The organism is Cryobacterium sp. PAMC25264 (assembly GCF_019443325.1).
GTDB lineage: Bacteria > Actinomycetota > Actinomycetes > Actinomycetales > Microbacteriaceae > Cryobacterium.
In genome coordinates, this window is the sequence record NZ_CP080383.1 from 1,315,382 (window position 1) to 1,546,067 (window position 230,686).

A 230,686-nucleotide genomic window follows, 5' to 3' on the forward strand; every position below is an offset into this window, starting at 1 on the left:
TTCGACCTCGTCGACGCGGCCGGGGTTGTCATCCAGTCCAGCGCAGACCGGCCGGCGGGGTACCCCATCATCACGGCCACCGGGGGAGCCAGCGGTGCCGGCTTCCAGGCGGCCGTCGCCGTGGTGTGGGCGCTCCCGGAGGGCATCCGCAGCCAGCTCGACAGCGTCGCGGCCGCCACCAAGGACGACGTCACCCTCACCCTCACCGGGGAGCGCGGGTGGTGTGGGGCAACGCCGAACGGTCCGAGTACAAGGCCGTCGTCCTCAGCGCGCTCATCGTGAGCCATCCGGTGGGCAGTGTCACCGAGTACGACGTCTCCTCACCCGATAGCGCCGTCGTCCGCTGAGCCGGCTCCGGGCGATGGATCGGCTCCCCAGAGCCCGGTTCCGCTGGGATCGCGCTGAGTATTCGCGACACGCGGGCGCGCCTCCCCATGGCGCCTCGCCTGGGACCTAATTTCGAATTTAGGAATTGCATACTCAGCATAACTTTAAGCCTCGAGTAGAGGTTTAGGGTTCCACCGGAGGCCGGACGTGTCAACTAATCAGAACTACCTAGCAGTCATCAAGGTTGTTGGAATCGGCGGAGGCGGCGTCAACGCCGTCAACCGCATGATCGAGCTCGGCCTCCGCGGGGTCGAATTCATCGCCATCAATACGGATGCCCAGGCACTCCTGATGAGCGATGCCGACGTCAAGCTCGACGTCGGCCGCGACCTCACCCGGGGTCTCGGCGCCGGAGCGGACCCCGAGGTCGGCCGCCGTGCCGCCGAGGACCACGCCGAGGAAATCGAAGAGGCGCTGGCCGGAGCCGACATGGTCTTCGTCACCGCCGGCGAGGGTGGTGGCACCGGCACGGGTGGCGCGCCCGTCGTTGCCCGCATCGCCAAGTCCATCGGCGCCCTCACCATCGGTGTGGTCACCAAGCCGTTCGGCTTCGAGGGCAAGCGCCGCCAGGCCCAGGCCGAGACCGGCGTCGCCTCGCTCAAGAACGAGGTCGACACTCTCATCGTCGTGCCGAACGACCGGCTGCTGGAAATCAGCGACCGCGGCATCAGCATGCTCGAGGCTTTCGCCACCGCGGACCAGGTGCTCCTGGCCGGTGTGCAGGGCATCACCGACCTGATCACCACGCCGGGTCTGATCAACCTCGACTTCGCCGACGTCAAGTCGGTCATGCAGGGCGCCGGTTCCGCCCTCATGGGCATCGGTTCCTCCCGCGGGGCCGACCGGGCCATCAAGGCGGCGGAACTCGCCGTGGCCTCGCCGCTGCTCGAGGCGTCGATCGACGGCGCCCACGGGGTGCTGCTGTCCATCCAGGGCGGCTCCAACCTCGGTATCTTCGAGATCAACGACGCGGCCCGCCTGGTGCAGGAAGCCGTGCACCCCGAGGCCAACATCATCTTCGGTGCCGTCATCGACGACACCCTGGGTGACGAGGTGCGGGTCACCGTCATCGCGGCCGGCTTCGATGGCGGTGAGCCCGGCGCCAAGGTTGCCGAGGTCCGCCGCTCCGACCTGGTCGCTGCAGGAGTGGCCGCCGGAGTCTCCGGTGGAGCCGCCGGCGCCATCGCCGGCGCCGCAGCCGCATCCGACGGTGTCACGACCGCCGAGCCCGCCGGTTCGGTCTGGTCGACCGATGCCGCCGCGAGCACTCCCGTCGCCGACCCCGCTTTCGAGGACGATTCAGACGACCTGGACATCCCCGACTTCCTCAAGTGATGCCGCGGTCGCTCTCGGTAGCGCGGGGTCCGTCATGACGGACCCCGCGCTGGTCGAGCGGTTGGCCGGAGTGCGCGACGGCATAGCCGACGCCGCCCGCCGTGCCGGCCGTCCGGTCGAGGAGATCACGACAGTCGTGGTGACCAAATTCCAGCCGGTGAGCCTCGTTCGCGAGCTCGTCCAGCTCGGGGTGCGGGACTTCGGCGAGAGCCGCCACCAGGAGGCCCAGGCCAAGGCCGCCGACCTGGGCGGGTCGGACATCCGGTGGCACTTCGTCGGACAGCTGCAGGGCAAGAAAGCCCGCCAGGTGCGGGCATACTCGTCGGTTATCCACTCGGTCGACCGGGAGTCCCTGGTGACCGCGCTGGGTGCCCCCGTTGGCGCTGCAGAGGGTGCGAACGCTGACAATGGCGTGAAGGTCGACTGCTTCGTGCAGGTCAACCTGACCGACGATCCCGCCAGGGGCGGGGTCTCGATCGCCAACCTTGCACAGCTGGTCGAGCGGGTGCTCGAATCCGACGGACTCACCCTGCTCGGCCTGATGGCCGTGGCACCGCTCGGCGCCGAACCGAGGCGCTCCTTTGCCATGGTCAGCGAGCTGGGGGCGCAGATGCGCCAGATCGCCCCCGACGCCCGATACCTGTCGATGGGCATGTCCCAGGACTACGCAGCCGCCATCGCCGAGGGCGCGACACACCTGCGAATTGGCACCGCAATCACCGGGAATCGCCCGGCACCGGTTAATCTGAAAACGTCGTAATACCAACACGGAGGTAGAGATGTCCAACCCGCTCAAGAAAACCATGGTCTACCTGGGTCTGGCAGACGAAGAGCTGGAATATGAGGAACCCGCTAAGGCTCCCGTCTCCACGCTCCCCACCCAGTCCGCGCACGCGGCGCCGACCCACGCCAGCACGGCGAATGCCTCGCACTCGTCCGGCCGCGCACCGGTCACGCCCCTGCACAAGACCTCCACCCCCAAGAATGTTGTCGTGTCTGAAATGAACGAGATCCTCACCGTCCACCCGCGTCAGTACCGCGACGCGCAGGTGATCGCCGAGTCCTTCCGTGAGGGCATCCCGGTCATCATCAACCTCTCCCAGATGAGCGATGCGGATGCGCGCCGTCTGATCGACTTCGCCAGCGGTTTGTCCCAGGGGCTGTACGGCAAGATCGAGCGTGTCACCGCCAAGGTCTTCCTGCTGTCGCCGTCGCACGTGGTCATCTCCGGTGACAACGCCGCAGAGGAGGGGGACACCGATTCCTCCTTCTTCGCCCAGTCCTAACGCAACGTGTCTGTAGTCTCCCTGATCGGGGCGCTGCTCTATTACGTGCTCCTGCTCTACTTCTTCGTGATGTGGGGCCGGTTCATCGTCGACCTGGTTCGCGGTGTCAACCGGTCCTGGCGCCCGCACGGCGTGGTGCTCGTACTCATCGAGTTCGTGTACACCGTGACGGATCCGCCGGTTAATTTCTTCCGCCGTCTTTTCCCGCCGCTGCGCGTAGGCCCGATTGCCTTCGACTTCGGGTGGAGCCTGACGATGCTCTGCGTGATCATCGGCATGTGGATTACGGCGATTCTGTTCTGACCCGGAGCCCGACCACGGCCCCGGCATGTATTCTGGATCGATGGCGGCCAACCGCCCCGGTACCTACCGGGTGCGGATTGCGCCTAAGCACGTGTTCGCACAACTGTTCGCAATTAAGTTTTGAGGTGGAAAGCCATGGCGCTAACTCCGGAAGATGTAGTCAACAAGCGGTTCCAGTCGACCAAGTTCCGTGAGGGATATGACCAGGACGAGGTTGACGACTTCCTCGACGAGGTCGTTGTCGAGCTGCGTCGTCTGACCCAGGAGAACGAGGACCTCAAGGCCCGTCTCTCCGGCGGCGAGACGGCTGCCCCCGTCAGCGCAGCCCCTGTCAGCGCAGCGCCGGCCAAGGCCGCCGAGCCCGTGAACACCCCGGAGCCCGTCGCAGAGCCGGTCGCCGCAGTGGTTCCCGCGCCCGTCGCCGCGGCCCCGGCGCCCGCAGCCGAGGTCGACGAGACCGCCGGCACGACCAACCTGCTGCAGCTGGCCCGCCGCCTGCACGAGGAGCACGTCAAGGAAGGCGCCGAGAAGCGCGACGCCCTGATCGCGGAGGGTCACGCCACGGCGGCCCGCGTCATCGCGGAGTCCGAAGCCAAGCAGCGCGCGCAGATCAACATCCTCGACAAGGAGCGTTCGGTCCTCGAGAACAAGATCGAGGAACTGCGCACCTTCGAGCGCGAGTACCGCCAGAAGCTGAAGAGCTACATCGAGGGTCAGCTTCGCGACCTCGACTCCGCCTCGCCTGTCGGCGCCGGTGCGGGCAAGGACTCGGGCAACTCGCCGAAGGCGAGCTTCCAGGGCTTTGGCGCGTAACACTCCCACGAAGGTCAGTCACCGCGCCCTTCTCGTCCTGGCCCTCGTGGCCCTGGGCGGGTATGCGTTCGATCAGATCAGTAAAGCCCTCGTCGTCTCATCGATGACCGAGGGCGAGACCGCCCGGGTTCTGGGTGATGTGCTTCAACTGCACTTCATCCGGAACCCCGGTGCGGCCTTCTCCTTCGCCACCGGCCTCACTTGGGTGTTCTCACTCATTGCGGCCGGTGTCGTTGTGTTCATCGTGTGGTTCGCCCGCCGCATCCGCTCGCTTCGGTGGGCCACGGTTTTCGGTCTCCTGCTCGGGGGCGTGCTCGGCAATCTCACCGACCGCCTGTTCCGTGAGCCGAGTTTCGGCCTCGGCCATGTGGTCGACTTCATCTCCACCCCCTGGATGATGCCGGCGATCTACAACATCGCCGACTCCTGCATCGTCGTGAGCATGGTGATCTTCATGCTGCTGACGATTCGTGGCATCGGCCTTGACGGCCGCCGCACCACCTCGGCGGATGCAGCAGCATCAGCCGCCGACGAGTCGCCGGCAACCCCGGCCCCCCTCGTCACCCCCAACTGAACGGCATCATGGAAAACCGAGCCCTTCCCCTCCCAGACGGCCTGGACGGTGTGCGCGTCGACGCGGGCATCGCCAAGCTCTTCGGTTTCTCCCGGAGCTTTGCGGCCGAGATCGCCGAGTCCGACGGAGTCACCCTCGACGGAGTCGTGGTCGGCAAGTCCGACAAGCTACGCGCCGGGGCGTGGCTGGATGTGAGCTGGGCACCCAAGCAGGACCTGGTGATCGTTCCCATCGCCGTGCCGGATCTCACGATCGTGCATGACGACGACGACATCGTCGTGATCAACAAGCCCTCCGGCGTCGCCGCACACCCCAGCGTGGGCTGGACCGGCCCCACGGTGCTTGGCGCCCTCGCCGCCGCCGGGTACCGGATCGCCACGTCCGGCGCGTCAGAACGGGCCGGCATCGTGCACCGCCTCGACGTCGGTACGAGCGGCCTGATGGTCGTGGCCAAGTCCGAGGCCGCCTATACGCACCTCAAGCGAGCCTTCCACGACCGCGAGGTCGACAAGATCTACCATGCCGTCGTGCAGGGCCACCCCGATCCGTCCAGCGGCACCATCGACGCTCCCATCGGGCGCCACCCGCGCTCGGACTGGAAGTTTGCCGTGATCGCCGGCGGCAAGGACTCCGTCACGCACTACGAGACCCTCGAGGCCTTCCCGTCAGCGTCGCTGCTCGAGGTGCACCTGGAAACCGGGCGCACCCACCAGATCCGCGTGCACATGGCCGCCCAGCGGCATCCGTGTGTCGGTGACGCCATGTACGGCGCCGACGCGAAGATCTCGGCCAGACTCGGCCTCACCCGACAGTGGCTCGTGGCCAAACAACTCTCCTTCGAGCACCCGTCCAGCCGCGAATGGGTCACCTTCGATGCGGAGTACCCGGACGACCTGGCCGACGCCCTGCGTATCCTGCGCGGCGATTAGGCTGGAATATCACCCTCCTTCTCCATCAGTACAACCCCAGAGCAGCTGGAGCAGTCGTGTCACCGCAGAATGATTCGTTCGTCCACCTTCACGTGCACAGCGAGTACTCCATGCTCGACGGTGCCGCCCGGGTGAAACCCCTGATCGCGGCCGCCGCAGAGCAGGGGATGCCCGCCATCGCGGTGACCGACCACGGCAACGTCTTCGGGGCGTTCGACTTCTGGAAGACCGCCACCGATGCGGGCATCAAGCCCATCATCGGCACCGAGGCGTACATCACCCCGGGCACCGACCGCCGGGACAAGACCCGGGTGAAGTGGGGCACCAACGCGCAGAACCGCGACGACGTCGGCGGTAGCGGCGCGTACACGCACATGACCCTGCTCTCGGAGAACACCGAGGGCATGCACAACCTCTTCCGGCTCTCCTCGCTCGCGTCGCTCGAGGGCTACTACTTCAAGCCCCGGATGGACCGCGAGCTGCTCAGCACCTACTCCACGGGCCTGATCGGAACGACCGGGTGCGTCGGTGGTGAGGTGCAGACCCGGCTCAGGCTCGGCCAGTACGACGAGGCCAGGCAGGCTGCGGGGGAGCTTCGCGACATCTTCGGCAAGGACAACTTCTTCTGCGAGATCATGGACCACGGCATCGACATCGAGCGCCGCACCATGACCGACCTGCTCAAGCTCGCCAAGGAACTCGACCTGCCGTTGGTGGCCACCAACGACCTGCACTACACGCACGCCCACGACGCCACGGCGCACGCCGCCCTGCTCTGCGTGCAGTCGGCCTCGACGCTGGACGACCCGAACCGGTTCAAGTTCGACTCGAACGAGTTCTACCTCAAGACGGCCGCTGAGATGCGCCACCTGTTCCGGGACAATCCTGAGGCCTGCGACAACACGCTGCTGATCGCCGAACGGTGTGACGTCAAGTTCAACACCTCGGCCAACTACATGCCTCGCTTCCCGACCCCGGAGGGGGAGAACGAGGAGAGCTGGTTCATCAAGGAGACCGAACTCGGCCTGATCCGCCGCTACCCGAACGGGATCTCCGACGCCGTCCGCAAGCAGGCCGACTACGAGGTCGGCGTCATCACCCAGATGGGCTTCCCCGGCTACTTCCTCGTCGTCGCCGACTTCATCAACTGGTCCAAGGACAACGGCATCCGGGTCGGACCCGGCCGCGGCTCCGGCGCCGGGTCGATGGTCGCCTACGCCATGGGCATCACCGACCTCGACCCGCTCGTGCACGGACTGATCTTCGAGCGCTTCCTCAACCCCGACCGTGTCTCCATGCCCGACTTCGACGTCGACTTCGACGACCGTCGCCGCGGCGAGGTCATCCACTACGTCACCGAGAAGTACGGCTCCGAGCGCGTCGCCCAGATCGTCACCTACGGCACCATCAAGGCCAAGCAGGCCCTCAAGGACTCCAGCCGAGTGCTCGGTTTCCCGTTCGGCATGGGCGACAAACTCACCAAGGCCATGCCGCAGCCCATCATGGGCAAGGACATGCCGCTCACCGGCATGTTCGACAAGGACCACCCGCGCTACCGCGAGGCCGGCGACTTCCGCGCGGTCATCGAGACCGACGCAGAGGCACGCACAGTCTTCGACACGGCTCTGGGCATCGAGAACCTCAAGCGCCAGTGGGGCGTGCACGCTGCCGGTGTCATCATGTCCAGCGACCCGTTGATCGACATCATCCCGATCATGCGCCGTGAAGCAGACGGCCAGATCGTCACCCAGTTCGACTACCCGGCCTGCGAGAGCCTCGGCCTGATCAAGATGGACTTCCTGGGGTTGCGCAACCTCACCATCATCGACGACACCCTCGACAACATCGAGGCCAACCGCGGTCACCGGCCCGTGCTCGAGGACCTCGGCCTCGACGACCCGCTCGCCTACGAACTGCTCGCCCGCGGCGACACACTGGGCGTCTTCCAGCTCGACGGCGGCCCGATGCGGGCGCTCCTGCGCAGCATGAAGCCCGACAACTTCGAAGACATCTCTGCCGTCATCGCGCTGTACCGGCCCGGCCCCATGGGTGCGAACTCGCACACCAACTACGCGCTGCGCAAGACCGGCCAGCAGGAGATCATCCCCATCCACAAGGAGCTGGAGGAGCCGCTCAAGGACATCATCGGCGGAACCTACGGACTCATCGTCTACCAGGAGCAGGTGATGTCGATCGCGCAGAAGCTGGCGGGCTTCTCGCTGGGCCAGGCCGACCTGTTGCGCCGCGCGATGGGCAAGAAGAAGAAGTCCGAACTGGACAAGCAGTTCGAGGGCTTCTCCGGCGGAATGATGGCCAACGGCTACTCGATGGAAGCCGTTACCACCGTGTGGAACATCCTTCTACCGTTCTCCGATTACGCCTTCAACAAGGCCCACTCGGCCGCCTACGGCGTGCTGAGCTACTGGACCGCCTACCTCAAGGCGCACTACCCTGCCGAGTACATGGCGGCCCTGCTCACGAGCGTGGGCGACGCGCGCGACAAGCTCGCGCTGTACCTCAACGAGTGCCGCCGGATGGGCATCCAGGTACTGCCGCCGGACGTCAACGAGTCGATCGGCTTCTTCGCCGCCGTCGGCACCGACATCCGTTTCGGTCTCGGTGCCGTGCGCAACGTGGGCTTCAACGTCGTCGAGGCGATCCGGGCCGCCCGGACCGAGAAGGGCGCCTTCGAGTCGTTCCACGACTTCCTGCGCAAGGTTCCCCTGCAGGTCACGAACAAGCGCACCGTGGAGTCCTTGATCAAGTCGGGCGCGTTCGACTCCCTCGGCGCCACCCGCAGGGCGATGTTCGAGATCCACGAGGGCGCGGTCGACTCTGCCGTCAAGATCAAGCGGGACGAGTCGCACGGCATGGTCGGATTCGACTTCGACAGCCTCTTCGACGACCCGCAGGAAACCGAGCAGGTGCCCGAGCGGCCGGAATGGACGAAAAAGGAGAAGCTGGCGCTCGAGCGCGACATGCTCGGACTCTACGTCTCCGACCATCCGTTGGCCGGCCTCGAGATCCCGTTGGCCAAGCACGCCAGCACCACCATCACGGATCTGATCACCTCGGATCACACCCAGGATGCCGACACCGTCACGGTGGCCGGACTCATCACCAATGTGCAACACCGCATCGCCAAGAAGTCCGGCAACCAGTACGGCATCATCTCGGTCGAGGACTTCGGCGGTGAGATCGACGTCATGTTCATGGGCAAGGCCTACCAGGAGTTCTCCCTCGACCTCATCAGCGACTCTGTCGTGGTCGTGCGGGGCCGGGTCAGCATGCGCGACGACGGCATGAACCTGCACGCGTACAGCATCTTCGCGCCCGACCTCGGTCAGGCCTCGGATCACGGCACCCTGTCGATCACGCTGTTCGAGGCGCGGGCGACCACGGACACCGTGACCCAGCTCGGCGACGTGCTCAAGCGCCACAGCGGCACCTCAGAGGTGCGCCTCAAGCTCATCAAGGGCGACGTGGCCCGGGTGTTCGAGCTGCCCAGCCGGGTCACCGTCACGGCCGACCTGTTCGGCGAACTCAAGAGCCTCCTCGGCCCCTACTGCCTCACCTAGATCCGCGAACCGTGAGCAAAGCCCCAAAATTCTCGAGTTTCCGGGGCTTTTCTCACAGTTCGCGGGACTACTAGCGCAGGATCTGGACCATTAGGACCCAGGCGTCGTCCATGGAACCGATCACCGTGAGGATCAGCACGATTGACGGGACCACGAGGATGAGCGACCCGATGGTCGCGGCTGCCCGCGCGGACACCCGGCCAGGCCCAAGATCTGGCGGATGTTGACCGAGATCGCCACCATCACGTGCCCCGCAAGGGCGGCCGCGGCCCCGGCCGTCGCTTCGGCGAAATCGGTCCATCCGGTGGTCACCGGCTCAGTCATGCGCACACGATAGCGCGGGCGGTACGCCGGCGAGCAGGAGGCCGTCCGCGCGCACCACAGGCAACCCGGGCGATCACGGCGCGGACACCAGGATGTTGACAGCCTCAGGTCCTACGCTGAGTGCATGAGAACGCGCACCAGGGAACCGATCTACAGCACGGCCGTGTCGGCCGGCCGAGGCATCTTCGGACTCTTCCGGCTGCGGCCCTCCGTCGCCGGCCTCACCCACCTGCCGGATGCCGGCGGAGCGGTGATCGCCATCACCCACTTCGGCTACGCCGATTTCGCCCTCGTCGAATGGATGACGTGGCGCAAGAACCGCCGGCACATCCGCTTCATGGCCAAGAAGGGCGCCTTCGACAAGCCCATTGTGGGCTGGCTGCTCCGGGGCATGCGGCACATCAACGTGGACATGACCGCCGGCGCGCAGGCCTATGCCGACGCGGTGCGTGCGTTGAGCGCCGGGGAGCTGGTCGGGGTGTTCCCCGAGGGCGGCGTGAACGCGTCGTTCACCGTGCGGGAGCTCAAGACCGGAGCCGCACGCATGGCCCAGGAAGCCAGGGTCCCCATCATCCCTGTGGCCGTCTGGGGTGGCCACCGGCTGCTCACCAAGAACCACAAGCCCTCGCTCGGCGAGGCCTATCGCACCCCCGTGAGCTTCGCCATCGGCGCACCCATGCACGTGGGCGCCGACGAGGACCCGCAGCAGGTCACCGAGAGGCTGCACACCACACTGCAGACCCTGGTCGACGGCGCCCAGGCCCGGTACCCGGAGCCCGGATCCGGGCGATGGTGGCAGCCCGCCCACCTGGGCGGCACCGCTCCGACGCCGGCCGAAGCTGCCGCGACGGAAGCAGAACGCCAGCGCCGCAAGGCCGCGGCGCGCGAGGCTCAGGCCGCGCTCTGACGGGCGGCGCGGGCTGAAGCGTGGCGCTGGCTGACGAGCCTAGAGCGTTTCGCCCAGCGCGCGGTAGCGGCGCTCGTGGTACACCAGAGCGTCGTCGTCGTCGCCGAGCCCGCCGCCCTCGATCTGCACCACGATCACGGCCGCATTGTGTACGGTGACCCGCTCGACGATCCGGCCGACCATCCACGACGTCACGTCGTTGAGCACCGGGAGCCCGTGCGGGCCCACACGCCAGTGGTCACCGACGAACCGCTCGGCCTGGGGCCCGGCGAGACGTTCGGCCAGCGTGCGATTCCGCAGTCCGAGCAGATGGATGACGACCCGCTCGGTCTCGGAGACGGCCGGCCAGGAACTCGCGGATCTGGCCATGTTGAAAGTGGCCAGGGGCGGCACAGCCGACAGCGAGGCGAGCGATGTCGCCGTGAAACCGACAGGGGAGCCCTCGGCGTCCAGGGCGGTCACGACGGACACCCCGGCGGCATGCCGGCGGAACGCGTTCTTGAACGCGGCCAGATCGCCGGGGGCGTGGGGATCGGTGTCGAGAGCTCTCGCCCGGGGGAGAGCGGTCGACCGGATGGTGCCTTCGTTCATACTGGTGCCAATCGTTTCACCTACCAGCCTATTCCCGTGTTTAACGGTTGTTGGATAAGCTGGGTCGACATGATTCAGACGATTGACCTCCGAGGAACGCGGCCTGCTCCGGCCGACCTGCTGGCCGCTGTACCCCGGGCTCTGACGAGCGTCACGGTCGCCAGCGACGTCGCCGCGGAGCTGATCGACGACGTGCGCGCGCGCGGAGAAGTCGCCTTGCTCGACCAGGCCGAGCGCCTCGATCGGGTGCGCCCCGAGTTCGTGCGGGTGCCCGCCGCCCACGTCGAGGAGGCCCTTGCGGCCCTCGACCCCGCGGTGCGCACCGCCATCGAAGAGACCATCCGCCGGGTGCGCCTGGCCAGCCTGGCCCAGGTGCCGCCGCAGGTCACGACGACCATCGCCGACGGCGCCGAGATCGTGCAGCGCTGGCGGCCCGTGCAGCGCGTCGGGCTCTATGTGCCCGGCGGCAAGGCCGTCTATCCGTCCAGCGTGGTGATGAACGTGGTGCCGGCTCAGGTCGCCGGCGTCGGCTCCATCGCGCTCGCGTCTCCGCCGCAGAGCCACTTCGGCGGCCGTGTGCACCCCACGATCCTGGCCGTCGCCGGCCTGCTCGACGTCGACGAGATCTACGCCATGGGCGGCGCCGGCGCCGTCGGGGCCTTCGCCTACGGGGTTCCGGGGCTGGGCCTCGACCCCGTGCAGCTGGTCACCGGGCCTGGCAACGTCTACGTTGCGGCCGCCAAACGCCTCGTGCGCGGTGTGACGGGCATCGACTCCGAAGCCGGCCCAACCGACATCCTGGTGATCGCGGATGCCGCCGCCGACCCCGCCTTCGTCGCCGCCGACCTGGTCAGCCAGGCCGAGCACGACGAGCTCGCGGCCGCCGTTCTCGTCACAGACTCCGCCGAGCTTGCCGCCGCCGTCGAGGACCTGCTCGGCGACCTGGCCGGAACGACCACCCACGCCGAGCGTGTCACGGCGTCGCTGAGCGGCACGCAGTCGGCGATCGTCCTCGTCGACGATCTCGACCAGGCCGCCGCGTTCAGCAACGCCTTCGGCCCGGAGCACCTCGAGATCCAGACCGTCGACCCCGACGCCGTCCTGACCCGGATCGACAACGCCGGAGCCATCTTCCTCGGCCCGTACGCGCCGGTCAGCCTCGGCGACTACGCCGCGGGCTCCAACCACGTGCTGCCCACCGGGGGACAGGCGCGATTCTCGTCGGCCCTTGGCGCCTACACGTTCCTGCGCCCGCAGCAGGTGGTACGGTACAGCCGTGAGGGTCTGGCCGGCGTGGCTGACCACATCCTGGCGCTGTCGTCGGCCGAGGCGCTGCCGGCGCACGGCGACGCCGTCACGGCGCGCTTCGCGGGGGATGTGGCGCGGTAGGCTTTTCCCACCATGTATTGCCCGTTCTGTCGCCACCCTGATTCCCGTGTCATCGACTCGCGCACCAGCGACGACGGGCTCTCGATCCGTCGTCGTCGGCAGTGCCCGGAGTGCGGCCGCCGGTTCAGCACCACCGAGACCGCCAGCCTGAACATCATCAAGCGCAGCGGCGTCGTGGAGCCGTTCAGCCGCGAGAAGATCGTCTCGGGCGTGCGCAAGGCCTGCCAGGGCCGCCCGGTCACCGATTCCGACCTGGCGATGCTGGCCCAGAAGGTCGAAGAGACCATCCGCCAGACCGGCGCGTCCCAGATCGAGGCCAACGACATCGGCCTGGCCATCCTGGCCCCGCTCCGCGAGCTCGATGAGGTCGCGTATCTGCGCTTCGCCAGCGTCTATCAGGCGTTCGATTCCCTGGATGACTTCGAGACCGCCATCGGCCAGCTGCGCACCGAACACGCCCAGGCGGATGCCCAGGCCGAGGACCTGGACGCCGGCGCCGGGGCCGAGAGCTGACCGTGTACCCCACTGTCTTCAAGCACGTTCTCACCCGCATCGATCCCGAACAGGCCCACCACCTGGCCTTCGAGGTCATCCGTTGGATTCCCCGCCTGGGCCTCGGCCCGCTCGTACACAGGGTCACCCGCCCGCGCACCGACATCGGCGTGACCGCCCTCGGACTGCACTTCGACTCGCCGTTCGGCGTCGCCGCCGGGTTCGACAAAGACGGCCAGGCCGTCATCGGGCTCGGCCGGTTGGGCTTCGGCCACGTGGAGGTGGGCACCCTCACCGCCGTCGCGCAGCCGGGCAACCCCAAGCCGCGCCTGTTCCGCCTGATTCCCGACCGCGCCGTGATCAACCGGATGGGATTCAACAACGGCGGCGCCGCCTCGGCCGTTGAGCGCCTGACGCGAGTGCGCGCCAGCCGGAACCGCCCGGTCCTCGGCATCAACATCGGCAAGAGCCGGGTCACCGCGGTCGACGACGCCACGGCCGACTACCTGGTCAGCACGCGCCTGCTGGCGCCCATTGCCGACTACCTCGTGGTCAACGTGAGTTCGCCCAACACCCCCGGGCTGCGCGGACTCCAGGAACTCGACCAGCTCGCCCCGCTGCTGAGCGCCGTGCGAGACGAGGCCGGGGGCACCCCGCTCCTGGTGAAGATCGCGCCGGACCTCACCGACGACGAGGTCACCCGCATCGCGGGCCTGACGGTCGAACTCGGCCTGGACGGCATCATCGCCACCAACACCACCATCAGCCGCGACAACCTCACGACGGATGCCGCCGTCGTGGCCGCTGCCGGCGCTGGCGGGCTCTCCGGTGCGCCGCTGGACGCCAGGTCCCTTGCCGTGCTGCGACTCATCCGCGCCACCGTCCCGGCCGACCTGTGCGTCATCTCGGTGGGCGGCGTTGAGACGGCCGAGCAGGTCGCCGAGCGTCTCGCCGCCGGTGCCACCCTCGTACAGGGCTATACGGGGTTCCTCTACCGGGGTCCGCTCTGGGCCCGTCAGATCAACCGCGGACTCGACCGGCTGCTCGCCAGGCGCTGACCAGCTACGGCGCTTCTCGCGCCGGATGCTATTCGGTCGGACCGGGCAGTCCGGGGTCGACGATCAGACCGAGTTCGGCCAGCTGCGTCGCTAGGCTCGCGCCGTCCGGGCCGTAGACCCAGAGCGGGTCCGGCTTGGCCTCCACAGCATCCTTGGCCCGACGTCCGGCCAGCACGGCCTCGCTGGGGGAGAGGCGCCGAATGGCCACCGCCGCGACGCTCTGCGGGAAGTCCTGCTGGAACTCGCTGTAGATGGCCTCATCGTGCTGGCCGTCGTCGCCGATCAGGATCCACTGCATCTCGGGGAATTCCTGGGCCAACCGGCGTAGGTTCTCCCGCTTGTGCTCCCGGCCGCTGCGGAACAGCCTGTCGTGGGTGGGACCCCAGTCGGTGAGCAGGAGCGCCCCGGCCGGGTAGAGGTTGCGGGAAAGGAAGCGGCTCAACGTCGGCGCGACGTTCCACGCTCCGGTGGAGAGGTAGATGACGGGGGCGCCGGGTGTTGCATCCGCGAGCCTGTCGAGCAGCACCGCCATGCCTGGCGTGGGAACCCTGGCGTGTTCGTCGAGCACGAAGGTGTTCCAGGCTGCAAGTAGCGGGCGCGGCAGGGTTGTGACCATGACGGTGTCGTCCACATCGGAGATTATTCCGCGGCGCACATCGGGCGCCACGACGAAGACCGGTGCTTCGACGGGGGCGGATGCCTCGGTGTGCAGCATGGCGGTGTGCCACCCGGGTTCGAGGGCTACGTCCATGACCGTGTCGACCACTCCGCCGCGGTCGGCCTGCACTCGGTGCGCCTGCCCGCCGATGTCGATGGTGACAGTGACGTCGTTCACGGGAACGCTCAGGAAGCTCCGCCAGCCTCTGATGCTCGCGTCACGGCCGTCGTTCCGGCGTCGTTTGCGGGCGGCAGCAGCGGCCGTGGCCGGTTTGGCCAGCAGCACCCGGCAGAGCACCCGCACCCGCTCGGGGGTGCCGTATCCGGTGTACGGAATGACGATGGGTTTGTGTCCGCGCCGTCGGGCGAACTTCTCCCGCTTGTCGTGCAGCCAATCCTCGATTCGCGCAGCGCGGTGCATCATGCGTGCAGGGTTCAGCGGGGCGGAGGCCGTGGCGGGGAACTTTGACACAGTTCAGTCTCTCATGGGCGGCGCGGCTGTCCAGGACGAACGGCGCGGCACGTGCCGCCGACCGGCCTGATGCGCGACGCGCCCGACGAGCCGGTTTCTGCCCGTTTGGGGGGCAGGTATAGTGCTGAGCCGTCAGTGTGGACCCCTAGGATTGTGACGTATATTCAAGGAGGACACGTGGCGCTGATCGACCTTTTCGGTGAAGACTCGCTCGCACAGGGCCGGCAGGTTCGTACCGAACCCATCCAGCAGCGCAGTGCGGCCCGTCTGACCGCCCTGCTCGACGCGGCTGCCGAGGTCGTCGACGAAGTCGGTTTCGACCGGATCACCACCGCCATGGTCGCCGAACGCGCCGGAGCGTCCATCGGCACCGTTTACCGCTACTACCCCGACCGCGTCGCCGTGCTCGAGGGCCTGCGCGAACGCGCGGTGATGCGCTACCGCCAGCGCGTCTCCGACCTGCTGAAGGAGACCCAACCGAGCACGTGGTGGGAAGCCGTGGACTGCGGAATCTCCGCCTTCGTCGACCTGTACCGGGCCGAACCCGGTTTCCGGATCCTGCACTTCGCCGACCGCGAGCGCGCCCAGGCCAGCGTTCCCGACGAGCTGGACTCGGGATTCTTCGCCAACCAGATCGCGGGCGTCCTGTCCGAGCAGTTCGGCCTCTCCGGCGGCCCCGAGTTGATCTTCCGCCTCGAGGTGGCCGTGGAAATGGCCGACTCGCTGCTGTCGCGTGCGTTCACCTGGAACAGCCAGGGCGACGAACGCTTCATCGCCGAGTGCCGTCGCATCATGCACGACTACCTCGTCGGGTTCTACGGCACGCAGTCCTGATCGGCGTAGGCCTGAGCGGTCGAGTCCTGATCGGGACGTTCGCCTCTAGCGTGATCGACGTGGTCACCGGCAATCCGCTTTGGATCTGGCTCCGAACAATGGTTGGCTAGTCTCCTACGTACTTGCCCGCTTCCGTCCCCTCCGCACCCGGGGAGTGACGCGAGCGTCAAGCCGCTTGGAGGACCGAGCCAGCCATGATCGAGTTTCATTCCGTCAGCAAGAGATTCCCGGACGGCACCCTGGCCGTGGAGGACTTCAGCCTCGTCCTGCCCTCGCACCAGACCACGGTGCTCGTGGGCTCGTCCGGCTCGGGCAAGACCACCCTTCTCAGGATGATCAACCGCATGGTCGACCCGACGAGCGGCTCGATCGAGATCGACGGTGAGGACATCGCCACGCTCGCTCCGGTGAAGCTGCGCCGCGGCATCGGCTATGTCATGCAGAACTCTGGCCTGTTGCCGCACCGCACCGTCGTCGATAACGTCGCCACCGTTCCGCTGCTGCGCGGCACCCCCAAGCGTCAGGCCAGAGCGGATGCCCTCGCCATGCTCGACACCGTCGGTCTTGACCGTTCACTGGCTGACCGGTACCCCAGTCAGCTCTCCGGTGGCCAACAGCAGCGTGTCGGTGTGGCCAGGGGGCTGGCCGTGAACCCGAACATCCTGCTCATGGACGAACCGTTCGGCGCTGTCGACCCCATCGTGCGGGCCGAGTTGCAGCAGGAGCTCATTCGGTTGCAGAAGGACCTCGACAAGACCGTGGTCTTCGTCACCCACGACATTGAAGAGGCGTTCCTACTCGGCGACCAGATCGTCATCCTCCGTGAGGGCGGTCACATCGCCCAGGTCGGCACCCCCGCCGACATCCTCGCCCACCCGGCCGACGACTTCGTGGCCAGCTTCGTCGGCGCCGACCGAGGCCGCCGGGTGCTGCACCTCGAGCGCCACGGCGAGGAGGATGTCCTGGTGGACAGCGACGGCCGGCTCGCCGGGGTGCTCAACGACCACGCGGCGAGCCCCACGGTCGCCGGCACCGAAGGCGCCCGATGACCTGGGTGCTGGCGAACCTCGGGTTGATCTGGGCGCGCACGCTCGACCATGTCGTGTTGAGCCTGCCCCCGATCGTGCTGTGCTTCGTGATCGCCGTGCCCCTGGGCTGGCTGGCCCGGCGGTACCGGGTGAGCCGCGGCATCATCCTCACCGGTGCCGGATTGCTCTACGCGGTCCCGTCGCTGCCCCTGTTCTTCGTGCTGCCCGCCGTGATCGGCACGGGCCTGCGCTCCCCACTGAACGTGATCATCGCACTGACCCTCTACGGGGTCGCCCTCATGGTGCGGGTCGTCGCCGACGGGCTGGAGTCCGTGGACGCCGATGTGCGCCAATCGGCCTCGGCCGTGGGCTACTCGGCGTGGTCACGGTTCTGGCAGGTTGAGCTGCCTTTGGCCGGCCCGGTGCTCCTGGCCGGGATGCGGGTCGTCGCGGTGAGCACCGTGAGCCTGGTCACGGTGGGCGCCGTGATCGGCGTGCAGAGTCTCGGCAGCCTGTTCACCGACGGTTTCCAGCGCGGCATCCAGGCCGAGATCATCGCCGGACTCGTGGCGACCGTCGCCCTCGCGCTGATCTTCGACGGGGCACTGGTGCTGGTCGGACGCGTGCTGATGCCGTGGACCCGGAAGGTGGCGGCCGTCCGTGCGCCCGCCCCGGCGGAGGTGAGCGCCGCGTGAATCTCTTCGTCGACGCCATCGACTGGATCCTCGACCCGGCCAACTGGACTGGTCTGAACGCCATCCCATTGCGCCTCGGCCAGCACCTGGTCTTCACCCTCGTCACCCTCGTGATCGCCTCAGCGATAGCAATCCCGTTGGGCTACCTGATCGGCCATACCGGACGGGGCCGCGGACTCGCGGTCACCACATCCGGCGGCCTGCGCGCCATCCCGACCCTCGGCCTGCTCACCCTCGTCGCCCTCTGGGTGGGCATCGGCGTCGTCGCTCCCTACGTGGCCCTGACGGTGCTCGCGATCCCGCCCATCCTGGCCGGCGCCTACACCGGGTTCGAGGCCATCGACCGGCGCACGGTGGATGCCGCCCGCGCTGTGGGCATGTCGGAGCTGCAGATCGTGCGGAAGGTCGAGGTTCCCCTCGGCCTGCCGCTCTTGATCGGGGGCCTGCGCTCGGCTACCCTCCAGGTCATCGCCACGGCGACGCTTGCGGCCTATGTTGCCGATATCGGACTGGGTCGGTACCTGTTCGCCGGCCTGAAGAATCGCGACTACGCCGAAATGTTGGGCGGCTCGATCCTGGTGATCATGCTCGCCATGGTTCTCGAGGGAATCTTTGCGCTGATCCAACGGTTTGTCGTACCACGGGGTGTTTCGGGGCGTCTACGCACCGGCAGGCCAGACGGCACCAGCACCACCACCAGCACACTTCGCACGGACCGCCGCACAGCTCTCCGGTGACACAACTACCGAACCATCGGTACCTGAGGAAGGACAACAGCATGTTCACAATCACACGAGGCCGGCTCGCGCTTGTCAGCGCGGTCGCGGTTGGGGCTGTCGTAGCCCTTGCAGGGTGTGCATCCGGCGATCCGCTGGATGAGGGAAGTAACAGCTCCAGCTCACCGGACACCATCGTGGTCGGCTCGCAGGACTACTACTCCAACGAAATCATCGCCGAGATCTACGCCCAGGCGCTGGAGAACGGCGGCTACACCGTCGACCGACAGTTCCGCATCGGCCAACGTGAGGCCTACCTGCCCGAAATCGAATCCGGTGCCATCGATGTCTTCCCCGAATACACCGGCAGCCTTCTGCAGGCCCTCCAGCCCGACGCCGCCGGCGGTACCGCCGACGAGACCTACGCCGAGTTGCAGGATGCCCTCCCAGACGGCCTGGCCGTGCTCGACATGGCGGATGCCACCGACCAGAACTCCTGGACGGTGACGAAGGCCTTCGCCGACACCTACAACCTCAGCGACATCGCCTCGCTCACCCAGGTGACCGAACCGATCACCGTCGGGGGTAACTCCGAACTGGAAACCCGCCCGTACGGACCGACCGCCCTCAAGGAGAAGTACGGCATCGACATCGCCGGCTTCACCCCGGTGGAGGACAACGGTGGACCGCTGACGGTCAAGGCCCTGGTCGACAACACCATCCAGCTGGCCAACATCTACACGGCCGACCCGAACATCGTCTCCAACGACCTCGTCGCGCTCGATGACCCCGACGGGCTGTTCTTCCCCGACAACGTCGTGCCCGTCGTCTCCGCCAAGGTCGACGACGGTGCCACCGAGATCATCAATGCCGTCAGCGCCAAGCTGGGCGCGGATGTCCTCGTGTCGCTGAACGCCCAGAGCGTCAACGACCAGGCCGCAGCCGACACCATCGCGACCGACTGGCTGACCAAGGAAGGCCTGATCTAGCGGCTCAGCCTCCAACGGCTCAGCGGTGCAGTCCGCTGCCCGCTGCCCGCTCCACCGCGAACGGCCCCGTGATTCCACGGGGCCGTTCGTGCACCTGCGGTCTCAGGCGCTGACGAGCAGCACGGCGGGCAGCAGGATCAGCCCGGCCGTGGCCGCGACCACGGCCCCGCGACCCAGCGGCGGGAGCACCCGGCCCTGCCCGAGCAGACGACGCACCCGGGGCGCCACCAGGTCGGCCGACCAATCGGCGGGGGATTCGATACGCCGCCGGTCGCCCAGGCCGTCCACGCCGAACCCGGCGAGCGCGAGCCCGGTTGCGGTGGCTCCGCTCGGGGCGCCGCCGTCCGTGCTGATCCCGTCGCCGCGGCCAGGAGCCGAGCCGCCTCCCCGCGCGGATGAGGCGGCCGTGCCGTCGATGGGTGCCGTTCCGACCAGCGCTATCGCCGTGGCCAGGGTACGGTCGTCGACCACCTGCCTGGCCTGGTCGTCGGCGAGCATCTCCACGAGCAGAGCCACGGCGGTCTCGGCGCGGTTCGCGATCGGGAACCAGGGCAGAGCGCTGTGCCAGGACTTGAAGGCCAGCAGCACCAGGTGGTGCTGTTGCCGCAGGTGCGCGCGTTCGTGAGCCACGACACCGCGCAGCTGGTCGGCATCGAGCAGGCGCAGCAGCCCCCGCGACAGCACCGTAGCCGACCTCGTGGCGCCGGGCAGGCAGTAGGCCACCGGCGCTGCATGATCGATCACCCGGGTGCCGGTCTCGTCGAACGGCATCGGCTCGCTGAGCAGGGCGATGAGGGTGTGGTGCCGGCGCCGCTGCCGTTCCGCCCTGACGAACGTGGCGCCCAGGTTCAGCACCAGGTGCGCGGTGAGGATGAGCGCCAGACAGAGCGCCATGACACCGGTCAACGTGGAGCCGGCCGGCAGGGTACCTGCCGCCACGTGGCCGGCGAGGGCGCCGAGGGCCGACAGGGGAGTCGGCCCGAACGGGATCAGGCCGAAGACCAGGAGGGAACCGATCATCGACACACCGCCGGCCAGGGCGATGGACTGCCAGAGGGCCAGCGCGAGTCCGGGCGCGGTCGCCGGCCAGGCCGATGCTGCCAGCAGGATGGGCACCGGCCAGGCCAGGATCACGGCCAGGACCATCAGGGCCAGCGCACAGGTCAGCACGTCGCGTGCACCGTGCCTAGTCCGCTGATGGCGAACCGACGCTCTCGAGAAGCTCACGGAGCATCAGGGCCTCCTGCGGGCTGACGTCGCCGATGAATCGCGCCAGCGTGGCCGTGCGGTCGGTGGTCGAGCCCAGAACCTCGTGCATGAGCTCGGCCGTGTGCTGGGCCCTGGTGCTCACGGCCGTGTACCCGTGCGGACGGCTGCCGCGGTCTCTGGTCACGAAACCCTTGTTCTCCAGGCGGGACAACACCGTGAGCACGGTCGTCGTGGCCAGCGGCTTCGCACCCGAGGCGGTGGGATCCAGTAGGGCGTCCCGCAGCTCGTTGGCCGACAACGGCCGGTCGCCGGACCACAGCAGGTCCATCAACAGTCTCTCGAGCACACCCAAACTTCCCATGTGCACAAGTTTATCAAGCGAAACGGGTGTTTCTACAGCTTGTAGAATAGTAAAGTTCTACAGCACGTAGAAATCTCAGGTCCGGGAGGGCACATGAACGAGTGGCTTGATCCGTTACTCCTGTCGAGGTGGCAGTTCGGCCTCACGACGGTGTACCACTTCCTTTTCGTACCCCTCACCATCGGTCTCGTGACAACCGTCGCGATCTTCCAGACCGCCTGGTACCGCACGAACAAGGCCAAGTACCTGCAGCTCACCCACTTCTTCGGCAAGATCTTCCTGATCAACTTCGCCATGGGCGTCGTCACGGGAATCGTGCAGGAATTCCAGTTCGGCATGAACTGGTCGGACTACTCCCGGTTCGTCGGCGACGTCTTCGGGGCCCCGTTGGCCTTCGAGGGCATCACGGCGTTCTTCCTGGAGGCCACCTTCATCGGTCTGTGGATCTTCGGTTGGGACAAACTACCCAAGGGTCTGCACCTGGCCACCATCTGGCTCACCACAGTGGGCAGCATCGCGTCGGCGTACTTCATCATCGCCGCGAACGCCTTCATGCAGAACCCGGTCGCCTACCAGATCAACGAGGTCAAGGGCCGGGCGGAGCTCACCAGCATCGGGGAGCTGCTCACCAACCCGATCGCCCTCGCAGCGTTCCCGCACACCATCTTCGCCTGCTTCATGGTCTCCGCCGGCCTGATCATCTCGGTGGCCGCCTGGCACCTGAGCCGCAACCAACACCTCGAGACCATGCGGCCCGCGCTCAAGTTCGGCCTCTGGATGATGGTCATCGCCGGAGCCCTGACCACCCTGATGGGCGACCAGCTGAGCCTGGCCATGGTTCAGGCCCAGCCCATGAAGATGGCCGCGGCCGAGGCTATGTACCACACGGCCACCGGAGCCAACGCATCCTTCTCGGTCTTCACCCTCGGCACTCCGGACGGCGTCAGCGAACTCTTCTCCATCCGCATCCCCTACCTGCTGTCGTTCCTGTCGACCCACACCTTCGACGGCACCGTGGAGGGAATCAACAACCTCCAGGAGCAGTACGTCCAGCTGTACGGGCCGGGCGACTACTCGCCGATCATCTGGGTAACCTATTGGTCCTTCCGCTGGATGATCGGTCTGGGCATCGCCCACATCCTCGTCGCCGTCGGCGGCCTCTGGGTCACCCGCAAGGGGCGCAACCCCAAGACCTGGATCTGGAAGGTCGCGATCTGGTCCTTCCCGCTGTCGCTGCTGGCCATGAGCGTCGGCTGGGTCTTCACCGAGATGGGCCGCCAGCCCTGGCTCGTGTTCGGTCTGCTCAAGACAGCGGATGGCGTCTCGCCGAACGTGAGCGGGCTGGAGATCCTGATCTCCCTCATCGCCTTCACTCTCCTGTACGGCGCCCTCGCCGTCGTGGAGTTCCGGCTCATTCTCAAGGCCGTGCAGAAGGGCCCGGACGACATGCCGGTACCCGACGCTGTGTCCGGCGAAATCAAGCAAACGACCACGGTCTACTAGGAGCTCACCTTGGAACTCAATATCCTGTGGTTCTGGATCATCGCCGCGATGTTCATCGGGTACTTCGTCCTCGACGGGTTCGACTTCGGCGTCGGCATGTCCCTGCCCTTCCTGGGTAAGGACGACACCGACCGCCGGGTGCTCATCAACACCATCGGCCCTGTCTGGGACCTCAACGAGACCTGGGTGATCGTGGCCGGGGCGTCCCTGTTCGCGGCGTTCCCGGAGTGGTACGCGACGATGTTCAGCGGCTTCTACCTGGCCCTGCTGCTCATTCTGCTTGCGTTGATCGCCAGGGGGGTCTCCTTCGAGTACCGTCACCAACGTCCAGAGCTCAAGTGGAAGAAGTCCTTCGACACCATGATCGTGGTGGGCTCAGCTGTGCCTGCCCTGCTCTGGGGTGTGGCCTTCGGCAACGTCGTGCGCGGCGTGCCGCTGGATGCGAACTTCAACTACATCGGCACGTTCTTCGACCTGCTCAACCCGTACTCGCTGCTGGCCGGCCTGACCACCCTGCTGTTGTTCTTCACGCACGGCGTGATCTTCGTCTCCACCAAGACCGAGGGCGACATCCGGGTGCGAGCGAGGGCGCTGGCCATCCGGTCCGGCATCGTGACCATCGTCGTCGCGGCCAGTTTCCTGGTCTGGACCACGCTGGCGTACGGAACCCTCGCCTCCGGAATCCTCGCCGCGGTCGCCGCGGTGGCGCTGATCGCGGCGTACCTGGCCAACCTGCGCGGCAACGAGCGCACCGCCTTCGGACTCATGGCCGTGACCATCGGCTTCGCCGTGCTGACCCTGTTCGCGTCGCTGTTCCCCGACGTGATGCCGGCCAGCAACGACGTGGCCAACAGCCTGACCATCGAGAACGCCTCGTCGACCCCGTACACGCTGCAGGTGATGAGCTGGACCGCCCTGATCGCGGCCCCCGTGATCCTGGCCTACCAGGGCTGGACCTACTGGGTCTTCCGCAAACGGATCACGCGGACACACATCGAAGCCGCCGTACACTAGATCGGCATGCGCCCCCTCGATCCCCGGCTCCTCAAACACGCCTCAGCCGCGCGGTGGTTCCTCCTGGTCGGAGCGCTCCTCGGCCTGGCCCAGACCCTCACGATCGTGGCCTTCGCGTGGCTGCTCAGCCACAGCATCACGCTCGCTGTCGATGGTGAATCGTTCGATTCCCTGCGCAGCACCGTCGCGGCGCTGGCCGGGGTGGTGGTTGTTCGGGCCGTGATCGTCTGGCTGCTCGAGGTGGCGGCCAACCGGGGTGCGGCGGCCGTCAAGAGCCAGCTGCGCACCGCGGTGCTCGACCGGCTCGCCGAACGCGGGCCGGACTGGCTGGCCGGGCAGCAGGATGCGCGGATCGCCACGGTGGTCACCAGCGGTCTCGACGCCCTCGACAACTACTTCGCCCGGTACCTGCCGCAACTGCTGCTCACCGCGATCGCCACACCCATCCTCATTCTGGTCATGCTCTGGCAGGACCCGGCGAGCGGCATCACCGTGATCATCGTGCTGCCGTTCATCCCGATCTTCATGGTCCTGATCGGGCAGGCCACCCAGACCGTGCAACGCCAGCAGTGGGATGCCCTGCAGAGGCTGTCCTCGGGCTTCCTCGACGTGGTCGGCGGCCTGGCCACCCTCAAGATCTTCGGTCGGGATCGCCGCCAGGCGGCGCGCCTGACCGGTCTCACCGACGAATACCGTGGACGCACCATGACGGTCCTGCGCGTGTCCTTCCTCAGCGGCTTCGTGCTCGAGCTGGCCGGCAGCCTGTCGGTCGCGCTCATCGCCGTCTCGATCGGGCTGCGCCTGGTGGATGGATCGCTGCTGTTGGGCGTCGGCCTGTTCGTCCTGCTGCTGGCCCCTGAGGCATTCCTGCCGCTGCGCCAGGTGGGCGCGCAGTTCCACGCCGCCGCCGACGGCCTGGCCGCCGCCGAGGAGGTCTTCGCGATCCTGGACGGCGACGCCGGAAAGCAGCAGGCACCGCAGTCCGGCGGAGCCGAGCGCGCCACAACGCCCGCCCGCCCCGCCGCCCTCCGCTTCGACGGGGTGAGCGTTCGCCGCGGCGACACCAGCACCATCGCCGGGTTCAGCGCCGACTTCCGGCCGGTCAGCTGAGCGTCATCAGCGGCCCGAGCGGGGTCGGTAAGTCCACCCTGATCGGCGCCCTGCAGGGATTTGTTCCCTTCGACGGTGCCGTGTGGCTCGGGCCAGAGCGTGTCGCCTCGGAGGACCGCCGCGAGTGGCTGGCCTGGGCCGGCCAAAAGCCCGGGCTGTTCGCCGGCACCATCGCGGGCAATGTGGCACTGGGGGAGACCGTCGTGGACGACGAGCTCGTGCTCACCGCGCTCAAGCGCGCCGGGGCCGCAGACCTCGACCCGGCGCTGCACCTCGGCGTCAACGGTGCCGGACTCTCCGGCGGCCAAGCCCAGCGGGTCGCAGCGGCCCGGGCCATCTACCGGTGCCTTGCCCGGGGTTGCGCTGTGCTGGTGCTCGACGAGCCAAGCTCTGCGCTCGACGAGGCGGCAGAGGCCGCCCTGATCCGAGGCCTGCGGCGCCTGGCCGCCCAAGGCCGCATTGTCATCGTCGTGAGCCACCGCGCCGCCTTCGTGGATGCGGCAGAGCACGTCGTCCGCCTGAGTGAGGTCGCGCATGTCTGAGTTCAGGGCGAATCGCTCCACCTGGCTGCCCTCACCGGCCGCCCGATCGATCCTCCGACTGGCGCAGCCGCGCGCGCGGCGCAGTCTCCCCGGCCTCGCCGCGGGCGTGGTGAGCGCGGCCAGTGCCGTCGCGCTCCTCGCCTGCTCTGCCTGGCTGATCACCCGCGCCGCGGAGATGCCGCCCATCATGTTCCTCGGCATGGCCGTGGTCGGCGTGCGCGCCTTCGCGCTGTCCCGCGCGGCCTTCCGCTATGTGGAACGCCTCACCAGCCACGACGCGGCCTTCCGTCAGCTCGGTGCGCTTCGGCTGGGCATCTTCGCCCGGCTCCTGCCGCTGGCCCCGGCCGGGCTGTCGGAAACGCGCCGTGGGGACCTGCTCACGCGCCTGGTGCGCGATGTCGACGACCTGCAGGACTTCCCACTGCGGGTTGTGCAACCCCTCGCGACCTCGGGCCTGGTGGCCCTGCTCAGCGTGATCGGTGTCTGGACGGTCCTGCCGGCGGCCGGGCTCACGCTGGCCCTGTGCCTCGTCGTCGCAGGCATCGTGGGCACCGTCGCCTCCACAGCGCTGGCCGCCCGCTCCGAGCGCGCCCTCGCCCCGTTGCGTGGTGCCCTGGCCGACGAGGTGCTCGAGGTCGTGGAGAACCTGGATGTGCTCACGGCTTTCGGGGCGCTCGAGGCGCGCCTGGACGACCTCAGGGTCGTTGAAGACCGGTTGCGGCGCGCGGCGCTACGGCGCTCGACCGGGGCCGGAGTGCAGGCCGCGGTGATCTCGCTGGGAGCCGGAGCCGCCACGGTCCTCGCCCTCATTGCGGCGATCCCGGCGCTGGGCACCGGTGGATTCTCCGGACCGGCCCTGGCCGTGGTGGTGCTCGTGCCCATGGCGGTCTTCGAGGTCTTCGCGATGATCCCGCCCGCTCTGAGCGCCTGGCGGCAGGTGCGCTCCAGCGCCGAACGCGTGGCGACGGCGGTGCCGGAACACGTTCCCGCCGAGATCCCCGCCGAGGCGGCACTGGATGCGGCGACGGCGCCGGCGCAGGTCACTGGTGCGTCGGGTGCGCCTGGCAGCCCGCTTCTCGAACTCACGGACCTGGGCGCCAGCTGGCCCGGGGCGCTCGCGCCGGCCGTGGCCGGTCTCTCCCTGCGCCTGGACGCTGGTGATCGGGTGCACCTGGCCGGCGCCAGCGGGGCGGGCAAGACGACTCTGGCGCAGACCCTGGTGCGCTTCCTCGACTACACCGGGTCGTACCGGGTCAACGGAGTCGAAGCCCGTGACCTGACTCCGTCCGACGTGCGCCGGGTCGTGGGCCTGTGCGAGCAGCGGCCCTGGCTGTTCGACGACACCATCCGGCAGAACCTGCTCTTCGCCCGGGAGTCAGCCGACGACAACGAGCTGCTCACGGTTCTCGACCGGGTCGGTCTGTCCGACTGGGTGGGCCGGCGTGGCGGCCTGGATGCCCGGGTCGGCGAACGCGGTGCCCTGGTGTCGGGCGGGCAGGCCCAGCGGATCGCTTTGGCCAGGGCCCTGCTCGCGGACTTCCCGGTGCTCATCGTGGATGAACCGACGGCCAACGTCGACACGGGCCTGGGCGACCGGCTGGTGCGGGACATCCTGTCCGCAGCTGCGGACGGCGGCCGAGCCGTGCTGCTGATCTCGCACACGCCGGTGCCGGCCGATCTGATCACCCGCACGGTGACGCTCACGGCCCCGTCCGGGCGGCCGGTTTCCCTGCTCTAGGGGTTACTCCGGGGGGAGCTCGTGTTCCATGAACCGGGCCTCCCGGCGCTTGACCCAGTGCTTGATCAGAGCCACGACGAGGGCGAACACAGCGATGACCGCGACGAACAGGTACCCGGCGAAGTGCAACTGGTCAGAGATGCTCCGGTAGCCTTCCGCGGCGGCGGCGCCGACAGACACGTAAGCCAGGGTCCAGATGACGCAGGCGGGCACCGTCCAGCTCAGGAAGGTGCGATAGCGCATGGCGCTCATGCCGACAGTGAGCGGGATGACCGAGTGCAACACCGGCAGGAAGCGCGACAGGAACACCGCGATGCCACCCCGCCGGGCCAGGTACCGCTCGGCGCCCGCCCAGTTCTTCTCGCCGATGCGCCGGCCCAGCCAGCTCGCCCGGATCCACGGGCCGAACCGGCGGCCGAGGTAGAACCCGATGCTCTCCCCGGCGAGCGCGCCCAGGATCACGGCGACGACCAATGCGACGTATTCGACCGGCCCGTCCACAGCCGTGCTGGCTACGATCACGATGGTGTCACCGGGGACGACCAGTCCGATCAGCACCGAGGTTTCCAGGAGCATGCCCACCCCGGCCAGGAGGGTGCGTACGATCGGATCGACGGCTCCGACGGCGTCCAGGATCCAGTTGAGTACGTCGTTCACCTCGCCAGCCTAAGGCGTGTGCCTGCGCGGGTGGTGTGGGCCGATCGCGCCCAGCGGCGGGCCCAGCCACCCGGGCGCCGCCCCTAGGCTGGGCGGGTGCAGTCGATACCCCCTCAGCCCGATCGGAGCTTCGCCCCGCACGCTGAATCCGTGTCCTCCAGCCGGCTCCAGCACTGGATCGACCCGGCCGTGGCCTTCGACCTCCTGTACGGCCGGTCCAGCCATGCCGTCTGGCTGGACGCCGGGGCCGGCGCGACGACCGGAGTGAGCTATCTCGCCGCGGCCCACGCCGGCTCACGGTTCGTCACCGCGTCGGCCGGGGCCGGCACGGTGACCTGTTCCCGGCCGCTCGACCCCACGGATGCGCCGCGCACCACCAGCGCCGGCATCTTCGACTTCCTCCGTGCGGACCTGGTGACCGCCCGGGCCGCCCAGGGGTCCGCACCCGGCGCCACGGGCGACGGGTTCCGGCTCGGCTGGGTGGGCTGGTTCGGCTATGGGCTGGCCATACCCGCGGCCGAGGAGGGCTTGGGGGACCGGCCGACACGGGACACTCCCGACGCCGCACTGCTCTTCGTCGACCGTGCCATCGCCTTCGACCATGCGGCCCGCACGGTCACCCTGCTCGCGCTCACCGGGCCGGACGTGACCGCGGCCGGCATCGATGCCTGGGTGCTCGACACCGCCCGTGACCTCGGGGTCGGGCTCGAGGGTGCCGCCCCCTCCGCGGTGGCGCTGCCGGACGTGGCGCTGCCCGACGCCGCGCTGCCCGGCGCCATCTCCTCGCCGGTTCCGGCGTCGCGCGCCGAGGCATCCGCCGAACCGTTCCAGGTACGGTGGCGTCACGACGCCGTCGAGTACGCGTGCCTGATCCAGGCGTGCCAGGAACACATCATCGCCGGCGACGCCTATCAGCTCTGCCTCACCAACGAGGTCACGGTGGCCGGTCGTTTCGACCCTCTGGAGGTCTACCGGCGGCTGCGCGCCGGAAGCCCCAGTCACCACGGCGGCATGCTCAGGTTCGGCCCGTTCGCCCTGCTCAGTGCCTCACCGGAGGAATTCCTGTCGGTCAGCCCGGCCGGGCGGCTGCGGACCCGGCCGATCAAGGGCACCCGGCCGCGTTCTGCCGACCCCGCCGAAGACCGCCAGCTCCAGGGCGACCTGCTCGCCAGCGACAAGGAGCGCGCCGAGAACCTCATGATCGTCGACCTGATGCGCAACGACCTGGGCCGTGTCGCTGCGCTCGGCTCCGTGGCCGTGACGTCGCTGCTGCAGGTCGAGAGCTACCCGCACGTGCACCAGCTGGTGAGCACCGTCCAGGCCCGTCTGGCACCCGGGCTCTGCGCCGTCGACGCCATCGAGGCCTGCTTCCCCGCCGGATCGATGACCGGGGCTCCCAAGGCCAGCGCCATGCGCATCCTGGCCACACTCGAGGGCGGCGACCGGGGCGTCTACGCCGGGGCATTCGGCTACCTCGGGGTGGACGGCGCCGTCGACCTCGCCATGGTCATCCGCAGCATCGTCCTCGGCCCGTCCGGAGTCTCGATCGGCACCGGCGGCGGCATCACCGCCCTCTCCGTCCCTGCTGACGAAATCGAGGAGACCCACATCAAGGCCAGGGCTCTGATCGCGGCCATCATGGCGTCCTCTCCGGCGGCTGAAGCGGCGGATGGCCAGGGTTTAGTAACCTAGGAGCTTGGGCGTCGCCAGCGGCCCGATTTCGCTGCGCAGAACGTCACCTCACCACAATGAATGAGAGCCACGTGGCACACGAGCACGACACCCAGTCCAACGGTCCGGAAGAGGAAGACGGCTACGACTTTGCCGCCATCCAGGCGAAGTGGGCTCCCATCTGGGATGAACTCGAACCATTCCGTACGAGCGACCCCGATGACAAGCGCCCGCGCAAGTACGTGCTGGACATGTTCCCCTATCCGTCGGGCGACCTGCACATGGGCCACGCCGAGGTGTACGCGCTCGGTGACATCGTGGCGCGGTACTGGCGCCAGCAGGGCTTCAACGTGCTGCACCCCATCGGGTGGGACTCCTTCGGCCTGCCCGCCGAGAACGCCGCCATCAAGCGCGGCATCGACCCGCGCGGCTGGACCTACGACAACATCGCGCAGCAGAAGAAGAGCATGAAGCTCTACGCGGCCTCGTTCGACTGGTCGCGGGAACTGCACACCAGCGACCCCGAGTACTACAAGTGGAACCAGTGGCTGTTCCTGCAGCTCTACAAGAAGGGCCTGGCCTACCGCAAGGACAGCTGGGTCAACTGGGACCCGATCGACCAGACCGTGCTCGCCAACGAGCAGGTCCTCGCCGACGGCACCAGCGAGCGCAGCGGCGCGGTCGTGGTGAAGAAGAAGCTCACCCAGTGGTACTTCAAGATCACCGACTACGCGGACCGTCTGCTCGACGACCTCAACCAGCTCGAGGGCACCTGGCCGGCCAAGGTGCTCAACATGCAGCGCAACTGGATCGGCCGCTCCATCGGTGCTGACGTCGACTTCGCCATCGAGGGCCGCGACGCCCCGGTCAGCGTGTTCACGACCCGCCCTGACACGCTCTTCGGCGCCACCTTCATGGTCGTCGCCCCGGACGCAGACCTGGCCGCCGAGCTCGTCGCCGAGTCCTCGCCCGAGGTGCGCGAGCGTTTCGCCGCCTACCTGGTGCAGGTGCAGAACAGCACCGAGATCGAACGCCAGGCCACCGACCGTGAGAAGACCGGCGTCTTCCTCGAGCGGTACGCCATCAACCCGGCCAACGGCGAGCGTCTGCCCATCTGGGCCGCCGACTATGTGCTGGCCGACTACGGCCATGGCGCGGTCATGGCCGTGCCGGCGCACGACCAGCGCGACCTCGACTTCGCCCTGCGTTTCGACCTGCCGGTTCGGGTCGTCGTCGACACCACCGCCCCCGTCACCGGGGTCATCCCGGTCATCACGCCCGGCATGCTGGACGGCTCAGAGGAGCTACCGGCGCTGGACTCCGACGCCCTCGACCCGGCCCAGTCCGGCACCGCCCTGACCGGCGAAGGCCGACTGGTCAACTCCGGCGCGCTCAACGGTCTCACCAAGGCCAACGCCATCAAGCGGATGATCGACACTCTCGTGGCCGACGGCACCGGGCGCGCGACCAAGAACTACCGCCTGCGCGACTGGTTGATCTCCCGCCAACGCTACTGGGGCACCCCCATCCCCATCATCCACGGCCAGGACGGTACCGAGATCCCGGTCCCGGAGGACCAGCTGCCCGTGCTGCTTCCGCCGACCGACGGTCTCGACCTCAAGCCCAAGGGAACTTCGCCGCTCGGCGGCGCCACCGACTGGGTGAACGTGACGAACCCGATCGACGGCACACCGGCCAAGCGCGACGCCGACACCATGGACACCTTCGTGGACAGCTCCTGGTACTTCCTGCGGTTCCTCAACCCGACCGACGACACCAAGGCTTTCGACCCGAAGGAAGCCGACAAGTGGGCGCCCGTCGACCAGTACGTGGGCGGCGTGGAACACGCCATCCTGCACCTGCTCTACGCCCGTTTCATCACCAAGGTGCTCTTCGACCTGGGTTATGTCACCTTCACCGAGCCGTTCACGGCGCTGCTCAACCAGGGCATGGTCATCCTCGACGGTGCCAAGATGAGCAAGAGCAAGGGCAACCTGGTCTACTTCACGGAAGAGGTCGACAGGTTCGGAGTCGACGCGGTGCGTCTGACCATGGCGTTCGCCGGCCCGCCCGAGGACGACATCGACTGGGCGGACGTGTCCCCGGTCGGCTCGGCGAAGTTCTTGGCCCGCGCCTGGCGCGTCGCCCGCGACGTCACGAGCGCCCCCGAGGTGGAGTGGAAGACCGGAGACGTGGCGCTGCGCCGCGTCACCCATCGCTTCCTCGCCGACGCCCCGTCGCTGATCGAGGCGTTCAAGTTCAACGTCGTCGTCGCCCGCATGATGGAGCTCGTCAACGCCACCCGCAAGGTCATCGACACCGGTGCGGGCGCCGGCGACGCAGCCGTGCGTGAGGCGGCCGAGGTGACGGCCATGGCCCTGAACCTCTTCGCGCCGTACACCGCGGAGGACATGTGGGAACGCCTGGGCTACGAGCCCTGTGTCGCTCTGGCCCAGTGGCGGAAGCCCGACCGCAGCCTGCTCGTGGCCGAGTCGGTCACCGCCGTCGTGCAGGTCGACGGCAAGGTGCGCGACCGCCTCGAGGTGTCCCCGAAGATCTCCGCCGACGACCTGGAGGCTCTCGCTCGAGCATCCGCCGCCGCGATCCGGTCGATCGGCGATCGCGAGATCGTCAAGGTGATCGTGCGGGCACCGCGCATGGTGAGCATCGTCACCAAGCCGTAGCCCACCAGTTCGGCCGCGTCCGGTTCCGGCCGCGGCGCACCCTACGCCGGCCCCGCCTCCACAGGCGGGGCCGGCGTCGTGTTCTCCCCAGAGTGGGCGCTCCCGCTTCCCGCGCCCCGTGCCGGTTCCTAGCCTGCCGGTATGGACCTCGACCCGTTCGACAGCCTGGCGCCCGCGTCTCGACCCGGGGCCGCCGGCTGGCGTGCCCGCCTGCGTGAGCCCGGTCGGGCCCGGATGCGCATCGGCGTGGGCGCGGCCGTCGTGCTGCTGCTCGCGGCCCTGGGGATCGCCGTCGCCGTGACCGCCGTGGGTCAGGTGGGCCACAGCGTCGAGGTCGCGGCGAACCGGGGCTCGGCCGGCTCGGCTGCCTCAGGGTCAGCCACCCCCGGCCCAGACGGCCCCCAGGGGACCGCGGGTATCGTCGGCGCGCAGGGCTCGCCCGGAGTGACCACAGCGGGGAAGGAATCGGCCGGGGACGGCGCGACGGGTGAACTAGCCGCCGCGGCGCCGGCGATCTTCGTGCACGTGCTGGGGGCCGTGGCGCACCCCGGCCTCTTCGAGGTGCATGACGGCGCCCGGGTGGTCGATGCCGTGGCGGCCGCCGGGGGCCTGCTGGCCACGGCCGACCAGGCCGGTGTGAACCTGGCCCGCCTGGTCTCCGACGGCGAACAGCTCTACGTGCCGGCCCAGGGCGAAGTCGTGGCGGGCGCGCCGCCCGTGGCCGCCGGCGGGGGAGGGAGCAGCAGTGGCGCGGGAGGCACCGGCAGCGGGGCCGCGGCCGTCAAGGTGAACCTCAACACGGCCACGCTGGCCGAGCTGGACACCCTGCCGCGGATCGGACCGACCATGGCCCAGCGCATCCTGGACTACCGCGACGCGCAAGGCCGGTTCGGCACGATCGACGACCTCCGCAACGTGACCGGGATCGGCGAGAAGACCTTCGCCGCACTCCAGGACCTGATCACGGTCTGAGTGGGACGGGTATGAGCGGCACGGTGCCTAGATCAGGCGTGGCGCCCGGCCGCGTCGACCTCCGTCTGGTGTTCCCCGCCGCGGCCTGCTGGGCGGCGGCCGGACTTGTGGTGGCCTCGCCGGGGGACGCGGCCGCGGCAGCGGGTGTCCTGGGTGCCGTGGCGGCGGGTGCCCTGGTCTGGGCGGGCAGGAGCAGTCGCGCTGCCGGGCGTCTGCACACCGGTGGTCCGTCGTGGCCCGCCCGGCTGATGGGCACCGTGGCGGTGTGCTGCGCGGCGGCCGCGCTGGCCGGTCTCGCCGTGGCGGTGCAGGCACCGGACCGCTACCCAGAGGGCGTGCGCTCCGCCATCGCGGCACACGAGGAGGTGACCGCGAGGCTCACCGTCTCCTCCAGCGCCGTTCCCGGTCCGCGGGCAGCCTTCGGCGGGGCGGCACAGGTGCGTTTCCGAGCCACGCTCACGACCCTGGAGAGGGCACCGGCACACCGGTCGGAGCCTTCGCCGGCGGCGGGTGGCCGCTCCGGCCGCACCGGATTGGTCGTGCCCGTCGTGGTCTTCGCGCGGGCGTCCGAGTCTCCTCCTCGGATCGGGGAGGAGGTGAGGGTAGCCGGGACCCTCGTGGCCACCGAGCCCGGTGACGCCGCAGCGGCCCTGCTGTTCGCCAGGGACGCAGCCGAGGTGCTGAGCCCGGCCCCGTGGTGGTTGGCCTGGGCCAACACCCTGCGTGCAGGCTTCACCGCCGCGTCGGGCACGCTGCCGGGAGACGGGGCCGCGCTGCTGCCCGGGCTGGCCATCGGCGACACGTCGGCGGTGAGCGACGACCTCGACAGCGCGATGAAACTCAGCTCCCTCAGCCACCTCACGGCGGTCTCCGGCGCGAACTGCGCGATCGTGCTGGCTCTTGCCCTGCTGGTCGCCGCCGCGCTCGGTCTGGGCCGGCTGTGGCGGATCGGCACCGGTCTGGTGGTCCTGGCCGGCTTCGTGGTCCTGGTGACCCCAGAACCCAGCGTCGTGCGCGCCGCGGCCATGGCCACCGCGGTGCTCGTGTCCGGCTCGATGGGCCGGCCGGGCCGGGGCCTGTCCGCCCTGGCCATTGCCACCCTGTGCCTGCTCATCGCGGATCCCTGGCTGTCGCGCAGCTACGGCTTCGCCCTCTCGGTGCTCGCGACGCTCGGCCTGCTGCTGCTCGCGGCACCACTCAGCCGACGCCTGGCGCGCTGGCTGCCCCGTCCATTGGCCACGGTCCTGGCGATCCCGCTCGCCGCCCAGCTGGCCTGCCAGCCCGTCCTGGTGCTGCTCAGCCCCGCCTTGCCCGCCTACGGTGTGCCGGCGAACCTGCTCGCGGGCCCCGCTGCGCCCCTGGCCACCATCGTGGGCCTGGCCGGATGCCTCCTGGTGCCGTTTCTGCCCTGGCTCGCCACCTGGCTGATTTGGCTGGCGTGGGTGCCGGCCACCTGGATAGCAGCGGTCGCCCGCACGAGCGCCGTTCTGCCCGGCAGCAGCCTGCCCTGGCTGGGCGGACCCGCAGGGGTGCTGCTCACGGTGGCGTGCACAGCGGCGGTGCTTGGCCTTGCGCTCCGCCGGACCCCGCTCGTGCTGCGCATCCTGAGCGCCGGCCTGGTCTGCGTGAGTGTGGGGTGCACTCTGGGCACCCTGGTGGGCACAGGCCTCGGGCGGGCGGCGGCGTTCCCCGCCGACTGGCAGATCGCGGCCTGCACCACGTTCCGTGTTGGATGGAGCGTGTTGCGTGGACCAGTGTTGCAAGTTCCTAAGGGGGTGTTACGTCTGGTGAGCTAGCGCAGCCGCGTCCTACCTACAAAGGCGAGATCACGTGCGTTACCGAATGGCCCTTGAACCTGACAGCACGCCGAACGGCAAGAATGGGTACTCAACTTGGTGTAACGGCAGTGTGCAGGCACTTCGCACCATGCCATCTACAGACCGGCACGTGCCGTTTTCGAGCTTCGTTCCTGAGCTGATTGACGAGGACGAAGACACGGTGCAGTTCTCCGCCCTGACGCACGCGCGTGCTGCACAGTTGGCGGGCGCTGCGCCGGGTCGCCTGCGGGCGCCAGGCACACGTGCACTACAGGCCGATTTGAGTGGGTTCCTCAAGGTGCATGAGAAGCGCACTCGCAGTGGTGTCAAGTCCGTGGGCCACCGCGTACCAAGTGGCCAGACTTCCAATTCGGTTTCCAGTTTCCAGGTTGATCACTCCGGTCCGGCTCAGACCTGATCGCTCCGCCAGCATGTCGTAGGTGAGGCCAAGTTCAGCACGTCGCCTGGAAAGAGCCCGGCGCAGGGCGGCATAGTTTGGTTCATTGGCTCGCACCCTTCATTGACGCAGTCAACAAGTGTGGACCACAGTAGACAGTTGTTGACTATTCTTAAAGAAAGCGTCCAGCGCCGTAGATTTCGTCCATCGTTCAGGGGCCGAAGAATGAATAACGCCATGTTCACAAACGAGGATGATTTCCTCGACGCTTCCCGGGAGCGTCTTATCGCCGAAGTCAGTTTCCAAGATGGGACGATTTTGTATTTCGATCCCGCCCTTTGCAGTTTCATGCGGAGACCGGGTCCCGACGCTGCGCGTCTGCCCGGGGATGGGACATGGCAGGTCTTCCCAGTGAGCCTTGATGTGTTGGCAGGAACTGCGTGCCAGTTTCGTCTCACCGGGATACAGCCCCTGCTGACCTCGCCGGTTACCTCGCTCGTTTGGCGGGGTCCTGCTAGGCGACTTGAACCACACGAAAAAGCGTCACTCCAATTTCTGGAGCGCTCAGTTGGCAAACAGAATTCGTGCAGGCCTTCGGACGATGAACCAGCCCGGACCACCACCACCTGACGCGCCGCGTCGAGGCTCCTCCCGCCGCCGGAGAACTTAGTCTCGACAACCGAAGTTCTCCGCACAAGGCGGCGGTCGTTTAGAAGGCTCTCGCACGTGGCGTGAGGCTTTGTCCCGAAGAAGCACGAGCGAATGCGGCGTGCGCGCGATAGGTCGGGGAATACTCGCGTCGAATCCTCTACCGGACACTACTTCAGGGGCCGCCTGCTAGCCTCAGGGCATGAGCGTCATGATGAATCAGCGATGCTATGACGTGGGTGCGGGATACTCTAGATCAATGCCTAATGATGCCTACGCACGAGAAGAAGCGGCACTCCTCGCGCTGCTTCGCTTCGTAGACGAGCCCCAGACTGTCAGTAGCCTTCGACACCGTTTCGACGAGGGAAAGAAACCTTCGGACATCCTGGCCGGACGAGCCGCAGATGAGCTATTTTCACTCGTCGAAACCGACGAAATCCTGGAACGCACCAAGTCAGAAATCTCCGGCTGGCGGAGTCAGGGAATCGAAATCGTGACTCCCTTTTCACGGAATTACCCAGCCCAGCTGCGCACCGTTTTCGACTATCCATTATTCCTGTTTGCAAAAGGGACCGTTATGGATGACCTTCACTCTGCGGCGATCGTGGGCAGTCGTGCCGTCACGCCCCGCGGGATCAAATTCGCATCTGATCTGGCGGGCATGCTGGCCCAGGATCACATCACGGTGGTGTCAGGCCTAGCTCGGGGAGTTGATGGTGCAGCGCATCGTGGTGCGCTGGATGCTGGTGGACGAACCGTGGCACTTATCGGGACGGGAATCGGCAAGTACTATCCTCCTGAGCATCGGGACTTGCACGACGAGGTGGCGCGAAAGGGGCTGCTACTCAGCCAATTCTGGCCTGGCTCGGGTGCGTCACGACAGAGCTTCCCGATGCGGAACATAACCATGAGCGCGTACAGCTCGATCACAGTGATTGCAGAAGCGTCAGAGAACTCAGGGACGAGAATTCAGGCGCGGGCAGCCATAAAGCACGCCCGCCCGTTGGTAATTACTGAAGAAATAGCGGATGGCACGACTTGGGGCGCAAAGTTCGCTGGTGGTGGATACGACGTGACAGTAGTCGCTTCCCCGGAAGAAGCACGGACAGCAATTAGGCAGATTCTATTCAGACAGGACCAGATGGCGGAGTCGTTTGGGACGACACGAAATGCGCTATGAAAAGTGCCGAAGAAGTGCAAGAGAATCGCCGTCGACGAGCGAATTCAATTCTCCCGAGTCTGATGCACAATCCCATACGTGACGGCGGGACGACGTGCTTGTCGTGTACCGGTCCGCTGGATTACGACAAGAATTTGTGCAATCGCTGCCTCGAATGGTTCTCAAACGCAGCAACGTTGATCGCGGACGTTGTCGTGCCGTTGACTTACGCCATTCCCGAGGCCAATCCACAGACCAGACACGACCTTCGGCAGTACAAAGACGACAGGAACCCGCTGGTGCGTGCGAACGCGACACTCAGGCTAAGCGCACTCACGTGGCATTTTTCCGCGTACCACTCAAGTTGCCTGAGCGTCGGAGTTGAGCCAGTGACGGCCTTCGCTCTCGTACCTTCGAAGAGGGTTAACTCGAGAGCTGATGGACATCCGCTTCTAGAACTCGCCAAATTTTTGCCTCCGACATGGCAACGAGTTGATGTGACAAGAATCGATGATGTTGACAGCAGATCGCTGGCTCCCTCATCGCTAAGCATCCCGAATTTCCAACCCGTGATGGGTGCCCACGTGGTGGTCTTTGAAGACTCATGGGTCACGGGTGCTGCGGCGCAGAGTGTCGCATTGGCTTTGAGAAATGCCGGTGCCTCTCGTGTGTCGATTGTCGTTATCGGCAGAATTCTGAATTATGACTGGTGGCCAACGCCAGCGCTGGTGGATAAGTTCAAAGACAAAACTTGGAATGGAACGCTCTGTCCCGTAACTGGCGGCGCCTGCCCAGTCCTCTAAGGCCCCCCGGTGGCATGCGTGATGCTTGTGAGTCCACCCAACAGGAAAATCTCAGCCGGAGGAATCACAGCTACCCCAGCTTCCTGGCATCTGTATGACCTAGCTTCGGACTCAGTGCCTCAGGATTTCCGCCTGCCGGATGGCGTCTCTGATCACAGCATGGGTCTCGCCGGCTCGCAAACGTCCAGCGTAGCTAATGGCGCGTGGTGGTTCCTCATATAGCAACCATTGCGCGATACTCCACTCGTCAAGAGTGCTGCGAAGGGCTATGAACACTTCGTTTAGTCGGGGCAGAAAATCGCCGTTCGGACCGAACTGAAAGGACGGGAAGAGAACGTCGCCATCCAGCGTCCTGACGGCGAGGATGTGACCGTCCCTGATCAAGTCAAGTACTTGCTCCTCCCTAAGTTCAAGCCAGGACTGCAGCCCCGCAGCGTCGTAGAAGGGGCCGACCGCGTCGTCGAGGGCTCGATCCGCTTCGTCTTCATCCATGATTCGAAGGCTACTCAGAGTTAACACCGGATGCCACCGATTGGGATGGCAGGGTCACCCAGGTGCCTTTCTTGCCGGATCAGTCTCCGTGGTGCGTCAAGTCGGTTGGAGTGAGTGCAGCTGCAATCGTTTCAGAAGAGTCCACGAGAAGCGCGATTTATGACGCTTTTGCGCGGCGCGTGCTCGGCCCGCCGCCGGAGCAAGGCTCGGCGCGCGACAACGAGGGCAGTCTCTTCTCTGCGCAATTGCTTGAGCTGCTGATGACCGTGGCGAAGAAGGCCTAGCGGCTGCCGCGCGATGCCCACGAGGCGGTGAGCCTAGCGTGTGCTGATTCCTGTGCGTGTGCGGTCATAGGCTGACCCCATGGAGAGTGTGATCGCAACAGTTATTGCTGCTGGCATAGGCGTCATCGGCACCCTATTTGTCCAACGCATCACGCGAGGTTGGAATCGCAGGGACGAAATGCTGGCCCTGAGGAGCCAGTGGGCATCCGACGTGCTCAGCCAACTTAGAGCAGCATGGTCCGCGCGGCCTTTCGATAGGGAGAGTTTCGAAGTGTTCCTCCCCGCGTCGGCTCCGCATTCCTTGGGATTCATTGACCCGTCAGCAAACCGGGTTAAGACATGGCTGTCTTTCCAACTACAGATCATGCTTTCGAAGCTCGACCCAAGTCAGGACTTAGATATGAAGGGTACCCAGGCGTTCTTCGTCTATGACGAGCACATGAGGCGTGTCGAGCCCCTCCTGATCGGCTGGGCCCGGGGCAAGCGCGGGTACGGTCCGAGAGCTGTCGAACGATGGCTCTGGGCTGCCAACGACGAAGCAAATTCACTGCATGGGCGCAAGTTGGACAGCAAGGAGATGCGCAAGCTAGCACGCCGATACGCGAGGGTGAACCGGGTTCGTCCCAGATAGAACTCCCGACGAAGCTAGGTCCGCTCTGCCTTCGATAACAACGGCGCCGCTTAGGCTGGAGGAAATTCGCGGCGGATGGTGCCGAGAACATCTCCAAACGTTTCCCTGATGTTTCCCGCCGAGAACGGTATGTACTGGATGCCATCAAGGTTGGAGAAGTTCGCTGTCCCGTCCTCGAGCAGGATGATCGCGCGGGAGAATCCCAGTCGGCCCTGAAACAGCCCGGCCTCGTGCACGACGTTCTGACGGGCCCTCATGGTTCCGTCGTCTTGCGCATCTTCGCCCGTCATCACCAGGATGGCGAAAGTGCTCGCGTCGAGCATGCTGCTCAGCACGTCACGAACTACATTTCCAGCTCGAGCACCGGATTCGAAGGCAACGACCTCGTAGCCGTGCACATCCGTCAAGTGATCCTTCAGGTCTCTCCACTGACCACCCTTGCCGCCGTGGCCCACGAATATCCGTGGCTTGGGAATAGGTTCGGGCGAGGGTTCAGGCGATTGATACGTCGGCGCGGCGGCCTCGAATATGGCAGACAGCCTCGCGGTCCCAGCTCTCGAGGCATTGCGTATGGATACCTGAGTACCCGACCGCGTTTCACCTATCGAGATGGCCAGATATAGACCGTTTTCGATCTGCAAGTTGTACGGGATACCGAAATCTACTGATGCGCTCTCATGAGGTTTGCGCAGTTCCTCAAAGAACTCGTGATGTGTGTCGAACGACCATCGGTCATTGCCCGCTTCCACAGTCATGCTGCCGTAGTGCGTTATCCAGGCGGGTGCAGTCGTTTCGGGTTCACCGGTGCGAGCTGGTGACGCGGCCTGTGCAGCGGCGTACATTTCGGTTGTGAGCGCGGTAAATTCGGTGAAGGCGCTCGCGATTGTTTCCGGGGGGAAGTGCACCCGTGGGTAGGTGGTGGTTTTGGACGGCATAGGTGCACACTATCGTCCGATTTAAAGGGGGAGCCAATCTGGGGCGCGCCAGAGCGGAATGACCCGCGAACCCCCAGACCTGCACGCACAGAGAGACGCTATGCCTCTTCGGGCTGGGCGGACCCGGGACGGGGGGAGTCACCCCCACCCCCGGATGTACAAGGGGAGTGCAACCGCGCTCGGCCGAGGCCCGGACCGCGACGTCGCTGCGGCAGCGACAGCGCTCACTCGGGCGCCGTCCCCTGACGCCGGGCCCTGCGTTGGTCTGCCCGCCGTTGTTCCCGCGCGCCGAGTGGCGCTGTGTCCAAGCGGAGTGCCGTTACGTCGGCCTTGCACGCGGCGGCGTTATTCGGGGTGCGCTTGTTCTTGCGGATGTCCCAGTCCCGGAGATCCGCGAATTTGACAGCACGCACACGGGTGTACTGTAAAAAGCACTTGACCAGGACTTTTCTTTTCAACTGTGCAACAATCAGACAATGAAAGGGAATGCTCCTGAGGGCCCGCACCTCGGCTCAGCTCGCACGACAGAGTCAGGATGATGGGCAGCGCACATACTGGTCTCCGACCCGTCGGTGAGCAGTGGCGGGTTCATTGGGTCGGAGCTCTGTCGGACGCTGTCCATCACAGTGGAACTTGGTCCGTCGAGGAGATCTCCCAGCGTGAGAAGCGTATTCGAATTCGTTTGGGCTCCCCGTTCATGTCAGATCCGATGCTTCGAGTGGATGTACGGCTCACTCGATTCTTCAACTCCGGCGGTTTCGTGCGGCTCGCGATCTCCACCAAGAAGTCCTACACCGCTGATTACCGAGTTCTCCTGAATTTTCTGTGGGCCCGCGGAATCCCCTGGGCAGAAACTACGCAGGAGGACTTCGAGGATTTCGAGGACTGGCGGCGGCGCTCACCTGAGAATCCACGTCGCGTGTCCGGAGCGAAGTGGGGCCGCGAGCTTGCCGCGTTCAAGCGACTCTTCGATTGGGCGGCGAACGAACGAATCCTACCGTCGAGTCCACTTGCCGTCAGATCAAGATTTCTTCCTTCAGGGCGCGTCGTGGAGGTGCTGGAAGCAGCACCACGTGACGTGCGGTCCGCAAATGTGAAGTGGCTGACACCAGATGCCTTCGTTCAATGGCGCGATGTTGGCCTACGTGGCTACACAGCTGAGGGCCTGCGTGCCCACGATTGGCGGGGGAGGAACGACGACAGGAATTCACTTTTCGCAGATCTGCTCTTTGACAGTGGACTCCGCCGAACCGAGGCCAGTTCTCTACTCCTAGCGGAACTGCCCCGGCTTGCTACAGGAAGTGCATTTCAGTGGAGCAACGTTTCCCAAGCTGTATCGAAGAGCCGTCGTCGCAGGGCCTTCAATATGCGCACGTCGACCCTGCGAGCAGTCCAGACATACGTCAACACCACCCGCGCCGAGGCCGTGCGAAGGGGGCAGGCCAGGGGGCTATACACGGAAGGGCGCGCGATGAGGGTCGTCTTGCGAATAACCGACGGATATCGCCAGGATGTTACGTGGAGGGACCCGAGCGGAACCGAGCATCGCGAAGCTATCAACAACCTTTCCGTTGCCGAGAGACAGACGTTCCTAATCGAAAAGAACGGCAGTCTCGAACCCTGGTGGTTATGGCTGTCGGAATCAGGGGAACCGTTTCAGGTTGAGTCTTGGGAAAACGTCTTCAGGGCCGCGAACGTGCGTGCGAGAGACCTAATAGGCGAAGGTGCACCGTTTTGTAGACCGCACATGCTTAGGCATACGTTCGCCCTGTTGATGCTCGTCGCCCTAATGCGCGCGATGGACGATCGTTATGGCCTAAGTCCTGCTGAGCGGCGGGATTTCGAGATGTTGTACGGAGATCCCTGGAGACTGGTCCAGAACCTTTTGGGCCACCGGGACGCCAAGACCACTGAGGATATATACCTTGCCCCGGTCAGTGACATTCAGCTACGAACACTCCTCCAACATCAAGCCGAACCCGCTGAGTTCCTGTGGGCGCACGCACTCAGGACGGGACTCGTGCAGGGAATGAAGAGTTGACGGGTCTTGGGCGAAAGGCGGCGTTGCCAGTTGGCACTCACGTACGAGACGCACCGTTGGCTCCAGCATCCTTGGTCGTGAGGCATCTGACTGAAAAGGGAGACGCGACAGCATCCTACGACTTCGGGCGTTTGCCGGTTCCTGCTCCTCTGCAGCGGCAGTTCGCCGAAATAATGGCCGATCGCGTGCGACCCACTGGGCGGTGGAGAAGCATCCCGACGAGCCGCCAGGGCTGGGAGGTCTTCCAGGCCTTCGCGCGCTTCCTTCAGACGCTAGAACAGACCCCGTCTGGGATATGTGAGTTGAGTGCGGCCGACTGGAAGGAATGGCGCCTTCAACTGCCGGACAACACGACTGGACGCCGCTGGCATCGGGGCACAATCGCGTTCCTCATTGATCACCCAGATTTGGATCCGAGAACTCGCACTGCCATGTCAGAGCGGGTCGCACGGGACGAAACATTGGAGACAGCGTATACGGAAAGCGAAATGAAGCTGATTAGGTCTCGATCGGCTCAGATATTTCGTGATGCGGAGCGCCGCATCGCCAGGAATTGGAAACACCTCGGGCTCTACAGAGAAGGCAAATTTCCGGCTGGCTCCACCGATGCCTTTATTGGCGAAGCGCTGGAATCGGTCATTTCCACTGGCGACGTGCCCCTATACGCCACGGCGAAACGAGCGCGCTATGTTCGCCAAGCCTTTCGCGGTCCGTTGGGCTCCATCCGTTGGGACGATACCTGGGGCCGATTATTCCTCAATTCCACGGAGGCAACAGCGCTGACGGTCCTGATCGCCATCGAAACTGGTTGGAATTTCACCTCAATTAATGAGGTTCATGTTCCTCAGAGAATCGCAAATGCTTCGGGAAATCCGATTTATCAAGTGGAGATAGAGAAGCGCCGACGGCGGCCGCCCAACCGCTACCAGAGTGTGGGCTTTGAAGACTACGGAAGTAAGTCAGGCGGCCACCTATTCCGACGTGCCATCGATGCCACTGAACCTGCTCGCATCTTCCTTCGGGCTGTTGGCGTGGACTCGAAAAGACTGATCGTCTTTCACTACTCCGAGTCAAACTTCTCGACTGACAAATCCGCAATGGTTCGATTTGGGTTGGATGACAACACAAAGCGAGGGTGGATCAATCAAACGGGTGTGAAAATCAACTTCCGGCGTATCCGAAAGACCGTGAACGCACGCTACAAGCGTTCTCGAAATCAGAATTCCCAGCTCACGCATGACCAGAGCTACGTGCTTAGTGACCAAACGACAGGTTTGGCGGCAGGCCCGCTGATAGCGTCAGGAATTGAAGCTGCGCAACGTCACGCCAGGGGCGTGGTTCTAGCGTCGGTGGCGAACGTAAACAGTGATCCAGGTGCTGATACGGCGACAGCTGCCTGCTCAGATTTTCATCGAAGCCCCTATTCCGAGCACGATCTGCCCTGCCGCGCTTCGTTCTTCTTGTGCTTGGCATGCCCCAATGCGGTGATTATGCCGAGGCACTTGGGCCGGCTCTCATATCTGCACGGGTTGCTTGACGAACTAAGAAGTTGTCTTGCCTCCCAAGTCTGGCTAGCGGAATGGGAAGTTCATTTTGAACGATTGGAAAGTCTTCGGCTTAACCACTTCACATCTGAAGAGTGGTGTGCGGCAGCGAGTGGTCTCAACGAAGATGATCGTCGGATCACCCAGCTGGTCATAACCGGAAAGCTCGACCTGTGAGTATGCCGCAGGAAGGCATTGCGAGCCTCAGGCCCTCGCGAAGTGACCCCATTGCCCCGGTTTCCGACATGAAGTCGAGCGCGCCCGACGAGATTCCGTGCTTCGGGGATGCTGTGTGGCGTTTACGGTTCATGAGCGCAAACCCCTCAGTTGCGAATGTGCGGATCCACTGGAAGAGCTTTCCTCGCAACTTCGAGGATGACCTGCGATTCGCTTCTTGGGCCCTTATAAACCATCCCATTCCTGATGAGTACCTCCGCATGCATTCTCCAATGAAAGCAAAGCTAGGGGTTCTTCGCCTCGCGCACACTGTGTCGGATTGGCGCATGTTCGCAAGGTGGCTCGAAAGGGAAGGAGTTGAGCAGCTGGCCGACGTCACCTCCGACATCATGGCTGAGTACGCGTTGTATCTGTCAGAAGTGCGCAAGCTATCAAGGAATTCCGCCTGCAACCACATCATTGCGATTACACGTCTTTGGATAATTGGACAGTTCGTTCCCGGGTTCGGATTCGCCGAGCTACCGCCATGGGTGCACGGCGATCGAGAAGAATTTCTTCCAGCCAACAAGACCTCAGCGGAGAATGACATTGAGGTGGTCAACGCGTTGAGTATGAGCTCCTTGCTGGCATGGTCACTTCGGTTCGTGCAGGAGTACAGCGACAGCATTATTGCCGCCGTTGCAAAGTCGTCAGGAATTCGAACCGAAGCCGCCAAACCGAGGGCGTTGTCCCAAGACGAGCAGCGAATGCGTCTAGCTGGCTATTTTCAAAGTCTGAAGGATAACGAAGCTCCAATTCCTTCCCTCGATGGCTCCGGAAAATTCGATTGTGCCTATATTTCTGCTCTGTTGCATTGCAGCATTGGCTCTGTTTGGAACTGGGCGAGGCGTCCGGAGGTCAGGGCCTATGGTCTCGGCAATCTGGCGCCCGCCCACTTGGGGATTCCGATTGTGAGTTCGCTCGATGGGTCAGTTCTGCTACCCGATGTGACCAGCAACGATGTGGCGTCCTGGTGCCTTTACTTAGAAGCCGCCTGTTTCGTCGTCATCTGCTACCTCACCGGTATGCGGCCCGGCGAGGTCATGGGAATAGAAGCAGGAGCAGTAGATGAGACACGAGCCAACGAGGAATGGACTTACCTCAACGCGCGCGTTTTCAAGACTGCTCGGGATGAACGAGGACAGCATCTATCTGGTGGCAAGACTCGAAGAGTCCCCTGGGTGGCGGTCAAGCCGGTTGTCGAAGCCATTCGGGTCATGGAACAGCTCCATCCGGAGGGGCTCCTGTTTCCTAGCCCGCAGGCCAAGAATGCCACGCGATCGATTTCCCACGGCACAAGCGCTGACCGAATCGTCCGGTTTATCGGATTTGTCAACACGGGCGGAGCGGGCACAGGCCCCTTAATCCCGCACGACCCACTCGGCCCGATCAGTCCTGTGCGTTTTCGGCGAACCCTCGCCTGGCACATCGCGAACCAACCAGGGGGCCTCGTCGCTCTCGCGATACAGTACGGGCACTTGAGCACAGCAATCTCGGAGGGGTACGCAGGTCGGGCAAGGGAGGGACTTCAAACTCTTATCGATTTCGAAACGGCACGGAGAATCGCACTGAATCTCGCTGAGGCAGGAAATCGATTCGCGAACGGTGAGGGACTCTCGGGGCCATCCGCACTTCGGCACCTTCAAGCCATGCGGGTAGGGGCCGCCGAGTTCGAGGGATCCATAGCAACCAACAGGCAGGCCAAGGCGCTTCTGGCGAATCCCCACCTGACCGTCTACGACAATGCCGCGTCCTTCCTGTCGTGCGTATACGACCCAACAGTGGCGCTTTGCCACAGCGGACGCGTGCAACCTTCGCCCACACCTCAGATCGATCATTGTAGGAAACAGTGCGCCAACATTAGCCGAAGCGATATCCAGGCGGAAGAGCTGCGCACACACGCTGCGCAGCTCATCACGGAGGCAACTTCAGGACTCGCTCCAGGACCCATGGCGGAGCGGTTGAGATCTCACGCCGAGGGCCTGATGCTAGAGGTTGACCGTCACAATCAGGAACGAATTACGTTGCAGGACACGCTGTGAATCTCTCAGAACGAGATTTGATTCGGGACGCTATGAGCAGGCTTCTGTCTGGACACCCACTTCGGTCAGATGGTTCGCTAACGGTCGTGACACTCGCCATCGAGGCAGACGTCAAGAGGCATGTGCTTACCCATCGACATACGGATTTACGTGATGAGTTCTACGCGCGAGTCAAGAGCCAAGGCTTCATACCCGAGAGCGAACGTCGGCTACGGCAGGACTTGAAGACATGCCAGGAGGCGCTGGATAAGGCCAGGAGCCGGATCGAGCAGCTAGCTGATGAGCGAGCAGTGCTCTTGAGGATCAACAACATCCTCGGTATGGAGAATGAAGAGTTGCGCGGGACGCATGACGGCAAGAACGGTGGAAGGGTCACCCCTATCCGGTGAGTGTTGAAGCTCGAAGCGTAAGTGACGGGAGGCCAGGATTGTTCGCTCACAAAACGGCGCGGTTGTATCTAGACGTTGATGGGTGCGTTTGCCCGTTTGGCCGACCAGATCCTGCATGGGGTGAGACGGCACACTCGGCCGTGCCCGTTGTCTATGACGATGGCAGAACCGCGACGTATGAGGTGCGGTGGGCCCCAGCGCTCATAGTCGCGATTGATGAGCTACGTGAACGGTTCAATCTTGAGCTGGTGTGGCTTTCAACGTGGAATGAGGCCGATGCTGTACGCCGCTTCCTGGTGCCAGAACTGCGTGGTTTCACCGACGGACGATTGCTTCAGTTTGATCCGGAATCGGTGGCACCGAACGTCCCGAGCGGATGGTGGAAGGCTAGGCACATCATCGAGGAACAGTCCACGGATCCTCTACCGTTCATTTGGGCGGATGACGCCGAAGTCGAGCTTCACGGTTGGAGGGTACTGAATGCGACCCTTCCAACGAAGAGTCTGATGGTGCCGCCGCACCCGATGGTGGGACTGAGGATGGCAGACGTGCAGGCGATGACGGTTTGGCTTGAGGCCCTCGCAAAGAGTGGAAACGCAGGCGGTGGCAACACACATGACGCGGCATCATCTTGAGGAAGCGGTTCGAACGCTAGGTGAATTTCACAACTGTCAATCTCTGCAGCAGTTTCATGATCGCGACTGCGGAAACGGTCAAGATGATCGCGCCGCCTACGACTTACAGATGATTGCCTGCACGGCCGATGACGAGGTATTAGCCGGAGCTGACACGGACCAGCCCGCAGGCCGGACAGCGCCAGAACGGACGGTCATTGGAGCCGTCAATCTCCATCGGGACAAGGCAACGCTCGCAGTTCGGGCTGTATAGTCCGTCGTCCGTCATCTCATGATCCTAGGCGGGCCCATCAGGCGACCTACTCAGGGCTCTTGATTTGAGAAGAAAGTCGGGCTATCCAACGGACGGCTGCTCAGCGTCCTGTTCGGCATGCAGCAGAACCAAGCCGTCGCAGACCGTGGTCATTCCAGCGTTGCCCGATGAACAGGACAAGCGCAACTGCAGGGCAACCTGGCGAGTAGCGCTTGATGGTAGCGCCAGTCCATGGAGTCGGTATGTGCTGTCTCAGCTCTGTGTTTACGACCTGTCTCACGACGTTGTTGTCACCATGTCTCAGCACCTTGTTTACGGGATGTCTCACGACCCTGATTACAGGTTCGGCGTTCAAGGAAGCACGCCCTGATCGCGGTTTTGATAATTGGGGGTGCCTAGATCCCTTTCTCCCTCCGTCCGCCGCCAGATCATTGAATACGACCCGCTTGCCGCCGACGGGCCCAGCGTTACCGAGTTCTGCCAACGACTGAACATCAGCCGGCCGTCGTTTTACAACATCCGGCGACGATTCCTCCGCGAGGGCAACACGGCGCTGAATCCGCGCTCGTCAGCGCCACTGAACCCGGTACGGACCTTTGACCAGAAGACTACCGAGATCGTTCTGAGGATCCGCGCCCGGCTGAAGAAGGAAGGTTGGGACAACGGGCCCAAATCAATCTGGTTCACCGGGATCGATACCGGCGAATTCGTTTCTCCCATCCCGTCGGTGGCGACGATCGCCCGCATCCTCGCTTCATCCGGCGTCACGATCGCGAACCCGCGGAAACGTCCACGGGCGGCCTGGCTTCGGTTCTCCCGTGCCGCGGCGATGGAGATGTGGCAGCTGGACGCGTTCGAGTACCGTCTCGCCGACGCGCGGGACCCGAATGTGCTGGGCACCAAGGTCACCGTCTACCAGCTGCTGGATGACTCCACCCGCTTCGACGTCGGCACGATGTGCTTCGCCACTCCGGAGAACGGCACCGACGCCATCACCACGCTCCGTTCCGCCTTCACCGACCACGGGGTACCGAAAGAGCTGCTCAGCGACAACGGGACCGCGTTCAACCAGGCCCGACGCGGCAACATCTCCGCCACCGAACGGTTCCTCGCCGACCGGGGCTGTCTGGGCATCACCGGGCGCGGCAGCCACCCCCAGACCCAGGGGAAGAACGAACGCAGCCACCAAACGATCTTGCGGTTCCTCGATGCCAACGCCCCCGATACCCTGGAGCAGCTCACCGCCCTGATCATTGATTACCGCGCCTATTACAACTACCGCCGACGGCACCAGGCGCTGCCCGGATCGATGACACCCGGGCAGGCCTGGGGCGCCGCGGAACACCGCCCCGCCGATGGCACCCCGATCAGCCACGACGTGCTTCAGGCGCGAGCGGACTCGTACCGGGACAAATCCCTCGCCGATCAGTCGGGCGGAGCTGTCGATCTGAGGCAGACCACGATTCCCGCCGAGCCTGGCGCGCAGCGGGTGCCGCATGGCGGCCGGCTGCGCGATTCCTCGGACCACGTCGTCATCACGCGAGCCAACCCGCAGTTCTACTTCCACGGCCTCCGAATCAAGGTCCCGACGACGCTGGTTGGGACCTACCAGGTCGTGACCACCGAGACCGAATTCGCCATGTTCGACGCGCTCAGTGGAGTCGAGAGCATCTACTTTCCACTGCCCATGCGCACCGACGCCGCCCAAGAACCCTTCCCGCTCTGGCAAATCGCGGGAGCGAAAATCCGCGACCCGAAACCGGCCTGGCTTCACAAACATCAAACCTACGAGAAGGAGCATTTTCCGCCAGATCGTGACTACACGTCCATGCCGACTTCGTCGGCTAACCAGTTCCGCCGGCTGTAATCAACGTCGTGCGATTGGTTGTAAACAACGTGGCGACACCGGTTGTAAACAACGTCGTGAGAGCGGTTGTAAACAAGGAGGTGAGAACGTGTGTAAACAACGTGATGCGATTACACATCCATGGAGTCGGTAGCGCTGTTCTGAAGAGGTGGTAGCGGCCCCGGGCGGTTAGCCCGGGGCCTTCGCGGTGTTACTCCCAGTAGGTCTCGTTGGCGCGGGCTTGGTCGTTGCGGTGTCTGCGCATGTCGATCTGTCCGAGGTTGATGATCCGGGCGTTGTTGGCGAGGCGGTTCACGATCGAGTCCGCCGCGACTCGGTCGGGGAGCTCCGCCACCCAGTGCGCCGGCCCGGTCTGCGAGGCGATCATCGTCGGCAGCCGGTGTTCGCGGTTTGCGAGGATGGCGAACAGGTCGCTGGCGGCGTCGCTGTCGATGCCGACGGTGAGGAAGTCATCGATGATGAGCAGGTCGATGTTGGAGAGCTCGTTCAACAGCTTCTGGTGGGCGATGCCGTCGCCGCGGGCGATGACGAGCCGTCGGGCCAGGTCGTCCATCCGGAAGTAGAGCACGGAGTGTTCGCTCTGGCAGGCGCCGATGGCCAGCGCGCAGGCGAGGTAGGTTTTCCCGCCTCCGGTGGGCGAGATGATGAGCAGATTCGTCGCATCGGTGCGCCAGTCGTGGTCGGCATAGCGTCGCATTCGAACCGGTGTGATACCTCGCCCGTCACGGTAGTCGACCTCGGCGACGGTCGCGCCCGGGATCGGGAACGCGGCCTGGCGGATGAGCTTGTCCACTTTGTTGATGCGTCGGGACTCGAGGGCGTCGTCGACGGCGGTGAGGAACAGCTGCTCCGGGGTGAGGGTGTCGTTGCCCTCGTCCTGGATGAGCTCTTCCAGCCGGGTCGCAACGTGGGTGACCCGCAGGGCCCGGAACTTGTCGTAATCGACGCTGGTGAACATCACTTGCCCTCCTCGTCGCGTGCATAGTGGGAGGCGTCGCGAACATAAACGTCGGGCATGGTGTCGCGGAAGACCACGGTGCTGACGCGTTTGCGGGTCGAGGCCGCAGGGACCACTGGCCGAGGCTTCTTCGCATCACTGTCGATCGCTGCCATCAAGCGTTTCAGTGTCGAGTAGGTCGGGTGGGCGCTGCGGTTCACGAGCTCCTGGCAGGCCGCTTCCAGCCGTTCCCGGTTGTTCGTGCCCAGCCCGTCCAAGATGTTCTGGCAGGCCAGGTAGCCCTGCGCCTCGATCGCCTGGCCGTCGAGGATCTGCTCGATCACGGTGACGGTTGCAGGCCCAACGCTGCGCGCCCGGTCGGTGAACCATCGCCTGGACCAGAGCCCGTCGATGTTACGGTGCTGCGGTGGAATGTGCTCGGGCAGGGTCGAGTATTGGCCCTTCCGGCCCGTCAACCGTGGGTGTTCGCAGAGCATCTCGTGCCCGTCGAAGACCGTCACCCGTGACGACGTCAATCTCACCCGCAGCAGTTTGCCCGCCAGGGCGAACGGCACCGAATATCGTTGCGTGTCGGCGGTGACGTGGTAGTTCCGGCCGGCCTTGAGCTCCTTCCACTCAACGTCTTCGAACCCGGCATCAGGCAGCGGGCCCAGCAGCCCCTTCTCCTCGGAGTCGAAGCGTTCCCACCGGGTCGTGTCGTCGGCGCGGCGAATGTCATGGTTGATCTCCCTCACCCGCTCCTCGATCGCCGTATTCAACTCGCTCAGCGTCGTGAAGACATCGTCGTCGAGGTAACCGATGACGCGTTTGTTCACGACGTTCACCGCGTTCTCGGCCGCCGCCTTGTCCCGGGGCCGCTTCACTCGCGCCGGAACGATCGCGCACTGATAATGGTCGGCGAGCTGCTGATATCGGGCGTTCACGACCCGCTCCGCGTCGCCCTTGTGGGTTTGGTGAGTGGAGGTCGTCGGGTTGTCCGGCACGACGATCTGCGGAACACCGCCATAAAACGCGAACGCTTGAACGTGAGCGTCGAGCCAGGCCGGGGACTTCATATCCGCATAGGCGCGGCAGAACATCATCCCCGAGAACGGCAACACCGCAACGAACAGCACCGCCCGGATCACCTCGCCGGTGATCGTCTCCACGACGTCCACTGTGTCGCCGGCCCAGTCGACCAGCATTGCCCGGCCGGGTTCGTGCCGGAGCACCGCCACCAGATCGTGGCTGCGGAGGTAGTCGGTGAACAGGGCGCAGAACTGCGAATACCCATACTTCTTCCCCGCGTCCTTGGCGTCGACGTATCGGCGCCAGGCCAACAGCAACGTGAAGTGCCGGTTCGCTTTCATCGACGCCACCACCCGGCGCAGGTCGGGCTGGACGTACTCCTCCGACACTTTCCGGCGCCCGTCCGGGAACCACTTCGCGAGATCAGCGTCAGTGATCGCGACCATCGAGGTCACACCCCGGTCCTGGACCTCCTGCCGGACCCGGGCCACGTCGCGATGTGAGCACCCCGCGATCTCGACGACTTCGCGGTAGCTCCGCCCCTCCAGCAACAGCCCCAAGATTTTTCGATAGTCCGCCATGAACCCGCCCTTAACAATGAAACGACGACGCCGAATGCGTCGTCGTTCCACAGCAGAGCAGTGCCCCGCCAGCCAGCGCTACCGTGTTCGCGGAAACTTGCTACCAACTCGCCGGATGTGTAATCGCATCACGTTGTTTACACACGTTCTCACCTCCTTGTTTACAACCGCTCTCACGACGTTGTTTACAACCGGTGTCGCCACGTTGTTTACAACCAATCGCACGACGTTGATTACAGCCGGCGGAACTGGTTAGCCGACGAAGTCGGCATGGACGTGTAGTCACGATCTGGCGGAAAATGCTCCTTCTCGTAGGTTTGATGTTTGTGAAGCCAGGCCGGTTTCGGGTCGCGGATTTTCGCTCCCGCGATTTGCCAGAGCGGGAAGGGTTCTTGGGCGGCGTCGGTGCGCATGGGCAGTGGAAAGTAGATGCTCTCGACTCCACTGAGCGCGTCGAACATGGCGAATTCGGTCTCGGTGGTCACGACCTGGTAGGTCCCAACCAGCGTCGTCGGGACCTTGATTCGGAGGCCGTGGAAGTAGAACTGCGGGTTGGCTCGCGTGATGACGACGTGGTCCGAGGAATCGCGCAGCCGGCCGCCATGCGGCACCCGCTGCGCGCCAGGCTCGGCGGGAATCGTGGTCTGCCTCAGATCGACAGCTCCGCCCGACTGATCGGCGAGGGATTTGTCCCGGTACGAGTCCGCTCGCGCCTGAAGCACGTCGTGGCTGATCGGGGTGCCATCGGCGGGGCGGTGTTCCGCGGCGCCCCAGGCCTGCCCGGGTGTCATCGATCCGGGCAGCGCCTGGTGCCGTCGGCGGTAGTTGTAATAGGCGCGGTAATCAATGATCAGGGCGGTGAGCTGCTCCAGGGTATCGGGGGCGTTGGCATCGAGGAACCGCAAGATCGTTTGGTGGCTGCGTTCGTTCTTCCCCTGGGTCTGGGGGTGGCTGCCGCGCCCGGTGATGCCCAGACAGCCCCGGTCGGCGAGGAACCGTTCGGTGGCGGAGATGTTGCCGCGTCGGGCCTGGTTGAACGCGGTCCCGTTGTCGCTGAGCAGCTCTTTCGGTACCCCGTGGTCGGTGAAGGCGGAACGGAGCGTGGTGATGGCGTCGGTGCCGTTCTCCGGAGTGGCGAAGCACATCGTGCCGACGTCGAAGCGGGTGGAGTCATCCAGCAGCTGGTAGACGGTGACCTTGGTGCCCAGCACATTCGGGTCCCGCGCGTCGGCGAGACGGTACTCGAACGCGTCCAGCTGCCACATCTCCATCGCCGCGGCACGGGAGAACCGAAGCCAGGCCGCCCGTGGACGTTTCCGCGGGTTCGCGATCGTGACGCCGGATGAAGCGAGGATGCGGGCGATCGTCGCCACCGACGGGATGGGAGAAACGAATTCGCCGGTATCGATCCCGGTGAACCAGATTGATTTGGGCCCGTTGTCCCAACCTTCCTTCTTCAGCCGGGCGCGGATCCTCAGAACGATCTCGGTAGTCTTCTGGTAAAGGTCCGTACCGGGTTCAGTGGCGCTGACGAGCGCGGATTCAGCGCCGTGTTGCCCTCGCGGAGGAATCGTCGCCGGATGTTGTAAAACGACGGCCGGCTGATGTTCAGTCGTTGGCAGAACTCGGTAACGCTGGGCCCGTCGGCGGCAAGCGGGTCGTATTCAATGATCTGGCGGCGGACGGAGGGAGAAAGGGATCTAGGCACCCCCAATTATCAAAACCGCGATCAGGGCGTGCTTCCTTGAACGCCGAACCTGTAATCAGGGTCGTGAGACATCCCGTAAACAAGGTGCTGAGACATGGTGACAACAACGTCGTGAGACAGGTCGTAAACACAGAGCTGAGACAGCACATACCAACTCGCCGGACTACCGCTACCACCAAGCGCTACTCGCCAAACCTTTGGAATTGTTGATTAGCGTTGATTTTGGGTGGACTGGGCCCCTTTTGGGGATCCGCGCCAAAGCTCCTGGCTCAGCAGGCGGCCTAGCCGCGGAACGTCAAGTCGCGGCTTGATTCAATCTGCCCCGGGTCCTACCCGACGAATCCACGAACTCTTTGCGCTCCGAATCGGCTGATGCACGTTCCTCATCCCTGATGGGACCAATTCAGACGTGGAATGCGCCTGGTTCAACAGCATCATTGGCGGCCGGATGCGATCGAGTACGAAAGACTGATGAAATGACTGACCCAGCCGGCACTGCATCTAATCCAGGCACCAATCCGGAGTCGTGGCTCTCAGACGATCCCGGAATCGCGACTCCGCCTATTGTTGGCGATTTTCTTGATCGGCGAATCTTCGTTTCCGCAGTCACCAATGTCATGGATCGGGCCCGTACGCCCGGCGGCTCGTCAGTATTCGGACTAATTGGGCCATGGGGGTCGGGAAAGACAACTATCCTCAATTTGCTATCGTCCGAGCTTGAGGGGCGGTCACACGGCAAAGGCGTTTGGCCACCCGCATGGGTTGTCTCGACTTTCAATCCCTGGATGCACTCCGACGCCGCTTCGCTTCACCGGGGGTTTTTTTCTGAGCTTCGCGACGCGTTACCCAAAGACGAGAAATGGGACGATGCTCAAGCGCGCCTAGACGGACTTAGGACGGTCGTGACGCCGTTGGCTGGGCTCGCCTCCCTGTTCGCCCCCGGAATTAAGGACGTGGCCGATGGGGCATTCGACGCGTTGAAAAGCACCCCGTCCAAGATTAGGGAGGAGGCTGCGAAGGCGCTCTTGAAGCTAGACCGGCCCATTCTGATGATTCTCGATGACCTGGATCGTTTGACGTCAAACGAGTTGCTCGAAGTCTTCAAACTTGTGCGGTTTATCGGACGCCTTCCGAACGTCTACTACCTGCTGTGTTACGACGAACGCACCCTGGCGGACCTGATTGAAAGCACCGAACTCGTTGGTTCGAAGAACGACGGTCGCGCCATGGATTACCTCGAGAAGATTGTCCAAATCCGATTTGATATCCCCCCAATGAGAATGGAGCAGTCCGAGAATATCTTTAGCGCCGGAATGAACTCCCTGTTGGAACGCAACGGGATTGTCTCCACCCGGCAAGACGAGAATCGAGTCCGCCCGATCTTCATCTCCGCGCTCGGGAGGCGACTCGATACACCGAGAGCAATCAGACGATACCTCGGCCAAATTGAAGCTTTTCTTCCGTCTGTGGCTGATGAAGTGGACTGGGTGGATTTTGCACTGCTGACTTGGATTCGAACATTGGAGCCATCAGTGTACGGACGGTTACAACGAGATCGAGAGTTCCTAGTCGGGAGTGGGACTGCTCCTGCAAACGACAAGTCAAGTTTGAAGCTGCGTACCGAGCAGCTAACGAATCTATTGGGCGGGGCTCAGATCAGCCAAGTGAATCGGGAGAGTCTGCTCGAAGTGCTCGCCGAGCTTTTCCCTGCTGTGAAGCTCGCGCGTGATGGAAGGACCCTTCGTGAGCTCCACATTCCAGCAGGACGCCGCGTGGCCAACGCTGAGTACTTCGACCGCTACTTCCTTTTCGGCATCCCGAGCGACGACATCGCCGACTTCGTCGTGTCCAAAGCTGTGCGAGACATCATCTCGTCTGTCCAGTCCACAGAAACAGATCGACTAGATTCCCAGTTGCTTGCCCAGACCGGACGCACGATTCGAAAAGTCGATCAAGAGCGTCCCCCTGGGGAGGAGCCTGCAGAACGAATTGCACTTTGGCTAGGGAGCCTGTACTCGCAACTACCCGAGGACTCTCATGGCTTCTTCTCCTCCCGAGATCAGGTCGAGCAGTTTTTTGCCCGCATGCTGGTCGAAACGTCATCATTGCAGGCAAAATCCGTCGTGCAGCAGGTCGCCGGGACAGTTCCAGGCACGTCGCTGACCGTCGAGGCGATTGCACTGATGGCCAATGTTGAGGTAGGCACGTCGGACGACGTCGAACGGTGGCACCTTCGCGGATCAGAGCTGATGCCACTCCTCGCCCAAATCTCGCGGAATGCTCTCGACGGATTCGCTGGGAGCCTCGCCAATATGCCTTCTGATATTTGGATAACAATCTGGAGGTGGGGAACGGCCGATCGGGATGCAGTCCGCTCTTACATTGAGACCAGCATTACGTCGAATCGATGGTCGGTCCTGGATGTACTGGCCAAGCTCGTAAGTTCAGCCGTTCCTCACGGAGTTCCCGGCGCTGTCGGAGTCATCAGCGGTTTTGACGCAAAGCTCGTGGGCGAACTTGTCGATCTCGATCTCGCGACTGAACGACTTGCAAAAGAACTGGAGTCGGCGCCACCCGGTCCGGTCCCATACCGCGCAGAGGCCACAATGCAGAACAGGCGCAGCTATGTTCTTGAGATGCTGCGCGGACGGAAGGAGCAGTACCGAGCTAAGTTGCTTGCGTAATTGGGCATTGCGGGTTTCTCCCTCGTCCTATGCGATTGCTTGCTCGTTCCACGGACTAGTTCGTTCAATTGGCGACTAAAGGGGGCTGACACCCAGACGAGTGAGGACCTCTCGGGCAAGGCCCCTGAAGTGTCACCTAGGTCATGGTCCCATACAGCCAGCGCGCGCCGAACAGCAGCAAGGTCGTCCCGGGGGTGGCGTTCAACCGTTGAGACTCCCGCAGGATCCCATCCCAAGCGCCGACCCTTTCCTTGAACCGGTCGAGTCTCGCGAGCGCTTCCTGCCGATCGAGGGTTGGCGGCGGTTCAAGCGACATCAGCCGGGTCCGGAGGTGTCATTCGGACTAGCCAAAACGAGGCCAGCGAAACTCGTTATAGGGCTTCCCGCAACACGAACGGACTTGACACGGAAGACATCGGCCAGGGCGACGCGGTTGTGGTGCGCGACGGCGAACGGGTGGCGTTGGTCGATGTCGGTCCGGACCCGGCGCTGCTGACACACTGCCTGGACACCCTGGGGGTCGACACCGTTGACCTGCTCGTGCTCACACACTACGACCTGGACCATGTCGGCGGGCTGGATGCGGTGATCGGCCGGGTGGGAACCGCCCTGGTGGGGGTGCCGGAGAACGCCGACGACGCCTCGCTGCACTCCCGGCTGGCCGAGGGCGGGGCAGAAGTGCGGGAGGCGGCGCGAGGAGACAGCGGCACCCTCGGCGGCCTCGCCTGGCACATTCTCTGGCCGATCCGGGGCTCCCCGCTCATGCAGACAGGCAACCCGGGAAGCGTCACGATCCTCTTCGACGGAGCCGGCATCCGGTCGGTGTTCCTCGGCGACCTCAACGAGGAGGCCCAGGACGCCCTCCTCGCCGCGGGCCGATCGGGCAGGTCGACGTGGTGAAGGTGGCCCACCACGGTTCCCGCGACCAGAGCGCCGCGCTGTACGCTCAGCTGCGGGCGTCGGTCGGGTTGGTCTCGGTGGGCGCCGACAACGGCTACGGGCATCCGACCCGGTCGCTGCTGGACGTGCTCGCCTCGACCGGCACGGCGGTGGTGCGCACCGACCAGGACGGGTTGGCCGTTCTCGCCCCCACCGCACGGGCGCCCGTCGTCGGCCAGACCAGCGTGGAGGAGTCGGCGCCGCGAGAGGCGCACGGTGCGGCGCTGAAGGTCTGGACCGAGCGGGTCGGTGGCACCCGGGCGGGCACCACCAGGGTCGGGAGCGTCGGGGGCTCCGGTTAGGCTGGAGCGGTAGCGAAGGGAGCCGCGTGGCCGCACGAACAACCGCACAGGCACGAACCGGCAAGCCGGCCGCGAAGGCGAGTGCTGCGAAGATTCCCCAGCTTGCCTGGCATCAGGTGCGACCGGCGCCCGTGGTGCTGGTGTCCGGCACCGAGACGTTCCTGGCCGACCGCGCCATCCGCTCGTTGCGGGACTTCCTCAAGCTGGAGGATCCCAGCCTGGAGGTCAGCGACATCCAGGCCGACAGCTACGCCCCCGGCGAGCTGCTCACCTTGGCCAGCCCGTCGCTCTTCGGTGAACCGCGGATGATCCGGGTCAGCTCGGTGGAGAAGTGCAGCGACACCTTCCTCACCGAAGCCATCGACTACCTGCAGAACCCGGCCGATGACACCTATGTCGTGCTGCGCCACGGCGGGGGAGTCCGCGGCAAGAAGCTGCTCGACACCATTCGCAGCGGAGTGGGCGGCGCCGTCGAGGTGGTCTGCGCCGAACTGAAGAAGGACTCCGACAAGCACGACTTCGCGACAGCGGAGTTCCGGGCCGCCGGGAAGCGCGTCACACCGAGCGCCCTGCGTTCCCTCGTGGCCGCCTTCTCCGACGACCTCGCCGAACTGTCGGCCGCTTGCCAGCAGCTCATCGCGGATACCGGCGCCGAGGTGACCGAGACCACGGTGGACCGCTACTACGGCGGCCGGGTCGAGACCAACGCGTTCAAGGTGGCTGATTCCGCGATCGCCGGCCGGTTGGGTGAGGCGCTCGTGACCCTCAGGCACGCGCTGTCGTCCGGGGCGGACCCGGTTCCGATCGTTGCCGCGTTCGCGAGCAAGATCCGCACCATGGCCAAGGTCTTCGGCGCCCGCGGGGGCTCCGCTCAGCTGGCGGCCAGCCTGAGCCTGGCACCGTGGCAGGTGGAGCGCGCCCAGCGCGACCTCCGCGGCTGGTCGGACGAGGGCCTGGCCCGGTGCATCGTGATGCTCGCCGAGACGGATGCCGCGGTCAAGGGCGCCGGCCGTGACCCGGTCTTCGCGCTCGAACGCCTCGTGACGGTCATCGCCAAACGCGGTGACTAGGGACGGTCGGACACCGTGACCGAGTCACGGTTCAGGTAGATCCAGACGCCGTCCGTGTACTCCGGGTCGCCGCAGGTCGCGCCGCTGACCTTGACCGGAAGAATCGTGGACGAGCCGACCAGATCAGCCTGCGACGCCGTCGCCTCGAACGATCCGGGCAGGGTCGGACAGTACTCGAGTTGCACGCGGCCGTACAGATCGGTGAACTGCACCATGATCCGCTGGGTGGGCGCGGGCAGCACCACGGCGAGAAGAACCGCCAGGGCGGCCAGGGCCAGCCCGACCAGCCCGAGCACAGCGCCGAGGATGGTGAGGCCGCGGCCGGCCGGCATCCGGTTCTCGTCGTGGGCGTGCCCGGAGGAGGGCGCGTTCGGAAGTGATGCCGCGAAGAGCACGCAGGCCCCGGCCAGCACGAGCACGAAGCCCAGGAGGCCGGCGAAGACCCAGGGGCTCAGCCCGGCGTACGCGGAGACTTGTGGTGCGAATCGGAGCCCGGCCGCGATCACCGCAGCGGCAACGGCGAACGCGGCGCCGAGCAGTCCGGCTTGGTGACGCCAGGGCGAGGACCCGGGGGTAGCCGGTGTCGAGGCCGATGCCGGGCCGCCGGCACCGGGCTCGCCGAAACCGGGCCCACCGGTATTGGGCACACTGGCACGGGGTTCACCGGTGCCGGGCTCACCGGAAGTGGGCTGGGCCGCGCTCGGCTGACCCCCGCTGGTCTGTCCGGGAGAACTCGTGGCCCCGGTGGCCTGTTCGCTCGTCACGTCGACACCATAGCGTCGGCGGGCCGCGCCGGAAAGGGGCGGACGGGTGCGGCCGCACACGCAGAAAACCCCCGCCAGGGGCGGGGGTTGCTCTGTGTGGCGCCTCGTCAGAGAACGCCGAAGGCCGAGCTAGAGCGCGTTGACCGACTTGGCGATAGCGGACTTCTTGTTCGCTGCCTGGTTCTGGTGGATGACGCCCTTGCTGACGGCCTTGTCGAGCTTCTTGGAAGCAACGGCGAGGCTGGCGACAGCCTTGTCCTTGTCGCCGGCGGCGACGGCGAGGCGGGTAGCCCGGATGGCCGTCTTGAACTCGCTCTTGACCGCCTTGTTGCGCTCCTGCGACTTCTTGTTCGTGAGGATCCGCTTGATCTGCGACTTGATGTTTGCCACGTTTTTTACGCTTTCGTTAGATTCTTGTTCGGATGGGCCGCCCGGTGATAGAGGGCACCGTGCGGCGAAAATCGTGTGGGGTGGGACCCAACACGCAAGCCAACAGGCAACGATACCAGCTATCCGGGCCGACCATGCACCGAATCCGGCTGATCTCGTCCTGGGTGTGCGTCCACCTCGGCCAGGATCCGTCCGAGCACTCTATCGAACCGGAGCGGGCGGTGCAGGCTCACCAGGTGGCCGGCACCGGGAACCGTCACGAGGGTGCCGTGCCGACTCGCGTGCAGGAAGCGTTTCTGGTGCAGCCTGAAATGGTCCCATGCCCCGTTGACCAGCCAGACCCGGCCCGGATAGGCCCTCAGATCGGTCAGCGGCGTCAGCGTCCCCGTCTCCCGCAACCCCGCGTCCATGACCTCCAGGGCCACGCCGCCGGCGAGGGCATCGGCGGCGCCGGCTGGCGGGAGCATCCGTCGTACCAGGAACGTGTGCAACCGGAGTCCGCGGTCGGGCAGCCGGTGGATCAGCCGGGCGAGCAGCCTGTAGCCGGCCAGGCCGGGCCCACCGGGTTCGAACGCCGACCCCACGGCCACGAGGGCGAGCACCCGGTCCGGGTGCCGGGCGGCATAGGCGGTGGCGTAATACCCGCCGAGCGAGAGGCCCACGAGCACGACCTGGCCGCCGAGAGCGTCGACGCCGGCATCGATGGCAGCAAGGGCCCCGGCCACGGTGAACTCCTCGCCCAGCCTCGACCCGTGCCCGGGCAGGTCGATGGCGAGCACCGGGTGGCCGGCCGCGGCCAGCATCTCGCACTGGTGCCGCCACATGCTGGCCGACGTGCGGATGCCGTGCACCAACACGACCGGGACCGGCACGTCAGGCTCCCCTGATGGTTCCGGACGCCCGGGCGCTGGCCACCGCTGAGGTACGCGAACCCACCCCGAGCTTGCCGAAGATGTGCACCAGGTGGGACTTCACGGTGGCCTCGCTGAGGAACAGGTCCTGCCCGATCTGCCGGTTGGACCGGCCGGCGGCGACGAGCCCGAGCACCTCGACCTCGCGCGGGGAGAGCCGGCTCTCCGGAACCCTGGAGCGGTCGGCCAGGCGGGTCACGATGGCCGGCGCGAGGGCGCTCTGGCCGGCCGCAGCCGCGCGCACGGCCGCGATGAGCTCGGCCGGCGGGGCGTCCTTGAGCAGGTAGCCGCTGGCGCCGGCCTCGATGGCACCGAGGATGTCGGCATCCGTGTCGTAATTCGTCAGTATCAACACGTGCGGGGCGCCGGGAACCGCGCGCACCCGCCGGGTGGCCTCGGCCCCCTGCATGGTTCCCGTCTGCGTTGGGGCGCCGGGCGCTGCCCCGCCGAACTGCAGGTCCATGAGCACGACATCGACCCGTCCGGAGGCCGCCAGTGTCACCGCCTCCTCGGCCGTGCCGGCCTCGAGGTCCACGACCAGGTCGGGCTCCGCGCCGAGCAGGGCCCGCAGGCCAGCCCGCACCACGGGGTGGTCGTCCGCGAGCAGCACCCGGATCATGCCGCCACCTGCCCGGTCGGGAAGGTTACGGCCACGGCAGTGCCCTGACCGGGCGCGGACTCGAGCACGAAGCTGCCGCCGAGTTGCTCCACCCGTTGCCTGATGGCGACCAGCCCGAACGAGTCAGGGCTCTGGGCGGCCGCATCGGTGAGAGTGAAGCCCCGGCCGTCATCGACGATGTCCAGGGTCACCTCGTCGGTCATGTAGCTCAGCGTGATCTCGGCCCGACCGGCATCGGCGTGCTGGGCGACGTTGGCCAGCGACCCCTGAGCGATGCGCAGCAGGGTGGTTTCCAACGACATCGGCAGGGCGACGGCGTCCCCGGTGACGTGCAGGCTCACCCGGGTGGCGCGTCCGCCGGTGGGCGTCGGGCGCTGAATCGCAGCCGCGAGCCTGGCCAGGGCGCCGGGCAGAGTCTGGGCGTCCAGGGCCGGAGGGGTGAGTTCGCGGATGAACCGGCGGGTCTCCTGCAGATTCGCCGCCGCCGTGTCCCTGGCCAGTCGCAGGTGGTCGAGGGCGGCCGGGTCGGTGACGGTGCGCTCGGCAGCGTGCAACAACAGTTGGATGCTCGAGAGTCCCTGCGCGACAGTGTCGTGGATCTCCCGGGCCAGGCGCTGCCGTTCGGCGAGGGTGCCGGCATCCCTGGCGGTGGCGGCGAGTTCGGCCCGGGTGGCCAGCAGGTCGTCGATGAGAGTCTGTCGTTCGCCGGCCTCCCGCAGCAGCGCCCGGTAGCCCAGCCCGACCGCGACGGCCACTCCCGCGGCCACGATCGGCCCCAGGGTCGCGCCCAGGCTCAGGCCCACGTGCAGGCTCATCGACCAGATCGTCAGGAACACGCTCAGCAGCACCAGCGGAATGCCCGCCCTGAGGGGCAGCACGTGCAACTGGAGGAAGAACAGGGGGAAGACGATGAAGGCGGCATCCTCGGTCAACAGGGTCAGCGCGAGCCACTCGACCAGCAGCAACGCCATCCAGACCGGCACGACCCAGCCGCGCGGCCGGGTCCGGGCCAGGCGGCCACCGCCGGCGTAGCTGGCGAGGAACACGAGGGCCAACGCCACGATGAGAGCCGCATCCGGGGCCGCGTCCCACAGGGTGAGAACGATCACCAGCCCCGTCAGCACCACGATCAGCACGTGCAGGCCGATCCGCAGCCCCGAGAAGACCGGGGTCAGGGCGGAATGCGGCAGGCCGTCGCCGATGCTGGTGGGCGGGGTGGGGTCCCGAGGGGTCGGGGTGGCGCGCACGGCGATGCTGGACATGGTGATGCCAGCATAATCAGGGCGTGCGCGCCCGGCATCCGTCGAATGGATGAGCGAGCCTGGCCGTGGCAGGTCACCCCGATGCTGCGGGGCATGGGAGAATTGGGCCATCATGTCACCGAGAGCTCTCAAGGCGCTGGAACCGGCCGCAACCGCCCCCGCGTTCATCCGTAACTTCTGCATCATCGCGCACATCGACCACGGCAAGTCCACGCTGGCCGACCGGATGCTGCAGATCACCGGCGTCGTCGACGACCGTTCCATGCGCGCCCAATATCTGGACCGCATGGACATCGAACGCGAACGCGGCATCACCATCAAGAGCCAGGCCGTGCGTATGCCGTGGGAGATGGACGGTGCGACCTACGCGCTGAACATGATCGACACCCCTGGCCACGTCGACTTCACCTACGAGGTCTCCCGCAGCCTGGCCGCCTGCGAGGGCGCCATCCTGCTCGTCGACGCCGCACAGGGCATCGAAGCCCAGACCCTGGCGAACCTGTACCTGGCGCTGGAGAACGACCTCACCATCATCCCGGTGCTGAACAAGATCGACCTGCCGGCCGCCGACCCCGACAAATACGCCAAGGAGCTCGCCAGCCTCATCGGCGGCAGCCCCGACGACGTGCTGCGGGTCTCCGGCAAAACCGGCGTGGGCGTGTCCGAGCTGCTCGACCGGGCCACCTCGCTGATCCCGGCCCCGGTCGGCGATGCGAACGCACCGGCCCGCGCGATGATCTTCGACTCGGTCTACGACAGCTACCGCGGCGTCGTCACCTATGTGCGCATGATCGACGGGCACCTGAGCCCCCGCGAGAAGATCCAGATGATGTCGACGCGCGCCACCCACGACATCCTCGAGATCGGCGTCACCAGCCCCGAACCCACGCCGAGCAAGGGCCTGGGCGTCGGCGAGGTGGGCTACCTGATCACGGGCGTGAAGGACGTGCGCCAGTCCAAGGTCGGCGACACGGTCACGACAGCGGCCAAGCCGGCCACCGAGGCGCTGCCCGGCTACACCGAGCCCAAGCCCATGGTGTTCTCCGGCCTGTACCCGATCGACGGCAGCGACTACCCGGCCCTCCGCGAAGCTCTCGACAAGCTCAAGCTCTCGGATGCGTCGCTGGTCTACGAACCTGAGACCTCCGTCGCGCTCGGCTTCGGCTTCCGTTGTGGCTTCCTGGGCCTGCTGCACCTCGAGATCATCACCGAGCGCATCGACCGGGAGTTCAACCTCGACCTGATCACCACCGCGCCCAGCGTGATCTACGAGGTCACCACCGACGACAAGAAGACCGTCACGGTCACCAACCCCAGCGAGTTCCCGAACGGCAAGATCGCCGTCGTCGAAGAGCCCATCGTCAAGGCCGCGATCCTCGCACCCAAGGATTACGTCGGCGTGATCATGGAGCTCTGCCAGGGCCGCCGCGGTACCCTGCTCGGCATGGAGTACCTCGGTGAGGACCGGGTTGAGATCCGTTACACGATGCCGCTGGGCGAGATCGTGTTCGACTTCTTCGACCAGCTCAAGAGCAAGACCGCCGGCTACGCGTCGTTGGACTACGAGCCCATCGGCTCGCAGGAGGCCGACCTGGTCAAGGTCGACATCCTGCTCCAGGGCGAACAGGTCGACGCGTTCAGCGCCATCGTGCACCGCGACAAGGCCTACGACTACGGCGTCCTCATGACCGGGCGCCTCCGCAAGCTCATTCCGCGCCAGCAGTTCGACGTGCCCATCCAGGCCGCCATCGGCGCCCGCATCATCGCTCGCGAATCGATCAGTGCTATCCGCAAGGACGTGCTGGCCAAGTGCTACGGCGGTGACATCTCCCGCAAGCGCAAGCTGCTCGAAAAGCAGAAGGAAGGCAAGAAGCGCATGAAGATGGTCGGCCGGGTCGAGGTGCCGCAGGAGGCGTTCATCGCTGCGCTCTCCGGCGACGAACCGCCCAAGAAGGAAAGAAGTAACCGTCATGCGACGTTCGACCTTCACCGACGCCGCTGTGACGTATGCCGCCATCGGCGGCACCCTCGCGTCCGACCTGATGCGCTACCCACCCAAGGGGCACCGGCCGCTCGAGCGCACTGTGCGCCTGGGCAGCGGCGAGGAACGCTTCCGTGCGGCGACCACGTCGCTGATGACCTGGGGCATCCAGCGCGGCAGCGGCATCGAGGTCACCGACCTGGACGCCGGCACCGGCGTGCAGTACACCGGCATCGTCTTCACCGACGACGGAACCCCGGCTCCCAACCAGGAACACCCGGTGAACGAGGCGACCTTCGCCGAGGACGGCACCCCCTTCATCAGCAACGGCATGACCGGAGTACTCAAGATCCCGAACGGCCCATTCACGGTCGCCGCACCGGTGCGCGTGGTCTACGTCATCGATGAGGCCGACAAGATCGGTTTCGCCTACGGCACCATGCGCGGCCACCCGCAGAACGGCGAGGAAGCGTTCATCGTCGACCGCCGCCCTGACGATTCCGTCTGGCTCACGATCCGCTCGTTCTCCCGGCCGAGCACCTGGTACTACCGCCTGGCCTGGCCGGTCCTGCGCTTCCAACAGGAACGCTACACACGCCGCTACCTCCGCGCCCTGCACCCCGTCGGGATGGCCTGACCGGATGGCTGGACCGCATCCGGTCGGCGACCCCGCACCACTCGACGGACTGTTGCCGGCCTCGGCCGGTGTCGGCGCGGACGAACGCGACTTCGGGGTCTACCTGCACGTGCCGTTCTGCAAGGTGCGCTGCGGGTATTGCGACTTCAACACCTATACCGCCACCGAACTGCGCGGGGTGAAGCAGAGCGACTATGCCAGCCAGGCCGTGCTCGAGGTCGAGTCCGCCGCCCGCATCCTGGCCGCGTCGCACATCGCTCCCCGGCCAGCTGCCACGGTCTTCTTCGGCGGCGGCACACCCACCCTGTTGCCCGCCGACCACCTGGTGCGGATGTTGCACGCCGTGCGGGACACCTTCGGCATCGTGCCCGGCGCCGAGATCACCACCGAGGCGAACCCGGACTCTGTCGACCTCGCCTACCTGCTCCAGCTCAAGGCCGCCGGGTTCACCCGGGTGTCCTTCGGCATGCAGTCGGCCGTGCCGAGCGTGCTCGCCACCCTCGAGCGCACGCACGACCCCGAGCGGGTTCCGCTCGTCGTGCAGTGGGCCAGGGAGGCCGGCCTGGACGTGAGCCTCGACCTCATCTACGGCACCCCGGGGGAGACCATCGAGAACTGGCGGGCCAGCCTCGAGCACGCGATCGGACAGAACCCCGACCACATCAGCGCCTACTCGCTCATCGTCGAAGACGGCACCAAGCTGGCCAGGCAGATCCGCCGCGGCGAGCTCGTGCAGCCCGACGAGGACCTGCAGGCCGACTTCTACGAGTTGGCCGACCGGCTCCTGGCCGAGGCCGGCTACGGCTGGTACGAGGTCAGCAACTGGTCACGGGGCACGCAGCACCGCTCCCGGCACAACCTCTCCTACTGGAGGAGCGCCGACTGGTGGGGTGTGGGTCCCGGAGCGCACAGCCACATCGGCGGGGTGCGCTGGTGGAACGTCAAGCACCCGGCGGCATACGCCGACCGGATCCTCGCCGGGCACTCCCCGGCGGCCGGGCGAGAGACTCTCGACGATGACACCCGCGAGCTGGAGCGGGTGCTGTTGCTCACCCGCATCCGCGAGGGCATCCCCGTGGCGACGTTGACGACGGCGGGGCGCCGAGAGGTGGCCGGCCTGATCAATGACGAACTCATCGATGCGCGGGCAGCGATCGGCGGCACCGTCGAACTGACCCTGCGCGGGCGGCTCCTGGCCGACGCCGTGGTGCGCCGTCTCCTCACCGACTGAACCCCAGCCCTCCCCACCCGCGAACCGTGAGTTAAGCCCCAGAACGCGCGCGTTTTGGGTGCTTACCTCACAGTTCGCGAGGGGGAAAGGGGTTAGTTGAGGAACTTGATGGTGAGCGGGTAGGTGTACCACTCGCCCTTGTTGGCTGCGATGGCGGCCATGATGCTGAAGACGATGTTGAGGATCCACACCGCGGCCAGGATCAGGAAGCCGATGCCGATGACGGTGAGGATGCCTCCGACGAACCCGGCGATGGCCAGGGTGATCTGGAAGTTCAGCGCCGTTGCGGTGTGCGCCCGGATGAACGGGCCGCGGTCCTTGAGCACGATGTAGCCGATCAGCGCCGGCAGGAAGCTGAACAGGATTCCGCCGATGTGGATCAGGGTCGCCCAGAGCTTCTCGTCGGCCGGGCTCAGCTGACTCTGTGCCTGGTACGGGGCTGCGGGGGGAGGCGTGGCCTCTGACATGGGATCTCCTTCGTGACTCCCGGCGGTGCGGGGCGGCGTCGGGCGCCGCTCACACCAGAATAGCGCCGCTCACCCCAACCGGGAGCCTGCAAACTAGCTGATCAGACGGATAGAGAAGGGGTAGCGGTACGGACGGCCGTCGCGGGCGCTCAGGTAACCGAGCACCGAGAAGATCGATCCGACCAGCCACAACACCCAGCCGAGCGAGAAGAGCCCGGACAGGAGGCCGAACGTGACCAGGCTGAGAACCGTGGAAAGCACATTGAGGGCCACGTAGCCGATGAGCAGGGTGATCTGGAAGTTCAGGGCCTCCTTGCCCTGTTCATTGGTGAACGGGCCCCGGTCCTTGAAGACCAGCCAGATGATCAGGGAAGGCGGGAACGAGAGGATGCCGCCCAGGTGCGCCAGTGACGCCCACTGTCTGTCCTGCTCCGGGGAGAGCGGAGGCCCTGACGACGGCCTGTTCGATGGTCCCTGACCGGTGGGTTAACTCATGACGGTGTCCTTCGGTGAGCGGTGCGTGGACGTGCTTGAGCCCACGCTACTGCGCAAAATCGTCGGGGAGCAATGGGTATGCGGCCCACCCGCGATATGATTAGCAGTCAAACAATGAGAGTGCCAGCCAGCTGGCGGCGCGAGCGGGCATGAGGGAGGCGATCGGAATGGTGTCGGATCGTAGTCTCGAGGTGCTCCGCGTCATCGTGCAGGACTACGTGGCCTCCCGTGAACCCGTCGGCTCCAAGTCCATCGTCGACAGGCACGCCTTCGGCGTCTCGGCGGCCACCATCCGCAACGATATGGCCTTGCTCGAGGAGGAGGAGCTCATCATTGCTCCGCACACCTCGTCCGGGCGCATTCCCACCGACAAGGGTTACCGCCTCTTCGTCGACCACCTCGCCGACCTGCGTCCGCTCACCGTCGCCCAGCGTCAGGCCATCGAGGTCTTCCTCGGCCAGTCCGCCGACCTGGACGAGGTGCTCGCGCGGAGCGTGCGGCTGCTCTCGCAGCTGACCCATCAGGTGGCCCTTGTGCAATACCCGTCGTTGTCGCGCGCCACCGTGCGCCACATCGAACTCGTGCCGCTCAGTGACACCCGGGTGCTGTCGGTTCTGATCACGGACTCCGGCCGAGTCGAACAGCGCGTGGTGGAGTTGACCCGCGCGCTGGACGAGACTGCCCTGGCCGAACTCCGCACCCGTCTCAACGCCGTGGTCGGCGGCCTGAGCATGAGCGAGGCCGCCGCCGCACTGACCGGGCCGACCGGTCTGGGCCCGCCCGAGCTGCAGGACCTGATCGACCTCATCACCGGCACCCTGCGGGACCAGGTGGGCGCCAACCGGCAGGACCGCCTGGTAATGGCCGGTGCTGCGAACCTGGTGCGCACTGAGGACGACTTCAGCGGCAGCATCTACCCGGTTCTCGAGGCCATCGAAGAGCAGGTGGTGCTGTTGCGCCTGTTCGGCGAGATGGCCACCGACCAGCACGGCGTCTCGGTGAGCATCGGCCGGGAGAACGCGCCGTTCGGCCTGGGGGAGACGTCCGTGCTCACGAGCGGCTACACCTCCCACGGCGATGCCGCCCGGCTGGGCGTGCTCGGTCCGACCCGGATGGACTACTCCAACAACATGGCGGCGGTGCGCGCCGTCGCCCGGTACCTCTCGCGCCTGCTCGGCGAGAACTAGCCGCCCCCACACCTTCCCACCGACACTTTTCACCCCCAGAACCCGAGGAGAGCCAGCTTTGGCTGACCATTACGAAGCACTCGGCGTCGCGCGCGATGCCACCACCGACGAGATCAAGAAGGCATACCGGCGCCTCGCCCGCCAGTTGCACCCCGATGTGAACCCGGGCGCCGAAGCATCCGAGCGGTTCAAGACCATCACCCACGCCTACGACGTACTCTCGGACCCCAAGCAGCGCCAGAACTACGACCGCGGCGGCTCGGGCAACTCCGGCCAGGGCGGCGGATTCGACGCGGGCAACTTCGGCGACATCTTCGAGACCTTCTTCGGCGGGGGAGGCGGCGGCAGCCGCGGCCCCCGGTCGCGTCGGGAACGTGGGCAGGACGCCCTCATCCGGGTCGAGCTCGACCTGGACGAGGTCATCTTCGGCACCCACCGCGACATCGAGGTGGACACCGCGATCGTCTGCGCCACCTGCAACGGCAGCTGCTGCCAGCCCGGCACGTCCCCGGTCACCTGCGACATCTGCCACGGCACCGGAAGCATCCAGCGCGCTGTGCGCTCCCTGCTCGGCAACGTGATGACCTCCAGCCCCTGCGGCTCCTGCCGTGGCTACGGCACCATCATCGCCACACCCTGCGTCACCTGCCAGGGCCAGGGCCGCGTGCGCGCCCGCCGCACCGTTCCGGTGGACATCCCCGCCGGCGTCGACACGGGTCTGCGCCTGCAGATGCCCGGCAGCGGAGAGGCCGGACCGGCCGGAGGCCCCAACGGCGACCTCTATCTCGAGATGAAGGTGCGGCACCACGACGTCTTCAGCCGCGACGGCGACGACCTGCTCTGCACCCTCGAGGTGCCGATGACCGACGCCATCCTGGGTGCGACCGCAACGGTCAAGGCCCTCGACGGTGACATCGAGGTCGAACTCCGCCCGGGCGTCCAGGCCGGCGAGATCCTCACGGTCAAGGACCGCGGCATCACCCGCCTGCGTGGCAACGGCCGCGGCGACCTGCGGGTCGGCGTGCAGGTGCTCACCCCCACCAAGCTCGACCACAAGGAACGCGAACTCATCGAGGCCTTCGCGGCCAGGCACAAGGTGGCAGCTCCGGCACTCAGCCACTTCCAGCAGGGCCTGTTCGCGAAGCTCCGCGACCGGTTCCTCGGGTAGGGGTGCCCGCTAGCGATGGCGCATTTCTTCCTTTCCGAGACTCTCGCCCAGGCCCCTCCGCCACGCAGGTGGGGGCCACCGTGAGCCTCACCGGCGCCGAGGCCAAGCACGCCGTCACGGTCAGCCGGGTGCGTCCGGGCGAGACCCTGCTGCTGGGTGACGGCGCCGGGCTGATGCTGGGGGTCACCGTGGTCTCCGCCCAGCCGGCCGAGCTTGTCGTGCGGGTCGACTCCGTGAGGCACAGCCCGCCGGCCACGCCGCGCATCCTGCTCGTGCAGGCGCTGGCCAAGGGCGACCGCGACGAACTCGCGGTGCAGGCGGCCACCGAACTCGGTATCGACGGGGTCATCCGTGGGCGGCCTCGCGGTCCGTGGTGCGCTGGGAGGGTGTCAAGGTGCAAAAGGGGCAGGCCCGCTGGGCCGCCATCGTGCGTGAGGCCAGCAAGCAGTCGATCCGGCCCTGGCTGCCCGAGGTGTCCGCGCTGACCAGCACCAAGCAGCTCGCACAGCTCGCCACCACCAGCCGGATGCTGCTGCTCGAGCCCACCGCCGACACCCGGCTGACCGCGATCGCGCCGCCGACCGACGACCGGGACATCGTTCTCGTCGTCGGCCCGGAGGGCGGGATCGCCGCATCGGAACTGGAGATCCTCGAGGGGGCCGGCGCCCGCCGGGTGCGCCTGGGCGACACCGTGCTGCGCACGTCCACGGCGGGCCCCGCCGCCGTCGCCATCCTGAACGCAACCCTCGGGCGCTGGTAGTTCCGCTTAAGATAGACGTATGGCCTCCTCCGGTGCAGAACCCTCCATCTTCAGCCGCATTGCCGCGCGCGAGATTCCGGCGACCATCGTCGCGGAAACCGACCACATCATCGCGTTCAACGACATCGCCCCGCAGGCGCCCGTGCACGTGGTCGTGACCACCAAGACTCAGCAATACCACAACGTGGGCGAACTCGCGGCGGGCGACCCCGCCCTCCTCGCCGAACTCGTCGCCGTGGCCGGACGGGTGGCCGAAGAGCACTGCGCGGGGGAGTACCGCTTGATCTTCAACACCGGCGCCTCGGCCGGCCAGACCGTCTTCCACGTTCACGCCCATGTGCTCGGCGGCACCCTCGAGGAGGGCACGCTTGCAGCCCTCTGACCCGGAGACTCCCGGAACCGGCGCACTGCCCACGGTGCGCACACTCCTCGTCGACGGCGTCGCCATGGTGCGCCTGCTCGGGCCGCAGGACCGGTTCCTCACCACCATCGAGAACGAATACCCGGACGTCACAGTGCACGTCCGCGGCAACGAGGTCACCCTCACCGGTCCGGCCGCATCCACGGATGCCGTGGTGCGACTGATCGAGGAGCTCCAACTGTTGTTGCGCACCGGAGCGGACCTCGGCGAGAGAGAGGTCACCACCTCCGCGCGCATGCTCGGCGCCGACAGCACCTCGAGCCCCTCGACGGTGCTCGGCCAGGCCATCCTCACGTCGCGCGGTCTCACGGTGCGCCCCAAGACCCTCGGCCAGAGCAGCTACGTCAACGCGATCGACGAGAACGCCATCGTGTTCGGCATCGGACCAGCCGGAACCGGCAAGACCTACCTCGCCATGGCCAAGGCCGTGCAGGCGCTGCAGCGCAAGGAGGTCGACCGCATCATCCTCACCCGGCCGGCCGTCGAGGCGGGGGAGCGGCTCGGGTTCCTACCCGGCAGCCTCACCGACAAGATCGACCCCTACCTGAGGCCGCTCTACGACGCCCTTTTCGAGATGATGGACCCCGAGCTGGTGCCCAAGCTGCTGGCCGCAGGCACCATCGAGGTGGCCCCGCTGGCGTATATGCGCGGGCGCACGCTGAACTCGGCGTTCATCGTGCTCGACGAGGCCCAGAATACGACGCCCGAGCAGATGAAGATGTTCCTCACCCGACTCGGCTTCGGTTCCCAGATGGTGGTCACCGGTGACATCACCCAGGTGGACCTGCCCGCCGGCGCCAGCGGACTCCGTCTGGTCACGACCGTGCTCGACGGAATCGACGACATCGCTTTTGTGCACCTGACCAGCGCGGATGTGGTGCGGCACAGTCTTGTCGGCCGCATCGTCGACGCCTACACCGAATACGACGCTCAGAAGCAGGCCCAACGCTACGAAAGCGAACAGGCCCGCGACTTCGCATCCCGCGCTCCGCACCAGGGGAACCCGCGCGATCGCACCCCGAAACGGAGATCCAGTTGACCATCGAAATCAACAATGAGTCGGCCATCCCGGTCGATGAGGCCGCCATCCTGAGGCTCGCCGCCTTCGCGCTGGACACCATGCACGTGCACGCCGACGCCGAACTGGCGATCGTGCTCGTCGACGAGGGCGCCATGGAGCAACTCCACGTGCAGTGGATGGATGAGCCGGGTCCCACCGACGTCCTCAGCTTCCCGATGGACGAACTGCGCCCCGGCACCGAAGACGCCATCACGCCGCCTGGCCTACTCGGCGACATCGTGCTCTGCCCGCAGGTGGCCCAGGGTCAGGCGGAAACCGCCGGCCACAGCACCCTCGACGAACTGCTGCTCCTCACCACGCACGGCATCCTGCATCTGCTCGGCTTCGACCACGCTGAACCCGAGGAGGAGAAGGAGATGTTCGGAATCCAGCGCGACATCCTGATCGGCTTCTCCATGCAGGAACGACGCCGGCCCCGATGATCGTCGGGTGGTTCCTCACGGCCGCCATCCTGCTCGTCGCGTTCGGCGGGCTGATGGCCGCTGTCGACGCTGCAGTCACGTCCCAGTCCCGGGCGGACATCGCCGAACTCGCCGTCACCGCACGCTCCAAGCGGTCCCTGCGTGCCATCGCCGCCGACACCGGCGCACACCTGAACGCCATCAACTTCGTGCGGATCATCGCGGAGACGACCGCGGCGGTGCTCGTCACCCTGGTGTTCGCCACTACTATCGAACAGATCTGGTTGGCCCTGCTGCTGTCGGCCCTGCTGATGACGGCCGTGTCGTTCGTGCTCGTTGGAGCCAGTCCACGCAGCGTGGGCCGGGCGCATCCGAAAAACCTGCTTGTGCTCACGGCCGTTCTCGTTCATTTCTTGCGCGTGCTGCTCGGCCCGGTGGCCAACGCCCTCGTCGCCCTCGGCAATCGGGTCACCCCGGGACGCAGCCGGCTCGCCACCTTCACCTCGGAGGACCAGCTGCTCAGCATGGTCGATGAGGCCACCGAGCTGGACGTGATCGAGGAGGACGACCGCGAACTCATCCACTCGATCTTTGAATTCAGCGAGACCGTCGTGCGCGAGGTCATGATCCCGCGCACCGACATGGTCACCATCGACGCCGACGCCACCGTCGGTGCCGCCATGGGACTCTTTCTCAGCAAGGGCTTCTCCCGGGTTCCCGTCGTGGACGGCGAGGTGGACGACGTCATCGGCGTGCTCTACCTGCGGGATGTCTCCCGTCTCGTCTACGAGCGTCCGCGCAACCTCGAGAGCCTCACGGTGCGGGAACTGGCCAAAGCCGCCCAGTTCGTGCCCGAGTCCAAGAAGGCCGACGCTCTGCTCCGCCAGATGCAGCTCGAATCCAACCACCTCGCCATGGTCGTAGACGAGTACGGCGGAATCGCCGGCCTGGTGACCCTCGAGGACCTCATCGAGGAACTCGTGGGCGACATCTCCGACGAGTACGACCGCGACGTCGTGGAGATCGAAAACCTGGGATCAGGTCGCTTCCGGGTGAGCGCCCGACTGCCCGTCGATGAGCTCGGCGAGCTTTTCGACCTCGACCTCGACGACGACGACGTCGATTCCGTCGGCGGCCTGCTCGCTAAGGTGCTCGGACGGCTGCCCGTCGCCGGGTCTGAAGCGAGAACCAGCGGCCTCATCCTCACGGCGGAACGCACAGAAGGCCGCCGCAAACGAATCAGCACAGTGCTGGTTGAACCAGACAAGGCGTTGAGAGACGCACAGTCCGCATTCCTGGGAATGCCGGACACAGAAGGAGCACACGGCAATGACAAAAGAACCTGACTTCAGAGCGGGGTTCGTCTCCTTCGTCGGGCGCCCCAACGTGGGCAAGTCCACCCTGACCAACGCGCTGGTGGGGGAGAAGGTGGCGATCACGTCGTCGAAGCCGCAGACCACCCGTCGCGCCATCCGTGGCATCGTGCACCAGAAGGACGGCCAGCTGATCCTGGTCGACACCCCCGGCATCCACCGCCCACGCACGCTGCTCGGCGAGCGGTTGAACAGCCTGGTGCAGTCCACGCTCAGCGGTGTCGACGTGGTCGGCCTGTGCATCCCGGCGAACGAGCCGATCGGCCCTGGCGACAAGTTCATCAATGAACAGTTGGACAACTTCCCGCGCGCGAAGAAGGTGGCCATCGTCACCAAGATCGACATGTCCTCCAAGACCAGCGTCGCCAACCAGCTCCTCGCCGTTTCCCAGCTGCGCGACTGGGAGGCCATTGTGCCGATCTCGGCGACCAGCCGCATCCAGCTCGATGTGCTGAGCAGCGAACTGCTGCGTTTGCTGCCGCTCAGCGATGCACCGCTGTACCCCGCGGATGCCGTGACAGACGAGAGCCTTGAGTCCCGGATCTCCGAGTACATCCGCGAGGCCGCCCTCGAGGGCGTGACCGACGAACTGCCGCACTCGATCGCCGTCACGATCGACGACATCATCGAGCGCGACGACCAGGAACTCGTGGAGATCTACGCCAACCTCTTCGTCGAGCGTGACAGCCAGAAGGGCATCATCATCGGCAAGTCCGGCAGCCGGCTCAAGGACGTGGGCATGCGGGCGCGCAAGCAGATCGAACCTCTCGTGGGCAAGCGGGTCTTCCTCTCCCTGCGCGTGAAGGTCGCCAAAGAATGGCAGCGCGACCCGAAGCAGCTGGGCCGCCTGGGCTTCTAGATCGAGGCCCCCAGGGACGGGGCTTTCAGGCCGAGGTCTCACGTGCTGTCAGGGGCTCAGCCGGTTCGCGCCGTGCTGAGCCCCTGAAGTCGCCCCGACACCCTGTCCACCCCGCCCGGTCGTTGATCGAGCCTGTCGAGATCCCGCGCCCTGCTGTCCACGGCGTCCGGTCGTTGATCGAGCCTGTCGAGATCCCCGTAGACATCCCTATGAACCTGCAATGACTCCGGCGCAATATTCTCGAGATTCCCTGTGCATAACTTGACATTTCCTCACAATATTCTTTGATTCGTGGGAGAATGGGGGTATGGACGAAGAGCTCGTAAACGGCTCCACCGCACCGCTGGGAGACACTCCCACCGGTGGCAATCCGCAGGACTGGAACACCGCCCTGGCCGGTCCAGCACCGGTCCCTGTCGCCTTCGACGTCACCGCTGACTCGAGCGTAAACGCAGCCACCGACACGCCAGATGCCTCGTCCTCAGCAGGCGACCCAGCCGCCGAAAGAGCAGCCAGGCGCGCCGCCGCCGAGTCGCAGGCGCGGACGGCGTCGACAGTGATCAGTCAGAACCCGCGCCGCGTCGCCCGCCTCGCCGGGGTGCCCCGCAGCCCGTGTGGCGGGACCCGGCACACCTGCCCGCGGTACAGCGCGCCCAGACCGGTGTGTTCGGGGAGAAGCTGCAGGTCCTGGCCGAGGCCGCCGCGGCGGTGCAGGAGGTGATGGGCTCGATCGATGTCGACGGGCTCAACGACGCGGAACTGGTCGCGTTGACCCAGATGACCGAGAAGGTCGGCCGGCCCACCGATCTGGCCCGGGTGAGAACCGCGACCGTGGTGGACTACCGGGCCCGGACAGGCTTGGGCCGGGACTCGTTGGCCTGGCGGTTGGGAGCGTCGCACCACACGGACCTGTTGACCCGGTTGACCGGGGCGTCGGGGCAAGAAATGAAACGGCGGATACGGTTGGGCGACAAGATCGCCCCACGCATGATGGGCGGCACCGTCCTTGACCCCGTGTTCCCGACCGTCGCCGCTGCCCTGGCCGCCGGGGAACTCGGTCTGGACGCGGCCGAGGAGATCGTGAAGGGCCTGGCCGACTACAAGGTCCATGGTCGCTTCGACGCGAACCCCGCCGACGTCGACGCGGCCGAGGCGGGCTTGGTCGAATCGGCCACCGGCTCCGTCTACGGCCGCAGCACCGACGAGAGCCCGATCACCCGGTTGGGGGACTCGGACGGGTTCAGCTACCCCGCTGACGCGCTTCGCGAGATGGCCCTGCAGTGGCAAGCAGCATTGAACCCCGACGGCCTCGCCCCCAACGAAGACCTCCTCGAAGCGAAGTCCACGTTCTCCTTCGGCGGGCTCCGCAACGGCCTCTACCCCCTCCGCGGCGGAGTCACCCCGGATCTCAAAGGCATCATCCAAACCCTCTTCAACACCTACCAGTCCGCCCGCACCGCACCCCGGTTCCCCACCGCCGACGAACAGGAGAGTATCGAAGCCGGCGAACTCGTGCCCGGAGAGATCCTCGACGACCGCAGCGGCGGCGAGAAACGAGCCGACATCCTCCGCGGCATCCTCACCCAGATCGCCCAAGACCCCCGCACCCCCACGATGGGCGGAATGCCACCGACGGTGATGGTGCACGTCAGCGCCGCAGACCTCCTCGCCGGCATCGGCGTCGGCTGGATCGACGGCATCGACGGGCCGATCTCGATGAAAACGATCAACCAGATGATCGATAACGGTGGTATCCGGCCCGTGTTCTTCGGCGGCAACGGCGCTGTCCTCGCCCTAGGCAACAAAGCCCGCTGCTTCAGCCCCCTACAACGCCGCGCCATCACCGCCAGAGACGGCGGCTGCATCGTCCCCAGCTGCACCAGTCCGGCCCAATGGACCGAACTCCACCACGTCATCCCCTGGGAACACGGCGGCCGCACCGACATCGACAACGGGGTGCTGCTGTGTTGGTACCACCACCACACCATCAACACCGCCGGGTGGAAAATCCGCATGGTCAACGGATGCCCAAGTGAAGCACCGCACTGGTTCGACCCGACCGGCACATGGCGACGGCCCAACCAACACCGCGCCCACACCCCCACACCCGAAAACCCCCGAACACGGAATGACCCACCGGGGTCTCGACACGCTCGACCACCGGGGTTTTGACACGCTCGACCACCGGGGCTTGACCTGCTTGAGCAGCGGGTCTCGGCCAGCTCGACCGCCGGCGGGCGGGATACGTGATCACCGGGGGCTCGGGGTGCTCGACCAACGCGTGTCACCACGAAGTGGTGGTCAGCGGCGACCGGTTTCTAGGCTGCGGGGGAGTCCGCGGCGCTGATCCGCAGCAGCACGCGGGTCTTCGCGCCGGACTTGCCGAGTCGCTCGATGAAGAGGAATATCCGGTACTCGAGCCGGTACTTCGCGGCGAAGACCGCCGTCAACAGGGCCCGGCTGCTGTCGTCATCCTCGATGACGGCCTGTGCCTCCAGCGGCAGCGCGCCGGCCGCCACCGCTCCCGTGCGGGAGCAGGGGGCCAGCTGTACCCGGGAGGTGTGTCGCAGCCGCTTCACCTTGCCGCTCTGCTTCGGGGTGGTCACGATCAGGTCATCCCCATCCCTGGCGATCCAGACCGGAGTCGAGACCGGCTCTCCCGATCGGCGGAACGTGGTGAGGGACACGAAGCGTTCGTCGCCGAGGCCGGCCAGGGTGGTGGGAGAGGACATTTCCACACTGTATCTGCTCCACAATGGAACGGGCGGCAGACGTCGCCGACACGATGAAAGGTCCGCATGTCACAGGTGTCTAATGTCTGAGCCAGTCATCGCTGTGGTGGGTGCCGGAGCCGTGGGAGGTCTCATCGGCATCCTCCTGCACCGCAGCGGGATCGAGGTCGTCGCCGTCGCTCGTCCGGAGACGGCCCGGCAGATCAATTCCGACGGCCTCACCCTGCACAGCCCACATTTCGGCGACCAGCTCGGCCGGCTCACGGCGGTGACCGAGATTCCCGACGGCGCCCGCGTGATCGTGGCCACCAAGGCTTATGCCCTCCCCGGTATCGTCGACGCCCTCCGGCGAGCGCAGCCCGCAGAGGTCGTATCCCTGCTCAACGGTATCGAGCACATGGACGTTCTGCGGCGGGCCGCCCCCGATGCCCGTGTCGCCGGTGCCACGATCGCCGTCGAAAGCACTCGGCTGAGCCCCACGGTCATCGACCACCGCAGCCCGTTCCTGCGGCTCACCGTTCCGGCCGAGGCGGAGAGCACCGGAGTCGTCACGGCCTGGAACAGTGCCGGACTCGACGTCACCGTGGGCGGAACCGAGGCGGAGGTGCTCTGGAGCAAGCTGCGGTTCCTGGCTCCGATGGCACTGCTCACGTCCTACTGTCGCCTACCCATCGGCGCCGCCCGGGAACTCGACCCTGCCCTCACCACCGCGGTGCTGGCCGAGGTCGCGCAGATCGCCACCCGAGATGGTGTGCCCTCGGACCCCGATCAGCTCGCCCGGGCGATCCACGCACTCCCTGCGGGCATGCGATCCTCGTTGCAGAACGACCTGGATGCCGGGGCAGAGACTGAACTCGACGCCATCGGCGGTGCCCTCCTGCGCCGCGCCCGCCATCACGGTGTCGCCGCCCCGCGGGTGCAGGAACTCCTCGACGATCTCGGGTCACGCGCGGCGCCTGCCTGAGTCTCTCCTGATCGTGCCCCGTGAGTCGGCCGACGATACTCATCGGGTGCTCTGAAACCTCGTTCAGAACGCCGACTCCGGGTCCCCGACCGCGCACGGCGGGTGCACAGTTGATCCGGAGGACATTCGTGAGCACATTCCTGAACACCAGCATCGTCGGTGGCCCGCTACTTTTCGCCCTGTACGGGGTGGCGGCTGCAAGCCTGATCGTGCTGGTTTCCCGTCGTCTGCCGACCCGGCTCGCGCTGATCGGCGTCGGCCTGGTCATCGGCGGTGCCGCGACAGGCTGGACGCTCAGCTGGCTGGTGAGTGACGTCTGGGACCTCTTCGGAGTGTCCCTGAGCACGACCACGCGATTCTGGGCGACCGGGTTCTTCGCCGCTCTCGCACTGATCGTGTTCGCCCTCGTCACCTCGAGGCGATGGCGTCGCGTGGTCGCCATTGTCGCGATCCCGCTGCTACTGCTCTCCACCGCGGCGGGTGTCAATGCCGATTTCGGGCAGTTCACCACGGTGCGCACGGCACTCGGCCTACCCACCTACGACTCGCTCTCCGCGGCCACAGCCGGGTCGTCGACCGCGACCGGCGTGGTCGGCACCGTGACCATTCCGGCCACCAGCTCGGGTTTCGCCGCCCGGGCCGCGCTGGTCTACCTGCCCCCCGCCGCGCGCGTGGCCAACCCGCCGGCCCTTCCGGTCGTGGAGATGCTCTCGGGCCAGCCCGGCAGTCCCGCCGACGTCTTCACGGCTGGCCACCTGGCCACCATCCTCAACGGCTACGCGGCTGAGCACGGTGGGGTAGCGCCCATCGTGGTCGTGCCCGACCAGCTCGGTGCCCCGACCAGAACCCCATGTGCGTCGACTCCGCCCTCGGCAACTCGGCCTCCTACCTCACCGCGGACGTTCCCGACTGGATCCGGGCCCACCTCCACGTCGCCGCCGGCCCCGCAGGGTGGGCCATCGCCGGATTCTCCCAGGGCGGAACCTGTTCCATGCAACTGGGCGCCGCGCATCCGGAGCTTTACGGAACCATTCTCGACATCTCAGGGGAACTGGCCCCGCAGAAGGGCAGCGTCGCCCAGACCATCGCCTCGGGCTTCGCCGGTGACGCCGCCGCCTACGCGGCGGCGGCTCCCGTCGCCGTGCTGGGCGCGCACGCACCCTACGAGAACCTCACGGTGATCGTTGCCGTAGGCGGTGACGACACCCGATACCTGCCGTGGTCCCAGACTGTGGTCGACGCTGCGGGCAAGGCCGGTGCGCACACCCACCTCATCGTGTCGCCGGGCACCGCACACGACTGGCACACCGTGCAGTACGCGTGGACGCAGGCCCTGCCGGTGCTCGCTGAGAGCACCGGATTGACCGGCCTGTCGTGAGCACTCCGACCCTGTCCGGCGCACTGGCGCCGGTCACGCCGCCGCCGGTCACCCCGCCCTCGGCCCTGAGACAGCGGATGCGCCGCCTCGCCGCCCGTGCCGCGCGCACGCCGTTCTCCCTCAGCGTTGCAACCGTGCTCCTCGTCACCGCGCTGGCGACGGGTCTGCTCAGGGGCCCGTCGTATGCCCTGCGACTACTGCTCGGCACCGGATATCACTCCGCGATCGGGCTGGGGCACTGGTGGACTCCGATCACCTCGGTGTTCCTCGTGGACAACATCGCCGAGCTCATCCTGGCGATCCTCGGCGCGGTTCTCGTGCTCGGAGCGGCCGAGCGCCTGCTCGGCACCGGCCGCACCATCCTGGCGTTCCTGGCCACGGCGGTGATCGGCACCGGCCTCGGGCTGGTGTTGCAGGACTTCGGAGTCGCCGGCGGCGAGATGTGGTCCCGCGGTGTGCGCGAGCTGTGGGCGCTCGACCCGTTCACCCCGATCCTGGGCTCCATCATGGCCGCGAGCGGATTCGCCGGGGCGCTCTGGCGCCGACGTATCCGCGTGCTCACTCTCGCTGCGGCGCTCGTCCTGCTGCTCTACTCCGGGCAGCCGAGCGATCTGTACCGGCTGCTGGCCGTGCTCACCGGGCTGCTACTGGGAATCGCGCTACGGCCGGTGCGACGTGAGGCGGCCTGGCGGCGTAGCTCCGACCATGAGACGCGCACCCTGTTCGGTGCCATCGTGGCCGTGCTCGCCGTCGGGCCCGTGGTCACGGTGGTGTCCGGCGGCCGGTTCGGGATCCTCGCGCCGCTCGGGCTGCTGCTCACCCAGGAGGTGCCCTCGGCCGGGGACGTGGTCGACCGCTGCCTGCTCGGGAACATCACCCGGCAGTGTGTGCACGAGCTGACTCTGGAGCGGATCGGCGGCGTCGGCCCGGTTCTTGTGAGCCTGCTGCCGCTCATCGTGCTGCTGATAGCAGCGTACGGTCTCACCCGGGGCCGCCGGTTCGCCGCGGGGCTGGCCATCGTGGTCAATGTGGGGATGGCCGCGCTCGGCGCCTGGTACTACGGTCTGCTCCCGGTTTTCGGCGAGCCCTATTCGTTCCAGTGGCGGTCCGGCCAGTACTGGGAGGTCGCGTTGGTGCTGATCGTGTCGGTGCTGGTGCCCGCGGCCACCGCGGTCTGGATCGCCCTGTCCTTGCGGCACTTCCCGGTGCGCACCCGCCCCGGCTACCTGCGACGGTTCGCCGTGCTCACAACGGGAGGATTACTGGCCCTCTCCGTCGTGTACGTGAGTGTGGGCTGGATTCTGCGCGATCACTTCCGGCCCGCCGTCACCCTGGCGGACCTCGTCGCCGACCTGCCCGAACGCTTCATCCCGGTCGGGTTCCTGCGACTAGAGCGTCTGTCCTTCCTGCCGGGGGACCCCCTGTCCTCGGTGTTCTACGACTGGGTCGGCCCGATTTTCTGGTTGCTCGTCATCGGCGGCGCCATCCTCGCCCTCCGTACGGGTGCGGTCGGCGCCCCGCCAGAGGACCAGGTGCGCCTGCGCGCTCTGCTGCATGCCGGCGGCGGCGGTTCGCTCGCCCACATGGCCACCTGGGAGGGGTCCTCCCTGTGGTTCTCCGCGGCGGAGTCCACGCCGGCCGTGCCCGTGGCCATCGCGTACCGGGTTGTGAACGGTGTGGCCATCACGGTCGCCGAACCCATCGGCGTGGACCCCGCCGATGACCTGCCGCGCGCGTCGGCGGTGGTGGCCGCCTTCGCCCGTATGTGCGACGACCACGGCTGGGTGCCGGTGTTCTACTCCCTGCGCGACCGGTGGCGGCCGGTGTTCGACGAGATGGGCTGGCAGGCCATGGAGGTGGGGGAGGAGACCGTGCTGCGCCCACACAACTGGGCCACAACCGGCAAGAAATGGCAGGACATCCGTTCCTCCGTCAACCGGGCCCAGAAGCTCGGGGTGCGCGCGGTCTGGACCACCTACCGCTCCCTGTCCCTGCGGCAGGCCGCGCAGATCGCGGAAATCTCCGAACAGTGGGTGCAGGAGAAGGGCCTGCCCGAACTCGGGTTCACACTCGGCGGACTCGACGAACTGCGCGACCCCGACGTGCGGCTGATGCTCGCCATCGACTCGGACGACCGCATCCTGGCCGTCACGAGCTGGCTGCCCACCTACCGGGGTGGCGAGGTGATCGGCTGGACCCTCGACTTCATGCGGCGGGGTTCGGACACCATGAACGGCGTCATGGAATTCCTGATCAGCGAGACGGCGTCGCTGCTCAAGGACCGCGAGGAGGTTGAATTCCTGAGCCTGTCCGCGGCACCGCTTGCGACCACAGGCGCGGCCAGGCCCGACGACGAGACCGGCAGCCTGGCCGTGCGGATGCTCGACTTCCTCGGTCGTACGCTGGAGCCCGTGTACGGGTTCCGGTCGCTGTTCGCGTTCAAGCGCAAGTTCCAGCCCGAGTTCCACCCGCTCTTCATGGCCTACCCCGACCCGGTGGCGCTGCCGGCAATCGGCGTCGCCCTCGCCCGCGCCTACCTGCCCACCCTCACCCTGCGGGAGGCCGCTGCCTTCGTCCGCAGCCTCGGCTGACCTCGCCCGCTCGCGTACATCGCTCGGATGATACTGGGCACGCGCGGGGATGAACTGCCCGGCATCAGGCGCCGGGACACGACCCGAGCCGTACGCTGGGAGGATGTCGGATCTGGGGCTCTTCACGCGCACGGGGCGCTCCCGGTGGGCACTGGAGCCGTCCCTGGGTCTCGGCATCCTCCTGATCTGGGGCGGCCTGTCGCTGTCCGCCGGTGTCATCGGCCAGCTTGTGAGCGTCGTGCTCTTCGCCGGCGCCGTGGCCGCCTCGCGCCTGTTCCCGGCGGTGGCGCTGGTCGCGGGGGCGGCCGCCACGATCGCCGGCGTCGCCGGCACCCGTGACGATCCGACCTGGTTGGTGCTGCTGTTGATCAGCGGGTGCATCGTCACCTGGGGCGCGTGCCTGTACGGCCAGCCCGCCCTCCGCTTCGTCGCCCTGACAGCCGGCCTTCTGGCGGGCGCCCTGATCACGGTGCTCCTGACTGTCGGCGGCTTGATCAGCAGCGCAGAGGGCGTCGAGGGTTTCCTGCGCTTCTTCCTCGAGCTGGGCTTCCGCCTCACCGAGGGTTTTCTGGCCACGGCGGTACTGGCCGGTGGATGGGTGCTCAGCCTGGTGCTGCGCCGCCGAGCCGATGGCCGCGCCGAGGGTCATGAGACCGGAAGGTCCCCAGTGTCCGGCAGCGCCGCGCAACCGGCGGCCGGGCCTGCGGAGACCTGGTTCATGCAGCCGGCCCCGACGGAATGGCTCACCGGTCCCGCTCTGGTCCTCGGCCGCCAGGGATTCCGGCCGGTGGCCAGGCGCACCCTCATAATCGACGCGGGGATCGCCGTCGCCTTCATCTTCTTCGGCCTGCTCATCGATGCGGGCGGCGGTGTGCTGTCCTTGGTGGTCCTGGCCGGGTTCGCCGCCGCGCTCACCGTACGACGGCTGTCTCCTGCGCTGGCCCTCGCCATCGCCTGGGTCACCGCGATCACTCAGATGCTGGGCGGGCTGCCCGTTCTCACCAGCAACGTCGCCGTCCTCGCTGTGCTCTACGTCACGGCCGCCTACGCCGACAGGGTCGTGCGCTGGGCAGGTCTGATCTCGGTGGGGGTGGGCGCCCTGCTCGCCGCCGGATACATCAGCCTGCTCCAGCGCGGGGTGACGTCGATCGCCGAAGCCAACGCCCAGGGTGATCTGGGCGCGTTGATCTGGTCCATGGTGGCCACCTTCGTCGCCAGCCTGGCCGTGCTCGGCCTGTCCTGGACCCTGGGTCTCCTGATGCGCACCTGGCAGACCGCCAGGGAGAGCCGCGTCACGCAGTACCGCGCCGTCGAGGAGCAGCGCGTGGCCCAGCGCAGCGTCGTCGTCGAACAGGAACGCAACCGCATCGCCAGGGACATGCACGACGTGGTCGCCCACTCCCTGGCCGTGGTGATCGCTCAGGCCGACGGCGCCCGGTATGCCCGTGCGCAGAACCCTGAGGCCGTCGACGAGGCGCTCAGCACCATCTCGACCACGGCCAGGGAGGCCCTGGGCGACGTCCGCATCCTGCTCACCCGTCTGCGCCAGGACGACGCGGCCGGACCCCAGCCCGTGCTGGCCGATCTCGACCGCCTGGTCGCGCAGATGCAGAGCACCGGCCTCGACATCGAGTGGACGACGACCGGCACCCCCACCACCCTCGGGTCCGGCGCGCAACTGGCGGTGTACCGCATCGTGCAGGAGGCCCTCACCAACGCCCTCCGCCACGGAGATGCTGGCCGGGCGGTATATTTGAGCCTCGCGTGGACGGACGGATGGGTCGCGGTGACGATTGACAATGCGGTGGGCGTGACGGATGCGGCCGGGCGTGCCGGCGAGATCGGCCACGGCCTTCCCGGCATGCGCGAGCGTGCGCTCCTTGCCGGCGGTTCCCTCGCCGCGGAGTCCATTGGGGGCCGGTTCATCGTGGCCGCCCGTCTCCCGGCCATCACCACCAACGCCCTGGTGAAGCCGGCGGCCACGCTCCTGGCAGACCAGCCCGCGGACGCGACCAAGCCCGGAGCCCTCCAATGAGCGAGGTGGCCCCTGTCGACGCCCCGCGCATCCGCGTGGCCCTGGTCGACGACCAGGCACTGTTCCGGGCGGGGATCCGCATGCTGGTGTCCTCGCAGGCCGACCTGGAGTTCGTCGGTGAGGCCGGCAACGGCGCCGCCGGCGTCACCATGGCCGCGGCCGTCCACCCCGACGTGATGCTGATGGACATCCGGATGCCCGTGATGGACGGCATCGACGCCACCACGGCGATCCTCGCGGCGGCCGAGTCTGCCGGAACCACGCCGCCGCGCATCGTGGTGCTCACCACCTTCGAGCTCGACGAGAGCGCGGGCCGCGCCATCCGGGGCGGAGCCAGCGGCTTCCTACTCAAGGACGCCGATCCCGAATTCCTGCTGGCCGCCATCCGCACCGTGCACGCCGGCAGCGCCGTCATCGCCGCCTCGGCCACACGCGAACTCTTCGCCCACTTCGACGCGCCGGAGCCCGAACGCGAGGAGCCGGAGGCATTCCGCACCCTCACCAGCCGGGAACGCGATATCTTCGCCCTCGCCGCACTAGGCCTGAGTAACGCCGAGATCGCGGCGGGGGAGTTCCTCAGCGAAGCCACCGTCAAGACCCACATCAGCCGGATCCTCGGCAAGCTCTCCCTGCGCGACCGGGTGCAGCTGGTGGTCTTCGCCTTCCAGCACCGCCTCACCTCCTAACGGCTGGGCACGCCCAGAGGATGACCCGGCGCGGCCGGGGATCATCCGTGCGGCGGCTTCGATACCTCCCCAGCCCGACGCGGCCGCACCGTTCCGATTCCTAGCCTGACAGCATGGAAACCACACCTTCAGACCTGGGCCTCGCGGCCAGAGTGACCCACCTCGGCAAGACCTACGGCTCGTCCACCACGGCGGTGACGGCACTCGACGACGTGTCGATCGGAATCCGCCGCGGCCAGTTCACCGCCATCATGGGCCCGAGCGGCTCGGGAAAATCGACGCTCATGCACATCATGGCAGGGCTGGACACGGCCACATCCGGACAGGCCTGGCTCGGGGACACCGAGATCAGCGGCCTCGGTGACGCGGCGCTCACCGTCTTGCGCCGGCGCCGGATCGGATTCATCTTCCAGGCGTTCAACCTCGTTCCCACCCTCGACGTGCGCGGCAACATCCTGCTGCCCTTCAGCCTGGACGGCCGGAAGCCCACGAGCGCCGAGTCCGACTGGATCGCCCAGCTGACCGAGTCCCTGGGCCTCGGCGACCGGCTCACGCACCGCCCGCACGAGCTCTCCGGCGGCCAGCAGCAGCGGGTCGCGATCGCCAGGGCCCTCGCCACCCGTCCGGAACTGGTCTTCGCCGACGAGCCCACCGGCAACCTGGACTCCCGCACGGGACGGGAGGTCCTCACCCTCCTCAAGGCAGCGAGCACCGGGTTCGGCCAGAGCATCGCCATGGTCACCCACGACCCCATTGCCGCCGGCTACGCCGACCGCATCCTGTTCCTGGCCGACGGCCGGGTCGTCGAGGACCGGGAGAAATCCTCGGCCGAGGAGATCTCCCGCATCATGCTCGGAATGGAGCAGCGCGCATGAGCGACGGCACCCGCACACGTCTTCACGAGAACGCTGGACGGGGCGCGAGCGTGCTCGTTGCCGCCCTGGCCTCTGCGTTCGGCGTGGTCCTGCTTCAGGTCACGAGTGTGATCGCCACGATAGTCAGCGCCTCGGATGCGTCAGCCGTCGGTGCTGTCCGCGCTTCCTTGGCAATCGTCGCCTTCCTGTTCATCACGATCGCCGTCTATGTGTCGTCGATTGTCACCACCAACACCGTGGCGACCATCATCGCCGGCCGCACCCGAACCATCGCGCTGATGCGGCTGATCGGGTCCAGTGCCCGCGCGCAGCGCCGGGTGGTGGCTACCGACGGTCTCACCGTTGGCGCGGTCGGCGCCGGCGCCGGCGCAGTGGCGGGCACCCTGCTCAGTTTCGCGGGACTGGGCCTCCTGGTCACCGCAGGCGTGCTGCCCGACCTGGCCTATACCCTCGTCGAGCCACTTCTCGCTCTGCCCGTTGTCGTCGTTGTGCTCTCCACCTGGGCGGCCGCGTGGGTAGGTTCTCGTCGGGTACTCGCGGTAAGCCCGATGCAAGCGATAGGCGCGGCCGAGGAACGCTCGGTCGAAGAGATCAATCGACGGCCCGCACGCACCGTCACAGCCATCGTCCTGATGATCACAGGCGTGCTCTTTCTCGCCGGTGGGGTCGTCGTGGGCCAGGTCGCCCCGGAGGGTGTGTTGCTCGGCCTGCTCGGCGGCATCCTGTCATTCAGTGGTCTCGTGCTCGGTTCGCACCTGATCATGCCGCCGATCATGGTTCTGGCCGGCCGGGCCCTGGGGAACAGCGCGCCGGCACGGCTCGCTGCGGCGAACGCGCAGCGACACCCTGAGCGCAGCGCCAGGGCCACCATCGGTCTGGTCATCGGAGTGACACTCATCAGCATGTTCGCCGTGGCCGGGTCCACGTTCGAAGTGATGATGCAGCGCACCATGGAAGACCCAGCAATCCGCGCGGCGATAAGCGAGACAGTCGCGACGACTCTCGCGGTGATCTCGGTTCTGGTCGGGTTCAGCGCCCTCATCGCCGTCGTGGGGATGGTCAACAATCTTGCGCAGAGTGTGCTCCAGCGCTCCCGGGAGATCGGACTGTTGCGCGCTCTGGGATTCACCGCCCGTCAGGTTCGCTGGATGATCCTGGCCGAGAGCGTGCAGATGGCCGCAGCAGCGGTTGTCTTCGGCCTGATTCTCGGGATCTTCTACGGTTGGGCCGCCGCACAATCGCTCTTCGGCTCGGTCACCGGAGGCGGCCTGACCGTACCGTCGGTGCCGTGGCTGTTGGTCGTGCTCTGCGCGGTCGGCACCGCGCTGCTCGCCGTCGCCGCCACGCTCGTGCCGGCCCGCCGGGCCGTCTCCGTGGCCCCGGTGACGGCACTGGCCGCCGCGTGAGCGAGGTGACCGCACGGCAAAACGGTGTTACCCTCGTGGTGTGCTGTTCGGTCTGCTCCTCCTTAGCTGCCGCGACGAGTCCTAATCTGAGGCCTCACTCGTCGCGGAGTTTGTCGTCGGCTGACCACCACTCGCGAGGAGACAACAGACCATGAAGAATAACCAAGCCGCATCCACCATGCCGGTGCACAAGTACCGCCCGTACCAGGACACATTCCGGGTCGACCTCAGCGATCGAACCTGGCCGTCCAATCGCATCACCGAAGCCCCCAGGTGGTGCGCCGTCGACCTGCGCGACGGCAACCAGGCCCTCATCGACCCGATGAGCCCCGAGCGCAAGCGCATCATGTTCGACCTGCTGGTGCGGATGGGCTACAAGGAGATCGAGGTCGGCTTCCCGTCGGCGAGCCAGACCGACTTCGACTTCGTGCGCAGCCTCATCGAGGACGGCGCGATCCCTGACGACGTCACCATCCAGGTCTTGACCCAGGCGCGGGAGCACCTGATCCGCCGCACCTACGAGTCCATCGTCGGTGCGAAGCAGGCCATCGTGCACCTGTACAACTCCACCAGCGTGCTGCAGCGCGAGGTGGTGTTCCGCGAGGACAAGCAAGGCATCATCGACCTGGCCCTGTTCGGCGCCCGCACCTGCCGCGCACTCGAGGCGACCGTGCCGGGCACGACCGTCTACTACGAGTACTCCCCGGAGAGCTTCACCGGCACCGAGCTCGAATTCGCCGTCGACATCACCAACCAGGTGATCGAGGTCTTCGAGCCCACGCCGGACCGAAAGGTCATCGTCAACCTGCCCGCCACGGTCGAGATGGCCACGCCCAACGTCTACGCCGACTCGATCGAGTGGATGAGCCGGCACCTGGCGCACCGCGAGAATGTCATCCTGTCGTTGCACCCGCACAACGACCGCGGCACCGCGATCGCAGCCGCCGAACTGGGGTACCTGGCCGGCGCCGACCGCATTGAGGGATGCTTGTTCGGTAACGGCGAGCGCACCGGCAACGTCGACCTGGTCGCCCTGGGGATCAACCTGTTCACCCAGGGCATCGACCCGCAGATCGACTTCGGCAACATCGACGAGATCAAGCGCACCGCGGAGTACTGCAACCAGCTGCCGGTTCCTGAGCGCAGCCCCTGGGCCGGCGACCTGGTCTTCACGGCGTTCAGCGGATCGCACCAGGATGCCATCAAGAAGGGCTTCGAGGCGATGGCCGTCGAGGCCGCCGAGACCGGCCGGAGCGTGGACGACCTGGTCTGGGCCGTGCCCTACCTGCCGATCGACCCCAAGGACCTGGGCCGCAGCTACGAGGCCGTCATCCGGGTCAACTCTCAGTCGGGCAAGGGCGGCGTGGCCTACCTGCTCAAGACCGATCACCACCTCGACCTGCCGCGCAAGCTGCAGATCGAGTTCTCCGGCGTAGTACAGGCCAAGACCGACGCCGACGGCGGAGAGGTCACCAGCGAACAGATCTGGGACATCTTCAACGACGAGTACCTGCCGGCCACCCACACCAACCCGGACGCCAAGTGGGGCCGGTTCGAGCTGTTCTCGACGCGCACCTCGAGCGACCTGGCCGGAGCGGTCGACCTCACGGTGGACCTGCGTGACTCGGACGCCGTGGCCAGCGCCACGGCGACGGGCAACGGCCCGATCGCGGCGTTCCTGGGCATCATGGCAGAACGTGGCATCGCCATCACGCTCTACGACTACGTCGAGCACGCCATGTCAGCCGGCGGCGACGCCACGGCCGCGTCGTATGTCGAGCTGGACGTGAACGGCAAGCGGTTCTGGGGCGTCGGCATCGATCCCGACATCTCCACCGCCTCGCTCAAGGCCGTGGTGTCCGCGGTCAACCGGGGTATCCGCGCCGAGACCGGTGACCGCGAGCTGGCGGCAGTCTAGAACGTCGAGACCAGGAAAAGCCCGGCTCCGACATGCGTCGGAGCCGGGCTTTTCTGGCCTGTTCTTCTCACACCCGCAACGCGCGGCGTGCGACCTCCGGACTCAACGGCTGCGGCATCACCAGGGGTTCGCCCTCCGGCTTGCCGAGAACTCGCGTGGTGTCGTCGATCGCCTGCGAGAGCAGGCTGTACAGCCGCTCGTCCGTGTCGGGGATGCACGCCTCGGCGATGCCCTGCACGGTGATGCGGATGATCGACTCCGCGGTGCGGTCGGTGAACCGGGTACGCGACCACGATCCCACCGACCCCATGAACTCGCGCGCCCAGCGCTCGGTCTGCGGTGCCCGTTCAAAGGCCTCCCGCACCTGGTCTGAGACGGCGTCGGAGTCGCCCTCACCCATCCGGGCCAGGTGTCGTTGGCAATTGAGGATCCCCACGGCCAAAGCCCGCTGGTGGTCGGCACTGACCACCGGCAGACCGGCCGTCGCGGCCCGCAGGGCCACGACGAGGCGCACGCGGGGGTCGTCTCCGCGCAGTCCGATCACCGACGGGATCAGTGTCATCAGGCGTGACCTGGCCTCGTCCGACGTGCAGTCGTTGACCATCCGGGCCAATGACGCCAGAACCGGGTGCGTGCAGGCCGGATGGTCGCTCCACGCCTCGCCGGACAGGTGCGAAGCGAACTCCATGAAGCACGCTCCGCTACGGGGGGACTTGTGTTTGCCCCGGGACAGGACGGGCAACAGGTCGGGCACAGTGCCCTCGAATCGTTTCATGGAGTACCTCCCTGCGACGTGGTTGTGCCTCAATACTGACCCCAGATGCTGCGAAAGGCGAGGCTTAAACACAGGACGGTGAAAAATCCTCAGGAAAGGGTGAGGCGGCTCTCGGAGCCGGCCGGTCAGGGCCCGGCAGGGTCGGTGACCGGGGTCGTCTCTGTCGGGCTCGTCGTCGCCGTCACGCGTCGCCGGCGTGGCCAGGCGCGGAAGGGCGGTATCGAGCCGCGGCGGCGCCAGTGCGGCCAACTGCCGATGGCCCGCTGCTGCGGCAGGCTCCAGCCGAACCGGGCGGCGAGCACCCGGATCACGGTCGTGGCCACGACGCAGATGAGAGCGGCCACCGTGATCTGCACCTGCAGAACGACCAGCCCCACCAGCAGGCCGCAGCCCACCAGGGCCGCGACGGCGTAGAGCGAGCCGACGTGCATCACGGCGATCGGCACGTTGAGCATCATGTCGCGCAGCACCGAACCGCCCACGGCCGATACCACTCCCACAAACAGTGCGGGGATCTCCGGGAGGCCCGCCGCGAGAGCCTTGGTGGTGCCGATCACGCCGAACAGGCCGATGGTCACGGCGTCGAGGGTGATGATGAGCGGTCCAAGCCGGTTGAACAGGCTCTGCAGCGCCATGCCCAGCAGGGCGAACGCCGCAGCGACGGGCAGATACCAGTTGCTCAGGAGCGCCGCCGGCACCCCGCCGAGCAGGATGTCGCGCAGCAGGCCGCCGCCGAGCCCCACCGTGATGCCGATGATCGAGATGCCCAGCAGGTCCATCCGGCGGTCGGTGAACCGTCCGGCGAACATCGCGCCCTGGATGGCGCCGATGGCCACCGCCACGAGGTCGATCCAGAGCGGGATGGCGAAGAGCGGAGTGGGCACCGTCAATGTCTACCACGACGGGTGTCCCGGCGCTTCGCGTCGGCATCCGGCCCGGAGGGTGGGAGAATTGACCGTGCCCGTTTATCGTGATGAAGCCGTCGTGCTGCGCACCCACAAGCTGGGTGAGGCCGACCGCATCATCACGATGCTCACCCGGCAGCACGGCAAGGTGCGCGCCGTCGCCAAGGGCGTGCGCCGCACCGCCTCCAAGTTCGGCGCCAGGCTCGAGCCGTTCATGGTCGTCGACGTTCAGCTCTACGAAGGCCGCAGCCTCGACATCGTCAACCAGGCGGAGTCGATCGGCTCCTACGGCGCGGCCATCACCTCCGACTACGGCAGCTATACGGCCGCGAGCGCCATGGTCGAGACCGCGGACAAGCTCACCGAGTCTGAAGGGTCGCTGCAGCAATACCTGCTGCTGGTCGGCGCACTCCGGTCGCTGTCCCGGCGGGAACACGGCTCAGGCGCCACCCTGGACTCCTATCTGCTGCGGTCCTTGTCCATGGCCGGCTGGGCGCCGAGTTTCCAGGACTGTGCTCGCTGCGGCAAGCCGGGTCCGCACTCGGCCTTCGTCGTGCAGGTGGGCGGCGTCGTCTGCGACTCCTGCGCCGCCCCGGGTTCACCCCGACTTGACCCGGACACGATCGCCCTGCTCGCCGCCCTGCTCACCGGCGATTGGGCCCACACGGCCGCCGCCGAACCATCCACCCAGGCCCGGGCCACCGGGGTCGTCGCCGCGTACACGCAGTGGCACCTCGGCCGGGGCCTTCGATCTCTGGAGCACGTGCGCCCATGACGCCCAACCCCTTCCGTCCCGCACCGGCCACGCCGTACACGCACAAGGACGCCGTGCCGTTCAAGCCCGTGGACTGGACGGGGCTCTACCCGCCGGCCCTGCCCGCCAAGGTGGTGCCGGAGCACGTCGCCGTGGTCATGGACGGCAACGGCCGGTGGGCCAATGCCCGCGGCCTGTCCCGGGTGGAGGGCCACAAGGCTGGAGAGGCCGCCCTGCTCGACGTCGTCGCCGGCGCCATCCAGATCGGGGTCAAGCACCTCAGCGTCTACGCGTTCTCCACCGAGAACTGGAAGCGCTCCCCGGACGAGGTGCGGTTCCTGATGGGGTTCAACCGCGACGTGTTGCACCGCCGAAGGGACCAGCTCAACGACTGGGGTGTCCGGGTGCGCTGGGCCGGACGGAAGCCGAAGCTGTGGGCGTCCGTGATCAACGAACTGCAGTACGCCGAGAAGCTCACCGCGGGCAACGACGTGCTCACCCTCACCATGTGCGTCAACTACGGTGGCCGCACCGAGATCGCGGATGCCGTGCGGGTGCTGGCCGAAGACGTCGCCGCCGGCCGGCTCAAGCCGTCCGGCATCACCGAGAAGTCCATCCAGCGCCACCTGTACACGGCCGCGCTGCCCGACGTCGACCTCTTCGTGCGCAGCTCCGGCGAGCAGCGAACCAGCAATTTCATGCTCTGGCAGAGCGCCTACGCCGAGATGGTGTTCCTCGACACCCTGTGGCCGGACTTCTCCCGGGTCGACCTCTGGCACGCCATCGAGCTCTACGCCTCCCGCAACCGGCGCTACGGCGGAGCCGTCGACACGCCCACGGCCTGACCGGGAACACCGCCCGGGAATAACTGGAGGGGCCGCTCGGGTTAGCCCTCCTGTGAGCGAAACCATCAAAGTAGACATCTGGTCCGACGTGCAGTGCCCCTGGTGCTACATCGGCAAACGCAAGTTCGAGGCCGGCGTGGCCGCCTCCGGCACCGAGGTCGAGGTGGAGTACCACTCCTTCGAACTCGCGCCGGACACCCCGGTGGACTTCGCCGGGAGCCCGGTGGACTACCTCAGCGAGCGCAAGGGGATCCCCGTGCCGCAGGTCCTCGAGATGCTCGAACGGGTCACCGGCATCGCCGAGAGCGTGGGGCTGCACTACGACTACGACTCCGTGCACCAGACCAACACCGTCAAGGCCCACGAACTCCTGCACTACGCCAAGGCCCACGGCGTGCAGCTGGAGATGAAGGAAGCACTGCTCAAGGCCTACTTCGTCGACGGCGGCCATGTCGGCCGCATCGCGGACCTCGCCGACCTGGCCGTCACGGTGGGCCTTGAGCGCGCCGACGTCGTGCGTTCCCTGACCGAGAACGAGCACCTCGCCGCCGTCAAGGCCGACGTCGCCCAGGCCGCCGAGTACGGCATCAACGGGGTGCCGTTCTTCGTGATCGACGGTAAGTACGGTATCTCCGGCGCGCAGGACCCGGACACCTTCGCCCAGGCGCTGCGCCAGGTGCAGGGCGAAAAAGCAGGCTCCGCCACCACCACAGCCACCGAGGAGACCCACGCATGAGCGAGAACACCACCGGTGCCGACACCAGCACTGTCACCGAAACGCCCGCAACACCCCGCCCCATCATCCAGCTGCTCGAGCAGGACGACACGGCCGGCGGCTGCTGCGGTGACGGTTCCTGCGCCATCTAGCTGCTGCTCTTTCCACCGTCGGCCGGGCGTGGCGAACGAACACAGCCGGTCTGGGAGAATTGGACACGATGAACACTTCGACTCCCACGCAGAATCTGATGGCACCGCTTCGAATCGGTGACATCGAACTCGACGTGCCCGTGGTCCTCGCACCCATGGCCGGCATCACCAACACCGCATTCCGGCGCCTCTGCCGCGAATACGGCGCCGGTCTCTACGTCAGCGAGATGATCACCTCGCGGGCGCTCGTGGAGCGCACCACCGAGTCGATGCGCCTGATCACCCACCACGAGAGCGAGAAGACCCGCTCCATCCAGCTCTACGGCGTCGACCCGAAAACCGTGTCAGAGGCCGTCACGATGCTCGTCGCCGAGGACCGCGCAGACCACATCGACCTGAACTTCGGCTGCCCGGTCCCCAAGGTCACCCGCAAAGGCGGGGGAGCGGCGCTGCCGTGGAAGATCACCCTGTTCCGCGAAATCGTCGAGGCCGCCGTCTCGGCCGCCGGCACGATCCCGCTCACCGTCAAGATGCGCAAGGGCATCGACTCCGACCACCTCACCTACCTCGAAGCCGGCCGGGTCGCCGAGGGAGCCGGCGTCTCGGCCATCGCGCTGCACGCCCGGACCGCCGCAGACTACTACTCCGGCCATGCCGACTGGGCCGCCATCGCGACCCTCAAGAACACCATCACGAGCGTCCCCGTGCTCGGCAACGGCGACATCTGGTCCGCCGCAGACGCCCTGCGCATGGTCGACGAAACCGGTTGCGACGGCGTCGTCGTCGGTCGTGGCTGCCTGGGCCGCCCGTGGCTGTTCGGCGACCTGGCCGCGGCCTTCCGCGGCGATGTCCTCAAGGCCGAACCGACCCTCGGCCAGGTGGCGGATGCCTTCCGCCGGCACGCCGAACTGCTCACCGAGTTCTTCGAGAGCGAGGAACGCGCCTGCCGCGACATCCGCAAGCACGTCGCCTGGTACTTCAAGGGCTATCCGGTCGGCGGTGATCTGCGCGCCAGCCTCGCCTCCGTGGTGTCGCTCGAGCAGCTTGACGAGCTCCTGGCCACCATGGACCCCGACCAGCCGTACCCCGGCATCGGGGCCGAGGGACAGCGCGGCCGCGCGGGAAGCCCCAAGAAGACCTCTCTGCCCGAGCGCTGGCTCGATTCCCGCGAGATCGCGGGCGCCGAGCGCAGCAACCTGACCGAGGGCGAGGGGGACACCAGCGGTGGTTAACCAGACCGGCTACAGCGTCCACGACGAAGCCAGGTTCCGGCCGGAGGAGCACGACTCCAGCCGGAGCGACTTCGCCCGCGACCGCGCCAGGCTGCTGCACTCCAGCGCCCTGCGCCGCCTGGCCGCCAAAACTCAGGTGCTCAGCCCTGCCGCGGGACTGGACTTCGCGCGCAACCGGCTCACCCACTCGCTCGAGGTCGCCCAGATCGGCCGGGAGATCGCGCTGCGCCTGTCACTGGATCCCGACATCGTCGACACCGCCTGCCTCGCGCACGACATCGGGCATCCGCCCTTCGGACACAACGGCGAGAAGGCCCTCAACACCTGGGCGTCCGACATCGGCGGGTTCGAGGGCAACGCACAGACCCTGCGCCTGCTCAGCCGCCTCGAACCCAAGGTGTTCGGCGACCGGGGCGAGAGCTACGGCCTCAACCTCACCCGAGCCAGCCTGGACGCCAGCTGCAAGTACCCCTGGGCCGCCGACTCCTCGGTCGCGGACCCCAGCGGCCGTGCCAAGTTCGGCTTCTATGAGGACGACCGGGCCGCGTTCGACTGGTTGCGCCAGGACGCCCCCGACCGGCAGCTCTGCGTCGAGGCGCAGGTCATGGACCTCTCCGACGACATCGCCTACTCGGTGCACGACTTCGAGGATGCCGTGGTCAGCGGCTACCTCGACGTCGAACTGCTGGGCAACCGCGGCGACCACGACGCCCTGGTCACCTCCATGTACGAGTGGACCGGCGGCCAATTCAGCCACGACGAACTGCGTGCCGCCTTCGACAGGCTCGACGCCCTCGACGTGTGGCTGCACAGCTACAGCGCAGGACGCCGGGACCAGGGGCGACTGAAGAACCTCACCAGTCAGCTCATCGGCCGGTTCAGCGGCGCGGCGGTCGCGGCCACCACGGCCAGCTACCCCGACCGGCACCTGATCCGCTTCAACGCCCACGTGGTCGTCCCGCGCGAGGTGCAGGCCGAGATCGGCGTGCTCAAGGGCATCGTCGCCGCCTTCGTGATGTCCACCCATGTGCGCCAACCGATCTACGTCGAACAGCGCGAGACACTGGTCTACCTCGCCGACACCCTGTTTGCCACGGGCGACGAGCACCTCGACCCTGGCTTCCGCGAGGACTGGGCAGCGGCGTCCGACGACTCCGCCCGCAAGCGGGTCGTCGTCGACCAGGTCGCCAGCCTCACCGATCAGAGCGCCATCGCCCTGCACCGCCGGCTTCAGCTCACCCGGGAACCGGCACGAACGAGCGGTGACGTATGGCAGGGCTGATCCGTCAGGGCGACATCGAAGAAGTCAAGGCGCGCACCAACATCGCCGACATCGTGGGCGATTACGTCACCCTCAAGTCCGCCGGCGTGGGGTCGATGAAGGGGCTCTGCCCGTTCCACGACGAGCGCAGCCCGAGCTTCCACGTGCGCCCGCAGGTGGGTTTCTACCACTGCTTCGGCTGCGGTGAGAGCGGTGACGTCTACTCGTTCCTGCAGAAGATGGACCACGTCAGCTTCAGCGAGGCCGTCGAACGCCTGGCCGCACGGGTGGGCATCGAATTGCACTACGAGGGCGGTGAGGGCGGGGCCCCCGACCACACCAACCGGGCGCGCCTGTACGCGGCCAACCAGGCGGCCGCCGACTTCTTCGTCGACAGGCTGGGCAGCGCGGGCGCCCAGGTCGGCCGCACTTTCCTCGGCGAGCGCGGCTTCGACGCCCAGGCCGCCGCCCGGTTCGGCATCGGGTTCGCCCCGCAGAGCTGGGACGAACTGACCAACCACCTCCGCGGTCGGGGCTTCTCCACCGAAGAACTCACGCTCGCCGGCCTCGTCTCGAGCCGGGAGGGATCCTCGGGCGTCTATGACAGGTTCCGCGGCCGGCTGGTCTGGCCGATCCGCGACATCACCGGGCAGACGATCGGCTTCGGGGCGCGCAAGCTGCTCGACGACGACAAGGGCCCGAAGTACCTCAACACCCCCGAGACCCCGATCTACCACAAGGCCCAAGTGCTCTACGGGCTGGACCTGGCCAAGCGGGACATCTCCCGCGGCCACCAGGTCGTCGTCGTCGAGGGCTACACCGACGTGATGGCCTGCCACCTGGCCGGCGTGACCACGGCCGTGGCGACCTGCGGCACCTCCTTCGGCGTCGACCACATCAAGGTGCTGCGCCGGGTGCTCGGCGACGACAGCGGCGTCGGCGAGGTCGTCTTCACGTTCGACCCGGATGCCGCCGGCCAGAAGGCCGCCATGCGGGCCTTCGCCGAGGAACAACGCTTCTCCGCCCAGACCTTCGTCGCCGTCGCCCCGGAAGGGCTCGACCCCTGCGACCTCCGCCTGCACCGCGGTGACGACGCCGTGCGCCGGCTCATCGACGCCAAGAAGCCGATGTTCGAATTCATGATCCGGCAGCTGCTCGGCCAGTACAACCTCGACACCGTCGAGGGCCGGGTCTCCGCGCTGCGGGCGGCCGCCCCCATCGTCAGCGACATCCGCGATCCCTCCCTGCGCCCCGGTTACACGCACGAACTGTCCCGGATGCTCGGCATGGACCTCGGTGAGGTGTCCCGCGCCGTCACCCAGGCCCAGTCCCGCTCCCGCACCGCTCCGCCCGAGGCGCCCCGGCGCTCCGGCGAGCCGACCCCCGCTCCGCGCGAGCGCCTGTTCTCCCTCGCCGACCTCCCCGCAGACCCGGTCACCCGCATCGAACGCGACGCCCTCATGGCGATGCTGCAGCATCCCACCCTGGTGGGCCTCGAGCTGGTGCAGCGGGCCGTTCTGACCGGCATGACCAACTCCACCCTGGCGGTCGTGCGCGACGCACTGGCCGCCGCCCTCCCGCACGCCGCCGCACCGGACTGGCTCGACCGCGTGGTGGGGGAGACCCCGGCCCCGATGGCGAACCTGGTGACCGAGCTGGCCATGGCGCCGCTGCCGGAACGCACCGAACGCGAGGTCACCCGGTACGTCCGCGACATCACCATCGTGCTGATCGAAAAGGACCTGCTGCGCCAGAAGGCCGAGCTCCTGGGCCGGCTGCAGCGCGCGGATGCCACCGACCGCGAGGTCTACGTCGCCATCCAACGTGAGCTCGTGCGGGTCGAAGCCGAACGGCGCAATCTCCGGGTCGAGTGACCTGAGGGCGGGTGCGCCGAATATTGCGGGTCTATTAAGATGCTCCGCTGAGTCGCCGCCAATGGCGCATTGTGTGCTAATTCTTGGTTTACAGCAACGCATTTCTGCGCCTGTCTGCAGAAGTGCGAACGTCACCACGACACATTCACCTTGAGGAAGAGGCATTCGACTATGGCTTTTGCACCCACCAGGCGTGGCCGCGCCATCGGCGTCACCGCCGGTCTCGCCGCCGCAGCACTCGTTCTCGCCGGCTGCTCGGGCAGCCCGGCCGAGGATTCCGGCTCGGCGGCACCGCTGACCATCGGCACCACCGACAAGGTCACCACGCTCGACCCGGCCGGCTCGTACGACAACGGTTCGTTCGCCGTGCAGAACCAGGTCTTCCCGTTCCTCATGAACACCCCCTACGGCAGCCCCGACGTCCAGCCGGACATCGCGGTCTCCGCCGAGTTCACCGCACCGACCCAGTACACGGTCACCCTCAAGCCCGACCTCGTGTGGGCCAACGGCAACGACCTGACCTCCTCCGACGTCAAGTTCACCTTCGACCGTCAGCTGGCCATCGCGGCCGACAACGGCCCCTCGTCACTGCTCTACAACCTGGACAGCGTCGACACGCCGGACGACACCACCGTCGTCTTCAACCTCAAGGCCCCCGACGACCAGATCTTCCCGCAGATCCTGTCCAGCCCGGCCGGCCCGATCGTCGACGAGGAATCCTTCTCGGCCACCGAGCTCACCAGCGACGACGACATCGTCAAGGCCAACGCGTTCGCCGGCCAGTACGTCATCACCAGTTACAACTTCAACTCCCTCATCGGCTACAAGGCCAACCCGGACTACGCCGGCCTGCTCGGCCCGGCGAAGACCGACGTGGTCAACGTGAAGTACTACGCCGACTCGTCCAACCTCAAGCTGGACGTGCAGGAGGGGGCTATCGACGTCGCCTTCCGCAGCCTCTCCGCGACCGACGTCGAGGACCTCCGCGGCAACGACAAGGTCCAGGTCGTCGACGGCCCGGGTGGCGAGATCCGCTACATCACGTTCAACTTCGACACCCAGCCGTTCGGCGCGACCACCGCGGACGCTGACGCCACCAAGGCCCTCGCCGTGCGTCAGGCCGTCGCCGACCTCGTCGACCGTGAAGAGATTGCCGACCAGGTCTACAAGGGCACCTACACCCCGCTGTTCTCCTACGTCCCTGCCGGTCTGACCGGCGCCACCGAGTCCCTCAAGGGCCTCTACGGCGACGGCTCCGGCGCCCCGGATGCCGACAAGGCCAAGGCCACGCTGACCGCGGCCGGCATCACCGCGCCCGTTGAACTGAACCTGCAGTACAGCAACGACCACTACGGCCCCTCGTCGGGCGACGAGTACGCGCTCATCAAGGACCAGCTGGAGTCCTCGGGCCTGTTCACCGTCAACCTGCAGACGACCGAGTGGGTCCAGTACTCCAAGGACCGCTCTAGCGACGTCTACCCGGCCTACCAGCTGGGCTGGTTCCCGGACTACTCCGACGCTGACAACTACCTGACGCCGTTCTTCCTCACGGAGAACTTCCTGAAGAACCACTACGCCGACCAGGAGGTCAACGACCTGATCCTGCAGCAGGCCGTGACCGTCGACCCCGCCGAGCGCACCACGCTCATCGAGGAGATCCAGGACAAGGTCGCGGCCCAGCTGTCGACCGTGCCCCTGCTCCAGGGCGCCCAGGTCGCCGTCACCGGCACCACGGTGACCGGAACCAGCGACACGCTCGACGCGTCGTTCAAGTTCCGTTACGCGGCCCTCGCCAAGGGCTAGGACCCCGGTCACACCTGGCTAGACGACGGGGGCGTTCGGGCGGCACATAGCCGAACGCTCCCGTCTTTCGTTTTGCACGAGTGAGGTAGGAATGACGACTGTAGTGACCACCCCCCAGGCCCCGGCGGCCGGGCCGGAACCCACACCCCCGACGGCGACCAGAAAACGCGCCGGCGGCGGCATCGTGCGCTACATCGTGGTGCGCTTCCTGCTGATCTTCCCCACCATCTTCATCCTGGTCTCCATGGTGTTCTGGCTCATGCGCACCACGGGTGACCCGATCACGGCAGCCCTCGGCGGCCGGCTCAGCGCCGACCAGCTCGCCGAACGCGTCGCGGCCGCCGGTTACGACAGGCCCATCCTGGTGCAGTACTTCGAGTACCTCGGCCAGATCTTCACGGGCAACTTCGGCACCACCATCAGCACCAACCGACCGGTCTCCGAGGTGCTGCTCACCTACGGCGCCGCCACGGCCGAACTCGCCTTCTACGCCCTCCTCGTCGCCTTCATCGTCGGCATCCCGCTGGGCATGGTCGCCGCCTACTGGCGCGACAAGTCGCCGGATGCGTCGCTGCGGATCTTCGCGATCCTCTGCTACGCCACCCCGGTGTTCTTCTCCGGCCTGCTGTTCAAGCTCATCTTCGCGGTCTGGCTCAAGGTGCTCCCCGTCGCCGGGCGTGCCTCGACGGGATCGGAGTTGCAGATGCAGCTCCTGCCCGACAAGACCGGGTTCTACACGATCGACGCCATCCAGACCGGCAACCCGGTCGTGCTCGCCGACGTGCTCTCGCACGCTGTGCTGCCGGCCCTCGCGCTCGGGCTGCTCACCGCCGGTGTGTTCCTCCGCCTCGTGCGCACCAACGTGATCGGCACCCTCGGCACCGACTACGTCGACGCCGCCAGGTCCCGCGGCGTCAGCGAATTCCGGCTGGTGCGTAAGCACGCCTACCGTCCGGCGCTGATCCCGATCATCACCGTGATCGGCCTGCAGATCGCCCTGCTGCTCGGCGGAGCGGTGCTCACAGAAACCACCTTCGAGTGGAAGGGCCTCGGCTTCATGCTCTCCGAGTTCCTCAAGGCCCGCGACTTCGTGGCCGTGCAGGGCATCGTCGCCCTCCTCGCGGTGATCGTGGCCCTGTCCAACTTCATCGTGGACATCATCGCCGCGCTGATCGACCCGAGAGTGCGGTACTAGCCATGACACGCAAACCGAACAGGCTCTCCCGTCTGCCCATCGTCCACCAGCTGCACCAGAGCGTCGGCCTCCAGCGCGGCATGCTCGTGGCCGGCCTGGTGATCACCGCGGCGTTCATCCTCACCGCGATCCTCGCTCCCGTGATCGCGCCCTACGGCTACAGCCAGCTGCGGGACGCGAACGGTGTCTTCGGCGCCCAGCAGCCCCCCGGCGGTTCGCACCTGTTCGGCACCACCGTCGGGGGCTACGACGTGCTCTCCCGGGTGCTCTGGGGTGCTCAGACCGCCCTGTTCGTGATCGTCGTCGCCGTGCTGCTGTCGATCTTCGCCGGTGTGTTCCTCGGCCTCGTCTCCGGCTACTTCGGCGGCTGGCTCGACCGGGTCCTCGTCGTCGTCTGCGACGCCGTCTACGCCTTCCCGTCGCTGCTGCTGGCCATCGTCATGTCCATCGTCATCTCCGGCGGCAAGTCCAACCTCGTTGGCGGTGTCTTCGCAGCAGCGATCTCGATCACGGTCGTGTTCATCCCGCAGTACTTCCGGGTGATCAGGGCAGAGACCGTGCGGATCAAGTCGGAGGCCTTCGTGGAGTCGGCGCGGGTGCTCGGCGCCGGAAACACCCGGATCATGTTCCGGCACGTACTGCGCAACGCCACCCGCACGCTGCCGCTGATCTTCACACTGAACTCCTCCGAGGCGATCCTCACCCTGGCCGGCCTGGGCTTCCTCGGCTTCGGCATCGAACCCACCGCGGCCTCCGAGTGGGGGTACGACCTCAACAAGTCGCTCTCCGACGTCACCAGCGGCATCTGGTGGACCTCGCTGTTCCCCGGCCTGGCCATCGTGCTCGTCGTGATGGGCATTACCCTGGTCGGTGAGAGCCTGAACGACCTGGCCGACCCGCGCCTGCGCGGTCGCCGCCGGGTCGCCTCGTCCTCCGGTCTCGTCGCCGAGACCTCCGTGGTGCCCGGCGGCACCCTGGATGCCGGCCCAGGCGGCCTGGCCGGGCTCGAGACCGGCTCGGCGTCGCCCACCGACGCCCCTCCGACCAACAGCCTTCCCCTTGACGACAGCGAGGCCACCCGATGAGCGACATCCTCACGCCAGCCGGGGCCGCCCCGGTGCCCGAGCAACCGACTGTGCTCCGGATCGACGACCTCGGCGTCGCCTTCTCGACGGATGCCGGCTCCGTGCGCGCCGTCGACGGGGTCTCCCTCAGCGTCCGCCGCGGCGAGGTCCTCGCCATCGTGGGAGAAAGCGGCAGCGGCAAGACCGTCACCGCCAAGACCATCCTTGGGCTGCTGCCCGAGACCGCCGTGTCCGAGGGCGCCGTCATCCTCAGCAGCCGTGACGGGGCCAGCGAGAACAACGTCATCGCCCTGAGCAAGCAGCGGCTGCGCCAGGTGCGCGGGACCGACGTGTCGATGGTGTTCCAGGAACCGTCCACGGCGCTGAACCCGGTGTACACCGTCGGCTGGCAGATCATGGAGGGCATCAGGGCGCACGGCTCGGTCAGCCGCTCCGACGCCAAGGCCAAGGCCATCGAGATCCTCGGCCGGGTGGGCATCCCCGACCCAGAGGTACGCGTCAACTACTACCCGCACCAGTTCTCCGGCGGCCAGAAACAACGCGTGGTCATCGCCATGGCCCTGGTCCTCGAGCCCGGTCTGATTGTCGCCGACGAACCCACCACGGCACTCGACGTGACCGTGCAGGCCGAGATCCTTGACCTGCTGCGGCGCTGCCGCGACGAATTCGGCACCGCGATCGTGCTGATCACGCACAACATGGGCGTCGTAGCCGACCTCGCCGACCGGGTTGCCGTGATGTACCAGGGCAAGGTGGTGGAGGAGGCCGACGCCGTCACCCTGTTCACGGCGCCGAAGGATCCCTACACCCAGCGGCTGCTCGCCGCGGTCCCCTACGTGGGGCAGGGCGTCGTCAGGGCGGCGGAACGGGCAGCGGCCCGCACGCCGGAGTGGGCCGAGCAGGCGCCCGTCGTCGTCGCAGACAATCTGCGCATCCAGTACCCCGGCCGGCTCGGCCGGGCCGGCTTCGTGGCTGTGGACGGGGTCAGCTTCTCGATCCGCCCCGGCGAGGTCCTGGGCCTGGTGGGGGAGAGCGGCTCGGGCAAGACCACGATCGGCCGCGCCATCGCCGGCCTCACCAGGGTCACCGAAGGGTCGCTGAGCGTGCTCGGGCACGAGATGAACGGATTCAAGGAACGCCGGTTCAAGCACCTGCGCAGTGACATCGGATTCGTGTTCCAGGACCCGGCGTCCAGCTTCAATCCGCTGCTGACCATCGCCGACTGCGTCGCCGAGCCCCTCGTCGTGCACGGCCGGGCGTCGAGCCCGCGTGGCGCGAGGGCCAGGGTCGACGAACTCCTCGAGGCCGTGCAGTTGCCGCGCGCCTTCGGTGACCGATACCCGCACGAGCTCAGCGGCGGCCAGCGCCAGCGGGCGAGCCTGGCGCGGGCCCTGGCGCTTGAACCCACCCTGCTCATCGCCGACGAGCCGACCTCGGCTCTGGACGTGTCGGTGCAGGCGCGGGTGCTCGAGCTCTTCGCCGAACTGCAGCGCGAGTTCGGCTTCGCCGCCCTGTTCATCAGCCACGACCTCGCCGTGGTCGACATCCTGGCCGACCGCATCGCCGTGCTCTACCACGGCCGTCTCGTCGAGGAAGGGACGGGCGCAGAGGTGCTCGGCGCCCCGAGCGACCCGTACACCCGACGGCTGCTGGCGTCCCTCCCCGTGCCCGACCCGGCCGCACAGGCGCTGCGGCGGGAAGAGCTCGCGAGGTTGCGTGCGGCAGGATAGAACCCATGAGACGCGCCGAAGCAGATCCGTATCCGATCGTAGCCAGTGACCTCACGGTCGAATATCCGGCGCACGGAGCGAGTTCGTCCTTCGTCGCGGTGCACGGCTTCACCCTGACCCTGGGCCGCGGTGAGGTACTCGGCCTGCTCGGCGAGAGCGGCTCGGGGAAGAGCACCCTGGCCCGGGTGCTGTCGGGGGCGGAGGCGGCGGCCGGGCACGGTGACGTGCGTGCGCAGATCACCGGCGGTGAGGCCACGGTGCTCGGCTACCCGTTGCGCCGCATCGGTCGGCGAAAGCTCAGCACGCTCACCTTCGGGGTGGGGATGCTCGCGCAGGACGCCGCCAGCACCCTCCCCGCCAGCCTGACCGTGGCCGACATCGTGGGAGAGCCGGTGCTCGAACGCGACCGCAAGTTCGACACGGCCGAGCTGGCGACGCTGGTGGCCACCATGGTCGACGCCGTGCGGTTGCCCCTCTCGTTGCTCGGCAAGTACCCCTACGAGCTCAGCAGCGGGCAACGCCAACGGGTGGCCCTGGCCCGGGCGCTGGTCTTCGGGCCCGCCCTGCTCATCGCCGACGAGCCGACCGCGGGCGTCGACGCGCTCGTACGCGACGATGTCATCGACCTCATCGGGGAGCTCCAGCGCGAGCGGTCGTTCTCCGCCGTCCTGATCAGCAACGACCTCGGGGTGCTCCGACGGGTCGCCGACCGGATCGGGGTGATGCACCAGGGGGTGCTGGTGGGGCTCGGGACCATCGATGAGGTGTTCGACAACCCCTGGCACCCCTACGTGGTCGAACTCGCGGCGGCGCTCACCCTCGACAACGCCGACCCGGGCCAGGGGGAGCCGGCCGGCCGGCCGGAACCGGACGCCCGGCCCGCAGCCGACGTCGAGACACTGGACTGAGCCGTGGCCCAACATCGCGCCGTCCTGGCCCCCCAAACCGCCACCGTGCGGCCGTCAGGCGCTCGCTCAGGCCCCATCGCGATCCTCCCGGAGGACTCCGCGGTTTTCGCCGAGGCCGTGGCCGAGGCCGGCGGCGAGGTCGCCGCACTGTCCGAGCACACCAGGGGACTCATCTGGCTCTCCTACGCCAGGGCCGCTGAGCTGGGCGACGTCCTGGCCGCACATCCGCAGCTGGCCTGGGTGCAACTGCCGTGGGCGGGCATCGACGCCTTCAGCGACGTGCTCACCACCCACCGGCGGGACGACCTGCTCATCACCAGTGCGAAGGGGGCGTTCGCTCAGCCCGTCGCCGAACACGCCCTGGCCCTCGCCCTGGCGTCGCTGCGGGTGCTCCCCGAGCGCGCCAGGGCACGATCCTGGAACGCGGTGCCGGCTGGCGAGTCCCTGTACGGCCGGACCGTGCTGATCATCGGAGCCGGCGGCATCGCCCGCGAGCTCATCCGGCTGCTCGGCCCGTTCGGCACCGAGACCGTGGTGGTGCGGCGCAGCACCGACCCGGTGCCGGGCGCCACCCGCACCGTGACCACGCAGGCTCTGTACAGCGAGCTGCCCCTGGCGGATGTGGTGGTGGTCGCCGCCGCCCTGACCGACGACACCCGCCACCTGCTCGGAGCGACCGAACTCGGCCTGATGAAGAAGACGGCACACCTGGTCAACATCGCCAGGGGTCCGCTCGTCGACGCCGACGCCCTGGTGGAGGCGCTCCGCTCCGGCACCATCGCCGGCGCCGCGCTGGACGTCACCGATCCCGAACCGCTGCCACAGGGGCATCCGCTCTGGACCGAGGCCCGGTGCCTGATCACCCCGCATATGGCCGACACGCCCGAGATGACCGCACCGCTGTTGGCCGAACGAATTCGCCTGAATGTGGCCGCTTTCCTAGGAAACGGGCCGTTCGTCGGGGTTGTCGACACCGAGTCGGGCTACTGAACGGCACCCTCGATTTGGCAGACGGCGATCTTTTGGTAAAGTAGCTACGCTGTTCAAGGCGAGGGAAACTCTCGCCGAGCACACATTCCTCGATAGCTCAATTGGCAGAGCAGCGCACTGTTAATGCGCAGGTTCTTGGTTCGAGTCCAAGTCGGGGAGCGAAAAGGTCACTAGGGGCTCCACCCCCGGTGGCCTTTTTTAGTGGCCGGCGGGTGCCTCAGCGGGTGCTGGCCGCTAGTCTGATCCCGAATGTACCGAAAGGTGGCCGATGTGTCTGTCTGGCAGAGTCTGAGCGCCGTCCTCGCGGGGCTGACCGTGATCTTCCTCGTGCTCTGGCTCCGCTCGGCCGTGCGGCAGCGCGGCAGCCGGTTCGACCGGTCGGCCGCCGAACGCGTGCGGATCGACCTCGAACTCTCGCTCGCCGAACAGCACGGCCGGCTGGCGATCATCCGCGAGCTGCAGGACATCGCGGTGCTCTCGCTTGCGCGCCTGATCACCCGGGCCGAGGGCGCCCGCTACGCGGCCGAGAGCGACCCATCCACGGCCGTACGGGCGGCGACGGCGCTCGTCGACGACGGCAGGGTCACCCTGGCCGACCTCCGCCGCGTCCTCACCATCGCGCGCGAGGGCGAGTCCATCCAGGCCAGGCAGCCAGGGCTGCAATCGGCCCACAACCTCTTCGGGGTGATGCGGGATGCCGGCCTGGCCGTGGGCTTCACCGAATCGGGCGACCGGTTCCCGCTCAAGCCCGGCGCTGAGCTGGCCATCTACCGGATCCTGCAGAGCGCGCTGGCCAACGCTCTCAAGCATGGCGGCGCCGGGACCGAGGCGCGGGTGTCCTTCACCTGGACCCAGGACGGCCTGCAGCTGCTCATCGACGATGACGGTATCCGTGCCGCCGCCCGCCGGGAGAGCGCGTCAGCGTCCGACTTCGCGGCCCGCACGACCTATACGATCGACGACGACCTCAAGGCGCTCAGCGAGAGCATCTCCGGCGCGGACATCACGCAGATGCGCGAGCGGGCCCAGCTCTTCGGCGGCATCTTCAACGCCGGCACGGTTCCGGGCGTCGGGTTCTCCGTCTCCGCGGTGTTCCCGTCCCTGCGGTTCCACAACGGCGTGCACGGAGTGAACCTCTCCCGCTGAGGCTCAGTTCTCGGGGCGCTCAGCTCTCGAGATCGTCGACCCCGGGCAGCCAGCTCACGCCGGGAACCCCCCACCCGCGCTTGCGGCTCACCTTGGCGGCGATCTTGGCGTAATGGTGCTCGAGCCGGTCCACGTACAGGGTGCCGTCGAGATGGTCGAACTCGTGCTGGAAGATTCTGGCCAACCAGCCGTCCGCGCGAATCTCGAACGGGTTCTGCTCGAGGTCCACGGCGCGCAGGATCGCCGATTCCGCGCGGCAGAGCGGAAACCGCTCACCGGGGAAGGACAGGCATCCCTCGACGTCCTCGTCCTCGTCGGCCTCTGCGGCCGGCACCGGGGTGATCCACAGCTCCGGGTTGATGGCCACCCCGCGGGTCTCGATCTCGTCGTCGTCCAGGTAACTGAACGTGAAGAGCCGTAGCCCCACGCCCACCTGGGGTCCGGCGAGACCGACGCCGGGGGCGGCGTCCATGGTCTCGAACATGTCCTGCACCAGCTCGCGCAACGCGTCGTCGAAGACTTCGACGGGGGCTGCGGGGGAGTGCAGGACGGGTTCACCTGAAATTACTATCGGTCGTACGGCCATTCAGCAAGGATATCGGCATCGATCTCGATAGTCTCGTTGAGTGACTCCCGACCTGACAGACCTGGCTGGGGAGATCGCCATCGATCCTCGTCAGGCAATTGGAATCCCACTCGCGTTGATCGGAGCGGTCTTCCTCTCGTTGGGCGCACAATTCCAGCACCGCGGGGTGACCAAGGTCGAGGCATCCACCGTCGAGGTCACCGGCGGCCTGAGCACCCGCCAGCTCATTCTCCTGCTGTCCCGCCCGTCCTGGGTGTTCGGCACCCTCATGCTCGGCATGGCCATCGCCTTCCAACTCACCAGCCTCGCCTTTGCACCGCTCATTGTCGTCCAGCCGCTCGGCGCGGTCGCGCTGGTGATCACCGCGATCCTCAACGCCAGGGTCAGCCGGCTCAAACTCAACCGGGCGTCGATCATCGCGATCGCCATGTGCGTAGGCGGTGTGGGCCTGTTCGTCACGGTCGCGGCCTTCACGGCCGTGGACAAGCCGGTGACCGACGCCAACCTCATCACGATCCTCATCGTGCTCGCGGTGGTGCTTTGCGCCTTCGCCGCGGCCTTCGTGATGCTCCGCACCCGATTCCAGGCGATCTTCTACATCATCGGCGCCGGCGTGCTGTACGGCTTCGTCGCCACGCTCGCCAAGGTGATCATCAACCGCATCCAGAACGGCAACTTCGAGTGGCTCACCCTCGTCTGCGTCGCCGGCCTGCTGCTCGCCGCTGGCGCAGGGGCGTACTTCGTGCAGAACGCCTATTCCTCCGGACCGCCGGACCTGGTCATCGCCGGGCTCACGGTGATCGACCCGATGATCGCTGTCGGAATCGGGATCGTCGTCCTGGGGGAGGCCTCGCAGGCTCCCGCCTGGGCCGGCGTGCTGTTCGCCCTCGCCGGCGCCGTCGCCATCTGGGGTGTCTTCAGGCTGGCAAAATACCACCCGCAATCCGCGAGCTGACCTGTGGTTTTCATGAACGCGCCGCGTCTGGGGGACTGCCATGGCCGAGCCGGTTTAGAATAGGGTGCTAACACACCTCGACGGCGTGTTCCGTCGAGACCCAGACTTCGTGCCGGACGCTCATCCCCGGCCCACCTACGTAGGGACTACGCCACTTGTGCGCTTCATCAGATTTACCGGAACAATCGTCCGACCGGGTGACCCCGGCGACGAGGCCCATCCGCGTCCTCATCGCTGCGGACACGTTCGCGCCGGACGTGAACGGTGCCGCCCGGTTCGCTGAACGACTCGCGGCGGGCCTGGTCGCCCGCGGCCACGTCGTCGCCATCATGGCCCCGGCCGCCACGCGCAAGCACGGCACCTGGACAGAGGTGCACGAGGGCGAGTCCATGACGGTGCACCGTCTGCACAGCTGGCGCTGGTACCCGCATGACTGGCTGCGCTTCGCACTGCCCTGGATCGTACGCCGCCACAGCCGCGCCATCCTCGATTCCTTCCAACCCGATGTCGTGCACTTCCAGTCCCACATCGTCGTGGGACGGGGTGTGGCCATCGAAGCCCAGAAGCGCGGCATCCGCATCGTGGGCACCAACCACTTCATGCCGGAGAACATGCTGCAGTTCTCTCTCGTCCCCAAGGGCTTCCAGCACCAGGTGGTCAAGGCCCTCTGGAAGGCCGCTGAGCACACCTTCAAGCGGGCCGAATCCGTCACCACCCCGACCCGGCGGGCCGCCGAGTTCCTGGAGAAATACACGGGACTCACCGGAGTGCACGCCATTTCCTGCGGGATCGACGCCGACAACTATTCGCCTAGTTTCGCGCCGCGCACCGAGAACCGGATCCTCTTCGTGGGCCGGGTCACCGGCGAGAAGCAGATCGACGTGCTGGTGCAGGCCGTCGCCCTGCTCGACGCGAGCCTGGATGCCCAGGTCGAGATCGTCGGCGGCGGCGACCAGCGCCGCAATCTGGAACTCCTCGTCGAGAGCCTCGGCCTCAGCTCGCGGTTCACCTTCACGGGCTACGTCACCGACGAGGAACTGCGCCAGGCGTACTCGCGGGCCACGGTCTTCGCGATGCCCTCGATCGCCGAGCTGCAGAGCATCGCGACCATGGAAGCCATGGCCTCCGGCCTTCCGGTCGTGGCGGCCAACGCCATGGCCCTGCCGCACCTCGTGCACGACGGGCAGAACGGTTACCTCTTCGAGCCGGGCAGTGCCCAGGACCTCGCGGACAAGCTGACCGTGGTGCTCACGGCGTCCCCCGACGAACTTGATGCGCTCAAGAACGAGTCGCTCAAGCTCATCGAGGCGCATGACATCAAGCGCACGCTGACGACCTTCGAGCGTCTGTACCGCGGCGAACGGATCGACACCCCCGCCGGAACCGCCGCCGAGGCGGCGTCGTCACGACAGGTGCTGGACGGCACGCCCGCCCACGACTGACGCCGGGCGCTGTGCCCGGACGGTACGATAGACGTCACACACGGGGTGGTAGCTCAGCTGGTTAGAGCACGCGGCTCATAACCGCACGGTCACGGGTTCAAGTCCCGTCCACCCTACCGAGGCAGCCGTTCCCCTGCATGGCCGGGACGGGCGAAGATCTGTGCCACTATATGAGGAATTGCCTTCAGCCTCCTCCCGAAAGTACCTACCATGCCCGGACGGTTCCCCCTTCGTACCCGCACCTCCCGCACCGTCCTCGCCGGCGGCCTCACAATGCTGGCCCTCGGTCTCACAGGGTGCAGCAGCTTCACCCCGCTGATCGGCGCGCAACCGCTCCAGAACGTCGCCGCCGCCGCGACGCCGACGCCGTCCGCGACACCGGACCTCGTCTTCGACTCCGTCTTCACCGACATGGGGTCTGTGCACCCCACCCTCATGATCGGCGACGACCTCGAGTTGCAGCTGGACATGTGGACGGAGCAGAAGACCCACGAGTGGTACACGGACAGCGAGAAGCTGTTCTCCTTCGTCATCAACGTCTTCGACCGGTCCGTCCCCGCCGACGCGCCGTTCGCGGCGAAGCGCCTGGTCTACATGTCCAACATCTCCGTGACCGCCACGACCTCGACGACCAGCGGTGCGTCCGTGTCGCCGTTCGTCCTGGACACCGACCCCCTCCTGGTCACCCTCGACCCCGAGGCGCTTCGCTCGGCGGACGGGTTGCTGATCACCTCGCCCAAGGGCGGCTTCCAACTGGAGTCCAACCAGATCGGCACCCTGAGCGCTGACACCTATGGCGTCATGCTCGACTTCGCGATGACGATCTCGGCCGAGTCCTCCGCGGGCGCCGGCGGATACACCAAGCAGATCGTGCACGTCCCGGTGCCGGTCGCCATCTTCCCCCGGGCCTGACCCGCTGCGGACCGGTTCCGCTCGGGGACCGGTCCCGGTGCGGGACAATGGAGTGTGTACATTCTGGTGACCCGAACGCGCCCGGACCGGGTGCGGCTCAGGGAACTCGACGCCAACGGCGCCCCCACGCCACCGACCGGCACCGGCACCGACGTGACACTCTCCGACGCGGCCTTCGCGGTCCACGCCCGCGCCAGGGAGGACGGTGGTGTCCGCTGGGTGTGGGAGGACACCGCGGAGATCTACCCGTTGTTGTTGCGCGCCCGTCTTCGCGTGCAACGGTGCCACGACCTCCGCCTCTGCCACGCCATCCTGCGGAACTCCGCCCTGACCGGTGCGAGCGCGCTGGCAAACGCTCCGGCAGGTCGGTGGGATGCGCCGGCCGCCGTTCCCCGCCCGGAGACAGCGGGTTCCACCCTCTTCGACATGGATCTGGGCGGCGCGGCGGACGCAGGCGGCGAGACGCAGGACGAGGACGCCCTCACGGAGTTCCTGGCGCAACTGGCCGCCGTCGCTGCCAGCGCCGAACCCGGTCGGCTGCGGCTGCTCCTGGCCGCTGAGTCGGTCGGCGCCCTGATCGCGGCTGAGATGCAGTTTGCCGGGCTGCCGTGGCGCAGCGCCATCCACGACACCCTGCTGACCGCTGAACTGGGCCCCAGAGCGGCGACCGGCCAACGGCCGGCCCGCCTGGAGGGGCTCGCGGTCCGCATCCGCAACGAACTCGGCGACCAGACGGTCAACCCGGACTCGCCCCCCGAGCTGCTCCGCGCCCTCAACCGGGCCGGGGTGCAGGTCACGACGACCCGGGCCTGGGAGCTGGAGAAGCTGTCGCACCCGGTGATCGAACCGCTGCTGCGCTACAAGAAACTCGCCAGGCTGCAGAGCGCCAACGGGTGGTACTGGATGGAGACCTGGATCGTCGACGACAGGTTCCACCCCGAGTACCTGCCGGGCGGTGTGGTGACCGGTCGGTGGGCCACCCGCGGCGGCGGAGCGCTGCAGCTGCCCCGGCAGATCCGGGGAGCCGTGGTGGCGGACCCCGGGTGGCGTTTCGTCGTGGCCGACGCCGCCCAGTTGGAACCTCGCATCCTGGCTGCCCTGTCGGCGGACACGGCCATGGCCTCGGCCGGTCGAGGAACCGACCTCTACGCGGGCATCGTGGCCAGCGGTGTGGTGGAGACACGCGCCCACGCGAAGGTCGCCATGCTCGGCGCCATGTACGGCGCCACCTCGGGCGAGAGCGGGCGCCTGCTGCCCCGCCTGGCCCGGGCGTACCCGCGGGCCCTCGCTCTCACGGAATCCGCGGCGCGGGCCGGGAGCGCGGCGACATCGTCAGCACCCGGCTGGGGCGGTCCTCGCCCCGCCCCGGCCCGGACTGGCAGGACGAGCAGGCCAGGGGAGCGAGGACGGCGCCGGCTCGGCGGCCCAACGACGGGCACGCAGCCAGGCCGGGGACTGGGGCCGGTTCACCCGCAACTTCATCGTCCAGGGCACCGCAGCGGAGTGGGCGTTGTGCTGGATGGCCGAGATTCGGAAGGGCCTGTGGGCGCTCTCCTCACCGGCGGCCCCGGAGTCCGGGGCGGCGCGCTCAGCGCCCGGCCCCTTCGCCTCCGTACCGCACCTGGTCTTCTTCCTGCACGACGAGGTCATCGTGCACACCCCGGCGGCCCTGGCCGACGATGTCGCGCGCATCGTGGGCGAGGCTGCGGCGACGGCGGGGCGTCTGCTCTTCGGCGACTTCCCGGTCGATTTCCCCTTGACCTGTGTTGTGGTGGACAGCTATGCCGACGCGAAGTAGAGCGCTCAGCCGGGCGGTCGCGACGAACCGGCGGGTGCCGGCCGGCGTCCTCGCTTCGGGCGCAGGCCGCTGAGTTCACGGTGCAAGGGCGGGCCGTCGCCCTGCTCCCCGGCCAGGCCGGCGACCTCGGTGAGCCACGCCAGAGCCGCACTGCCTTGGGCGGCGTCCGCGGCGTCGGCCAGCTGGTCCTGACCGGAGTCCGGTTCCGTCGCCTGCGCCGCGAGCCGACACTGCCACGCCGACCGGTAGCCGGCCACTACGACCGTGAGGTCGATGTGGGGGAGCGACGAGGCGATCATGACGCGCTCGAGCATGTCGTTCCACTCGTCGCCGGAGCTGCTGCGGGTGTCGTGCAGCCAGGCGACGGCCTCGGTGCGGCCCGTGTCGGTGAGCCCGTACAGGGGCAGGCCGTCCGCCGTCGTCCCGGCGGATTCGACGGCGCCTTGGGTCATCAGGCGCTCCAGGGTGGCGTAGATCTGGCCCACGTTCACGGAGCGACGTCCGCCGGTGCGACGGGCGAGTTCGCCGTGCAGCTGGAAGCCGTAGGCGGGGCCCATGGTCAGCACGGCCAGGAGCGAGTTGCGTACCGACACCGTGCCTCCGAAATCCACTAAAGCTATACCGAATATACATAACGCGTGGCCGCTTCGTTGTGATTTCCCGGTTTGGTGGGGCATAATTCAGCTAATAGCACCGCCCATAGCCCGCATCCGTCGGTCTGGTCCCGGTTCCACAGTTGTTGCAGTCGAGTTCGTTGGGGAAGACGCACCTCGAACAACAACCAGGGAACGGAGAACACGATGACGGCACCCCATGCTCGTCAGTCACCGACTGCGCGGGGAGTTTTGTATGTGCATTCGGCACCGCGCGCCCTGTGCCCGCATGTGGAGTGGGCCGCCAGCCGAGCGCTCGACGAGGCGGTCAGTTTCGACTGGAGCGCGCAGCCCGTGCTTCCCGGCGCCCAACGTGCCGAGTTCTATTGGGAGGGGGCGCCGGGAAGCGGAGCGGCCATTGCCTCCGAGCTGCTGGGCTGGGAGCACCTGAGGTTCGAGGTGACCGAGGATCCCGGCCCGGGCCGCGACGGCGGCCGCTGGGTGCACACCCCGGCCCTGGGCATCCACTTCGCCCAGACCGACACGGCGGGCAACGTCGTGCTGCCCGAAAACCGGCTGCGGGCGGCTATGTCCACCGCGGGAACGGACCCGGCCGCGCTGCAGCACGAACTGCACCGGGTGCTCGGGCAGGCCTGGGACGACGAGTTGGAGGCGTTCCGGCACGCCGGTGACTTCTCGAGCGTGGTCTGGCTGCATCGCGCTGGCTGAGGCCGTGCGGGCCGACGCCGGGCGGCTACGACAGAAGCCGGCCACCCGACCGTGGTCGGGCGCCGGCTTCAGCGACGTGCGGGCGGGTTAGACGGACCGGAAGGCGACGACGGCGTTGTGGCCGCCGAACCCGAACGAGTTGCTGATCGCCAGCAGGTCTCCGGCACCCAGTGCCCGGGGCGAGGTGACGACGTCCAGGGGAATGGCGGCATCCTGCTCGGTGAGGTTGATGGTCGGCGGAAGCATCCGTTCGGCCAGGGCCTTGACCGTGAACAGCGCCTCGATCGCGCCGGCGCCGCCGAGCAGGTGCCCGGTCGAGGCCTTGGTGGCCGACACGGGGATGCCCTCGAGCAGGTCGCCGAAGACGCGGCGCAGCGCGTTGTACTCGGCGATGTCGCCCACGGGCGTGCTCGTGGCGTGAGCGTTGATGTGCATCACGTCGGCCAGGTCGGCGCCGGCGTTCTGGATGGTCTGGATCATGGCGCGTGCCGCGGCGGAGCCCTCGGGGTCCGGCGCGGTGATGTGGTACGCGTCACTCGTGATCGAGCCGCCGAGCAGCTCCGCGTAGATGTGTGCGCCGCGGGCCAGGGCGTGCTCCTCGGTCTCCACGACCAGCGCAGCGGCGCCCTCACCGAGCACGAAGCCGTCCCGGGTGACGTCGTACGGGCGGGAAGCCGTTGCCGGGTCGTCGTTGCGCTTGGACAGCGCCTGCATGGCGGCAAAGGACGCGATGGGCAGCGGGTGGATGGCCGCCTCCGAACCGCCGGCTATGACGACGTCCGCGAGTCCGGCCTGCAGGCGGTTGTAGGCATTCACGAGGGACTCGGTGCTCGAGGCGCAGGCGGACACCACGGTGGTGATGCCGGCGCGCGCGTGCAGGTCCATGCCGATGGCCGCTCCGGGGCCATTGGGCATGAGCATGGGAACCGTCATCGGCAGGACGCGGCGCGGGCCACGTTCGCGGAGGGTGTCCCAGGCGTCCAGCAGGGTCCAGACCCCGCCGATGCCGGTGGCCCAGTCCACGGCGAGCCGCTCGGGCTCTACGGCGGGCATGCCGGCATCGGCCCAGGCCTCACGGCCGGCGATGAGGGCGAACTGGCTGGACGGGTCGAGGCGCTTGGTCTCGTGGCGTGCGAGGACGTCGATGGGCTTGACCCGGGCCTGGGCGGCGAAGGTGATGGGGAGCGCCGTGCGCTCGACCCACTCATAGTCGAGGGTGGATGCGCCGGACTCGCCGGCGAGGAGGGCGTTCCAGGTATCTGTGGCGGTCCCGCCGAGGGGGGAGGTGGCACCGAGACCGGTGACAACGATTTTTTTGGTCATAACAACGACTCTCCGTCAAAACGAGCGCGAGTGAGAACGTACGCGAAACGAGGCAACGACCCCGGATGGAGCGTCCCTGGAAAACGGGCCGGCCGGCAGCTGCCAGCCGGCCCGTTCGGGCGTGGACCTAGTCCTGGGCCTTGACGATGAACTCGACGGCGTCGCCGACGGTCTTGAGGTTCTTGACCTCTTCGTCGGGGATTTTGACGTCGAACTTTTCTTCAGCGTTGACGACGATGGTCATCATCGAGATGGAATCGATGTCCAGGTCGTCGGTGAACGACTTGTCCAGCTCAACCGTGTCGGTTGCGATGCCCGTCTCGTCGTTGATGAGCTCGGCCAGGCCGGCAAGAACTTCTTCGGTGGACAATGCCATGGTGTTTTCTCCTTGAGGGTGTCTCGTTTGACCGAGATTCAGTTTAGATGGACAGAGGACAGCTACGGCAGCACAACCACCTGCGCGCCGTAAACCAGGCCGGCTCCGAAGCCGATCTGGAGGGCAAGACCACCACTGAGCTCGGGGTGTTCCTCGAGCAGGCGGTGGGTGGCAAGGGGGATCGACGCGGCGGAGGTGTTCCCCGTCGTGGCGATGTCGCGGGCGATCACGACGGACTCCGGCAGCTTGAGCTGCTTGGCGAACTCGTCGACGATTCGCATGTTGGCCTGATGCGGGATGAAGGCGGCCAGCTGGTCGGCCGTGATACCGGCGGCTTCGAGGGTCTGCTTGGCGATCTTGGCCATATCCCAGACGGCCCAGCGGAAAACGGTCTGGCCTTCCTGGCGGAGCGTTGGCCACTCCTTCTCGCCACGGCGGTACTCCTGCAGCGTGGCATTCATGCCCACGGCGTCTGCGCGCCCGTCCGAACCCCAGACCGAGGCGGAGATGCCCGGGTAGTCGCTCGGGCCGATGACCACCGCGCCGGCGCCGTCGCCGAGAAGGAAGGAGATGCTGCGGTCGGTGCCGTCGACCATGTCGGAGAGCTTCTCGGCGCCGATGACCAGCGCGTAGTGCGCGGCGCCGGACCGGATCAGGGCATCGGCCTGGGCGACGCCGTAGGCGTAGCCGGCACAGGCGGCGTTGAGGTCGAAGGCGGCGGCCGGGACGGCGCCGATGCGGTCGGCGACCACGGCAGCCATCGACGGGGTCTGACGACCGTTGCTGATGGTGGCGATGATGATCGCATCGATCTGGTCGGCACGGATGCCACTCTTCTCGATGGCCTCCAGGGCCGCCGTCGTGGCCAGATCGACCGCGAGCACGTCCTGGCTGGCGCGAGTGCGGGTGATGATTCCGGTGCGCTGCTGGATCCACTCGTCGGAGGAGTCGATCGGGCCGACCAGGTCGTCGTTGGGGACGACAAGGTCGCCGCGGGCGGCGCCCACAGAGAGGATGCGGGTGTACTGGGCGCCCTGCGACTGCAGGAGTTGTGGCTGGGTCATTCGTCTCTTCCGGTGGCGACTGGGCTGATTCAGGCCTGGTGGTCGATCAGTTCGTATGCGGCAGGCAGATCGTCCGGGGTCTTGATGGCCACGCTCGGGATGCCCCGCAGGGCGCGTTTGGCCAGTCCGACGAGGGCGCCGGCGGGGGCGACCTCGATGATTCCGGTGACGCCGGCGTCGGTGAAGGCCTGCATGCACAGGTCCCACCGTACCGGCGACGAGACCTGGCCGACGAGAAGTTCGACGAAACGCGCGCCGTTGGCGACCGACGTGCCGTCCCGGTTGGTCCAGAGCGGAAGGGTCGGATCCTGCGGGGAGAGGGTGCGCGACACCGCGTCCAGGTGCTGCACGGCGGGGAGCATATGGCGGGTGTGGAACGCGCCGGCGACCTGCAGGGGAATGACCCTGGCCTTGGCCGGGGGCTCGGCGGCGAGGGCCGCGAGAGCGTCGAGGGCACCAGCGACGACGATTTGGCCGCCCCCGTTGAAGTTGGCCGGCTCGAGGTCAAGCTCGGCGAGGCGGGCGAGCAGCTCGGCCTCGTCACCGCCGAGGACCGCGCTCATGCCGGTCGGCGTGAGGGCGGCGGCGGCCTTCATGGCCCGGCCACGCTCTCCGACGAAGGTGAGCGCGTCGGTACTGCCGAGCACTCCGGCTCCGACTGCGGCGGTGATCTCTCCGACCGAGTGGCCCGCGATGCCGCCGATGCCCTCCCGGCGGCCGTCGGCGAAGAGGGCGTCGAGGGCCAGCAGGCCGGCCGCCACGATCAGGGGCTGGGCGATCGCCGTGTCGCGAATAGTGTCCGCGTCGCTGACGGTGCCCGCGGCGACGAGGTCGGTGCCGGACGGGGCGGACATGGCCGCCAGACGGTCGGCGAAGTCAGGGTTCTGCAACCACGGCTCGAGGAACCCGGGCGTTTGTGAGCCCTGACCGGGGCAGACGACAACAATCATTTCCTAAGTCTCCCAACTCGGAACAGACGGGGGGTGTGGATAATCTACCGAGTATCCGCCAGACGTTTGTCCGGAAACGCAAACGTCGGCTCTGTCGCCTCAGCGTCGCCGGGTCGATCCGTCGTGGTCGCTGATCGACCCGATGATGAGGGCTGCCTGCAGGATCAGGGCTTCCCTGGCTCCCGTGGCGTCGTAGCCGATGACTTCGGAGACCCGTTTGAGCCGGTAGCGCACGGTGTTGGGATGCACGAACAGTTCCCGCGCCGTGGCCTCGAGCGACCGTCCGTTGTCGAGGTAGCACCACAGGGTGGTGAGCAGTTCGGTGGAGTGCGCCTGCAGTGGGCGGTAGATGCGATGGATGAGGGTCGCCCGGGCCAGCGGGTCGCCGGCCAGGGCGCGTTCGGGAAGCAGATCGTCGGCCTGCACGGGCCGGGGTGCGTTCCGCCAGGACCGAGCGACGGCGAAACCGGCCAGGGCGGCCTTGGCGCTCTTGGAGGCGTCGACGAGGTTGGGCACCTCGTGACCGAGCACCAGATGTCCGGGCCCGAAGCTGGGCTCGAGTTGCAGGGCGATGTCCAGGAAGCTCAGGGGCGGTGGGCCGGTCGCGTCGTCCGAGTCCTGCACGGTGGGGTGGGCCCGGCCGATGACCAGGACCAGCCGGTTGCCCTGCACCCCGATGAGCACGTCGGCGGTCATGTGCCGGGCTGACCGGCGCAACTGGTCGACGTCGAGCATCTTGGGGGTGGTGCCGACGAGCACGCAGACCTCGCCGTGACCGTGCCAGCCAGGGCCGCGATGCGGCTGGGCAGCTCGTCGTCGTACTCGCCGGACAGGATCGAGTCCACCACGAGGGCCTCGAGCCTGGCGTCCCAGAGACCGCGCGCCTCGGCGGCGCGGGCGTAGACATCCGCCGCGCCGAAGGCGATCTCGCGGGAGTACAGCAGGATCGCCTCGCGCAGCGTTTCGGAGCCGTCCTTAACACGCTCCTCGACGACCTCGACGGTGACCCGGATCAGCTGCAGGGTCTGCTGCAGGCTCACCGAGCGAAGCAGCTCCCGGGGGGCTGCACCGAAGACGTCCGCGGCGATCCACGGGGTGGACCGGGGATCGTCGTACCAGGAGATGAAGGAGGTGATGCCGGCCTGGGCCACCAGGCCGACGGCGGACCGCCGCCCTGGTGGCATATCGCCATACCAGGGCAGCGTGTCCTCGAGTCGTTTCAACGTCGCCGTGGACAACTCACCTGAAATCGTGCGCAACCAGGTGAGGGTCTGTTCCTTTGTCTTCGGCGCCGGTGCCACGGGTCAGTTAGCTCTCGCCACCGGCCGAGCCGGTCGTGCCGGCGGAGACGTCGTGCAGGCTGTACTTGTCGATGGCCTGCTGGATGACGCTGCGGTCCAGTTCGCCGCTGTTGGCCAGCTGCTGCAGGGTACGCACCACCATCGATGGGCCGTCGATCTTGAAGAACCGGCGGGCGGCGGGGCGGGTGTCGGAGAAACCGAAGTCGTCCGCACCCAGCGTCGCGAAGTCGCCGGGGATGAACTGGCGGATCTGGTCGGGCACGGCGTGCATGAAGTCGCTCACCGCGACGAACGGGCCGGCAGTGTCGGCCAGCTTGTCGGTGACGTAGGCCGTGCGCGGCTCCTCGTTCGGGTAGAGGAAGTTGTGCTCCTCAGCCGCGAGGCCGTCCCGGCGCAGCTCGGCCCAGGAGGTCACCGACCAGACATCGGCGGACACCCCCCAGTCCTCGGCGAGCAGGGTCTGCGCCTCGAGGGCCCACGGCACCGCGACGCCGGAGGCCAGCAGCTGTGCCTTAGGCCCGGCGACGGTGGACTCCGACACGCGGTGGATGCCGCGGATGATTCCGTCCACATCCACATCGGCGGGTTCGACCGGCTGCACCTGCGGCTCGTTGTACACCGTGATGTAGTACATGACGTTCGGGTCGGTGTGGGTTCCGCCGTACATCCGCTCCAGGCCGGACCGCACGATGTGCCCGATCTCGTAGCCGAACGCCGGGTCGTAGGACACGACGGCCGGGTTGGTCGAGGCGAGCAGGGGCGAGTGGCCGTCGGCGTGCTGCAGGCCCTCACCCGTGAGGGTGGTGCGGCCGGCGGTGGCGCCGATCATGAAACCACGGGTCATCTGGTCGCCGGCGGCCCACATGGCGTCGCCGGTGCGCTGGAAGCCGAACATCGAGTAGAAGACGTAGACCGGGATGAGCGGCTCACCCTGGGTGGCGTACGACGTTCCGACGTTGGTGAACGCGGCGAGGGCGCCGGCCTCGTTGATGCCCACGTGGATGATCTGGCCCTGCGGGCTCTCCTTGTAGGCGAGCAGCTGGGCGTGATCCACCGAGGTGTAGTGCTGGCCGTTGGGGTTGTAGATCTTCGCGTTCGGGAAGAACGCGTCGATGCCGAAGGTGCGGGCTTCGTCGGGGATGATCGGCACGATGCGGTGGCCGAAGTCCTTCGAGCGCAGCAGCTCCTTGAGCAACCTGACGAACGCCATGGTGGTGGCGATCTCCTGCGTGCCGGAGCCCTTCTTGGTGATGGCGTAGGTGGAGTCGTCCGGCAGGTTCACCTGGGTGTACTTGCTCCGACGCTCCGGCAGGTACCCGCCCAGCGCACGACGGCGCTCGTGCAGGTACTGGATGGCCTCGTCGTTCTCGCCAGGGGTGTAGTACGGCGGCTGGTACGGGTTGGCCTCGAGCTGGGCATCCGTGATGGGCACGTGCATGCTGTCGCGGAACGTCTTGAGATTGTCCAGCGTCATCTTCTTCATCTGGTGGGTCGCGTTGCGTCCCTCGAAGCTCGGGCCGAGGCCGTAGCCCTTGACCGTCTTCGCCAGAATGACCGTGGGCTGGCCCTTGTGCTCGGATGCCGCCTTGAACGCAGCGTAGACCTTGCGGTAGTCGTGGCCGCCGCGCTTGAGGTTCCAGACCTGGTCGTCGGTGTAGCCCTCGACAAGCTTGAGGGCGCGAGGATCGCGGCCGAAGAAGTTCTCGCGCACGTAGGCGCCGCTTTCGGCCTTGTAGGTCTGGTAGTCACCGTCGGTGGTGACGTTCATGAGGTTGAGCAGGGCGCCGTCGGTGTCGCGGGAGAGCAGGTCGTCCCACTCGCGGCCCCAGACCACCTTGATGACGTTCCAGCCGGCACCGCGGAAGAAGCTCTCCAGCTCCTGGATGATCTTGCCGTTGCCGCGCACCGGGCCGTCGAGGCGCTGCAGGTTGCAGTTGACGATGAAGTTGAGGTTGTCGAGACCCTCGTTCGCGGCAACCTGGAGCTGACCGCGGCTCTCGACCTCGTCCATCTCGCCGTCGCCCAGGAACGCCCAGACCTGCTGGTCGCTGGCGTCCTTGATGCCGCGGTTGGTGAGGTAGCGGTTCAGCTGCGCCTGGTAGATCGCGTTGATCGGGCCCAGGCCCATCGACACCGTGGGGAACTGCCAGAACTCGGGCATCAGGCGCGGGTGCGGGTACGACGAGATGCCGTCGGGCGCGTGCGACTTCTCCTGACGGAACCCGTCCAGCTGATTGGCGCTCAGACGGCCCTCGAGGAAGGCGCGGGCGTAGGTTCCGGGGGAGGCGTGGCCCTGGATGAAGATCTGGTCGCCGCCGCCCGGGTGGTCCTGGCCGCGGAAGAAGTGGTTGAAGCCGGTTTCGTAGAGCGCGGCGGACGACGCGTAGGTGGAGATGTGGCCGCCGACGGCGATGCCGGGTCGCTGGGCGCGGTGCACGAGCACGGCGGCGTTCCAGCGGATCCAGGCGCGGTAGCGGCGTTCGATGTCTTCATCGCCGGGAAAGTCGGGCTCGTTCGTCGAGGCGATGGTGTTGATGTAGTCCGTGGTCGGAACCATTGGGACGTTGAGGTGCAGTTCCTTGGAGCGCTTGAGCAGGCTGAGCATGATCTCGCGGGCCCGGGCCGGACCGTTGGCCGCGACAAGCGCTTCGAGAGATTGCGACCATTCGCTCGTCTCTTCGGGATCGGCGTCCGTGTTATCCATGGAGTACGGGTCTTGGTCGTTGACAGTCACACTCGACCTCTTTCTGTAGGGCAGATCGTGTGGGGGAAGGATCATGCCTGGTTAGGCGTGCCGGACACAGCCCGGCCGGGTCACGACCGAAAGGCACCACGTCAGCCTAGTGATTCTTGCTGGGAAGCGTGCACGGGACGGGGCGTGTTCGCCGGTGGCACGTCCGCCGCCTTCGAACAGGGGACACCCCGGGCGGATCGTCCGGGTTGGAACGCCCGGGTTCGGCGGCTAGGCTGTCCCCCCGTATTCAGCCATCGTTCCCCGGTGGCCGGGAAGGACACGCACCATGGCACTGGAGAACGACACCCAGGCTCCGGATTTCGAACTCGTCAGTCAATTCGGCGAGACCATTCAACTCAGCCGCTACCGGGGCGAGAAGTCGGTCGCCCTGGTCTTCTTCCCCCTCGCGTTCTCCGGAATCTGCAGCGGTGAGCTGTGCGAGCTGCGGGACAACCTGGGTCTCTTCGCCGACAACAACGTCGAACTCATCGGTATCTCGGTCGACTCGCGGCACACCCTGCGGGCGTGGGGGGAACAGCAGGGCTACGGTTTCACGCTGCTCGCCGACTTCTGGCCGCACGGCTCTGTCGCGAAGGAGTACGGGGTGTTCCTCGAGGAGAAGGGCTTTGCCAATCGGGCGACGTTCCTCATCGACACGAACGGCATCATCCGGGCGAGCTTCATCACCGCGCCAGGGCAGGCCCGTTCGCTCGAGGCCTACCGTGCGGCCCTGGACGAACTGCATCCGGCGCCGTCGTTTTCCGGCAGCTGACGTTGTGTCGTAGGCTTGTCCCATCCTGACCCGGTTCGTTCCGGTCGGGGCCTTTAGCTCAGTTGGTAGAGCGCCACGTTTACACCGTGGATGTCATCGGTTCGAGCCCGGTAGGGCCCACACTTCCTCTCGAGTTCCCACACCGTAGTTCCACACCCGGGCCCGGTGGGCCCGGCGGTTACGAGGTCACCATGGCATCACGGCAGGAGACGGCCGCCCGCGTCGTGGATGCTCATGTCTGATCGCGTGGCCTTCGGCGCGGCCGTCGAGGAGCTGTCGCTCGCCTTCGAACGCCGCACGAGTCTGTGTCGCCCGTTCCTGCGGGTACTGCCCGTCACCGGTGCCGCTATTTCCACCCTCGGCCATCCGTTCGGCTCCGAGACGCTCTGCGCCAGCGACGCCCAAGCGGCCCGGCTCGACGAACTGCAGTTCGACCTCGGCGAGGGTCCATGCTGGGATGCCCTCACCCACCGCCGTCCGGTGCTCAGCCAGGAATTCCGCACCGACGACACCCGCTGGCCGCTGTTCTCCGAGGCGCTCGGTACCGCCGAGGTGGGTTCGCTTTTCGCGTTTCCTCTGGCCCTGGGCAGCCTCAACATCGGCGCCGTCGACCTGTATAGCCGGCAGCCGGCCACGCTGACCGACGTCCAGGTGGGCGATGCCACGACCCTGGCAACAATCTGCGCCCGGCAGGTGCTGCGCCGCAGCCTGGCGGACCAGCCCCAACCGGGCCCGGACGAGGACGGTGACGGCTTCTCCCGCCGGGAGGTCCACCAAGCCACCGGGATGGTCCTCGCCCAACTCGGGGTGAGCGCTGCCGATGCCCACCTGATCATCACGGGCTACGCTTTCGCGCGGGGCCGCACGGTGCGTGAGGTCGCTGCCGACATCGTGGCCAGGCGCCTGGATTTTACCGACGAGTGGGCATCCCCGCCTGAGCCCTCGTCAGACTCATTATGATGGAGTGATGGCAACAAAGACCCGTGAAGGCCAACTCGTCGAGGCCTTCGTGACACTCGCCGACACGCTCGTCGTCGGGTACGACCTCGTTGATCTGCTGCACTCTCTGGTCTCCAAGTGCGTGCCGCTGTTCGAAGCCTCCGCGGCCGGCATCATCCTCACCGACGAGGAGGAATTCGAAGTCGTCGCGTCCACAAACGAACGCAGCCGCCTGGTCGAGATCCTGCAGCTGCGCAGTGGCAGCGGTCCGTGCGTGGAGAGTGTCATCACCGGGCGCTCCGTCTCCGTGCCCGACATCGACGCATCCGGCCCCAAATGGCCCCGTTTCCGGGACGGTGCCCTCGAGCAGGGCTTTGGATCCATGTTCTCTGTGCCGATGCGCCTTCGCGCGACGACCATCGGCTCCCTCAACCTGTTCTGGGAACGCACCGGTGGGCTGCCCGCGGAGGACTCGCCGACGGTGCAGGCCCTCGCCGACGTCGCCACCATCGGAATCCTTCAGGAGCGGGCGCTGCGGGAAAGCGATGTCGCCCGCCAGCAGCTGCAGTACGCGCTGAGCAGCCGCGTGGTCATCGAACAGGCGAAGGGCGTGGTGGCGTACACCCGCGGGGCCAGCATGGACGAGGCGTTCACCCTCATTCGCACGCATGCGCGGTCGAACGGCCTCCCGCTGGCCGATGTCGCCGCGCAAATCGTGAGCGGCGACCTCGCACTCTGACGGTCACCGCCGTAGAATCACTCGTAGAGCCCCAGACCCCGGCTTCACGACCGAGGTATCACGTGAACCAGCAGGGGTGCGCCATGAAACGAATTTTCCATCCCGGGGGATCCATCATCACCGGCAGTGACCTCGCCGACGCGGTGATGCGGTACGCCGAGGCTCTGAGCAACCGCAGAGAGACGGATGTCGTGGACATCCCGGTCATCTCCGATGACGGCAGCCCGGGTCGGGCCCAGTTTCTCATCGGCGCCGCGAGTCAGCTGGTCAGTGTCACCAGTGCCGACGTTCTCGCCGAGCTGACCGAGACGGCTACCACGGAGGCGTTGCATCTGAAGGTGACCCGTCGGGGGCGCCCTTCGTCCTCGGCGTGGGCGGGCGCAGTGGTCGGGTCGCCGCAGTTCGACGAATTCGACTACTGAGGCAGGCGCCCGGTCTGCTCAGGCGACTGTTCTACTCGGCCACCTGTTTTCCTCAGACACTGACCGCCGAGACGCGTGACGCCGACTCGTGCGACGTCGCAGCGCCCCGGGCGATGAGCACGGGAACGTTGATGTTCATCAGCACATCGTGGGTTACCGAGCCGATCAGGCTGCTGTCGCCGTGCCGTGCCGAGACGCCCAGGATCAGCAGCGCCGCGTCGAAGCTCGCGTCCAGCAGTGCCTCGGCGGGGTCCCGGTGGGCCACCCGGCGCCGGACCGTGATGCGGGAGGACGTGGCCGCCGCCACGGCGGCCGCGCGGCTCATCAGGCCAGCGGTTTGCGGGCTGCGGTCGTCGGGGGAGTCGGAACGGGATTCGGCCCGGTTCGACTCCGCTCGTTGCAGGGTGGGCGGAGCGTAGACCAGGAGCAGGTCCTGGTCGAGGCGGTCCGCCTCCTGCGCGCCCATCTGCACGGCGGGGAGGGAGCCCTCGGTGCCGTCGATGCCCACGACGACGTCGTGACGGGATTCGAGGGTTGTGTCGGGGACGATGGCGACCGAGCACCGTGCCGCTGACGCGATCTGCACGCTTCGGGAGCCGAGTACCCGGCCCCGGAGGAACCCGGTCTTGTGGGTTCCGACGATGAGCAGGTCTTCGGGGCTGGGCAGTTTTGCCAGTTCCCACGCCGTCCCGCCGTGCACGATCCGGGTCGTCAGGCTCACCCCCGTGTGCAGGGCGTCGACCCGGGCGGACTCCTCCGAGAGGAGTTCCCTGGCCTGGCGTTCGGCGTCGGCGGCGGCGTCCCGTCCGACCAGACCCCACTCGTCGTCGACGGTGTTCACCAGGACCACGGCTGCACCGCGTTCGGAGGCCCGGCGTACGCCCCACCGGAGGGCGGCGCGGCTGGGGCCCGAGCCGTCCACACCGATGTAGTAGGTGGCGCTCATGAGGTCGCCCCCGATCGCGTGGTGTCGGCGTCCGCGCGAGCGGGTGGCACAACCAAGACCGGGCACGGCATGTTCAGGAGCACGTCGTGACTCACCGACCCGAGAATCAGGCCGGCGACGGCCCCACGCCCGTGGGTGCCCACCACCAGGACGCTCGCCCTCGCGGCCGCTTCGACGAGGACCGGTGCCGCGGCGCCCTGCATGAGGACCGCTGACGCGGCCAGGCCGGGGTGGGCGTCGGTGACCCGCTGCAGGGCCCGGTCCACGATGTCGGTGTGGGCTTCGATCAGTGCGTCGTACGGGACCGCGGCACCGAAGTCGACGCCCAGCGTGGCCGGGATGGACCAGGCGTGCACGATGTCGAGGGGTTGCCCGAGCCGGACGGCCTCTGCCGCTGCCGCGCCGAGGGGGGCGTCCTGGGTACCGTCGTCCTCGACTCCCACGACGACCCGGTCGCCGCCGGAGACCCAGCCGGCGGGGACCACTGCGACGGCGCAGGGCGCATGTGCGGCGAGCTTGAGCGGCAGGGTGCCGTGCACGGCTCCGGCCAGCGCGCCGGTCTTGTTGGTGCCGATCACGATCAGGTCGGCATCGGCCGCGGCCCGCACGAGCTCGTCCACGGGGACACCGCGACGGACGACGCTGAGGGTCTTGAGCTCAGGGAGGTTCTTCTCGACGAACCGGGTGGCCTCGGCCAGGGCCCGCTCGTACACCGGCTGAAAATCGTCGTCGGGCCCGTCAACGGGCGACCAGCCCAGTTCGACGACCGTGGTCAACTCCAGCCTCATCGGCACGGTGGCGGCTCTGGCCAACGCCCAGTCCAGGGCTGCCCGACTCGCCGGCCCCCCGTCGACGGCTACGATCACTCTCTCAACCATGAGTTGATCTCCAGTTCTTCCCGGTGGTGCGTCGGGAGATGCCATGTCTCCAGGGTGGCAAGATCCCCTAAACTGCGAAAGGGCCGAAGGTCCCAGTCAGTTACACTTTGGGCTAGCGCGAACCGAAAGGGGACGCATTCTGTGACCGTTCCTGAGACCAGGCTCTCCTTTCCCGACGGGCCGCGGTCGGCCCTCGACCAGGCGCTGTCCGAACTCGTCCTGAACGCCCAGAAGGTGCTCGCCACCCAGGGGAGGCTGCGCAGCCTGCTGCAGGCCAGCCAGGCCGTCGTCGAGGAACTCGACCTCGCCGCGGTCCTTCGGCGCATCGTGGACGTGGCCGTCGACCTCGTCGGCGCCCAGTACGGCGCCCTCGGCGTCATAGCCCCCAGCGGCAACCTCGAGCAGTTCATCCACGTGGGAATCCCCGACGAGCTGGCCGCCCGGATCGGGCACCTGCCGAACGGGCACGGCCTTCTCGGCGCGCTCATCGACGACCCGCACGCCATCCGCCTGACCCACCTGGGCGAGGACCCGCGGTCCTCGGGCTTCCCGGCACATCACCCGCCGATGGACAGCTTCCTCGGTGTCCCTGTTCGGGTGCGCGGCGAGGTGTACGGCAACCTCTACCTGTCCAACCAGATCTCCGGCGGCTTCAGCGAGGAAGACGAGGAACTCCTGACGGCCCTCGCCGCCACGGCGGGCATCGCGATCGACAACGCCCGTCTGTTCGACGAGACCCGGCGGCGCCAGCGCTGGTCGGCCGCGTCAGCGGAGATCAGCGCGGCCCTGCTGTCCGACCGGGCGGATGCCTCGCTCGAACTCCTCGCCGACCGGTTCGCCTCGCTCGCCGACGCGGACCTGGTCTGCGTGGTCCTGGCCGCGGGGGAGGGCACCCTCATCGTCGACACCGCCCGCGGCACGCAGGCCAAGCGGGTCAAGGGCCTCGTCATCCCGTCGGCCGGGACCACCGTGGGGCGCGCCTTCGACAGCGGCCAGCCCATCCTCACCGCCGACAGCGGAGCCAGCCTGGACCAACCGGACGCCCAGCTCGTGCTCGGCCCGACCATGGTCATCCCGCTGCTGGCCTCGGGCCGCACCCACGGCGTCATGACGGTCTCCCGTTCGACGGGCCGCCCCCGCTTCACGACGAGCGACCTGGAGATGGCGGCGGACTTCGCCGGCCAGGCCAGCGTGGCACTCGAGCTCGCCCGCGGGCGTACCGCCGGGCAGAAGCTGGCCCTGCTCGAGGACCGCAGCCGGATCGCCAGGGACCTGCACGACAACGTGATCCAGCGGGTCTTCGCCGCAGGCATCGGCCTGCAGGCCATCAGCGGATCCGTCGACGATGCGGATGTGCGTGAACGGATCATCGAGGAGGTCGTCGCCCTCGACGTGGCCATCGTCGAGATCCGCACCGCGATCTTCGCCCTGACCGCGCAGACCAGCCGGGACCGTGGTTCGATCCGGCACCGCGTCATCGACCTGCTCAGCGAGCTGGCGTCCCTGTTCCCGCAGACACCCCGTCTGGTCTTCACCGGTCCGATCGACCTGCTCACCCCTCCGGCGATGTCCGACGATATCGCCGCGGTCATCCGTGAGGGCCTGATGAACGTGGTCCGCCACGCCGAGGCCACCGAGACCGTCGTCAACCTCAGCGTGGGCGACGACCTCGTCGTCATCGAGGTCGTCGACAACGGTGTCGGCGTCACGGAATCTGATCGGCGCAGCGGCCTGGCCAACCTGGCGGCGCGCGCCGAACAGTGGGGCGGTGACGTCGTGCTCGAGAACCGGGCCAGGGGCGGCAGCCGATTACGCTGGACCGCCGGTATCGAACCCGAACCCGTACGAAAGGAACCGTCATGATCCGAGTCTTCCTGGTGGATGACCACGAGGTCGTGCGCCGCGGAATCGCGGACATGATCAACGCCGAACCCGACCTCGAGGTGGTCGGCGAGGCGTCAACGGCCCGTCAGGCCGTGGCCAGGGTCGCGGCCACCGTGCCCGACGTCGCCGTGCTCGACGTCCGGCTGCCCGACGGCAGCGGGATCGACGTGTGCCGCACCATCCGGTCGGCCAACCCCGTCGTGCAGTGCCTGATGCTCACCGCCTACGACGACGACGAGGCCAGTTATTCCGCTGTCCTGGCCGGCGCCGCCGGCTACGTCCTCAAGGACATCCGCGGCCAGCACCTCGTCGAATCCATCCGGCGGGTCGCCCGCGGCGAGTCGCTCGTTCAGAAAGCCGTGACCCGCAAGGTCGTCACCGAACTGACCGGCACCGCCGCCGATTCCCCGGCGTCCAACCTGACCACACGGGAGCGTCAGGTGCTCGAGCTCATCGCCGAGGGACTGACGAACCGGCAGATCGGCGACCAGCTCGACCTCGCCGAGAAGACCGTCAAGAACTACGTGTCCGGCCTGCTCGCCAAGCTCGGCATGGCCCGGCGCACCCAGGCGGCCGTGTACGGCGCCGGTCTCCGGCCGCGGTAGTCCCATGGACAGAGCCCGTCGGAATCGTGAAATCCCCGGCCCCGGCCAGGAATCCGTCTGGGACTACCCGCGGCCGCCGCGGGTGGAACCGAGCTCCGAGCACGTCGTCCTATGGTTCAACGGCCGGGTGATCGCCGACACCCGTGAGAGCGTCCGGGTGCTGGAGACCAGCCATCCGCCGACCTACTACCTGCCGCGAACCGCGTTCGCGCCCGGAGTGCTGGTGCCCGTGAACGGGCACAGCGTGTGCGAGTACAAGGGACTGGCGTCCTACCTCAGCGTCGTCGTCGGCGACGTCCACGCGGACGCCGTGGCCTGGTACTACCCGGCGCCGCTGGCCGGATTCGAGGCCCTGGCCGGCCGGGTGGCCGTGTACCCCGGCCGTCTGGACGAGTGCACCGTGGACGGGGAGACCGTGCGGGCCCAGCCGGGCGACTTCTACGGCGGCTGGATCACTGACCGCATCGTCGGCCCGTTCAAGGGCGCACCGGGAACCCTCGGCTGGTGAACGGCCGGTCCGCGTCCCCGTGCCCGTCCGCCGACAAGTAGGCTGATGGGGTGTCATTCTCGCTTGCTGAAGTAGCCCGGGTCTCCCATGACCTGTGGCCGCTCTCCGGAGCCGAGGACTGGGACGCGCCGGGCCTGATCAGCGGCGACCCCGCGCACCGGGTGGACTCCATCCTTCTGGCCGTCGACGCCGTGGCGGACACTGTCGCCGAGGCCGTCGAGTCCGGTGCCGACCTGCTGCTCACACACCATCCGCTTCTGCTACGCGGTGTGACGACCGTGGCCGAAGACGGCTACAAGGGTGCCCTGCTGGCCCGGCTCATCCGCGCCGACTGCGCCCTTCTGGCCGCGCACACCAACGCCGACATCGTCGCCGACGGCGTGTCCGACGTGTTCGCCCAGCGACTGGGCCTCGTCGACGTGCGCCCGATCACCGCGGGCGACACGCCGGGGACCGGCATCGGCCGGGTCGGGAGGCTCCCCGAACCGACCACGCTGGGGCACCTCGCCCGGCGACTGGCCGACCTGATCCCGCCGACGGCATCCGGCGTGCGCGCCGCGGGCGGCTACACAGACGTCGTCTCGACCATCGCCCTCTGTGGCGGCGCCGGAGACTCGCTTCTGCGCGAACCGCTGGTGCGCGGCGCGGACGTCTTCATCACCTCCGACCTGCGGCACCACCCGGCGTCGGAGTCCCGGGAACAGTCCGTGCTGGCCGGGGTTGGCCCTGCCCTCATCGACGTGTCACACTGGGCCAGCGAATGGCTGTGGCTGGACGTCGCGGCCGCCGCGCTCCGGCAGGCGCTGCCCGGAATCCGGGTCACGGTCAGCGAACTGCGCACCGACCCGTGGGACTTCGCCGTCACCCAGTGAGCCCCGCTCACCCCCGCTCATTTCAAACTCCATAATCATGAAGGTCAGGACATTGTGAAGGCATCCCCCCAGAGCAGAAAGAACTCCTGCGGCTCCAGGCCCTCGACATCCGTCTGCAGCAGGTCGAACACCAGGCGAAGGCGCTTCCCCAGCACGCCGAGCTCGCGTCGCTCGCGCGCACCCTCGACGCGTCCAAGACGGTCCTCACGGGGCGTACCGGCGAGGTCGAGGATGCCCGGATCGAGCTGCGCCGGATCGAGTCCGACGTGGAGGTCGTGGAGAAGCGGATCGCCCGGGACACCGACCGCGCCCAGCACACCTCCTCGATCAAAGACGTGCAGGCGTTGGAGACCGAACTCGCCGCTCTGACCGGCCGCCTGTCCGCCCTCGAGGAGATCGAACTCGCGGTGATGGAACGGCTCGAGGAGAAGGAAGCCGCCGTCGCCGAGACCGAGGCCGAACGCGCCGCCGTGGCGACCAGGGTCGCCGAGATCGAGGCGGACCGCGACGTGCTCCTGGTGGACCTGAACCGTCAGCTCGGCGAGCTGGCCCGCGACCGGGAGGCCATCGTCTCCGCCATCGGCGCCGACCTCGCCGCGCTCTACGAGAAGCGCCGGGTCGCCGGCCGCGGCAATGCCGCATCGCTGCTCCGGGCCCGCACCTGCAGCGGCTGCACCATGACCCTGACCGGCAACGACCTCGAAGACGTGCGGGCCGCTCCGGCCGACGACATCGTCTTCTGCCCGGACTGCGGCGCCATCCTGGTCCGCACGGAGGAATCCGGCATCTGATCAACCCGGCCGGTGCCCGGTCCGGTACCGGGCCGGCGCCGGAGGCCTGTAGGCTCGACGACGGAATGGGTCGGCAAGACGGTCGCGTCATCCGAGCTCTTCGGAGCCCGCGATGCCGAGGAACGTCCGGGCTCCACAGAGCAGGACGGTGGGTAACACCCACCCGGGGCAACCCGCGAGACAGTGCCACAGAAAATAGACCGCCTGGAGCTTCGGCTCAAGGTAAGGGTGAAACGGTGGTGTAAGAGACCACCAGCGGCCAGGGTGACCTGGCTGGCTCGGTAAACCTCGTCCGGAGCAAGGTCACACAGGGAACGTCAAGGCTGCTCGCCGAGTTCCCGGGTAGACCGCTAGAGGGCTGCGGCAACGTAGTCCCGAGATAGATGGCCGTCCAGAGCGCAAGCAGGGACAGAACCCGGCGTACCAGCCGGCCCATTCCCCCAACCTGTGAGTCCCGCGTGACCATCCCGGCGGGGGTGGCGGCGGTCAGGAAGGGCTTCTACGCTGGGCCCATGGCCACCACCTCGTCATACCCGCCCGGTACGCACCCCGCCACGGGACCGGACAGCCTGCCGGGAGCTCCTAGACCGGGCGCGAGGCTTCGGCAGCTGCTGACCCGGACACGTGCCTGGATCCACCGGCACCCGCGCCTGCGCACCCCGTACCGGTTCCTGGTGGGGGCCGCTGGGCTGACGGTGATCGTCATCGGCCTCATCCTGGTGCCGCTTCCCGGCCCGGGCTGGCTCATCGTGTTCGTGGGGGTGGCGGTGCTGGGCACCGAGTTCCCCGCCGCGCACCGGATCACGCTGTCGGTGCGGCGCATGGCGCACCGGGTGCGACAGTGGTGGCGGGCGCGCCGGGACCGCCAGGGCGCTCGGTCCTCAGGTGCAGGAGTCGAGGCGGCGTAAGGCAGTGCCGGTCCGGATCAGGCCGTGACGGGGGCGTGCTTGACGGCAAGGGCCGCAGCGCCGAGGATGCCCGCGTTGTTGCGGTGCACGGCCGGGATGATGCGCGTGTTCAGGTCCAACAACGGCAGGAAGTCCTCGTGGTGCTTCGACACGCCGCCGCCGACGATGAACAGGTCCGGGGTGAATAGGGCCTCCAACCGGCTGTAGTACTTCTGCAGCCGGGCCGCCCACTTCTCCCAGCTGAGGTTGTCGCGTTCCTTGGCCGAGAACGCCGCGCGGGTCTCGTAGTCCACGCCGTCGATCTCGAGGTGGCCGAGTTCGGTGTTGGGCACCAGCTCACCGTCGTTGATCAGCGCCGTGCCGATGCCGGTGCCCAGCGTGGTCAGCAGGACCACACCGTCCACATCGCGGGCGGCGCCGAACTGCGACTCGGCGTAGCCGGCCGCGTCGGCGTCGTTGACGAAGTGGATGGGAACGCCCAGACCCTTCTCGAAGAGCTTCTCCGCGGCCAGGCCGATCCACTTGTCCGACACGTTCGCCGCGGACATGGTGTGCCCGTGCTTGACGACGGCCGGGAAGCAGACGCCGATCGGAAGGTCGCTGGTGCCGCTGGAGACCGTGGCGAGCAATTGGCGCGTGGTCTCGATGATGTCCTGCGGGCGGCCGCCCTTGGGGGTGGGCAGTTTGATTCGGGAAGAGAGCAGGGCGCCGGTGGACAGGTCGACCACGGCCCCCTTGATGCCGGTTCCGCCGATATCGATGCCGATGGCAGTGGATGAACTCATGCAGCCAATCTACCGGCTACGCGCGGCGGCTTCGGTAGCCGGCTACGGGAGGGTCAGGATTTCGGCGCCGCGTTCGGTGACCACGAGGGTGTGTTCGAACTGGGCGGTGATGCTGCGGTCCTTGGTCAACACGGTCCAGTCATCCGCCCACATGTCCCACTCGCTCGTGCCCAGGGTGAGCATGGGTTCGATCGTGAAGACCATGCCGACCTCCATGACGGTGTCGTACTGCGGCGCTGAGTCGTAGTGCGGGATGATCAGACCGGAGTGGAATGCATCACCCACGCCGTGGCCGGTGAAGTCCCGCACCACGCCGTAGCCGAACCGCTTGGCATAGGACTCGATCGTGCGGCCGATCACATTGACCTGACGCCCGGGGGCGACGGCCTTGATACCGCGGGCCAGGGCCTCCCGGGTGCGGTCGACGAGCAGGGTGACCTCCTCCGAGGCCTCCCCGACGATGAAGGTGACGTTGGAGTCTCCGTGCACGCCGTTCTTGAACGCGGTGATGTCGATGTTCACGATGTCGCCGTTCTCCAGCACGGTGTCGTCGGGGATGCCGTGGCAGATGACTTCGTTCACCGACGAACACAGCGACTTCGGGTAGCCCCGGTAACCCAGCGTGGAGGGATAGGCGCCCTGGCCGATCACGTACTCGTGGCCGATCCGGTCCAGTTCCTCCGTCGTGACGCCGGGCCGCACGGCGCGGCCGACCTCCTGGATGGCCTCGGCGGCGATCCGCCCCGACTCGCGGATCAGCGCGATGCGGTCGGGGGAGTACACATCGGAGCCGGTGAACCGGGCCGGTGCGGTCCGTCCGACGTACTCCGGACGGGGGATCTGGGAGGGAACGGAGCGGTGGCTGGACACGGCTCCTGGAATGAGGTGACCGATGGAATCCTTAGGCATAGGATCAAGCTTATGGCCGAAGATACTGAGCACCAGTTCTGGTACAACATGCGCACGGGCGCCGTCGAGCAGGGTCTGCTCTCACCGTCGGTGGACCGCGTGGGTCCGTTCGCGACGTTCGACGAGGCGACGCACGCACTGGACAAACTCCGCGCGAACAGCGCGAAGTGGGCCGAGGACGACGCCACCGACGAGAGGTAGACCGCCGGCAGGTCCTCCTGCGCAGAGCTACTCGTAGCTGTGCTCGGGGCCAGGATAGGCGCCGGAGTCGACGTCGGCCTTGAAGGCGTGCACGGCATCCGTGAGCGCCGAACGCATATTTGCGTACTGCCGGACGAAGCGGGGTACCCGGCCGCCAGTCATGCCCGCGAAGTCGGTCCAGACCATGAGCTGGCCGTCGACAGCCGGGCCGGCGCCCACGCCGATGGTGGGGATGTCAAGCTTCTCGGTGATCAGTGCCGCCACCGCAGAGGGCACCATCTCCAGAACCACCGCGAACGCGCCCGCCTCTTGCACGGCGAGGGCGTCGGCCATGAGCTGGTCGGCGGCGGCACCGCGGCCCTGGATGATGTGGCCGCCCAGACCGTGCTCGCTCTGCGGAGTGAAGCCGATGTGGGCCATCACAGGGATACCGGCCGAGACGATCCGGGAGATCTGCTTGCGGCTGCGCACCCCGCCCTCGAGCTTGACCGCGTGGGCCTGCGCCTCCTTCATGAACCGCACGGCGGTGTGCAGGGCCTCTGATGGACCGGTCTCGTAGGTGCCGAAGGGCATGTCCGCCACCACAAGGGCGCGCGTCACTGCGCGGGCGACGGCGCGCGTGAGGGGGATGAGCTCGTCGACCGTGACCGGGAGGGTGGTCTCGTAGCCGAAGACGTTGTTGCCGGCCGAATCGCCCACGAGGAGGAAGTCGATCCCGGCCTGGTCGAAGATCTGCGCGGTGAGCATGTCATAGCTGGTCAGGCCCGTGATCGGGATGCCCTGCTGTTTCGCGTTCTGGAAATGCCTGGTGCGCACCCGCTTGGGTCCGGAGGGGACACTGACATACGGATTCTGCACCTCGACGGCATTGGCGGCGTCCGGTGTGACTGGCTCAGGCATGTGCCCAGTGTAGTCAGCGACAGATTCGGCATCCCGATCCGGCCTGCGGATGCCCGGCCCGATTCGTCCGCGCGATCAGCCGGTTTTCGCGCGCGCACCGGCGGCAGCCGGTAGCCTAGGAGCAACAAGAAAGGGCGTGGATGGACAAGCAGCGCGACTTCGTTCTTCGGACCATCGAGGAACGGGGCATCAAGTTCATTCGACTATGGTTCACCGACGTAGTCGGCACCCTGAAGTCGGTCGCGATCGCACCGGCCGAGGTCGAGGGGGCGTTCGCCGAGGGACTCGGCTTCGACGGCTCCGCGATCGAGGGCCTCACGCGCTCCTTCGAAGCCGACGTACTGGCCCACCCGGACCCCACCACCTTCCAGATTCTGCCCTGGCGTGGCGAGGTCGACCCCACCGCGCGGATGTTCTGCGACATCACCACGCCGGACGGCCAGCCCGCCGTCGCCGACCCCCGGAACGTGCTCAAGCGCACCCTGGCGAAGGCCGCCGAACGCGGGTTCACCTTCTACACGCACCCGGAGATCGAGTTCTACCTGCTCAAATCCTCGAAGTTCGGCAAGAACGGGCCCGTCCCCGTCGACTCCGCCGGCTACTTCGACAACGTTCCAGGCGGCACAGCGCACGACTTCCGCCGCCGTTCCGTGCGGATGCTCGAAGACCTCGGCATCTCGGTGGAGTTCAGTCACCACGAGGCCGGCCCCGGCCAGAACGAGATCGACCTGCGTTACGCGGATGCCCTGACCACTGCGGACAACATCATGACGTTCCGCACCGTGATCAAGGAAGTGGCGATTGAGCAGGGCGTCTACGCGACGTTCATGCCCAAGCCGCTTTCCGACCAGCCTGGCTCTGGCATGCACACCCACCTGTCGCTCTTCGAGGGCGACACCAACGCCTTCTACGAGGCGGGAGCCCAGTACCAGCTGTCCACGACGGGCCGCCAATTCATTGCCGGATTGCTCCGCCACGCTCCCGAGATCACGGCGGTGACCAATCAGTTCGTGAACTCGTACAAGCGGCTCTGGGGTGGCGACGAGGCGCCCAGCTTCGTCTGCTGGGGTCACAACAACCGGTCGGCACTCATCCGGGTTCCGCTCTACAAGCCCAACAAGGGGCAGAGCTCGCGCATCGAGTACCGCGCGATCGACTCGGCGGCCAACCCGTACCTGGCCTACTCGTTGATGCTGGCCGCCGGGCTGAAGGGCATCGAAGAGGGCTACGAACTGCCGCCGGAAGCTGAGGACAACGTCTGGGGTCTCAGCGACACGGAACGCCGCGCCCTGGGGTACCACCAGCTGCCCGCCAGCCTCGATCACGCCATCCAGTACATGGAGGAGTCCGAACTGGTCGCCGAGACCCTCGGCGAGCATGTCTTCAACTACGTGCTGCTGAACAAGCGCCAGGAATGGCGCGAGTACCGGTCGCAGGTCACCCCGTTCGAGCTCAACAAGAACCTCGAGATGCTCTAAGGGCAATCCCAGCCAGGCAGACTCAGACAGGCGCACACCATGGCGAGAGAACAGCTGACCCTGACAGACCTCGCTCGGGTGGGCTTCGCCGATCTCGGCGAAGCCCGCGCACGCCTCGACGAGGTCAGCGAGTTGGGCGGGCCTGACCCGTCCGACCTTTTCCCGTTGCTCAGCCGCGCGGCGAACCCGGACGCGGCTCTGTTTGCCGTGATCTCGTTCGTCCGGCAGTGTCCGGCCGAGTTCGCCGTGCTCCGACGACACCCCGGTGCCGTGCAGCGCCTGATCCTGGTCGCCGGCGCGTCGACGGGCCTGACCGACTTCTTCCTGCGGCACCCCGACCAACTCGCGGTACTGCACGAGAAGACCACGGCGCTGCCCGGTCTGGCCGAGCTGACCGGCGACCTGCTCGACGCTGTGAAGTCGACGGACGGTGTCGCGGCCCTGGTCGACGACGCCGGCTGGGTGGCCCTGCGGGTACGTTACCGCCGCCGGCTCGCCGAGCTGGCCGCGTTCGACCTCGAACAGGCCGACCCCGTCGGCGGCCTCGACAGGATCGCGCGGCAACTGTCCCATCTGGCCGCCGCCGCGCTGGAGGCGTCCCTGGCGGTTGCCCGGGGGATGGCCGGCGGTCCCGTGGCGGCCCCCGGCGTGTTCCCACTCGAGCAGGTGCGCCTGACCAAGCTGGCCGTGATCGGCATGGGCAAGGCCGGCGCGGGCGAGCTCAATTACGTCAGCGATGTCGACGTCATCTTCGTCGCCGAAGGGGACCAGGACGCCGGCCTCGACACGGGTAGGGCCGTGGACATCGCCACCCGGCTGGCGATCCTCATGATGCGCGGCCTCAACCAGCCCACCGTTGAGCCAGAGCTGTGGGAGGTGGACCCCAACCTACGGCCAGAAGGCAAGTCGGGAGCACTCGTGCGCACCCTGGAGTCCCACATCGCCTACTACGACAGGTGGGCCAAGAGCTGGGAGTTCCAGGCGTTGCTCAAGGCCCGGCCCCTCGCCGGGGACGTCGACCTCGGTTCCCGGTACGTCGCCGCGGTCGCGCCCAAGGTGTGGACCAGCGCGAGCCGGGAGAACTTCGTCGAGTCGGTGCAGCGGATGCGCGAACGCGTGACCAGCAACATTCCTGCCGACGAGGTCGCCGTGCAGCTCAAACTCGGCCCCGGTGGCCTGCGGGACATCGAGTTCACGGTGCAGCTGCTGCAGCTCGTGCACGGTCAGGCCGACCCTGACGTGCGCCAGCCCGGTACGTTGCCGGCGCTGGCCGCCCTGGCCGAATCCGGCTACGTCGGCCGGGCGGAGGCCGCGGAGTTCGCCCAGGACTACCGGATGCTCCGGCTCATGGAACACCGCCTGCAGCTGGACCGTCTCCGTCGCACCCACCTGCTGCCCCGGGACGAGGCCGGTCTGCGGGTGCTCGCGCGCGCCACCGGCCTGGCTACCAGCGCGGCCGGGCTGAGCGCCAGGTGGGAGGCCACCAAACACCGGGTTCGAGGTCTGCACGAACGGCTGTTCTACCGCCCGTTGCTCTCAGCCGTGGCGGCTCTGCCCGCCGAGGGGCTCAACCTCACGAGCGCCCAGGCGGAGGCACGACTGGCGGCCATCGGTTTCCGCAACACGGCGGGAGCGCTGGCTCACATTGCCGCGCTCACGAGCGGGGTGTCCAGGCGCGCGACCATCCAGCAACACCTACTGCCGGTTCTGCTCCAGTGGCTCTCCGACGGCGCCGACCCGGACTACGGTCTGCTCGCGTTCCGTCGGCTGAGCGACAGCCTGGGCTCCACCTACTGGTTCCTGCGGATGCTGCGCGACTCGTCCGGAGCCGCCGAACGCCTGACCCGGGTGCTCTCCGCCTCGCGGTTCGTCGGGGAGCTCTTCGAGACCATTCCAGAGGCCGTCGCCTGGCTGGAGCACGATGACGAGCTGCGCCCGAGGCCCCTCGGCGTGCTGCAGGACGAGGCACGGGCTGTCCTGGCCCGGCACGGCAGCCCCGACGCGGCCGCGTCGGTGCTGCGCACCAGCCGGCGGCGGGAGATGCTGCGCCTGGCCCTGTCGGCGATCCTCGGCCGCATCAGCATCGACGAGCTGGCGACAGGCCTCACGGATGTGGCCACCGTGATCATCCAGGGGGTGCTCGGCGCCATCCGCGGCACCGGTCTCACCGGCGACGACGGTCCGCTGGCGCCGGACGGTATCGAGTTCGCGGTCATCGCACTGGGCCGGTTCGGGGGAGCGGAGCTGGGCTTCGGCTCCGACGCCGACGTCATGTTCGTCTTCCGGCCCGGCATGCTCGAGGGCGGCGCGGCGCACGACCGGGCGACGTTCATCGTGCGCGAGCTGAACCGGCTCACCGACGACAACAGACTGCCGCTGGACCTCGATATCGGTCTGCGCCCGGAGGGCAAGAACGGGGCCGTGGTGCGCTCCCTTGACTCCTACCAGGCCTATTACCGCCGCTGGTCGCTCACCTGGGAGGCGCAGGCGCTGCTGCGCGCCCGCGGCATCGCCGGGGAGCCGGCGCTCGTGGAAAGCTTCCACGCCGTGATGGACCCCGTGCGGTACCCTGAGGCCATCTCCGAGCAGGACGTGCGCGAGATCAAACGGATCAAGGCGCGGGTGGAGAACGAACGTCTGCCGCAGGGCGCCGACCCCAACCGGCACCTCAAGCTGGGCCGCGGCTCACTGAGCGACGTGGAATGGTTCGTGCAGCTGCTGCAGCTCCAGCATGCTGCCGCGCTGCCGGCGCTGCGCACGACCTCCACCCTCGAGGCACTGGAGGAAGCCACCCGGGATTCGCTGGTGACGGCGCCGGAGGCGGCGACGCTCCGGGCGGCGTGGCTGTTTGCGTCCCGGTGCAGGTCGGCCATCACCCTATGGACCAACAAGACCGCCGACGTGCTGCCGAGCGACCGGATGCAGCTGGACGGTGTGGCCCGCATGATGGAATACCCGCCCGGCTCGGCCAACCAGCTGGAGGAAGACTATCTCGCGGTCACTCGCCGCGCCCGCGCGGTGTTCGAGCGCCGGTTCTACGGCCCCGTGGAGCGACCCGGGGCCTTCTCGGGTTAACGACCGAAGGGCCGCGACCTTGCGGTGGCGGCCCTTCGGCTCAATGAGTGCTCTTCTGCTTAGACGCCGTAGTACAGTTCGAATTCGAACGGGTGCGGACGCTGCGCGAGGGGCTTGATCTCCTTCTCGCGCTTGTAGTCGATCCAGGTCTCGATGAGCTCCGGGGTGAAGACGTTGCCGGCCAGCAGGAAGTCGTGGTCGGCCTCCAACGCCTGCAGCGCCTCTTCGAGCGAAGCGGGAACCTGGGGGATGTTCTTGGCCTCTTCGGGCGGCAGCTCGTAGAGGTCCTTGTCGACCGGCTCGTGCGGTTCGATGCGGTTCTTGATGCCGTCAAGGCCGGCCATCAGCTGGGCGGCGAAGGCGAGGTACGGGTTTCCGGAGGCGTCGGGTGCGCGGAACTCGAGACGCTTGGCCTTCGGGTTGGTGCCGGTGATCGGGATGCGGATCGACGCTGAACGGTTGCCGGCCGAGTAGACCAGGTTGACCGGTGCTTCGAAGCCCGGCACCAGGCGGTGGTACGAGTTGACCGTCGGGTTGGTGAAGGCGAGCACGGCGGGGGCGTGCTTGAGCAGGCCACCGATGTACCAGCGCGCCACGTCGGAGAGTCCGCCATAGCCGGCCTCGTCGTAGAACAGCGGCTTGCCCTCAGACCACAGGGACTGGTGGGTGTGCATACCGGAGCCGTTGTCGCCGAAGAGCGGCTTGGGCATGAACGTGGCGGTCTTGCCCCACTCGTGTGCCGTGTTCTTGACGATGTACTTGAACTTGAGCAGGTCGTCGGCCGCGTGCACCATGGTGTCGAACTTGTAGTTGATCTCACCCTGGCCGCCGGTGCCGACCTCGTGGTGGCTACGTTCGAGCACCAGGCCGGCGTCGATGAGCTTCAGGCAGATGTCGTCGCGCATGTCGGCGTGCTGGTCGACGGGGCTGACCGGGAAGTAGCCGCCCTTGTAGGGGGTCTTGTTGGCGAGGTTGCCGCCCTCTTCCTTGCGGCCGGAGTTCCAGGCGCCCTCGCCGGAGTCGACGGAGTAGAAGCTGGTGTGCTGGTTGACCTCGTAGCGCACGTCGTCGAAGATGTAGAACTCGGCTTCGGAGCCGAAGTACGCGGTGTCGCCGATGCCGGTGGACGCGAGGTACTTCTCGGCCTTCTTGGCCACCTGGCGCGGGTCCTTGGAGTAGATCTCGCCGTTGCGCGGGTTGTAGATGTCGAACAGCATGATGAGCGTGCGCTCGGCGCGGAACGGGTCGACGAAGGCGCTCGTGACGTCGGGGATCAGCTGCATGTCTGATTCGTGGATCGACGCGAAACCGCGGATCGACGAGCCGTCGAACATCTGGCCGACGGTGAAGAACTCCTCGTCAACGGTCGACGCGGGGATGTTGAAGTGCTGCTGCACACCCGGCAGGTCGGTAAAGCGGAGGTCAAGGAACTTGACATCGGTGTCCTTGATGAAAGCGAGCACTTCGGACGAATCGCGGAACATGCGGTTTAACTCCAAACGACGTAGGCGTGGGTGACTATCAATGTCGCACACTGCGGCTTCCCCGACACTATTACGGACGGGTTACTTAAGAATGACGCTTATGTTTCCGCAATGTTACAGGGGAGGTCGCTCGGTAAACTGGGCGGGTGAACGCGACACCTCCAGGCCCCACGACTTTCGGGCAGCTCCCGCCCAGCACCTGGCCGGGGGAGCGGCTCGGCCTGCCCCGGAGCGGCCGGCACTCGGTGGGCCGGGTCGGCCGGCGCATCCTTGCCCTCGTTATTGACTGGGCGATCGCGGTGGGCCTGGCCTGCCTGATCTGGGGGTACACCCTGCTCGACTACGACGGTTTCGTCGTACTGGGCGTCTTTGTGCTCCTGCAGGCCGTCCTGCTCGCGACGCTCGGTGCCAGCATCGGCCACCTGTTGGTGGGTCTCCGCCTGATCAGCCTCAGCGGCGGACCGGTGGGCGTCTGGCGGCCCCTCGTGCGCTCCGTGCTGCTCGGCCTGGCCGTTCCCGCGTTGGTCTGGGATTCGGATCAGCGCGGCTTCCACGACAAGATCGCCGGCACGGTTCTGATCCGTCGGTAGCCGGGGTCGCTCCGGAGCATACAGACAGGGCACGGGAAGATCCCGTGCCCTGTTGTGGTGTGCCCGTGCGGCCGGTCAGTTGCCGCGCTGCGGGCGCGCCTTGGTCGGGTCGACACCCTTGGGGATCGGGAGCTTCTTGGCGATGGAGTTAAGGCGGTTGTTCACCGCGAGAACCTCGGCCTTGGTCAGCGACGGCTTGATCTTGGTCAGACGACGGGCGAGCTTGTGCAGCGGCACGGCGTCCGAGTCGGGTCCGACCGAGATGACCGTGACGGCGACGTTGCCGCCCACCTTGGCCACGGAGCGGCGTTCTTCGTCCACCATGCGGGCCGTGCGGGTGCGGGGGCCCTCGCTGATCAGCACGACACCGCCACGACCGACGGCGCGGTACACGGCATCCTGGGTCTTGCCGTTGACGGCGACCGGCATCTCACTGCCGACCCAGCCGCGCTTGAGCGAAGAACGCAGCACGGCGCCCACGGCTCCGGGCTGGCCCTCGATCTGTGAGTATGCGGCCTTCTCGGCGCGCCGACCCAGGATAATGAGCATCGCGAGCACACCGCCGAGCACTCCGGCGATGATCCACAGGGCTATGGTGAACCCGCTGTCCGGGGTCAGGAGCAGTGCGAGGATCAGCCCCACCGCGACCGGGATCAGGAAGCCCAGGATCATGAACAGAACGATGTTCGAGTCGTAGCGCCTGGTCATCTGGAAGACCTGCCACATTTGCTTCAAGCGGCCAGGTTCTTTGGGGGTGCGGGGACTCTTGTCCTTGCTGCGTGCCATGGTTCTAAGACTACCCAGTCGGTCGATATCCGCGTGACGGATTTAGGGTCAAACGGCCTGGCTGAACCCCGGGTGGCGTCGGCGAGGTGCTGCAGGCCGGCGGGAACGGGGCGCCCCGTCGCAGCCATGGACTGCGCCCAGAGGCGGCCGGCCCGGTACGACGACCGCACCAGGGGGCCGGAGAGGACCCCGAGGAAGCCGATTTCCTCGGCTTCTTCCTTGAGTTCGACGAACTCCTCAGGCCGTACCCACCTCGCCACCGGCAGGTGCCGGGGACTCGGGCGAAGGTACTGGGTGAGAGTGAGGATGTCGGTGCCCGCCTCGTGAAGGTCCCGCAGGGCTTCGGACACCTCGGCGCGCTCCTCTCCCATGCCCAGGATCAGGTTCGACTTGGTGATCAGCCCGGCTGCGCGCCCCTGGCTCAGAACGTCGAGCGACCTGTCGTAGCGGAAAGCGGGGCGGATGCGCTTGAAGATCCGGGGGACCGTTTCGACATTGTGCGCGAACACCTCGGGGCGGGCGGAGAACACCTCGGCGAGATGGTCGTGGTTTCCCGAGAAGTCGGGCACCAGGATCTCGACACCGGTACCGGGGCACTGGGCGTGGATCTGCCGGATCGTCTCGGCGTAGAGCCAGGCGCCCTCGTCGGGCAGGTCGTCACGGGCGACCCCGGTGACGGTGGCGTAGCGAAGGTCCATGGCCCGCACGGATTCGGCCACCCGGCGGGGCTCGTCGGTGTCGTAGTCCGCGGGTTTGCCCGTGTCGATCTGGCAGAAGTCGCAGCGCCGGGTGCACTGCGACCCGCCGATGAGGAAGGTCGCCTCGCGATCCTCCCAGCACTCATAGATGTTCGGGCAGGCGGCTTCCTGACAGACCGTGTGCAGGTTCTCGCTGGTCACCAGGTTCTGCAGTTGTCGGTACTCGGGGCCCATCCGCGCGCGGGTCTTGATCCAGGAGGGCTTCTTTTCGATGGGCGTCTCGGCGTTGCGGACCTCCAGCCGCAGCATCCGGCGCCCGTCGGGTGCGGCGCTCATGCGGGCACCGCCAGGTGGCTGCGGAAGGCGGCGGTGACGGAGGGCACGGCGTCCTCCGTGCTGACGGTGCGGCCGAGCACCCGGGTCATGGTGGTGACGCCGGCATCCGCGATGCCGCAGGCGACGATGCGGTCGTACGGCTCCAGGGAGTTGGCGCAGTTCAGGGCGAAGCCGTGCATGGTGACACCGTCGGCGACGCGGATGCCGATGGCGGCGATCTTGTCCTCGGCCCCGTCGGGCCCGACCCAGACCCCGCTGCGTCCGTGCACCTGTCTGCCGTCGATGCCGAAGTCGGCCAGGGCGTCGATGAGGACGGCCTCGAGCAGCCGCACGTAACCGACCACATCGATCGGTTCGGCCAGGCGCAGGATCGGATAGCCGACCAGCTGCCCTGGGCCGTGCCAGGTGATCCGGCCGCCGCGGTCGACGTCCACGACCGGGGTGCCGTCGGTGGGACGGTCCTCCGGCTGGGTGCGTTTGCCGGCCGTGTACACGGCGGGATGTTCGAGGAGCAGGACGGTGTTCGGTCGGTGACCGGACACCACCGTGCGGTGGACGGCGCGCTGGAGCTCAAGGCCCTCGAAATACGGCACGGAGTTGGCGCTTAGCCCCGCGACGACAAAGTCGAGCATGCGGCCAGTCTAGGGGGCCGCTCCTCCCCAGCGGGGGAGTCCCGCGAGATATTCCCCGACCTGCCCCGCAGCGACCCTGGCGGGCGTCCGGCGGGCACGGTGAGACGATGGACGAAGCGAGCACAGCAGGAGTGAGCGGAACCGTCGCGGGGCACCGACTGGTACGCCGGATCGGGACCGGGAACCGATCATCGGTCTACCTGGGGGTCACCTTCGGCCCGAGCGGCGAACCACGCACAGCCGCGCTGCAGGTGTTCCACCGTGGCCAGGACGGTGCCGACCTTGACCGGCAGGTACGGGCGCTGCTCACCGTGCCCGCCGGATACCTGTGCCGGCTCATCGATGTGGCGACGACGCCGGACGGCCGGGTCTGCCTTGTGCTGGAGCGGCTACCAGGACCCACGTTGGACCGGGCGCTGGCAGACCAGGGAGCACTGACGGCGGGAGAGGCCGTGACGATCGGGGCCACGGTCACGGCCGCCCTGGGGGCGCTGCACGCCGCAGGGTTCAGCCATCCCGCCATCGGTGCGGCCTGTGTGCGTTTCGACGCCTCCGGCCGCCCGGTGCTGGTGGGGCTGGGCGCGCTCGACGACCTCCCGGCCGGCGGCGGCGGGGCAGCACGGCGTCGGGACGACCTGCTGCGGCTGGCCGGGTTCCTCCGTGGGCTCCTGGACCATCTCGATCCCCGGGATTCGCATACCGGCGGGGCCGCCGCGGTGCTGGCCCGGTTCGAATCTGCAGCGACCGCCCGTCCGCTGCCACCGGACCTGACCGGGCTGGAGGCGGCGCTGTTCGATTGGGCGGCCGCGGTCGCCGTGCGCGGCGTGGGGACGCGGCTGGTTGCCGAGACCGGGGACGAGGTGAGCGAAGCTGTGTCGATCGGGGCTCGGTCGACCGGAGCCGTGCTGACTGGAGCCGTGCTGACCGGAGCCGTGTCGAGCGCCGCCGGGATGCCCAGCGCCGTTGTCGTCCGCCGCGGACCCGAGCGGGCCGGCCGGCCGGCAGGTGCCCGGGGCCCCGCGCCCAGGCTTGTGACCGCGATCGTGGCGGCGCTCGGCGCCGGGCGGGTGAGGCTGCGCAGAGTGCGGCGACCGGTGCTGGTCGGAGTGGGTCTTGCGGTCGTCCTCGGAGCCGGGGGATTGGGTGCGTTGGGCCCGGGCGACGCCGCGCCCGGCGGCGGGCAGTCCGATCTTCCGTCTCACGCCCGCTCGGAGGTGCCCTCCGACGCGGCCGCCAACGCGACGGGCCACGACGTTGATGCCCCGGCCGTGCCGACGGATTCGGTGCCGACGGACTCGGTGCCGACCAACTCCCTGCTGGCAGACGATCCTGCTGCGGCGACGCTGACCCTGCTGGCGCTGCGAGACCGGTGTCTGGCGGACGCCTCGGTGCTGTGCCTCGACTCCGTCGACCAGGCCGGTTCCGTCGCCAGCGCCGCAGACGTCTACACGGTCCGGCTGGGGCGGCCGGAACCCCCGGCCGATTGGGGTGGGCCGCGGGGTTCGACGGCGCCGTTCACCGCCAGCGTGCAGGAGCGAACGGGGAATTCGGCGCTCGTGCTGCTCACGCCGGTGCCGGATGCGGCCGGCTCCGAGGTCGTGGAAACAAGACAACCGGCCTCGGCCCTGGTGATCAGGGGCGAGGCCGGTTGGCGGTTACGCGAACTCTTCGATTGGTGAATCGAACCGTTCAGGTGGGGTGTTAGATGCCCAGGTTCGCCTCGAAGGCTCCGGCTTCCAGACGTGCCTTCATCGTGGTGAGGAAGCGCGAGGCGTCCGCTCCGTCGATGATGCGGTGGTCGTAGGAGAGCGCCAGGAACACCGTCGAACGGATCGCGATGGAGTCCAGGCCCTTGTCGGTCACGACGATGGGCTTCTTGTAGACCACGCCGGTTCCGAGGATGGCGCTCTGCGGCAGGAAGACCACCGGGGTGTCGAACAGTGCGCCGCGCGAACCGGTGTTGGTCAGCGTGAACGTGCCACCGGACAGTTCGTCGGGCTTGAGCTTGTTGTCGCGGGTGCGGGCGGCCAGGTCGGCGATCTGGGCGGCGAAGCCGGCCAGATCGAGTTCCCCGGCGTCGCGGATGACCGGCGTCAGCAGTCCACGCTCGGTGTCCACGGCGATGCTCATGTTCTCCTGGGGCGGGTACACGATCGAGGTGCCGTCAACGGTGGCGTTGATGATCGGGTTGGCCTTCAGGGCCTCGGCCGCGGCCAGGGCGAAGAACGGGAGGAAGGACAGCTTGTTGCCGGTCTTCTCGTGGAAAGAGACCTTGACCTTGTCGCGCAGCATCGCGACCCGGGTCACGTCCACCTCTACCACGGTCGTGAGCTGTGCGGTCTGCTGCATCGAGGCAACGGCCCGCTCGGCGACAACCTTGCGCAGACGCGACATCGGCTGAGTGGTGCCGCGCAGCGGCGAGACCTCGACGGCGACGGCCGACTCGGCGGGAGCCGCCTGGGCCGGCGCCTTGGCGTTCTCGATGTCCTGCTTGCGGATGCGTCCGCCCACACCGGTGCCGGTGATGGTGGACAGGTCGACGCCGGCTTCGTTGGCGAGCTTGCGCACGATGGGCGTGACGTAGCCGCTGGTGCCGGCGTGCGCGCCGCGGGCGGGCTCGGCGGCGGGTGCGGCGGGTGCTGCTGCGGGTGCGGGTGCCGCGGGTGCTGCAGGGGCGGCTGCGACGGGGGCAGGTGCTGCGGGTGCTGCGGGCGGCGCCTCGACGACGGCCGGAGCCGGCGGGGTTGCCGCGGCAGCCTCGGCGGGGGCGGGGGCCTCCGTGGAGGGGACCTCTGCGGCGGCAGGCGCTGCTTCGGCCTCGGGGGCGGGGGACTCGTAGCCGCCCTGGGCTGCAGCGGGAGCCGCGGCCTGGGGTGCGGCGGCCTGCGGAGCGGCGGGCGCCTCCTGCTGGGGAGCCTCGGCGGCCGGTGCCGCAGCAGCGGATCCGTCGCCGATGGTCACGAGGGGGTTCCGACCTCGACGGTCTCGTCTTCCTGAACCAGGATGGCTTCGATGACGCCGGCGATCGGGGATGGGATCTCGGTGTCGACCTTGTCGGTCGATACCTCGAGCAGCGGTTCGTCGACTTCGACGCGGTCTCCCACGTTCTTGAGCCAGCGGGTGACCGTACCCTCTGTGACACTCTCACCGAGTGCCGGGAGGTTGACGGATTCGCTCATGCGTTTGTCTCCTTTGAAACCATTAATGTCTGACCAATGTTAGTGACGTTCTCTGTGCCCGAAGCGGGCTACATGGCGTGCAGCGGCTTGCCGGCCAGGGCCAGGAAGGCCTCGCCGAGCGCTTCGTTCTGGGTGGGGTGGGCATGCAGCAGCGGAGCGAGGTCCTCCGGGTACGCTTCCCAGTTCACGATCAGCTGGCCTTCACCGATCAGCTCGCCGACGCGGGCGCCGATCATGTGGATGCCGAGAATGGGGCCATCGACTTCGCGGACGACCTTGATCGAGCCGGCGGTGCCCAGGATCGAGCTCTTGCCGTTGCCGCCCAGGCTGTACTCGTAGCTGGAGACCTTGTCGGCGCCGAACTTGGCGGCGGCCTTGGCCTCGGTGTAGCCGACGGATGCGATCTCAGGGTCGCAGTAGGTGACCTTAGGGATGTTCAGGTCGTCCACGACGATCGGGGACAGGCCCGCGATCTCCTCGGCGACGAAGATGCCCTGCTGGAAGCCGCGGTGCGCGAGCTGGAGGCCGGGGACGATGTCGCCGACGGCGTAGACGCCGGGGATGTTGGTGGCGAGGCGCTCGTCGGTGAGGACGAAACCGCGGTCCATGGTGATGCCGGCCTCTTCGAAGCCGAGCCCTGCGGTCGAGGGGCCACGGCCGACGGCGACGAGGAGCAGCTCGGCCTCGATGGTGGTGCCGTTCTCGAGGGTGACGACGACGCCGGAGTCGTCCTGGGTGACCGACTGGAACCGGACGCCGAGGGAGAACTCGATGCCGCGCTTGCGGAAGGCCCGCTCGAGCTGCTTGGAGACGGATTCCTCTTCGTTCGGGGCCAGGTGCGGCAGCGCCTCGATGATGGTCACGTCGGCGCCGAAGGACTTCCAGACACTGGCGAACTCGACGCCGATGACGCCGCCGCCCAGCACGGCGACCTTCTTCGGCACGTAGGTCAGCTCGAGGGCCTGCTCGCTCGTGATGACGCGGCCTTCGACGGCCAGTCCGGGCAGCGAACGGGAGTAGGAACCGGTGGCCAGAACCACGTTCTTGCCGACGATGGTGTCCTCGCCGACCTGGACGGTCGTGGGGGACACCAAACGGCCCTCGCCGGAGATGACGGTGATGCCGCGGGCCTTGATCAGCCCCTGCAGTCCGCGGAATTTGCTGGCGACGATGCCCTCACGGAACGCCGTGACGGCCGCCATGTCGATGCCTTCGAACGACGTCGTGACGCCGTACTTGGCCGACTCGCGGCTGACGTCGGCGACCTCGGCGGAGTGCAGCAGGGCCTTGGTCGGGATGCAACCGACGTGCAGGCAGGTACCGCCGAGCTTGTCTTTCTCGATCAGGCCCACGGTCAGGCCGAGCTGGACGGCGCGCAAAGCGGCCGCATAGCCGCCGCTGCCGCCACCGAGAACTACAAGGTCAAAATTCTGTTCAGACACCCAGATACTCCCTCGTGCATCACATACACTTTCACGGCCTGCCAGCGCAATTATGCTGCGCGGACAGGCGTTGAACGGCAAGGATTTTCCTGCCTATACGACTGTACTACGGGCGTGAAAAGTCCTCGGCCAGTCGCAACAGGGTTCGAACGGTGACTCCGGTGGGCCCGGGGGCCGTGAAGCCGAGGCCGCCGCCGACCAGCTGAGCGCTGCCGGCGATGTCCAGGTGTGCCCAGGGGATGGTCCGGGCGTTCTCGCCCTCGCCCACAGAGCCGATGAATTCGCGCAGGAACACGGCCGCCAGGAGCATGCCGCCGCCCGTGTTGCCGATCTTGGCGTTGGCGATGTCGGCGACGTCGGAATTCAGCAGGGCCCGCAATTCCTCGGGCATCGGCATCGGCCAGGCCAGTTCTCCCTCCGAGGTACTGGCGGCGAGGACCTGCGCCACGAGGTCGTCATCGCCGAGTACGGCGGAGTACCGCGTGCCGAGGGCCACGACGGCGGCGCCCGTGAGCGTGGCGACGTCGATGATCGCATCGGGCTCTTCCTCGCCGGCCGCGACAAGGCCGTCGGCCAGGACCAGGCGGCCCTCTGCGTCGGTGTTGAGCACCTCGACCGTGCGTCCGCCGCGGATGCTCAGCACGTCGTTGGGGCGGATGGCCGACCCTGACGGCATATTCTCCGCGATGCAGAGCCACGCCGTGATGCGCACGTTGAGGTTCAAGCGCGCGGCGGCGAGCGTGACGGCCAGCACCGTGGCCGCGCCGGTCATGTCGTATTTCATGCCCACCATCGATGCCGGCGGCTTGAGCGAGAGTCCGCCGGTGTCGAAGGTGATGCCCTTGCCGACGAGGGCCAGGTGCTTGGCCGCGCCGGCCGGGGCGTAGCTGACCTTGACCAGACGGGGCGGGCGGGTCGAGCCCTGCCCGACACCGGCGATCCCGCCGAAGCCGTCGGCGACGAGCTGGTCTTCGTCCCACACCGTCAGGGTGACGGGCAGTCCCTCGGCCGCGGCCTGGGCCAGAGCGGTCAGGGATTCGGGGTAGAGGTCGAGCGGGGGAGTGTTGACGAGGTCTTTCACGAGGCTCACGGCCCCGGCGACGACGTCCGCTCGGTCGGTGGCGCCGGAGGCAGCCTGGTCGGTGTGCACGGTGATGTCACCGGTGGGCAGGCTGGTGCCGGCCAGGGACGCCTTGCGGTAGGTCGTGAAGGAGTACCCGCCGAGAGCCGCACCCTCCAGGACCGCCGCGGCCTGCTCGGCATCGGCCAGCGGAAGGGCGAACGCCACGGTGGCCGCGCCGGTGAGCTGGCGTACGGCCGACCCGGCCGCATACCGCAGTGAATCGGGCGTGATGACAGAGCCGAGACCGACGACCGCGATGCTGCGAGCGCTGCCGACGACAGGGGCGAAACGCACAACCTGGTCCTTGGCGCCGGAGACGCCGACGGCCGTGAACTGGTCGGCGAGGGGTGCGAAGGAGGCGTCGGCGAACAGGGTGGGACCGTCCTTGCCCTGGACGGCGCCGACGACGATGACGTCGGCGGTGGATTCGATCGCGGGCTGTGCGGACACTGAAATGCGGGGAACGGTCATGCCTCGATGCTACGGGGCCCGGTGTTCGCTCTGGGCACCACGCCGAGCGCCGGGATTCTCGGACGGCGGGCAAAAACCCCGAATAGAGTTAACGAATGCGCGATCCCGATGAAATCTACACGCTCACTGCGGACGCCGCCGGCGTCCCCGAAGGGCTGCATCTTGTCGCGGGCCTGACCGGCTTCACCGACGCAGGCGGTGCCGTCTCGCAATTCACGGAGTACCTGCTCGCGACCCTGGAGCACACGGTCATCGCGGAGTTCGACGCGGATTTGCTCCTGGACTACCGGGCCCGCCGCCCCATCATCTACTTCGATCAGGACCACCTCACCGACTACCGGCCGCCCAGGCTGCGGCTGTACCTGGCCCGGGACGAGATCGGTCAACCATTCCTGCTGCTGGCCGGCTTCGAACCCGACTTCCGCTGGGAGCAGTTCACAGCCGCCGTGCTGGAGCTGGTCAGCCGGTTCACGGTGTCGTCGACGACCTGGGTGAACGCGATTCCCATGCCCGTGCCGCATACCCGGCCGATCGGCGTGACGGTGAGCGGAAACCGCACCGATCTCATCGAGAGCATGTCGGTCTGGCGTCCGCACACCCAGGTGCCCGCGAACGCCCTGCACCTGGTCGAGTTCCGGCTTCAGGAGATGGGGGCCTGGGCGATCGGCTATGTCCTCCTGATCCCGCACTACCTCGCGGACACCGAGTTCCCCTCGGCGGCACTGTCCGCCCTGGAGAGCACCAGCGCCTCCACCGGCCTGATCTTTCCGACCGACTCGCTCCGGGAGAAGAACCGTGAATTCGTCGCCCGGATCGACGAGCAGGTCGGCGACAATCCCGAACTGGCCAAGCTTGTCGGCACCCTCGAAGAGCGTTACGACGCCTATATGGAGGGGAACACCCTGCGGTCCCCGTTGACCGACGAAGACGGGGCGCTGCCCACGGCCGACGAGATCGCGGCCGAGCTGGAGAAGTTCCTCGCGACCCGCCGCGGCCGCGACGACGGCCAACCCGGCTGATCCTCCCGACTAGATTGGGGGGAGTGAACTCTCGTCGATCCTGGTTGATCTTTTCCTTCGGGTCGTTCGTCTACCTCTCGGCCGTCATGCAGCGCACGTCGCTCGGCATCGCAGGCGTGTCGGCCACCGAACGATTCGGGGGCTCGGCCGCCGTCCTGTCCAGCCTCGCCGTGGTGCAGCTGATCGTCTATGCGGCGGCGCAGATCCCGGTCGGGGTTCTGATCGACCGGTTCGGCCCACGTGTGCTGATGCTCTCCGGAACCATCCTGATGGTCGCGGGGCAGTTGACTCTGGCATTCGCGCCGTCGATCACCATTGCGGTGGTGGGACGGATGCTGGTGGGGGCGGGCGACGCCACCATCTTCATCTCCATGATCCGGTTGATCACCTCCTGGTTCAGCGGAAGGATCGTGCCGCAACTGTCGCAGTGGTTCGGCAACATCGGCCAGCTCGGCCAGGTGCTCTCGGCCGTTCCGCTGGCCTGGATCCTGCACAGCTGGGGGTGGACGCCGGCATTCCTCGTTGCCACCCTGGTGGCCTTCACGGCGTTCGTCGTCGTGGTCGTGGCCATCCGGGACCGGCCGGCGGGGTCCGCCGACCAGGCCCGGCCCGGCACCTGGGGCAGCGCTCTCACTCAGCTTCGGCACAGTTTCAGCCGGCCGGGAACCCAGCTCGGGTTCTGGTCGCACTTCGTCACCCAGTCCTCCGGAGCCGTTTTCACCCTGCTCTGGGGCTTCCCCTTCATGGTCTACGGACTGGGTTACGAGTCGGGGATGGCCGCGGCCATGCTGACCATCCCGGTCGCGGCGGGCATCCTCTGCGGCCCGGTGCTCGGGGTGCTCACGGCTCGCCATCCGCTGCGTCGGAGCAACATCGTGCTCGGTATCGTGTCGGCCATGGGCACGGCCTGGGCGCTGGTGCTCCTGTGGCCCGTCGAGCCGCCCTTCCCGCTCGTGGTGCTCCTGCTGATCGTTCTGGGCATCGGCGGTCCTGGCTCCCTGATCGGATTCGACTTCGCTCGCACCTTCAACCCCCAACGCAGCCTGGGGTCGGCCAACGGGGTTGTGAACGTGGGTGGTTTTCTCGCCAGCTTCGTGATGATGTTCCTGATCGGCGTGCTCCTCGACCTTCAGGACGGGTGGCGGCTGGCCCAGGGCGGCACCAGCGACCTGTACGCGCTGAACTCGTTCCGGATCGCCTTCGCGGTGCAGTTCCTGGTGATCGGCGCGGGAGTGGTGATGCTCGTCACGACCCGCAAGCGCACCAGGCGGGTGCTCTCGCGCGATGAGGGAATAGAAGTGGCCCCGCTCTGGGTTGAACTTTCACGACGGATGCGTCGGCGCGGGCGCGGTCAGTGATGTCGCGTGGCTCGGTTTATACACAATCCGTGCAATAATTGTCAATAGGACCCGTTCTGGTTCCTGGGCACACCGGCTGATCGTTGGCTGCATTCCCGGGGACTTGACATGGGTCCTAGTACTGCCCAAAAACGTACTTCCACAAACGTACTGCCCACCACCCCGCCTGGTGCGTACCCGGTCCGCGCCGAGCGACCGGGTGAGCGGGGGCAGCGCCGCACGCGCACGAACTACGGCATGAGAGGTGTTCGCATGGCAACCCCAACGAAGACAGAGCCCGAATTGAAGACCACAGAGACCACGCCGGTCGACGCAGCAGCCGTCGACGCCGCGCCCCGCACGGCCGCCCAGAAGGCCGCAGCGACCCGCGCGGCCAAGGCCGCCGCAGCCGCCGACGGCACCGCAACGCCCGAGAAGGCCGCCCCGCGCAAGCGTGCCGCCAGCACGAAGACCAAGGCGGCCGCCGCCGGTAAGAAGAAGGACGGCGACTCCGACGCCGGCGACGACGAGGTCGTGGTTCCCGGGGACGAGCACGACACCGACGACGAGGAGAACAGCGACGGTTCCGCCAAGCGCGTGGCCCCCGCCGAGCCGCTCCCCAGCGGTGCGCTCGTGCTCTCGCTCGTGGACGACGAGGATGAGGTGCCGGTGTACTCCAGCGCCATCACCGGCGCCACGGCCGACCCCGTCAAGGACTACCTCAAGCAGATCGGCAAGGTCGCGCTGCTCAACGCAGCGGAAGAGGTCGAGCTGGCGATGCGTATCGAGGCCGGTCTCTTCGCCGAGGACAAGCTCGCGCAGATGACGGATGCCGAGAAGAAGAGCGCCCTCGGCCGCGAACTGCAGTGGGTCGCCAAGGACGGCGCCCGGGCCAAGAGCCACCTGCTCGGCGCCAACCTGCGTCTCGTCGTCTCCCTGGCCAAGCGGTACACGGGTCGAGGGATGCAGTTCCTCGACCTGATCCAGGAAGGCAACCTGGGCCTGATCCGTGCGGTCGAGAAGTTCGACTACACCAAGGGCTTCAAGTTCTCCACTTACGCCACCTGGTGGATCCGTCAGGCGATCACCCGCGCCATGGCCGACCAGGCCCGCACCATCCGTATCCCCGTGCACATGGTCGAGGTCATCAACAAGCTCGCCCGCGTACAGCGCCAGATGCTTCAGGACCTGGGCCGCGAGCCCACACCGGAGGAGTTGAGCCGCGAGCTCGACATGACCCCGGAGAAGGTCGTCGAGGTGCAGAAGTACGGTCGCGAGCCGATCTCGCTGCACACCCCGCTCGGCGAGGACGGCGACAGCGAATTCGGAGACCTCATCGAGGACACTGAAGCCGTCGTGCCGGCCGACGCCGTTGGCTTCACCATGCTGCAGAAGCAGCTCGAGAGCCTGCTCGACTCGCTGTCCGAGCGTGAGGCCGGCGTGATCCGCATGCGCTTCGGTCTCGGTGACGGCATGCCCAAGACCCTCGACCAGATCGGCGACACGTTCGGGGTCACCCGGGAACGTATCCGCCAGATCGAATCGAAGACCATGGCCAAGCTGCGCCACCCGTCCCGGTCGCAGTCCCTGCGCGACTACCTCGAGTAGAAGTTGCCTGTGCGGTACGCGCCGGCGATCCTCCTCGGGAGGGTCGCGCGGACGCTCGCGCGCTGGCGGAAGCCCGGTGGGGGTTCCGCCGTCCCCGGCCTGGTCGTGAATACGATCGCGCCGGGGTTCCTGCCGCGCACGCTGAACTCCTTCCCTCAGGGGCTGGTCATCGTGACCGGCTCCAGCGGCAAGTCCACCACGACGAAGATGCTCGTCGCTGCTCTCCGGGCGCACGGCTCCGACGTCTTCACGAACCCGTCCACGGCCAACATCAGCCAGGGCCTCACCTCGGCCCTGCTCGAGCAGGTCAGCCTGACGGGCCGTATCGCCGGCGACATCGCGGTGCTGGAGATGGACGAGGGCCACGGTGCCCTCATCTCCGGTTCGCTGCAGCCCCGCGTCGTGGTGCTCACCAACGTGATGGTCGACCAGATCGACCGGTTCCACGATTCCGACATGGTCGCGGCGATGCTCGCCAAGATCGCCGCGCGTGCCACCGGCACCGTCGTGATCAACGCCGACGACCGGTACCTCGTCGACATCGGTGACGCCATCCGCCCACCCGTGTCGGTGGGGCGCTACGGCGTGACCGAGGCCGTCCTCGCCGCCAACCCACGCGGGCTCGGCTACGCGGCCACGGCCGCCACCCGGTTGAACGAGGACGGCGGCATGCTGTTGACCGCGGTCGACGGCCGGGACGCCCGCGTGCGGGTCGACGGTACGGTCCTGGCGGTCCGGCTGCCCGCGCGAGGTACGCACTACGCCGTGGATGCGCTGACGGCGTTGGCCGCGGCCCGCGCTGCTCTCGGGACGGGCTTCGATGCCGCACGTGCCACCGCCGCGATCTCCGGCATCGCGCCGGTGTTCGGTCGCGGTGAAGTGGTCAGCGTGCGCGGCACGAGCGTCGAATTCATCCTCGTGCAGAACCCGGCCAGCTTCCAGCTCAACGTCGACAGCCTGGCCCCCGGAACCGAGCAGATCCTCGTCGCCGTCGGCTCCGACGTGCGCGACCCGTCCTACCTGTGGCCGGCCGACACCTCGGGTCTCGGCCACGTGCTCATCGCGTCGGGGTCCAAGGCCCACGACATCGCGTTGCAGCTCGTCTACGACGGCGTCACGGTCGACCGGGTCGAACCCGATCTCGGCCGGGCACTGGACGATTTCCTCGCGTTGCCTGAACCGGCCACGGGGATGAAGACCATCATTTTCTCGGCCGACTCCATGCGCCGCACCCGCGCGCATCTGGGCCTGGCCACCAACGAAGCGGACCCCTCATGACAGTGGACCAGTCGGCCTCTCTCACTATCGTGACGCTGCTCCCGCGCCTGCTCGACACCAACGGCGATGCCGCGAACGCGCGGGTGCTCGCGCAGCGGGCTCGCTGGGCCGGGCTGCAGGCGATCGTCGTGCCCGTGCACACCCCGGCCGACGTTCCGCCCGTTGTGGACCTCGTGGTGATCGGGTCGGGAACGGACACGGACCTCGGCGGCGTCAGGGATGCCCTGCAGCCGCTCTCGGCTGCCCTGCGCGGCTGGTTGGCCGCCGGGGTTCCCGTTCTGGCCGTCGGCACCGGCTGGGAACTGCTCAGCGACGGAGTGGACCTGCCCGGCGGCGGCGCAGTGGACGGTCTCGCCCTCGTGCGGGGCCGTGCGACGGCCCGGCCGGCTCGCGCCACCGACGACCTCGTCGTGGCCACAGGCCCGGAGCGACTGATCGGGTTCGAAAATCACGCGCGCGGGTATGCGAACGCCGCTGCGGCACTGGGGTCGGTGCTCTCGGGCACTGGGAACGGCGACGGCACGGAGGGAACGCGCGAAGGCAGCTTCATCGGTACCCACCTGCACGGGCCGGTCCTGGCGCGCAACCCCGTGCTGGCAGACAGTCTGCTGGGCGCGGCGTGCGCCGCCAGGGGGATCACTCTGAACCCATCCGCTCATACCGCGACTGTCGATGACATGGCAAAAGCCGCACGCAACCAGGTTGCAGTGCGGCTTAGCCTCGCCTCAGAGTAGGACTCGCCAGAGCGAGTCCGACTCTAGGACTTCTGGTCTTCGAAGAGCCGGCTCGACTCGTCGTGCCAGCTTTCGGCGATCGCGGCGAGCTTCTCCTGGTGCTTGCGACCATGGTGGGCGCAGAAGAGCAACTCGCTGTTATTCACGACTACACGGATGTAGGCCTGAGCGCCACAAGCGTCGCAGCGGTCGGCCGCGGTGAGCTGGTGGGGGGCGCCCTGTTGGTCGACGGCACCATTTTCGGTGGCGATCTGGGACATATTCTCCTCCTCCAGACTGATACCAGGTGATACCAATTGAATCCTTACTGACCATGTAAACACGGCCGGGCCCGGATTGGGCCACAGTTGGGTGACATTTCGCTCACCGCGTAGCATTCACGCGGCGTACCGGGCGTATCCGGCTCCACACGGGTGTCCTGCGGAGCCGCACGGCTCGGGGTCACTATTCTTAACCGTTGTGAGTTCTGACTATTCCGCCCGCCACCTCTCGGTCCTCGAAGGCCTCGACGCGGTGCGCAAACGCCCCGGCATGTACATCGGTTCCACCGACTCCCGCGGGCTCATGCACTGCCTCTGGGAGATCATCGACAACTCCGTCGACGAGGCGCTGAGCGGGCATGGGTCGTCGATCGGCATTGTCCTGCACCCCGACGAGAGCGTCGAGGTCAGCGACACCGCCCGCGGTATCCCGGTGGACATCGAACCGAAGACCGGCTTGTCCGGTGTGGAGGTGGTGTTCACCAAGCTCCACGCCGGCGGGAAGTTCGGCAGCGGCTCCTACGCCGCGTCGGGCGGTCTGCACGGCGTCGGCGCCTCGGTCGTGAACGCGCTGTCCGAACGTCTCGACGTTGAGGTCGACCGGGACGGCAAGACCTGGGCGATGTCCTTCCACCGCGGCGAGCCGGGGGTCTTCGCCGACACGGGTGAGAAGAGCCCGGATGCGCCGTTCACCCGTTCGAGAAGACCAGTGAATTGCGCGTGGTGGGCAAGGTCAAGAAGGGTGTGACGGGCACCCGCATCCGCTACTGGGCCGACCGGCAGATCTTCACCAAGGGCGCATCCTTCCAGACCGACGACCTGATGGGCCGGGCCCGCCAGACCGCCTTCCTGATCCCCGGGCTCACGATCAACATCGACGACCGGCGGGGAGAGACGCCCCTGGCGGAATCCTTCACCTTCGCCGGCGGCATCTCCGAGTTCGTCGACCACCTCGCCGTCGACACCCCGATCACCGACACCTGGCGGCTCACCGGCGCCGGAAGCTTCACCGAGACCGTGCCTGTGCTCACCGATTCCGGAGCCATGATCCCGACCGAACTGGTCAGGGACTGCCAGGTCGACATCGCCCTGCGCTGGGGGACCGGCTACGACACCGTCGTCAAGAGCTTCGTCAACATCATCGCCACGCCCAAGGGCGGGACCCACCAGGCAGGGTTCGATGCCGGGCTGCTCAAGTTCCTGCGGGCGCAGGTGGAACAGAACGCCCGCCGGCTCAAGGTGGGCAGCGACAAGCTCGAGAAGGACGACATCATGGCCGGCCTTACGGCCGTACTCACGGTGCGGCTGCCCGAACCGCAGTTCGAGGGGCAGACCAAGGAGGTCCTCGGGACCCCCGCCGTTCGCGCGATCGTGGCCGCCGTGATCCAGAAGACCATGACCGAGCGCTTCACCTCGGCCAAGCGCGACGACAAGACGCAGTCCGCCGTGGTGCTCGACAAGATCGTCGCCGAGATGAAGTCCCGCATCTCCGCCCGGGCGCACAAGGAGACCCAGCGGCGGAAGAACGCCCTGGAGAGCTCGTCGTTGCCGGCGAAGCTCGTGGACTGCCGCAGCAACGACGTGGCGCTCAGCGAACTGTTCATCGTCGAGGGCGACTCCGCCCTGGGCACGGCCAAGCTGGCCAGGGACAGCGAACACCAGGCGCTGCTGCCGATCCGGGGCAAGATCCTCAACGTGCAGAAGGCGTCGGTCTCCGACATGCTCTCCAACCTCGAGTGCGCCTCCATCATCCAGGTCATCGGTGCGGGCTCAGGACGCAGCTTCGACCTCTCCGCCGCGCGCTACGGCAAGGTCATCATCATGAGCGACGCCGACGTCGACGGCGCGCACATCCGCACCCTGCTGCTCACCCTGTTCTTCCGGTACATGCGACCCATGATCGAGGCCGGCCGGATCTTCGCCGCGGTGCCTCCACTTCACCGGGTGATCGTGATGAACCCGGGCAGCAAGCCCAACGAAACCATCTACACCTACTCGGAGCCTGAACTGCAGGGCGTGCTCGCCGCGCTCAAGAAGAGCGGCAAGCGTTACCAGGACCCGATCCAGCGCTACAAGGGCCTGGGCGAGATGGACGCCGACCAGCTGGCCACCACGACCATGGAACGCTCGCACCGCACGCTGCGCCGGGTGAAGGTGGCCGACGCCGAGATGGCGGGCAAGGTCTTCGAACTGCTCATGGGCAACGACGTCGCCCCGCGCAAGGAGTTCATCGTGGACAGCGCAGACAAGCTCAGCCGCGACCGCATCGACGTCTGACCCCTCTCCGCCCTCGCGAACCGTGAGAAAAGCCCCGGAATCTCGACGATTCCGGGGCTTTTCTCACAGGTCGCGGGTAATGCGGGCTAGCTGGCGGTGAACGCCGTGCTCGGCAGGTCACGTTCGCCGTCGAGGATGGCGCGCACGATGCGCGCGCAGACGGCGACGGGGTCCAGGCCCCGGGGGAGTACCGGTGCCGTGCCGTCGATGGGATGCGTGGACAGGGCGGTGTCGGTGTGCCCGGGCCTCGCGTCCAGGATCCGGATGCCCGAGCGGCGCAACTCCCGTCCGGCCGCGGTGCCGAAGGCCGCCAGTGCCGCCTTCGATGCGGAGTAGGCGGCGAGGTTGGCCGTGGGGCTCTCGCTCACGACCCCGCTGAGTGTGACGAAGGTGGGGGAGCGCCCCGCCGCCGCCGAGGCACTGAGCGCCGCGTGGGCGGCCTGGAGAAGCAGCATGGGCCCGACGGCGTTCACGGCGAAGAGCCGCTCGACCGTTTCCGGGACCAGCTCGGCGGCCGGGCCGAAGGCCACGACGCCGGCCGCGACGACAATCCCGTCGAGCTGGCCGGTGACGGTGACGGCCACCTGCACCAGGCGACGGATCGAGGCCGGGTCGGTCAGGTCGGCCGCGACGACGGCGCCGTGGAGTCCGAGCGCGGCGATCTGGGCCGGGTCCCGGGCGCTGAGCACCAGGGTCGCCCCGGCCTCGGAGAGTTGGCGGGCGATTTCCCGCCCCAGTCCGCCCGTTGCGCCGACAACCAGGATGGTGGAACCGCTCAGATCAGCCATGCCCCACCCTACTGCGGGAGGCTCCGGCTGTACCCAGGCGGGGCCGACGGAGACGCCGGTCAGCCGATGCCGGCGCCGATCGACCCGACCACGGCGTCCAGCATGACGCCGGAGGCATCCCGTCGCGCACCGGTCTCCGGCAAGGTGCGGGGCGATCCCTCGATACCGAGCGCTCGGGCCGGCGCCCCACCCACCCAGGCCAGGCTGATGAGGTCCTCGCCCTTGAGGAAGCGGTGGGAGCGCACGCCTCCCGTAGCCCGGCCCTTGGCCGGGTACTCGGAGAACGCTGAGACCTTCGCGCTGCCCGGATCGGTGCCGGGCAGGGTCAGGCTGCTCGAGGCGATGGTGGCGACAACAGCGGTGTCGGCGGCGTCGGCCGCCAGGCTGGTGAAGAACACGACGGTGACTCCGGTGGCGAGTTTGATGCCCGCCATTCCGCCGGCCGTCCGTCCTTGCGGCCGCACTGTCGCGGCCGGGAAACGCAGCAGCTGGGCGTCGGAGGCGACGAACACCAGTTCGTCCTCCTCGGTGCCCTGCACGGCTCCGACAACCTCGTCGCCCGGCTTGAGCGCGATGATCTCAAAATCGGGCTTGTTCGCCCAGTCGTTCGCGGTGAGTCGTTTGACCACGCCCAACCGGGTGCCGATGGCGATGCACCGGTCGCCCGTCAGTGCCACGAGTGCAAGCACATGCTCGCCACCGCCGGCCAGCGACAGGTAGTCCCGCACGCGCACTCCGGCCGCCAGCTGGATCGAAGTGGGCGGCACCACGGGGAGGTCGACGGGGGAGAACCGGATGAGCCGGCCGCGGTTGGTCACGGCGCCGATCTCGGTGCGGCTGGTGGTGTCCAGCGCCGACAGCACGGCATCGTGCTTGCTGCGGCGGTGCGCGGGGGTGATGCGTTCGGCCTGCTCGTCGTCCGACTGCGGGAGGTCGACCCTCGCGATGCGGCCCGTGGTGCTCAGGTACACCCGGGTGGGGGTGTCGGTCACCTCCAGCACGGCCGCGCGCTTGGCGGAGGCGCCGGCGATGCTCGGCCGCGCCTCGGTGAGCAGGGTGCGGCGCGGCGTGCCGAACCGGTCCGACACGGCGGCGAGCTCGGTGGACACGAGGTTGCGGATGGCCTGCTTGCTGCCCAGCAGGGTCTCCAGCTCGCGGATCTCGGCGAGCAGCTGGTCGCGCTCGGACTCGAGCTCGATGCGGGAGAACCGGGTCAGGCGGCGCAGCCGCAGTTCGAGGATGTACTCGGCCTGGACCTGGCTGAGGTCGAACACGTCGATGAGCCGTGTGCGGGCCTGGTCGGTGTCGTCGCTGGCGCGGATGACCTGGATGACCTCGTCGATGTCGAGGATCGCAATGAGCAGTCCCTCCACCAGGTGCAGGCGCTCGCGCCGGCGCGCGAGCCGGTAGGCGGAGCGCCGGGTGACGACCTCGATGCGGTGGTCCACGTAGACCTGCAGCAGTTCCACCAGGCCGAGGGTCTGCGGGCCGCCGTTGACCAGGGCAACGGCGTTGATGTTGAACGAGTCCTCGAGCGGGGTATACCGGTAGAGCTGCTCCAGCACTGCCTCGGGGCTGAAGCCGGTCTTGATGCCGATCACCAGGCGCAGGCCCTTGGTGCGGTCCGTCAGGTCGGTGACGTCGGAGATTCCGCTGAGCTTCTTGGAGGTGACGCCGTCCTTGATCTTCTCGATCACCCGTTCGGGGCCGACGAGGTAGGGCAGCTCGGTGACGACCAGCCCGGCCTTGCGGGCCGTGATCGCCTCGACCGACACCTTGGCGCGGGTCTTGAAGCTGCCGCGACCGGTGAGGTAGGCGTCCTTGATCCCGGCCAGGCCCACGATGGTGCCTCCGGTGGGCAGGTCGGGGCCCGGCACGAACTCCATCAACTCGTCCAGGGTGGCACGAGGGTGGGCGAGCAGGTGCCGGGCCGCACCGATGACCTCGACCAGGTTGTGCGGCGCCATGTTGGTCGCCATGCCCACGGCGATGCCGCTGGCGCCGTTCACGAGGAGGTTGGGGTACGCGGCCGGCAGCACGTCGGGCTGGGTGAGCTGGTTGTCGTAGTTGGGCACGAAGTCCACGACGTCCTCGTCGAGGTGCTCCGTCATCGACAGCGCCGGCGCGGCCAGACGCGCTTCCGTGTACCGCGGTGCGGCCGGGCCGTCGTCGAGGGAGCCGAAGTTGCCGTGGCCGTCGATGAGCGGAACCCGCAGGGTGAACGCCTGGGCCATACGTACCATGGCGTCGTAGATGGCGGTGTCGCCGTGCGGGTGCAGCTTGCCCATCACCTCACCGACGACGCGAGCCGACTTGACGTGGCCGCGGTCGGGGCGCAGGCCCATCTCGCTCATCTGGTACAGGATGCGGCGTTGCACAGGCTTCAGGCCGTCCCTGGCGTCGGGGAGGGCCCGCGAGTAGATCACCGAGTAGGCGTACTCCAGGAAGGAGCCCTGCATCTCCGTCGACACGTCGACGTCTTCGATGCGCTCGGTGGACGCGGTGGGCACGGTGTTGTCTGAGCGGCTCATTCGTAGATTCTGCTGGGTGGGGCACACCGGCAGGACCGGCTGCGCCAGGCTGATACGCACGGACGTGCGCGAAGAATACGTGCGGCCTGGTCTATGTCAGACTGGGCCAGATGTCCCCTATGCTACCGGTCCGGCCTTTCAGCGCCGTTCGCCTTGCCGATGTGCTGACAAGTTCGCTGGCATCGCTGCAGAACGCCCCGAACCCGCTGGGCCTGCCACCGGCGGCCCGCGCCGTCGTGGTCCTGGCCGACGGACTCGGGGTCGCCAACCTCCGAGCACGGGCGGGGCATGCCCGCTTCCTGACGGCGCATCTGGCCAAGGCCGACGCCGTGGACGGCGTCTTCCCGGCCACGACGGCAGCGGGGATCGCCTCGTTGACCACCGGGCTGGCCCCCGGCGCGCACGGGCTGGTGGGGTACCGGGTCCTCGACTCCGCGAACGACCGGGTCGTCAACCAGCTCACCGGGTGGGACGACCGGATGGAGCCGCTCAGCTGGCAGCCGCAGCCCACGGTCTTCGACGCGGCCGGCGCGGCCGGCATCCCGAGTTTCGCGGTCGGACCGAAACGGTTCGCCGATTCCGGCTTCAGCCAGGCTGTGCTCCGCGGTGCACGGTATGTCCCGGCCGAGTCCATAGCGGCAAGGTTCGGGGCCGCCCGCGAGATTCTCGACGCCGAGTCCCGTGCGCTCATCTACCTGTACGTTCCGGAGCTCGACATCGCGGCCCACGCGCACGGCTGGGAGTCCGGTCGGTGGCTGACCCAGTTGGAGAGCCTCGATGCCGAGATGGCCCGGGCGGCGGCGGGCCTGGGCGCCGACGAAGGGCTCATCCTCACGGCGGATCACGGCGTCGTGGACGTCCCCGCTGCCAAGCAGGTGCTCTTCGATACGGTGCCAGAACTCGTCGCCGGCGTGCGTCACATCGGCGGCGACCCACGGTGCCTGCACCTGTACACCGAGCCGGGCGTGAACGCCGATTCTCTGGCCGAGGCCTGGCGGTCGGTCGAGGGGGAGAGGGCCTGGGTGTTCACCCGGGCGGAAGCCAGGGATGCCGGCCTCTTCGGATCGGTGCGGCCCGACGCCGCCAGCCGGATCGGCGATGTCATCGTGGCCGCCCGCAAGCTCATCGCCTACTACGACTCCCGGGAACCGAATCAGTCGGCCCGGAACATGGTCGGTCAGCACGGTTCGCTCACCGATGAGGAACTCCGGGTGCCGGTGATCCGCCTGGGCGCCTACCGGCGCTGACCGGCATAAACGACGAAACCCCTCACACGCTTGGCGTGGAGGGGCGCGGTCGTACGAGAACGACTCGTGAGAATCAGGCGGGGTACTGGCCGCGCTTGACCTGGGGCTTGGGCAGACGCATGACCCGCAGCTGCAGGGCGCGCATGGCCGCGTACCAGCGCACGCGCTCGGCCCGGTCGGCGCCGAACTTGGCCTCGATCTTCTTGGTCAGGATGAAGCCCAGGACGATGCAGTCCACGATCGCGACGAGGAAGAACGCCCACAGGGCGAGGATGCCGTAGGTCTGCACCGAGGGGTCGGGGAAGAACGTGAGCAGGATGACCAGGAACATGACCGGGATCATGAACTCGCCCACGTTGAACCTGGCGTCGATGTAGTCGCGCGAGAAGCGCTTCTGCGGACCGCGTTCACGCAGCGGAAGGTACTTGTCTTCACCGGCGGCCATGCCGAGCCTGGCCCGTTCACGGGCCTCACCGGACTTGGCCCTGGCCTGCTTCGCGGCGAGCTTGCGGTCGTCCGGTACCAGCGGCCGCTTGTTGGCGGCTTCCTGGACACGGCGACTCGGGGTCGGCTGGCCCTTGCCCGTCGGCGTGCCAGCGAGGCGAGCCTTCGTCTGGTCGACGGTCTCGATCGACGGTTCTGCGTCGGGGTTTACAGGTTGCTTAGCCACATCAATTCCTTGCAGTCAGGTTGCCTTAAGATTACTCGCATGACGGATACCGTGGAGACAGCAGCAGGAATCACTCAGCCGGACGCCCAGGGGACGCTCGATTCCGGATTGCGCAACGCGGTCGAGCAGGAGCTCCCGCGCACGCTCGCCGACCTGTGTGCGCTTGTTCGCATCCCGTCGGTGTCGTGGGCCGCCTTCGATCGAGAACACGTGCGCACCAGCGCCGAAGCCGTCGCCGTGCTGGTGCGCGAGATCGGGGTTTTCGACTCCGTGACCGTGACGCAGGCGGGGATTGACGGGTCGGACGAATTGGGCCAGCCCGCCATTCTCGCCACCCGGGCGGCCAGGAACGGGCGGCCGACTGTGCTGCTCTACGCCCACCACGACGTGCAGCCTCCCGGGCAGGACGAGCACTGGGAATCGCCGCCGTTCGAGCCGACAGTTCGCGGTGACCGGCTGTACGGGCGCGGTGCTGCGGACGACAAGGCCGGGGTGATGGCCCACATCGCCGCCCTGCGCGGCCTCGTCGCCGTGACCGGAGGCGACATCGACCTGGGCCTGGCCCTCTTCATCGAGGGAGAGGAGGAGTTCGGCAGTCGTTCCTTCGCCACATTCCTCAGCGAGAACAAGGACGCCCTGCGCGCCGACGCCATCGTCGTTGCCGATTCCAATAACTGGGATGTCGACACTCCCGCCATCACCATCGGGCTCCGTGGCAACGTCACCTTCCGCCTCACCGTGAGCACGCTGGCGCACGCCTCGCATTCGGGAATGTTCGGCGGCGCCGTCCCGACGCCATGATGGCAACCATTCGGCTGCTCGGCACCCTGTACGCGGAGGACGGATCCGTCGCTGTCGCCGGACTCACCAGCCACGACGCGCCCACCCCGCCGTACGCCGAGGACGCCCTGCGGGAGGAGACGGGCCTCCTGCCCGGGGTGTCGCCCATCGGGCACGGCTCGATCCTCAGCCGCATCTGGTCCCAGCCGGCCCTCACGGTCACCGGCATCGACGCGCCCACCGTCGCCAACGCCTCAAACACCCTGACGCCGTCGGTCAGCGTGCAGATCAGCGTGCGCATCGCTCCCGGACAGTCGGCCGCCGAGGCCGCCGGACTGATCGAGGCGCATCTGCGTGACCACGCGCCCTTCGGTGCCCACATCGACATCGACGACCTCGACACCGGGGAGCCGTTCCTGGTTGACACCGATGGGTGGGCCGTGGCCGAAACGCGCCTGGCCATGACAGCGGCCTGGGGTGTGGAGCCAGTGGATATCGGTGTCGGCGGTTCGATTCCGTTCATCGCCGACCTGGTGCGGGAGTTCCCCGAGGCGCAGATTCTCGTCACCGGCGTCGAGGACCCGGATTCCCGGGCGCACAGCCCGAACGAGTCCCTGCACCTGGGGGTGTTCAAACGGGCGATCCTGAGCGAAGCCTTCCTGCTCGGCCGCCTCAACGGGCGCACGGGTTCCACCGACTGAATCCCGGCGCTGCCCGTCCAGCCGATTCCGGGCAACGGCAGGTAGGATGAACAGCATTCGCCGTGCGGATCCCCCCGTCATCGAGGGAGGCCGCCGGATGCGAAAACCGGATAATACCGAGGAGAACCATGACCGACACGATCGAAACCCGCACCGAAGCCCACGGGGTCGGCCTCACGGATGTCGCTGCCCAGAAGGTACGCAGCCTGCTCACCCAGGAGGGTCGCGAAGACCTGCGCCTGCGGGTGGCCGTGCAGCCCGGCGGATGCTCCGGCCTGATCTACCAGCTCTACTTCGACGAGCGCACCCTCGAGGGTGACGCGGTCAGAGACTATGACGGTGTCGAGGTCGTCGTGGACAAGATGAGCGTCCCCTACCTGGTGGGCGCCTCGATCGACTTCGAGGACACCATCCAGAAGCAGGGCTTCACCATCGACAACCCGAACGCCGGCGGTAGCTGCGCCTGCGGGGATTCGTTCCACTAAGAGGCGACGCGCCAAGCCGAACACACAGGGAGACCATCCATCGGATGGTCTCCCTGTGGCCTATCAGGTGGACTCGCCGCTGTGCCGATCAACCCCCTATTGGGGACCGGAATGGGCGCGGGAACAGGCCCTTCGACCCTTCCGCTCGGTACCCAATCGTAAGGAAAACTTCGGCTCACAGGCCCCGGTTGCACTCCGCGGCAATCGACCCGGAGTAGGCTAGAGATGATAAATGCACTTCCTGTGTAGTGCCCTCACGTCTCCCGAAAGGTCACCGGTGCTCAGAAACCGCCGTCTCCGATGGGCCGCCATTCCGGTCGCAGCAACGCTCGCTCTTGTTCTCGCCGGATGCAGTCAGGCCGAACTCAACGGGTACCTGCCCGGCTTCGTCGAGGGTGAGGCGCCGGTAACCAATAACACCGAGCGCGTCTCCGGTCTGTGGACCACCTCGTGGATCGTCCTGCTCATCGTGGGCCTGATCACGTGGGGCCTGACCATTTGGGCCGTCGTCGTGTACCGCCGTCGCAAGGGTCAGACCGGCCTGCCGGTGCAGCTGCGCTACAACATGCCGATCGAGATCTTCTACACGATCGTGCCGCTCATCCTGGTGCTGGGCTTCTTCGCCTTCACCGCCCGTGACCAGAACGCCATCGAGGCTCGTTTCGACGAGCCCGACGTGAAGATCGAGGTCATCGGCAAGCAGTGGGCCTGGGACTTCAACTACGTCACCGACGATGTCTTCACGCAGGGTATCCAGGGGCAGCCAGACCTCGAAGGCGAGAAGGGTGCTCTCGTGGAATCCGAGCTGCCGACCCTCGTCCTCCCGGTGGGCAAGAAGATCGAGATCGCCCTCGAAGCCCGCGACGTCATCCACTCCTTCTGGGTCATCGACTTCCTCTACAAGAAGGACATGATCCCCGGAAAGACCAACTACATGTCGGTCATCCCCGAACGCATCGGCACCTACGCCGGCAAGTGCGCGGAGCTCTGCGGGGAGTACCACTCCCTGATGCTCTTCAACGTCGATGTGGTCTCCGAGGCCGACTACGAAGCGTATGTCGACTCACTGCGGGCGGCCGGCAATGACGGCCAGGTCTCCAACGAGTACGACCGCAACTCGAATCTCCCGGGCCCCGGGGCCCCGACGGCTGAGGAAGGCAACTAGACCATGAGCACAGCAACCGCTCCGGCCGGCGCACCCGTCGCCTCCCCGGCTCCTCGCCCCACCGGTGTTGACCGTAAGGGCAACATCGTCGTCCGGTGGATCACCTCCACCGACCACAAGGTCATCGGGTACATGTACCTGATCACCTCGTTCATCTACTTCTGCCTGGGCGGGGTGATGGCTCTCGTCATGCGCGCCCAGCTGTTCGAGCCCGGCCTGCAGATCGTGCAGACGAAGGAACAGTACAACCAGCTCTTCACCATGCACGGCACGATCATGCTGCTGATGTTCGCGACGCCGTTGTTCTTCGGCTTCGCCAACGCGCTCATGCCCCTCCAGATCGGGGCCCCGGACGTCGCGTTCCCGCGGCTGAACGCGTTTTCGTTCTGGCTGTTCTTCTTCGGCAGCCTGATCGCCGTCGGCGGCTTCCTCACTCCCCAGGGTGCGGCCTCGTTCGGCTGGTTCGCGTATCAACCGCTGGCCTCGACCACGTTCTCGCCCGGAATCGGCGGCAACCTCTGGATGGTCGGTCTGGGCCTGTCCGGGTTCGGCACCATCCTCGGTGGTGTGAACTTCATCACCACGATCATCACCATGCGTGCCCCCGGTATGACCATGTTCCGGATGCCTATCTTCACCTGGAACACCCTCGTCACCTCACTGCTGATCCTGATGGCGTTCCCGGTCCTCGCTGCGGCCATGCTCGCCGCCGCCAGTGACCGGATCTTCCTCTCGCACATCTACGACCCGGCCAACGGTGGAGCCATCCTCTGGCAGCACCTGTTCTGGTTCTTCGGTCACCCCGAGGTATACATCATCGCGCTGCCGTTCTTCGGTATCGTCAGCGAGGTCTTCCCGGTCTTCAGCCGCAAGCCCATTTTCGGCTACAAGACGCTGATCTACGCAACCATCTCGATCGCCGCGCTGTCCGTCACGGTCTGGGCGCACCACATGTACGTCACCGGATCGGTGCTGCTGCCGTTCTTCTCGCTGATGACCATGCTCATCGCGGTTCCCACCGGCGTGAAGATCTTCAACTGGATCGGCACCATGTGGCGGGGCTCGATCACCTTCGAGACCCCCATGCTCTGGGCCATCGGGTTCCTCATCACCTTCACCTTCGGCGGGCTCACCGGTGTGATCCTCGCATCGCCGCCGCTGGACTTCCACGTCTCCGACACGTACTTCGTCGTCGCGCACTTCCACTACGTCGTTTTCGGAACCGTCGTGTTCGCCATGTTCAGTGGTTTCTACTTCTGGTGGCCCAAGTGGACCGGCAAGATGCTGAACGAGCGCCTGGGCAAGTGGCACTTCTGGCTCCTGTTCATCGGTTTCCACACCACCTTCCTCGTGCAGCACTGGCTCGGTGTGGTGGGTATGCCCCGCCGGTACGCCTCGTACCTTCCCGAAGACGGATTCACCTGGATGAACCAGGTGTCCACGGTGGGTTCGATGATCCTGGCCGTGTCGATGATCCCGTTCTTCCTAAACGTATACATCACCGCCCGCACGGCTCCGAAGGTCACCGTCAACGACCCGTGGGGCTTCGGCGCCTCGCTGGAATGGGCGACATCGTGCCCGCCGCCGCGGCACAACTTCACGTCGATCCCGCGGATCCGCTCCGAGCGTCCTGCCTTCGACCTGAACCACCCCGAGGCGGGCATGCCCGTCGGCATCGGCCCGGCGAAAGACGCCCCCGACGCCCCGACGTACGATGCCGCATCGGAAGAGGTCAAGTAGATGAATGCCAATATCAAGCTCTACTGGATTCTGGCGGTCTTCTTCGCACTCCTGACGGCCGTCTACATAGTCTGGAGCCTCGTCGATCCGCTGCACGGCCGCATTGAATGGGTCGGTACCTTCGGTATCGCCCTGAGCGGTGTGCTGGTGGCGTTCGTCGCTTTCTACCTGTCGCAGGTTCACAAGGCCCAGGGTGGAGAACTGCCTGAGGATACCCTGAGCGCGAACATCGACGACGGCGACCCCGAGCTGGGTTTCTTCAGCCCGTGGAGCTGGTGGCCCATCATGCTCGCCGCCTCGGCCGCACTGCTGTTCCTGGGTCTCGCCGTGGGCTTCTGGATCTGCTTCATCGCCATCGGGATCGGCGTGATCAGCCTGACCGGGTGGGTGTACGAGTACTACCGGGGGCTCTTCGCCCGCTAAACCGTCGCCCTGCGACAGAAGCGCCAGTGACCGTTCAGGTCCCTGGCGCTTTTGCGTGCACTGAGCCGAGCAGGTTCAGGCGGGTGAGCTCAAGTGCGGCGGAAGGCGAGCAACCGGAACGCCACGGTGACGTCGGTGGGAAACCCAACGGCCCCGTCCGCTGCCGCAGGATGGTGAGAAGACGGCCCCATGCCGAGAAGCGCGAGAACATCTGTCTGGGAGAGGCGCAGCACGGACCCGATGTCCTGGGTCGACTCCAGCGTGAACCGGCCGGACAGGCTTGCCACGAGGTCTTCGGTCTTGTTCTCGTGCAGGCCGAGGGCCAGGCCGGCCGTTCGGAGTTCCTGCAGGTGCGTTGGGTGAGGCACCACGACGGCAAGGAGGCCGTCGGGGGACAGGATGCGGTGGAATTCGGCAGGGTTGCGTGGAGCGAAGACGTTGATGAGCGCCTCGGCGGCCCCGTCGCGGATGGGCAACGGCGACCAGACATCCGCCACGAGACCCGCCACTGCCAGCGCAGGCGAGCCGGGCTTCCACGCTCGAGCGAGAGTCCCAGCCGAGCGCACGGTCCGCGCGACGGCGACGGGGGACAGGTCAACGGCCAAGGCCGACAGGGGCGGGGCGGTCGCGGCGTGAGAATCAGACCGCGCGAGCCCTGACTGTTCGAGGCGCGACCGTGCAAGGCCGGTGAGGATGCCACCAAGGTAGTACCCGGATCCACAGCCGATGTCCACCACTGTGCGGGGCGCCGCTGTCGTGACGAGAGCCGTCAAGGCATCGAGCAGGGGAGCATACCAACCCGCGGCCAGGAATCTCTCCCTGGCGTCCAGCATGGCAGCCGAGTCTCCGATGAGCTTCGTGTTCCCCCGGAGTAATGATGCGTATCCCCGACGGTTGAGGTCGAAGCGGTGGCCGGCGGGGCAGCCCAGGACTCTCTCGTCGTGCGGGACGAGGTCCTGGAAACAGTTCGGGCACCGAAGCCAATCAGACAGGGTCTGAAGCGGCTTCGGTGCCCGAGACTGCGAACCCGAGGAGCTAGTGGTGATCGCCGTGGCTCTCTTCGATTTCCTTCGTGCCCACCGGAGCGATCCGGTCTTCGAAGAACCATCGGGATAGACCCGCACGGACCTTCTGCACGCCAGAGATCTTGCCCTGGGCGTTCGGCTTCACCGTCAACGGCTTGTAGTCGTTGTAGCTCACCAGCTTCCAGCGCTCGTACTCGTCGACGGGCTGGTGCACCTCGATGTACTCGCCGCCGGGCAGGCGGACGATGCGCCCGGACTCGTAGCCGTGCAGCACGATCTCACGATCCTTCTTCTGCAGGGCCAGGCACACGCGCTTGGTGATGAAGTACGCGATGAACGGGCCGAGGATGACGACGGCCTGCAGGGTGTGGATCACGCCCTCCATCGTCAGCTTGAAGTGCGTGGCGATGATGTCCGACGACGCGGCGGCCCAGAGGCCCGCGTAGAAGGTGACACCGGCGGCGCCGATGGCCGTGCGGGTCGGAGCGTTGCGCGGGCGGTCCAGGATGTGGTGCTCGCGCTTGTCGCCCGTGACCCAGGCCTCGAGGAATGGGTAGAACAGCACCACGGCGATGAACAGGCCCAGGCCCACCAGGGGGATCAGGATGTTGAACGACCAGGTGTGTCCGAGGAAGACCCACTCGAGTCCCGGTGGGATCAGTCGGAGGGCACCGTCGGCGAAGCCAATGTACCAGTCCGGCTGGGTTCCGGCCGACACGGGGGACGGGTCGTAGGGACCGTAGTTCCAGATCGGGTTGATGGTGAAGAAGGAGGCCATCAGCATGACCACGCCGAAGACGATGAAGAAGAACCCACCGGCCTTCGCGGCGTAGACCGGAAGCACGGGGTAGCCGACGACGTTGTTGTTGGTGCGGCCGGCTCCGGGGTACTGCGTGTGCTTGTGCACGACCACGAAGAGCAGGTGCATGGCTATGAGCGCCACGATGATCGCCGGCAGCAGCAGGATGTGCAGCGAGTACAGGCGACCGACGATATCGGTACCGGGGAACTCGCCGCCGAAGAGGAGGAACGAGATCCAGGTGCCCACGACCGGGATGCCCTTGACCATGCCGTCGATGATGCGGAGACCGTTTCCGGAGAGCAGGTCGTCGGGGAGCGAGTAGCCGGTGAAGCCCTCCGCCATGGCGAGGATGAAGAGAATGAATCCGATCACCCAGTTGAGCTCGCGCGGTTTGCGGAAGGCCCCCGTGAAGTAAATGCGGAGCATGTGCAGACCGATGGAGGCCACGAACAGCAGGGCTGCCCAGTGGTGCACCTGGCGCATCAGAAGCCCGCCGCGAACATCGAACGAGATGTCGAGAGACGAGGCCATCGCGGCCGACATCTCCACGCCCTTCAGCGGGACGTAGGAACCGTCGTAGGCGACCTCGGCCATGGAGGCCTGGAAGAAGAACGTCAGGAACGATCCCGAGAGCAGGATGATGACGAAACTGTACAGCGCCACCTCGCCCAGCAGGAACGACCAGTGGTCGGGGAAGATCTTGCGACCCAGCTCCTTGACCGCGGTGGAGATGCTCGTGCGCTCGTCGATGTAGTTGGCCGCGGCGCCGGTGAAGCCGCCGGACTTCTTCGTCTCGGCGGGTTTCATGTCAGTTGCTGTACTCACTGTCGCTCCCAAAAGCTCGGTCCGACTGGTTCAAGGAAATCGCTTTGTGCGATCAAGTATCCCTCAGCATCCACCGCAATGGGTAGCTGGGGGAGTGGACGCTTGGCCGGTCCGAAGATGACCTTGGCGTGGTCGGCCACGTCGAACTGCGACTGGTGGCACGGGCAGAGGAGGTGGTGCGTCTGCTGCTCGTACAGGCCGACGGGGCAGCCGACGTGCGTGCAGATCTTGGAGTACGCGACGATGCCGTCATAGGACCAGCTCGCGCGTTCCGGCGACTCGATGAGATCCTGCGGCTTCATGCGTACCAGGATCACCACGGACTTGGCCTTCTCTTCCAGGCGTCCGTGCTCGAGGTCCATCAGTCCCTCGGGGATCACGGCGAACGAGGAACCCAGGGTGACATCCGCTGCCTTGATGGGCGCGCCAGAGGGGTCGAGCGCCAGGCGTGTGCCCTTCTCCCACATGGTCTGCTTGAGCAGGGCGACCGGGTCCTGGTCCTGCGGTGCAAGACCGCGGAACAGCACGACGGCCGGGAGGGGGAAGACCACCAGGGCGCCGATGAGGCTGTTGCGGATCAGAGTGCGTCGGCCGAAGCCGGACTCGGTATTCGCTTCCTGGAAAATCTCCACGGCGCGCGCACGGGTCTCGTCGGTGCCGCGGACCGGGTGGCGTTCGTCGATTCCTTCTTCGTCGTGCATCAGGGCCTTGCCCCAGTGCACAGCGCCGATTCCCAGCGCCAACAGGGCCAGGGCCAGTCCGATGCCGATGAACAGGTTGTTCAGACGGACGGAGCCCGGGTCTTCGGGGACGATCGGGAAGATCATGTACGCGGCGATCGCGAACACGCTGCCCACGATCGAGAGGTAGAAGAGCGTGTAAACGGTGCGCTCGGCCTGCTTCTCCTTGCGGGGGTCCAGGTCGGTGACGCGCGGCCGGTGCGGCGGGAAGCCGGGGTTGGCCACGGCGTCGCGTGCCACGACGGCGGTACCCGCGGCGGCGGTGCCGTGCTCGACGCCCGAGGAGTCGGCAGCGGTCAGGTCCTTTCCGCTGGTCTCATCGCTGGCCATTGTTCTCCTTCAGGGGCGCTGTCTGTGTTCGCTGTGTCAGGTGCGGGGTGGTCATGTGCAGGGTGCCGATCAATTCGATTTCGCCGTGATCCACACCGTCAGGGCCACGATGGCTCCCAGTCCGAAGATCCAGAGGAAGAGGCCTTCGGAAACGGGACCCAGTGAGCCCAGGGCGAATCCGCCCGGCGACGGGTTGTTCTCCACGTACTTGAGGTACGTGATGATGTCGCGCTTGTCTTCCGGCGAGATGTTCATGTCGTTGAAGACCGGCATGTTCTGCGGGCCCGTGATCATGGCCTCGTAGATGTGTTGGGGGGTGACACCCTCAAGGGCGGGGGCGTACTTGCCCTCGGTGAGGGCTCCACCGGCGCCGGCCACGTTGTGGCACATGGCGCAGTTGATGCGGAACAGTTCGGCGCCGGATGCGGCGTCTCCCTGTGCGTCCAGCAGCTCCTGGGCAGGAATGGCCGGTCCGGGGGCGAGAGAGGCGACGTAGGCCGCCAGGGCCGCGGTCTGTTCCTCGGTGAACTGCACAGGCTTGACGATGGCCTGCGGGCCATTGGCCTGCATAGGCATCCGACCGGTGCCGACCTGGAAGTCGACGGAGGCTGCCCCGACGCCGATCAGGCTGGGCCCGGCACCGGTGCCCTCGGCGCTGAGGCCGTGGCAGGTGGCGCAGTTGGCGGCGAAGAGTTTTTCGCCCTCGCTGACGGTCTGCTGGGATGCTGTGTCCGTGGCAGCGCTGGCGGTTCCGGTGCTGAACATCGCGTACGCGCCGCCCGTGAAGAGCAGTCCGATGGCAATGAGGGCGACGCTCGCGAGAGGGCTGCGACGGCCGGAACGACGGGACCGTCCGGCGGTAGGTTTCTGAGTCCTGGGCATACTGAGTGTGTCCGCTCCTGCTTGTTATTTAAGAACGTAGATGACCAGGAAGAGCCCGATCCAGACGACGTCGACGAAGTGCCAGTAGTACGAGACCACGATGGCGCTGGTGGCTTCCTTGTGACCGAAGTTCTTGACCGCGAAGCCACGACCGATCACGAGGAGGAAAGCGATGAGGCCGCCGGTCACGTGGATACCGTGGAAACCGGTGGTCAGGTAGAACGCGGAGCCGTAGGCGTTGGACGCCAGCGTGACGCCTTCGGAGACGAGGGTGGCGTATTCCAGGACCTGGCCGGAGACGAAGATCGCTCCGAGGGCGTAGGTGAGGAAGAACCACTCGACCATGCCCCACTGGCTGGGCTTCCATCCGGTGGACCGGGCCTGCAGACGCTCGGCCGCGAAAACGCCGAACTGGCAGGTGATCGAGGACGAGACCAGGATCAGCGTGTTCACCAGGGCGAAGGTGAAGTTGTGCTTCTCCGTCTCGAACTGCCACAACTCTGGCGACGTCGAGCGCAGCGTGAAGTAGATGGCGAAGAGGCCGGCGAAGAACATGACTTCGCTGCCCAGCCAGACAATGGTGCCAACCGCCACGCTGTTGGGCCTGTTCACAACGGGGAGGGTCGCCCGAGGAGTAATTGAGGTCGTCGTCACTATTCCATTATGGCCGATTACCGCACAGGTTTTTCTCATCCTGAAGTGCCATTCGGCCCCAATCGCAGGTTAGGACTACCTAACTAGCGTCTGATAGCACCGGAAATGCGGGCCGGGGGAGCGGAGATCATTAAGATCGGAGAATGCTCGAATCCCAGTCCTGGCCCAACATTCTCGATGCCCTTCTCAGCGGGACCGACCTCAGCGTCGCCGATGCCGCCTGGTGCATGGAACGCATCGTGCTCGGAGAGGCAAGTCAGGCGCAGATCGCGGGATTCCTGATCGCCCTGCGCGCCAAGGGGGAGACGGTCGATGAGATCGTCGGTTTCCGGGACGCCATCCTCGACCACGCGGTTCCGCTCAAGGTGGACTCCATGGGCCTGGACATCGTGGGCACGGGCGGCGACAGGTTCGGCACGGTCAATGTGTCCACCATGGCGTCCATCGTCTGCGCGGCGGCGGGTGTACCCGTGATCAAACACGGCAACAAGGCCGCCAGCTCGGCCTCAGGCTCCTCGGACGTTCTCTCCGAACTGGGCATCGACCTGAGCCTTTCTGCGGACGTGGTCGCCACCGTCCTGCAGGACACCGGCATCACGTTCGCCTTCGCGGCCGCGTTCCACCCCGGGTTCCGGCACGCCGCGGCCGTGCGCGCCGAGCTGGGCATTCCCACGGTCTTCAACTTCCTCGGTCCCCTGGTCAATCCGGCCAGGCCGGAGGCCTCCGCCGTCGGCGTGGCGGCGCTCGATCGGGTTCCCCTGTTCGTGGGCGTGTTCCAGACCCGAGGCGCCACCGCGCTGGTCTTCCGCGGTGACGACGGCCTGGACGAACTCACCACCACAGGCCACAGCCACGTGTGGGAGGTGTCACGGGCCTGGTCACCGAGCACGACATCGACCCGCGCGATCTGGGCATCCCGCGGGCCACGATGAGCCAGCTGGTGGGTGGGTCGCCGGCCCACAACGCCTCCGTGGTGCACGCGGTACTCGCGGGGGAGACCGGCGCGGTGCGTGACATCGTGCTGCTCAACGCGGCGGCAGGTCTGGTGGCCTATGACCTCGCCCACGACCCGGCCCAGGCTCAGGTGAGCATTCTGGACCGCTTCCGGGCCAAGCTTGTTGTGGCGGCCCACGCCATCGACTCCGGGGCAGGCGCTGCGAAACTGGCCCAGTGGGTGCACGCCAGTCACGCCTGACCTCGGGCACACCAGGGCGCCGCACCCGACACGCCATAGAGCGGCGGATGCGGCGCCGACGGTGACACCCGTGCGGGTTACAGCACGTCGCCGTCGACCCAGTCGAAGGTCTTGGTCACGGCCTTCTTCCAGTTGCGCAGCTGGCGGGCGCTCTCTTCCTCACTCATCTGTGGGGTCCAGCGGCTGTCCTCCTGCCAGTTCGAGCGCAGTTCGTCCAGGGTGCTCCAGAACCCCGTCGCCAGGCCCGCCGCGTAGGCGGCGCCGAGTGCCGTGGTCTCGGCTACCACCGGCCGGATCACCGGGACCCCGATGATGTCGGCCTGGAACTGCATCAGCAGGTTGTTCTTGATCATGCCGCCATCCACCTTGAGCTCGGTCAGCGGAACCCCGGAGTCGGCGTTGACCGCGTCGAGGACCTCGCGGGTCTGGAAGGCCGTGGCCTCCAGCGCCGCGCGGGCGATGTGGCCCTTGTTGACATACCGAGTGAGTCCCACCAGAGCGCCACGGGCATCCGAGCGCCAGTACGGCGCGAACAGGCCGCTGAACGCCGGCACGAAGTACGCGCCGCCATTGTCGTCCACGGACGCAGCCAGGGTTTCGATCTCCTCCGAGGAGCCGATCAGCCGAGGTTGTCACGCAACCACTGCACGAGCGACCCGGTCACGGCGATGGAGCCCTCGAGCGCGTAGTGCGGTTCGGCGTCGCCGAGCTTGTAGCCGAGCGTGGTGAGCAGGCCGTTCTTGGAGTGGATGATCTCGGTTCCGGTGTTGAAGATCAGGAAGTTACCGGTGCCGTAGGTGTTCTTCGCCTCACCCTGGTCGAACGCAGCCTGGCCGAAGGTCGCGGCCTGCTGGTCACCGAGGATGCCCGCGATGGGCACCTCGCGCAGCAGGCTGTGCTCGTTGACGGTGCCGTAGACCTCGCTGGAGGAGCGGATCTCGGGCATCATCGAGCGCGGCACCCCGAAGATCCCGAGGATCTCGTCGTCCCATTCGAGGGTTTCGAGGTCCATGAACAGGGTGCGGCTGGCGTTGGTCACGTCGGTGGCGTGCACGCCACCCTCGAGACCGCCGGTCAGGTTCCAGAGCACCCAGGTCGGTGGTGCCGAACATCAGGTCGCCGGCGTCGGCCTTCTCGCGGGCTCCCTCGACGTTCTCGAGGATCCAGACGATCTTCGTGCCGGAGAAGTAGGTCGCCAGAGGCAGGCCCACCTTCTGCTTGAACCGCTCAACGCCACCGTCCGCCGCGAACCGGTCGACGATGGCTGGGTGCGGGTGTCCTGCCAGACGATGGCGTTGTAGACGGGCTTTCCCGTGGTGCGGTCCCAGACCACGGCGGTCTCGCGCTGGTTGGTGATCCCGACCGCGGCGATGTCGTGGCGGGTGAGGTTGGCCTTGGACAGGGCCTGGCCGATGACCTCGCGGGTGTTGTCCCAGATCTCCACGGGATCGTGTTCGACCCAGCCGGCGCGGGGGAAGATCTGCTCGTGTTCGAGCTGGCCGGTCGAGACGATGGAGCCGGCGTGGTCGAAGATGATGGCGCGTGAGCTTGTGGTGCCCTGATCGATGGCGAGTACATACTGAGCCATGGTGTACCTCCTTGTACGTTGCGTAATGGCTTGGACAGAACTATAAATCCGTGTGCTGAGTGCGTGCGAGGAATCCCGCTGGTTGTTCCGGACGCAGGAAGCAGGCCGGTTCCCGGGGGAACCGGCCTGCCGGGTGCTACGCCATGACGGGCAGCCAGATCAGCGACGCCCAGCCGGCGAGAAGCCCGCCGATCACCGGGCCCACCACAGGCACCCAGGAATAGGCCCAGTCCGAGGACCCTTTGCCCTTGATCGGCAGGATGAAGTGGCGATCCGGGGGCTGAGGTCACGGGCCGGTTGATGGCGTAACCGGTCGGGCCACCGAGCGAGACGCCGATCACAAGAACCAGGAGCGCCACGGGGAGCGCGCCCAGGGCGGCAAGACCGCCGCTTTCGCCTTGCCGGCCGCCGCCGAACGCGATCACCACAAAGACCAGTACGAAGGTACCGATGATCTCGGTGACGAGGTTCCACCCGTAGGAGCGGATGGCAGGGCCGGTCGAGAAGGTGCCGAGCTTGTTGGCCGGCTCGGGTTCCTCGTCGTAGTGCTGCTTGTAGGCCAACCAGACCACGACGGCACCGAGGAAGGCGCCGAGGAACTCACCGGCCAGGTAGACGAGGACCGAGAGGAAGTTCACCGGCACGCCGAGCCCGAATTCGGTGGCTCCCGATGCGACCAGCCCGAGGGTGACGGCCGGGTTGAGGTGGGCACCCGAATTATAGGCGACGGTCACACCGGCGAAGACCGCGAAACCCCAGCCGATGGTGACCATGAGGAACCCGCCGCCGAAGCCCTTGTTCTTGGTCAGGGCCACGTTGGCCACGACCCCACAACCGAGGAGGACGAGCATCCCAGTGCCCAGCACCTCCGACAAAAAAACAAGACCGATATTGTCCACGATGACCTCTCTTGTTAGGAGCGAGATGCCGGACGAACCGGAGCAATCCCTTCGCGCTGAGCGATTTTGCAGCTACCATAGCGCGGCCGGAGCCGGAGCGGAATAGACCAGATTCACGGGGTCACCTGCCTCTTACCGAGAACAGCCGCAGCGCGTAAGTTGTGCAGGGAGCACGGCTGCGTGCCCGGCGCGAGAGATCCGCGCCGCTCGATTCCGACGAATGAAGGAATGGTCATGAAAAACTTGTCAACGACCCGAAGAACGTTGTCGTCGAGGCCGTCGCCGGCTTCGGTGCCGCGCACGGCGATATCGTGCGGGTGTCCCTTGATCCGGTGTTCATCGTGCGGACCGACGCTCCGGTCGCCGGCAAGGTGGGAATCGTCAGTGGCGGCGGCAGTGGGCACGAGCCGCTGCACGGTGGTTTCGTCGGCTTCGGCATGCTGGACGCCGCGGTACCCGGGGCCGTGTTCACCTCGCCGACACCCGATCCGATCCTGGCGGCCACCCAGGCCGTCGACGGGGGAGCCGGGGTGCTGCACATCGTGAAGAACTACACCGGTGACGTGCTCAACTTCGAGACGGCTGCTGACCTCGCCGCAGCGGATGAGATCGAGGTGCGTTCGGTGATTGTCAACGACGACGTCGCCGTGAAGGACTCGCTGTACACCGCCGGTCGCCGTGGCGTCGCCGGCACCGTCCTGGTCGAGAAGATCGCGGGAGCTGCCGCCGAACGGGGCGACGATCTGTCCGCGGTGGCGGCCGTGGCCGAGAAGGTCATCGGGCAGGTGCGCTCGATGGGAGTCGCCCTGACCCCCTGTGTGGTGCCGCACGCCGGCGAGCCGAGCTTCACCTTGGCCGACGACGAGATCGAGATCGGTATCGGCATCCACGGTGAGCCCGGCCGCGAACGCATCAAGCTGGAACCGGCCGACGCCATCGTCGATCGGATTCTCGGACCGATCCTGGACGACATCCCCTTCGTGTCGGGCGACCGGGTCTTGTTGTTCGTCAACGGAATGGGCGGGACGCCCCAGGTTGAGCTGTACATTGTATTCCGACGGGCCGCCGCAGTTCTCGCCGAACGAGGCATCGAGGTGACACGCACGCTCGTCGGCAATTTCACAACATCACTGGAGATGCAGGGCATGTCGATCACGGTTCTCAAACTCGATGACGAGTTGACCGCCCTGTGGGACGCTCCGGTGCACACAGCCGCACTGCGGTGGGGAAAGTAGGGATGACCGGATGAGCGTAGACGTCGCCTGGGCAGAAGCCTGGATCAGGAACAGTGCACGGGTTCTCTCGGAGAACCGCGCCGAGTTGAACACCTTGGACCGGGAGATCGGCGACGGTGACCACGGCGAGAACATGGACAGGGGATTCCAGGCCATGCTGCCCAAGCTCGATGCCACGACCGATGCCGGCACGCCGGCCGAACTGCTCAAGACCCTCGCGGCGACGCTCATCTCCACGGTGGGTGGGGCCGCCGGCCCGCTCTACGGCACGGCCTATCTCAAGGCCGCCGCGGCCGTGGCCGGTTCCGCCGCCTTGGACGGGCCCGCCGTGGTCGCTCTGCTCACGGCAGGACGGGACGGAATCGTCCTGCGCGGCAAGGCCGAGTCCGGTGACAAGACCATGGTCGACGCATGGACGCCAGCGGTGGACGCCGCAACCGCGGCCGAGGCCGCCGGAGAGAGCCCCGAGAAAATCCTGGCCGCGGCGGCGGACGCGGCCGACGCCGGTGCAGCAGCCACGGTTCCCTTGATCGCTCGCAAAGGCCGGGCCAGCTACCTGGGGGAGCGCTCGATCGGTCATCTGGATCCCGGCGCCCGGTCCACGGCGCTGATCCTGCGCTGCGCTGCCGACGCGGCCACGCAGTCTTGACCATGTCGGACTCCGTGGCGGCGGGCGCCGCTCAGCCGGCGCCTCGCGTGGGCCTCGTTTTCGTCTCGCACAGTACCGAGATCGCCTCCGGTCTTGTGACATTGGCCCGGCAGATGGCGCCTGAGGCGACGTTGGTGGCCGCAGGCGGCCGGGACGATGACGGCATCGGTACCAGCTTCGACAAGATCGCCGCTGGCATAGCCCGCGCCGACGACGGCGGGGGTGTCGTGGTCCTGTGTGACCTGGGGTCCGCCATCCTGACCGCCGAGACGGCGATCGAGTTCCTCGACGACGACGTGCGTTCCCGCGTGCGCATCGCGGATGCCCCGCTCGTCGAGGGGGGCGTGGCCGCCGCGGTTGCCGCTCAAATCGGCGGTGACCTCGACTCCGTGCTGCGGGCAGCCGAGTCCGCCGGTGGGTCCTCGGCCGTGGAGCCGGAGTCGTCGAACGATGCAGAACGCGCCGGGGGAGCCGTGGTGCGGACGGTGACGTTGCGCAACCGGGACGGCCTGCACGCGCGACCCGCGGCGGACTTCGTCAAGCTGGCGAGCACCTTCGACGCCCCGGTGAGCGTCAACGGCAAGGATGCTCACAGCCTCCTCGGCATCATGTCGCTGGGCCTGACGCGGGGGATGAGCGTCGAGATCTCCGGGCCGGACGAACGCTCCCGTGCGGCCGTCGAGGCGCTGGCGGACCTGATCGAGACCGGTTTCGGCGAGGAATGAGCGGATCCGGACCCCCTCGGGTCTAGTCCACCGGACGTGCGGAGGCGTACGCTGGCGGCATGGTCCAGAACGAGAAATCCTCGGCTAGGGCGCACCGGCCCGGCCCTCGCCAACTCTTCGACTGGGTGGAGGACCGGCTCCGGCCCGCGTTCGACTCCCCGCCGGTGGGTACCTATGACGCGGCAGAGACGACAGGGTTGTCCAGCTGTCCCGTCTGCGGCCGACCGATGACCGAACACACCATCGAACACTCCGCCCACGACACCGTGCTGAACTGCCCGGTCCCGCACCCCGGGGCCTGGGACCGCGACGCCTTCGAACCGGTCAACGAGTTCGGCATGGTCATGCGCGAGCGGTCGGACGAGGAACGGACATCCGGGGCTGGGGGAGAATCGCCGTGAGCGCCGAGCCCCGACCGGTCGACCCGCCCGGGATGGCCACCAGTCCTGCCTTCGCCCAGGGCATGATCGCGCCTGCCGGACCGATGCTGTTCGTCGGCGGGCAGAACGGCATCAACCCCTCCGGTGCACTGCTGGACGGTATGGGGCCGCAGAGTGAACAGGCCCTCCGCAACGTGCTCACCGTGCTCGCCGCGGCCGGTTCGGGGCCGGAGTACGTCGTGAAGCTCACGATCTACCTCGCCGCCGGCGTCGATCCCACAGCCGCCTACTCCGCCACACGCACGGTCTGGGGCGACCGGCGTACGGCTGTCACCGTGCTGTCCATGACACCGGCGCGTCCGGGAGCCCTCGTGGAGATCGACGCCGTCGCCGCTATTCCTCAGCGCTGAAGCCTCACGATCACTCGAGCGCACCCGCGCGCCGGTTGATGAGGGGCCAGAATCGTCTTGTTGACATAATGTGCATTATCGGTCATATCAATGTGACGAGAAAAGCGGGGTTCTGGGCGGCTGGTCGAGATGGTGAACCTCGAATTTCGGTCCGGGTCACGGGTTCCCGGCAGTGACGCCGTCGCGACTCGCCGAGACCAGCGAGATCGTGGCTACGGATCCGGGTGCGCCGGTTCTGTGCCGGCGACGTGCCGCACTGCCTGCGTCAATTCGGTTCTCTCAGGATCCACTGAAAATGTGGCCACCCGTATTTATTATCGAACAGAAAATAAAGGCGGTGTCCGAGACACTGTGTGTCCGGGCCCAGCTGGCCCCGGGATCGCCTGGAGCCGTGCGTGCGGCGACCGAGTGCCCCGCCGACCGGGGATAGCCGGTGCGCCATCTTCGGATTAGGTTGACGGCAACCGCGGAACACTCCCCCGTGTACGTCAGAACACGATCCCAGAACCGTCCGCTCATCGACCGAAGGAGCCTCATGTCCAACACCACCGCAACCGGCACCGCGGTCTTCGCCCTCGCCATCGACCCCAGGCACCTGAGCGCGCGGGAGATCACCGGCATCCGGGTGGCCTTCGCCGCCGGCGCGGTGCTTGCCATCGCCATCGGCACTGTCCTGCTCGTCTGGACCGAGGCGACCCTGGCCGTGATCGCCGTTCTCTTCGGGCTCTACTTCGTGATCAGCGGGGTTGTGCGCATCGTGCGCGGGGTGGCAGCCACCGGGGCCGGCACCGGAGGCCGGGTGCTCAACATTGTGTTCGGCGTGCTCGTGCTGATCCTGGGCATTCTGGCGCTCCGCAACCCGGAGGGCTCCCTGGGCGTGCTCGGGCTGCTGGTGGGTATCGTCTGGATCGTGGAGGGCGTCGCCGCCCTCGTCGAGTTCACCACAGACACCAGCCGGTGGCCGGGGATCGTCCTTGGCCTGGTGGCATCCTCGCCGGGATCATCGTGCTGTTCGCCCCGGTCGAGACCATCGGCGTGCTGGTGACCATCGGCGGGATCATGCTGATCCTGTCCTGGCTCATCCAGTTGGTGCGCGCCTTCACCTTCGGTCGAGGCGCATTGGCCTGAGCCGGGCCCCGCTGAGCGGGGCCCTCAGCTCGGGCCACTCAGCTGGTGAAGTCGGAGGTGTCCCCACGTACCGCGTGTTGCCGGCCGGAACCGGCTCGACGGCGGCTGACACGATCTCCGCGGCGAATTCGCTCACGTTGTACAGTTTTCCCGCGGATTCCTGGCGGGCACTGATCGCCCCGGGGTTGGCGCGCTCGAGCAGAACGGCCGTGATGGTGCCCTGGATCATGTCGCCGGACACCACGACGAAACCGATGCCGGCCTCGGCGAGCTCGGGGATGACGGCCCGGAGGGCGTCCTCGCCGGCGCGCTTGCTGCGCGCGACAGGCTCGTACACGTCCACGTTGGCCGCGGTGTCGACGAAGTGAGCCTGGTGGCTGGTGATGAAGACCACGCGGGAGCCGTCGCTGAGCAGCGGCACGGCGGCGTTGAGGAGATTGACCTGGGCGTCCCGATTCAGCTGCATGGCGTAGTCCTCGGCCATACCGCTCTCCATGCCGCCGGAGGCGTTCATCACGAGGATGTCGAGTCCGCCGTATTCGGCGCGAATGGTGTCGAACATCGCCGACACCGACTCGGCATCGGTGAGGTCGGCGCCCACGGTCATGGCCGTTCCGCCGGCTTCACGGATGGCGGCGGCGAGCTTGTTGGCCCGCGCTTCCTTGTTGCGGTAGTTGATGACGACCTGGGCGCCGGCCTCGGCGAAGTAGGCGACGGTGTCGGCACCGATCCCGCGGGACGAACCCGTGACGAGGACGCGCTTTCCCGACAGAGTACCGGGCTGGAGGGGATTCATCGATGGTGTGCTCACGGGGATAAAGACTATCAACATGCCTCACACCCGCAGGTGCTAGCGTCGTAGATACCGACGCGCGAGGGGTGGCGACATGGTGGATTTGACCGATTACCTGTGGATTGTCTGGCTGACGTTCATTCTGGTGTGCGTCATTATCGAGCTCCTCACCCTTGACTTCACCTTCCTGATGATCGGCGTCGGAAGTGTTGCCGGCCTGGGCGCCAACCTGCTCGGCTGGGAATGGTGGGTGCAGATCCTCTTCGCCGCCGCGGTGTCTGTCCTACTGCTGCTGCTGATCCGCCCGGTCCTGCTCCGCGCGATCGCCCGGGACAGCCCGGCCGTACCGCCGAGCAACGTGGCCGCTCTGATCGGCATGGGCGGGCGCGTCGCCGCTACTGTCGGCGATCTCGGCGGACTCGTCAAGCTGGACAACGGCGAGACCTGGACCGCGCACCTCTCCCCCGGTCACCCACCGCTCACACTCGAGCCCGGCGAACGTGTCCGGGTGTCGGCTATCGAAGGCTCCACAGCGCTCGTCGAACCCCTCGAAAGGATCTAACCCGTGCCCAGTCCAGACCAGATCATCGTCCAGTTATTCGTTCTTCTGCTCATCGTCGTCGTCCTGGTGTTCGTGGTCGTGATCCTGGTCCGCACCATCCGGATCATCCCGCAGGCCAGTGCCGGTGTGGTGGAACGCCTGGGCAAGTACCACAAGACCCTGATGCCGGGGCTGAACATCCTGGTCCCCTTCATCGACCGGGTCCGCCCGCTCATCGATATGCGCGAACAGGTGGTGTCCTTTCCGCCGCAGCCCGTCATCACCGAGGACAACCTCGTCGTGTCCATCGACACTGTGGTCTACTTCCAGGTGACGGATGCCCGCGCCGCGACCTATGAGATCGCCAACTACCTGGGCGCCGTCGAGCAGCTCACCACCACCACGCTCCGCAACGTGGTGGGCGGCCTGAACCTCGAAGAGGCCCTCACCAGCCGGGACAACATCAACGGCCAGCTGCGGATCGTGCTCGACGAGGCGACCGGAAAGTGGGGCATCCGCGTGGGCCGGGTCGAGCTCAAGGCCATCGATCCGCCCGTCTCCATCCAGGACTCGATGGAGAAGCAGATGCGCGCCGAACGAGACCGCCGAGCGCTGATCCTCACCGCTGAGGGCACCAAGCAGTCCGCGATCCTCACCGCCGAGGGTGCCCGGCAGGCCTCGATCCTGCAAGCAGAGGGGCAGGCCAAGGCCGCCGTACTCCGCGCCCAGGGTGAGGCTGAGGCCATCACCACGGTCTTCAAGGCGATCCACGACGGTGACCCCGACCCGAAGCTGCTCGCATACCAGTACCTGCAGACCCTGCCCAAGCTGGCCGAAGGCACCTCCAACAAGCTCTGGATCGTGCCCAGCGAACTGACCGAGGCGATGAAGGGCATCGGGCGGGCGTTCGGTCCGAACCCCGTGGCCGGGTCGCATCCCGGTGCCCCGACATCCGCTGCGCCGAGTGACGGCGAGTCGGCCGGTCGGGCGCCGGTGGCCGGACGTGAGAGCTGACCGCGGGTCCTTCCTCTGGCCGCCCGGCCCGCGCATCCTCGCGCACCGCGGGCTGAGCACCGACGCCCCGGAGAACACCCTCCTGGCGTTCCTCCAGGCATTGAGCCACGGGGCCACGCATCTCGAGACCGACGTGCACGCCAGCAGGGACGGCGTGGCGGTGATCAGCCACGACCCCACCCTCGCGCTGGACGGCACGGCGGTGAACACGCTGACGATGGCCGAACTCGGCCGAATCGACCTAGGCCATGGGCAGGCCTACTGTTCCCTCGCCGACGCTCTGGCCGCCTTCCCCCAGGCACTCTTCAATATCGACATCAAAGCGGCGGATGCCGTGCTCCCGACGGCCCGGGCCATCCGCACGGCTGCGGCGGCCAGGCGCGTGCTGCTCACCTCGTTTTCTGAGACCCGACGTCGTCGGGCGCTCAGGGCCATCCCCGGCGCGGCGACCTCGGCTTCGGCCCCGGGGGTCGCCGGGGTGTTCGCCGTGCTCGCCGTGCGTCAGCACTGGGTGCTGCCGCGGTTGTTGCGGGGCGTGAATGCCATCCAGGTGCCGGAGCGCGCCGGCCGGCTGCGCATCGTCACCCCGCGCCTTATCCAGAGAATGCATTCAATCGGTGTGGAGGTGCATGTGTGGACGGTGAATGACCCGGTCCGGATGGCTGTGCTGCTCCGAATGGGTGTCGACGGCCTCGTCACCGACCGGTGCGACCTGGCCGCGCAGGTCGTGGATTCGCACGGCCCCTTCCCGTGGCCGCGGCCCCGTTTCTGAGAGATCACCGCCAAGAGCGCTATAACGGAAAGATAACGTCCAGCTTGATGGTTTACAACTAGGAATGCATCGCGAGAGGAGACCACACGATGGCAGATCGTAGTTTGCGTGGCATGAGGTTGGGTTCACAGAGCCTGCAGAGCGAAGAGGGCGTGACCTTTTCACCACGAGTGAGTCACACGTATTTGTGTGCGACGTGCGGACGCGAGACGGTGATGATTTTCTCCGCCGAGGCCGAAGCGCCCGACGAATGGGAGTGCCGTTTCTGCTCCCAGACCGCCACCCGGCTGGTCGATTCGAAGCCCGTCATCGTCGACCACTCCGACGAGAAGATCGCCCGTACCCACTGGGACATGCTCCTGGAGCGTCGGACCCGCGCGGAGCTCGAAGAGCTTCTCGAGGAACGACTGACGGTGCTGCGTCAGCGTCGGGGCCAGAAGGTCGGCGCTTAACCCAACGCGCTGGCCGTTCGGTCCGCGCACATTTACACAGCACCCCTGCGGCGCCGGCTAACCCCGGCGCCGTTTGCGTACCCGCGCGCGGTCGGGCATCTCTCGTTCGCCCACGGGCGACGACGCCCACCGGCCTGCGATCAGGCAGAACAGCAGCCCGGCCAGTCCCAGCCCGGAGACGAACCACTCGATCGGCCGGCCCGCCGACATCGCCGGCGTGTTGGTGGTGCTCAGCGGAACCGTCTGCACCATGGCGCCGGGCTCCCAGGTCGGCAGGCTGTCGAGGGTCTTGCCGTCGGGAGTCATGATCGCGCTCGTGCCCACGGTCGAGATGTTCACTACGGTCCGGCCGGCCTCGATGGCGCGAAGCCTGGCGATCGCGAGCTGCTGCACGGACTCGTCCGTGCGGCCGAAGTCGGCGTTATTGGTCTGGGCGAGGATGACCTCTGCCTTGTTGTCGATCATCTCGTGCACGAGCTGATCGTCGGCGATGTCGAAGCAGATGGCGATGCCGGCGAGGATGCCGTCGACATCGAACACGTTGTCCCGGGTACCGATCTCATAGTCACGGGAGACGAGGTCGATCAGGTCGGGAGCGAACGGCCGCCAGAAAGCCCGGTCCGGCATGTACTCGGCGAACGGGACCGGGTGCACCTTGTCGTACATGTCCACGGCGCCCTCCCCCGCCTTCCAGAGCAGCGAGGTGTTGTAGTACTTGCCGTCGCGGAGAGTGATGGTGCCGGCGATGAGCGGCGCGTCCATGGCCCGGCTGATGTAATCGGCCACCCGGGCCGAATCGGTCGAGCGCAGCGGGTCCACATCGATGCCGTTCTCCGGCCACACGACGAAGTCCACCGGCTCGCCGACGAGGGGCAACGTGGCGGACACGTGGTCGGAGAGAATCTGGCCCGGCGCGTTCTGGGCGAACAGGCCGGCATCCGACGCGCCCTGCACGGCGGCGATCCGGGCGGTGCCGCTCTGTAGCGTGGGCCAGGCCGGGAAGGCGAGCAGCAGGGCGACGGCCGCCACCGCGATGGCGGCACGGCCGTCGACACGCAGGCCAGGCTCCCGGCAGAGCTGCACAACCAAGGCGCTGAGCCAGACCATCACGAAGGAGAGCCCCGACATGCCCACCCAGGCGACGAGGACATTGAACGGGCTCTCCGACTGGGACATAGCCACACGGCCCCAGGAGAAGCCTCCGTACGGCCAGACAGCGGAGATCGCCTCCCTGGCGGTCCACAGGCCGGCCACGATGACCGGGATGACGCCGATCCGGCCCGCGAGGCTCGGCCAGACCCGGGGGCCGACGGTGAGGACCACGGCGGTGAGCGCGAGCCCGACGGCGAAGAAAAGTGACTCGAGTCCGGCCAGGGCCAGCCACGGAACCGGTCCGAGGTAGAGGGTGAGCCAGCTGATGTGGATGAGCCAGAACGACAGCCCGGCCACCAGCCCCACCAGGAGACCGGTCCACGGACCGCGGCCCATCAGGGCCAGCAGCATCAGGGCCACCCCCACGGGGGCCAGGATCCACCACGACCGGTCGGGGAAGCCGGCGTCGAGAATCGCCCCGGCCCCGGCGGCGAGCAGGATGGCCGCCCAGAGCGGCAGGCCGGCGGCGCGGGGAATGTCCGTCTTCACCTCAACAGCCTAGGCGACCGACGAATACGCGACGATTCCACGGCGGATGGAGTCCATCGCCACGCGCGCGGTACGGCCGACCTGTCCGTCAGCGACAACGGACAGCTGGTCGAGGAGGTCGATGGTCTGCTTGGTCCAGCGCACGAAGTCCCCCGCGGCCATCTCGGCTTCCTCCAGCACCAGTCCGAGAGAGTCTCCCCTGGCCCACTTCCCCATGGCCAGGCTCAGGCCGGCGGCCAGCGGGTTGCTGCCGGGGAGCTTGTGGTCACGTTCGAGGTCGTCCAGCTGGCTCCACAGGATCTGCGTGGCGTCCAGCGCAGGCCGGAACGGTCCCTTGGGCAGGAAACGTTCGTCTGTCATTCCCTCTTCGCGTCGCGGTTCGAAGACCAGGGCGCAGGCCATCGCGGCCAGGCTGGGCGCGTCCAGGGAATTCCACAGGCCGCGGCGCAGGGATTCGGCCACGAGTAGGTCGCGGTCCGCGTAGATCCGGCGCAGGATGCGGCCGCTCTCGCTCAGAGTCACCGCACGGCCCTCCCCCGGCACCAGGTAGCCGAAGCCGAGCAGCACGTCGGTGACGCGGTCGAAGATCCGGGCGACGGCACCGGTACGAGCGGTGATCTGACTGGTCAGAGCCTCGGTCTCCCGCGTGAGCTTCCACCAGCGCTGAGCCCACCTGGCGTGCGCCTCCCGGTCGGGGCAGCTGTGACAGGGATGCGCACGCATCCGTGTGCGGAGGGCCGCCAGCTCTTTCTGGCGCCGGTCGCGACCGCGAGCGTGGGAATCGGCGGCGGCATTCTCCCGCTCCAGGTCGGACAACCGCCGGCGGATGCCCGTGTACTCGGCAAAGTCGCCGAGGTGGCAGGTCATCGACGCTGCGTAGCCGTCGAGAGAGCTCTGCTGGGCGCGAACCCGCCGGGCCAGATCGACGACGGCGCGATCGGCCTGGAACTGGGCGAAGGAGGACTCGAGAACCTCGCGGGTGCGCTCCCGGCCGAACTGGTCGATCAGGTTGACGGCCATGTTGTAGGTGGGCTTGAAGCTGGAATTCAGCGGGTAGGTGCGCCGTGAGGCCAACGACGCCACGGCCTGCGGGTCAAGTCCCTGCTGCCACTGGATGACCGCGTGGCCCTCCACGTCGATGCCGCGTCGCCCGGCACGGCCGGTGAGCTGGGTGTATTCGCCGGGGGTGATGGGCACACGGGCCTCCCCGTTGAACTTCTCCAACTTGTCCAGGACCACGGTGCGGGCCGGCATGTTGATGCCAAGGGCCAGGGTTTCGGTGGCGAAGACCGCCTTGACCAGTTTCTTCTGGAAGAGTTCTTCGACGACCTCCTTGAACGCGGGCAGCATGCCGGCGTGGTGTGCGGCGACGCCGCGTTCGAGCCCGTCCAACCACTCCCAGTAGCCGAGCACCGCGAGATCCTCGTCCAGCAGGGTGCGGCAGCGTTCGTCCACGATCTGCCGGATCTCGTCGCGCTCTGCCGTGTCGGTGAGCCGGACCCCGGCCCGCAGGACCTGGCGCACCGCCTGATCGCAACCCACCCGGGAGAAGATGAAGAAGATCGCCGGCAGGAGGTGCTTTCCTTCGAGCAGGCGCACGATCTCGGCGCGGTCCATCCGGCCGGATTCGGCCGCGGCGCGCTGGTGGTGGAACCGGTCCCGGCTGGAGCCGCGCCCGCGGCCGGCCGAGCGGTCGAGAACCGGTCGGCCGCCGGACTGGGCCAGGCGCACGAGCTCGGGGTTCACCCGGTGGGTGGCGGCCAGGCCGGACGAGTCGAACAGATCGAGCATTTTGCTCTTGACCAGCACATGCTGGTCGAGGGGTACCGGACGTTCCTCGGAGACGATCACGTCGGTGTCGCCCCGCACGGCCTGCAGCCAGTCGCCGAATTCCTCCGCGTTGGACACCGTCGCGCTCAGCGACACCATCCGTACGCTCTGCGGCAGGTGGATGATGACCTCTTCCCAGACCGCACCGCGAAAACGGTCGGCGAGATAGTGCACCTCGTCCATGATCACGAAGGCCAGGTTGCTGAGCAGGTCGGAGTCCGCGTACAGCATGTTGCGGAGCACCTCTGTGGTCATCACCACGATGCGGGCACCGGCGTTCACGTTGGTGTCCCCGGTGAGCAGACCCACCTGGTCTGCGCCGTACTCGGCGACGAGTTCCTGGAACTTCTGGTTGCTCAGTGCCTTCATCGGGGCGGTGTAGAAGACCTTCGCCGTCGGCTGCTGCATGGCCAGGAAGATCGCGAATTCGGCTACGACGGTCTTGCCGGCCCCGGTGGGAGCGGCCACGAGCACGCTGTTGCCGGCTTCGAGCGACGCGCCGGCGGCGAGTTGGAACGAGTCGAGGTCAAACCTCAGGCCGCGCCGGAATGCTTCCAGTTTGGGCGTCTGGGCGCGGAGGCGCGCTGCGGTGTACCGGTCGGCCGGTGACTGTAGGTCTGTCATGTGGTGCGCTAGCGCGCCAACTCCCGTTCGAGGGCCAGGGCGCGCCGGTCGGCACGCCGGTCATGCAGCACGGCGATGCCGTACGCCGAGAAATACAGCACGATCATGGGAACCGCGAGCATGAACATCGAGATGACGTCGGCAGCCGGGGTGGCGATGGCGGTGAAGAGGATGATCACCAGCACCGCGACCCGCCAGGACTTGATGATCGACTGCGCGCTGATCACCCCGGCGAAGTTCAGCAGCACCACGAACACCGGCAGGACGAAGGCGATCCCGATCGCGACCATGAGCTTGAGCGTGAAGTCCAGGTAGTTCTGCGCGTTGATGAACGCGGCATCCTCCGGGGGCGCGAAGCTCGTCATGAGACCGACGATCTGGGGCAGGACGTACCAGCCGGCCGCACAGCCGGCGATGAACAGGGGCACGGCCGTGAGCACGAAACCGTAGACGTACTTCTTCTCACCCCGGGTCAGACCCGGCATCAGGAACGCGAAGATCTGGTAGAGCCAGACCGGGCTTGATAGGACGAGACCGACGTAGAAGGCGATTTTCAACCGCAGGTCGAACGCCGACGTGATGTCGGGGTAGTTGATCTGCGCGTTGCGGTTCTGGGCCTCGATGATGGCGTAGATCGGCTGGCGCAGGGCATCCCAGACACCCTCTGAGAGCATCCACCCGATGATGCCGCCGATGACGATGCCCGCGGCGGCCCGGAACAGGCGCTTGCGAAGCTCGAGCAGGTGCTGCCCGAGCGACATGGTGCCGCCGCGCTTCGCACGCTTTGTGGTGCGCACGGCCACCGGACTAGTGCTTCGTCTGGTCGCCCGGGCCGACGGGCCGTGTCGTGCCGTCCACGGACTCGGGACGTGCCGGAGCGGCGGCCGGGTCGGCGGGCTCGTCAACGGTGTCGCTCTTGATCTCGTTTTTGAAGATCTTCATCGACTGGCCCAGGCTGCGCGCCAGGCCGGGAAGTTTGGGCGCACCGAACAACAGCAGGATGACGACGAGGATGATCAGGAAGTGCCATCCGGTCAGATTGCTCAACATGGGGGTCGATCCTCTGGCTTGTAGGGAGTGTGTTGCAGTAGTTTACCCCGGCTGACTGAGAGATCCCGCCGCTTGGCGCGGCGGAGGATTCGCTCGATCCCGGCCTGTTCGCGGGCCAGGCTGAGTTCTCTGCGGTTCTGGAACACGGCCGGATGGAATGCCGCCCGCGGTGGCATCGCATCCAGGTCGAGTACGGCCACCTGATCGCCGAGGGCCTCGAGAGCGCCCAGGGTTCCCATGAGCTTGCGGAACAGTCGCACGGCGAACCAGGCGAGCATGCCGAGCAGGGCGAGGGCCAGAACGGTCCAGATGAGCACCCACGCCCACACCGGGATCACGCGAGGCCCCCGTCCGTCACCGGGACCTCCGACGAGGACTCGGCCTCGTAGCGGGCCACTCCGGCGGCGGCCCAGTCGGCCACGGTCTGCTGGGCGGCCCCAGGGTCGACCACCCGCACGACGCCGGCCAGGCCAGCGGCCAGGCGTTTGAGGCCGTGGTAATGCGACACCCGCAGCTGCACGGTGCTGAGGGCGTCCGACGGCGCAGTGCCGGTGGGTCCGGAGTCGGTGGGCACGGGGCCGTAGTCCGCCAGCAGGCCGACCGCGGAGGCGGGCAGCTCGATCGTGACGGTGAGGTCGTCCGCGGATCCCTGGAAGAGCGCGTCGGGCAGCAGCACGGACTCGTCGTGCGGCAGCGCGGGCACGTCGGTGGAGCGCAAGCGGCCCATCCGGTCCAGCCGGAAGGTGCGCATCGCCTCTCTGAGGTGGCACCAGCCGCGCAGGTACCAGTCGTTGTCGACGGATTCGATCCGCAGCGGGTCGACGCAGCGGTGCTCGGCGGTGCCGCGGGCATTGAGGTAGTCGAACTCCACCTGGGTGCCCGCGCGCACGGCGGCCTGGATGACGGAGATGGCCACATCCGAGTCGGTGCGGGAGACCGCGAGTTGACTGGGAGCGCCGGTTGAGGACCGGGTGAGCTTGGCCATCAGCGTGGCTATGGCGTCACGGTCGCCGTTCTCGGGCAGGGCGGAGAGATACTGCAGCCCAGCGATGAGCGCGGCGGCTTCGCGGGCCGAGAAGCGCGGTGAGTCGTCGATCGCGACGAGGTGGGTGAGAACGATGTTGTCGTTGTTCTCGAACTCGTCCCACTGGATGTCGAAGAGGTCGCCGTGCAGGTACTGCCGGGTCTCCCCCGGTACTCCGGACATGGCGATGAGGTTGACCGCATCGCGCACCCGCTGGGGCGAGACTCCGAAATGCTCGGCCACGGCGCCGACGCTCACCCGGTCGTGGTCCATCAGGAACGGGACGAGGGAGAGCAGGAAGGTGAGTTTGTCGGTGGCGCCGAAGGCGACGGGCTTGGCTGTCATCGGTCCATTTCCTCTTCGGCCGGCGCGGCCGGCGTGTGGGCGTCCCGCACGTGCCGCAGCCGCGACACCACGGCGTCCCGGAGGGTGGACGGGGTGAGCACGAGAACCTCGGGCCCGTAGCCTGCCAGCTCGTCGGCCAGGATGTTCAGGTCGGTGTAGTGCAGCTCGACATCGCCCTCTGCCGGTCCGGGGGTGCCGCGTTTGCTCAGCCGCACGGCCGCATCCGATCCCGGTTCGACCGTGATCAGGGCGACCTGGGCGCGCCACAGGGCGTCAAGCTCGGCGAGGGCCCGCTGACCCTGGTCGTCTGCCGCCGAAGGGACCGCGACGCTGCCGGGCACCGTGACGACGGGTCCCACGATCCGGGACAGCAGGAAGGTGCGGGTGGCCCCCGCATCCTGGTCGGAGCCGTAGAGGTGCCATCGGCCCTCGTGCAGCACCACGGCCAGCGGCGCGATGACCCGACGGCGCGGAGCGCTCTCGCCGGGCTTGAGGTACTGGAAGGCCACGACCTGACCGCGGTCCATGGCCTTGCTGAGCGGCTCGAACGACGCCTCCCTGGCACGCAGGGACGGGGCATAGCCGATGACAGGATCGGTGGAATCGATCCCCAGGGAGCTGAGCTTGGTCAGCGCGCGGCGGGATTCGGCCGAGAGCGACCCCTCGCGCCAGACCGTGGCGGCGAGCTTGAGCAGCATGATCTCGTCGGGCGAGAAGGAGATGTCGGCGGGCAGGTCGTAGAGGCCCTTGGGGATGCGGTAGCGCAGGTGGTGGTTGCTGCCCGGGTCGTCCGGCGATTCGATGGTCTCGAGCGGGATGCCCAGTTCGCGGATGTCGTCCTTGTCGCGCTCGAACTGGCGCTCCAGGCTCGCATTGTCGCCGCCGACCTGGAACCGTTGCCGGTATCCCTGCACGGTCGAGAGGATCTCGGCCTTGGTCAGGCCGATCTGGGTGGCGATGAGCGCAAGGACCAGACTGAAGAGTCGTTCCTCGACAGTGACGGGATGCTGCTTTTCTGGGGTGGGCGACACGTACGCGATTCTATCGGTGGTGCGCGTTCCGACCTGCCCCGCTCGACGTGTCGAGCGGGGCAGGCCGGTGCCGGACAGCGAGATCAGTCGACGCCGAGGATGTCCACGACGAAGACCAGCGTGGAGCCGGCCGGGATGGACCCGGAGGCTTGGTCGCCGTAGCCCTGGTCGGGCGGGATCACGGCGATGATCTGGGACCCGACGGTCTGGCCGATCAGGGACTTGGCGAATCCGGGGATCACGCCACCTTCGGTGGTGGAGCCGTCTGCGGCGACGAACGCGGCCGGGGAACCCTTCGCCCAGCTGGAGTCGAAGACCTCCTTGGTGTCCCACAGCACGCCGGTGTAGTTGACCGTGACGGTGGAACCGTCGGTGACCTCTTCGCCGTCGCCCTTCTTGAGTACGGCGACCTTGAGGTCGGTGGGCGGTTCGGCCGACGGGATGGTGATTCCGGGGGTGCCGTCCTCGGCCAGGACCACAGCGGGGAGCCCGGCGACCGGCAGCTGGTCGGCGCCGTCGGCGCGGGTGAGGTAGCCCTTGACCACGTCGAGGACGAACACGAGCGAGTCGTCGGGGCCGACGCCGATGTCGGCGTTACCGCCGTTGGGACCGAAGGTGTCTGCCGCGGACGCGACGACGGCGATGCGGGAGCCGATCTCGGCGCAGAGCAGCCCGTCCGTGAGGCCCGGGAGGGTCTGGTCGTTGAGGACGAAGCTGGCCATGCTGGTGCCGTCGTAGCTGCTCTGTTCGATGGCCTCGCCCGTGGTGGCGTTGAAGACGCTCAGGTCCACCTGCACCTTCTGCCCCTCGACCAGCGGTGCGCCGTCGCCCTTGATGATCTCGCTGCGCTGGGTGGTGTCGGTCTTGAGCGGGGTGGGGAAGTCGACCGTGGGCGCTGAGCCGAAGTCGCCCGTCACCGAGACCAGCTTCGACGCGTCACCCGACGACACCGGCGCCGTGCAGTCGGCCGAGGCGGACCCGGGGCTGCAGGCGGTCAGGGTCGCGAGCACCAGGCCGGCGGTTGCGATGAGTGCGGGAACTTTACGCACGGGTCCTCATTTCGATACAGGCGGCAGCGCAATGCTGACGAATGACTTGCGGGAAAGTTCTGGCGGAAACCGCTGGTGCGGGCGGCGGGCCGAACCTATCCTAACCGGCGTCGAGGTCCCGAGCCTTGGAGAGCGCCGCACCGTTCTCGGCGGTGCGGTTGCGCTTGCGCATGACCTTGGCGCTGACGGACCTCTCGCCCAGGGCGCCGGGGGTCCACAGCTCGACATCGGCGTCGCTGAAGTCGGTCTTCGACGGGCGGCGCTTGAGCTCGGGCAGGATCGTGTCCGGCGCGAGCCGGCGGGCGGTGATGAGGAAGCCGGTGTGTCCGATCATCCGGTGGTCCGGGCGCACGGCGAGACCCTCGACGTGCCACCCGCGCACCATAGTCTCGTGCGAGTCCGGGTTGGTGTAATTGCCGGTGGCGCGGATGGCCTCGGCTACGCGGGACAGCTGGGTCACCGTGGCGACGTAGCAGAGCAGCACTCCCCCGGGCTTGAGTGCGTCGGAGACGACGTCGATGCACTCCCACGGCGCGAGCATGTCCAGGACCACGCGGTCCACGGACTGCGCAGGCATGGTCTCCGGCAGGGTGTCGCTCAGGTCGCCCAGGGTGATGGACCAGTTCTGCGGGTCGTGGCCGAGGAAGGTCGCGACGTTGGCGCGGGCCACGTCGGAGAACTCCTCGCGACGTTCGAAGGAGGCCAGCGTGCCGGCCGGGCCGATGGCCCGCAACAGCCACAGCGACAACGCGCCCGAGCCGACTCCGGCTTCGACCACGGTCGCCCCGGGGAAGATGTCCGCCTGGGCCAGGATCTGCGCGGCGTCCTTGGGGTAGATGATGGCCGCACCGCGCGGCATGCTCATCACGAAGTCGATCAGCAGCGGGCGCAGCGCCAGGTGTTCGACGCCGACGTTGTTGGTCACCACGGAGGCGTCGGGGCGGCCGATGATGTCGTTGTGCTCGAGGATGCCCCGGTGGGTGTGGAAGGTCTTGCCCGGTTCGAGCGTGATGGTGTTCAGCTTGCCCTTTGGACCGGTCAGCTGCACTCTGTCGCCGGCGCGGAACGGTCCGCTGTTCTGGATGACCTGGTTGTCGCTCATGCGGGTGTCGCGTCCTCGATGTAGGTGGTGCTGGAAAGAAGTGTGGAACGCCGTGACCGGTACAAAGCCGTGACCGAGGTCACGGAGCTTCCCGCCAGGGTCTCCCAGAGTGTGTAGTGCTCGCTGTGTTCGAGCGGGACCATGTGGGGCACGCCGATCACGACGGCGCCGGAGGCGACGGCGGACGCGACGCCGGGAATGGAGTCTTCGATGGCCACGCAGTGGGCCGCGTCCACTCCCAGGACGGCCGCCGCGGTGAGGTACGCCTCTGGGTGCGGCTTGCTCTGCTGCACCATGTCGCCCGACACGATGGTGGTGAACGCGTCAAAGCCGACGATCCCGGCGATCTGGCGCGCCATCCGCTGTTCGGACATCGTCACCAGGGCCATCGGCACACCCGCACCGTGCAGGTCGGAGAGCAGTTCATGCGCGCCGGGGCGCCACGGGATACCGGCCGAGGCCAGCTGCTCCTGCACCCGGGTGGTGAGCACATCGACGATGGCTTCTGCGCTCAGGTTCACGCCGCGGTTCTGCAGGATCGCCGCCGAGCCGAGCAGTCCGGAGCCGACGAGGAGCATCGCGTCGCTGTGGGTCCAGACCCCGCCGAACGACTCCACGAGTTCGTGTTCGGCCCGCATCCAGTACGGTTCGGTGTCGACCAGGGTGCCGTCCATATCCCAGAGCACGGCTGCGGGTGGGGCTGAGTGTGTAGCGTTCGATGTCACGGGGTTCAAGTTTAGGGGGCACGGCCTATCCTTGAAGAAGGTCGCCCGGTCGCGGCGGCCGGAATACACGAGGTTTCACTCAAGTGACAGACGGCAATGGGTTCCTCAGCGGGCGACTCCTGGTGGTCGCCTTCGAAGGTTGGAACGATGCGGGCGAAGCCGCAACGGGCGCCGTGCGCACGCTGAAAGACCTCCTCGACGTCGAAGAGGTCACGAGTATCGACCCCGAGATCTACTTCGACTACCAGTTCAACCGCCCACCATCTCGACCGACGAGGACGGCCACCGGGTCATCGAATGGCCCAGCGCTGTCATGTACGGTCCCGCCGTGCCGGGCAGCAGCGGCGTTCCGCTGGCCGAAGACGCCCAGCTGAGGGTGAGCGGCACCAACGCGGGCAACATCTACCTGTTGATCGGCACCGAGCCCTCGCGCAGTTGGAAGAGCTTCGCGGCCGAGATCCTGGATTCGGTGCTCGCCGCCGATGTGAGCGGGATCGTGTTCCTCGGCGCCATGCTGGCGGATGTGCCGCATACCCGGCCGATTTCGATCTTCGTCTCCAGCGACAGCCCCGAGGTGCGCGCCGAACTACAGGTGGAGCGCAGCAGCTACGAGGGGCCGGTGGGCATCCTCAGCGTTCTCGCGGCCGCGGCGGAGACGGTCGGCATCCCGAGCCTGTCCATTTGGGCGTCCGTGCCGCACTACGTGCACAACGCCCCGTCGCCCAAGGCCATGCTGGCGCTCATTGACAAGCTCGAGGAGATCATCGATGTGGTGATCCCGCGCGGTGACCTGGTCACGGATGCCTCGGAGTGGGAGACGGGAATCGACGCCCTCGCCGCGGAGGACGAGGAGATGGCCGCGTACATCGGCCAGCTCGAGCAGGCCAGGGACACTGTCGACTCGCCGGAGGCGAGCGGTGAGGCCATCGCCCAGGAGTTCGAGAAGTACCTGCGCAAACGTGGCGACGGCCGGGACGGCCGCGCCGACGGGCGCCAGGGACCCGGCCCGGAGCCCCGACAGCCCTAGCCGGCCTCGACGGCGGGTGCGTCTGTGTCGTGCCCGCTTCGGTGGTCGAGCTTGTCGAGACCTGGCGACGTGCTCGCTGTCGTGGCCGGCGAGCATGTGCCGTCTCGCGGGGTCTCCTAAGGAAGTGCGCTTCCGCCGACCACCCGGGCGAGAAGCGCCCCCACAGCTCGACAGGCTCGACCAGCGTGTGTGTGTGGCGTTGGGCAGTCGGGTTACGGGACTCGACACGCCCGGTTAGCGGATCGGGTGGGTCAGAGCCTGACGCCGAGCAGCGCGTCGATGGCGCTTCCCACCAGGGCGGGGTCGTCGACGCCGGCCGAAACGGCTGCATCCACCGCCTCCAGCGCGCCACGGGTGTCGAGGTCGTCCACCAGCGCGGCGCGCATCCGCTCGACGACCGCTGCGGCACCTAATGCCGCAGTTTCGGCGGCCACGGCCGCGGGCACCGCGATCGGCCCGAACGCGAGCGTCCAGGCGGCCAAGCGCGCCTCGGCGGCTACCAGCTGGGCAGCGGTCCACTCCCAGTCGGTGCGGTAGTGCTGGGCCAGCAGGGCCAGCCTGATCGCTCGCGGGTCGCTTCCGCCCGCGCGGAGCTTGGAGACCAGCACGAGGTTGCCCAGCGACTTGCTCATCTTCTCGCCCTGGTAGGCGACCATGCCGGTGTGGCTGTACACCTGGGCCAGTGGGTGGCCGCTCAGCGCGGCGGCGTGCCCGGCGCTCATGTCGTGGTGCGGGAAGATCAGGTCGCTGCCGCCGCCCTGAACTGTGAAGTCGGTCCCGAGCTCGGCGAGGGCGATGACCGAACACTCGATGTGCCAGCCCGGCCGCCCGGCCCCGACGGGTGAGTCCCAGGCCGGTTCACCGGCACGCGCTGCGCGCCAGAGAAGGGGGTCGAGCTGATCGCGCTTGCCGGCCCGGTCGGGGTCTCCGCCACGCTGGGCGAAGAGGCTGAGCATGCTCGCCCGGTCGAGGTTGCTCTCGTCACCGAGCGTCCAGGGGGCCTGCCGTTCTGCGGCACGGATGTCGAAGTACAGGTCGGCTCCGGGCCCGTCCGCCGTGGGCAGCGCATCGGGTGTCGGCACCCGGTAGGCCAGCGCGGACTCGCGGAGCGAGTGCACGGCGGCGGAGATGTCGTCGATGACGTCGGTGACGGCAACAAAATCGTCGGGCGGGATGATGCCCAGGGCTTCCATGTCGGCCCGGAACAGGTCGGTCTGCTCGGCGGCGAGCTCGCGCCAGTCCACTCCGGTCGCGCTGGCGCGTTCCAACAGCGGGTCGTCCACGTCGGTCACGTTCTGGGCGTAGTGCACCCGGTACCCGCCGTCCCGCCAAACCCGCTGCAGGGTATCGAAGGCCAGATAGGTGGCCGCGTGGCCCAGGTGCGTGGCGTCGTACGGTGTGATCCCGCAGACGTAGAGCCGGGCCACGTCGCTGGGCCTGGCTTCCACTATCGAGTCCGACGCTGTGTCGTGCAGACGCGGAGCGTCGGAGTGCCCCGGGATAGTGGGGACGACGGGGTGTGACCAGGCGCGCATATGACCAGCCTAACTAGGCGGTGATGGTGTTCGTGCCGAGCAGGATCATCACGACGATGCCCAGCGCGATGCGGTAGACCACGAACGGCAGGAAGCTGCGCTTGGAGATGTAGTTCATGAAGAAGCCGATGACGAACAGGGCCACCACGAAGGCCACGACGGTGGCGACGAGAGTTTCCCACGGGCCGAACAGCTCGGGCGTGCAGGTGGCCGCCGCGGTGATGCAGGGCTCCTTGATCGACTTGTAGACCTGGTAGAAGCCGCTGCCGAGCACCGCGGGGATCGCGAGCAGGAACGCGTAGCGGGCCGCGGCGGCGCGCTCGTAGCCGAGGAACAGGCCGGCGGTGATGGTGCCGCCCGAGCGGGAGACGCCCGGGATCAGGGCCAGCGCCTGCGCGAAGCCGAAGATGATGCCGTGGCCCACGGTCAGGTCGCCGAGGCGACGGCGCTTGGCCCCCACATAGTCGGCGATGCCGAGCAGTACACCGAAGGCGATGAGCATGATCGCGGTGACCCAGAGGTTGCGCAGGCTCGTCTCGATCTGGTCCTGGAACAGCAGACCGAGCACGACGATGGGCAGGGTGCCGAGGATGATCAGCCAGCCCATCCGGGCATCCGCGTCACTACGCGGTACCTTGCCGACCAGCGACTTGGCCCACTGGCCGATGATGCGCACGATGTCGCGCCAGAAGAAGATCACCACGGCGGCCTCTGTGCCGATCTGGGTGATCGCCGTGAAACGGGCGCCGGGGTCCTCGCCGGTGCCGAGGAACTGGCCCACGATGCTGATGTGGGCGCTGGAGGAGACCGGTAGGAATTCGGTCAGCCCCTGGACCAAGCCGAGGATGACAGCATTGATGAAGTCCACGTATTACTCTTTCGCTCGTGCTGATGCTGGCCGGTAGCGCGGCAGTGGGCTAGTACGTCGACAGCAGATCGGTCAAAACCGTTCTGCCAAACACTAATGCGTCCAGCGGCACGCGCTCATCAACGCCGTGGAACATCGCTGGAAAATCCAAATCCGCCGGGAGCTTGAGCGGCGCGAAGCCGTATCCTTTGATGCCCAACATGCTCAGGGCCTTGTTGTCCGTCCCCGCCGGCAGCAGATACGGCAGCACGGGGGCGCCGGGGTCGTGGGTGCCGAGCGTCTGCACGATCTTCTCGATGAGCGGGCCGGAGAAATCGGTCTCCAGGCCCACGTCGCGGTGGATGGTGACGATCTCGATGTCTGGCCCCACGAGGTCCGCGATTTCGGCCAGAACCGCGTCCTCCTCCCCCGGCAGGGCCGGATGTCGATGAGCGCCTCTGCGCGATCGGGGATCACATTGTGCTTGTAACCGGCCTGAAGAACCGTGGGATTGGTCGTGGTGCGCAGGCTCGCCTGGATGAAACCGGAGGCGGTCCCTGTGGCCAGGGCGAGTTGGTCCGGCCCCGTGGTTTGCGGGTCGACGCCGAGGATGCGGGCGATCTCGCCGAGCAGCTGCCGGGTCGTGTCGGTCAGCCGGATCGGCCAGTCCCGCCGGCCCACTTTCGCCACGGCTTCGGCCAGCCGAGTGATGGCGTTGTCGTGGATGAGCCGGGATCCGTGTGCCGCCGGACCGTGCGCGACGAGCTTGATCCAGATGAGAGCTTTCTCACCTGTCTGGAGCAGGTAGGCGCGCTGGCCGCCGAGGGTGATGGAATACCCGCCGACCTCGCTGATGGCTTCGGTCGCTCCCGCGAAGAGCTCCGGGCGGGTGTCCACGAGATGGTGTGAGCCCAGCACCCCGCCGGCCTCCTCATCGGCGAAGAACGCGATGACGAGGTCGCGCTCGGGTGCGGCACCGTCAGCGAGCACATCCTGCAGCGAGGCCAGGATCATCGCATCCATGTTCTTCATGTCCACGGCGCCACGACCCCAGAGCATGCCGTCTTTGATCTCGCCACCGAACGGATCCACCGACCAGTTCGTCGGGTCGGCGGGCACCACGTCGAGGTGGCCGTGCACCACGAGGGCGCTCTTGGTCCGATCCCGCCCGGGCACCCGGGCGACAACGCTCGTGCGGCCGGGCTCCGAGTCGATCAGTTCCGGGGTCAGGCCCAGGTTCCGCAGCTTCTCGGCTACGTATTCCGCCGCATCCGTCTCACCGTTCGACCGGCCCTCCCCGTAATTGGTGGTGTCGAACCGGATGAGGTCGCGGGCGATCTCGGCGGTCAGGTCGAGCGATTCGGCCGACCCGGGCGTGCTGGCGGATGCTGTCATGCAGATCACGCTACCGGGCTCCGGGGCGTCGCCGCCCGGAGGCGCCCGAGAGGCAGGGTTCCCGGTCCACACCATGGGCGTCAGTCCGGCGTCGTCGCGAGGCACCATGGAGAGGTGTGGTGTCCGGAAGCGGTTTGGATCCGTGCTAAGTTATTCCCCGGCAGCAAAACATAACTGCGGCCAAAACATCCAGTCCGGGTGGCGGAAATGGCAGACGCGCTAGCTTGAGGTGCTAGTGCCCGTATAGGGCGTGGGGGTTCAAGTCCCCCCTCGGACACGGAGAGAAGTTCGGTTTTTGCCGCACTTCGGTTCGGTAAATAGGTCGAGATAATCGTTAGCGGTTGTCCGGCCTATTTTTTTGCCCAAATCGGCTGCTTGAACGCTGCCGTTGCGCTAGACCGGCGTTGGGTTAAACCCAAAATGGCGCACCTGGGATTTTCAGGTACGCCGAATGGCCTTGTGCTGCAGGTACGCGGGGGTGTCGTGTGTTCAGGTCTACTAGCCTGGCGGCTGGAGCTCCGTCGTGCTGATGGGTGCGGCGCCGGCGCTCTGCCAGAAAGTGCCGGGGAGTTCGCGGTTCTTCGGGGTCACTGGCTTCGTGGAGAGCTTGCGTTTGTAGAAGCTCAGCATTTGCCGCATGTTTTCGACGACCGAGGCGAGTGCGACGACGATGTAGGTGAAAGTGTTGCCGCGAACGGCGCGTTTGTCGGGGTTGGCGATGTCTTCATACTGGCTTCGCTTCAAATTGCGGTTCGCAGATTCGACGCCGTTTCGCATGCTGTAGGTGGTCCGCCACTGCTCGTCGCCGTACGGGTAGTACTGCTCGTGCTTAAGGCCGCCAGCATTGGGGTCATCGTCCTGAGCTGTCGGGAGTTCCATGAGAACACTTTGACCTTGCTGGGCCTTGGGCTTTAGCTTCCATGAGGCATAGCCCGGAGCTTCCGTGGGAATCGTGTATCGGCGGGTGCCGGCAGAATTCATGCGCCCCTTTGCCTTGAGCCTGTAAAGTTCACGCCGCCCTAACTGTTTGGCATAGAGCGTTTCCGCCTGGTGCAGCACGCGCGAACTGTTTCCGTATTTTTTACGGGCGTCCTCAATCGCCAGGGTAGGGTTCTCATCGGTTCCAGATTCTGGATCGCCAAAGTGAGGGCTGCGTAGGGCTCCACGGAGCTTGCCCTCGTCCTTAGTGTGAGCCGCTTCGGCTTTCGCTAGTTTCGCCGCGTTTTCGCCGTGCGTCTTCCGAACCTCTTGCACGGTCTTGTCGGCGTTGCGAAGAACCTCCGGGAGGTTGTCGAGATACCAGGTGCCCGATACCTGGATGAAGCCGCGCGGATCGTGTGCTTTCACACCAAGGTCCGTGTCCTTGTAGTCGCAGACGAGTTTGGCCCCGAGCTTGCGCGCTGGCACCTGAAACTCTGCGTACTTCGCACCGGAGTAGGCGCGGTCCATGATGACGAAGTTAATCCTGCGGTCTCGCTCGGCCAAAGCGGTTAGGAGGTTCAGCCCCTCCCCAATGATTGCGCCGGGGATGTGGAAGCCGAGGGCGGTGGACAGCAATGGGAACTGATCGACGTCACCAGGCTGGTTGGGTGTCAGCCGTGCGATTTCTATCTCGACGCCCCACAAGAGTTTCTCGACAGAGCGGCCTTTCTGTTTCCGCGTTGAGTCGGTCTTCTTGAAGGCCCGAGCGTCTGCGTGAGTAACGGCGCCGTGGCTGCCCTCGCGTCGGTAGAACCCGCCGTCGGGGTTGGCGGTGCGCCGGTTCCCCTCGAGGTTTCGGGAGGAGGGATTTCCGACTTTTCCCTGGAGCGGGACGAAAGTGGCGTCGATGGCGTGGTTTCCGTCGGACCGGTCACGAAGTTCCTTGGGGAGAAGGAGCCAGGATCCGTGGACGAGGTCGTTGGCCAGTTGCCACATCCTGGTGCGACGGACAGCGCAGTCTGCGGGGTCGCGCTTGGCTTTGACTCGTCGGTACTCGCCTTCTGTCAGGACTTTATCGCGCCGGCCCGGGAACTCATCGACGAGTGCGATGAGTCGTTGTAGGGCAGACCAGATGCGTTCATAGACGCGGTCGTCCATGCCATCGTGGGTGAGGTGGAGCACTGTGCGTTGCCACGGGCTGAGCTGCAACAGGGTTCGGGTTAGCTCTGTGATCAACGTTGGGCGCCCAATCCGGATTTGCAGCAGGATCAAGCTCAACACAGCTGTCTCGTCCAGAATCGGTTTCCGGCCAGCAGCCGAGAGTGAGTCTTCGGCTCGCCAGGCAGTAAGGACGTGTCTGGTGCGGGCGGCCCTGAGGACCCGGTCAACTTCGGTGACGGCGAGTCCAATGGGCTCTGTGCGAGACTCGCTGAGGTAATCGCCCATGCGGTGTCCGAAGGTGGTGACCATCCAATTCTCGGCGAGTTCGCGCTGGCTAGCGTCCGTGGGGCGTGTCATTTCTTGCCCCGAAGCTGCGAGGCTCGTGCTTCGTCGCTCGGCCGTGGCACGTAGCTTGCCAGGCGTGAAATGGATTCCAGTGATTGCAGGCCTGCCGCCTCCATCAACGTGAAGACGTCAACGCGATCCGTCATCTGTTGCACCAGCCAGGTGTTGCGTAGCCGGCGCACGCGAACCGTCGGGGTGCCGGTGGGCCGCGAGGTGCGACTTACAAACGCACTTACGACGTTCGTTTCAGTGCTTGTTCGATTGGGCAGGAACACGAACGCTGCGCTGGGCAGGTCCAGGATGGTTTTGGCAAGGCTCTTCTCGTAGCGCGCCCTAAGGGTAATGCTGCGGGCGCGACCATCGTTTGTGACCGTGATGGTGACCACGCGATCGGGGCTCACGCTTACGGACTCTCGTCGGAGCGAAGCAATCTCGGCAGTGGTGAGGCCGGCGCCGGCGCCGAGCGAAATCAGGGTGCTGGCACCACGTCGCATGTAGGCAGTGCGTTGCCCTGCAGCCCAGCGATCCAGTGCCACGAGCTCGTTATCGTCGTATGGGCTTTCTAGGGTGCGCTCGTTCAGCGGCATCGGATTGCGCGGGTTTGCTTCCGGGTTCACTGCCTCCGCCACGCGAAACAGCCAGGCGCGATAATTACGCCTGGTGCCCTCCGACAACTCCGGCAAATTTTCGCGCACGTAGTGCTCGATCAGTTCCCGGTTGAAGATGATCGTCGCGTCCAGGTCGGCACCGACGACGAAGACCGCCCAATACGCGAAGTGAATGCTAGGTCCGAGCAGCGCTTCGACTGAGTATTTGGTCTGTGGCAAAGCTAGAGCCACCGCATCCTCGACAAATGGGCGGATTGCATCCAGCTGCTCGGCGGGCAAGTCCGGCACGTAATCGGCCATCTTTTGAGCACTCAGAGCGGTCAACGCAGCACGCGCCGCCGCCATCGCGACACGAGCCTCCGCATTGGCCTCACCGCCCCGCAACGTCATCCTGGCAGCCGCCAACCCCGGATCATCAACCGCAGACCCAAAACGAAGCACCCGCGCTGCGCTGTCGTACGACACGCCCGTCGGCGTCGGCAGCGTGGCTCGGCGCTTTCTTGACTGAGCAGAAATCGGTGAGCCGGCATGGGCCGCACATTTCTCGAGGGAACGTGCAGCAGAAGGGAGCGTGGTGGGGGTCATGCATATGTGCGTGTGCGGCGATCGATAGCTTCCCTGCCGATGCAGTGGTGCATTTCCTGCATGAATGGTGCATAAATGTGCTCATGCCTCGGCTAGCCTCTGGACCGGTCGATATTGGGTATGCTGAACTCGTGCCCAGGCCTCCTAAACCCGGCGGCGCGGTGTTTGAGCCGCGGTCCGCCGCCTCCCATAAGAAGTTTGGCCGCTCCAGCTCGCGCCTCACGTCCGGTGCGATCGAGAGTCCTCAGCAGGCCGCGGCTGAGTTGCAGCACGCAATCACCAACCGGATCCGCGAGTACCTCCTGGACCAAGACACCGATCTCAAGGCCTACTGCGAAGCCACGGAGCTCCCCCTGGGCCTGAACTATGGCCGCTTCCAACGCATCAACCGCGGCGAGACCATGATGACCCTCACCGACCTCATGTACTGGGTGGATCAGATTCCCGGGCTCGCAACCTACATCGCCGACACGATGGGTGCTGTCACAGGCGCAAACGATGCCCGCACTGACGGTTCGGCGACTACCGGTGGATCGGCGCGGGACGACGACTACTAACATGATTCGTTCCCTAGACACCGGAATGAGAGCAGCGTGGGCGGCATAGCTGCCTCGCCTAAGGAACTTCGGCGGCCGCAACACCGTAATTGCCATCGGGGTTCCCTGCAGATGTGGAATGGGTTCAGCGAGACTATCCACCGCCACGCCCTCGTTGAGTGCGTGCAGGAATGCACTCCTGATTTGGCGAGACTGACGAACCTAGGCGCTGGGCTACCGACAAGGTCGACTACACACAGCCGCGGGCTGCGAACAGTCCCACTGAGCGCCAGCCAAGTGCAGTACAAGGCGCATCACGGGCAACGTTAGCCCTCTGACCGTTAGCCGGTACGTCGAGTGTCGCTAGAGGCGCTCGAACGGTTCTGGGATGCCCAGTTCATCGTCCTTATTCAGCAGGAGTATCTCGGGCTCGCGGTGAGCGAGGACGGCGGCGGCGCTCTCGCCGAGGAGGCGCCCTGATTTGCGGTTCAGGTTCGCGGAGGACCCATCGCCCAACGTCACCTCGGTCGTTACGGCCATCGTAATTGTTCCCCCTCCGAGAAGGTGCTCGATCATCCGCAGGTGAAGCCGCCGGCTCGTTAGCGCGTGGGATCTGTCGCGCTTGGCGGCTCTGTACTGCCCGGTTCGCTTGCTGAGGTTCTTCGCTTCGCCGATGTACAGCGTTCGATGCCCCGACTCGATCCCAAAGTCGAAGCGGTATATCCCCGGGCAATCCGGCAGGATCGGAAACGTGGGATACCCGGCCGAATCAACGGCGACAGCACCGGCGAGCCGCCAGGTGAGGCTCAAGGACATCGTGATTGTATCGAGTACCGGGGCGCTCGACGGGTCGAATTTCGGCCCTACAGGTAGGCTCGCCCGTCTCGCTGGTTTGGCGCCGCCCGCGGTGGTCCCTAGTGCGAAGCCGAGGTCCCGGAAGTGCCGTCGTGCCGCCCCGGACCTAAAGAGAGTCCGATCCATTCCCGTCGAGAGCGCGAATGCCTCCACGACTGGCCAGCACACACCCTCGACGTCAACCCAATGGACACTTATATTGCCAGGAGAGCGCCCTCTCAATCGCTCACGGACGACGTCCTCCGTTAGCGTGATTCGCCCACTATCGAGCCTGAGGTTCATGAAGCGCTGTGTGGGGCACCGGTGGCTGATAGCAGTTCGTCTCGAACTCGCAGCGACGGTAGTGCCTTCACGATTGCGACGGTCTCTACACTGACCGTCACAATTCGACCGAGGAGATCCAGGATGTAGTCGGGGTCGTCGTGCTCGGTAGCCCAGTCGTTCGGGTCGTTGACGATCCCGCTGTCTTTGTCGGTCTTCACCCGGTAGCGCTCGATGATCCATTCAATCGCCGACCGAGAGCCGAGCATGTACTCGTGCGCCTCGTCGGGGACACCGCGGACGGTGATCCCATCGCTATATCGGATCGTGGACTTGTCCCAAGCACCTGCCTTGCCGCCGAAGCGCATCTTCTCTACACGCTTGCTGGCGTCAGGATCTCTTTCGATATCTAGCGGGTATAGCGCAGCCTCTTCGTAGCGCAGGTGCAGGTCGGCCAGCTTGGCGCCCGCCTTGGCAAAGTCCCAGAAGTCAGAGGGCTCTGCGAGCTTCGGGATGCGCGGCAGCATCTTCTTGAGGTCCGCGGCGTAGGTCGTCCGATAGTCCGGGGAGTGCAGGAGGCCGTAGACAAAGTAGAAGACGTCGTCCTTGGTTACATCCATTCCGATGTGAGCGCCGTACAGCTCCTGATACTCGGCGTGAACCTCGTCCGTGATGTTGTCCAGGCGGGTAAAGGGCTCAGCGTCGCCAAAGATATCGAGTTCAGACTCGCCCGCACGCGGTTCGTACGTATAGCGAGCGAAGTACTGTCCGCCGCTTCCTGCGCCAGTGACATGAAGGTCAGGGATCGAGTCAATCATCAGAACCGAAAACGGAACCGCCGATCCCATGCCAACGTAGTAGAAACCCACGTTGGGCTGTTCCGCCGTGGGGAACATCTTCGGGAGTTGGTAGCGACGTTCATTGAGCCGCGAATCGAAGACGACGTGTTGCTTGAAGAACGGGCGGTAGACGGCGACTACGGGGGGAAGCGGTAACTCAATACGCGAGCCACGCTCAGCTTGCTGGCGGAGCCCACCGCCCCAAGCGATTCTGGTTGAGTCGTTAGAGACGGCTCCATCAGTGGCCGCGTGGGAGGCTTCGACCTGCTCGTTATAGAACTCGACCATGCGATCAACATTCTCAATGACGGCGGTGCGTGACGAGTTGTAGACCCAGGCGTCTCTCGCGGATGCAAGCCCGCGCGAATACGCGGAAAACACTGCAGCGCTCGGAGTATCGCGATCACCGATCGGCGTGAAACCCGCGAAGGTGTCATCGCGTTGATTTAGCCAGTCGCCCGCAGTGTTGGGGGTGAGTGTGCCCCACGGGACGCCGGTGATGCTGCCGTATTCGGTAACGAGGGCGAGTTTCTGATCGCGTGTGAGGTAGTCCCCGATGTCTCGGTAGAGGAGCCTGCCGTGCTCTAGGGAGTCCGGGTTCTTCACGAAGACGGAGATCGCCACCGTGGCCCGACTTCCGGAGCCGAATACCTTCCCGCCCTCGCGGCGAGATTGTTCCCCAGATGTTCTTTGATTTCCGCGGAGATTCAATATATAAAGCGAGCTGAACTCCTCGGCCAAGCTCTTTCGGAGGCCGTCAGCGGTGTTGCCGTCGAGGTAGCCTCCGTTGGAAACGAAGGCGACGACGCCGCGGTCTTTGACACGGTCGCTGGCCCAACGGATAGCGCGAATGTAGGAGTCGTAGAGGCTGTTCTTATTTTGTGCGGTGGATTGGGCGGCGTAGGTAGCGGCAATCCGTGCATCCAGGAACGGGTATTTGAGGTTCTGGTTGTTGTCGTTGGCGCTGTCTTGGCCGGCGGAGTAGGGCGGGTTTCCGACGATGACACGGATGTCGAGAGCATTCTGAGCCTTGACGCGGTCGTTATTGTCGCCGAAAATACCGTGGTCGTCGTACCGGTCGTCATCTTCGGAGGATTGGAAGGTGTCTGTGAGGACGATACCGGGGAACGGTTCGTAGCCCTCGACTCCGTAGCTATCGGCGTGCGCACCGCCGGTGTCTTGGACGAGTCCGTGGAAGGTCTCTTCGATATTTACGGCGGCGACGTAGTAAGCGAGCAGCACGATTTCGCTTGCGTGCAGCTCGTACCGGTATTTGCGTACGAGGTCGGCGGGTTTAATCAGTCCAGACTGCAGGAGCCTGACGATGAAGGTTCCGGTGCCCGTGAAGGGGTCGAGCACGTGCACGCCCTTGTCGGAGAGCGTGGCGCCGAACTCGGCACGGAGGACATCGTCAGCACTTCTGAGGATGAAGTCAACGATCTCGTTCGGGGTGTAGACGATACCGAGGCGTTCGTGGGTGTCCTTGAAGGCACCAGAGAAGAACTTTTCGTAGAGCCGCTTGATGGTGGTCTGCTTGCCGGCGGCATCGGTGATGCCTTTGACGCTGCGCCGGACGCTCGCGTAGAACGGTTCGAGTTCGTCGGTTTCGGTTTGTAGGTTGCTGCCTTCGAGAGCGTCGACCATACGTTGCATGACCTGGGAGACCGGGTTGTTCGCGCTGAAAAAGTAGTCGCTGAAGAGCGCGTCGAATACGGGGCCGGTGATCAGGTGCTGGGAAAGCATCTCGATCGCGTCTGCCTCGCTGATCGAGGGGTTGAGATTGTCCTGTAAGCCGCCGACGAATTCGGTGAAGTCGGCGCGGAGGTGTCCGTGGGATCCCAGCACGAGGCTGGTGATGCGGATTCTTTGCCGCCGTGCGATGTCGGAGATGTCCCGAGCCCAGTTTTCCCAGTAGTCGCGTTCGCCGACCTTTTCAACGATCTTTGCATACATCGCTTCGCGCCAGTCGGCGCCGATCGATGACCAATCCATCGCCACCGCCGTGCTGTCCGGTGTCTTGGATGTCTCGGAGCCAGGTTCTGCGTCAGGGTTCCAGGGTTCTCGTGAGTCGATGAATTGGAGCTGGGGGTCGCTGCGCCCGTTGAGGTCGAGTTGTTCGATCTTGGCTTCGAAGCGTTCGTCGTGGGCGCGCAGGGCGCGCAGCACATCCCAGACGACTTTGTACTTAGTGTTGTCGTTCAGTGCCTGCTCGGGGGTTTTGTCGGCCGACACGGCGATGGGAAGGATGATGTACCCGTAGTCCTTGCCGTCGACCTTGCGCATGACGCGGCCGACGCTCTGGACGACATCGACTTGGCTGTCGCGGGAGTTGAGAAAGATGACGGCGTCTAGCGCGGGAACGTCCACGCCTTCGCTCAGGCAGCGTGCGTTGGTGAGGATGCGGCAAACGTTGTCTTCGGGATCGGTTTCTGCTTTGAGCCAGTCGAGCATTTCGTTGCGGATCATGACGTTCATGGTGCCGTCGACGTGCTGGGCTTCCAGCCGCAGCCGCGGGGTGCCGGCGATCTCGTGGTTGTTGTTCTGTTCGGCTTCAGAGGGGAAGGCTACGCCGTGCGGAATGGTCAGGTGGCCGTCGTAGCCGTTGAGCATGGACCTGACTTTTTGGCTGTCCTTGATGGAACGGGAGAACGCGACGGCCCGGCGCAGAGGCGCCCGGTCTGCGGCATCGGGGCCGAGTCCTTTGACACCGCGCTTGGCCAGGCCGTTGTAGATGCCCACGATCCGGGCCGCGTCCGGGATGTTGAGTTCGCCGTCAGCGGCGAAGGACTCCTGGAACCCGGCACCGATGGTTTCTTCGTCGACGGCGAGCACCAGCACCCGGTAGTCGGAGAGGAGGTCTCGCTCGACGGCCTCGCCGAAGCCCAACCGGTGGAACGTCGCCCCGAAAGCGGCCTCGTCGTCCATGCTCACCAGGACGGCGTTCTTCTCTGATGCTTTGGAGCGGACGGCCTCACCGTAGATCTTCGGTGTCGCGGTCATGTAGAGGCGCTTTTTGGTTTTGATCGCGTTGTCGTCGTGCACACGGAGGAATACGGATTCTTTGCCCGCGGCCAGCGTGAAGCCGGCCGTTCGGTGTGCCTCGTCGCAGACGACGAGGTCGAACTCGCCCAGACCAGCAGCTTGCGCTTTGGCAACCACATCAATCGACTGATAGGTAGAGAAGTACACGGTGAGCCCGTCGAGGGTCTCCGCCTTCGCGACCTCGCCGAGGAGCTGCTCTGTGCTGGTTGTCGCCGGGTAAGCCAGATCCGAGACGGAATAGTCCTCGGCATACTTACCAACTTTGGAGTCGGAGCAGATCGCGAACGCGCGCAACGGCATCTGTCGTTCCGCAGCCCACTCCTTCAACGTCTGGGAGAGCAACGCGATCGAGGGAACCAGGAAGAGCACGGAACCGCCGGGGCCGGCGATTGCTTCCGCTGCTCGAAGGCTTGTGAAGGTCTTGCCGGTGCCGCAGGCCATGATCAGCTTGCCGCGGGGAGAGTCCTTGAACCCCTTAATCACGTCGGCGACGGCCTGCTCCTGGTGTGGGCGTAGGTGCTTCGATGTTGGCGGGGCCAGGTCGTCTGGTTTGGCGAGGGAGTATTTTGACCAGTCGACGTCGGATTGGGCGAGCTCGTCCACGCCGATCCGGGCTGTGGCGACGTGCTGGCCGACTAGAGCATCTTCAGCATGCTTGGACCACTTGTCCGTCGTTGAAATGACCAGCCGGCTGGTGAAAGGGTACTTTCCGGAGGCTGTGAAGAACGAGTCGATGTCGCCCTTGTCGATGGAGTGTGTGGGCGCATAGAACTTGCACTGGATCGCGCACACTCCGTCGCCGTAGCGTTCCTTGGCGACGAGGTCGATGCCGGTGTCGGGCTTGCCGTTGCGGCCAGGCCAGTCCTGCCACAGCCACACGTCCTCAAACCGTGCCGTCCACACCGGATCCGTCGTCAGGTAGGCCCGTGCAAGACGCTCAAGCAGAAGCCCCTTCTCGCGTGTATCGCGCGCCATCAGCGCGTATTCGTCAAGAAGATCGTGAATTGTCGTCATCATCAACTGCTCCATATCGCGTTCGCGCACGCGAACCCCCGGAGGCCTTGCGGGCCTGCTCCCAGACTAGGACAGGGCATCACACACATACGCCAACTCCCCCACGAGTCCCGCGCGCAAGCCGGTTGGACGACGACAGAGAAGGACCTGTGGGCATCTGCCGCATTAGTCCTGGAATTAGTCGAGCGCCTGGGTGCGCCGGCTCAAACGGCGGGAGACGGATCTCTTCTGGGCGGATTGCCGGATCTGCCAGCCGACTACCGGTTCCATCTCGCACGATCTTGCCTCGCAGCAGCGATCACCGTTCTGAGGTCGCCCGCCCGCGTCAGCTCCGCGGAGGAACGATGACCGAAGCGGTGGACGGCAACTCCCAACCAGAGTGCGTCACGAGCGCAGGTCGTTTTAGGGACGGGGCGTGCGGGCTGCGTCGTTCTCGCCCTCGGGGAACAGACGATTCTCGATGGGCGAGCCCAGACGGTTGGCTCGCCCACGTCGGGTCGCCATCCCTTATGGTTGCGGGTCGTTCGCACCGTTCCCGGGTAAGTCTGCGCAATTAGTCCCCCACTTCTCCGTCTCGCTGGCCGTTTCGGCGTATCCGATGCGGTCGGGACACAACGAGTCACGCTGGCCGGCCCGCACTGGGGACAGCGGCGTACTGCACTGCGTCAGTAGATTGATGGGTGCGCACTGGCGCATCCGCGAGCGGCTGAAAGGCCCCTTGCGGAATACACACTTGAGGAAAGCAGCATTAGATGAACAAGAGAGTCGTGCAGCGCCGTGACGACGGGGACTGGGAAGTCCGAACTCCCGGCGCCGACCGTGCGAGCGCAATCGTGCCCACGCAAGCCGCAGGCATCAGCCGCGCGCGCGACATTCTCGCGGGTTCTGGAGGTGGCGAGCTTCAAGTCCGCGCTCTCGATGGCACGATTCGGCAGCAGGACACCATCGCCCCTGGCAGCGATCCGCGTGGGTCCAAGGGCTAGCCAGTCCAGTTTGGAGCCGCATTTCAGCCGGCGGTCTCGGCGCCGGAGTGACTATGCTGCGCTTGTCGTACGCCAACAATGATGAAGGCTTTACCCGTCTTCGACGGATTTGGGCTCGAGCGTCCTCGACAGCTTAGGAAGGTAACCCGTGAGAGACCTGTCCAGTTCTTGGCTGGAGCTAATCTGCCCCTTGTGCGGACAAGCGGTCGCGCTGGACAACACCGTCGTCGTTTCGCACTACAACGGGGAGATGTCGTGTCCGAGTTCAGGCGATCGCGCCCAGGTGCCCCAGTACGAAATCAGCACAGCGTACGAATGCCGCGACTGCGGGCGAATGACTAGAAGCAATCTCAAGACCGGCATCGTGTACTCTCACAACCTGCCGGATTCCACTGAGGTGTGCATTTCATCCGCCTCATATCTCGGGAGGATCGGTCTTTCGCTCCAGTTGGTCTTACTCCCGGCGGAGCAGGACGAGCTTCCAACCCCGAAGCTCTCGACCTCGCGAGTTTCACACGCCCGCGAGTACCCCGTGTCATCCGGCGAGAGCGTCAGAACCGTTGGTGGCGGCCTCCCTGGACTGGGCAAGCGGTGACCGGATCTGGTGACCGATAACGGCGCATATGCCAGGGGGCCACTTGTGCTGCTCACGTTGTCCGCCACGGAGAGTAGGGTCCTGCCTACATCCGAATGGGTACAGCGAACCGCTGCGGGCCAGGCCGTTCCACCGCAGTACGCTGAGCACACATTCCTTGGGGGAAATCAATGCGGAGTATCCGACCAGCGCTCATCACGGCTCGGGGCGTCACTGCCAGCAGCAATCACCGCCTGCAGCGCTCTCACCACGTTGTAGGACGAGTCGGTGCAGTGCATTGCGGCTCCTCGTACAGCGCTAATGCGTGACGTGGAGGCAGAGAGCATGGACGTGCTGCTCGACGGTGGTAGGACGGCCATAGTCAAAGACGTCTTCGCGAGCCTCTTGGGGAACTCGGTAGTGAATGGGCGTGTCCCGTTCCTTCGCGCGTTGGAGACATCAGAAATATCCTTCTCGGATCTGGTCGAGCTCGCCCGCAAGGCAGAGATTCCGTATCCGCTCTTCTTCGCGCCGCTGGAGCTTGTGCACGCGCAGCTTGGCGCGAAGACGGAGAAGCTCCTGCAGGGCGTGGCACCCGGGACCTTCACTGTGAGCTCTCGCACGAGTGTCGAGCTGCGGGACGTGGAGCTGATTGTGAAGGATCTCCTCCGCAAGCAAGCGCTGGTGAGAAAACATGACCCGAGTCTCGTCAAGAACCCGATCGCAGGCCTCCTCCGACGTGAGGGGCGCACTCCGAAAGAGGAGGCGAAGGCCCTACTTGATGCTCTTGGACTCGATTTGGCGGTGATCCGCGGCGCACGCACTAAGGCAATCGCTCTCGACTTGATCATCGAGCGACTCGAGTCGAATCAGGTCTTGGTCTCTCGCAGCGTTCGGGGCTTTATGCCGCAGTTGCTACAGGTGAAATTCAGCGGTATGACTGTCCGCGACTCGAAGGTGCCCTACATCTTTCTTGCAGGGGGCGATCATGGCGACGATCAGGAACCCATCGGGCGTCAGATCTTCACCCTGGTCCTAATGGCAGTGCTCGTTGGACGCGGGATCTTCGCCCCGGTCACTTACGACGCAAGCAGCACCGCGCCGCAAGCGGGCAGGGAGTATGACATCGTCGGCGAGATCCTCATGCCGGCCGACGAGGTCAAGCTCGCACGCCTTAACACCCTTGAAGAAATCAAGGCGGCGGCGGACTCTTTCCAGGTGACTCCGAGCGCGATGGCCGTTCGAGCGATGCGACTCGGCCTGATGACCGCTGAAGTCACACGGGAAAACCTAAGAGAGCTCGCGGCGGAGTACCGGAACCGTACAAAACCTCAGCCTCGCTCACCCAAGCCTGTCAACGCGATTCGGAAGTACAGCGGCCGGGAGCTCACCTCTCGTCTACTCGCCGCTGTCGACGCGCGGAAGCTGACGGAGCGGGAGTTCTGCCGCGTCGTCTGCCTCAACCGGATCAAACCGAGCGAGCTGCACGAACTGAGAGCGGCGCTCCGGTGAACGACCGTATGTTCCTGATCGACAACAACGCTCTCTCCCACCTGACGCGAGCCCAGCGCGACAGCCAATTCTTCCTCCAATGTTGCAGAATCCCAACCGAGGTAATCCACGAAGCGAAGGGACACCCGGATTGGGAATCCTTCAAGGCATTCGAGTATCCGACCACGGGCAAAGTCCTCAGCGCACTTCGCGAGGTCATGGCCAGCGTGCCAACCGACGACAGGACGCTCGTAGACCTCTACGCCAACAAGGGCGGTGCTGACCCGGTGCTTGTCGCCTGTGCACTGGACGGTGAGCGCGACAACTTCGAGCACCTATTCGGGCCGTCCTGGACGATCGTCTCCAACGACAAAGCGGTCCGGGCCAAGGCAGAAGAATTCGGCATCCAGGCGCTCACACGCGACCAGTTCGCCGACGAGACGAAGGACGCCTGGGGTGACTAACTAGCTGACCATCCTGTGTTCTGGTGCGACGGCTCGTGACCGCCTTAGAAAAATCTTATAGCTGCCGGACCGGTCAGTGAGCAGGCTCATGCCTCCGGCTCGATCGCTAAACGGTCCGATCAGCGCCTCCCAGGACACTGCACGATCCGGGTCCCGTGCCGTCGGCCTAGACGTCCTCACGAAAGGCGCCCGCCGCCACGGTCCTCACCGAAGGCGTGATCGGCTCCCGCGCCCACCTCTCGTGCCAGCCGACTACCGGTCCCATCTCGCGCGATCTTGCCTCGCAGCAGCGATCACCGTTCTGAGGTCACCCTCCCGCATCAGCTCCGCGGCAGAACGATGATCGAAGCGGTGGACGGCCACTCCCAACCAAAGCGCGTCACCCCACGTATCGGTCCTGTCAGGATCTATCACGGCCAGGACCTCGGCCAGCCCTGTCAACGGCTCCATCTTGGGCCCGATCTGGAAACTTGGGTAGTCTTCACCCTCTTGGGTCCGGGTCCGAAGGACCCTGCCGCTGGCCACGAGTTCCTCGAGCTGCTCAGACGTCACTGCGAGCACACGCATAATTCCGGATCGATCGTGAAACGGACCGAGCAACGAATCCCACAGCTCCACCGCGCGTCTGTCCTCAGCGTTCAGGCCAGAGCTCGCCCGATTCAAACGATTGACCTCGCTCTGGTGATCCTTGCGGCGGGAATGAGCTCGGCACACGGCGTTCACCAGAGTGCTTCCATAGAGGACCGTGCGGAGGCGATGACCACGGATGGCTCGTGCCGGTGGTCCACCGGCCGGTCCTCTCGTTCGAAGGATGTTGACGGGCCGAGCATCCAGAGGGTCAGATCTCCACTGGGCCAGTCATTGGCACGGGCCAACTCGATGAGAGGCGCGACCAGGGGAAGGATCTCTCGCTTAGCTGGATCGAACTGGAATCCGGGATACCTGTAGGAGCCATGTCTACGTACGCCGATGAGCCTGCCAGCTATGCGTTGCTCTTCCACCCAGTTCGTGGCCGCGGGTTCGATACCCAGAAGTTTGGCTACCTCGCTGCTCGTGAGCAGTCCGAACTCACTTTCAACACGGCGCCACACTCTTTCGGTCGCCTGAATTGACCGCGACATTTGCGGCGAGGTAGCGCAGGACGGTGCCTTGCTGGCTGCTCGTCCGATGGCATCGCCGGACTCATCCTTCCAGTGCGCAGGCACGCCGTTCCCGGTCCCCTCATCGCCGTTGCCCTTGTTCATAGGCTGAGCTTGGCCTGGTCTTCCGGTGGCAGCTATCTCTCGCCGCAGAATGTATTCCTGCACGTGAGGGCATCACTTGCCGTTTGAAGCACCCCATGTCCAGAACGAAAGAGCGTTCAGGGCGACGACGCGGGCCGGTGCCAACCTGCCAGACCGGTATGCCAGACGTGTCTTGGCCGCCCACCGCGCCAATGCCCGTTCGGTCTCCATCTCGCTGCGCAACTTCGGAGCATCGCCGTGGGTCGCCGTGAAACGAGAGTACGCGTCGTAGTGGGCTTGCCAGGCGTCCTCCACCGGCTGGAACGTAAAGCCATCGATGCACTGCAGACGCTGCACCTGATAGGAGCAGAGCCGACCGGCAGCGAACGCTCGCCGCTGGGCCCGCACGCTATTACAGCGCTGCTTCTCCTCGATCGAGATCGTCCCAGCCGGGAGACGACGATTCTCCCGCGGTAAACGCCCTTCACGCTCGACGAAGTCCTCGAGGGCCAAGACGCTGTGGATCCAACCCATCACGCCTCGCGGAGCGCGGGCTGGGATCTCCCCTGATTCACGCCAGGTGGGGTCAGCGGTGAAGAACGTCAAAGAGGTGACGTGATCCTGAGTGAGCCTGGAGGGGCGTTGACGTTGAAGCTGGCGGTACTCGACGTGGAGCTGTTCAAGAGGGCTGAGTTCAGACATTGTGACCTTCCCGACCCGCACAGCGTGCGAGGTCGGAGAGGTCATGCGCGGACAGCGGTGCGGTGTTTCGGCAGGTGTATTCCGGCACGGATTCGCCAGGCGTGTTCGCCCGGATAGCGTCCATACATCGACCGTCGTAGCGGTCGTCAATATGGACGGAGGCCGTCGTATGTCAGATCGACTCGTACCCTGCTGTGCTCGACCAGGCATGCACACTGGGCTCGACCTCAGGGATAGGGGCACCTCGGTGCCCGGCAGCGGCAGCCGCGTCCCAGAAGTCGACTGCGGAAGCGCCTTGTCGTGACTACCCGCCGGTCGCCATTAGCGGATTCGCCCAACGACGACTCGCGGAACGACCTCTCCCCGCACAACACCCTCGCCGCCCCAGTTCGGCCCAGCACTGACCTACGCGACTCAGTCGCTGTCCTCCGCGGGCCAGATTGGCATTATGGGTGACCTTCACGGCGACCTCGGGCATGCCCTGCAGGCTTTCCAGACGTTCGCACAGAACGACGTGCGGGTCATCCTGCAACTCGGAGACTGGGGCGTGTTGTGGCCGGGACAGAACTGGCAGACGGACCTAAACAAGATGTCGAGGGCCCTGTCCAGGCACCACCAAACCTTCTACTTCGTTGACGGGAACCACGACTGGCACCCCAAGCTTCAGGAGTTCCCGGTCGACCTTGATGGCCTGAGATGGATATCCGGCAACGTGGCACATCTACCACGTGGGTACCGCTCGGTCATCGGGGGACGGTTCACTCTCGCCGCGCTCGGTGGTGGCAACAGCACCGATCGTGACCTCCGCGAAGAGGGCAAGACCTGGTGGCCCGAAGAGCAAATCGCGGACGCCGATCTCGAACGGTTGGGGAACGATCGGGTTGATGTCCTTGTTGGTCATGAAGCACCGCTGATGGACGAAGCCGATCAGGACCGGCGGAGCACGGAATTGGGAATCCCACCAAAGGAAGCCGCATACGCCGCGCACAGCCGGTTCATGTTTCGCCGCGCCGTCCTGCAAACCCGTCCACGCTTGACGCTCGGCGGTCACTACCACCGTTTCGTCGACGAGACCCTGACACTGCCGGGCGCACCGCCCACCCGTGTCGTCGTGCTCGATATGAACGGCCCGCAACGCGTGAACATGGCGATTCTGCACACGCAAACCCTCGAACTCGATTTCCTGCACCGAAACGGAGATCGTACTTACTCGACCAACACCGCACCAGAAAGGACAAACAATGATTGACTCTGAAGCTGGCCCCGACCCCGTGACCCAACTCAGCGGACAGGAAGGCGGGGCGTGGCGCGTCGTGACAAGAGACAGCACGCACTTCTTTGATCTCGACCAACAAACCGTGACGCGCGTCCCTGGTGTAAATGCTCCCCCAACTGTCAACGACAGGCCCCGGCCGTTGCGCACGATCGACACCCTCCAGGTCGGCCAACGAGGCCGATGGACCATGCGGACCGACGGTTGGGAGGGCGACGTGGATTTTTACTGGGCGAACACGAGTCTGGTCGCCACGATCGAAGCGATATCTTCTACCGACCTCCCCGGAGCCGCCGGTGCCTCAGCCGAACCGGTCAGCTCACACCCGTAACCAGGTGCTGTTCAGATGCTCCGAGTCGATCTGCGCTCGGGTAGCAGCTGTAAGCTGGTAACAGACTTCCGGGAGCGGCTTTGCTGTGACCGGACGAGCACTGGTTGAGACAGTGCAAGGGGCCCCGGCGTTACCGCCGGGGCCTTTTTATATCGCAGCGTCTGGTGCTGCGAGGAGACGCTTCCCGACGAGACACCGATGCCGTCGCCTCACCTTGTCAATTCTGTGATCATCATTTTTCGCCGATCTGCACCTCCAGGAGCGCGACCCGCAATGACGTATATGGGGTTGATCCCTGGGTGCCCGAACTTCTGAGTGTGTTCGAGATTGGTTTTGGCGCGGCACCACCTGCTCACGGGTCAGCGTACGTACATGCAGATCCCCGTTTTGGGGCGGCGGAGGTCAAGGGATTGAGGACCGAAGTCTGAAACCATTCACACAACATGCGAATCTCTACGGTCACCATCAAGAACTTCCGCTCACTTCGCGACGTCAGTATCAACTTTGACAATGTCACGACATTCATCGGGCCAAATGGCACAGGCAAGTCAACGGTCCTCCTAGCTTTGGACTGGTTCTTTAACGGCGGAAAAAGCGGTGCTCTTACCGAGAACGACCACTCCCACGGCGCCATGCAGGAAGCTATCGAAGTCCGCGTCACATTCGACGTCCTTACGATCGCCGACAGGTCAGAGCTTGGGAAGTACTCGCCGGCAGGGGCGAACACCTTCACGGCGTGGAAACGGCGGGCCGCAGATGGCGAGGAGACCCTCTCCGCGAATGCGAGGGGACTCGGGTTGTTCGTGCCTATAAAGGAAGCGGTGGGGGCCGCCGCGAAAAAGGACCTATATAACGCAATTCGACAAAATCGACCTGATCTTCACCTCCCTGTGGCCGGCACGGTTCAGGTGATCACTGATGCAATGACCGCTTGGGAGTCTGCAAATTCCGACGAATTAGATGAGATGCCCGAGCATCTCCAGACGGACTTCTTCGGCTTCAACAGCAATTCCAAGATGAGCGGGCTCTTCGATTTCGTTCTGGTGACCGCTGATCTGCGCGCCAGTGAGGAGTCTCAAGACGCGAAGAACAGCATAATTGCCCGAATACTCGAACGTTCAGTTAACAGGTCCGCGGCCGATGCGGAGGTTTTACAGATCGTCGAGAATAGCCGCGTGGCTCAGCAGGCGGTTTACGACGAAAAGTTCAAAGACCAGCTTGACGCGATCACCGACAAGCTGGGGAAAGTCATTTCGTCGTACTCCCCCGGTAGAAGCATCTCTGTGCGACCTGCGGAGATTGAGCTCAAGGCTCCAAGGACAACCTTCCGAGTCGCAATCATCGACGGAGAGGCTGAGACCTCGGTCGACCGACAAGGACATGGGTTCCAACGCACGCTGCTTGTCTCAGCACTGCAACTTCTAGCGCAAAGCGGCACCGCCGGTACTAACGGGGTTATTTGCCTGGCGATCGAAGAACCCGAGTTGTTCCAGCACCCAATTCAGGCGCAAGCGTTCGCCAAAGTGCTTCGTTCCCTTGCGGAAGCAGCCAGCCAAAACGTTCAGGTGACCTATGCGACCCACAGTCCCTATTTCGTTGAAGCTCGTCACTTTGCGCAGGTCCGCCGTCTAAGCCGCAAAATGCCCGGCAGCACCGATGTCACCGTCGACTTCTCGAATATGGAGAAAGTAATGAAGTTGACTGGCGAGGCAGTGAGGGATTCAACCGTTGCCAGCCAGATGGACGGGACTATTGCATCGCGGCTTCCTGTGGCACTGTTTGCCAACAGAGTGCTTCTCGTGGAAGGAACGACGGAGGTCGCTGTCTTGCACGGAATCGCCGACAGAACTGAGATCGGCAGCCTTGAATCGCTTGGTGTTTCAGTCGTCGACGTCGGCGGCAAGGAAAACATCGCACTTGCGCATGCGATCCTCACTTCCCTCGGGATCCCGACATACTGCATGTTCGACGGCGACTCCGGATTTGCGGCGCGCGCCCGGAAACAGGGTAAAAATGCTGCGAAGGTTGAAGAGGAACGAAAAGGGCATATTGCTTCAAATATGAAACTAACGAAGTACTTCAAACTGCCGGAGAGCGGATCCCCCGCACAAACGGAGTCATCTGTTGTGACGATTCTCTCGGATCATTTGGAAGAGCTCATGCAGCGCGAATGGTCCGAATGGAGGATCGCCTGTGAAGAGTACGAGTCCCACAATGGGATCAATCTGGCTAAGAATCAAGACGCGTACCGAGCAGCCACGCTGGCGTCAGCTGGTTCTCCTAGCGCCCTTCTCCTGCGGGTCATTGCTCGTGCTAGCGGGGACGAGCGAGATGCGATGGATGAATGCGCGTTGCTTGCCTCATAGTGAAAGACGACGAGCGAATGGCCTCACTTCAACTGGCGTGGCAGTTTGTCGCCCTCGCTGACAACTCACGTCGGGTGGCACTTGGCACTGATTTTCCGCGAGTTGCAAACCCGATGTGACGTCCGACCATACGGTCGTTTGCAGATTGCGGACCAATGAGGCCTACAGCAGGCCATCAGGCTGAATGAATCCAGTGCAGGGGAGAATACACTCGCTGCAAATGCCGTCGCCTGCTTCGATCTGCTTCAAAATCTCTGACCCGGATGGAACCCCTACCGGAAGTGAAGCTACCCGAGCTCTGGGATCGCGGGGCCTGGCGACCATCGCTATTGCGAGCGCCTCAATCGAAACAGCGACCTGATGAGCTGGCCAACTCACGCGCTCGCCGTGTTGGTGCTCGCACTCGTCTTCATGGCATGCTGAGCAAGTGCCACTCGAGCGGTCGACGACAAGCTGGTACTCCTCGCCGGGGATGTGCGGGCAGGAATCAAAACGTTGCCTGCATATTGAGCACGACCACTCTGTGACGATCTCGGGCGAAAGTCCCCAGCGCTGATGTGCGATTCTCACCGGACAGTCGCTCTTGACACCGCCGTTTTCCATCCGGAGCTTGCAGCCAAGAAATCCGAATCTCAGAAGTGCCGCTTGATGCACCAATGCGTGCGCGGTATCGCGAAGTTCTGTGTCTTCGAGGAAGTTGAGCGCATCTATTGAGTTGCGCACCGCCGCGTCGATCGGCTCTCGCAGCTCCGCTTCGATGACGTCAGCGTGCTTTTCGCGTATCTCGAACCATCGCCGGATCACTGCGTCAACTTGTGCAATGTCCTTCGATTCGTCGCCGGAGAGTGTGACGATCGGGATCCTCTGTGGGCCCAGCACGCCAGCCACTGCAGCGATTGCAGCCTGCGCTCCTGTGAGAAATGCCTCTCCGTTCTGGCGGAGAAAGTGATCTCTGTTTGGCCCGCTCTCTGGCGGAGCCCAGCCATTGTTGATCAGTGCGACGCGGTACGTCAAGAACCGGCACCCAGTTCTTTCAGTGCTTCTACAACTTTGTCAGCGTCGCCCTTGATCCTGACCCCACGAGCTTCTGTGGTGGGCGTTTTGAGGTAGTCAATTTTGAGGTGTACTTTCGCCCTCTTGACTGCATCACCCTTGAAACCCTTGCGCATCGCTGCCAGTTCGATGAGCGCTTGTATTCCTTGGATCGTTGAGGGTACCAGGGCGATGATTGCGACGGCCAGCTCGATAATCTCGATACCTGCGGAGAAGTGCTCAACGAACTCACGCTCCTGTTCTGGGAGCGAGTACCGCACTGGCACGCCTTCCGCAACTGCTCGTTTCACGAGCAGCGCGTCTGTGCCCATGTAAGCAGGGCGTCCGTCGCGACCGCTCGCCGACGGGATGAGATAGATCACATCCTCACTGGGATTCTGCACCGCGATTCCGTGTGTCGGATCGCACGGCTCGATTATGGCGTCGCTCTGCATCTAACTGACATTAGTGCAGAGTGGGCCTAATGCCGCTGCGATGCTCCCTCGCCTAGCGACGAGTCGACAGCAGCCCACGGGATCACCGGCGCCATAAAGGCTTCGAGCTTGTCAAGTCGAGTTTCTGAGAAATGACGATATCGGGCCCCCTCACGACGACCGCAGCCCTGATGATGAAGTCAATGCCTACGAGGCGCCCGCGGCCCTATTTCAGTTTCGGTGGACAGCGATGCGGTCGCCTCGGCGGACTCGTGAACCGACAGATTGACCCCAATCTCTGGATCCGGCTTGGTCGTCTCTTCGGCTGGTTCTCCGGCCGACTGCCACGGAAGGATTCCCGGGCTCTCTCGTACCATCTGTCTAGCTCCCGCCACCTGCGCAATGATCCCCTCCCACGTAATGGCCCCCTGATGACTGGTCATCCGTAGCACGTTGAAGAGGAGCGCTTCGTGTTCATCAAAGGAAAGTGGCCCGATGGAGTCTCGGTGCAAGGAAGCGACCGTCGCATGGTGTTGGATCCCTTCCCGGGACGCTCTCCACGCCACGGACTTACGTGCCCTCCGCCGGTCCACTGCTTTCCCGATCAGGTACATAGGTCCGCCGATCAGCACCATGAGGGCAAGCAGGGCCGGTATGGCGTAATCGGTGTTCATGGCGCCAGCCTACGGGGGCCGCAGCTCTGCCTGCGGTCCCTTTCGGGCTGCCTATGGCGCGCATAGAGCAGATGTGTCATCAACGGCGAAATCGATTGTTTCCGGCCGGGGTACCAATCCGGCAACGGAACCGGCACAATCCACCAATAGGGACACGAACTATATCTCGGGACACGAACTATATCTCCGGCGTTGCCTCCGGACCCGGACTCGGGTTTGTGGCAACGTCCGGGGCACTCTTTGGGTACACGCACGTTAGCGCTTTGAGGTCCGGTCACCGATCGCAAGAGGATGCGCTCACAGAGGCCGGCTGCGACCGGATCGCTACTGGTTACACCAGGCGCACGAAGACATCACGCCCGGAGTTCGATCCGCTCTGGGCTTTCGCACGCCCCGGGACAAGAATTGTGAGACTTGCAACCGGAGAAGGGCGCGACACTCGGTTGAGGGGCGCGTCTGGAACCCTTGGTAGCGCACCGAACGCGAGTTGCCGGTGGCCGCCGGTCAGACTCTGGGCGACAAAAACGATTCGATGTCGCCGCTGAGATAGGTGATGAATGCTGAGCACGACACGAGCATCCAGCGCGCGAGCGATAGCGACGGGTTAGCGACCATGTCACCCCCGTGCCGGATCCCGCCCTCGTCACATGTCCACCCGTAGATGCTTTTCCAGCCCTCGGTGAGGGCTGGGTGGAGGTCAGGGCGAGATCGCTTGAGTTCAGTCACTGCAGCACCGAGAGTGCTCTTGCCGGTGAGATGACGAGCCAAGGATTCCGCGGCAAGGATCGATTCCCGGATGACGCTTACGTAGTCTTGGCTCGTTCGGTCCGCGAGGGCAGCCGTGGCACGGCGGATGTGATCCCGGGCCGCCTTCAGGACGGTTTCCGAGGTGGCCGCTTCAGTGACGGCCTCCGCCTCGACGACGGAACCAATCTGCACGATGTTGCCCTCGATCACTCGGTAGTCGGCCAAGGTTCGCTCGAATACGCGATTGAGGCCCGACGTGACGGCCGGGTCCGTGAACCCACCGTGCACTCCGCCGCTGCGAGAGATGCCTTCGATCAGAGACTCCAAGTAATCGAAGACCAGGTGCCACTCCCCCGAGAGAACGGTCGCGCGGCTGCGATCCCAGACGACGGCCCCCACGTCAGCGTGATCACCGAGGTACTCGCCAAAATGCTCGGTGTACAGGTGTTCTTCCACGATTCGTTGCGAATTGATCTCGTAGCTGCCCATCATGAGCCGGTTTTCGAGTGGTTGAACGATGTTCCAGATCTGGCGACGGGTGTCCTCGTCTAGCGACTCGATCTGCACGGCTTGAGTCATGGGCGTAAATCCATTGCGCTCTGAAAATGTGGGCATGTCCGGAGTCTATTGGGACCATAAATCGAAGTTCGCCGCCCTGAGAAACCTGTAGCGGCGCTGGCAAGCGCGCTTGGTGTTGCCAGGGTCGGGGTGCTTTCGCACCGTTCTGCCTCGCCCGTGGGAGGCCGCAACCGCCATGCAGGCGCGGGTCCGTTCGGAGAGCCGGTGACATTCCAGCTGGGCGAACGCGGAAACGATGACGCCATGGCCCGGGCGATGACGCCGTCCAGTTCGCTGGCCGGATCGGTAATGATGCCGTCGCGGAGGGACGCCATGCATCGTGGATGAGGCCCCGGATCTTGCGATGGGTGGGACTGAAAGTTAGCAGGCGCCGTCATCCGGATGACAGGGTTGGTTGGCCGAGTCTAATCTGGAGAAGCATCAAGCACTGCGCCGCCGTGGCGTCGAAGAGATCGCTTGATTGTCGCGATGCTGATACCCCGCGCACACGACCGGCTTTACTCGTGCTCGCCCCTCAAAACTTCGTGGACGCGCAGTCATCTGAATGGTCGGTGGAACTTTCGGAGTTATGTCGTGGAATGGCTGCCTGTCCGCTCTCAGAAGTACCCCGTGTTTGCGGGCTGAAATCAATATGCCGAACCAGCCACGGAGATTGTTGCTCGCGCAACGATCAACGAGAACTGGTTGAGACAGTTCACGGGCCGGATCTCAGGATCCGGCCCTGTCTCGTTTAACGAGCGATTCTGGTGCCTCTATTCGACCGCTTCGATTCTGCCGCCTCGAATCTACCGTGTGGTTACCGGCCGCCCGGTGGCACCGGTCCCGAGGAGCGCCGCGCGATAAGCAGCGGCGGTGGCACAGCGGTGGGTGGCGCGGTGGTGCGCGCGATCCGCGCCAACAGCTGGAACACGGCGGCGCGGCCCTGGCCTTCGAAATCGTTCCGCAGGGTGGTAAGCGGCGGGTCGAAGTACGCGGCCTCGGGGATATCGTCCACGCCCACGATGCTGACGTCTTCCGGAATGCGGAGGCCGCGCTCCTTGAGGGCGAGCATCGTGCCCAGGGCCATCTGGTCATTCGCGACGATGTAGGCGGTCGCCTCCGGCAGGTCGGCGAGATCCATGATCGCCCGGTACCCGGATGCCGCAGACCAGTCGCCGTGCAGGATGCCGGCCGAGTGCAGTCCCTGGTCCTCGACCGCGCTTTCATACGCGTGAATGCGGTTACGCGCGGCCGACCAGACACTCGGACCGGCCACGTGCACCAGACGGCGATGACCCAGCCCGGAGAGGTGCGCGACGAGGGCGGGAATTCCGACCCTCGAGAGCACGCCGCGCGGATCGTCCATGGCGCCCTCAGATTCGCTGGCGACATAAGAGGGAACGCGGAACGCCGTTGCCTCGAAGGCCTTCGTCATTTCATCGGTGACCGCGAGCGCGAGGACCCCGGCCAGGTCGTGCTGCGTGATGAGTGCAAGCGCCTCATCCACGGCGCTCGGATTGCGGGTGTCCAGCGACACGATGTCCAGGACGTAGCCGGCCTCGTGCGCCGCAATGCTGGCGCCCTCGACGATTCGGCTCGGGCCGACCTGGGAGATCTCGTGGGTCAGCGCGCCGATGCGGTGGGAGCGGCCCGACTTGAGGCTGCGAGCGGTGAGGTTGGGCCGGTAGCCGAGCTCATTGAGCGCCTGCACCACCCGGTCCCTGGTCTCGGGGCGAATCCCTTCGAAGCCCTTGAGGAACCGGCTCACGGTCTGGTGGGACACGCCGGCGACCTGGGCGACGTCGTATATGGTCGCGGCTTTCACCGCTGGCGTGGCACGGGTGCTGCCAAGCGGATCTCTGCTGGCACCCATGTCGCCCTTTCCTTCGGTCTCGTCGTGCACGACTGCCCGCTCGGGCCATTGTGATCATTCTGTAGACAAATCGCTCTTGACAACACGATGTTATCGACAACATCCTAGTTTCAACCAAATGTGGTCGAAAACATAAGCAAACCTCAGCTGACGCCCCACAACGAAGTGAGCCTCAAATGAATCCAGCCTTGCCCGTGCACTCCCCCAGCGGTTTCCTCTTCGGAGTCGCGTATTACCCGGAATATCACCTCACCGACCGGGTCGACACCGACCTCGACCTGATGCAGCAGGCCGGTATCAACGTCATCCGCGTCGGCGAATCGGTGTGGTCGACCTGGGAGCCCAGGGACGGCGAATTCGACCTCGAGTGGCTCGCCCCGGTTCTCGACGGCGCCCACCGGCGCGGCATCAGGGTCATCCTCGGCACGCCCACCTACGCGGTCCCGCCCTGGTTGCAGATCGCCCACCCTGAGATCGCGGCGGAACGGCGCACGGGCGAGCGCATCCCCTGGGGTGCCCGCCAGGAGGTCGACTTCAGCCACCCAGATTTCCTCGACTACGCCGAGCGGGTGATTCGTGCGGTCGTCGGCCGGTACGCCGGCCATCCTGCCGTCGTCGGTTTCCAGGTGGACAACGAACCCGGGCTCGAGCTCTTCCACAATGACCACGTCTTCACCGAGTTCGTGCGGCGGTTGCGCGAGAGGTACGGCGCCGTGCAGAACCTCAACCGGGAGTGGGGCCTCACCTACTGGTCGCACCGCCTGGACGACTGGTCGCAGCTGTGGCGGCCGGACGGCAACTCGTTCCCACAGTACGACCTCGCCTGGCGTCGCTTTCAGAGCGACCTGACGACCGAATTCATCGCCTGGCAGGCGGGCATTGTGCGCGAGTACAGCCACGCCGGCCAGTTCGTGACCACCTGCCTGCAGTACGGCCGCCCCGCCCTCGACGACGAGCAGGTGAACCGGGACCTTGACATCGTGGCGGGCAATCCTTACTACGGCATGCAGGATCGCCTGGACGCGTCCCTGGACCTGTCGCAGCTGACCCCCTGGACGACGACCGGGGTCCCCGCGCTGTTCCGGCAGGCCGACCGCATGTACTCCTCGAAACAGGGCCGCTACCTGGTGACCGAGACGAACGCCCAGTCGATCGGGCACTCGGAGACCAACTTCCCGCCCTACCCCGGACAACTCAAGCAGGCGGCCTACACGTTCATCGCCCGGGGAGCGGCCATGATCGAGTACTGGCACTGGCACACACTGCCCTACGGTGTCGAGACCTACTGGGGCGGGGTGCTGCCGCACAGCCTCGTGCCCGGACGGGTCTACGCGGAGGTCGCCGCGATCGGCGGAGAACTCGCCTCGATCGGCACGGCGCTTGACGGGTACGAGCCGGATGCCGACGTTGCGATCCTCTGGTCGAACCCGAGCCGCTATGCACTGCAATTCAGCCCGCCGCTGCAGGTCGACGGTCGGCCGGACCCGGAGTCGTACGAGAAGATCGTCGACGCGTTCCACCGGGGTTCGATCGAGGCCGGCCGCCAGACCCGCCTACTGCACGTTTCCCAGGCGGACGCCCACGGCGCGACAGCCCTCGCGGCCCGGTTTCCGGTGCTCATCGCCGCGGGTGTGTACGTTGCGACGGATGGTGACCTCCAGCTGTTGCGTGACTACGTCGCCGCCGGTGGGCATCTGATCCTCGGCCCGCGCACCGGGTACGCCGACGATGAGGCGCGCGCCCGGGTGGAGGTCGCCCCGCCGCGGCTGGCGGACCTGGCTGGAACCCACTCCGAGGAGTACTCCAACCTCGAGGCTGAGGTCGCGGTCCTCCCGGCATCCGGCGCGCTGCCCCTGGGCACTGACGCCACGGCCAGCCTGTGGATCGACGGCCTCATCACGGACGGCTCCGAGGTCCTCGCCCGGTACGACCACCCGCGATTCCGCGACTTCCCGGCCGTCACGAGCCGCGCGGTGGGCCGGGGCCGGGTGACCGTGGTCGGCTGTGTGCCCGGTCCGGGCCTTGCCGCCGGCATCGTCCGCTGGGCGGTGCCCCGGGGCCACGCGCAAGAGCTCGCGGGTGACACCGCGCTGACCGTGACCGTTAGCTCCGGGGCGCTCCCGGACGGTCGGCGGGCCTGGTTCGTCTTCAACTGGGGATGGGAACCGCGGGCGATCACGCTTGCGGCCACCGTCGCCGACACCGTCACCGGGGAACTGCTGGCGACGGGCACAGATGTCTCACTGGCCGCCTGGTCGACGCGGACCTTCCTCAGCCGGTGAGCACAACCGGATCGTCTGATCCTTCCCAACCAGAGTCCTTCCCAACCACAGAAAGAGTGATCATGAACAAGAAGGCACGGAGAACAGCAGTGGCGCTGGTGACCGGCGTCGTGTCGATCGGGATGCTCCTGAGCGGGTGCACGCCGAGTTCCAGCGATAACGCCTCCCCGGAGACGATCAGCCAGGACGACATCGACAAGGCGATGACCACGCCCACGAAGCTCACGTTCTGGACGTGGGTGCCCGACATCGAAAACGAGGTGAAGCTCTTCGAAGAGAAGTACCCCGACATCGACGTCACGGTCGAGAACGTCGGCCAGGGGCTCCCGCACTACCAGAAGCTCCGCAGCGCCATCGAGGCCGGCGAAGGCGCACCCGATGTCGCACAGATCGAATACCAGTACATCCCGTCGTTCGTGCTGAACGATTCGCTGCTGGACCTGACCGCCTATGGAGCCGACGACCTCTCCGGCGACTACGTCGACTGGGCCTGGAACCAGGTGTCACCGGACACCGAGGTCTGGGCGATCCCGCAGGATGTCGGGCCGATGGGCAACCTCTACCGCAACGACATCCTCAGCCAGGCCGGAATCACCGACCCTCCCGCGACCTGGGACGACTACGCGGCCGCCGCCAAGACCGTCAAGGACTCGACCGGCAGCTACATCTCGAACCTCGGCGCCACCCAGGCGGGCCAGATGATCGGCTTCCTCTGGCAGGCCGGCGTCAAGCCGTTCGGGTACGACGGTAAGGAGACCGTGACCATCGACGTGAACAGCGACGAGGCCAAGAAGGTCGCGGACTACTGGACCAACCTGATCCAGCAGGACCTGATCTCCACCGACGTCGACTTCCAGGACCAGTGGTACCAGGGCCTGGCCAGCGGCAAGTACGCGGGCTGGCTCACCGCCGCGTGGGGTCCGATCTTCCTGCAGGGCACGGCCGAGGGCACGTCGGGCGCCTGGCGCGCGGCTCCGCTGCCGCAGTGGAATGAGGGCGACAACGTCTCGGGCAACTGGGGAGGTTCGTCCGACGCTGTGCTCGCATCCAGCAAGAACAAGATCGCCGCGTACGAGCTCGCCACGTTCATCAACAACGACGAGGCCTCGGCCATGAAGCTGGCGACCGAACAGTTCCTGTTCCCGCCGCAGGTGTCGGTGCTGGAGGACCCGGCGTTCGTCGACCAGGAGTCGGAGTTCTACGGCGGCCAGAAGGTGAACCAGCTGTTCGCCGAGATCTCGCAGACCGTCGACACCGACTTCCAGTGGCTGCCCTACATGGACTACGTGTACTCCACCTACGAGGAGACCATGGGCACCGTGATCGCCGCCAAGGGCGACATTGCCCAGGCGCTGGACACCTGGCAGGACCAGCTGGTGACCTACGCGACGGACCAGGGCTTCACCGTGAAGTGACCCGCCGGGCGCCCGCTGGCCGGCGGGCGCCCGTCCGTCCCCGCACCGCGTCGGCCGGTCGGCCGATTCCCCCCTTTCACAGAAAAGGAGTCGCAATGTCGCACTCCCCCGCGCTCACCGCCGAGCGCCCCGCCGGTCCGCCGCTGCCGAAACGTCCGACCAGCCCCGCCAAGCGCACGCAACGCCGCGCGGCGTACCTGTTCCTGCTGCCATTCTTCGTCGTGTTCCTCTCGATGCTTGTCGTGCCCCTCGTCTACGCGGGCTACCTCAGCCTGTTCGAGAGCAAACTGATCGGTGGGGAGGCCTTCGCGGGCCTGGCCAACTACGCCCGCGCCCTCACCGATCCCGCATTCCTGGAAGGCCTCGGCCGGGTCGGCCTGTTCTTCATCATCCAGGTGCCCATCATGCTCGGCCTGGCCCTGTTCTTCGCCCTGGCGCTGGACAGCGCCCGCGCCCACGGGTCCAAGGGGATCAGGCTGCTGATCTACATGCCGTACGCCGTACCGGCGGTCGTCGCGACCCTGATGTGGGGCTACCTGTACGGACCGGACTTCGGCCCGATCGCGCAGATCTCCCGGGCGGTCGGGCTGGGAACGCCGGACTTCCTCTCACCGGAGTCGATCCTCGGCTCCATGATGAACATCGTCACGTGGGAATTCGTCGGCTACAACATGATCATCATGTACGCGGCCCTCCGATCCATTCCCGGTGAACTCTATGAGGCCGCCGAGATCGACGGTGCCGGCCAGTTCCGGCTGGCCTGGAGCGTCAAAATCCCGGCGATCAGGCCGGCGCTCATGCTGACCTTGATCTTCTCGGTGATCGGCTCCTTCCAGCTCTTCGCTGAACCGAGCCTGCTGAACGCCATCGCCCCCGACGCGATCACGAACTCCTTCACCCCGAACTACTACGCGTACAACCTCGCGTTCATCAACCAGGAACTGAACTTCGCCGCGGCCATCGCGTTCCTGCTCGGAATCGTGATCGCGATCGTGTCGTACTTCGTCCAACTCGGCGGGGAACGCAGCGAACGACGAGAGAGGGCGCTGTCATGACGTCTCGGGTTGGCCCTGCGCTCGTGACCCCCGGCGACGGCGACGAGGCGGTCGCCCCGGGCCGCAGCCGGCCCCGGTACGCGCCCGGAAAGCGCCGGAGCATCCTGCTCACTGTTCTGCTCTGGCTGTGCGTGCTCTACTTCGTGCTGCCGCTGTGGTGGCTCTTCGTCTCCTCCACGAAGAACAACTCGGCCCTGTTCTCGACCTTCGGCATGTGGTTCGGCGGCGATTTCTCGCTCTGGGACAACCTGCAGACCCTCTTCACCGTTCGGGACGGGATCTTCCTGCGGTGGATGCTCAACACCTTCGTCTACGCATTCGCGTCGGCGGCCGGCGCCACCCTCCTGGCCACCATGGCGGGGTACTCGTTCGCGAAATACGACTTCCCGGGCAAGAAGGTGCTCTTCAGCGCCACCCTGGGCGCGGTAATGATTCC

At 66.6% G+C, this 230,686-nt stretch carries 194 protein-coding genes, 4 tRNA genes, 1 other RNA gene and 15 pseudogenes (2 of these 214 cut by a window edge); 134 read left to right on the top strand and 80 right to left on the bottom strand.

Translation table 11 applies throughout. The features are described from left to right. The 9 genes from KY500_RS06025 to dnaE form a co-directional block, all read left to right on the top strand. A protein-coding gene (locus KY500_RS06025; RefSeq protein ID WP_219902752.1) for an FtsQ-type POTRA domain-containing protein crosses the window boundary here: on the top strand, window positions 1-282 show its 3' end. It extends 813 nt beyond the left edge of the window; only the last 282 of its 1,095 coding nucleotides appear in the window; its start codon lies beyond the left edge, outside the window; the stop codon is at window positions 280-282. A gap of 252 nt (window positions 283-534) precedes the next feature. Next, on the top strand, window positions 535-1,722 hold the full coding sequence (ftsZ, locus tag KY500_RS06030) for a cell division protein FtsZ (protein ID WP_219902753.1): 1,188 nt from the start codon (window positions 535-537) through the stop codon (window positions 1,720-1,722). A gap of 34 nt (window positions 1,723-1,756) precedes the next feature. Beyond that, window positions 1,757-2,482, top strand: a complete 726-nt coding sequence (locus KY500_RS06035; RefSeq protein WP_219902754.1) for a YggS family pyridoxal phosphate-dependent enzyme — start codon at window positions 1,757-1,759, stop codon at window positions 2,480-2,482. Window positions 2,483-2,501: 19 nt separating this feature from the next. Then, the gene (locus tag KY500_RS06040) at window positions 2,502-3,008 is read left to right on the top strand and encodes a cell division protein SepF (protein WP_219902755.1); all 507 of its coding nucleotides are present in this window, start codon (window positions 2,502-2,504) and stop codon (window positions 3,006-3,008) included. A gap of 6 nt (window positions 3,009-3,014) precedes the next feature. Then, window positions 3,015-3,311, top strand: coding sequence for a YggT family protein (locus KY500_RS06045; protein WP_219902756.1), 297 nt, complete (start codon window positions 3,015-3,017; stop codon window positions 3,309-3,311). A gap of 135 nt (window positions 3,312-3,446) precedes the next feature. After that, a complete protein-coding gene (locus KY500_RS06050) occupies window positions 3,447-4,124 on the top strand; it encodes a DivIVA domain-containing protein (protein WP_219902757.1) in 678 nt (225 codons plus the stop codon). Next, window positions 4,114-4,698: a signal peptidase II gene (gene lspA / locus KY500_RS06055; protein WP_219902758.1), complete on the top strand. Its 585-nt coding sequence runs from the start codon at window positions 4,114-4,116 to the stop codon at window positions 4,696-4,698. Before KY500_RS06050 ends, lspA begins: the two co-directional genes overlap by 11 nt. 8 nt (window positions 4,699-4,706) lie before the next feature. Continuing rightward, on the top strand, window positions 4,707-5,627 hold the full coding sequence (locus KY500_RS06060) for an RluA family pseudouridine synthase (protein ID WP_219902759.1): 921 nt from the start codon (window positions 4,707-4,709) through the stop codon (window positions 5,625-5,627). A gap of 110 nt (window positions 5,628-5,737) precedes the next feature. Then, on the top strand, window positions 5,738-9,205 hold the full coding sequence (dnaE, locus tag KY500_RS06065; protein WP_370626926.1) for a DNA polymerase III subunit alpha: 3,468 nt from the start codon (window positions 5,738-5,740) through the stop codon (window positions 9,203-9,205). Between the two features lie 70 nt (window positions 9,206-9,275). On the opposite strand, the gene KY500_RS19190 is transcribed toward dnaE, so the two are convergent. Then, window positions 9,276-9,401 carry a hypothetical protein gene (locus KY500_RS19190; RefSeq protein WP_255579836.1) on the bottom strand — a complete coding sequence of 42 codons (126 nt, stop codon included), beginning with the start codon at window positions 9,399-9,401 and terminating at the stop codon, window positions 9,276-9,278. Between the two features lie 252 nt (window positions 9,402-9,653). Here KY500_RS19190 and KY500_RS06070 point away from each other — a divergent pair, with 252 nt between their 5' ends. After that, window positions 9,654-10,436 carry a 1-acyl-sn-glycerol-3-phosphate acyltransferase gene (locus tag KY500_RS06070; RefSeq protein ID WP_219902761.1) on the top strand — a complete coding sequence of 261 codons (783 nt, stop codon included), beginning with the start codon at window positions 9,654-9,656 and terminating at the stop codon, window positions 10,434-10,436. A 39-nt stretch (window positions 10,437-10,475) separates the two neighbouring features. Here the strand turns inward: KY500_RS06070 and KY500_RS06075 are convergent, their stop codons facing one another. Beyond that, window positions 10,476-11,027, bottom strand: coding sequence for a flavin reductase family protein (locus KY500_RS06075; protein ID WP_219902762.1), 552 nt, complete (start codon window positions 11,025-11,027; stop codon window positions 10,476-10,478). Between the two features lie 69 nt (window positions 11,028-11,096). Between KY500_RS06075 and hisD the strand changes: the two genes are divergently transcribed. The 3 genes from hisD to KY500_RS06090 are packed head-to-tail and all read left to right on the top strand — an operon-like array spanning window position 11,097 to window position 13,966. Then, window positions 11,097-12,416, top strand: coding sequence for a histidinol dehydrogenase (gene hisD / locus KY500_RS06080; RefSeq protein ID WP_219902763.1), 1,320 nt, complete (start codon window positions 11,097-11,099; stop codon window positions 12,414-12,416). Window positions 12,417-12,428: 12 nt separating this feature from the next. Then, window positions 12,429-12,929 (top strand): transcriptional regulator NrdR, encoded by a 501-nt coding sequence (gene nrdR / locus KY500_RS06085; RefSeq protein ID WP_219902764.1) that lies wholly within the window; start codon window positions 12,429-12,431, stop codon window positions 12,927-12,929. Between the two features lie 2 nt (window positions 12,930-12,931). Beyond that, on the top strand, window positions 12,932-13,966 hold the full coding sequence (locus tag KY500_RS06090) for a quinone-dependent dihydroorotate dehydrogenase (RefSeq protein WP_219902765.1): 1,035 nt from the start codon (window positions 12,932-12,934) through the stop codon (window positions 13,964-13,966). Window positions 13,967-13,994: 28 nt separating this feature from the next. On the opposite strand, the gene KY500_RS06095 is transcribed toward KY500_RS06090, so the two are convergent. Further along, a complete protein-coding gene (locus tag KY500_RS06095; RefSeq protein ID WP_255579837.1) occupies window positions 13,995-15,047 on the bottom strand; it encodes an App1 family protein in 1,053 nt (350 codons plus the stop codon). A 225-nt stretch (window positions 15,048-15,272) separates the two neighbouring features. On the opposite strand from KY500_RS06095, the gene KY500_RS06100 reads away from it, so the two are divergent. The 5 genes from KY500_RS06100 (at window position 15,273) to KY500_RS06120 (ending at window position 19,357) form a co-directional block, all read left to right on the top strand. Then, entirely contained in the window at window positions 15,273-15,929 is a 657-nt protein-coding gene (locus KY500_RS06100; RefSeq protein WP_255579838.1) for a TetR/AcrR family transcriptional regulator, read from the top strand. 194 nt (window positions 15,930-16,123) lie between these two features. Further along, on the top strand, window positions 16,124-16,978 hold the full coding sequence (locus KY500_RS06105; RefSeq protein ID WP_219902766.1) for an ABC transporter ATP-binding protein: 855 nt from the start codon (window positions 16,124-16,126) through the stop codon (window positions 16,976-16,978). Next, window positions 16,975-17,652, top strand: a complete 678-nt coding sequence (locus KY500_RS06110; RefSeq protein ID WP_219902767.1) for an ABC transporter permease — start codon at window positions 16,975-16,977, stop codon at window positions 17,650-17,652. Before KY500_RS06105 ends, KY500_RS06110 begins: the two co-directional genes overlap by 4 nt. Next, on the top strand, window positions 17,649-18,389 hold the full coding sequence (locus KY500_RS06115) for an ABC transporter permease (protein ID WP_219902768.1): 741 nt from the start codon (window positions 17,649-17,651) through the stop codon (window positions 18,387-18,389). Before KY500_RS06110 ends, KY500_RS06115 begins: the two co-directional genes overlap by 4 nt. 41 nt (window positions 18,390-18,430) lie before the next feature. Beyond that, window positions 18,431-19,357: an ABC transporter substrate-binding protein gene (locus KY500_RS06120; protein ID WP_219902769.1), complete on the top strand. Its 927-nt coding sequence runs from the start codon at window positions 18,431-18,433 to the stop codon at window positions 19,355-19,357. 102 nt (window positions 19,358-19,459) lie between these two features. Here the strand turns inward: KY500_RS06120 and KY500_RS06125 are convergent, their stop codons facing one another. After that, window positions 19,460-20,527 (bottom strand): M56 family metallopeptidase, encoded by a 1,068-nt coding sequence (locus KY500_RS06125; RefSeq protein WP_255579839.1) that lies wholly within the window; start codon window positions 20,525-20,527, stop codon window positions 19,460-19,462. A 16-nt stretch (window positions 20,528-20,543) separates the two neighbouring features. Further along, window positions 20,544-20,927 (bottom strand): BlaI/MecI/CopY family transcriptional regulator, encoded by a 384-nt coding sequence (locus KY500_RS06130; protein WP_219902770.1) that lies wholly within the window; start codon window positions 20,925-20,927, stop codon window positions 20,544-20,546. Window positions 20,928-21,020: 93 nt separating this feature from the next. On the opposite strand from KY500_RS06130, the gene KY500_RS06135 reads away from it, so the two are divergent. Genes KY500_RS06135 through cydC form a run of 5 tightly spaced genes read left to right on the top strand, consistent with a single transcriptional unit; the run spans window position 21,021 to window position 26,834 of the window. Beyond that, complete coding sequence (locus KY500_RS06135; RefSeq protein WP_219902771.1) at window positions 21,021-22,430, top strand: cytochrome ubiquinol oxidase subunit I; 1,410 nt, start codon at window positions 21,021-21,023, stop codon at window positions 22,428-22,430. Between the two features lie 9 nt (window positions 22,431-22,439). Continuing rightward, window positions 22,440-23,444, top strand: a complete 1,005-nt coding sequence (gene cydB / locus KY500_RS06140; protein WP_219902772.1) for a cytochrome d ubiquinol oxidase subunit II — start codon at window positions 22,440-22,442, stop codon at window positions 23,442-23,444. A 6-nt stretch (window positions 23,445-23,450) separates the two neighbouring features. Next, window positions 23,451-24,554 carry an ABC transporter transmembrane domain-containing protein gene (locus tag KY500_RS06145; RefSeq protein WP_255579840.1) on the top strand — a complete coding sequence of 368 codons (1,104 nt, stop codon included), beginning with the start codon at window positions 23,451-23,453 and terminating at the stop codon, window positions 24,552-24,554. 5 nt (window positions 24,555-24,559) lie between these two features. Then, a complete protein-coding gene (locus tag KY500_RS19195) occupies window positions 24,560-25,096 on the top strand; it encodes an ATP-binding cassette domain-containing protein (RefSeq protein WP_255579921.1) in 537 nt (178 codons plus the stop codon). Beyond that, on the top strand, window positions 25,089-26,834 hold the full coding sequence (gene cydC / locus KY500_RS06150; protein WP_219902773.1) for a thiol reductant ABC exporter subunit CydC: 1,746 nt from the start codon (window positions 25,089-25,091) through the stop codon (window positions 26,832-26,834). The genes KY500_RS19195 and cydC overlap by 8 nt, the downstream gene beginning before the upstream one ends. A gap of 3 nt (window positions 26,835-26,837) precedes the next feature. Here cydC and KY500_RS06155 read toward each other — a convergent pair whose 3' ends face one another. After that, on the bottom strand, window positions 26,838-27,491 hold the full coding sequence (locus KY500_RS06155; RefSeq protein WP_219902774.1) for a DedA family protein: 654 nt from the start codon (window positions 27,489-27,491) through the stop codon (window positions 26,838-26,840). 96 nt (window positions 27,492-27,587) lie between these two features. On the opposite strand from KY500_RS06155, the gene KY500_RS06160 reads away from it, so the two are divergent. The 4 genes from KY500_RS06160 to KY500_RS06175 all read left to right on the top strand — a co-directional run bounded on the left by KY500_RS06160 (window position 27,588) and on the right by KY500_RS06175 (window position 34,614). Then, complete coding sequence (locus tag KY500_RS06160) at window positions 27,588-29,183, top strand: anthranilate synthase component I family protein (protein WP_255579841.1); 1,596 nt, start codon at window positions 27,588-27,590, stop codon at window positions 29,181-29,183. 56 nt (window positions 29,184-29,239) lie between these two features. Further along, a complete protein-coding gene (gene leuS / locus KY500_RS06165; RefSeq protein ID WP_219902775.1) occupies window positions 29,240-31,846 on the top strand; it encodes a leucine--tRNA ligase in 2,607 nt (868 codons plus the stop codon). A 141-nt stretch (window positions 31,847-31,987) separates the two neighbouring features. After that, entirely contained in the window at window positions 31,988-32,818 is an 831-nt protein-coding gene (locus tag KY500_RS06170) for a helix-hairpin-helix domain-containing protein (protein WP_255579842.1), read from the top strand. Between the two features lie 23 nt (window positions 32,819-32,841). After that, on the top strand, window positions 32,842-34,614 hold the full coding sequence (locus tag KY500_RS06175; protein ID WP_219902776.1) for a ComEC/Rec2 family competence protein: 1,773 nt from the start codon (window positions 32,842-32,844) through the stop codon (window positions 34,612-34,614). A gap of 289 nt (window positions 34,615-34,903) precedes the next feature. Here KY500_RS06175 and KY500_RS19740 read toward each other — a convergent pair whose 3' ends face one another. After that, window positions 34,904-35,149 (bottom strand): helix-turn-helix transcriptional regulator, encoded by a 246-nt coding sequence (locus KY500_RS19740; RefSeq protein ID WP_219902777.1) that lies wholly within the window; start codon window positions 35,147-35,149, stop codon window positions 34,904-34,906. Window positions 35,150-35,882: 733 nt separating this feature from the next. Between KY500_RS19740 and KY500_RS06185 the strand changes: the two genes are divergently transcribed. Beyond that, the gene (locus KY500_RS06185; protein WP_219902778.1) at window positions 35,883-36,860 is read left to right on the top strand and encodes a DNA-processing protein DprA; all 978 of its coding nucleotides are present in this window, start codon (window positions 35,883-35,885) and stop codon (window positions 36,858-36,860) included. A 476-nt stretch (window positions 36,861-37,336) separates the two neighbouring features. Further along, window positions 37,337-37,642 carry a phosphoribosyltransferase gene (locus KY500_RS06190; RefSeq protein WP_219902779.1) on the top strand — a complete coding sequence of 102 codons (306 nt, stop codon included), beginning with the start codon at window positions 37,337-37,339 and terminating at the stop codon, window positions 37,640-37,642. Window positions 37,643-37,753: 111 nt separating this feature from the next. On the opposite strand, the gene KY500_RS06195 is transcribed toward KY500_RS06190, so the two are convergent. Then, complete coding sequence (locus tag KY500_RS06195) at window positions 37,754-38,134, bottom strand: hypothetical protein (RefSeq protein ID WP_219902780.1); 381 nt, start codon at window positions 38,132-38,134, stop codon at window positions 37,754-37,756. Between the two features lie 110 nt (window positions 38,135-38,244). On the opposite strand from KY500_RS06195, the gene KY500_RS06200 reads away from it, so the two are divergent. Further along, window positions 38,245-38,418: a DUF3604 domain-containing protein gene (locus KY500_RS06200; RefSeq protein ID WP_219902781.1), complete on the top strand. Its 174-nt coding sequence runs from the start codon at window positions 38,245-38,247 to the stop codon at window positions 38,416-38,418. A 681-nt stretch (window positions 38,419-39,099) separates the two neighbouring features. Here the strand turns inward: KY500_RS06200 and KY500_RS06205 are convergent. Beyond that, window positions 39,100-39,984, bottom strand: coding sequence for a TIR domain-containing protein (locus KY500_RS06205; RefSeq protein WP_219902782.1), 885 nt, complete (start codon window positions 39,982-39,984; stop codon window positions 39,100-39,102). A gap of 718 nt (window positions 39,985-40,702) precedes the next feature. Between KY500_RS06205 and KY500_RS06210 the strand changes: the two genes are divergently transcribed. The 6 genes from KY500_RS06210 (at window position 40,703) to KY500_RS06235 (ending at window position 48,971) form a co-directional block, all read left to right on the top strand. Further along, complete coding sequence (locus KY500_RS06210; protein WP_219902783.1) at window positions 40,703-42,025, top strand: tyrosine-type recombinase/integrase; 1,323 nt, start codon at window positions 40,703-40,705, stop codon at window positions 42,023-42,025. 77 nt (window positions 42,026-42,102) lie between these two features. Next, on the top strand, window positions 42,103-43,746 hold the full coding sequence (locus tag KY500_RS06215) for a hypothetical protein (RefSeq protein WP_219902784.1): 1,644 nt from the start codon (window positions 42,103-42,105) through the stop codon (window positions 43,744-43,746). Further along, complete coding sequence (locus KY500_RS06220; protein ID WP_219902785.1) at window positions 43,743-45,827, top strand: site-specific integrase; 2,085 nt, start codon at window positions 43,743-43,745, stop codon at window positions 45,825-45,827. The genes KY500_RS06215 and KY500_RS06220 overlap by 4 nt, the downstream gene beginning before the upstream one ends. 86 nt (window positions 45,828-45,913) lie before the next feature. Next, a complete protein-coding gene (locus KY500_RS06225; RefSeq protein WP_219902786.1) occupies window positions 45,914-46,216 on the top strand; it encodes a hypothetical protein in 303 nt (100 codons plus the stop codon). Then, window positions 46,213-46,851 (top strand): HAD domain-containing protein, encoded by a 639-nt coding sequence (locus KY500_RS06230; protein WP_370626899.1) that lies wholly within the window; start codon window positions 46,213-46,215, stop codon window positions 46,849-46,851. Before KY500_RS06225 ends, KY500_RS06230 begins: the two co-directional genes overlap by 4 nt. A gap of 644 nt (window positions 46,852-47,495) precedes the next feature. Further along, window positions 47,496-48,971, top strand: a complete 1,476-nt coding sequence (locus KY500_RS06235) for an integrase core domain-containing protein (RefSeq protein WP_255579442.1) — start codon at window positions 47,496-47,498, stop codon at window positions 48,969-48,971. Between the two features lie 190 nt (window positions 48,972-49,161). Here KY500_RS06235 and KY500_RS06240 read toward each other — a convergent pair whose 3' ends face one another. The 3 genes and pseudogenes from KY500_RS06240 to KY500_RS06250 form a co-directional block, all read right to left on the bottom strand. After that, the gene (locus KY500_RS06240) at window positions 49,162-49,929 is read right to left on the bottom strand and encodes an ATP-binding protein (protein ID WP_219903320.1); all 768 of its coding nucleotides are present in this window, start codon (window positions 49,927-49,929) and stop codon (window positions 49,162-49,164) included. Next, the gene (gene istA, locus KY500_RS06245; protein ID WP_255579843.1) at window positions 49,929-51,518 is read right to left on the bottom strand and encodes an IS21 family transposase; all 1,590 of its coding nucleotides are present in this window, start codon (window positions 51,516-51,518) and stop codon (window positions 49,929-49,931) included. The genes KY500_RS06240 and istA overlap by 1 nt, the downstream gene beginning before the upstream one ends. A 233-nt stretch (window positions 51,519-51,751) precedes the next feature. Continuing rightward, window positions 51,752-53,226: pseudogene (locus KY500_RS06250) on the bottom strand (integrase core domain-containing protein). Window positions 53,227-53,702: 476 nt separating this feature from the next. Here KY500_RS06250 and KY500_RS06255 point away from each other — a divergent pair. From KY500_RS06255 to holA, 4 genes are all read left to right on the top strand, one after another. Then, window positions 53,703-55,910, top strand: a complete 2,208-nt coding sequence (locus tag KY500_RS06255) for a P-loop NTPase fold protein (RefSeq protein ID WP_219902788.1) — start codon at window positions 53,703-53,705, stop codon at window positions 55,908-55,910. Window positions 55,911-56,204: 294 nt separating this feature from the next. Beyond that, entirely contained in the window at window positions 56,205-56,810 is a 606-nt protein-coding gene (locus KY500_RS06260) for a ComEC/Rec2 family competence protein (RefSeq protein WP_255579844.1), read from the top strand. Further along, window positions 56,807-57,151, top strand: coding sequence for a hypothetical protein (locus KY500_RS06265; RefSeq protein ID WP_219902790.1), 345 nt, complete (start codon window positions 56,807-56,809; stop codon window positions 57,149-57,151). The genes KY500_RS06260 and KY500_RS06265 overlap by 4 nt, the downstream gene beginning before the upstream one ends. Window positions 57,152-57,177: 26 nt before the next feature. After that, window positions 57,178-58,221, top strand: coding sequence for a DNA polymerase III subunit delta (gene holA / locus KY500_RS06270; protein ID WP_084020889.1), 1,044 nt, complete (start codon window positions 57,178-57,180; stop codon window positions 58,219-58,221). Here the strand turns inward: holA and KY500_RS06275 are convergent. From KY500_RS06275 to KY500_RS06295, 5 genes are all read right to left on the bottom strand, one after another. Further along, entirely contained in the window at window positions 58,218-58,985 is a 768-nt protein-coding gene (locus tag KY500_RS06275) for a hypothetical protein (RefSeq protein ID WP_219902791.1), read from the bottom strand. The two genes, holA and KY500_RS06275, sit on opposite strands and share 4 nt — an antisense overlap. Window positions 58,986-59,114: 129 nt before the next feature. Then, window positions 59,115-59,375, bottom strand: coding sequence for a 30S ribosomal protein S20 (rpsT, locus tag KY500_RS06280; protein ID WP_066595159.1), 261 nt, complete (start codon window positions 59,373-59,375; stop codon window positions 59,115-59,117). 119 nt (window positions 59,376-59,494) lie between these two features. After that, the gene (locus KY500_RS06285; RefSeq protein ID WP_255579845.1) at window positions 59,495-60,247 is read right to left on the bottom strand and encodes an alpha/beta fold hydrolase; all 753 of its coding nucleotides are present in this window, start codon (window positions 60,245-60,247) and stop codon (window positions 59,495-59,497) included. Between the two features lies 1 nt (window position 60,248). Further along, on the bottom strand, window positions 60,249-60,905 hold the full coding sequence (locus KY500_RS06290) for a response regulator transcription factor (protein WP_219902792.1): 657 nt from the start codon (window positions 60,903-60,905) through the stop codon (window positions 60,249-60,251). Further along, on the bottom strand, window positions 60,902-62,167 hold the full coding sequence (locus KY500_RS06295) for a sensor histidine kinase (protein WP_370626900.1): 1,266 nt from the start codon (window positions 62,165-62,167) through the stop codon (window positions 60,902-60,904). The genes KY500_RS06290 and KY500_RS06295 overlap by 4 nt, the downstream gene beginning before the upstream one ends. Window positions 62,168-62,279: 112 nt before the next feature. Between KY500_RS06295 and lepA the strand changes: the two are divergent. The 3 genes and pseudogenes from lepA to hemW all read left to right on the top strand — a co-directional run. Continuing rightward, window positions 62,280-64,118 (top strand): annotated as a pseudogene (lepA, locus tag KY500_RS06300) (translation elongation factor 4); the annotation flags it as partial. Window positions 64,119-64,209: 91 nt separating this feature from the next. Beyond that, complete coding sequence (locus KY500_RS06305) at window positions 64,210-64,785, top strand: DUF1990 family protein (protein WP_255579846.1); 576 nt, start codon at window positions 64,210-64,212, stop codon at window positions 64,783-64,785. A gap of 4 nt (window positions 64,786-64,789) precedes the next feature. After that, window positions 64,790-66,016: a radical SAM family heme chaperone HemW gene (hemW, locus tag KY500_RS06310; protein WP_219902793.1), complete on the top strand. Its 1,227-nt coding sequence runs from the start codon at window positions 64,790-64,792 to the stop codon at window positions 66,014-66,016. A 92-nt stretch (window positions 66,017-66,108) separates the two neighbouring features. Here hemW and KY500_RS06315 read toward each other — a convergent pair whose 3' ends face one another. Both KY500_RS06315 and KY500_RS06320 read right to left on the bottom strand, forming a co-directional pair. Continuing rightward, window positions 66,109-66,483, bottom strand: coding sequence for a DUF4870 domain-containing protein (locus KY500_RS06315; RefSeq protein ID WP_219902794.1), 375 nt, complete (start codon window positions 66,481-66,483; stop codon window positions 66,109-66,111). Between the two features lie 93 nt (window positions 66,484-66,576). Beyond that, window positions 66,577-66,891 (bottom strand): DUF4870 domain-containing protein, encoded by a 315-nt coding sequence (locus KY500_RS06320; protein ID WP_219903323.1) that lies wholly within the window; start codon window positions 66,889-66,891, stop codon window positions 66,577-66,579. 254 nt (window positions 66,892-67,145) lie between these two features. Between KY500_RS06320 and hrcA the strand changes: the two genes are divergently transcribed. The 9 genes and pseudogenes from hrcA to KY500_RS06365 all read left to right on the top strand — a co-directional run bounded on the left by hrcA (window position 67,146) and on the right by KY500_RS06365 (window position 76,400). After that, a complete protein-coding gene (gene hrcA / locus KY500_RS06325) occupies window positions 67,146-68,165 on the top strand; it encodes a heat-inducible transcriptional repressor HrcA (protein WP_219902795.1) in 1,020 nt (339 codons plus the stop codon). A gap of 58 nt (window positions 68,166-68,223) precedes the next feature. Then, window positions 68,224-69,333, top strand: a complete 1,110-nt coding sequence (gene dnaJ, locus KY500_RS06330) for a molecular chaperone DnaJ (protein ID WP_120337066.1) — start codon at window positions 68,224-68,226, stop codon at window positions 69,331-69,333. Window positions 69,334-69,401: 68 nt separating this feature from the next. Beyond that, window positions 69,402-70,093, top strand: a pseudogene (locus KY500_RS06335) (16S rRNA (uracil(1498)-N(3))-methyltransferase). A gap of 19 nt (window positions 70,094-70,112) precedes the next feature. Beyond that, on the top strand, window positions 70,113-70,475 hold the full coding sequence (locus KY500_RS06340) for an HIT domain-containing protein (RefSeq protein ID WP_219902796.1): 363 nt from the start codon (window positions 70,113-70,115) through the stop codon (window positions 70,473-70,475). Further along, a complete protein-coding gene (locus KY500_RS06345) occupies window positions 70,429-71,553 on the top strand; it encodes a PhoH family protein (RefSeq protein ID WP_219902797.1) in 1,125 nt (374 codons plus the stop codon). Before KY500_RS06340 ends, KY500_RS06345 begins: the two co-directional genes overlap by 47 nt. Then, window positions 71,550-72,017 carry an rRNA maturation RNase YbeY gene (gene ybeY / locus KY500_RS06350; protein ID WP_219902798.1) on the top strand — a complete coding sequence of 156 codons (468 nt, stop codon included), beginning with the start codon at window positions 71,550-71,552 and terminating at the stop codon, window positions 72,015-72,017. The genes KY500_RS06345 and ybeY overlap by 4 nt, the downstream gene beginning before the upstream one ends. Next, a complete protein-coding gene (locus KY500_RS06355; RefSeq protein WP_219902799.1) occupies window positions 72,014-73,342 on the top strand; it encodes a hemolysin family protein in 1,329 nt (442 codons plus the stop codon). The genes ybeY and KY500_RS06355 overlap by 4 nt, the downstream gene beginning before the upstream one ends. Further along, window positions 73,326-74,228, top strand: a complete 903-nt coding sequence (gene era / locus KY500_RS06360; protein ID WP_219902800.1) for a GTPase Era — start codon at window positions 73,326-73,328, stop codon at window positions 74,226-74,228. The genes KY500_RS06355 and era overlap by 17 nt, the downstream gene beginning before the upstream one ends. A 612-nt stretch (window positions 74,229-74,840) precedes the next feature. Next, window positions 74,841-76,400, top strand: a complete 1,560-nt coding sequence (locus KY500_RS06365; protein ID WP_219902801.1) for an HNH endonuclease signature motif containing protein — start codon at window positions 74,841-74,843, stop codon at window positions 76,398-76,400. A 146-nt stretch (window positions 76,401-76,546) separates the two neighbouring features. On the opposite strand, the gene KY500_RS06370 is transcribed toward KY500_RS06365, so the two are convergent. Then, window positions 76,547-76,960 (bottom strand): PPOX class F420-dependent oxidoreductase, encoded by a 414-nt coding sequence (locus tag KY500_RS06370; protein ID WP_219902802.1) that lies wholly within the window; start codon window positions 76,958-76,960, stop codon window positions 76,547-76,549. 82 nt (window positions 76,961-77,042) lie between these two features. Here KY500_RS06370 and KY500_RS06375 point away from each other — a divergent pair, with 82 nt between their 5' ends. From KY500_RS06375 to leuA, 8 genes are all read left to right on the top strand, one after another. Then, window positions 77,043-77,924 (top strand): ketopantoate reductase family protein, encoded by an 882-nt coding sequence (locus tag KY500_RS06375; RefSeq protein ID WP_219902803.1) that lies wholly within the window; start codon window positions 77,043-77,045, stop codon window positions 77,922-77,924. Between the two features lie 850 nt (window positions 77,925-78,774). Further along, window positions 78,775-79,302: an esterase family protein gene (locus KY500_RS06380; protein WP_219902804.1), complete on the top strand. Its 528-nt coding sequence runs from the start codon at window positions 78,775-78,777 to the stop codon at window positions 79,300-79,302. Then, on the top strand, window positions 79,299-81,893 hold the full coding sequence (locus KY500_RS06385) for a bifunctional lysylphosphatidylglycerol flippase/synthetase MprF (RefSeq protein WP_255579847.1): 2,595 nt from the start codon (window positions 79,299-79,301) through the stop codon (window positions 81,891-81,893). The genes KY500_RS06380 and KY500_RS06385 overlap by 4 nt, the downstream gene beginning before the upstream one ends. A 103-nt stretch (window positions 81,894-81,996) precedes the next feature. Then, the gene (locus tag KY500_RS06390) at window positions 81,997-83,928 is read left to right on the top strand and encodes a sensor histidine kinase (RefSeq protein WP_255579848.1); all 1,932 of its coding nucleotides are present in this window, start codon (window positions 81,997-81,999) and stop codon (window positions 83,926-83,928) included. Beyond that, window positions 83,925-84,614: a response regulator transcription factor gene (locus tag KY500_RS06395; RefSeq protein ID WP_219902805.1), complete on the top strand. Its 690-nt coding sequence runs from the start codon at window positions 83,925-83,927 to the stop codon at window positions 84,612-84,614. The genes KY500_RS06390 and KY500_RS06395 overlap by 4 nt, the downstream gene beginning before the upstream one ends. A gap of 113 nt (window positions 84,615-84,727) precedes the next feature. Beyond that, a complete protein-coding gene (locus KY500_RS06400) occupies window positions 84,728-85,489 on the top strand; it encodes an ABC transporter ATP-binding protein (protein WP_219902806.1) in 762 nt (253 codons plus the stop codon). Further along, the gene (locus KY500_RS06405; protein WP_219902807.1) at window positions 85,486-86,895 is read left to right on the top strand and encodes an ABC transporter permease; all 1,410 of its coding nucleotides are present in this window, start codon (window positions 85,486-85,488) and stop codon (window positions 86,893-86,895) included. The genes KY500_RS06400 and KY500_RS06405 overlap by 4 nt, the downstream gene beginning before the upstream one ends. A gap of 151 nt (window positions 86,896-87,046) precedes the next feature. After that, window positions 87,047-88,813 carry a 2-isopropylmalate synthase gene (gene leuA / locus KY500_RS06410; protein ID WP_219902808.1) on the top strand — a complete coding sequence of 589 codons (1,767 nt, stop codon included), beginning with the start codon at window positions 87,047-87,049 and terminating at the stop codon, window positions 88,811-88,813. 67 nt (window positions 88,814-88,880) lie between these two features. Here the strand turns inward: leuA and KY500_RS06415 are convergent, their stop codons facing one another. Further along, entirely contained in the window at window positions 88,881-89,588 is a 708-nt protein-coding gene (locus KY500_RS06415) for a hypothetical protein (protein ID WP_219902809.1), read from the bottom strand. A 125-nt stretch (window positions 89,589-89,713) separates the two neighbouring features. Then, window positions 89,714-90,472 (bottom strand): trimeric intracellular cation channel family protein, encoded by a 759-nt coding sequence (locus KY500_RS06420; protein WP_219902810.1) that lies wholly within the window; start codon window positions 90,470-90,472, stop codon window positions 89,714-89,716. Window positions 90,473-90,545: 73 nt separating this feature from the next. Between KY500_RS06420 and recO the strand changes: the two genes are divergently transcribed. The 15 genes from recO to KY500_RS06490 all read left to right on the top strand — a co-directional run bounded on the left by recO (window position 90,546) and on the right by KY500_RS06490 (window position 106,183). Further along, window positions 90,546-91,268, top strand: a complete 723-nt coding sequence (recO, locus tag KY500_RS06425; RefSeq protein ID WP_219902811.1) for a DNA repair protein RecO — start codon at window positions 90,546-90,548, stop codon at window positions 91,266-91,268. Beyond that, window positions 91,265-92,092, top strand: a complete 828-nt coding sequence (locus KY500_RS06430) for an isoprenyl transferase (protein ID WP_219902812.1) — start codon at window positions 91,265-91,267, stop codon at window positions 92,090-92,092. Before recO ends, KY500_RS06430 begins: the two co-directional genes overlap by 4 nt. 52 nt (window positions 92,093-92,144) lie before the next feature. Next, window positions 92,145-92,828 (top strand): DsbA family protein, encoded by a 684-nt coding sequence (locus tag KY500_RS06435; protein ID WP_219902813.1) that lies wholly within the window; start codon window positions 92,145-92,147, stop codon window positions 92,826-92,828. Next, window positions 92,825-92,959 carry a hypothetical protein gene (locus KY500_RS19200; protein WP_255579849.1) on the top strand — a complete coding sequence of 45 codons (135 nt, stop codon included), beginning with the start codon at window positions 92,825-92,827 and terminating at the stop codon, window positions 92,957-92,959. The genes KY500_RS06435 and KY500_RS19200 overlap by 4 nt, the downstream gene beginning before the upstream one ends. A 68-nt stretch (window positions 92,960-93,027) precedes the next feature. Beyond that, a complete protein-coding gene (gene dusB / locus KY500_RS06440) occupies window positions 93,028-94,191 on the top strand; it encodes a tRNA dihydrouridine synthase DusB (RefSeq protein WP_219902814.1) in 1,164 nt (387 codons plus the stop codon). Then, complete coding sequence (locus tag KY500_RS06445; protein ID WP_219902815.1) at window positions 94,184-95,473, top strand: deoxyguanosinetriphosphate triphosphohydrolase; 1,290 nt, start codon at window positions 94,184-94,186, stop codon at window positions 95,471-95,473. Before dusB ends, KY500_RS06445 begins: the two co-directional genes overlap by 8 nt. Continuing rightward, entirely contained in the window at window positions 95,461-97,326 is a 1,866-nt protein-coding gene (gene dnaG, locus KY500_RS06450) for a DNA primase (RefSeq protein ID WP_219902816.1), read from the top strand. Before KY500_RS06445 ends, dnaG begins: the two co-directional genes overlap by 13 nt. A gap of 171 nt (window positions 97,327-97,497) precedes the next feature. After that, window positions 97,498-99,129 carry an ABC transporter substrate-binding protein gene (locus tag KY500_RS06455; RefSeq protein ID WP_219902817.1) on the top strand — a complete coding sequence of 544 codons (1,632 nt, stop codon included), beginning with the start codon at window positions 97,498-97,500 and terminating at the stop codon, window positions 99,127-99,129. Window positions 99,130-99,220: 91 nt separating this feature from the next. Further along, complete coding sequence (locus KY500_RS06460; protein WP_219902818.1) at window positions 99,221-100,324, top strand: ABC transporter permease; 1,104 nt, start codon at window positions 99,221-99,223, stop codon at window positions 100,322-100,324. A 2-nt stretch (window positions 100,325-100,326) separates the two neighbouring features. Continuing rightward, window positions 100,327-101,409: an ABC transporter permease gene (locus KY500_RS06465; protein WP_219902819.1), complete on the top strand. Its 1,083-nt coding sequence runs from the start codon at window positions 100,327-100,329 to the stop codon at window positions 101,407-101,409. Then, complete coding sequence (locus KY500_RS06470; RefSeq protein WP_219902820.1) at window positions 101,406-103,139, top strand: ABC transporter ATP-binding protein; 1,734 nt, start codon at window positions 101,406-101,408, stop codon at window positions 103,137-103,139. The genes KY500_RS06465 and KY500_RS06470 overlap by 4 nt, the downstream gene beginning before the upstream one ends. Before the next feature lie 5 nt (window positions 103,140-103,144). Further along, the gene (locus KY500_RS06475; protein ID WP_219902821.1) at window positions 103,145-104,047 is read left to right on the top strand and encodes an ATP-binding cassette domain-containing protein; all 903 of its coding nucleotides are present in this window, start codon (window positions 103,145-103,147) and stop codon (window positions 104,045-104,047) included. 3 nt (window positions 104,048-104,050) lie between these two features. Next, entirely contained in the window at window positions 104,051-105,037 is a 987-nt protein-coding gene (locus KY500_RS06480) for an NAD(P)-dependent oxidoreductase (RefSeq protein WP_219902822.1), read from the top strand. Between the two features lie 86 nt (window positions 105,038-105,123). Continuing rightward, window positions 105,124-105,196, top strand: a tRNA-Asn gene (locus KY500_RS06485). A 111-nt stretch (window positions 105,197-105,307) separates the two neighbouring features. Further along, window positions 105,308-106,183 (top strand): sensor histidine kinase, encoded by an 876-nt coding sequence (locus KY500_RS06490; protein ID WP_255579851.1) that lies wholly within the window; start codon window positions 105,308-105,310, stop codon window positions 106,181-106,183. A gap of 19 nt (window positions 106,184-106,202) precedes the next feature. On the opposite strand, the gene def is transcribed toward KY500_RS06490, so the two are convergent. Continuing rightward, window positions 106,203-106,769, bottom strand: a complete 567-nt coding sequence (gene def, locus KY500_RS06495) for a peptide deformylase (RefSeq protein ID WP_219902824.1) — start codon at window positions 106,767-106,769, stop codon at window positions 106,203-106,205. A 40-nt stretch (window positions 106,770-106,809) separates the two neighbouring features. Between def and KY500_RS06500 the strand changes: the two genes are divergently transcribed. The 5 genes and pseudogenes from KY500_RS06500 to KY500_RS06520 all read left to right on the top strand — a co-directional run bounded on the left by KY500_RS06500 (window position 106,810) and on the right by KY500_RS06520 (window position 111,876). Next, window positions 106,810-107,724 carry a DMT family transporter gene (locus KY500_RS06500; protein ID WP_219902825.1) on the top strand — a complete coding sequence of 305 codons (915 nt, stop codon included), beginning with the start codon at window positions 106,810-106,812 and terminating at the stop codon, window positions 107,722-107,724. 197 nt (window positions 107,725-107,921) lie between these two features. Next, entirely contained in the window at window positions 107,922-109,166 is a 1,245-nt protein-coding gene (locus KY500_RS06505; protein ID WP_066595239.1) for a glycosyltransferase, read from the top strand. Window positions 109,167-109,208: 42 nt separating this feature from the next. Beyond that, a tRNA-Ile gene (locus tag KY500_RS06510) sits at window positions 109,209-109,282 on the top strand. A gap of 94 nt (window positions 109,283-109,376) precedes the next feature. Beyond that, window positions 109,377-110,078, top strand: a complete 702-nt coding sequence (locus KY500_RS06515) for a hypothetical protein (RefSeq protein WP_219902826.1) — start codon at window positions 109,377-109,379, stop codon at window positions 110,076-110,078. Between the two features lie 54 nt (window positions 110,079-110,132). Further along, window positions 110,133-111,876: pseudogene (locus KY500_RS06520) on the top strand (bifunctional 3'-5' exonuclease/DNA polymerase). Window positions 111,877-111,881: 5 nt separating this feature from the next. Here KY500_RS06520 and KY500_RS06525 read toward each other — a convergent pair. Then, window positions 111,882-112,469: a PadR family transcriptional regulator gene (locus tag KY500_RS06525; protein WP_219902827.1), complete on the bottom strand. Its 588-nt coding sequence runs from the start codon at window positions 112,467-112,469 to the stop codon at window positions 111,882-111,884. Between the two features lie 207 nt (window positions 112,470-112,676). Here KY500_RS06525 and KY500_RS06530 point away from each other — a divergent pair, with 207 nt between their 5' ends. Further along, window positions 112,677-113,198 (top strand): DUF3145 domain-containing protein, encoded by a 522-nt coding sequence (locus tag KY500_RS06530; protein ID WP_219902828.1) that lies wholly within the window; start codon window positions 112,677-112,679, stop codon window positions 113,196-113,198. A gap of 87 nt (window positions 113,199-113,285) precedes the next feature. On the opposite strand, the gene KY500_RS06535 is transcribed toward KY500_RS06530, so the two are convergent. From KY500_RS06535 to aceE, 6 genes and pseudogenes are all read right to left on the bottom strand, one after another. Then, entirely contained in the window at window positions 113,286-114,521 is a 1,236-nt protein-coding gene (locus tag KY500_RS06535; RefSeq protein WP_219902829.1) for a beta-ketoacyl synthase, read from the bottom strand. A gap of 127 nt (window positions 114,522-114,648) precedes the next feature. Beyond that, complete coding sequence (locus tag KY500_RS06540) at window positions 114,649-114,897, bottom strand: acyl carrier protein (protein WP_022883990.1); 249 nt, start codon at window positions 114,895-114,897, stop codon at window positions 114,649-114,651. 62 nt (window positions 114,898-114,959) lie between these two features. Continuing rightward, entirely contained in the window at window positions 114,960-115,961 is a 1,002-nt protein-coding gene (locus KY500_RS06545; protein WP_219902830.1) for a beta-ketoacyl-ACP synthase III, read from the bottom strand. Between the two features lie 29 nt (window positions 115,962-115,990). Continuing rightward, on the bottom strand, window positions 115,991-116,911 hold the full coding sequence (locus KY500_RS06550) for an ACP S-malonyltransferase (protein ID WP_219902831.1): 921 nt from the start codon (window positions 116,909-116,911) through the stop codon (window positions 115,991-115,993). Between the two features lie 99 nt (window positions 116,912-117,010). Continuing rightward, a pseudogene (locus KY500_RS06555) lies at window positions 117,011-118,212 on the bottom strand (PucR family transcriptional regulator). Window positions 118,213-118,219: 7 nt separating this feature from the next. After that, entirely contained in the window at window positions 118,220-120,946 is a 2,727-nt protein-coding gene (gene aceE / locus KY500_RS06560; protein WP_066595255.1) for a pyruvate dehydrogenase (acetyl-transferring), homodimeric type, read from the bottom strand. Window positions 120,947-121,232: 286 nt separating this feature from the next. Between aceE and KY500_RS06565 the strand changes: the two genes are divergently transcribed. From KY500_RS06565 to KY500_RS06585, 5 genes are all read left to right on the top strand, one after another. Continuing rightward, a complete protein-coding gene (locus tag KY500_RS06565; RefSeq protein ID WP_219902832.1) occupies window positions 121,233-121,718 on the top strand; it encodes a peroxiredoxin in 486 nt (161 codons plus the stop codon). Window positions 121,719-121,765: 47 nt separating this feature from the next. Next, a tRNA-Val gene (locus tag KY500_RS06570) sits at window positions 121,766-121,838 on the top strand. 114 nt (window positions 121,839-121,952) lie between these two features. Continuing rightward, on the top strand, window positions 121,953-122,678 hold the full coding sequence (locus KY500_RS06575) for a GAF and ANTAR domain-containing protein (protein WP_219902833.1): 726 nt from the start codon (window positions 121,953-121,955) through the stop codon (window positions 122,676-122,678). 7 nt (window positions 122,679-122,685) lie between these two features. Beyond that, window positions 122,686-123,396, top strand: coding sequence for a GAF and ANTAR domain-containing protein (locus tag KY500_RS06580; RefSeq protein ID WP_219902834.1), 711 nt, complete (start codon window positions 122,686-122,688; stop codon window positions 123,394-123,396). An 83-nt stretch (window positions 123,397-123,479) separates the two neighbouring features. Further along, window positions 123,480-123,818, top strand: coding sequence for a hypothetical protein (locus tag KY500_RS06585; protein ID WP_219902835.1), 339 nt, complete (start codon window positions 123,480-123,482; stop codon window positions 123,816-123,818). Between the two features lie 52 nt (window positions 123,819-123,870). Here KY500_RS06585 and KY500_RS06590 read toward each other — a convergent pair whose 3' ends face one another. Next, a complete protein-coding gene (locus KY500_RS06590) occupies window positions 123,871-124,764 on the bottom strand; it encodes a universal stress protein (RefSeq protein ID WP_219902836.1) in 894 nt (297 codons plus the stop codon). Further along, window positions 124,761-125,642, bottom strand: a complete 882-nt coding sequence (locus KY500_RS06595; RefSeq protein WP_219902837.1) for a universal stress protein — start codon at window positions 125,640-125,642, stop codon at window positions 124,761-124,763. The genes KY500_RS06590 and KY500_RS06595 overlap by 4 nt, the downstream gene beginning before the upstream one ends. 141 nt (window positions 125,643-125,783) lie before the next feature. Here KY500_RS06595 and KY500_RS06600 point away from each other — a divergent pair, with 141 nt between their 5' ends. The 4 genes from KY500_RS06600 to KY500_RS06615 are packed head-to-tail and all read left to right on the top strand — an operon-like array spanning window position 125,784 to window position 129,511. Beyond that, window positions 125,784-127,505, top strand: coding sequence for a GAF domain-containing protein (locus tag KY500_RS06600; RefSeq protein ID WP_219902838.1), 1,722 nt, complete (start codon window positions 125,784-125,786; stop codon window positions 127,503-127,505). Further along, window positions 127,502-128,131: a response regulator transcription factor gene (locus KY500_RS06605; RefSeq protein ID WP_219902839.1), complete on the top strand. Its 630-nt coding sequence runs from the start codon at window positions 127,502-127,504 to the stop codon at window positions 128,129-128,131. The genes KY500_RS06600 and KY500_RS06605 overlap by 4 nt, the downstream gene beginning before the upstream one ends. A gap of 4 nt (window positions 128,132-128,135) precedes the next feature. Beyond that, entirely contained in the window at window positions 128,136-128,639 is a 504-nt protein-coding gene (locus tag KY500_RS06610) for a DUF427 domain-containing protein (protein WP_219902840.1), read from the top strand. Window positions 128,640-128,689: 50 nt separating this feature from the next. Next, window positions 128,690-129,511: a Nif3-like dinuclear metal center hexameric protein gene (locus tag KY500_RS06615; protein WP_219902841.1), complete on the top strand. Its 822-nt coding sequence runs from the start codon at window positions 128,690-128,692 to the stop codon at window positions 129,509-129,511. A gap of 44 nt (window positions 129,512-129,555) precedes the next feature. Here KY500_RS06615 and KY500_RS19205 read toward each other — a convergent pair whose 3' ends face one another. Next, window positions 129,556-129,828, bottom strand: coding sequence for a hypothetical protein (locus tag KY500_RS19205; RefSeq protein WP_255579852.1), 273 nt, complete (start codon window positions 129,826-129,828; stop codon window positions 129,556-129,558). Here KY500_RS19205 and KY500_RS06620 point away from each other — a divergent pair. From KY500_RS06620 to KY500_RS06630, 3 genes are all read left to right on the top strand, one after another. Beyond that, the gene (locus KY500_RS06620) at window positions 129,787-130,302 is read left to right on the top strand and encodes a zinc ribbon domain-containing protein (protein WP_255579853.1); all 516 of its coding nucleotides are present in this window, start codon (window positions 129,787-129,789) and stop codon (window positions 130,300-130,302) included. The genes KY500_RS19205 and KY500_RS06620 overlap by 42 nt on opposite strands. 66 nt (window positions 130,303-130,368) lie before the next feature. Next, window positions 130,369-130,741, top strand: an RNA gene (rnpB, locus tag KY500_RS06625) — RNase P RNA component class A. Between the two features lie 73 nt (window positions 130,742-130,814). After that, window positions 130,815-131,210, top strand: a complete 396-nt coding sequence (locus KY500_RS06630; protein ID WP_219902842.1) for a TIGR02611 family protein — start codon at window positions 130,815-130,817, stop codon at window positions 131,208-131,210. A 17-nt stretch (window positions 131,211-131,227) separates the two neighbouring features. Here KY500_RS06630 and ppgK read toward each other — a convergent pair whose 3' ends face one another. Then, window positions 131,228-131,995: a polyphosphate--glucose phosphotransferase gene (gene ppgK, locus KY500_RS06635; RefSeq protein WP_219902843.1), complete on the bottom strand. Its 768-nt coding sequence runs from the start codon at window positions 131,993-131,995 to the stop codon at window positions 131,228-131,230. Between the two features lie 42 nt (window positions 131,996-132,037). Further along, entirely contained in the window at window positions 132,038-132,904 is an 867-nt protein-coding gene (map, locus tag KY500_RS06640) for a type I methionyl aminopeptidase (RefSeq protein ID WP_219902844.1), read from the bottom strand. Window positions 132,905-132,916: 12 nt separating this feature from the next. Between map and KY500_RS06645 the strand changes: the two genes are divergently transcribed. After that, window positions 132,917-133,105: an SPOR domain-containing protein gene (locus KY500_RS06645; protein ID WP_219902845.1), complete on the top strand. Its 189-nt coding sequence runs from the start codon at window positions 132,917-132,919 to the stop codon at window positions 133,103-133,105. 27 nt (window positions 133,106-133,132) lie between these two features. Here the strand turns inward: KY500_RS06645 and panB are convergent, their stop codons facing one another. Continuing rightward, window positions 133,133-134,005, bottom strand: coding sequence for a 3-methyl-2-oxobutanoate hydroxymethyltransferase (gene panB, locus KY500_RS06650; RefSeq protein WP_219902846.1), 873 nt, complete (start codon window positions 134,003-134,005; stop codon window positions 133,133-133,135). A 140-nt stretch (window positions 134,006-134,145) separates the two neighbouring features. Here panB and glnA (KY500_RS06655) point away from each other — a divergent pair, with 140 nt between their 5' ends. Beyond that, the gene (gene glnA, locus KY500_RS06655) at window positions 134,146-135,483 is read left to right on the top strand and encodes a type I glutamate--ammonia ligase (protein ID WP_066595282.1); all 1,338 of its coding nucleotides are present in this window, start codon (window positions 134,146-134,148) and stop codon (window positions 135,481-135,483) included. Between the two features lie 39 nt (window positions 135,484-135,522). Then, a complete protein-coding gene (locus tag KY500_RS06660) occupies window positions 135,523-138,558 on the top strand; it encodes a bifunctional [glutamine synthetase] adenylyltransferase/[glutamine synthetase]-adenylyl-L-tyrosine phosphorylase (RefSeq protein WP_219902847.1) in 3,036 nt (1,011 codons plus the stop codon). Between the two features lie 59 nt (window positions 138,559-138,617). Here KY500_RS06660 and glnA (KY500_RS06665) read toward each other — a convergent pair whose 3' ends face one another. Then, window positions 138,618-140,042, bottom strand: a complete 1,425-nt coding sequence (gene glnA, locus KY500_RS06665; protein WP_066595286.1) for a type I glutamate--ammonia ligase — start codon at window positions 140,040-140,042, stop codon at window positions 138,618-138,620. Window positions 140,043-140,188: 146 nt separating this feature from the next. Here glnA (KY500_RS06665) and KY500_RS06670 point away from each other — a divergent pair, with 146 nt between their 5' ends. After that, entirely contained in the window at window positions 140,189-140,632 is a 444-nt protein-coding gene (locus KY500_RS06670) for an RDD family protein (RefSeq protein WP_219902848.1), read from the top strand. Window positions 140,633-140,707: 75 nt separating this feature from the next. Here KY500_RS06670 and KY500_RS06675 read toward each other — a convergent pair whose 3' ends face one another. The 3 genes and pseudogenes from KY500_RS06675 to lipB form a co-directional block, all read right to left on the bottom strand. Continuing rightward, complete coding sequence (locus KY500_RS06675) at window positions 140,708-141,418, bottom strand: DUF4191 domain-containing protein (protein WP_066595289.1); 711 nt, start codon at window positions 141,416-141,418, stop codon at window positions 140,708-140,710. Window positions 141,419-141,474: 56 nt separating this feature from the next. Continuing rightward, a pseudogene (lipA, locus tag KY500_RS06680) lies at window positions 141,475-142,452 on the bottom strand (lipoyl synthase); the annotation flags it as partial. Further along, on the bottom strand, window positions 142,449-143,084 hold the full coding sequence (gene lipB / locus KY500_RS06685) for a lipoyl(octanoyl) transferase LipB (RefSeq protein ID WP_219902850.1): 636 nt from the start codon (window positions 143,082-143,084) through the stop codon (window positions 142,449-142,451). The pseudogene lipA and the gene lipB, both read right to left, overlap by 4 nt. 107 nt (window positions 143,085-143,191) lie before the next feature. Between lipB and KY500_RS06690 the strand changes: the two genes are divergently transcribed. After that, window positions 143,192-144,763 carry a hypothetical protein gene (locus KY500_RS06690; RefSeq protein ID WP_219902851.1) on the top strand — a complete coding sequence of 524 codons (1,572 nt, stop codon included), beginning with the start codon at window positions 143,192-143,194 and terminating at the stop codon, window positions 144,761-144,763. 22 nt (window positions 144,764-144,785) lie between these two features. Here the strand turns inward: KY500_RS06690 and sucB are convergent. The 3 genes and pseudogenes from sucB to KY500_RS06705 all read right to left on the bottom strand — a co-directional run bounded on the left by sucB (window position 144,786) and on the right by KY500_RS06705 (window position 149,299). Then, window positions 144,786-146,263 (bottom strand): annotated as a pseudogene (gene sucB / locus KY500_RS06695) (2-oxoglutarate dehydrogenase, E2 component, dihydrolipoamide succinyltransferase). A 68-nt stretch (window positions 146,264-146,331) separates the two neighbouring features. Next, on the bottom strand, window positions 146,332-147,705 hold the full coding sequence (gene lpdA / locus KY500_RS06700) for a dihydrolipoyl dehydrogenase (RefSeq protein WP_219902852.1): 1,374 nt from the start codon (window positions 147,703-147,705) through the stop codon (window positions 146,332-146,334). Between the two features lie 106 nt (window positions 147,706-147,811). Beyond that, window positions 147,812-149,299 (bottom strand): leucyl aminopeptidase, encoded by a 1,488-nt coding sequence (locus KY500_RS06705; RefSeq protein ID WP_219902853.1) that lies wholly within the window; start codon window positions 149,297-149,299, stop codon window positions 147,812-147,814. Window positions 149,300-149,394: 95 nt separating this feature from the next. Here KY500_RS06705 and KY500_RS06710 point away from each other — a divergent pair, with 95 nt between their 5' ends. The 5 genes from KY500_RS06710 to KY500_RS06730 all read left to right on the top strand — a co-directional run bounded on the left by KY500_RS06710 (window position 149,395) and on the right by KY500_RS06730 (window position 155,275). Next, complete coding sequence (locus tag KY500_RS06710) at window positions 149,395-150,318, top strand: proteasome assembly chaperone family protein (RefSeq protein ID WP_219902854.1); 924 nt, start codon at window positions 149,395-149,397, stop codon at window positions 150,316-150,318. 23 nt (window positions 150,319-150,341) lie between these two features. Then, the gene (locus tag KY500_RS06715) at window positions 150,342-151,676 is read left to right on the top strand and encodes a nitrate/nitrite transporter (protein WP_219902855.1); all 1,335 of its coding nucleotides are present in this window, start codon (window positions 150,342-150,344) and stop codon (window positions 151,674-151,676) included. A 252-nt stretch (window positions 151,677-151,928) separates the two neighbouring features. After that, a complete protein-coding gene (locus KY500_RS06720) occupies window positions 151,929-153,263 on the top strand; it encodes an RNA polymerase sigma factor (RefSeq protein ID WP_255579854.1) in 1,335 nt (444 codons plus the stop codon). A gap of 105 nt (window positions 153,264-153,368) precedes the next feature. Beyond that, a complete protein-coding gene (locus tag KY500_RS06725; protein ID WP_219902857.1) occupies window positions 153,369-154,541 on the top strand; it encodes a MurT ligase domain-containing protein in 1,173 nt (390 codons plus the stop codon). Then, the gene (locus KY500_RS06730; RefSeq protein ID WP_219902858.1) at window positions 154,538-155,275 is read left to right on the top strand and encodes a type 1 glutamine amidotransferase; all 738 of its coding nucleotides are present in this window, start codon (window positions 154,538-154,540) and stop codon (window positions 155,273-155,275) included. The genes KY500_RS06725 and KY500_RS06730 overlap by 4 nt, the downstream gene beginning before the upstream one ends. Window positions 155,276-155,298: 23 nt before the next feature. Here the strand turns inward: KY500_RS06730 and KY500_RS06735 are convergent, their stop codons facing one another. Beyond that, a complete protein-coding gene (locus KY500_RS06735) occupies window positions 155,299-155,535 on the bottom strand; it encodes a hypothetical protein (protein WP_066595309.1) in 237 nt (78 codons plus the stop codon). A 199-nt stretch (window positions 155,536-155,734) separates the two neighbouring features. On the opposite strand from KY500_RS06735, the pseudogene KY500_RS06740 reads away from it, so the two are divergent. Further along, window positions 155,735-157,812, top strand: a pseudogene (locus KY500_RS06740) (type IIA DNA topoisomerase subunit B). Between the two features lie 86 nt (window positions 157,813-157,898). On the opposite strand, the gene KY500_RS06745 reads toward KY500_RS06740, so the two are convergent. Further along, window positions 157,899-158,600, bottom strand: a complete 702-nt coding sequence (locus tag KY500_RS06745) for an SDR family oxidoreductase (protein ID WP_219902859.1) — start codon at window positions 158,598-158,600, stop codon at window positions 157,899-157,901. A 59-nt stretch (window positions 158,601-158,659) separates the two neighbouring features. Beyond that, complete coding sequence (locus KY500_RS06750) at window positions 158,660-161,131, bottom strand: DNA topoisomerase (ATP-hydrolyzing) subunit A (RefSeq protein WP_255579855.1); 2,472 nt, start codon at window positions 161,129-161,131, stop codon at window positions 158,660-158,662. Window positions 161,132-161,292: 161 nt separating this feature from the next. Between KY500_RS06750 and KY500_RS06755 the strand changes: the two genes are divergently transcribed. Further along, a complete protein-coding gene (locus tag KY500_RS06755) occupies window positions 161,293-162,378 on the top strand; it encodes an alkaline phosphatase family protein (RefSeq protein ID WP_370626901.1) in 1,086 nt (361 codons plus the stop codon). A 73-nt stretch (window positions 162,379-162,451) separates the two neighbouring features. On the opposite strand, the gene KY500_RS06760 is transcribed toward KY500_RS06755, so the two are convergent. After that, window positions 162,452-163,048 (bottom strand): DUF3043 domain-containing protein, encoded by a 597-nt coding sequence (locus KY500_RS06760; protein WP_219902861.1) that lies wholly within the window; start codon window positions 163,046-163,048, stop codon window positions 162,452-162,454. 39 nt (window positions 163,049-163,087) lie between these two features. Between KY500_RS06760 and KY500_RS06765 the strand changes: the two are divergent. The 5 genes and pseudogenes from KY500_RS06765 to KY500_RS06785 all read left to right on the top strand — a co-directional run bounded on the left by KY500_RS06765 (window position 163,088) and on the right by KY500_RS06785 (window position 168,342). After that, a pseudogene (locus tag KY500_RS06765) lies at window positions 163,088-164,529 on the top strand (dipeptidase). A 128-nt stretch (window positions 164,530-164,657) separates the two neighbouring features. After that, window positions 164,658-165,014, top strand: coding sequence for an iron-sulfur cluster insertion protein ErpA (erpA, locus tag KY500_RS06770; protein WP_219902862.1), 357 nt, complete (start codon window positions 164,658-164,660; stop codon window positions 165,012-165,014). Window positions 165,015-165,291: 277 nt separating this feature from the next. Further along, entirely contained in the window at window positions 165,292-166,179 is an 888-nt protein-coding gene (gene coxB, locus KY500_RS06775) for a cytochrome c oxidase subunit II (protein WP_219902863.1), read from the top strand. Between the two features lie 3 nt (window positions 166,180-166,182). Further along, complete coding sequence (gene ctaD / locus KY500_RS06780; RefSeq protein ID WP_219902864.1) at window positions 166,183-167,919, top strand: cytochrome c oxidase subunit I; 1,737 nt, start codon at window positions 166,183-166,185, stop codon at window positions 167,917-167,919. Then, entirely contained in the window at window positions 167,920-168,342 is a 423-nt protein-coding gene (locus KY500_RS06785; protein WP_219902865.1) for a cytochrome c oxidase subunit 4, read from the top strand. Window positions 168,343-168,431: 89 nt separating this feature from the next. Here the strand turns inward: KY500_RS06785 and KY500_RS06790 are convergent, their stop codons facing one another. The 5 genes from KY500_RS06790 to KY500_RS06810 all read right to left on the bottom strand — a co-directional run bounded on the left by KY500_RS06790 (window position 168,432) and on the right by KY500_RS06810 (window position 173,639). Next, complete coding sequence (locus KY500_RS06790) at window positions 168,432-169,388, bottom strand: putative RNA methyltransferase (RefSeq protein WP_370626927.1); 957 nt, start codon at window positions 169,386-169,388, stop codon at window positions 168,432-168,434. Beyond that, window positions 169,378-170,976 carry a ubiquinol-cytochrome c reductase cytochrome b subunit gene (locus KY500_RS06795; protein WP_219903329.1) on the bottom strand — a complete coding sequence of 533 codons (1,599 nt, stop codon included), beginning with the start codon at window positions 170,974-170,976 and terminating at the stop codon, window positions 169,378-169,380. The genes KY500_RS06790 and KY500_RS06795 overlap by 11 nt, the downstream gene beginning before the upstream one ends. Before the next feature lie 14 nt (window positions 170,977-170,990). Further along, window positions 170,991-172,064 (bottom strand): ubiquinol-cytochrome c reductase iron-sulfur subunit, encoded by a 1,074-nt coding sequence (locus tag KY500_RS06800; protein WP_219902866.1) that lies wholly within the window; start codon window positions 172,062-172,064, stop codon window positions 170,991-170,993. Between the two features lie 69 nt (window positions 172,065-172,133). Further along, window positions 172,134-172,946, bottom strand: a complete 813-nt coding sequence (locus tag KY500_RS06805; protein ID WP_219902867.1) for a cytochrome c — start codon at window positions 172,944-172,946, stop codon at window positions 172,134-172,136. Window positions 172,947-172,970: 24 nt separating this feature from the next. Continuing rightward, window positions 172,971-173,639, bottom strand: a complete 669-nt coding sequence (locus KY500_RS06810) for a heme-copper oxidase subunit III (RefSeq protein WP_084020907.1) — start codon at window positions 173,637-173,639, stop codon at window positions 172,971-172,973. A 104-nt stretch (window positions 173,640-173,743) separates the two neighbouring features. Between KY500_RS06810 and trpD the strand changes: the two are divergent. Beyond that, a pseudogene (trpD, locus tag KY500_RS06815) lies at window positions 173,744-174,795 on the top strand (anthranilate phosphoribosyltransferase). A 77-nt stretch (window positions 174,796-174,872) separates the two neighbouring features. Here trpD and glpK read toward each other — a convergent pair. The 3 genes and pseudogenes from glpK to KY500_RS06830 all read right to left on the bottom strand — a co-directional run bounded on the left by glpK (window position 174,873) and on the right by KY500_RS06830 (window position 177,584). Beyond that, window positions 174,873-176,383: pseudogene (gene glpK / locus KY500_RS06820) on the bottom strand (glycerol kinase GlpK). A gap of 136 nt (window positions 176,384-176,519) precedes the next feature. Next, window positions 176,520-177,234 (bottom strand): annotated as a pseudogene (locus KY500_RS06825) (MIP/aquaporin family protein). Between the two features lie 161 nt (window positions 177,235-177,395). Further along, entirely contained in the window at window positions 177,396-177,584 is a 189-nt protein-coding gene (locus KY500_RS06830) for a hypothetical protein (protein ID WP_219902868.1), read from the bottom strand. Between KY500_RS06830 and dhaK the strand changes: the two are divergent. The 7 genes and pseudogenes from dhaK to KY500_RS19210 form a co-directional block, all read left to right on the top strand. After that, a pseudogene (gene dhaK / locus KY500_RS06835) lies at window positions 177,519-178,517 on the top strand (dihydroxyacetone kinase subunit DhaK); the annotation flags it as partial. The gene KY500_RS06830 and the pseudogene dhaK sit on opposite strands and share 66 nt — an antisense overlap. Window positions 178,518-178,527: 10 nt before the next feature. Then, window positions 178,528-179,166: a dihydroxyacetone kinase subunit DhaL gene (dhaL, locus tag KY500_RS06840; protein ID WP_219902869.1), complete on the top strand. Its 639-nt coding sequence runs from the start codon at window positions 178,528-178,530 to the stop codon at window positions 179,164-179,166. Window positions 179,167-179,168: 2 nt separating this feature from the next. Then, the gene (dhaM, locus tag KY500_RS06845; RefSeq protein WP_219902870.1) at window positions 179,169-179,891 is read left to right on the top strand and encodes a dihydroxyacetone kinase phosphoryl donor subunit DhaM; all 723 of its coding nucleotides are present in this window, start codon (window positions 179,169-179,171) and stop codon (window positions 179,889-179,891) included. 59 nt (window positions 179,892-179,950) lie between these two features. After that, on the top strand, window positions 179,951-180,292 hold the full coding sequence (locus KY500_RS06850) for a hypothetical protein (protein ID WP_219902871.1): 342 nt from the start codon (window positions 179,951-179,953) through the stop codon (window positions 180,290-180,292). Then, window positions 180,289-180,681 (top strand): RidA family protein, encoded by a 393-nt coding sequence (locus KY500_RS06855; protein ID WP_219902872.1) that lies wholly within the window; start codon window positions 180,289-180,291, stop codon window positions 180,679-180,681. The genes KY500_RS06850 and KY500_RS06855 overlap by 4 nt, the downstream gene beginning before the upstream one ends. A 535-nt stretch (window positions 180,682-181,216) precedes the next feature. Next, on the top strand, window positions 181,217-181,726 hold the full coding sequence (locus tag KY500_RS06860; protein WP_219902873.1) for an HdeD family acid-resistance protein: 510 nt from the start codon (window positions 181,217-181,219) through the stop codon (window positions 181,724-181,726). Then, window positions 181,687-181,809 carry a hypothetical protein gene (locus tag KY500_RS19210; protein WP_255579857.1) on the top strand — a complete coding sequence of 41 codons (123 nt, stop codon included), beginning with the start codon at window positions 181,687-181,689 and terminating at the stop codon, window positions 181,807-181,809. The genes KY500_RS06860 and KY500_RS19210 overlap by 40 nt, the downstream gene beginning before the upstream one ends. Here the strand turns inward: KY500_RS19210 and KY500_RS06865 are convergent. Then, a complete protein-coding gene (locus tag KY500_RS06865) occupies window positions 181,781-182,605 on the bottom strand; it encodes an SDR family oxidoreductase (protein ID WP_219903330.1) in 825 nt (274 codons plus the stop codon). The two genes, KY500_RS19210 and KY500_RS06865, sit on opposite strands and share 29 nt — an antisense overlap. Window positions 182,606-182,696: 91 nt before the next feature. Here KY500_RS06865 and KY500_RS06870 point away from each other — a divergent pair, with 91 nt between their 5' ends. The 4 genes from KY500_RS06870 (at window position 182,697) to KY500_RS06885 (ending at window position 185,381) form a co-directional block, all read left to right on the top strand. After that, window positions 182,697-183,164 carry an NfeD family protein gene (locus tag KY500_RS06870; protein WP_219902874.1) on the top strand — a complete coding sequence of 156 codons (468 nt, stop codon included), beginning with the start codon at window positions 182,697-182,699 and terminating at the stop codon, window positions 183,162-183,164. 21 nt (window positions 183,165-183,185) lie between these two features. Next, on the top strand, window positions 183,186-184,157 hold the full coding sequence (locus KY500_RS06875) for an SPFH domain-containing protein (protein WP_370626928.1): 972 nt from the start codon (window positions 183,186-183,188) through the stop codon (window positions 184,155-184,157). After that, window positions 184,147-184,929, top strand: coding sequence for a glycerophosphodiester phosphodiesterase family protein (locus KY500_RS06880; RefSeq protein WP_219902876.1), 783 nt, complete (start codon window positions 184,147-184,149; stop codon window positions 184,927-184,929). Before KY500_RS06875 ends, KY500_RS06880 begins: the two co-directional genes overlap by 11 nt. A gap of 89 nt (window positions 184,930-185,018) precedes the next feature. Then, window positions 185,019-185,381, top strand: a complete 363-nt coding sequence (locus KY500_RS06885) for an RNA polymerase-binding protein RbpA (protein WP_066595362.1) — start codon at window positions 185,019-185,021, stop codon at window positions 185,379-185,381. A gap of 57 nt (window positions 185,382-185,438) precedes the next feature. Here KY500_RS06885 and lnt read toward each other — a convergent pair whose 3' ends face one another. The 10 genes from lnt to KY500_RS06935 all read right to left on the bottom strand — a co-directional run bounded on the left by lnt (window position 185,439) and on the right by KY500_RS06935 (window position 195,802). Next, a complete protein-coding gene (gene lnt / locus KY500_RS06890) occupies window positions 185,439-187,022 on the bottom strand; it encodes an apolipoprotein N-acyltransferase (protein WP_219902877.1) in 1,584 nt (527 codons plus the stop codon). 9 nt (window positions 187,023-187,031) lie between these two features. Then, window positions 187,032-189,476, bottom strand: a complete 2,445-nt coding sequence (locus KY500_RS06895) for an RNA helicase (RefSeq protein WP_219902878.1) — start codon at window positions 189,474-189,476, stop codon at window positions 187,032-187,034. An 8-nt stretch (window positions 189,477-189,484) separates the two neighbouring features. Continuing rightward, complete coding sequence (gene tatC / locus KY500_RS06900) at window positions 189,485-190,273, bottom strand: twin-arginine translocase subunit TatC (protein ID WP_370626902.1); 789 nt, start codon at window positions 190,271-190,273, stop codon at window positions 189,485-189,487. Window positions 190,274-190,283: 10 nt separating this feature from the next. Further along, a complete protein-coding gene (gene tatA / locus KY500_RS06905; RefSeq protein ID WP_219902879.1) occupies window positions 190,284-190,526 on the bottom strand; it encodes a twin-arginine translocase TatA/TatE family subunit in 243 nt (80 codons plus the stop codon). Next, window positions 190,520-190,864, bottom strand: coding sequence for a hypothetical protein (locus KY500_RS06910; protein WP_219902880.1), 345 nt, complete (start codon window positions 190,862-190,864; stop codon window positions 190,520-190,522). Before KY500_RS06910 ends, tatA begins: the two co-directional genes overlap by 7 nt. Beyond that, on the bottom strand, window positions 190,861-191,895 hold the full coding sequence (locus KY500_RS06915; RefSeq protein WP_219902881.1) for a YafY family protein: 1,035 nt from the start codon (window positions 191,893-191,895) through the stop codon (window positions 190,861-190,863). Before KY500_RS06915 ends, KY500_RS06910 begins: the two co-directional genes overlap by 4 nt. Next, on the bottom strand, window positions 191,892-192,926 hold the full coding sequence (locus KY500_RS06920; RefSeq protein WP_219902882.1) for a YafY family protein: 1,035 nt from the start codon (window positions 192,924-192,926) through the stop codon (window positions 191,892-191,894). Before KY500_RS06920 ends, KY500_RS06915 begins: the two co-directional genes overlap by 4 nt. Window positions 192,927-193,009: 83 nt before the next feature. Beyond that, window positions 193,010-193,975 (bottom strand): FKBP-type peptidyl-prolyl cis-trans isomerase, encoded by a 966-nt coding sequence (locus KY500_RS06925; RefSeq protein WP_219902883.1) that lies wholly within the window; start codon window positions 193,973-193,975, stop codon window positions 193,010-193,012. A 100-nt stretch (window positions 193,976-194,075) separates the two neighbouring features. Further along, window positions 194,076-195,077 (bottom strand): tRNA (adenine-N1)-methyltransferase, encoded by a 1,002-nt coding sequence (locus KY500_RS06930; protein WP_066595378.1) that lies wholly within the window; start codon window positions 195,075-195,077, stop codon window positions 194,076-194,078. After that, complete coding sequence (locus KY500_RS06935; RefSeq protein ID WP_255579858.1) at window positions 195,074-195,802, bottom strand: HAD family phosphatase; 729 nt, start codon at window positions 195,800-195,802, stop codon at window positions 195,074-195,076. Before KY500_RS06935 ends, KY500_RS06930 begins: the two co-directional genes overlap by 4 nt. Window positions 195,803-195,885: 83 nt before the next feature. On the opposite strand from KY500_RS06935, the pseudogene KY500_RS06940 reads away from it, so the two are divergent. Then, window positions 195,886-196,829: pseudogene (locus tag KY500_RS06940) on the top strand (proteasome assembly chaperone family protein). 251 nt (window positions 196,830-197,080) lie between these two features. Here the strand turns inward: KY500_RS06940 and mshC are convergent. The 3 genes and pseudogenes from mshC to KY500_RS06955 form a co-directional block, all read right to left on the bottom strand. Continuing rightward, the gene (mshC, locus tag KY500_RS06945; protein WP_219902884.1) at window positions 197,081-198,364 is read right to left on the bottom strand and encodes a cysteine--1-D-myo-inosityl 2-amino-2-deoxy-alpha-D-glucopyranoside ligase; all 1,284 of its coding nucleotides are present in this window, start codon (window positions 198,362-198,364) and stop codon (window positions 197,081-197,083) included. Between the two features lie 13 nt (window positions 198,365-198,377). Beyond that, window positions 198,378-199,232, bottom strand: coding sequence for an undecaprenyl-diphosphate phosphatase (locus KY500_RS06950; protein ID WP_219902885.1), 855 nt, complete (start codon window positions 199,230-199,232; stop codon window positions 198,378-198,380). 49 nt (window positions 199,233-199,281) lie between these two features. Continuing rightward, a pseudogene (locus KY500_RS06955) lies at window positions 199,282-200,606 on the bottom strand (M20/M25/M40 family metallo-hydrolase). A 192-nt stretch (window positions 200,607-200,798) separates the two neighbouring features. Here KY500_RS06955 and KY500_RS06960 point away from each other — a divergent pair. Next, a tRNA-Leu gene (locus tag KY500_RS06960) sits at window positions 200,799-200,883 on the top strand. 221 nt (window positions 200,884-201,104) lie between these two features. Here the strand turns inward: KY500_RS06960 and KY500_RS06965 are convergent. Then, window positions 201,105-202,808, bottom strand: coding sequence for a hypothetical protein (locus tag KY500_RS06965; RefSeq protein WP_219902886.1), 1,704 nt, complete (start codon window positions 202,806-202,808; stop codon window positions 201,105-201,107). 233 nt (window positions 202,809-203,041) lie between these two features. After that, complete coding sequence (locus KY500_RS06970) at window positions 203,042-204,226, bottom strand: hypothetical protein (protein WP_219902887.1); 1,185 nt, start codon at window positions 204,224-204,226, stop codon at window positions 203,042-203,044. A gap of 131 nt (window positions 204,227-204,357) precedes the next feature. Between KY500_RS06970 and KY500_RS06975 the strand changes: the two genes are divergently transcribed. Next, entirely contained in the window at window positions 204,358-204,783 is a 426-nt protein-coding gene (locus KY500_RS06975) for a hypothetical protein (protein WP_219902888.1), read from the top strand. A gap of 342 nt (window positions 204,784-205,125) precedes the next feature. Here KY500_RS06975 and KY500_RS06980 read toward each other — a convergent pair whose 3' ends face one another. Together KY500_RS06980 and KY500_RS06985 are read right to left on the bottom strand one after the other, a co-directional pair. Further along, window positions 205,126-205,572, bottom strand: a complete 447-nt coding sequence (locus KY500_RS06980) for a hypothetical protein (RefSeq protein ID WP_219902889.1) — start codon at window positions 205,570-205,572, stop codon at window positions 205,126-205,128. 323 nt (window positions 205,573-205,895) lie between these two features. Beyond that, the gene (locus tag KY500_RS06985; RefSeq protein WP_370626903.1) at window positions 205,896-210,803 is read right to left on the bottom strand and encodes a DEAD/DEAH box helicase; all 4,908 of its coding nucleotides are present in this window, start codon (window positions 210,801-210,803) and stop codon (window positions 205,896-205,898) included. A gap of 722 nt (window positions 210,804-211,525) precedes the next feature. Between KY500_RS06985 and KY500_RS06990 the strand changes: the two genes are divergently transcribed. The 3 genes from KY500_RS06990 (at window position 211,526) to KY500_RS07000 (ending at window position 214,285) form a co-directional block, all read left to right on the top strand. Then, window positions 211,526-211,756 carry a DUF2188 domain-containing protein gene (locus KY500_RS06990; RefSeq protein ID WP_219902890.1) on the top strand — a complete coding sequence of 77 codons (231 nt, stop codon included), beginning with the start codon at window positions 211,526-211,528 and terminating at the stop codon, window positions 211,754-211,756. A 919-nt stretch (window positions 211,757-212,675) separates the two neighbouring features. Then, a complete protein-coding gene (locus KY500_RS06995; protein ID WP_219902891.1) occupies window positions 212,676-213,842 on the top strand; it encodes a hypothetical protein in 1,167 nt (388 codons plus the stop codon). 8 nt (window positions 213,843-213,850) lie between these two features. Next, window positions 213,851-214,285 carry a hypothetical protein gene (locus KY500_RS07000; RefSeq protein WP_219902892.1) on the top strand — a complete coding sequence of 145 codons (435 nt, stop codon included), beginning with the start codon at window positions 213,851-213,853 and terminating at the stop codon, window positions 214,283-214,285. A gap of 719 nt (window positions 214,286-215,004) precedes the next feature. Here KY500_RS07000 and KY500_RS07005 read toward each other — a convergent pair. Beyond that, the gene (locus KY500_RS07005) at window positions 215,005-215,529 is read right to left on the bottom strand and encodes a hypothetical protein (RefSeq protein ID WP_219902893.1); all 525 of its coding nucleotides are present in this window, start codon (window positions 215,527-215,529) and stop codon (window positions 215,005-215,007) included. Window positions 215,530-215,601: 72 nt separating this feature from the next. Then, complete coding sequence (locus KY500_RS07010) at window positions 215,602-216,210, bottom strand: helicase associated domain-containing protein (protein WP_219902894.1); 609 nt, start codon at window positions 216,208-216,210, stop codon at window positions 215,602-215,604. Between the two features lie 448 nt (window positions 216,211-216,658). Between KY500_RS07010 and KY500_RS07015 the strand changes: the two genes are divergently transcribed. Together KY500_RS07015 and KY500_RS07020 are read left to right on the top strand one after the other, a co-directional pair. Then, on the top strand, window positions 216,659-217,459 hold the full coding sequence (locus tag KY500_RS07015) for a metallophosphoesterase (RefSeq protein WP_219902895.1): 801 nt from the start codon (window positions 216,659-216,661) through the stop codon (window positions 217,457-217,459). Window positions 217,460-218,257: 798 nt separating this feature from the next. Next, a complete protein-coding gene (locus tag KY500_RS07020; protein ID WP_219902896.1) occupies window positions 218,258-220,180 on the top strand; it encodes an ATP-dependent endonuclease in 1,923 nt (640 codons plus the stop codon). A 162-nt stretch (window positions 220,181-220,342) separates the two neighbouring features. Here the strand turns inward: KY500_RS07020 and KY500_RS07025 are convergent, their stop codons facing one another. From KY500_RS07025 to KY500_RS07045, 5 genes are all read right to left on the bottom strand, one after another. Further along, entirely contained in the window at window positions 220,343-221,068 is a 726-nt protein-coding gene (locus KY500_RS07025) for a hypothetical protein (protein ID WP_219902897.1), read from the bottom strand. A gap of 122 nt (window positions 221,069-221,190) precedes the next feature. Next, window positions 221,191-221,667: a hypothetical protein gene (locus tag KY500_RS07030; RefSeq protein WP_219902898.1), complete on the bottom strand. Its 477-nt coding sequence runs from the start codon at window positions 221,665-221,667 to the stop codon at window positions 221,191-221,193. Between the two features lie 179 nt (window positions 221,668-221,846). Further along, complete coding sequence (locus KY500_RS07035; RefSeq protein ID WP_219902899.1) at window positions 221,847-222,320, bottom strand: hypothetical protein; 474 nt, start codon at window positions 222,318-222,320, stop codon at window positions 221,847-221,849. 504 nt (window positions 222,321-222,824) lie between these two features. Continuing rightward, window positions 222,825-223,682 (bottom strand): AbiJ-NTD4 domain-containing protein, encoded by an 858-nt coding sequence (locus tag KY500_RS07040; protein ID WP_219902900.1) that lies wholly within the window; start codon window positions 223,680-223,682, stop codon window positions 222,825-222,827. Window positions 223,683-224,442: 760 nt separating this feature from the next. Beyond that, entirely contained in the window at window positions 224,443-225,498 is a 1,056-nt protein-coding gene (locus KY500_RS07045; RefSeq protein ID WP_219902901.1) for a LacI family DNA-binding transcriptional regulator, read from the bottom strand. A gap of 176 nt (window positions 225,499-225,674) precedes the next feature. On the opposite strand from KY500_RS07045, the gene KY500_RS07050 reads away from it, so the two are divergent. The 4 genes from KY500_RS07050 to KY500_RS07065 all read left to right on the top strand — a co-directional run. Continuing rightward, on the top strand, window positions 225,675-227,780 hold the full coding sequence (locus KY500_RS07050; RefSeq protein ID WP_219902902.1) for a beta-galactosidase: 2,106 nt from the start codon (window positions 225,675-225,677) through the stop codon (window positions 227,778-227,780). A gap of 62 nt (window positions 227,781-227,842) precedes the next feature. Beyond that, window positions 227,843-229,195, top strand: coding sequence for an ABC transporter substrate-binding protein (locus tag KY500_RS07055; RefSeq protein WP_255579859.1), 1,353 nt, complete (start codon window positions 227,843-227,845; stop codon window positions 229,193-229,195). Between the two features lie 95 nt (window positions 229,196-229,290). Then, window positions 229,291-230,250, top strand: coding sequence for a carbohydrate ABC transporter permease (locus KY500_RS07060; RefSeq protein ID WP_219902903.1), 960 nt, complete (start codon window positions 229,291-229,293; stop codon window positions 230,248-230,250). Further along, window positions 230,247-230,686, top strand: partial view of a carbohydrate ABC transporter permease gene (locus tag KY500_RS07065; protein WP_219902904.1) — the 5' end (the start) only. 496 nt of this gene lie beyond the right edge of the window; 440 of the gene's 936 nt are visible here — the first part of the coding sequence; its start codon is at window positions 230,247-230,249; its stop codon lies beyond the right edge, outside the window. The genes KY500_RS07060 and KY500_RS07065 overlap by 4 nt, the downstream gene beginning before the upstream one ends.

Bases quoted from the DNA above. Each gene is read 5' to 3' on its own strand.
- KY500_RS06605 (WP_219902839.1), top strand. From the start codon at position 127,502: ATGATCCGAGTCTTCCTGGTGGATGACCACGAGGTCGTGCGCCGCGGA.
- KY500_RS06550 (WP_219902831.1), bottom strand. From the start codon at position 116,911: ATGATTGTTGTCGTCTGCCCCGGTCAGGGCTCACAAACGCCCGGGTTC.
- nrdR (WP_219902764.1), top strand. From the start codon at position 12,429: ATGTATTGCCCGTTCTGTCGCCACCCTGATTCCCGTGTCATCGACTCG.
- istA (WP_255579843.1), bottom strand. From the start codon at position 51,518: ATGGCGGACTATCGAAAAATCTTGGGGCTGTTGCTGGAGGGGCGGAGC.
- lipB (WP_219902850.1), bottom strand. From the start codon at position 143,084: ATGCTCGACTTTGTCGTCGCGGGGCTAAGCGCCAACTCCGTGCCGTAT.
- tatA (WP_219902879.1), bottom strand. From the start codon at position 190,526: ATGTTGAGCAATCTGACCGGATGGCACTTCCTGATCATCCTCGTCGTC.
- KY500_RS07005 (WP_219902893.1), bottom strand. From the start codon at position 215,529: ATGAACAAGGGCAACGGCGATGAGGGGACCGGGAACGGCGTGCCTGCG.
- KY500_RS06720 (WP_255579854.1), top strand. From the start codon at position 151,929: ATGGCAACCCCAACGAAGACAGAGCCCGAATTGAAGACCACAGAGACC.
- KY500_RS06070 (WP_219902761.1), top strand. From the start codon at position 9,654: ATGAGAACGCGCACCAGGGAACCGATCTACAGCACGGCCGTGTCGGCC.
- KY500_RS06540 (WP_022883990.1), bottom strand. From the start codon at position 114,897: ATGGCATTGTCCACCGAAGAAGTTCTTGCCGGCCTGGCCGAGCTCATC.
- mshC (WP_219902884.1), bottom strand. From the start codon at position 198,364: ATGCGCGCCTGGTCACACCCCGTCGTCCCCACTATCCCGGGGCACTCC.
- KY500_RS06475 (WP_219902821.1), top strand. From the start codon at position 103,145: ATGAGACGCGCCGAAGCAGATCCGTATCCGATCGTAGCCAGTGACCTC.
- dnaG (WP_219902816.1), top strand. From the start codon at position 95,461: ATGGCAGGGCTGATCCGTCAGGGCGACATCGAAGAAGTCAAGGCGCGC.
- KY500_RS06095 (WP_255579837.1), bottom strand. From the start codon at position 15,047: ATGATGCACCGCGCTGCGCGAATCGAGGATTGGCTGCACGACAAGCGG.
- KY500_RS06135 (WP_219902771.1), top strand. From the start codon at position 21,021: ATGAACGAGTGGCTTGATCCGTTACTCCTGTCGAGGTGGCAGTTCGGC.
- KY500_RS06390 (WP_255579848.1), top strand. From the start codon at position 81,997: ATGTCGGATCTGGGGCTCTTCACGCGCACGGGGCGCTCCCGGTGGGCA.
- glnA (WP_066595282.1), top strand. From the start codon at position 134,146: ATGGACAAGCAGCGCGACTTCGTTCTTCGGACCATCGAGGAACGGGGC.
- KY500_RS06110 (WP_219902767.1), top strand. From the start codon at position 16,975: ATGACCTGGGTGCTGGCGAACCTCGGGTTGATCTGGGCGCGCACGCTC.
- KY500_RS06375 (WP_219902803.1), top strand. From the start codon at position 77,043: ATGTCTGAGCCAGTCATCGCTGTGGTGGGTGCCGGAGCCGTGGGAGGT.
- dhaL (WP_219902869.1), top strand. From the start codon at position 178,528: ATGAGCGTAGACGTCGCCTGGGCAGAAGCCTGGATCAGGAACAGTGCA.
- KY500_RS06895 (WP_219902878.1), bottom strand. From the start codon at position 189,476: ATGACAGACCTACAGTCACCGGCCGACCGGTACACCGCAGCGCGCCTC.
- KY500_RS06660 (WP_219902847.1), top strand. From the start codon at position 135,523: ATGGCGAGAGAACAGCTGACCCTGACAGACCTCGCTCGGGTGGGCTTC.
- KY500_RS06860 (WP_219902873.1), top strand. From the start codon at position 181,217: ATGTCCAACACCACCGCAACCGGCACCGCGGTCTTCGCCCTCGCCATC.
- KY500_RS06060 (WP_219902759.1), top strand. From the start codon at position 4,707: ATGGAAAACCGAGCCCTTCCCCTCCCAGACGGCCTGGACGGTGTGCGC.
- KY500_RS06800 (WP_219902866.1), bottom strand. From the start codon at position 172,064: ATGGCCAGCGATGAGACCAGCGGAAAGGACCTGACCGCTGCCGACTCC.
- KY500_RS06380 (WP_219902804.1), top strand. From the start codon at position 78,775: ATGTGCGTCGACTCCGCCCTCGGCAACTCGGCCTCCTACCTCACCGCG.
- KY500_RS06255 (WP_219902788.1), top strand. From the start codon at position 53,703: ATGACTGACCCAGCCGGCACTGCATCTAATCCAGGCACCAATCCGGAG.
- KY500_RS07000 (WP_219902892.1), top strand. From the start codon at position 213,851: ATGTTCCTGATCGACAACAACGCTCTCTCCCACCTGACGCGAGCCCAG.
- KY500_RS06290 (WP_219902792.1), bottom strand. From the start codon at position 60,905: ATGATCCGGGTGCTGCTCGCGGACGACCACCCCGTGGTGCGGGCTGGC.
- KY500_RS06515 (WP_219902826.1), top strand. From the start codon at position 109,377: ATGCCCGGACGGTTCCCCCTTCGTACCCGCACCTCCCGCACCGTCCTC.
- KY500_RS06750 (WP_255579855.1), bottom strand. From the start codon at position 161,131: ATGAGCCGCTCAGACAACACCGTGCCCACCGCGTCCACCGAGCGCATC.
- leuA (WP_219902808.1), top strand. From the start codon at position 87,047: ATGAAGAATAACCAAGCCGCATCCACCATGCCGGTGCACAAGTACCGC.
- KY500_RS06460 (WP_219902818.1), top strand. From the start codon at position 99,221: ATGACGACTGTAGTGACCACCCCCCAGGCCCCGGCGGCCGGGCCGGAA.
- KY500_RS07040 (WP_219902900.1), bottom strand. From the start codon at position 223,682: ATGCCCACATTTTCAGAGCGCAATGGATTTACGCCCATGACTCAAGCC.
- KY500_RS06355 (WP_219902799.1), top strand. From the start codon at position 72,014: ATGATCGTCGGGTGGTTCCTCACGGCCGCCATCCTGCTCGTCGCGTTC.
- KY500_RS06745 (WP_219902859.1), bottom strand. From the start codon at position 158,600: ATGGCTGATCTGAGCGGTTCCACCATCCTGGTTGTCGGCGCAACGGGC.
- KY500_RS06120 (WP_219902769.1), top strand. From the start codon at position 18,431: ATGTTCACAATCACACGAGGCCGGCTCGCGCTTGTCAGCGCGGTCGCG.
- KY500_RS06050 (WP_219902757.1), top strand. From the start codon at position 3,447: ATGGCGCTAACTCCGGAAGATGTAGTCAACAAGCGGTTCCAGTCGACC.
- ctaD (WP_219902864.1), top strand. From the start codon at position 166,183: ATGAGCACAGCAACCGCTCCGGCCGGCGCACCCGTCGCCTCCCCGGCT.
- dnaE (WP_370626926.1), top strand. From the start codon at position 5,738: ATGCTCGACGGTGCCGCCCGGGTGAAACCCCTGATCGCGGCCGCCGCA.
- KY500_RS06580 (WP_219902834.1), top strand. From the start codon at position 122,686: ATGGCAACAAAGACCCGTGAAGGCCAACTCGTCGAGGCCTTCGTGACA.
- KY500_RS07020 (WP_219902896.1), top strand. From the start codon at position 218,258: ATGCGAATCTCTACGGTCACCATCAAGAACTTCCGCTCACTTCGCGAC.
- KY500_RS06785 (WP_219902865.1), top strand. From the start codon at position 167,920: ATGAATGCCAATATCAAGCTCTACTGGATTCTGGCGGTCTTCTTCGCA.
- KY500_RS06530 (WP_219902828.1), top strand. From the start codon at position 112,677: ATGACGGCACCCCATGCTCGTCAGTCACCGACTGCGCGGGGAGTTTTG.
- KY500_RS06705 (WP_219902853.1), bottom strand. From the start codon at position 149,299: ATGACCGTTCCCCGCATTTCAGTGTCCGCACAGCCCGCGATCGAATCC.
- KY500_RS06415 (WP_219902809.1), bottom strand. From the start codon at position 89,588: ATGAAACGATTCGAGGGCACTGTGCCCGACCTGTTGCCCGTCCTGTCC.
- KY500_RS06195 (WP_219902780.1), bottom strand. From the start codon at position 38,134: ATGGATGAAGACGAAGCGGATCGAGCCCTCGACGACGCGGTCGGCCCC.
- KY500_RS07030 (WP_219902898.1), bottom strand. From the start codon at position 221,667: ATGCAGAGCGACGCCATAATCGAGCCGTGCGATCCGACACACGGAATC.
- KY500_RS06340 (WP_219902796.1), top strand. From the start codon at position 70,113: ATGGCCTCCTCCGGTGCAGAACCCTCCATCTTCAGCCGCATTGCCGCG.
- KY500_RS06545 (WP_219902830.1), bottom strand. From the start codon at position 115,961: ATGACCCAGCCACAACTCCTGCAGTCGCAGGGCGCCCAGTACACCCGC.
- KY500_RS07015 (WP_219902895.1), top strand. From the start codon at position 216,659: ATGGGTGACCTTCACGGCGACCTCGGGCATGCCCTGCAGGCTTTCCAG.
- KY500_RS06405 (WP_219902807.1), top strand. From the start codon at position 85,486: ATGAGCGACGGCACCCGCACACGTCTTCACGAGAACGCTGGACGGGGC.
- KY500_RS06345 (WP_219902797.1), top strand. From the start codon at position 70,429: ATGTGCTCGGCGGCACCCTCGAGGAGGGCACGCTTGCAGCCCTCTGAC.
- KY500_RS06730 (WP_219902858.1), top strand. From the start codon at position 154,538: ATGACAGTGGACCAGTCGGCCTCTCTCACTATCGTGACGCTGCTCCCG.
- KY500_RS07035 (WP_219902899.1), bottom strand. From the start codon at position 222,320: ATGAACACCGATTACGCCATACCGGCCCTGCTTGCCCTCATGGTGCTG.
- KY500_RS06370 (WP_219902802.1), bottom strand. From the start codon at position 76,960: ATGTCCTCTCCCACCACCCTGGCCGGCCTCGGCGACGAACGCTTCGTG.
- erpA (WP_219902862.1), top strand. From the start codon at position 164,658: ATGACCGACACGATCGAAACCCGCACCGAAGCCCACGGGGTCGGCCTC.
- KY500_RS06105 (WP_219902766.1), top strand. From the start codon at position 16,124: ATGATCGAGTTTCATTCCGTCAGCAAGAGATTCCCGGACGGCACCCTG.
- KY500_RS06870 (WP_219902874.1), top strand. From the start codon at position 182,697: ATGGTGGATTTGACCGATTACCTGTGGATTGTCTGGCTGACGTTCATT.
- KY500_RS06630 (WP_219902842.1), top strand. From the start codon at position 130,815: ATGGCCACCACCTCGTCATACCCGCCCGGTACGCACCCCGCCACGGGA.
- KY500_RS06130 (WP_219902770.1), bottom strand. From the start codon at position 20,927: ATGGGAAGTTTGGGTGTGCTCGAGAGACTGTTGATGGACCTGCTGTGG.
- KY500_RS06970 (WP_219902887.1), bottom strand. From the start codon at position 204,226: ATGACCCCCACCACGCTCCCTTCTGCTGCACGTTCCCTCGAGAAATGT.
- KY500_RS06690 (WP_219902851.1), top strand. From the start codon at position 143,192: ATGGACGAAGCGAGCACAGCAGGAGTGAGCGGAACCGTCGCGGGGCAC.
- cydC (WP_219902773.1), top strand. From the start codon at position 25,089: ATGTCTGAGTTCAGGGCGAATCGCTCCACCTGGCTGCCCTCACCGGCC.
- hrcA (WP_219902795.1), top strand. From the start codon at position 67,146: ATGGTGTCGGATCGTAGTCTCGAGGTGCTCCGCGTCATCGTGCAGGAC.
- KY500_RS06565 (WP_219902832.1), top strand. From the start codon at position 121,233: ATGGCACTGGAGAACGACACCCAGGCTCCGGATTTCGAACTCGTCAGT.
- KY500_RS06465 (WP_219902819.1), top strand. From the start codon at position 100,327: ATGACACGCAAACCGAACAGGCTCTCCCGTCTGCCCATCGTCCACCAG.
- KY500_RS07010 (WP_219902894.1), bottom strand. From the start codon at position 216,210: ATGTCTGAACTCAGCCCTCTTGAACAGCTCCACGTCGAGTACCGCCAG.
- leuS (WP_219902775.1), top strand. From the start codon at position 29,240: ATGAATGAGAGCCACGTGGCACACGAGCACGACACCCAGTCCAACGGT.
- def (WP_219902824.1), bottom strand. From the start codon at position 106,769: ATGGCCGTACGACCGATAGTAATTTCAGGTGAACCCGTCCTGCACTCC.
- KY500_RS06915 (WP_219902881.1), bottom strand. From the start codon at position 191,895: ATGACAGCCAAGCCCGTCGCCTTCGGCGCCACCGACAAACTCACCTTC.
- KY500_RS06040 (WP_219902755.1), top strand. From the start codon at position 2,502: ATGTCCAACCCGCTCAAGAAAACCATGGTCTACCTGGGTCTGGCAGAC.
- KY500_RS06400 (WP_219902806.1), top strand. From the start codon at position 84,728: ATGGAAACCACACCTTCAGACCTGGGCCTCGCGGCCAGAGTGACCCAC.
- glnA (WP_066595286.1), bottom strand. From the start codon at position 140,042: ATGTTCCGCGATTCGTCCGAAGTGCTCGCTTTCATCAAGGACACCGAT.
- KY500_RS06035 (WP_219902754.1), top strand. From the start codon at position 1,757: ATGACGGACCCCGCGCTGGTCGAGCGGTTGGCCGGAGTGCGCGACGGC.
- KY500_RS06595 (WP_219902837.1), bottom strand. From the start codon at position 125,642: ATGGTTGAGAGAGTGATCGTAGCCGTCGACGGGGGGCCGGCGAGTCGG.
- KY500_RS07050 (WP_219902902.1), top strand. From the start codon at position 225,675: ATGAATCCAGCCTTGCCCGTGCACTCCCCCAGCGGTTTCCTCTTCGGA.
- KY500_RS06295 (WP_370626900.1), bottom strand. From the start codon at position 62,167: ATGTCCAGCATCGCCGTGCGCGCCACCCCGACCCCTCGGGACCCCACC.
- KY500_RS06590 (WP_219902836.1), bottom strand. From the start codon at position 124,764: ATGAGCGCCACCTACTACATCGGTGTGGACGGCTCGGGCCCCAGCCGC.
- KY500_RS06795 (WP_219903329.1), bottom strand. From the start codon at position 170,976: ATGAAACCCGCCGAGACGAAGAAGTCCGGCGGCTTCACCGGCGCCGCG.
- KY500_RS06930 (WP_066595378.1), bottom strand. From the start codon at position 195,077: ATGAGCGACAACCAGGTCATCCAGAACAGCGGACCGTTCCGCGCCGGC.
- KY500_RS06610 (WP_219902840.1), top strand. From the start codon at position 128,136: ATGGACAGAGCCCGTCGGAATCGTGAAATCCCCGGCCCCGGCCAGGAA.
- KY500_RS06645 (WP_219902845.1), top strand. From the start codon at position 132,917: ATGGCCGAAGATACTGAGCACCAGTTCTGGTACAACATGCGCACGGGC.
- dusB (WP_219902814.1), top strand. From the start codon at position 93,028: ATGAACACTTCGACTCCCACGCAGAATCTGATGGCACCGCTTCGAATC.
- KY500_RS06185 (WP_219902778.1), top strand. From the start codon at position 35,883: ATGAGCGTCATGATGAATCAGCGATGCTATGACGTGGGTGCGGGATAC.
- KY500_RS07060 (WP_219902903.1), top strand. From the start codon at position 229,291: ATGTCGCACTCCCCCGCGCTCACCGCCGAGCGCCCCGCCGGTCCGCCG.
- KY500_RS06395 (WP_219902805.1), top strand. From the start codon at position 83,925: ATGAGCGAGGTGGCCCCTGTCGACGCCCCGCGCATCCGCGTGGCCCTG.
- KY500_RS07045 (WP_219902901.1), bottom strand. From the start codon at position 225,498: ATGGGTGCCAGCAGAGATCCGCTTGGCAGCACCCGTGCCACGCCAGCG.
- KY500_RS06145 (WP_255579840.1), top strand. From the start codon at position 23,451: ATGCGCCCCCTCGATCCCCGGCTCCTCAAACACGCCTCAGCCGCGCGG.
- KY500_RS06585 (WP_219902835.1), top strand. From the start codon at position 123,480: ATGAAACGAATTTTCCATCCCGGGGGATCCATCATCACCGGCAGTGAC.
- KY500_RS06885 (WP_066595362.1), top strand. From the start codon at position 185,019: ATGGCAGATCGTAGTTTGCGTGGCATGAGGTTGGGTTCACAGAGCCTG.
- KY500_RS06810 (WP_084020907.1), bottom strand. From the start codon at position 173,639: ATGAGAAAAACCTGTGCGGTAATCGGCCATAATGGAATAGTGACGACG.
- KY500_RS06805 (WP_219902867.1), bottom strand. From the start codon at position 172,946: ATGCCCAGGACTCAGAAACCTACCGCCGGACGGTCCCGTCGTTCCGGC.
- KY500_RS06575 (WP_219902833.1), top strand. From the start codon at position 121,953: ATGTCTGATCGCGTGGCCTTCGGCGCGGCCGTCGAGGAGCTGTCGCTC.
- KY500_RS06305 (WP_255579846.1), top strand. From the start codon at position 64,210: ATGCGCTACCCACCCAAGGGGCACCGGCCGCTCGAGCGCACTGTGCGC.
- map (WP_219902844.1), bottom strand. From the start codon at position 132,904: ATGCCTAAGGATTCCATCGGTCACCTCATTCCAGGAGCCGTGTCCAGC.
- hemW (WP_219902793.1), top strand. From the start codon at position 64,790: ATGGCTGGACCGCATCCGGTCGGCGACCCCGCACCACTCGACGGACTG.
- KY500_RS06735 (WP_066595309.1), bottom strand. From the start codon at position 155,535: ATGTCCCAGATCGCCACCGAAAATGGTGCCGTCGACCAACAGGGCGCC.
- KY500_RS19200 (WP_255579849.1), top strand. From the start codon at position 92,825: ATGAGCGAGAACACCACCGGTGCCGACACCAGCACTGTCACCGAAACG.
- KY500_RS06315 (WP_219902794.1), bottom strand. From the start codon at position 66,483: ATGTCAGAGGCCACGCCTCCCCCCGCAGCCCCGTACCAGGCACAGAGT.
- KY500_RS06240 (WP_219903320.1), bottom strand. From the start codon at position 49,929: ATGTTCACCAGCGTCGATTACGACAAGTTCCGGGCCCTGCGGGTCACC.
- KY500_RS06850 (WP_219902871.1), top strand. From the start codon at position 179,951: ATGGTCCAGAACGAGAAATCCTCGGCTAGGGCGCACCGGCCCGGCCCT.
- KY500_RS06535 (WP_219902829.1), bottom strand. From the start codon at position 114,521: ATGACCAAAAAAATCGTTGTCACCGGTCTCGGTGCCACCTCCCCCCTC.
- KY500_RS06455 (WP_219902817.1), top strand. From the start codon at position 97,498: ATGGCTTTTGCACCCACCAGGCGTGGCCGCGCCATCGGCGTCACCGCC.
- ppgK (WP_219902843.1), bottom strand. From the start codon at position 131,995: ATGAGTTCATCCACTGCCATCGGCATCGATATCGGCGGAACCGGCATC.
- KY500_RS07055 (WP_255579859.1), top strand. From the start codon at position 227,843: ATGAACAAGAAGGCACGGAGAACAGCAGTGGCGCTGGTGACCGGCGTC.
- KY500_RS06865 (WP_219903330.1), bottom strand. From the start codon at position 182,605: ATGAATCCCCTCCAGCCCGGTACTCTGTCGGGAAAGCGCGTCCTCGTC.
- KY500_RS06430 (WP_219902812.1), top strand. From the start codon at position 91,265: ATGACGCCCAACCCCTTCCGTCCCGCACCGGCCACGCCGTACACGCAC.
- KY500_RS06470 (WP_219902820.1), top strand. From the start codon at position 101,406: ATGAGCGACATCCTCACGCCAGCCGGGGCCGCCCCGGTGCCCGAGCAA.
- era (WP_219902800.1), top strand. From the start codon at position 73,326: ATGACAAAAGAACCTGACTTCAGAGCGGGGTTCGTCTCCTTCGTCGGG.
- KY500_RS06170 (WP_255579842.1), top strand. From the start codon at position 31,988: ATGGACCTCGACCCGTTCGACAGCCTGGCGCCCGCGTCTCGACCCGGG.
- KY500_RS06990 (WP_219902890.1), top strand. From the start codon at position 211,526: ATGAACAAGAGAGTCGTGCAGCGCCGTGACGACGGGGACTGGGAAGTC.
- KY500_RS06675 (WP_066595289.1), bottom strand. From the start codon at position 141,418: ATGGCACGCAGCAAGGACAAGAGTCCCCGCACCCCCAAAGAACCTGGC.
- KY500_RS06075 (WP_219902762.1), bottom strand. From the start codon at position 11,027: ATGAACGAAGGCACCATCCGGTCGACCGCTCTCCCCCGGGCGAGAGCT.
- KY500_RS06205 (WP_219902782.1), bottom strand. From the start codon at position 39,984: ATGCCGTCCAAAACCACCACCTACCCACGGGTGCACTTCCCCCCGGAA.
- dhaM (WP_219902870.1), top strand. From the start codon at position 179,169: ATGTCGGACTCCGTGGCGGCGGGCGCCGCTCAGCCGGCGCCTCGCGTG.
- KY500_RS06710 (WP_219902854.1), top strand. From the start codon at position 149,395: ATGCGCGATCCCGATGAAATCTACACGCTCACTGCGGACGCCGCCGGC.
- hisD (WP_219902763.1), top strand. From the start codon at position 11,097: ATGATTCAGACGATTGACCTCCGAGGAACGCGGCCTGCTCCGGCCGAC.
- panB (WP_219902846.1), bottom strand. From the start codon at position 134,005: ATGCCTGAGCCAGTCACACCGGACGCCGCCAATGCCGTCGAGGTGCAG.
- KY500_RS06995 (WP_219902891.1), top strand. From the start codon at position 212,676: ATGGACGTGCTGCTCGACGGTGGTAGGACGGCCATAGTCAAAGACGTC.